This window comes from Streptomyces sp. NPDC008238 (assembly GCF_042956445.1).
Lineage (GTDB): Bacteria > Actinomycetota > Actinomycetes > Streptomycetales > Streptomycetaceae > Actinacidiphila.
In genome coordinates this window covers 740,910-970,845 of record NZ_JBIBGK010000001.1, presented here as the reverse complement: position 1 = coordinate 970,845, position 229,936 = coordinate 740,910, and the positions used below count along the sequence as shown (strand labels likewise).

Genomic DNA, 229,936 nt, shown 5'->3' with positions numbered 1-229,936 from the left:
TCGCCGAGGTCTCCGCCCCCCGGTGGCGCGGCGACGACGCGGTGCTGCTCCTGGCCCGCTACGAGGGCGCCGTGGGCGAGGGTGCGCCGCGGACGGCCTGCCTGCACGTACAGCGCCGCGACCTGCACGGGGTCAAGGCGGCACGGGAGTTCGTCGACGAGCAGTTGCGCTCGTGGGGGCTGGCGGACCTGTCGGACGCCCTCCGGCTGATCGCGTCCGAGATCGTGACCAACGCCCTCGTCCACGCCGGCAGCGACGTCGACGTCCGGCTGCGGGCCTTCGAGGACCGCGTGCGGCTGGAGGTGCGGGACTCCGACAGCAATCCGCCCGTGCCCTCGCCGCTGACCCTGGACGAGGAGGAGAACGCCGAGGCCGAGCACGGCCGGGGCCTGCTCATCGTGGAGGCCCTCGCCGGGCAGTGGAACACCTCGCCCAACGGCCGCGGCAAGACGGTCTCCCTGGACCTGCCCGTACCGGGCGCCTGACCGGGCCGGGCGGACCGGCGGACCGGCCCGCGGAGCCGTCAGTGCGGACGGACGTGGTCGTGGTGGCCGTGGTGGTGGTCGTCGTCGTGGGCGGCGTGGTCGTGGCCCGCGGGGCGGCCCGACAGGGTGCGGGCGCGCGTGGTGACCTCGTCCGCGCGGACCACGTCCCGTTCGGTGAGCACGTCCTCCAGGGCGGCGAGCCACAACCGGTAGTAGTGCCAGGGCTCGTCACCGGCGGGTCCGTTCTCCCAGGCGCGGATGCGGGCGATCAGCGCGGCCCGGAACCGCGGCCAGTCGAAGGCACCCGCCTCGTGGAGGCCGACGGCCATGCCGAAGGCGCGGCTCTCCCAGGGCTCGGCGAAGACCAGCTCGCCGTTGGCGCGGGGCGGGGCGGCCGGGCCGTCGACGTCCAGGGGCGCGGTCACGGCGCCGTCACCTTCGCCACGCCGACCATGGCGTCCCGGGTCACCAGCGGCACGAGTTCCTCCTCGGTCAGGTGCTCCGTGCCGGCCGGGCGTTCGGGCAGCACCAGCCAGCGCACCTCGCTGGTGGAGTCGCGGACGGTGATCGCGACGTCGGCGGCGAGGTCGAGACCCATCTCCGAGAGCACCGCGCGCGGTTCGCGCACCACGCGCGAGCGGTAGGCGGGATCCTTGTACCAGCTCGGCGGCAGCCCGAGCACCGGCCACGGGTAGCAGGAGCACAGGGTGCAGACCACCACGTTGTGGGTGGTGGGGGTGTTCTCCACGACGACGATGTGCTCGCCCTGCGGACCGGAGAAGCCCAGTTCCGCGATGGCCGCGGTGCCGTCCTGGAGCAGCCGCCGCCTGTACTGCGGGTCGGTCCAGGCCCGGGCGACCACCTTGGCCCCGTTGAGCGGGCCCACCTGGGTCTCGTAGGTGGCGATGATCGTGTCCATCGCCGCCGGGTCGATCAGGCCGCGCTCGGTGAGCAGTTGCTCGAGCGCCTCGGTGCGCAGGGCCGGGGAGGGGCGGTCGTCCGGGCCGCTGGTGGGGGTCATGAACGGGGCTCCAGGTAGCTCTCGAACAGCTCGGCGGTGACGGAGAAGGGTTCGGTGCCGGGGCCCCACAGTTCGCGGGAGTCGAACCGGACCGAGTAGACGTGCTGCGGGTTCTCGCCCAGGAAGTGCGCGTGGGTGTCCGGCAACAGCGCGGCGGGCTGCACCCATTCGACGACGCCGGCGCGTCCGCGCAGGTAGCCCGGCAGCCGCGTGTGCCCGGGCGGGGACATGTCCTTCGCCCGGACCGGCTCGTCGACGGCGAAGGCCGGCGGGGTGTCCACCGTGCGGAGCGAGCCCGGGGCGGTGGGGGTGTAGTCGGGGCGGACCGGTTCGGGGAACGGCGGCTCCGCGAGGCGCTCGCCGCGCAGGTTGCGGGCGCGGGTCCGGACGGCGGTGGGCGCGAGGACGGCGGTCTCGGTGAGCACCAGCTCCGCGGCGTTCAGCCACCGGCCGAAGTAGCCCTCGTCCAGGTAGGCGGCCCGGTCCAGGCGTTCCGTGGCGTGCCGGAAGGCGTCCACGTTGTAACCGGCCACCCGGATGGAGAGGAGCGCGAGCGCGAACGCCCGCGCCTGCCAGGCTTCCGCGAAGACCGGTTCGCCGGGTCGTGGCGGCCGGACGGGCCCCCATCCCCGGGTGCCCCCCATGTCGGCGATGCCCTCCATGGCGTGCCCTTCCGTGTGCCGGGATCACTGGCACACCAGCTTGGCCCGTGGGCGGCGGGCACTGCCGCAGACACGGCCCGGGTGGCCTCCGGTTCCATCCGATGGGCCGTCAGGCTCCCGTCCTACCGCGGGGCGAGGAACTCCCGGGCGCCGCGCAGCCGGGTCCGTATGAGCCGCCGGGTGGCGGCGCTGTCGAGGCGGACGTCGAGGGGGCCGGGCACGGGGCCGTCGGCACGGCGTCCGGCGGGCAGCGCGGTGACGTCGAGGCCGTCGCGCCGGGCGATGAGCGCACCGAGTTCGTGGCGGCTGAGGGCGTCCGTCCCGGCGACGTGGAACACCCCGGAGGCGTCGGAGGCGGCGAGTTCCCACAGGGCGGCGGCGAGGTCCGCGACGTGCACCGGGCAGCGGATGTCGTCGGTGAACAGCGCGCCGTCGCACACGCCGGCGGCCAGGTCGTGGACCAGGCGCTCGTGCACCGATCCGCCGTCGCCGATGATCAGCGAGGTGCGCGCGACGACGGCGGACGGCACCAGGAGCCGTACCGCGGTCTCGGCCGCCGCCTTCGCCGCGCCGTACGGGGTGACGGGGTCGGGCAGGCAGGTCTCGTCGTAGTGGACGCGGGACCCGGAGAAGACGGCGTCGCTGGAGACGTGGACGAGGCGGCAGCCGTGTTCCGCCGCGGCCAGTGCCAGCCGGACCGCGCCGTCGGCGGTGACCTCCCAGTCGCTGTAGCCGCTGGTGGCGTTGACGACGGTGTCGGGCGCGACCTCGGCCAGCAGCTCGGCGGGGTCGCCGGGAGCACGGAGGTCGAGGTGGTGCCACGGGACGCCGGGAACTCCGCCGGGACGCCGGGAGCGGTACGTCGCGGCCGTGTCGAGACCCGCGGCCACGGCCTGCCGTACGAGTTCCCTGCCCAGGAAGCCGCTGCCGCCGACGATGAGGACCTTCACGGGCCCCACCGTAGGGCAGCCGCGCGGCCATGGGACCCGTCCGTGCCCGGGAACCTGCCGCAGCGGCGCGCTGCCGCCTCCTCCTGGGGCCGTTCGCCGACGTCGTGACGGGCGGCGCGGTGCGGGAGACGGCCGGCGCGCGGTCGCGGTCCGGGGAGGGTCGTCCTCGCAGGGGGCCGGGGCCGACGGTCCTCGTCGCCCCGCAGGGGTGGCCCGGAGATCCGGCGCGGCAGCCGACCGCTGTGTCGCCGTGCCGCCGCCGGCCGGCGGTTCGTGGCGCCTCCAGGGGCTTCTGACGCGGCGGCGTCCGATCAGCCGGCCGGGGGCGTGTCGTGTGCGGGGCGTCGTTGCCGGGGGACGACGGCGGAGAGGGAGGCGGCTGCGGCGGCCCGGGCGTGCGTGGTGTTCCAGGCCTTGATGACGGGGCGGCCGTGCTCGGTGCCGAGCCGGCTGACGGTGCCGGTGTCCAGGGCGAACAGCGAACCGGCGGACGGCGGCAGGCCGAGGCGGCGGGCCGTGAGGACGCGCAGGATGTGGCCGTGGGCGACGAGCAGCACGTCGCCCGCGTCGGGGTCGAGCAGCAACGGCTCGACACGGGCGAGCACGCGGTCGGCGCGGCGGCCGACGTCCTCGGGGCTCTCGCCGGGATGTTCCGCGCCGCCGGGGGCGACGCCGTCGGTCCACAGGTTCCACGTCGGGCGGGTGCGGTGGATCTCCGCCGTGGTGACGCCCTCGTAGCCCCCGTAGTCCCATTCGCTGAGGTCCGGGTCGATCCCGGCGACGGTGACCCCGGCGAGTTCCGCGGTGCGTACGGCGCGGCGCAGGGGGCTGCTCAGGGCGAGGGCGATGTCGTGCCCGCGCAGCAGCGGGGCGACCCGGGCGGCCTCGCCCTCGCCGTGCGGTGTCAGGGGGAGGTCGGTGTGGCTGGTGTGCTGCCGGGACAGGGTCCACGCGGTTTCGCCGTGGCGGAGCAGGAGCAGGTCGCCCATGGTCGTTCATCCACTTTCGGCACGGAGGAGGGGCGGTGCGGGTGGGGCGGTGCGGTGCGGGGAGGCGGTGCGGAGCCCGCGCCGGCCGGCGCGGGCTCCGGCGGTGACTAGGCCTGGTCGGCCGCGGAGGTGACGGCGTGGCCGCCGAACTGGTTGCGGAGCGCGGCGATCATCTTCATCTGCGGGGAGTCGTCCTGACGGGACGCGAAGCGCGCGAAGAGCGACGCGGTGATCGCGGGCAGCGGCACGGCGTTGTCGATGGCGGCCTCGACCGTCCAGCGGCCCTCGCCGGAGTCCTCGGCGCGACCCCTGAGTTCGTGCAGGTGCTCGTCCTCGTCGAGGGCGTTGACGGCCAGGTCCAGCAGCCAGGAGCGGATGACGGTGCCCTCCTGCCAGGAGCGGAACACCTCGCGCACGTCGGTGACGGAGTCGACCTTCTCCAGCAGCTCCCAGCCCTCGGCGTAGGCCTGCATCATGGCGTACTCGATGCCGTTGTGGACCATCTTCGCGAAGTGGCCGGCGCCGACCGCGCCCGCGTGGACGAAGCCGAAGTCGCCCTCGGGCTTGAGGGCGTCGAAGACCGGCCGCACCTTCTCGACGTCCTCGGCCCGGCCGCCGACCATGAGGGCGTAGCCGTTCTTCAGGCCCCAGACGCCGCCGGAGACACCGGCGTCGACGAAGCCGATGCCCTTGGCGGCCAGTTCCCCGGCGTGCTTCTCGTCGTCCGTCCAGCGGGAGTTGCCGCCGTCGACGACGATGTCGCCCGGTTCGAGGAGGCCGCCGAGCTCGTCGACCACGGACTGGGTGGCGGCGCCGGCCGGCACCATCACCCACACCACGCGCGGTGCGTCGAGCTTGTCGACCAGTTCGGTGAGGCTGCCGACGTCGGCCAGGTCGGGGTCCCGGTCGTAGCCGACGACGGTGTGGCCCGCGCGGCGGATCCGCTCGCGCATGTTGCCGCCCATCTTGCCGAGGCCGACGAGTCCGAGTTGCATGTCAGGTGCTCCTTCTGTGTGTCGTGAGGGGTGGCCGGCGGGCGGCGCCCGTCCGGGGCCGGGCAGGCGCCACCGCGGGGTTCCTTCCCCGGTCAGTTGCCCCGGAGGGTGCGGTAGGCGGCCACCAGGGCCGCGGTGGAGGGGTCGAGGCCGGGTACGTCGGCGTCCCCGGTCAGGGCGGGTTCGACGCGCTTGGCCAGGACCTTGCCGAGCTCGACGCCCCACTGGTCGAAGGAGTCGATGTTCCACAGGGCGCCCTGGACGAAGACCTTGTGCTCGTAGAGCGCGATGAGCTGGCCGAGGACCGAGGGGGTCAGTTCGGTCGCCAGGACGGTGGTCGTCGGGTGGTCGCCGCGGAAGGTGCGGTGCGGGACCTGCTCCTCGGGCACGCCCTCGGCGCGGACCTCGTCGGCGGTCTTGCCGAAGGCGAGCGCCTGGCCCTGTGCGAACAGGTTGGCCATCAGCAGGTCGTGCTGGGCGGCGAGTTCCGGGCCGAGTTCGGCGGCCGGGCGGGCGAAGCCGATGAGGTCCGCCGGGATCAGCTTCGTGCCCTGGTGGATCAGCTGGTAGTAGGCGTGCTGCCCGTTGGTGCCGGGCGTGCCCCACACGACGGGGCCGGTCTCCCACTCCACGGCCCGCCCGTCGCGGTCCACGGACTTGCCGTTGGACTCCATGTCGAGTTGCTGCAGGTAGGCCGTGAACTTGGACAGGTAGTGGGAGTACGGCAGGACGGCGTGCGACTGGGCGCCGAGGAAGTTGCCGTACCAGACGCCGAGCAGACCGAGGATCAGCGGGGCGTTGGACTCGGCGGGCGCGGTGCGGAAGTGCTCGTCGACGGTGCGGAAGCCGTCGAGCATCTCGCGGAACCGCAGCGGGCCGATGGCGATCATCAGGGAGAGGCCGATCGCCGAGTCGTAGGAGTAGCGGCCGCCCACCCAGTCCCAGAACTCGAACATGTTGTCCGGGTCGATGCCGAACTCACTGACCTTGCCGGTGTTGGTCGACAGGGCGACGAAGTGCCGGGCGACGGCCTTCTCGTCCCCGCCGAGCCCGGCCAGCAGCCAGCCGCGCGCCGAGGTGGCGTTGCTGATCGTCTCAATGGTGGTGAAGGTCTTGGACGCGACGACGAACAGCGTCTCGGCCGGGTCGAGGCCCTGCAGGGCCTCGTGGAGGTCCGCACCGTCGACGTTGGAGACGAAACGGAACGTCAGCGAGCGGTCGGTGTGGGGCCGCAGTGCCTCGTACGCCATGGCGGGTCCGAGGTCGGAGCCGCCGATGCCGATGTTGACGACGTTCCTGATCCGCTTGCCGGTGTGGCCGGTCCACTCGCCGGAGCGCACCCGGTCCGCGAAGGCGGACATCCTGTCGAGCACCGCGTGGACCTGCGGCACGACGTTCTCGCCGTCCACCTCGATCACGGCGTCCCGGGGCGCGCGCAGGGCGGTGTGGAGGACGGCCCTGCGCTCGGTGACGTTGATCTTCTCGCCGCGGAACATGGCGTCGCGCAGTGCGAACACGTCGGTGGCGTCGGCCAGTTCGCGCAGCAGGGCGAGGGTCTCGTCCGTGACGAGGTTCTTGGAGTAGTCGATGCGCAGGTCGCCGACCTCCACGGTGTACCGCCCCGCGCGTGCGGGGTCCGCCGCGAACAGCTCGCGCAGGTGCGGTCCCGGCCGGGTGGCGTCGCGGTGCTCCGCCAGTGCTGCCCACTGCGGGCGGTGGCTCGGTCCGGGGGTGTCAGGCATCGTGCTGCTCCTGGTTCTCGTGCTGGTGCGCGCGCTGCGGCGGCACCGGGGCGGCCTTCGCGGGGCCGGGCTTCGGGGGCTTCGCGGCGGAGGCCTTCGGCGGGGCGGAGGCCTTGGTGCGGGGCGCCTCGACCTGGGCCCGGAGCGCGGCGGCGTAGGCCTCGTCGGGGTCGAGGCGGCGGAGTTCCTCCGCGATGAGCTCCGCGGTGGACCGGACCTTCAGGGCGAGGACGCGGGTGGGCTGGCCGGGGATGGACAGCCGGGCCACGGCGCCCTCGGGGCGGTCGATGAGGATGTCGCCGTCCGGGGTGCGCAGCCGGACCGCGGTGACGACGGGCCCGTCGGTGACGACCTGTTCGACGGGCACCCGCAGCCGGTCGGCGAACCAGCGGGCCAGCAGTTCGGCGCTGGGGTTGTCGGACTCGCTCTCCACGACCGCCGAGGTGACGCGGGCCGGGGCCTGGTCGAGCGCGGCGGCGAGCATGGAGCGCCAGGGCGTCAGCCGGGTCCAGGCGAGGTCGGTGTCACCGGGTGCGTACGAGCCGGCCCGGGCCGCCAGCCGCTCCAGCGGGCGGTCGACGTCATACGCGTCGGTGATGCGGCGCTGGGCGAGCGCGCCCAGCGGGTCCTTCGCCGGTGTGTCGGGGGCGTCGGCGGGCCACCACACGACGACGGGGGCGTCGGGCAGCAGCAGCGGCAGCACCACGGAGTCGGCGTGCTCGGCGACTTCGCCGAACAGCCGCAGCAGCACCGCCTCGCCGGATCCGGCGTCCGAGCCGACGCGGACCTCGGCGTCGACGCGGGAGGGGATGTGCCGGCGGGTGGTGCGCGACGGCCGCCTGATGACGACGAGGGTGCGCGAGGGGTGCTCCTGCGCCGCCTGCTCCGCCGCCTTGAGGGCGTCGTGGGCGTTCTCCTCGTCGGTCACGATGACCATCGTCAGCACCATGCCCACGGCGGGTGAGCCGATGGCGCGGCGGCCCCGCACCAGGGCCTTGTTGATGTGGCTTGCCGTGGTGTCGGTCAGATCGATCCTCATGGCCTGCGCCAGCTCCGTCCGTCTCGTGCGAGCATCTCGTCGGCTTCCGCGGGGCCCCAGCTGCCCGCGGTGTACTGCGCCGGCCGTCCGTGGGTGTCCCAGTACCGCTCGATCGGGTCGAGGATCTTCCAGGACTCCTCGACCTCCTGGTGGCGAGGGAAGAGGTTGGCGTCGCCGAGCAGCACGTCGAGGATGAGCCGCTCGTACGCCTCGGGGCTGGACTCGGTGAAGGACTCGCCGTAGGCGAAGTCCATGGTCACGTCGCGTATCTCCATCGACGTCCCGGGCACCTTCGAGCCGAAGCGCACCGTGATGCCCTCGTCCGGCTGGACGCGGATGACGATGGCGTTCTGGCCGAGTTCCTGGGTGGCCTCCGGGTCGAACGGGGAGTGCGGGGCGCGCTGGAAGACGACCGCGATCTCCGTGACGCGGCGGCCGAGGCGCTTGCCGGCCCGCAGGTAGAACGGGACGCCCGCCCAGCGGCGATTGTCGATCTCCAGCTTGACGGCGGCGTAGGTGTCGGTGGTGGAGCCGGGGTCGATGCCCTCCTCCTCCAGGTAGCCGTTCACCTCCTGGCCGCCCTGCCAGCCGTGCGCGTACTGGCCGCGCACGGTGTGCGCGCCCAGGTCGCCGGGGAGCCGTACCGCGCGCAGCACGTTCAGCTTCTCGGTGAGGAGGGACTCGGCGTCGAAGGAGGCGGGCTCCTCCATCGCGGTCAGCGCGAGGAGTTGGAGGAGGTGGTTCTGGATGACGTCGCGGGCCGCGCCGATGCCGTCGTAGTAGCCCGCGCGGCCGCCGATGCCGATGTCCTCGGCCATCGTGATCTGCACGTGGTCGACGTAGGAACGGTTCCACAGCGGCTCGAACATCGTGTTCGCGAAGCGCAGCGCCAGGACGTTCTGGACCGTCTCCTTGCCGAGGTAGTGGTCGATCCGGAAGACCTGCTCCGGGGCGAACACCTCATGGACGAGCGCGTTCAGTTCGCGGGCGCTGGCCAGGTCGTGACCGAAGGGCTTCTCGATGACGGCACGCCGCCAGGAGCCCTCGGGGGCGTCGGCGAGCCCGTGCTTCTTCAGCTGCCGCACGACCTTGGGGAAGAACTTCGGCGGCACCGAGAGGTAGAACGCGTAGTTGCCGCTGGTCCCGCGGGCGGCGTCCAGTTCGTCGACGGTGACGGCCAGTTGCTTGAACGCGACGTCGTCGTCGAAGTCGCCGGGGATGAAGCGCATGCCCTCGGCGAGCTGCTGCCACACCTCCTCGCGGAACGGCGTACGGGCGTACTCGCGCACCGAATCGTGCACGACCTGCGCGAAGTCCTGGTCCGCCCAGTCGCGGCGGGCGAAGCCGACGAGCGAGAAGCCCGGCGGCAGCAGCCCGCGGTTGGCGAGGTCGTACACGGCCGGCATCAGCTTCTTGCGGGACAGGTCGCCCGTCACGCCGAAGATCACCAGCCCGGACGGCCCCGCGATGCGCGGCAGCCGCCGGTCGGACGGGTCGCGCAGGGGGTTGGACCACGGGGTGCCGGGTCCGGTCGTGTCCTTGCTCATCGCGCGTCGGCTCCCTTGCCGTTCAGTGCGGTTGCGACGGCCTGCAGCAGTTCGGCCCAGGCCGCCTCGAACTTCGCCACGCCCTCGTCCTCCAGCTGCCGGACCACCTCGTCGTAGGAGATCCCCAGCCGTTCCAGGGCCGTCAGGTCGGCGCGGGCACGGTCGTACCGGCCCGTGACGGTGTCGCCGTCGACGCGGCCGTGGTCGGCGACGGCGTCGAGCGTCTCCTCGGGCACGGTGGTGACCGTTCCGGGCGCGACGAGTTCCTCGACGTAGCGGGTGTCCCGGTACGCCGGGTCCTTCACTCCGGTGGAGGCCCACAAGGGCCGCTGCTCGTGGGCGCCGGCCGCGGCGAGCGCGGCCCAGCGGTCGCCGGTGAAGAACTCCCGCTGCGCCCGGTACGCCAGCCGGGCGTTGGCGATCGCCGCCCGGCCCTTGAGGGCGGCCGCCTCTTCCGTGGCCAGTTCCGTCAGTCTCCGGTCGACCTCCGTGTCGACGCGGGAGACGAAGAACGAGGCGACGGAGTGCACGGTGGACAGGTCGATCCCGGCCGTACGGGCCTTCTCCAGGCCGGCCAGGTAGGCCTCCATGACCTCGCGGTAGCGGTCCAGGGAGAAGATCAGCGTGACGTTCACGCTGACGCCGAGGGCGGTGACCTCCGTGATGGCGGGCAGGCCCTCCACGGTCGCGGGGATCTTGACCATGACGTTGGGGCGGTCGACGAGCCGGGCGAGCTGCCCGGCCTCGGCGACGGTCTCCTCCGTGTGGTGGGCGAGGCGCGGGTCGACCTCGATCGACACCCGGCCGTCCCGGCCGCCGGTCGCCTCGTACACGGGCCGCAGGACGTCGGCCGCGGCGCGGACGTCCGCGGCGGTCATCGTGCGGACGGCCTCGTCCGGGGTGACGCCGCGCGCGGCCAGGCCCGCGAGCTGCTCCCGGTAGTCCTCCCCCGAGCCGATGGCGGCCCGGAAGATGGACGGGTTCGTGGTGACTCCCACCACGCGCCCCGACGCGACCAGTTCGGCCAGGTCGCCGGAGGCGATGCGTCTGCGCGACAGGTCGTCGAGCCAGACCGAGACCCCCTCGGCGGCCAGACGCTGCAACGGTTCCGCGGTTGCGGTTGCTTCTTGGTTCACTGTGATCATCTTCTTTCTGCGCTCGCGTCAACCGCGTGGGGCCCCAAAGGATTCCCGACTGCGGGGGGCGGCGTTTCCGCAGGTGACGGAGGTATCCCACCCCGCGGGCATGACCGCGCGGGCCCCGGGGATGTGACGAGGCGACGAAGATCACACCTTGCGCGGGTGACGCGCCGGCCCGCCGGGCCCGGAGCGCGTCCGGCCCGGACGACGTCAGGTCACGCGGGCCGGGCCTGCCCGGCGCCGACGAGGCCCCCGGACACGTGCTCCTCCCGCCCGGACACCGGCACGCGCGGTCCTTCGGCCGCCCACAACCGCAGTCGCGCGTCGTGCAGCCAGTACGCCGCGATGGAGGGAGGAACATCCATGATGTCTGCTATCTCCTGATATGCGAAGCCCTCAACCGCCGCGAGGTACACGGCGAACCGCTGCTCCTTCGGCAGCGTGAGGAGCGCGGCCCGGACGTCCGGCTCCGGGAGCAGCACGAACTCGTCCAGGGCCGAGGCGCGCACCCCTTCCAGGGCGGCGGCCCCGGTGGCCTCCGGCGGCAGCACGCACACCTCGGGCTGGGGGCCGACGAAGGCAGCGGCCAGCAGGTCGAAGAGCCAGGCCCTGTGGTCGACGCCGTCGAGGAGCCGCGGGAACGCGGCGTAGGCCCGCGTGAAGACCTCCAGGACGAGCCCCTCCGCCTCGGCCGGGTCGCCGGTGACGCCCGACGCGGCCCGGTACACCGGGTCCAGGAGGGAGAGCACGTCGCGCTCGAAGCCGGCCTCGCGCCCGAGGGCACTCCCCTCGCCGCCGACGGTCCGCCATACGGGCGCGTCGGCGTCCGGCCCGGGCTGCACGGTGCGGACGGCCCTGCGGTGGCGGCCGCCCCCGGAGGCCGCACCGCTCCCCTGCCGGTTCGGCTCGCCGTCGGCGCGCCGGCCCCGGTGCCGCCCGGCGCCCGGGCCGGTCCCGGCGTACCGGATTCCCGCGGTGGGCTGGGCGTTCGTCAGCGACTGAGGCATGTGCGTCTCTTTCCGGGATGGCGTGCGGGGTCGGTCGGTGGGGGCGGGCAGGGGTGTCGTGCCGGGCGACCGGTCCGACGTAATTGCTTCGCGTAGCAAATATATATCCTTCGCTCAGCAAGTAAAGTGGGCGGCATGTCGGATGCCTCCCACCGCCCGGAACCCGCACCGGAGCCTACAAATCCACTCGATCCGGACGAAGAAGAAGTGGTCCGGTCCCTCAGCCGCATCATCTACGCACTGCCCCGCGCGCTGGACGCCGACTTGGCACGCGAGCGGCGGTTGCGCCTCGTCGAGTACCAGGCACTGATGCACCTCTCGGAGGCTCCGGACCGGCAACTGCGGATGAGCGAGCTCGCCACCGCCTGCGAGATGTCGCTCAGCGGGATGACCGGGGTGGTGCGCCGGCTGGAGGACCAGGGGTTCGTCCGGCGCGTCAAGTGCCCCCGGGACGGCCGGGGCTGGAACGCCGTCCTCACCGCCTCCGGGCTGACCCGGCTCGAGGATGCCTGGCCGGCCCACCTCGCCTCCATGCGTCGCCGCTTCCTGGACCACCTCACGGGCCTGGACCTGCGGGCGCTCAGCGCGGCGCTGCGCGGGGTCGCCCTCTGACCCTCGGCCTTTTCCGAGGTCAGGGCCCGGGTGGACGGGCCGGGGCCGCCGCTTCCGAGCCGGGACCTGACCTCGCGCCGCCGCGTCCCGGACGTGCATACTCAGGCCCTGCGGGCGCGCCGGCACCCGCGACGATCGGGAGGTGCGCGATGGTGTCGTCGTCAGGGACGGAATCCCGGAGGGTCACGATCCATGACGTCGCCCGGTCCGCCGGGGTCTCCCGGCAGACCGTGTCGCGGGCGCTCAACGACAAGGACGAGATCGACGGCGCGACCAAGCAGCGGGTCCTCGACGCCGCCCGTGAGCTCGGCTACCGTCCGAGCCGCTTCGCCCGCGGCCTGGTCCGGCAGGACACCACGACCATCGGCCTGGTCATCCCCGACCTGCTGAACCCGTTCTTCACCGAGGTCGCCGCGGCCGCGCTGGAGGCGGCCCGGGCGCGCGGCTGGCACGTCGTCGTCTACGACACCGCGGACCGGGCCGAGGAGGAGTTCGGCACCCTGCAGGTGATCGCCTCGCAGGTGGACGCGGTCGTCGGCTACTTCAGCTGCTCCGAGCTCGACCTCGAACGGTTCACCCGGGGGCTGCCCGTCGTGCTCATCGGCCGCGAGCACCACACGGCACGGTTCAGTTCGATCCGCATCGACGGCGAGGAGGGCGTGCGGGCCGCGGTCGCGCACCTGACCGCCGCCGGCCACCGGCACATCGGCATGCTCGACCACGACGGGCGCGCCGAGCCGAGCATCCGGCGCGAGTGGTTCGCGGCGGCCGCGGCGGCCCAGGGCATCGCCGCGGACCGGGTGGTCGGGGCGGCGCAGTCGGCGGACGGCGGCGGGACGGCGCTCAGGAAGCTGCTCGGCGCGCACCCCGAGGTCACCGCGGTCTTCACCTTCAACGACATCATCGCGATCGGCGCCCTGCGCGAGGCACGGCGGCTCGGCAGGAGCGTCCCCGAGGAGCTCGCCGTGGTCGGCTTCGACGGCCTGCAGCTCGGTACGCTCGTCGAACCCCCGCTCTCCAGCGTCGCGCTCGACACGCGCCGCCTCGGCGCGCTCGCCATCGACCAGGTCGCACGCCTGCTGACCGGGACGGAACCGCTCGCCGCCGACGACCTCGTCGTGCGCGCCGAACTGCGGCTGAGTGGTTCCGCTTAACCTCCCGGACCCGTGTGCGCCGCAAAGTCTTGACACTTGAAGGCACCGGAGCGCACACTTCCGAACAATTCTCAATGGCCCCGTGAGCGTTCACGTGAACGCTCACGTGAACGCTCACGGGACCGGAACGAACAGTTTTGCCCCAGCTTGCGATGGCCTCCGGCGCACGCGCCGGGAGCCGTCGTCCCGTCCCTTCTCACGAGCACGTCCCGCCTGAGGTGTCAACGTCGACCCGCCTAGCGACTCGCTAGTCGTCCTCCGGAACGGAAACCATGAGCAGCACAGTCACGCGCATCCGCCTCGCCGCCGTCGCCGCGGCAGCCAGCATCGCCGTACTCGCCGGATGCTCATCGCCGGCCCCTTCGGGTAAGAGCGCATCGGCCGAGTCCTGCGCTCCCGCGAAGGGCAAAGTCACCCTCCAGTACTGGAACACCGTTCCCGGCATGGACGAAGTCGTCGCGCTGTGGAACAAGAAGAACCCGAACATCCAGGTCGAGACGAAGAACATCTCCAACGACCAGTACGGCACCATCGGCAACGCCCTCAAGGCGGGCAAGGCGCCGGACCTCGCCCAGGTCGGCTACGACGAACTGCCCAACCTGCGCAGCCAGGACGCCTTCGCGGACGCCTCGGCCTGCAAGGCGGCCACCGACGCCAAGTCGGCGTTCGTGCCCTGGACCTGGTCGCAGGCCAGCTTCGGCGGCACCGGGGTGTTCGCCATCCCGCAGGACACCGGCCCGATGGCCCTGTACGTGCGCAGCGACATCTTCAAGAAGCACGGCCTGGAGATCCCCAAGACCTGGGACGAGTACGCGACCGAGGCGCAGAAGCTGCACCAGGCGGACCCGAACCTCAGCATGACGTTCTTCGACCCGAACAACGCCGAGTGGTTCAACGGGCTCCTCTGGCAGAACAGCGCCGAGATGTACTCCTACTCCGGCGACAAGTGGCACGTCACCGTCGAGTCCGAGCAGAGCAAGCAGGTCGCCGAGTACTGGCAGAAGCTGATCGACGCCAAGCTGGTGCGCACCGACCTCGCGCACGGCTCCACCCAGATGTACACGGCGTACCAGAAGGACCAGATCGCCACCTACGTCGGCGCCGCCTGGGGCTACAGCATGTTCCGCGACAACCTGCCCAAGCAGGCCGGCAAGTGGTCGATCGTGCCGATGCCGACCTGGGGCACGAACGCCGCGTCCGGTGACTGGGGCGGCTCCACCGTCGCGTTCATGAAGGGCGGCAAGCACCCCTACGAGGCGGTCAAGTTCAACACCTGGCTGAACACCGACCCGGAGGCCCTGGCGCTGGAGAACAAGCTGGGCGGCCTCTACCCGGCGGCCACCGCCGGTCTGTCGCTGCCCGCGCTGTCCCAGGGCGTGCCGTACTACAACAACCAGAAGATCTTCGACGTCTTCGCCGACTCGTCCAAGAACATCGACACCGGCTTCACCTGGGGCCCGACCCAGAAGACGGTGAACCTGGCGCTCCAGGACGCGATGGCCAAGGCGGCCGCCGGTGACGGCACGGTCTCCGACGCACTGACGGCCGCTCAGGACTCCGCGCTGAAGTCCATGAAGGACCAGGCGATCCCGGCCACGGCGGGCAAGTGACCGTCGCATGACCGACCTCGCAACCCGCGCGACGCGTGGGGTGGCGACCACCGAGGGCCGCCGCCGCCGGCACAACGGCGGCGGCCCCCGGGCGGGCACCATCGCCGCGTTCGTGACCCCGTTCTTCCTGCCGTTCGTCCTCTTCTACCTGGTGCCGATCGGCTACGCGCTCTGGCAGAGCCTGCTCGTGGTGCGCCGCACCGGCGGCCAGTACGGCACGTCGTACACGGCCTTCGGCGGCCTGGAGCAGTACGCGCAGGTCTTCCGGAACACCGAGTTCTGGGGCAGCATCGGGCGCATCGGGCTGTTCGGCGTCGTGCAGGTGCCGGTGATGCTCTTCCTCGCCCTGGCCATGGCGCTGCTCCTCGACACCCCGCTGCTCAAGCTCAAGTCCTTCTTCCGGATCGCGGCGTTCATGCCGTACGCCGTGCCCGGGGTCATCGCCGCGATCATGTGGTCGTACCTCTACTCGCCGCAGATCAGCCCGGTCGTCGACGTGCTCAAGGGCGTCGGGCTGCAGCCCGACTTCCTCGGCCCGGGTGCCGTGCTGTGGTCGACGGCGAACGTGTCGACCTGGCTGTGGACCGGCTACAACATGCTGATCATGTTCTCGGCGCTGCAGTCGATACCGCAGGAGCTCTACGAGGCGGCCAAGCTCGACGGTGCGAGCAACTGGGCCATCGCGTGGCGCATCAAGGTGCCGATCATCGCCCCGTCGGTCGTCCTCACGACGGTGTTCTCCATCATCGGCACTTTGCAGTTGTACGCCGAGCCGGCGGTGCTGCGGCAGATCTCCTCGAACATCTCCAGCACCTACACCCCGAACATGCTCGCGTACACGGTGGCCTCCGGGAACAACTACCAGCAGGCGGCCGCGATCTCCGTGGTCATCGCCGTCATCACCTTCGTCCTGAGCTTCGGGTTCATGCGACTGACCTCCAGGAAGGCGGGACTGTGAGCGACGACCGAACCCCCGTCCGCGAGAGCCGGATCAGCCGCACGGCGGCCATGGGCCTGATGTTCCTGCTGGCGGTCTACTTCCTGCTGCCGGTGTACTTCCTGGTCGTCGCGGCGACCAAGCCGCAGGGCGACCTGGCCTCCACCAACGGCCTGACGTTCTCGCACTTCGACCTGTTCGGCAACCTCGACACCCTCTTCACCCGCAGCGACGGCATCTTCGGGCGCTGGGCGCTCAACAGCGTGCTGTACGCGGTGGTCGGCGCGGCCGTGGGCACGCTGATCTCGGCGCTGTGCGGCTACGCGCTCGCCAAGTTCCGCTTCCGGGGCCGTGAGTTCCTGTTCTCCGTCATCCTCGGCGGGATCCTCGTGCCCACCACCGCGCTCGCGCTGCCGCTGTTCCTGCTGTTCTCGGCGACGGGGCTGGTCAACACCTACCTCGCGGTGTTCCTGCCCAGCATCGTCAGTCCGTTCGGCGTCTACCTGGCGCGGATCTTCGCCGCGTCCGCCGTCCCCCAGGAGATCCTGGAGTCGGCGCGGCTGGACGGGGCCGGGGAGTTCCGGACGTTCTTCTCGGTGGCGTTCAAGCTGATGACGCCCTCCCTGGTGACCATCTTCCTGTTCCAGTTCGTCGCCATCTGGAACAACTTCTTCCTGCCAATGGTGATGCTGCAGAAGGAGTCGCTCTTCCCGATCACGCTCGGCCTCTACCAGTGGAACGGCCAGACCGCCCGCGCCCCGCTGCTGCAGGAGTCGGTGATCACCGGTTCGCTGGTCTCGATCGTGCCGGTGATCGTCGTGTTCATCCTGCTCCAGCGGTTCTGGCGCACCGGACTCGCCGCCGGCTCGCTGCGCTAGCCGCGCCCACCCCTGTCCACGCGTCCTCCCGTGTCCCCTTCCCGCGCCGCCCCACAGCACAGAAGGTCCCGTTCCCATGCGCCGTTCCGCCGTCTTCGTGCCCCACTTCCACTGGGACCGCGAATGGTACGAGCCCTTCCAGGTGTTCCGGCACCGGCTCGTCACCGCCCTCGACACCGTGCTGGAGACCGCCGAGACGAACCCGGACTTCCGCTTCACCGTCGACGGGCAGATGGCCGCGGTCGAGGACTACCTGGAGATGCGGCCGGAGAACCGAGAGCGCGTCACCGCGCTGGTCACCGAGGGCCGGCTGGCGATCGGCCCCTGGCTGATCCTGCTCGACGAGTTCCTCTGCTCGGGCGAGACCATCGTCCGCAACCTGCAGATGGGGTGGGCGGCCGCGGCGGAGCTGGGCGGCTCCATGACCGTCGGCTACCTGCCGGACATGTTCGGCCACGTCGCCCAGATGCCGCAGATCCTGGCCCGCGCCGGCATCGAGCACGCGGCGCTGTGGCGCGGCGTGCCGGGCTCCGTCGACGGCCACGCCTTCCGCTGGCGTGCCCCCGACGGCTCCGAGGTGCGCACCGAATTCCTCTTCGACGGCTACGACAATGGCCTGGACGTCCTGCTGGTGCCCGACCAGATCGGCCGCGCGCTCGGCGAGTACGCGGAGATGACGGCCGGGCGGTGGGGCGGCGACCCGGTGCTCGCGATGGCGGGCACCGACCACAACGCGCCGGACCCGCGGCTGGCGGAGTGGCTGCGGCAGGCCTCCGGTGAGGGGGGCGCCATCACCATCGCCACGCTCGGCGAGTACATCCGCGAGCACGCACGGGACGAGGTCACGGCGGTCGTCACCGGCGAGCTGCGCAGCCATGTGCGCGGCAACATCCTGCCGGGCGTGCTCTCCGTACGGCGCGGGCTCAAGCGCCGGATGGCGGTGGCCGAGCGCATCGTCGACCACGCCGAGCGGATGAACGCGCTGTGGTCCACGCGGGACGACTCGCCGTTCCTCGCGCTCGCCTGGCACAAGATCATCGAGTCGAGCGCCCACGACTCGGTCGTCGGCTCCGGTACGGACGAGACCGCCGACCAGGTCGAGGCGCGGCTCGCCGAGGCCGCGCACGCCGCGCGCGCCGTCCGGGACGCGGCCCTGGCCGGACCGGCGGCCCGCGTCCCGAGCGACGGCCACCTGGTCGCCAACCCGCTCGCCACCCCGCGCACGGCGCTGGTCGAGGTCGACGTCATGGCCCCGCCCGAGGGCACCGTGCTGGTCGCGACCACGGCCGACGGCTCGGAGCACCCCGTACAGCTGGTCGCGCAGGCGCCGACCGTGCTCAGCGACGAGCGCATGGACGCCTCGCAGCTCGAACGCGTGCTGCGCCGCATCCACCGCCGAGAGCTGTTCGGCCGGCAGATCGACCACTACGAACTCACCGCGGGCTCCCTCGTCTTCCACCTGGCCGAGGTGCCCACCAGCGGACCGTTCGACCTGCTGATCCTGCGCCGCGAGGTCGCCGACGCGGCGGCCGCGCACCCGGGCGAGTGGCGGGTCCTGACGCTGGAGGAGGCACGGGCGACCGCGCTGGTGCCGGTCGCCGTCCCCGCCTCCGGGCTCGCGAGCTTCACGGTGGCACCCGCCGACCGGGCGGCCGCGCCGGGCACGGCGTTCGCGCCGGCGACGGCGACCGCCGGGACGCTGTCGAACGGGCTGGTCGAGGTCGTCATCGCCGCCGACGGCACTCTGGAGGTGACCGGCGCGGGCGGCACCGTGCTGCGCGGGGTCGGCCGTCTGGTCGACGGCGGTGACCGCGGCGACAGCTACAACTACGGTCCTCCGGCACGGGATCTGCTGGTCTCACAGCCGGCGGAGGTCACCGTCGAGCTCGCCGAGAACGGCCCGCTGCGGTCGCGGGTGCGCATCACCCGGGTGTACGCGTGGCCGGCCGCCCTCTCCGCCGACCGCGACGTGCGCGCCGGCCGGACCGTCGCGACGCCCGTGGAGACCCTGGTGGAGGTGCGCGCGGGCGAGCCCTTCGTACGCGTCACGACGTCCTTCCTGAACCAGGCCGCCGACCACCGGCTGCGCTTCCACGTCCCGCTCCCCCGGCCCGTGGACGTCTCGGCGTCGGCCGGGCAGTTCGCCGTCACCGAGCGCGGGCTCACCGCCGAGGGCGGCTGGGGCGAGTACCCGATCCCGACCTTCCCCGCGAGCACCTTCGTCTCGGCCGGCGCGGCCACCGTGCTGCTCGACCACGCCACCGAGTACGAACTCACCGACGGGGGCGCCGAACTGGCCGTGACCCTGCTGCGCGCGATCGGCTCGATCAGCGTCAACATCCATCCGCTGCGCGACGAGCCTGCGGCGAGCGAGATCCCCACGCCGGGCGCGCAGGACCTGGGGGTCCGCGTGGAGAACCGGTTCGCCGTCCTGCCCTCGGCGGGCGGCTGGCAGGCCGCGGACGCGGTCGCCCTCGCCGAGGAGTTCCGCAACGACGTGCTGGTCGCCCGGGGCACCGCCCCCGCCGGGGGCGACCTGCCGCCCGACGCGTCGGGGGTGCGGGTGGACGGCACGGACGTGTTCGTCTCGAGCGTCCGCCGCGTCACCGGCGGCGACACCGCTCCCGGCACCGAGGTGCGACTGGTGGCGATGGGCGACACGGGCGCCACGGCCCGCGTGACCGGTGACTTCACCCGGGTGACCACGGTCGACCTGCTCGGCCGGCCGCTGACCACCGAACCCGCGGAGGGCGGCCTCGAACTCGCCCTCGGCCCGTGGGAGATCCGGACGGTCGTGCTCCGGTAGCGGTCGCGGAACCGACCGCCACCGCACCCCGGATCCCCCCACCGCTACCAAGAAAGAGTTGTGACCTCTTGCCCTCCCAGCTCTCCCAGCTCTCCGCGTATGTTTCGGACACCACCCCAGGGCGTGGCGCGCTGCGCCCGGCGCGCTCGTGGCTGCACTCCGACGCCCCCTCCCGCTCGCTCGACGGGCAGTGGCGGTTCCGGCTGTCGCCCACCGCGACGGCACCAGAGGACTTCGCGGCCGAAGGATTCGACGACGGCGGGTGGGACGACATCCCGGTGCCCTCCCACTGGGTGCTCCAGGGGGACGGGGCCCACGGCCGGCCGATCTACACCAACATCCGGTACCCCTTCCCCCTCGACCCGCCCCACGTGCCGGACGAGAACCCGACCGGCGACTACCGCCGCCACTTCGAGCTGCCCGCCGAATGGACGCGGGCCGAGCGGGTCGTGCTGCGGTTCGACGGGGTCGAGTCGCTCTTCAGGGTCTGGGTGAACGGCGAGGAGGTCGGCGGCGCCTCCGGCAGCAGGCTCGCCCACGAGTTCGACGTGACCTCGTCCGTGCGCGCCGGCGACAACGTGGTCGCCGTACGGGTGCACCAGTGGTCGGCGGGGAGCTACCTCGAGGACCAGGACCAGTGGTGGCTGCCGGGCATCTTCCGCGACGTCACCCTGATCGCGCGGCCGGCCGGCGGCATCGAGGACGTCTGGCTGCGCACCGGCTTCGATGCGGGGCGCGGACGGATCGACCCGGAGGTCACCGCGGACGCGGCGGCGTTCCCGGTCACCCTCCGCATCCCCGAACTCGGCGTGGAACGGGTCTGGAACTCCCCCGCCGAGGTGGCCCCGTTCGAGGTGGACGGCGTGCAGCCCTGGTCGGCCGAGGTCCCGCGGCTGTACGAGGTCACGGTGGCCTCGGCCGCGGAGACCGTCACCGTGCGGACGGGCTTCCGTACCGTCGAGATCCGCGGCGACCGGTTCCTGGTCAACGGCCGCCGCGTCGTCTTCCACGGGATGAACCGCCACGAGACCCACCCCGAGCGCGGCCGTGTCTTCGACGAGGCGCACGCGCGCGAGGACCTGGCCCTGATGAAGCGGTTCAACGTCAACGCGATCCGCACCAGCCACTACCCGCCGCACCCGCGGCTGCTCGACCTCGCCGACGAACTCGGGTTCTGGGTCGTGCTCGAGTGCGACCTGGAGACGCACGGCTTCGACAAGGACGGCAGTTGGGCCGGCAACCCCAGCGACGACCCGGCGTGGCGCGAGGCGTACCTGGACCGCGTCGAGCGCACCGTCGAGCGGGACAAGAACCACCCCAGCGTCGTGCTGTGGTCGCTCGGCAACGAGGCGGGCACCGGCGCCAACCTCGCCGCGATGTCGGCCTGGGTCCACGCCCGCGACGCGGGACGTCCGGTGCACTACGAGGGCGACCACACCGGCGAGTACACGGACGTCTACTCCCGCATGTACGCCTCGGTGGCGGAGACCGAGCAGATCGGGACCGACGGCTCGCGCGCCCCCCTGCAGGGGTGCACCCCCGCGCAAGGGGCACGGCAGCGCACCAAGCCCTTCCTGCTGTGCGAGTACGCCCACGCGATGGGCAACGGACCCGGCGCCCTCGACCAGTACGAGGACCTGGTGCACCGGCACCCGCGTCTGCACGGCGGCTTCGTGTGGGAGTGGCGCGACCACGGCATCCTGGCGACGGCCCCGGACGGCACGCCCTACTACGCCTACGGCGGCGACTTCGGGGAGGTCGTGCACGACGGCAACTTCGTGATGGACGGGATGGTGCTCAGCGACGGCGTGCCGACCCCCGGCCTCCACGAGTTCAAGGCCGTCGTGCAGCCGATCCGCTTCACCTTCCACGACAGCGACGGTGACGACGGGACGGTCGAGGTCACCAGTCTGCGGCACTCGGCGGACACCTCCGACCTGCGCTTCCGCTGGCGCGTCGAGCACGACGGCAGGCCCGTGGCCTCCGGGGACCTGGAGGTGCCGGTCATCGCGGCCGGCGGCTCGGTGCGCGTACCGCTGCCGCCGATCGCGGTGTCGCCGGACGCGGAGACCTGGCTCACCCTGGACGCGGTCCTGGCGGCCCGCACGGCGTGGGCGGACGAGGGCCACGTGGTGGCGACCGCCCAGCTGGACCGTTCGGCTCGGCGCGCCGTGCCCGCCGTCCGGCTCCCCGCCGACTGGCGGCGGAGCGACGGGACGCTGACCATCGGCATCGCCGAGTTCGCCGGCGGAGCCCTGGTGCGGCTCGCCGGCCGCGCCGTGACGGGCCCGCGGCTGGAGCTGTTCCGTGCCCCGACCGACAACGACGAGGGCACCTCGGGGGTGGCCGAGGAGAGCGACGCCCACGTCCCCGGGGTCTCCAACGCCGAGCTGTGGCGGGGCGACGGCCTGGACCGGCTGACCTCGCGGCTGGTGTCGGTGGAGACCGCGGCAAACGCCCTGCGGACCGTCGCCAGGGTCTCCGCGGCGGACTCCGCGTCGTCGGTGACCGTGGAGACCGTCTGGTCCCTGCGGGGGGACGAACTCGAACTGCGGGTGGAGATCGAGCCTTCGCGCGGCTGGGGAACGGTGTGGCCGCGGATCGGGCTCCGTTTCGACCTGCCCGACGGCGGCGCCCCGGTCGACGGCGCCGAGTGGTTCGGCCTCGGACCGCACGAGTCCTACCCGGACAGCCTCCGCGCGGCGCGCACCGGCCGGTTCTCCGCGGGCGTCGGCGAACTCTCCGTCGACTACGCGCGCCCGCAGGAGACGGGGCACCGCTCCCAGTGGCGGGAGCTGGCGCTGACCAGCGGCGGCGCCGGAGTGCTGCGCCTCGTGGCCGTCCCGGACGTGCGGGGCCGGCTCCCCGGCTTCACGCTCAGCCGTCACACGCCGCAGCAGATCGCCCGTGCGGCGCACCCGTTCGAACTCCCCCGGTCGGCGACCAGTCACCTCTTCGTCGACGCGGCCCAGCACGGCCTCGGCTCCCGGGCCTGCGGGCCGGACGTGTGGCCCGAGTTCGCGCTGCGCCCGCAGGCCCGGACGATCGGGCTCCGGATCACGGCGGGGTGACGTGCCCCGGCAGGGGGCCGCGGTGAGCGGCCCTCTGCCAGGGTGGTGGCATGAAGTACATGGTGCTGATGTACGCCGACCCCGCGGCGACCGAGGCGATGACCGCCGAGGAGCGCGCCGAGGTGTTCCGCAGGCACGAGCGGCTCCACGAGGACCTCGCGGGCACCGGCGAGATGCTGAACGGCGCCGGACTCGCCCTCCCCAGGGACACCACGACGATCCGGGGGCACGGGGACGGAGCGCGCCCGGCGACGACGCCCGGGCCGCTCTCCACGGCGACCGAGCAGGTGACCGCCTACTACGTCATCGACTGCGCGAGCCCGGAGCGCGCGCTGGAGATCGCCGGGCGCGTCGTCGACTTCCACGTCGTGGCGGTCGAGGTGCGGCCCGTCCACGACGCGTTCGGCATGGAGGGGGGCCGACCGGACGGTACCCCGGCGCGGCAGGTGTGAGGGGGACCCCGCGTGCCGGGTTCAGCCCGGTCCGCAGCGGTCGAGTGCGGCACGAACCCTGCGGAGCCCCTCCGCCCTCCAGTGGTCCCGGTCGGGCATCCGGTCGTCCCGGCGCCAGCGCCAGGCCGAGAACATCGCCCAGTTCAGGGCGCGGCACCGGTGGATCACCTCGTGGTCGGCCCCCGCGTAGTGCGCCGCCACTTCTTCCGGCGCGTGGGCGAGGTCGAACTCGACGGGACCGCGGCAGCACGTGGCGAGGTCCACGAAGAGCGGGCCCCTCCTCGTGTTGAGGAGATTGCCCGGATGCGGTTCGCCGTGCAGCAGCTGCTCGCCGGCCCTGCCGGTGCCGACCGCCGCGCTCAGACCGGCCAGTGTGCCGCGGAGGAGTTCCCGGTCGGCGTCGGACAGCTCCGGGGACCGCTCCCGGTCGCCGACCTCTCCCATTGCCACGGCGACCCGGTCGGTGACGTGCGGTGCGTCCAGGTCGATCCGGCGCAGGGCGGCATGGTGCCGCAGGAGCGCGTCCGCGTAGTCGGCCGGCGCGATCCGCGAGCCCACGGGTTCGTAGTACGTCCAGAGCGAGACGGCGAAGGCGTCCCGCAGATGGACGCGGGGGTCGGCCCTGGGGTCGAGCTCGGCCACGGGGGCGTCGACGTCGGCGAGGAGACGGGCGACCGCCACTTCGAACTCGGAATCGGCCAGCTGCCCCGCGGGGGCGACCCTGGCCAGTACACCGCACGGGACGAGGTGCAGCGCGACACGGTCCGAGTCGTGGACGACGACCACGTCGTCGACCTCCAGGCCCAGCTCCGCAGCGGTCGACCGTGCCGCCTCGACCGCGCGGCGGAGTTGCGACGGCTCCATGGCGTCCTCCCTCGTTGCCGGGCACACCACCTGTACGAGCGGTCCGCGGAAGGGCGGGCCTCGGCCTCTCACACGTCCCGGAAGGAGATCCTTCTCCACCCCGGTGAGCCTCGGCAACGTCTTTTGACCGGCCCTGAGCCGCCCCGGCGGAAGGCGACGGAGAGCGGCCTTCCGCCGGGGCGGTGGTCAGGGAGCGGTGTAGGTGAACGCCGCGCTCGTGGTCTGCGCGGTCCGGCCGGCGGGGAGGTAGTCGAAGGTGTAGGTGAGGGTGTCGCCGGAGCGCAGCGCGACGGGCTGCTCCCAGCGGCCGGCCGAGGCGTTCCAGGTGAGGAAGTAGTTCGCCTGCGCGCCGCGCCCGCCAGGTGGTGCGGGCCCGCAGTCGGCGGTCCAGCAGCCAGGCCACCGCAAGGGCGCGGCCCGGTCGGGACCGTCGAGGCCGGTGTCCCCACGATCGGTGCCACCAACTGGGCCGGGGCCGTCGCCGCGCCCGCGCCGACGGGTTCCGCGCCGCCATGGAGGCGGCCGGCCTGGAGGTGCCGCACGAGGCGGAGCGGCACGGGGAGTTCAACGACACCTCGGGCTACGCGCAGACAACGGCCCCGCTGGAGGAGGCGGAACGGTCAGGCCGCCCCTCGCCGACCGCGCTCTTCGCCGCCAGCGACCTCCAGGCGTTCGGCGCCTACACCGCGCTGCGCGAGCGCGGACTGCACGTCCCGGGTGACATCAGCGTCGTCGGTTTCGACGACGTGCCGGTCACCCGGTGGACGGCCCCGGCCCTCACCACCGTCCGCCAGCCGCTGCAGGCCATGGCCGCGATGGCGGCGCGGACCCTGCTGCGGCTGGTCGACGGCGAGGAGGTCGACCTGCCGAGGGTGGAGCTCGCGACACAGCTGGTCGTCCGGGACAGCACTGCGGCGCCCCGCGACGGAGGGTGACTCCCGGTGACGCGGCGGGTCCGGTACGCGACCGCCTCCTTCCGGGATCCGCAGGTCAGACCCCATGGGTGAATTGTGCAATATAACCCATTTGGGTGAATACTCGACTAATGGACGTGATGTTTGAACCTTCGGTATACCCACCGCTCGCACTCGGCTTCTTCGGTCTGGCGACCGGCTACCTGATCTGGGGCTCCCAGGAACTGTTCGGCTGGCCCAAGAGGGACGAGCGGGTCGACCGGGCGATGGGCGTCTGGGGCATCTGGCTGCCGGGGCTGTGCCAGCTCCTGGCCGGCGTCATCCTCTTCGTGGGCCTCACCTGGTTCGAGGTCTTCAAGGAACCGCCGCTCTACATGGCGGCCCTGGCCTTCACGGCGTACGGCATCCACTGGTTCGCGCTCGGCTGGGACCGGTACCGCGGCAACGACGCACGCGTCAACGCCGGTGTCGGCGTGGCCTACATGGTCCTGTCGGCCCTCGGCGCGACGGTGTTCTTCGCCGTCCACGACTGGCCCGTGGGCCTGGTCTTCGTCGGCCTCTTCGCCGTCTACCTCAGCAAGTTCGCGATGTCCCTCGGGGTGCCGCTCGCCGAACGCGTGATGGGGCTGTTCCGCCTGCTGACCGCCGCCTGGCTGCTGTACCTGACCTTCGCCGTGGTGGTCAACTTCACCCTCGCGTACGACTGGCCGACGTAACGGCCCGCGCGGAGCGTCAGACCTCGACCAGCCCGAGCCGGAACAGGCTCTCGGCGGTCTCGAGGACGGTCGTGCGCACCGGACGCGGCGCCCAGCCCAGCACCGCGCGCGCCTTGTCCGTGCGTAGCACCGGCATCTCGCCCAGGCGGCTCGCCGCCTCCCGCAGTGCGGGATCGGTCCGCGCGCCCGCCCGCACCTCCTCGGCGCTCAGCTCCCGGGCCGGCACCTTCGCGGCGCGCTCGCCCAGCCCTTCCGCCAGGACGCGGGCCATCCCGAGGGAACTCGTCGGCGTGCCGCTGCCGACCAGGAACCGCTCGCCCGCGGCGGCCGGTTCCGTCATGGCCCGCAGATGGACCCGCGCCACGTCGCGCACGTCGGCCAGATCGAACCACTGCGGCAGGACCACCGGCAGGGCTCCCTCCAGCATCGCCTTGACCAGCGCCACCGAGGTGGAGAGCTGCCGGCCCAGCACGGGGCCGAAGATCCCCGGCGGATTGATCACGGACAGTTCGAGCCCCTCCCCCTCGGCCGCGACGAAGTCCCAGGCGGCGCGCTCGGCGACGGCCTTGGACTTGACGTAGGGGGCGAGGTCGTCCGCCGGGTCGGTCCAGTCGCTCTCGTCGTAGGCGCCGCCGTCGCTGCCGCGGCTGTAGCCGACGGCGGCGAAGGACGAGGTCAGGACCACGCGGCGGACGCCGTGGTCCCGCGCCGCCCGCAGGACGCGCAGCGCGCCGTCCCGGGCCGGGACGACGACCTCGTCCTCGTCGCGGGGCTGCCGGGCCGGGAACGGCGAGGCGACGTGCAGGACGTACGCGCTGCCCTTCACCGCCTCGTCCCAGCCGTCGTCCGAGGCCAGGTCGGCCCGGACGACCTCAAGTCGTCCGCCGGGGTCGGCGTTCGCCCGGGCGGCCGTCGCGCGGACGCCGTCCGCGCGGTCGGCCGAGCGGACGGTGGTGCGTACGCGGTGACCGGCCTTCAGCAGCGCGTCGACGACGTGCGAGCCGAGGTAGCCGCTGCCTCCCGTCACGAGGACGGGTGCGGAGCCGGGGGTCAGGTCGTGCATGGTGCTCTCTTCCCTATCTCAGTTCGGGCACCGTGCGCGTGAGTTCGTCCACGGCACGCTGCTCCGCCTCGTCGTCGCCCCGCTCCCGCGCGTCCCACAGCTCGGTCTTGAGCTGCAGGTACCGCAGGCGGACCCGCATCCTGCCGAGTTCGTCCGCCGCCCGTTCGGCGTTGCGCCGGAACAACTCGCGCAGCCGCACGGCCCTGTCGGCGTCCGCCTCGGCGTCGAGGTGCCGCAGGTAGGAGCGCATGTCGTGCACGCTCATCCCGGTCGCCTTCAGGCAGCTCAGGGCCTCGATCCGCTCCACCGCGCGAGCGCCGTAGCGGCGGTGGCCGCTGCTCTCGTCGCGGGGCACGGGCCCGATGAGGCCGATCTTCTCGTAGTAGCGCAGTGTCGGCTCCGAGAGGCCGCTGCGTCGCGACACCTCCTGGATCGACACCGGCGGGGCTTCCGTCATTGCCACGTCCTCAGTCTCCGGAACCTCAAGCGCTTGAGGTCAAGCGTGGGGTGCGGACGTGCCCGGGGTCACTTCGCCCCGGCTCCGGCGCGTCGCGGGTCGCGGTCCCGGGGTGTGGGCGGGGGGCCTACCCCCGAGGGCAACTTAGTGTAGCCTTACCTAAACTCCAGACATGGGGTGCTGATCGCCGTCGGCTGGGTACCGGAAGGGTTCGCGGGGTGGGAACGAAGGCGCCGTCGGGGCGGGATGTGCTGCTACGCACGGTCAGGAGCCGGCGGAGGGACGTCGCCGTGGGCGCCGTGCTCGGCGCCGGCCACCAGTTCGGGGAGGCGCTCGTCCCCGTCCTCATCGGCATCGTCATCGACCGGGCCGTCTCCGACGGCGACGGACGGGCGTTGTTCGGCTGGCTCGCGGTGCTCGCCGTGGTCTACGTGGGACTCTCCTTCAGCTTCCGCTTCGGCGCCCGCGCCGGCGAGCGCGCCGCCGAACAGGCCGCGCACGACCTGCGGATCGGCCTCGTACGCCGGATCCTGGACCCCCGCGGCGGCGCCGAACGCGGCCACCTGCCCGGCGAGCTGGCGAACATCGCCACCGAGGACGCCAAGCGCGTCGGCGCCGTCAACATGGCCGTCATGACCGGGGTCTCGGCCCTGACCGGACTCCTGGTCAGCGCCGTGGCGCTGCTGCGCATCTCCGTGCCGCTCGGCCTGGTCGTCCTCCTCGGCACGCCGGTGCTGCTCTGGCTCGGGCACCTGCTGAGCAAGCCCCTGGAGCGGCGCAGCGAGGCCGAGCAGGAACGCGCCGCGTACGCCTCCGGGATCGCCGCCGACCTGGTGGCCGGACTGCGGGTGCTCAAGGGCATCGGGGCGCAGGCCGCCGCCGTCGAACGCTACCGCCGCACCAGCCGCGCCTCACTCGGCGCGACGGTGCGGGCGGCGCGCGCCGAGGCGTGGCAGAGCGGGGTGGTGCTCACCCTCACCGGTGTCTTCATCGCGCTGGTCGCGCTGATCGGCGGACGGCTCGCCACGGCGGGCGACATCACCCTGGGTCAGCTCGTGTCGGCGGTCGGCCTGGCACTCTTCCTCCTCGGCCCGCTGGAGGTCTTCGCGTGGGTCAACGCCGAGTTCGCCCAGGGCCGGGCCTCCGCGGGACGCATCGCGGCCGTGCTCGCCGCGGAGCCCGACGTCCTGCCCGGCGGGCGCGCCCTGCCGGAACCGGTCCTCGGCGGCCTGCGGCTGCGCGGCGTCACCCTCGGCGCCCTGCGCGAGACCGAACTCGACGTACGGCCGGGCGAGCTGCTCGGCGTGGCCACCACCGACCCGGCCGCCGCGCAGGCGCTGCTCGCCTGCCTCGGCCGCACCGCGGACCCCGAGGCCGGCGTCGTCGAACTCGACGGCGTGCCCCTGCCGGAGCTCGACCCCGCGCTGCTGCGCACCGCCGTCCTCGTCGCGGCGCACGACGCCGACCTCTTCGAGGGCACCCTCGCCGACAACCTGGGCGGCACCGGGGACACCGGCCCGGCGCTGGCCGCCGCCGGCGCCGACGAGGTGGCCCGGGCCCTGCCGCAGGGCACCGCGACCGAGGTCACCGAGGGCGGCCGCTCGCTCTCCGGCGGCCAGCGCCAGCGCGTCGCGCTCGCCCGCGCCCTGGTCGCCGACCGCTCCGTCCTCGTCGTCCACGACCCCACCACGGCGGTCGACGCGGTCACCGAGGCCCGCATCGCCGGCGGACTGCGCGAGCACCGCCGCGGCCGCACCACGCTCCTGGTCACCAACAGCCCGGCGCTGCTGTCCGTGGCCGACCGCGTCGTCCTCCTCGACGGCGGCCGGGTGGCCGCCGACGGCCTGCACGGCGACCTCGTGCACGGCGACCCGACCTACCGGACGGCGGTACTTGCATGACGACGGCGACGGCGACGGCACCCGCGGCACGCGAGCTGCTGCCCACCGCGACGCCCACCCGGACCCGGGCCGCGGTACGCGAACTGCTGCGACCGCACCGGGCCCTGGCCGTGGGCGGAGCCGTGGTGATGGTCGCGGCGACCACGGTCGGGCTGCTGACGCAGCCGCTGCTGGGGTACGTCGTCGACCTGGTGACCGACCGGCGGCCGGCCGGTGCCCTCACGCTGCCCGTGGTGCTGCTGGTGCTGGTCGCCGTGGCGCAGGGCGTGACCACCGCCTTCGGCATGTCGCTGGTGTCACGGCTGGGTGAGACCGTGCTGGCCGGGCTGCGCGAGCGCTTCGTCGAACGGGCGCTGTCGCTGCCGCTGGAGCGGCTGGAGCGGGCCGGCTCCGGGGACCTCAACTCCCGGGTGACGCGCGACGTGTCCCGCGTGGCCGAGGCCGTGCGGACCGCGCTGCCGGAGCTGGTGCGGTCGGCGCTGTCCATCGTCCTGACGCTGGCCGCCCTCGCGGTGCTGGACTGGCGGTTCCTGCTGGCGGCGCTGCTCGCGGTGCCGGTGCAGGCGCACACCGCCCGCTGGTACGTCCGCAACGCCACCCCGCTGTACGCGAAGGAGCGCATCGCCACCGGCGCCCAGCAGCAGCAGCTGCTCGACACGATCGGCGGCGCGGCGACCGTACGGGCCTACCGGGCCGAGGACGCGCACACCGGGTGGGTCACCGAACGCTCCCGCGCCGCCGTGGACCTGACGCTGCGCGGGGTGCAGCTGGTGCTGCGCTTCTACAGCCGGCTGCACGTGGCCGAGTACACCGGGCTGGCGGCCGTGCTGGTCACCGGGTTCCTGCTGGTGCGCGGCGGATCCGCGTCGATCGGCACGGCGACGGCGGCGGCCCTGTACTTCCACAGCCTGTTCGGCCCGGTGAACACCGCGCTGGTGCTGCTGGACGACGCCCAGTCCGCCACCGCCGCCCTGGCCCGGCTGGTCGGCGTCGTCGACGAGCCGGCGCCCGCCGCTCCGGAGGAGGCGCTACCGCGGGACGTCCCCGGTGGCCCGGCCGTGACCGTGGAGGGCGTGGGCCACGCCTACGTGCCGGGGCGGCCGGTGCTCAGCGACGTGGACCTGGTGCTGCGGCCCAAGGAGAAGGTCGCGCTCGTCGGTGCCAGCGGCGCCGGCAAGACCACGCTGGCCAAGATCGTCGTCGGGATCCACCAGCCGTCCTCGGGCCGGGTCGACGTCGGCGGCGCAGGACCCGCGGCGACCGGCCGCACGGTCGCGCTGGTCACGCAGGAGGTGCACGTCTTCTCCGGCCCGCTCGCGGACGACCTGCGGCTGGCCCGTCCCGACGCCACCGACGAGGAGCTGCACGAGGCCCTGGAGCGGGTCGGCGCGCTCGGCTGGGCGCAGGCACTGCCCGAGGGCCTGGACACCGTCGTCGGCGAGGGCGGCCACCGGCTGACCCCGGACCGCTCGCAGCAGCTCGCCCTCGCCCGGCTGGTGCTGGCCGACCCGCCGGTCGCCGTCCTCGACGAGGCGACGGCGGAGGCCGGCAGCTCCGGCGCCGGGCTGCTGGAGGAGGCCGCGGAGCGCGCGCTGGAGGGCCGTACGGCCCTGGTCGTCGCGCACCGGCTCAGCCAGGCCGCCGCCGCCGACCGTGTGGTGGTGATGGAGGACGGCCGCGTCGCCGAGAGCGGCACCCATGACGAACTGCGCGCCGCAGGGGGGCCGTACGCCGCCCTGTGGCGGGCGTGGGCGGAGCACCGCAGCACCCCCCGGCCGTAGCCCGGCCACCGTCCGGACCAACCCCTTCCACAACCGGAACGAACAGAAGGAACACCCGATGCCCCGCGCCAACAGAGCCACCCGGTTCGCCGGACTGCTCGCCTCCGTACTCGTGCTCGTCGGCGCGGTAGCCGCCTGCGGCTCCTCCGACTCCTCCTCCGACGCGTCGAAGCCGGGCGCCGGCTCCACCAAGGCGTCGGCGAGCAGCGCCTTCCCCGTCACGATCGCCCACAAGTACGGCAGCACGACCGTCACCTCCGAGCCCAAGCGCGTGGTCACCGTTGGCCTCACCGACCAGGACGCCGTCCTCGCGCTCGGCACCGTCCCGGTCGGCACGACCGAGTGGATCGGCGGCTACAAGGGCGCCGTCGGCCCCTGGGCGCAGGACAAGCTGGGTTCCGCCGCGGTCCCGACCGTCCTGAAGGACACCGGCACCGGGCCGCAGGTCGAGAAGATCGCCGCCCTCAAGCCCGATCTGATCCTCGCCCTGTACTCGGGCCTGACCAAGGCGCAGTACGACACGCTGTCGAAGTTCGCGCCGGTCGTGGCCCAGCCCAAGGAGTTCAGCGACTACGGCATCCCGTGGCAGAAGCAGACCGAGACGATCGGCAAGGCGCTGGGCAAGCCCGAGGAGGCCACCAAGCTGGTCGAGGGCGTCGAGGCGAAGTTCGCCGAGGCCAAGAAGGCCAACCCGGCCTTCGCCGGCTCCACCGCGGTGATGGCCACCCCGTACGAGGGCACCTTCGTCTACGGCAGCCAGGACGCGCGTTCGCGCCTGCTGGCCGACCTCGGGCTGAAGCTCCCCGCCGACCTGGACAAGGTGATCGGCGACCAGTTCGGCGCCAACATCAGCAAGGAGCGCACCGACCTGCTCGACCAGGGTGTCGCCGTGTGGATCCTGCCCGACACCACGGCGGCCGTCGCCAAGCTGCACAAGGACAAGCTGTACGCCGACCTGAAGGTCGTGAAGGAGGGCCGCGAGGTCTTCGTCAAGGAGACCGACGACTACGGCAACGCGGTGTCCCTGTCGACCGTGCTCAGCATCCCCTACGTCCTGGACCGCCTCGTCCCGCAGCTGGCCGCCGCGGTGGACGGCGACCCGGCCACGAAGGTGGAGCAGCCCGCGTCCTGAGTGACCACCGGCGCGGCGCCCCGCGCGCCGGACCTCGGGTCCGTGAACCCACCGCCGGGCGGTGTGTGCCCGTGCACACACCGCCCGGCGGTTTTTCCTTCCCCGAAGGACGCCGAGGACGTCGCGGGTGGCCCCCACACATGTCCGCAGGTCTTTGAGGCCCGCCTCGGCGAGGCGCTGCGCCGCTACCGGTGCCGCTGCCGCCCTGCCTCACGTCACCTGCTCGACCGAGCCGGCTTCGCCGTCACCACCCGGCTCCACTGAGCCGAATCACGGCGCGGGCGCGCCAGAACCACGCACGGTCATCTCCGTGTGGGCAACCCGGGCGGCGCCCGGCTCCGCTTCGACCACACCACAGGGTGCCCGCGCCCCTGATCGCTGCGTGGAGCGCGCTCCGCAGCACCCCTCGGAAGGAGCCGTCCCGGGGCCGCGTCGACAGCCTCGTCGCCGTTCCGCGCCGGGCGCGCGCGGACCGCGTTCACCCGACGTCGGCACCCCCGGATCGGTGATGAGGCTGGGGGGCCCTGCCAGTACCTGGATCAGTGGGCCACGGCCGAGGCAGGCCTGCTGGACCGCTCCCGGACGGTTTGTGGGCTGGTTCTCTGGAATGGCACGCCGCCGTCAAGGACCAAGGACATCCCCATGCATCTGAAGCTCGAAGTGATCGTGCTGCCCGTCTCCGACACGGATCGGGCCAAGGCCTTCTACGAGAAGGCCGGATTCCGCCTGGACGTCGACTACGCGGCCGGCGAGGACGTCCGGGTCGTCCACTTCACGCCGCCCGGCTCCGAGTGCTCGATCATCTTCGGTGAGGGAATGACACCCATCGCGTCCGGCTCGTTCCAGGGCCTGTACCTCACCGTCTCTGACATCGAGGAGGCCCGAGCGGAACTCGTCGGCCGAGGCATCGCGGTCAGCGAAATCTTCCACGACGCGGGCGGCCTCTTCCACGGCCACGAGGGCGGGGACGTCACCCACCACGGCCCCGGCCAGGAACGGCTGGCCGGCCTGCACCCCGAGCGCGCTTCTTACGGCTCCTTCGCCACCTTCGGCGACCCGGACGGCAACGGCTGGGTGCTCCAGGAGGTCTCGCAGCGCCTGCCCGGCCGCTGACGATCCCGTGAACCGACGTCCCGGGCTGCGACGGGCCGTGCCGGCCCGCTCGGCAGCCGGTCCGGCAGTTCTCCCGATCCTGGCCGACGCCGGCACAGGCACCGGGAGGGCAGCACCGCCGGGCCGTCCCACCCCTTGCCCCCGAACACAACAGTGAGGAACACAGCAGTGACGAACGAGACGACCCGCACCTACGACGTGATCGTCATCGGCGCGGGCCCGGTCGGCGAGAACGTGGCCGAACGCGCCCGCGCCGCAGGGCTCAGCACCGTGATCATCGAGCGCGAACTCCTCGGCGGCGAGTGCTCATTCTGGGCTTGTGACCCCAGCAAGGCGCTGCTGCGGCCGGTGGTGGCACGTGCCGACGCTCGCCGCATACCCGGACTGAACCCGGCGGTGGCCGGCCCGCTTGACGCCGCGGCCGTCCTCGCACACCGCGACAAGATGTCCTCGTACTGGAAGGACGAGGACCAGGTCGACTGGCTGAACTCCGTCTCCGTCGACCTCGTACGCGGCCACGGCCGCCTCACCGGCCCCAAGCAGGTGGCCGTGCAGACCCCTGCGCACGACACCGTCGCCCTCACCGCCCGGCACGCCGTCGTCGTCTCCACCGGCACCCGCGCCGCCCTTCCCCCGATCTCCGCACTCGATGCCGTCCGCCCCTGGACCAGTCGTGAGGCCACCAGCGCCGACAAGGTACCCGGCCGCCTCGTCGTCGTCGGCGGCGGTGTGGTCGCCGTCGAGATGGCCACCGCCTGGCAGGCACTCGGCTCAGAGGTCACCATGCTCGTCCTCGACGACGGGCTCCTCGAGCGGATGGAACCGTTCGCCGGCGAACTGGTCACCGACGGACTGCGCGAAGCCGGCGTCGACATCCGCTTCAACACCTCCGTCACCTCCCTCGTACGCAAGGACGGCGAGGTCCGGATCACGCTGTCCGACGGCAGGCAACTCACCGCGGACGAGATACTGCTGGCGACCGGCCGCGCCCCGCAGACCCACGATGTCGGACTGGAGACCGTCGGTCTCACACCAGGCGACTGGCTGACCGTCGACGACACCTTCCGAGTCACCGGCGTCGAGGGCGACTGGCTTTATGCCGTCGGCGACGTCAACCGACGCGCCCTGATGACGCATCAGGGCAAGTACCAGGCCCGGATCGCGGGCACCGTCATCGGCGCCCGTGCGAAGGGCGAGCCTGTCGACGACCTCCCCTGGGGCGCGCACGTCGCCACCGCCGACCACGCGGCCGTTCCCCAAGTCGTCTTCACCACCCCCGAGATCGCCTCCGTAGGTCTGACGAGCCGCGAGGCCGAACAGAGCGGGCGTCGCACAGAGGTCGTCGACTACGACCTCGCCCGCGTCGCCGGCGCCCACCAGTACGGCGAGGACTACCGGGGCCGGGCCCGCATGCTCATCGACACCGACCGCCAGACCGTGGTGGGCGTCACCTTCGCCGGGCCCGGCGTCGGGGAGCTGGTGCACTCGGCCACCATCGCCGTCGCGGGCGAGGTGCCGATCGACCGGCTCTGGCACGCGGTGCCCGCTTTCCCCACCCTCGGCGAGGTCTGGCTGCGGCTCCTGGAAACCTACCGGGGCTGATCATCGTCCGGCCGGCCTGCGGGGGTCCTGGCCACCGCGGGCACATTCCATCGGGTAGTGAGCCACCCCCGCCCGCCGGTCCGTCGATGAGGAAATGACTCCATTTTCGCTTGCTTTGCGCTCCGTTCGGCGGCCCGCCCGTCACCTTTCGGAATTCGCTAAAGCCGTCACGTAATTCCTATACGAGCCTTGCTGGGACGGCACCTCCAGGACTACCCTCGCCATATGGGTGTGACGACATCTGGTTCAGTCGACAACAAAGAGCTGAGCGATTTTCTGCGCTCGCGACGCGCTCGGGTGACCCCCGAGCAGGCCGGAGTCACACCGCGGGGCGGTCGCCGGGTTCCGGGACTACGTCGTGAGGAAGTCGCGCTCCTGGCCGGATTGAGCGCGGACTACTACATCCGTCTGGAACGCGGACGGGTGGCCAACGCCTCGGAGTCGGTGCTCGACGCGGTGGGCCGGGCGCTGCGCTTGGACGACGTCGAGCGAGCGCACCTGTTCAACCTCGCCAGGCCGCGGTCGGTGGCCAGGACGAGTCGGCCCGCCGTTCCGGGGCGAGTACGTCCGGGCGCGCACGCCTTGCTCACGCTCCTCAGCGATGTCCCCGCCATTATCTTCGACGAAAGGCTGGACGTCCTTGCCCTTAATTCGATGGCCCGAGCGGTATTCGTTGATTTCGAGGCCATGCCGGCGTGCGAGCGGAATTTCGCGCAATTCATGTTCCTCGATCCTGCGGCGCGCGAATTGTTCGCCGACTGGGACGAGGCGGCCCAGATGGTCGTCGCTGGTTTGCACCTGCATGCGGGCCGGCATCCGAACGATCCACAACGGATCGAGCTGATCGATCAGTTGTCCGCCGGGAACGAGGACTTCCGTGGATGGTGGGCCTCGCATGACGTGGAAGGTTTCTCCCACGGCATCAGGCACTACCGGCACCCCCTACTCGGTGAGATCACATTGACCTTCGAGACCCTCACCTTCCCCGGCGACCCGGGCCAGTGGTTGTCCGTGAACGCACCCGAACCCGGATCGCCGTCCTCCGCATCCCTGCAGATCCTCGCCGGTCGGATCCGCGATCCGGCCTTCTCGGTCCACGCGGGTTCGGCGAGCAGGTCCGGACGGCTGTCCGACCGTCAGCTCCAGATCCACGGGAAGGACTGACGCAGGACGTGCCCGGTGGCTCACACCCGTGGTCGCGTCCGCAGGACGCCGCAGGGGCCGGCCCGCGGGTGGCGGGGCGGCCCCTGTGGCGTGGGCGGTCGCGGTCAGCGGCCCTCGACGAGACTCTTCGGGCGCAGGTCCGTCCAGTGGGTCTCCACGTACTCCAGGCACTCCTGGCGGCTCGCCGGGCCGTGGGCGACCGTCCAGCCGGCCGGGACGTCGACGAAGTCGGGCCACAGGCTGTGCTGGCCCTCGGCGTTGACCAGGACGGAGTAGACGCCGTCGGGGTTCTCGAAGGGGTTGCTGCTCATCGGGTGGTTTCCTTCCGTGTGACCAGGGCCGCAAGGGCCCGGAACCAGGTCTGCGCCAGATCCCGGACGGCCTCCTCGGTGAGGAGTTCGCCGGCGTAGGCCCAGTGGGCGCTCAGTTCGGGGCCGCCGGGGCGGTCCTCGGTGAGGGCGTTGAGGGTGAGGGCGTGGGACATGGGCATCCCGGGGTCCGCGTCGAGGTCGGCGGCGTCGCCCTCGGGCGCGTACGACCAGTCGGCGGCCTCGGGGACGTCGAAGCGGCCCATGTAGTTGAACTCGATCTGCGGTTCGGCGAGCCGGGCCAGTTCGGCGCCGGTGACCGGGTTGAGGTGGCGCAGCAGGCCGTGCCCGACGCCGCCGGTGGGCGGGGCGGTCAGGTGCTCGCGGACGCGGGCGACGGCCTCGTCGGGGTCCAGGCCCGCGGGGCCCGGGTCGAGGCGGACCGGGACGACGCTGGTGAACCAGCCGACGGTGCGGGACAGGTCGGCGTTGCCGGCGAGTTCCTCCTCGCGGCCGTGCCCCTCCAGGTCGACGAGGACGGCGCTGCCGGGCCCGGCGCCGAGCACCCGGGTCCGCCAGTCGGCGACGGCTCGCGCGAACGCGGTCAGCAGCACGTCGTTGACGCTCGCCCCGTACGCGGCGGGCACCCGCCCGAGCAGGGGGCCGGTGACCTCGGCGGGCAGGGTCAGCGACAGGTAGCGGGTGCTCTCGACGGTGTCGCGTGCCGTGTCCAGCGGCCGTGCCAGGGGCAGGCCGGCGCCGTCCGCGAGGACCGAGGTCCACCGGGGCAGTTCGTCCTCGCGGGACGGGTCCTGCGCCCGGGCGGTGAGCAGTTCGGACCAGCGGCGGAAGGAGACGTCCACGGGCGGCAGTTCCGGCGTGCGTCCCGCCGCCACGGCAGCCCAGGCGGTCTCCAGGTCGGGCAGGAGGATGCGCCAGGTCACGCCGTCGACGACGAGGTGGTGCAGGAGCAGCAGCAGCCGCCCCGGCTTCCCGGGCCCGGCGTCGAACCAGACGGCGCGCACCATGTCGCCGGTGTCCGGGTCGAGTCCGGCGCGTGCGGTGACCGCGTGGGCGGAGATCGCCTCCCGCAGCGCGGTGTCGTCCGCGCCGGCGACGTCGGCCCGGGTGAGCCAGGACGTCACGTCGACGGTGCCCGGGGCGGGCACGCGCAGCGCCCACTGCTCGCCGCGCTCGCCGTCGGAGCACGGCCGGGTGCGGGTGCGTTCCAGCCGGGCGCGGAGCATGTCGTGCCGGCCGGCGACGGCGCGCAGGACCGCCAGCAGCCCGTCCCCGTCCATGGCCGCCGGGGTCTGCAGGAGGGCGGCCTGGTGGTAGCCCCAGATCGGGCCGCCGCGCTCGCGCAGGGCGTGCATGATCGGGGTGAGCGGGACGAGGCCGGTGCCGTCGTCGTGGGTGCGCACCAGCTCGTCGCCGGCGAGCGGGACGGCGGCCCCGGCGAGGGAGGCCACGTCGCGGTGCTGGAAGACCTGGCGCGGGGTGATCCGCAGTCCCGCGGCGCGGGCCCGGCTGACGAACTGCATCGCGACGATGCTGTCGCCGCCGAGGGCGAAGAAGTCGTCGTCGGTGCCGACGGCCTCCGCGGGCAGTCCCAGCACCTCGGCGACGATGCCGCACAGGGTGCGTTCGGTGGCGTTGCCGGGCCTGCGGCCGCCGGTGCCCGCGGTGAAGTCCGGGGCGGGCAGCGCCTTGCGGTCCAGCTTGCCGTTGGACAGCAGGGGCAGCCGCTCCAGGACGACCACGGCCGCGGGGACCATGTACTCCGGCAGGCTCGCGGCGACGTGGGCCCGCAGGGCGGCCGGGTCGGCGTCGCGGCCCTCGGCGGGGACGGCGTAGCCGACGAGCTGCCGGACGCGGGGCCGGTCCTCGCGGGCGGTGACGACCACCTGGGCCACGGTCTCGTGCGCGGCGAGGGCGGTCTCGACCTCGGCGAGCTCGACCCGGTAGCCGCGGATCTTGACCTGGTCGTCGGAGCGTCCGGCGTACTCCAGCTGCCCCTCCTCGGTCCACCGGGCGAGGTCGCCGGTGCGGTACATGCGGGCGCCGGGCGGGCCGTACGGGTCGGCGACGAAGCGCTCCGCGGTCAGGTCGGGGCGCCCGAGGTAGCCGCGGGCGAGTCCGGCGCCGGACAGGTACAGCTCGCCGGTGACGCCGGGCGGGAGCAGGCGCAGCGAGGCGTCCAGGACGTAGGCGCGCGCGTTGTGCACGGCGCGCCCGACGACGGGGCGGTCGCTGTCGGCGACGCGGCCGACGAGGGCGTCGACGGTGGCCTCGGTGGGCCCGTACAGGTTGAACGCCTCGGTCGACTCCAGCGCGGCCAGGCGTGACCACAGGGCGTCGGGCACGGCCTCGCCGCCGACGCCGACCACGGCCAGCGGGCAGTGGCCGCCCTGGATCAGGCCGGCATCCGCCATCTGCGTGAGCAGCGACGGGGTGACCTCGATGAAGTCCAGCCCCTCGGCGCGGATCCGCTCGGCGAGCAGTTCCGCGTCGCGGCGCGTCTCGTCGTCCACGATGTGCAGCGCGTGGCCGTCCAGCAGCCACAGCTGCGGCTGCCACGAGGCGTCGAAGGAGAACGACCAGGCGTGGCCGACCCTCAGGTGGCGGCGGCCGGTCAGTTCCTTGGCGCGGTCGTGCAGGTCGTGCCGGTGGCTGTGGAAGAGGTTGGCGAGGCTGCGCTGGGTGACGACGACGCCCTTGGGGCGGCCCGTCGAGCCCGAGGTGTAGATGACGTACGCCGGGTGGTCGGCGGCCGGCGCCTGCGGCGCGGCCTCCGGCAGCCCGTCGAGGGCGTCCAGGCTGAGCACCGGGACGTCGGTGCCGGGGAGGGACGCGGCGAGGGCGTCCGTGGTGAGGATCAGCCGCGGGCGGGCGTCGGCGAGCATGCCGAGCACCCGGTCGGCGGGCAGGTCGGGGTCGAGCGGCAGATAGGCGGCGCCCGCCGTCATGACGGCCAGGATCGCCGTGATGTGGTCGGCGGTGCGCGGCAGCGCCAGCGCCACGATGCCCTCGGGGCCCGCACCGGCGCCGGCCAGCACGCGGGCCAGCCGGCCGGTGCGTGCGGCCAGTTCGGCGAACGTCCACGTCACGGAGCCGTCGGTGACGGCCACGGCGTCCGGTGACGCGGCGGCCTGCGCGGCGAACAGGGCGGGGACGGTGGCGTCGCCGGTCCGCGGGAGCAGGGCCGTGTCGTTCCAGGTCTCCAGCAGCAGCCGGCGGTCGGCGTCGGTGAGGATGCCGAGCCGTCCGACCGCGGCGTCCGGGTCGGCGGCCATCGCCGCCAGCACGGAGAGCAGGGCCGAGGCGATCCGCCCGGCGGCGGCCGCGGTGAACAGGTCGGGGCGGAACTCCGCCGTGAGGCGGAGGCGTTCGCCGGGCTCGACGGCCCAGGCGAAGGGGTAGTGGGTGGAGTCCTCGTGCTCGCGGACGGACAGGCGCAGGCCCGCGTCCGGCTCCTCGGCGACCGGGTAGGACTCGAAGACCACCAGCGTGTCGAAGAGGTCGCCGAGCCCGGCGCCGCGCTGGATGTCGGCCAGGCCCAGGTGCTGGTGCGGGAGCAGGCGCGACTGCTCGTCCTGGAGGCGGTCCAGCAGGGCGCCGACCGGCTCCTGCGGCCGCAGCCGGACGCGCACGGGCACGGTGTTGATGAACAGGCCGATCATGGACTCGACGCCGTCCAGCTCCGGCGGGCGTCCGGCCACGGTGGCGCCGAACACCACGTCGTCGCGGCCGGTCAGCCGGGACAGCACGACTCCCCAGGCCGCCTGCACCAGCGTGTTGACGGTGAGCCCGCGGTGCCGGGCGAGCGCGCCGAGCTCGCGCGTCAGCTCCTCGCCGGCCTCGACGGTGCGGGTGCGCGGCACGGCCGGCGCCCGGTTGGCGTCGGCGGGCACGAGGTGGGTGGGCTCCTCCAGGCCGTCCAGGGCCGCGGCCCAGGCGGCCGCCGAGGCCGGCTGGTCCTGCGCGGCGAGCCAGCGCAGGTAGTCGTGGTAGGGGGCGGTGGCGGGCGGGGTGGTCCCGTCGTGGAGGGCGGTGAGCTCCGTCATCAGCCGGGGCACCGACCAGCCGTCCAGCAGCAGGTGCTGGTGGGACAGGACGAGGCGGTGGCCGCCGTCGCCCGTCCTGGCCAGCAGCAGGCGCAGCAGCGGGGGTTCGGCGGGGTCGAAGCGGCGGCGTTCCTGCAGCAGTAGGCGCTCCCACTCCGCCTCGGCGTCCGGGGCGGCCGTGAGGTCGACGTGGCGCCAGGGCAGCGGCACCGAGCGCGGCACCACGGCCACCGGACGGCCGGAGGAGAGGTAGCGGAAGCCCGCGCGCAGGCTCTCGTGCCGGTCGAGCAGGGCCTGCCCGGCGGCGCGCAGCCGCTCGGGGTCGAGGTCCCCGTCGATGTCGTACGACACCTGGACGGTGTAGACGTCGGGGCCCTGGTCGCCGGAGTCGAAGGAGGCGTGGAAGAGCAGGCCCGCCTGGAGCGGCGAGAGCGGCAGCGGCTCGGCCGTTCCGGCGCCGGGGAGTTCGGCGCGTTCGGCGTCGGTGAGGCCGGGCAGCAGCTCGGCGCCGGTGTCCGTGTCCCCGCCCTGGTGGACGGTGTCGGTGGCGACCGCCGCCAGACCCGCGGGGGTCTTGTGGCGGAAGACGTCGCGCGGGGTGATCGTCAGCCCGGCGGCACGCGCCCTGACGACGAGCTGCATGGCGACGATGCTGTCGCCGCCCAGGGTGAAGAAGTCGTCGTCCGCGCCGACGCGTTCGAGGCCGAGGACGGCGGCGACCAGTTCGCACATGCGCTCCTCGCGCGGGGTGCGCGGCGCCGTCGCGGTGACGTGGGCGGCGAAGTCCGGTGCGGGCAGGGCCGCGCGGTCGAGCTTGCCGTTCGGCGTGAGCGGCAGCGCGTCCAGGACCACGAAGGCGGCGGGCACCATGTGCTCGGGGAGCGCGGCCGCCGCTGCGGCGCGCAGGGCCGCGGCGCCGGGCTCCTGCCCCGGGGCGGGGACGACGTAGGCCACCAGGCGCTCGTCACGCGGCACGACGGTGGCCGAGGCGACCGCGGGGTGCCGGGTCAGCACGGCCTCGATCTCGCCCGGTTCCACGCGGAAGCCGCGCAGCTTGACCTGGTCGTCGACGCGGCCGAGGTACTCCAGCTCCCCGTCGCGGGTCCAGCGGGCCAGGTCGCCGGTGCGGTACATGCGGCTCCCGGGCTCCCCGTACGGGTCGGCCACGAAGCGCTCGGAGGTCAGTGCGGAGCGGCCGAGGTAGCCGCGCGCCAGCTGGACGCCGGCGAGGTACAGCTCACCCGGCACGCCCGGGGCGACCGGGCGCAGCGAGGCGTCCAGCACGAGGGTGCGGGTGTTCCACACGGGGCGGCCGATCGGGACGCTGCCGGCTCCCGGCACGACCTGGTGGGCGGTGACGTCGACCGACGCCTCCGTCGGGCCGTACAGGTTGTGCAGCCCGGCCGTGCCCAGCACCTCGTGGAAGCGGGCGGCGAGCGGGGCGGGCAGCGCCTCGCCGCTGCAGATCACGCGGCGCAGGCCGGTGCAGCCCGCGGTGGCCGGCTCGTCGAGGAAGGCGCGGAGCATCGACGGCACGAAGTGCGCCGTGGTGACGCCGGCCCGCTGGATCAACCCGGCCAGGTACGCCGGGTCCTTGTGGCCCTCGGGTCGGGCCACGACCAGCGCGGCGCCGGTGACCAGCGGCCAGAAGAACTCCCACACCGACACGTCGAAGCCGGCCGGCGTCTTCTGCAGCACGCGGTCGCCGGGGGTGAGGCCGTAGGCGTCCTGCATCCACAGCAGGCGGTTGACGATGCCTTCCTGCGGTACGACGACGCCCTTGGGGCGGCCGGTCGAGCCGGAGGTGTAGATGACGTACGCCGGGTGGCGCGGGTCGTGGGCCTGCGGGAGCGGTCCGGTGGGGGCGTCCGCCGCGGGGGCGCCGTCGGCGTCGACGGTCAGGCGCGGGACGCCGGTGCCGGGCAGGACCACACCGTCGGTGGTGACGACGCACGCCGGGCGGGCGTCGCCGAGGATGAACGCCAGCCGCTCCGCCGGGTAGCCGGTGTCCAGCGGCAGGTAGGCGCCGCCCGCGCGGTGGACGGCGAGCAGGGTGACGACCAGGGCGGCCGAACGGGGCAGCGCGACCGCCACCGTGGACTCCGGGCCGACGCCGGCGCCCGCGAGGACGTGGGCCAGGCGTTCGACGCGGGCGTCGAGCTCCGCGTAGGTGACGACGGCGTCCTCGACCACGAGGGCGTCCGCGGACGGGGTGGCCGCGGCCTGGGCGCGGAACAGTTCGGGGAGGGTGAGGCCGGGCACGGCGCGGCCGGTGGCGTTCCACTCCGTCAGGACACGGGCGCGTTCGGCGTCGCCGAGGACGTCCAGGTGCCCGACCGGCCGCCCGGGTTCGGCGGCCACCTGCTCCAGCAGCCGTTCCATGCGGCGGGCGAGGAGTTCGGCGGTCGGCCGGTCGAAGAGGTCGGCGCTGTACTCGATCCAGCCCTGGATGCCGTTGCCCTCGCCCTGCTCGACGAAGTCGAAGCTGAGGTCGAACTTGGCGGTGTCCTGGGCGACCGGCTCCGGCCGCACCGTCAGGCCCGGCAGCGCGGGCGTGCCGGCGCGCTCGGCGAGGTGGACGACCATCACCTGGAACAGCGGGTGACGGGAGAGCGAGCGGCCCGGGTTGAGGGCTTCGACGAGCCGCTCGAAGGGCAGGTCCTGGTGCTCGTACGCGGCGAGGTCGGCCGCCCGTACGCGGCGCAGCAGCTCCGCGAAGCCAGGGTCGCCGGACAGGTCGGTGCGCAGCACGAGGGAGTTGACGAAGAAGCCGACCAGGTCCTCCAGGCGTTCGTCCGCGCGTCCGGACACGGGGGCGCCGAGCGGGATGTCGTCGCCGGCGCCGAGCCGGTGCAGCAGGGTGGCGACGGCGGCCTGGGAGACCATGAACATGCTGGCGCCCTCGCGGCGGGCGAGCGCGCGCAGGGCGCGTTCCAGCTCGGGCGGGACCGTGAAGCCGACGGTGCCGCCGGTGTGCGAGGACTCCTGGGGGCGCGGCCGATCGGTGGGCAGCGTCAGTTCCTCGGGCAGGCCCCGCAGGGTGGCGGTCCAGTACGCGAGCAGGTCGTCGCCGGAGTGCTCCAGCAGTTCGCGCTGCCAGAGGGTGTAGTCGGCGTAGCTCACCGGCAGCGGGTCCCGGTCGGGGGCGCGGCCGGCGGTGCGGGCGGCGTAGGCGGCGCCGAGGTCGGCGAGCAGGGCCCGGTCCGACCATTCGTCGGTGGCGATGTGGTGCAGCACCAGCTGCAGCACGTGCTCGTCCGGCCCGGTCGCGGACAGGGCGGCGCGCAGCGGCAGTTCGCGCTCCAGGTCGAAGGGGCGCGCCGCGATCCGGGGCTGTTCCTCCGAGGTGGCGGCGTCGAGCGTCACGCGCGCCTGCTCCGGGGCCAGTACGTGCTGGTGGGGCGCTCCGTCCACGACGGGGAAGACCGTGCGCAGGGTGGAGTGGCGGGCGACGAGGTCGTTCAGCGCCGCCTCCAGAGCGGCACGGTCGAGGGCGCCGGTCAGGCGCCAGGCGGCCGGGAGGTTGTAGGTGGGGTCGTCGGCGTCGACCTGGTGCAGCAGCCACAGCCGGTGCTGGGCGGAGGAGAGCGGCAGCCGCTCGGGCAGGACGTTCCCAGCGGTCAGGGCGGGGCGTGCGGCGGCCCCCTCCCCTTCCAGCAGGGCGGCGAGCCGGGCGACGGTGGGCGTGTCGAAGACGGCCCGCAGCGTGACCTCGGCACCGAGCGCGGTGCGGACACGGCTGATCAGGCGCATCGCGAGCAGCGAGTGGCCGCCGAGCGCGAAGAAGTCGTCGTCGATGCCGACCCGTTCCAGGCCCAGCACGGCGGCGAACTGCCCGGCGAGCAGTTCCTCGCGCGGGGTGCGGGGCAGCCGTCCGCCGACGGCCGCCGACAGGTCGGGCGCGGGCAGCGCGGCCCGGTCGAGCTTGCCGTTGACGGTGCGCGGCAGGGCGGCCAGGGCGACGAACGCCGCGGGGACCATGTGCTCGGGCAGCGCGGCGGCGGCGTGGGCGCGCAGCGCGGCCGGGTCGGGCTCGTGGCCGGCGGCGGGGACGACGTACGCGACGAGGCGCGGCATGCCCGGGGTGTCCTCGCGGACGAGGACGGCGGCGGCCGACACACCGGGGCCGGCGGTGAGGACGGACTCGATCTCGCCCGGCTCCACGCGGAAGCCGCGGATCTTGACCTGGTCGTCGGTGCGGCCCAGGTACTCCAGCGAGGAATCGGCCCTGCGGCGTGCCAGGTCGCCGGTGCGGTACATGCGGCTCCCGGGCTCGCCGAAGGGGTCGGCGACGAAGCGCTCGGCCGTCAGGCCGGGCCGGCCCAGGTAGCCGCGGGCCAGGCCGACGCCCGCGAGGTGGAGTTCGCCGGGCACGCCGAGAGGTGCCGGGCGCAGCCGCTCGTCGAGGACGTACACGCGCAGGTTGTCCAGCGGCGCCGCCCACTCGGGGGCGCCGCTGTGGCGACCGTAGGCGTCGACGGAGCACTCGGTGGGCCCGTACAGGTCGTGGACCCGCGTGGCGGGGAGCGCGGTCAGCCGCTGCCACAGGGCGGGCGGGATGGCCTCGCCGCCGACGGTGAGGACGGCGGGCGCGTATCCGCCCGGGGCGAGGAAGCCGTGGTGCGTGAGCTCGGCCAGGAAGGTGGGGGTGAGATCGACGTAGTCGGCAGCGCGGGCCTCCAGGTGTGCCAGGAGGGCGGCCGGGTCGGTCATCGTCGTCTCGTCGACGACGTGCAGTTCGTGGCCCGCCAGCAGCCACAGCAGCGGGTCCCAGGAGGCGTCGAAGCTGAACGAGGCGGTGTGCGCGGCCTTCAGGACCGCACGGCCCGTGGCGCGGACGGCGGGTTCGATCATGTCGCGCAGGTGCGCGCCGAAGAGGTTGGACAGGCCCTGGTGGGTGCCGACGACGCCCTTGGGGGTGCCAGTGGAGCCCGAGGTGTAGATCGTGTACGCGGCGCTCGCCGCCCGGTGGACGACCGGGCCGGCGGGCTCGGCCGCGGGCAGCGGGGCGTCGTACAGCAGTCGCGCGGCGCCCGGCACGGCCGGGAGGCGTTCGGCGAGGTCGGCGGTGGTCAGCAGGCAGACCGGGCCTGCGTCGCGGAGCATGAACTCCAGGCGTTCGGCGGGCAGTGCGGGGTCGAGCGGCAGGTAGGCGGCGCCGGAGGCGAGGACGCCGAGGATCGCCGGGACCATGGCGTGCCGCGGAAGTGCGAGGCCGACCACGGTGCCCTCGGCCGCGCCGTGCCGGCGCAGCAGGGCGGCGAGGGCGTCGACCCGCTCGCCCAGCCCGGCGAAGGTCAGCGCGCCCTCGGCGGTCACCAGCGCCGTCCGCTCCGGGTGGGCCCGGACGGTGTCGGCGAGGATCTCCGGTACGGCACGGGTCTCGGCGCCGTACCGCGCGGTGTCGTTCCAGGCGACGGCCGCGGCCTCGTGCTCGGCGGGCGTGAGCAGGTCGAACTCGGCCAGCGGGAGGTCCGGGTGGGCCGCGGCCTGCCGCAGCAGCAGGACCAGCCGGGCGACGAGCAGCGCGGCCGTGGCCTCGTCGGCCAGGTCGGTGGCGTACTCCAGCAGCAGCGCCAGGGGGCGTGCCTCGCCGTGGTCGACGAAGGTGAAGTCGAGGTCGAACTTGGCCGTGCCGGTGTCCATGTCGAACCACTCGGTGGGCAGTCCGAAGACGTCGGGGTCGCCGTCCGGGCGGTGGTGGTAGCCGAGCATGACCTGGAAGAGCGGGTTGCGGCCCGCCGCGCGCGGCGGGTTCACCGCCTCCACGACCCGGTCGAAGGGCAGGTCCTGGTGCTCGAAGGCCGCCAGGGCGGACTCACGGACCCGGAGCAGCAACTGACGGAACGTCAGGGAATCGCCGGACAGGTCGGTGCGCAGTACGAGGGTGTTGACGAAGAAGCCCACGAGGTCGTCCAGGCCGCTGTCGGTGCGGCCGGCGATGGGCGCGCCCAGCGGCACGTCCTCGCCCGCGCCGAGGCGGTGCAGCAGCGCGGCGGTGGCGGCCTGGAACAGCATGAACATGCTGGTGCCGGTCGCCGTGGACAGCTCCCGCAGCTCCCGCCCGAGGACGGCCGGGACCTCGCCGCGCACGATCGCGCCGGCGCCGGTGGGCGCGGCGGGACGCGGCCGGTCCAGGGGCAGCGGCAGCTCCTCGGGGAGGTCGCGCAACCGCTCTGTCCAGTAGGCGAGTTGGGTGTCGCCGACGGTGCCGAGTAGGCGTTCCTGCCAGAGGGTGTAGTCGGCGTACTGGACGGGCAGCGGCCGCCACGCCGGGGCGGAGCCCGCGGCGCGGGCGGTGTAGGCGGCCGTCAGATCCGCCATGAAGGGGCGGTCGGACCATTCGTCGGTGGTGATGTGGTGCATTACGACGGCCACCACGTGGTCGTCGCCGCCGACCCGGAACACTTCGCAGCGCAGGGGCAGTTGCTCCGTCAGGTCGAAGGGGCGGCGCTGGGCCGCCTCGATGAGCCCGGGGAGGTCGGACTCGGCGGCGTCGGCCACCGTGACCCCGGGCCGGGCGTCGTCCGCGGGGACGATGCGCTGGTGGGGCTCGCCGTCCTGTTCGCCGACGAGGGTGCGCAGCGCCTCGTGGCGGCCCGCGACGTCGGCCAGGGCCTGCCGCAGCGCGTCGGTGTCGAGGGCGCCGCGCAGCCGGAAGACGAGCGGGAAGTTGTAGGCGGCTCCGCCGCCGGTGAGCCGTTCCACCAGCCACAGGCGGCGCTGCGCGGCGGAGAGCGGGACGCGGCCGGGGCGTTCCGCCGCCGCGGTGAGCGCGGGGCGGACGGGCCGTCCGGCGGCCGCGCGGCCCGCGAGCAGCGCGGGCGTCGGGGCCTCGAAGAGGTCGCGGATGGCGAGTTCGGCGCCGAGCTCGGTGCGGGCCCGGCTGACCAGGCGGGTGGCGAGCAGGGAGTGGCCGCCCAGGTCGAAGAAGTCGTCCTCGGCGCCGACCGACGGCAGGGCCAGGACCTCCGCGAAGAGGCGGCACAGCACCTCTTCCTGGGGGGTGCGCGGTCCGCGTCCGCCGCCGAGGGCCACGGCGGGCTCGGCGTCGGGCAGCGCCCTGACGTCGAGCTTGCCGTTGGCGTTCATCGGCAGCCGGTCGAGGGTGACGAAGGCCGCCGGGACCATGTACTCGGGCAGCTCGCGCTTGAGGTCCTCGCGCAGCACGCGGACCAGGGCGCTCGCGTCGCGGCCCGCGCCTGGGTCGTTGGCGTACGGGGCGGTGCCGCCCCCGGGCCGGTAGAGCCCGGCGGTCGTGCCTGCCGTGCCGGCGGGGACGAACACGGCCTCGTAGGTGCCCGTCTCGGCGCCCCAGGTGGTGAGCACGCGGTAGCCGAGACCGGCGGCCAGGTCGTGCAGGGTCTCCGGGTCGACGCCGTCCGGCCGCACCCGGCCGTCCGGCACGCCCGTGACGCGCAGCCGCTCCGGCCGCTGCTCGCTCAGGTGCGCGGCGAGGTCCGGCGACCACGCGGCACGGGGCTCGTCGCCCAGCCGCACGGCGGGCTCGCCGTGGTAGAGCACGGCGTCGTAGCGGTGCCGGGTCAGCTCGTTGTGGCGGCGTCCGCGCTTGGTGCGCAGGTCGAGCCCGTAGCCGAGCCGTGCGAAGAAGTCGGGGTCGACCAGGAGTTCCTTCTCCAGGCGCAAGCCGCGTTCCACGGCCCGCTCGAACCCGGCCCCGGCCGTGCCGCGGGCGTGCTGGATCTCGGTGTGGAAGGTGCGGGCGAGCCGCAGGTTGCGGACGTCGCCGACGAACAGCGCGCCGCCGGGGGCGAGCAGTTCCATGGCGCCGCGCACGACCGACTCCAGGTAGGCCGCGCTCGGGAAGTACTGGATCACGGAGTTGATGACGACCGTGTCGAAGTACCCGCTGGGCAGCCCCTCCAGGTCGTCCGCGGGACGGCAGCGCAGCTCCACCTTGGCGGCGAGGGCGGGGTCGCGCCGCAGCTCCTCGCCGATCTTGCGGATGACGGGGGCGGCGAAGTCGGTGGCCCAGTAGGACTCGGCGTCCGGGGCCAGCCGGGACAGCAGCAGGCCGGAGCCGACACCGATCTCCAGGACGCGGCGCGGGCGCAGTTCGCGGATGCGGGCGAGGGTGGCCTCCCGCCACTCGTGCATGTCGTCGAAGGGGATGGGCTGCCCGTCGTAGGAGCTGTCCCAGCCCGCGTACTCCTCGGTGAAGACGGCGGTGGAGATCTCCTCGTACTCGTCGGAGTAGATCTCCTGCCACTCGCCCACCTGGGCGCGCTCGGTGGACGCGCGTTCGGCGGCGTCGGCGGGGGCCGGGACGACGTAGCCGACCAGCCGGTCGTCGCGGACGACGACGGCGGCCTGGGAGACGCGCGGGTGCCGGCTGAGGGCGGTCTCGATCTCGCCGGGCTCGACGCGGTAGCCGCGGATCTTGACCTGGTCGTCGGTGCGGCCGAGGAAGTCCAGGTTCCCTTCCGGGTCGCGCCGCACCAGGTCGCCGGTGCGGTACATCCGCTCGCCGGGCTCGCCGAAGGGGTCGGCGACGAACCGCTCGGAGGTCAGCGCCGGCCGGTCCAGGTAGCCCCGGGCCAGCCCGACGCCCGCGATGTACAGCTCGCCGGGCACGCCGTCCGGCACCGACCGCAGCCAGGCGTCGAGGATGTGCGCGCGGGTGCCGCGGATGGGGCGGCCGACGGTGGGCGTGGCGCTGTCGTGGGTGCCGCCGCCGAGGGTGTTGATGGTGTACTCGGTCGGGCCGTACAGGTTGTAGCCGTAACTGCCCTCGGTGTCGCGCAGCCGCGTCCAGACCGTCTCGGGGACGGCCTCGCCGCCGAGCAGCACCAGCGGCGGGACGTGCCCTTCGAGCAGCCCCTCCTCGATGAGCAGGCGGGCGTAGGTCGGGGTGACGTTGACGACGTCGATGCGGTGCCGCTCGCAGTAGGCGGTCAGGGCGTGGGCGTCACGGCGCAGTTCCTCGTCGCAGACGTGGACCTCGTGGCCCTCGACCAGCCAGAGCAGTTCCTCCCACGACATGTCGAAGGCGAAGGAGACGGTGTGCGCCACGCGCAGCCGCCGTCCGCCCGCCGACGCGATGGCCGGGGCGAAGATCTCCTTCTGGTGGTTGAGCTGCATGTTCGTCAGGCCCCGGTAGGGGGTGACGACGCCCTTGGGGCGGCCGGTGGAGCCGGAGGTGTAGATGACGTACGCGGGGTGCTCCAGGCTGAAGTCCGCGACGACCGGGGCGTCGGACAGCTCCGCCAGCGCGGCGGCGACGGCGGGGTCGTCGAGGAGCACGCGCGGGGTGTCCGCGTCGATGGTCGCGGAGACGGCGGCGTTCGTGAGGAGCAGCAGCGGCCGGGCGTCCTCCAGCATCAGGGAGAGCCGGTCGGCCGGGTGGTCGAGCTCCAGCGGCAGGTAGGCGGCGCCGGTGCGCAGCACCGCGAACAGGGCCACGACCATCTCCGCGGAGCGCGGCAGTCCCAGCGCGACGACCTTCTCCGGTCCCGCGCCGTGGGCGAGCAGCAGCCGGGCGGTGCGGTTCACGGCGGCGTCCAGCTCCGCGTAGTCCAGGGTGCGGTCGCCGAAGACCAGGGCGGTGGCGTCCGGGGTGCGGGTGGCCTGCGCGGCGAGCAGGTCGGCGATGGTCTCGGTGGGCTCCGGCACCCTGCTGCCGGCCCACTCCCGCTCCAGCGCGGCGTGTTCGGCGGGCAGCAGCGGGTCGAGGCGGCCGACGGGGGCCGTCAGGTCCTCGGCCATGCGCTCCAGCAGCAGGGTGAAGCGGTCCAGCAGCGCGCGTGCGACGGCGTGCGGGACGACGTCGGGCCGGTGCGCGAGGGTGACGAGGACACGCTGTCCCGGCGTCACGATCAGGTTGACGGGGTAGTGCGTGGCGTCGACGTTGGCGACGGCGGTGGCGCCGTGCTCGGTGCGCAGCCGCTCCAGCCGGTCCTCGGTGTCGTTGTTGCGCAGCACGAAGAGGGTGTCGAACAGCCGCCGGTGGCCGGTCTCGGCCTGCAGCACGCCGAGGCCCAGGTACTCGTACGGCATGAGTTCCAGCCGTTCGCCCTGGATGCGCCGCAGCAGGTCGAGGACGGTCTCCGCCGGGTCGAGGGCGACGCGGGCGGGGACGGTGTTGAGGAACATGCCGATGACGTTCTCGACGTCCGGGACTTCGGTGGGCCGGCCCGCGACGGTGGTGCCGAAGACGACGTCGGTGCGGCCGGTCGCGGAGGCCAGCGTCAGGCCCCAGGCGGCGTTGAGCACCGTGTTGAGGGTGAGGCCGTGGGCCCGTGCCCGCTCACGCAGCGAGTCGCCGAGCTCCGCCGGGAGCAGCGCGTCCAGCTGCTCGGGGATGACGGGTTCCAGGCCCGCGTCGGCGACGGCCGGGACGAGCAGGGTGGGCTCCTCCAGGCCGTCCAGGGCGGCACGCCATGCGGCGGTCGCCGCGGCGTCGTCCTGGGTGCCCAGCCAGGCCAGGTAGTCCCCGTAACTGCCGGGGCGCGGCAGGCCGGTGTCCTCGCCGCCGGTCGCGTAGAGGGCGAAGAGCTGGTCGAGGAAGAGCCAGGCGGACCAGCCGTCCCACAGGATCAGGTGGCGGCCGATGACGAGGCGGTCGCCGCGCTCGGCGCCGCGGCGCACGAGCAGCATGCGGAACAGGGGCGGCGCGGACAGGTCGAAGCGGCGGGTGCGCTCGGCGTCCATCAGGGCGCGCAGCCGCGCCTCCTGCTCGTCGGCGGGGAGCGCCGACAGGTCCACCGTCTCCAGCGGCACCTCGGGCTCGTCGACGATGAACTGCACGGGCTGGCGCAGTCCTTCGCTGGTGAACCCGGCGCGCAGTCCGGGGTTGCGGGCGAGCAGGGTGCGGGCGGCGGCCCGCAGCCGGTCCTCGTCCAGGCGCTGGTCGAAGTCGAAGGTCTCGTGGACGGTGTAGACGTCGAGGGCGCCGTCGTCGTAGGCCGAGTGGAAGAACAGGCCTTCCTGGAGCGGCGCGAGGGGCCAGATCTCGGCGACCGCTCCCCCGGCGGTCCGCTGGACGCGCCCGGTCTCCTCGGGGGTCAGCTCGGGGCGGACGGGGCCGGTGCGCTCCGTGGTCGCGGCGCCGGTGCGGGCGGCCAGGGCGAGGGCGGCGGGGGTGCGGTGCTCGAAGACGTCGCGCGGGGTCAGTTCGAGTCCGGCGGCGCGGGCGCGGCTGGCCACGCCGATGGAGCTGATGCTGTCGCCGCCGAGGAGGAAGAAGTCGTCGTCGGGACCGGCGTCGGGCAGGCCCAGGACGGCCGCGAACACCTCCGTCAGCGTCCGCTCGCGGTCGGTGCGCGGGGCGCGGGCGGGGGCCCGCTCCGCCTCGGGCGCGGGCAGCGCCGAACGGTCGAGCTTGCCGCTGGGGGTCAGCGGCAGCGCGTCGAGCACGACGAGGGCGTCCGGCACGAGCGGCGCGGGCAGCACCTCGGCCACGGCGGCACGCAGGGCGCCGGTGTCGGGGCGGGCGCCGCGCGCCGGCACGACGTACGCGACGAGGCGCTGCTCGCGCACCGTCACCGCGGCCTGGGCGACGTCCGGGAGGCGGACGAGCGCGGCCTCGGTCTCGCCGGGCTCGATGCGGTTGCCGCGCAGCTTGACCTGGCGGTCGGTGCGGCCCAGGTACTCCACGACCCCGTCGGCACGCCGGCGGACCAGGTCGCCGGTGCGGTACATGCGGGTTCCGGGCGCGCCGAACGGGTCGGCGACGAAGCGCTCCGCGGAGAGCGCGGAACGCCCGTGGTAGCCGCGGGCGAGCTGCACACCGGTCAGGTAGAGCTCGCCGGGCACGCCGTCCGGCACCGGGTGCAGGCAGGCGTCCAGGACCCGCAGGCCCGTGTTCCACACGGGGCGGCCGATGGGCACGGTGGTGCCGGGGGCGCCGTCGAAGGGGTGGTGGGTGACGTCGACGGCGGCCTCGGTGGGCCCGTAGAGGTTGTGCAGCGGCACTCCGGTGAGCGCCTGCCAGCGCGCGGCGGCGGTGCCCGGCAGGGCCTCGCCGCTGCTGAGGACGCGGCGCAGGCTCGCCGCCCACGACGCGTCGGCGGTCACCTCCGGGGTGCTGAGGAACGCCTCCAGCATGGAGGGCACGAAGTGCATGGTGGTGACGCGCTGTTCGCGGACGAGCCCGGCGAGGTAGGCCGGGTCGTGGTGCCCGTCGGGGCGGGCGAGGACGACGGCGGCGCCCTCGCACAGCGGCCAGAAGAACTCCCACACGCTGACGTCGAAGCTGGACGGGGTCTTCTGCAGCACGCGGTCGCCGGCCGTCAGGCCGTACTCCCCCTGCGTCCAGGCGAGGCGGTTGACGACGGCGCGGTGGGTGACGACGACGCCCTTGGGGCGGCCGGTGGAGCCGGAGGTGTAGATCAGGTACGCCGGGTCGTCGGGCCGGGCCTGCTCGGCCGCGACGGGCTCCGCGGCCTCCTCGACGGCGTCGATCAGCAGCGGCGTCAGACCCGCCACCTCGGGCAGCCGCGGCGCGTCGGCCGCCGTGGTGACGACGGTCGTCGCGCCGGAGTCGGCGAGCATGTAGGCGACGCGTTCCGCCGGGTAGTCCAGGTCGACGGGCAGGTAGGCCGCGCCGGACTTGAGGACACCGAGCAGCGCGACCATCAGCTCCGCCGAGCGCGGGACGGCGACGGCGACGAAGCGCCCGGGTCCCGCGCCGCGGGCCCGCAGCCGCACGGCCAGCGCTTCGGCGCGCGCGTCGAGTTCGGCGTACGTGAGGGTGGTGTCGCCGTACACGACGGCGGTGGCGCCGGGCGTGCGGGCGGTCCGCGCGGCGATGGCGGCGGGCAGTGTGGTGGCGGGGACGTCGCGGACGGCGCCCTCGAGGTGGGCGGTCTCGTGCTCGCGCGGGGTGAGCAGGCCGACGGAGGCGACCGGGCGGCCGGGGTCGTCGGCGATCGCCTCCAGCAGCAGCGTGAGCCGGCCGCCGAGGGCGCGGACGGCGCCGGCGTCGATCCTGCGCGCGTGGTGCTTGAGCCGCAGGTCCATGCGGCGACCGGGCTTCACGATGAGGGCGAGCGGATAGTGCACGGTGTCGTGGAAGGCGTGGCCGGTGACACGCACGGTGCCGGAGGGGTCGGCGAGGCCGGTCTCGGCGGGGTAGTTCTCGAACACGACGAGGGTGTCGAAGAGTTCGCCGCCGCCCGCGTGCCCGGCGGTGCGCTGGATCTCCGCGAGGCCGAGGTGCTGGTGGTCCAGCAGGGCGCTCTGCTCGTCCTGCAGCCGGCGCAGCATCGTGCCCAGCCCGCCGGCCGGGTCCCAGACGAGCCGGGTCGGCAGGGTGTTGATGAAGAGGCCGACCATGGAGTCGATGCCGTCGACGGCGACGTCGCGACCGGAGACGGTGGTGCCGAAGACGACGTCATGCTGTCCGGTGAGCCGGCCCAGCAGCAGGCCCCAGGCGCCCTGGACGACGGTGCCGAGGGTGACGCCGAGTTCGCGGGCGCGGGCGGCGAGCCGGGCGGTGACGCGCTCGGAGAGTTCCAGGCGGATCTGCGCGGGCTCCACCGGGCCGCCGTCCGCGGGGGTGTCCACCAGGCGCGTCGGGCCCTCGAGCCCGGCGAGCGCGGTACGCCACGCGGCGCGGGCGGCGTCCCGGTCGGCGGCGGCGACACCGCGCAGATAGCCGGCGTAGGCGGGCACCTCGGGCAGGGGCGCCGAATTGTCCGCGTACAGCGCCATCAGCTCGCGGTGCAGGACGGGCAGCGACCAGCCGTCCGCGACGATGTGGTGGAACGTCAGCAGCAGGCGGCTGCGGTCCGCGCCGAGGCGGACGAGCGCACAGCGCAGCAGCGGCGGCCGGCCGAGGTCGAAGGGGCGGGACCGCTCGTCGGCGGCGACGGCGTCCGCGAGGCCGCGGCATACGCCCTCCTCCTGCGCGGACAGGTCGACCTCGCGCCAGGGCAGCGCGGCGCCACGGGTGACGACCTGGACGGGCCGGCCGTCGGGGAGCTGGCGGAAGCAGGCGCGCAGCGGGGCGTGCCGCTCCAGGAGCCGCTCCATGGCGCGGCGCAGGGCGGCGCCGTCGACGGGGCCGGACAGCTCGACGGCCTGCTGGACGACGTAGGCGTCGTGGTCGGCGCCGTCGACGAGGGCGTGGAAGAAGAAGCCCTCCTGGAGCGGGCCGAGCGGCAGCACCTCGTCGACGCCGGCCGTCATCCCGCCGCGCAGGGCGTCGAGTTCGGAGTCCGTCAGGGACACCAGCGGCGCGTCCTGCCCGCCCGCCGGGGCGTCGTCCGGACCGCCCTCCTGGGCGACCTCGGCGAGCGCGGCGACGGTGCGGTGCCGGAAGACGTCGCGCGGGGTGAGGCGCAGGCCGGCGCGGCGGGCGAGCACGAGCAGCTGGATCGCCACGATGCTGTCGCCGCCGAGGGCGAAGAAGTCGTCGTCGATCGTGACGTTCCGCACGCCGAGGGCCTGCGCGTACAGGGCGCACAGCAGTTCCTCGCGGGCGTCGCGCGGGGCGCGGCCCGAGCTGAGGGCGGCGTAGTCGGGGACGGGCAGGGCGGCGCCGTCGAGCTTGCCGCTGGGCGTCACCGGCAGCCGGTCCAGGGGCACGAGGGCCGCGGGGACCATGTACTCGGGCAGGAATTCGGCGGCGTGCGCGCGCAGCGTCCGCATCAGCGCGGTGACGTCGCGGAAGGGGGCGGGCCGGTTGGCGAGCGGGCGGCCGCCGGCGGGCCGGTACAGCTCGCCGGGGTCGGCGCCCTCGGGGACGAAGACGGCGTCGAGGCTGCCGTCGTCCGCGTCGCCGGTCCAGGTCAGGACGGCGGACAGGCCGTGCCGCGCGGCGAGTTCGTGCAGCGATTCAGGATCGACACCGCCGGCGCCGTCGGCGCCGGGGCGGCTGCTGTCGTCGAGGACGGCGAGGGCGTCGAGGTCCTCGGTGAGGCGGGCGTTGGGCACGGCGGTGACGCGCAGCCGCTCCGGGCGCGTGGCGAGCCGGGCGTCGAGTGCGGGCAGGCCGCCGAGCGCGGCCCACGCGATCTCGTCGCCCTCGCCGGGGGTGGCGTCCGCCGCCGGGCGCAGCACGACGTCGTAGCGGTAGCGGGTCAGCTCGTTGTGGTGGGTGCCGCGCTTGACGCGCACCTGCGCGGCGAAGCCGTCGAGGCCCGCGAACCAGTCCGGGTCGACGAGGAGTTCGCCCTCCCAGGCCACCGAGCGGTCGACCGCGGCGCGCAGCGCCTCCTTGTCGGCGGCCCCGGCGGCGGCGCCGCGGTCGCTCTCCACGGCCGCGCGCAGGGTGCGCAGCAGCCGCAGGTTGCGGACGTCGCCGACGAAGAGCGCGCCGCCGGGCGCCAGCAGCGCGGCGGCCTTGCGCAGCACGTCCTCGAGGTAGTCCGCGCCGGGGAAGTACTGGGCGACGGAGTTGATGACGACGACGTCGAAGTGGCCCTCGGGCAGTCCGGTGGTGTCGTGCGCGGGGCGGGCCGACAGCTCGACGCGGCCGGCGAGTTCCGGCACGTCGCGGATCTGGGCGCGCAGCGCGGCGACGGCCTCCTCGGAGACGTCGGTGCCCCAGTACGCCTCGCAGCCGGGGGCCAGCCGGGACAGCAGCAGGCCGCTGCCGACGCCGATCTCCAGGACGCGGCGCGGTGCGAGGGCCGCGATGCGCTCGACGGTGGCCGCCCGCCACTCGCGCATGTCGGCGAGGGGGATGGGCAGCCCGTCGTACATGCTGTTCCAGCCGGCGAAGTTCTCCCGGAAGCCCTCGGAGCCCGCGGCGGAGTAGAGGAGTTCGTGCAGGTCCTTCCACTCGGCGACCTCGGCCTCGCCGTCGAGTGAGGGCACGACGTAGGCGGCCAGCCGCCGGTCGCCGGGCCGGTCCTCGCGGACGACGACGGCGGCCTGGGCGACGGCGGGGTGGGCGCGGAGCACGGACTCGATCTCGCCGGGCTCGATGCGGAAGCCGCGGATCTTGACCTGGCTGTCGACACGGCCGAGGAACTCCAGCCGCCCGTCCGCCTTCCAGCGCACGAGGTCGCCGGTGCGGTACAGCCGCTCCCCCGGCTCGCCGAAGGGGTCGGCGACGAAGCGCTCGGCCGTCAGGTCGGGCCGTCCGAGGTAGCCGCGGGCGAGTCCGGCGCCGCCGAGGTAGAGCTCTCCCGCGACACCCGCCGGGACGGGCCGCAGCCGGGCGTCGAGCACGTAGGCGCGGGTGCCGGGGTCGGGCACGCCGATGGGCACGATGGTGCCGGCCGGGGTGTCGGGGTCGCACCGGCCGAGCGTGGAGTTGGTGGTCGCCTCGGTCGGGCCGTAGGCGTTGAACATCATGCGGCCGCGCGCGTAGCGGCCGACGAGTTCGGGCGAGACGCGCTCGGTCCCGGCGAGCAGCGTCGCCTCGGCGGGCAGGTGCACGTCGTCGGGCATGGCGGCGAGCAGGGCGGGCGGCAGGATCATGAAGGTGATGCCGTGGGCGTTCGCGTAGTCGGCGAGCGGCGGCCCCGGGACGCGTCGTTCGGAGGGGACGACGACGAGCCGTCCGCCGGAGAGCAGGCCGAGGCACAGGTCCCAGAAGGCGACGTCGAAGCTCGGGGAGGCGAACTGCAGCACCCGACTGTGCGGGCCGATGCCGAAGCGCTCGCTCTGGGTGGCGACGAGCTTGGCGACGCCGGCGTGGGAGAGGACGACGCCCTTGGGCCGGCCGGTGGAGCCGGAGGTGTAGATGACGTAGGCGGCGTTCGCGACCGTCAGCCGGCCGTCGAGGTCGGGGGCGCTTTCGGGCAGCCCGGCGAGTTCGGCGACGGTGTCCGGGGCGTCGACGACCAGTGTGGGGACCTCGCCGGGCAGGTCGGCGGCGACCTCGGCGGTGGTGAGCAGGCAGACCGGCGCGGCGTCGGCGAGCATGTAGGCGACGCGGTCGGCGGGGTAGTCGGTGTCGACCGGCAGGTAGGCGGCGCCGGACTTGAGCACCGCCACCTCGGCGACGACGAGTTCGGCCGAGCGCGGCACGGCCAGCGCCACCACCGTCTCGGGGCCGGCGCCCCGGGCGGCCAGGGCGTGGGCCAGCCGGTTGGCGCGGGCGTCGAGTTCGGCGTAGGTGAGGCGGACGTCCTCGAAGACCAGGGCGGTCTCGTCGGGCCGGGCGCGGACCTGCTCGGCGAACATCGCGGGCCAGGTGGCGAGCGGCACGTCGTGGGCGGTGTCGTTCCACTCGTGGAGGAGGCGGTGCCGTTCCGGCCCGTCCAGCAGCACGAGGTCGCCGACGGCGCGGTCCGGGTGCGCGGTGGCGTCGGCGAGCAGGGTGGCGTAGTGGCCGAGGATCCGGTCGACGGTCGCGGCCTCGAAGAGGTCGGGGCGGTACGCGGCGTGGACCTCGCCGGTCGTCACCCGCAGTGCGAGGTCGAGGGGGCCGCCGGCCCAGTCGCCGGGGGCGAAGCCGGTGTTGCAGAGCAGTCCGCCGCCGCGGGTCGCGGTGGCGCCCACCTCGGCGGCGAGGTCGCCGGCGGGGACGCGGTGGGCGCGGGCCCGCTCCGCGGCCTCGGAGACCCGCGCGGTGAGCCCGGCGACGGTGGTGTCCGCGGTGAGGGCGACGCGCAGCGGCAGCCCGTCGTGGGCGAGGACGAGGTCGGTGGCGCCGCCGCCGTAGTGGTGGAGCAGGGCGACGTACGCCGCGAGGTGGCGGTCCTCCCCCGCAGCCGTGCCGGGGAGGGCGCGGGAGCGCACCGCGGGCGGTCCCGCGGGACGCTGCGGGTACGGGAGGTCGATGGGGAGGGCGGTCTCCTGTGCGAGCGGAATCAGCCGTTCGCGCCAGAAGTCCTTTGCCGTCATGACCAGTTCTTCGTTACCCGACACAGGTGCCCGTGCCTCCCCAGACGTGCGGAACCGACTCGGACGAGCCGTGACCGCTGGCCATATTAAGGTAAGCATTACCTAACTTGATACCCCTCCCCGCCGGGCACGACAGCACAGCTCACGGCGGTAGGGTTAAGGTGTGCCTAACCTAAGGATGGTGGCCGTGGAGCCAGGCCGGTGACCGCGCGCAGAAGCCTGCGCCCAGCCCTGCTCGTCGTGTCGCTCGCCACCGCCCTCGCGGTGCTGTGCGTGCTCTCGATCGGGCTGGGCGCCGTCGACATTCCCCCGGACCGGGTCGTCCGGGCGCTTTTCGGCCACCCTTCGAGTCGGCTCGTCGACAACATCGTCTGGACGGTCCGCGTACCGCGCACCGTCCTCGGTGTCACCGCGGGCGCCGCCCTGGGGCTGTCCGGCGCGCTCATGCAGGCCCTCACCCGCAACCCGCTCGCCGACCCCGGCATCCTCGGCGTCAGCGCGGGCGCGTCCTTCGGAATCGTGGTCGCCATCGCGGTGTTCGGGCTCGGCTCGCTCCACGGCACGATCTGGTTCGCCTTCGCCGGTGCCCTCGGCACCAGCGTGCTGGTCTTCCTGCTCGGCCGGACGGGCCGCTCGGGCGCGACACCGGTGAAGCTGGCGCTGGCCGGAGTCGCCGTCACCTTCCTGCTGTTCTCGCTGACCAACGCGATCGTCCTCACCGATCCCGACGCGCTGGACCGCTACCGCTTCTGGTCCGCGGGCACCCTCGCCGACCAGGACGCCGCCGTCGTCAGCAGCATCCTGCCCTTCCTGGCGGTCGGGGCCGTGCTCGCGCTCGCCACCGCGCCCGCGCTCAACAGCCTGGCCCTGGGCGACGACGTGGCCGCCTCGCTCGGACGCCGGCTGGGCCTCGTACGCCTGCAGGGGGTCGTCGCGGTGATGCTGCTGACCGGCGCGTCCGTAGCCGTCATCGGCCCGGTGGTCTTCCTCGGCCTCGTGGTGCCGCACGTCGCCCGGATGCTCGCGCAGTACGCGGGCATCGGCCCCGACCACCGCTGGCTGCTGCCGCTGTCGGCGGTGCTCGCACCCTGCCTGCTGCTCACGGCGGACATCCTCGGGCGGGTCGTCGCCCGGCCCACCGAGGTGCAGGCGGGCGTGCTCGTCGCCTTCATCGGCGGCCCGTTCTTCATCGCGCTGGTCCGCCGGCGCAAGCTCGCGGAGGTCTGAGCATGACCGCCCTCGCCCCCCTCCGCGGCCGCCGGACCTTCCGGCTGGCGGCCCCGCCGGTCTCCGGAGTGCTCCGGCCACGGCTGGTGGTGCTCTGCACCGCCCTCCTGGCCGCGGTGTTCCTGCTGTTCTGCTGGGGCCTGACCCTCGGCGACTACCCCATCGGGTTCACCGACGTGGTCAAGGCCCTCACGGGCGCCGGCGACCCCGGAACGGTGCTGGTCGTACGGGAGTTGCGGCTGCCGCGCGCCCTCGTGGGACTCCTCGTCGGCATCGCCTTCGGCGTCTCCGGCGCGCTGTACCAGACGATGACCCGCAACCCGCTGGCCAGCCCCGACATGATCGGGCTGACCGAGGGCGCGGGAACCGCCGTGGTCGCGGGCATCGTCCTCGGCTGGGACGGCGGCCTCGGCACCCAGGGGCTCGGCCTGCTGGGCGCGCTGGTCACGGCGCTGCTCGTCTACGCGCTGGCCTGGAAGGGCGGCGCCACCGGCTACCGCATCATCCTGGTCGGCATCGGCGTGTCCTGGATGTGCACCAGCGCCACGGACTACCTGGTCGCGCGCGGCGAGCGCTTCGAGGCGCAGGCCGCCCTGGGCTGGCTGGTGGGCAACCTCAACGGCCGTACCTGGGACCAGGTCACCCAGCTCGCCGTCGCCACGGCCGTGCTGGTGCCGCTCGCCCTCGGCATGGGCCGCCGGCTGCGGACCCTGCAGCTCGGCGACGACGTGGCGGCCGGCCTCGGCACCGCCGTGCAGCCCGTACGGCTGAAGCTGCTGCTCATCGGGGTCGGGCTGATCGCCTTCGGCACGGCCGCGGCCGGCCCGGTCGCCTTCGTGGCGCTGGCCGCCCCGCAGATCGCCCAGCGCATGGCCGGCACGGCGTGGCCGCCGCTGACCGCCTCCGGACTGACCGGCGCACTGGTCGTCCTGGGGTCGGACCTCATCGCGCGTGAAGCGATCCCCGGCACGGAACTGCCGGTCGGGATCGTCACCGGCGTCATCGGCGCGCCGGTACTGCTCTGGCTGCTCATCCGCGCCAACCGCGCGGGCTCAGGAGGCTGAACCCATGGCGACCACCGACCCCGCCCCCGCCCCCACCGCGGGCCCGGACCTCCGGGCGCGCGGGCTGCACCTGGCGTACGACGACCGGCTGGTCGTCGAGGACCTCGACCTCGTCATACCCACCGGCCGCATCACCGCCATCGTCGGCGCCAACGCCTGCGGCAAGTCCACCCTCCTGCGGGCCCTGGCCCGGCTGCTCGCGCCCCGCCAGGGCACCGTCGAACTCGACGGCCGCGCCCTGCGGTCGGTGCCGACCCGGGAGCTGGCCCAGCGGCTGGGCATCCTGCCGCAGACGCCGGTGGCCCCGGAGGGACTGACCGTGATCGACCTGGTCAGCCGCGGCCGTTCGCCGCACCAGACGTGGTGGCGGCAGTGGTCCAAGGCCGACGAGCTGGCCGTCCACGAGGCGCTGGCGGCGACCGGCCTGACCGAGCTCGCCGACCGCGCCGTGGACGAGCTCTCCGGCGGCCAGCGCCAGCGGGCCTGGATCGCCATGGCCGTCGCCCAGGGCACCCCCGTCCTGCTGCTGGACGAGCCGACCACCTACCTCGACCTGGCCCACCAGATCGACGTGCTGGACCTCGTCACCGACCTCAACCGCCGCGAGCAGCGCACGGTGGTGATGGTCCTGCACGACCTCAACCAGGCCTGCCGCTACGCCGACCACGTCATCGCGATGAAGTCGGGACGGATCGCCGCCGAGGGCCCGCCCGCCGAGGTGATCACCGCCGAGACCGTCCAGGACGTCTTCGACCTCCGCTGCCAGGTCACCACCGACCCGGTCAGCGGCACCCCCCTGGTGATCCCCATGGGCCGCCACCACGAAGCGGTCCCCGTCGCCGCCGAGTGACCCGCCACGGGACGCCACGGCACGGAAGCGGCATCGTCGACCCCGGGCGTCGCCCCGGCACGTTCCGGGCGACCGGCTGGACGGCCTCGACCCGCGCGAAGCGCCCGGTATCTGCCCGCCCGGCGAACACGGAACGCGGACACGGGACCAGCCGTCCTCCGGCAGCACCCCGGCGCCCGCCGGGCCGTGCACGGGGCTGCGGACAGGGCGCGCGGCGCCCGCGCGGCCTCCTCGACCCCGGCCGTCGCCTCGGCACGTTCGGTGCGGACAACCGCGGAGGCCGACGGGCCGTCCGAAGGCCCCCGCCCCTCAACGCCGCGGTTCCCATGGGCCGTTGACGCGAAGCGGCCCGCATGCGCCTGCCCGGCGAACGCGGCGCCGACGCGCACCCACGGGCTTCCCCGCCCTCCGGGAGCACCTCCGCGCCCGCCAGGCAGTCCACGCGGTCACAGACAGGGCGCACGGCGTCTGCGCGGCCTCTTCGACCACGGCAGTCGCATGGGCGCCGGGGGCCGGCTCCTCGATGCCCGCGCCTGTGAGCCCACATGGGCACGGCACCGGCCCGACGGGGCGTCATCGACCTGCGGTGCCCGCGACGGCGGCCCACCGCCGGCCACGCGGACGCGGAGAAGACGCGGCCGGCCACGGAGAGCTCGGCCCCCGGCAGCAGGGCGGGGTCCGGCTCACCGGCCGCCGCCGCCGTACGACCCGGAGGCGGCGCGGCGCGGCGACCCCGCGGGCCACTCGGCTAGTCAGGGGTGACGGTCGTGCCGGCGCCCCCCGGCCCCGCGGTCAGCGCACCCAGCAGGGCGTGCGGGGCGCGCCCGTCCAGCACGCGGGCCGTGCGGACACCCGCCCGTACGGCCCGCAGGCAGCTCTCCATCTTCGGCACCATGCCGCCGCCGAGGGCCGGGAGCATCGCCTCCAGTTCGGTGGCGGTGAGCCGGTCCAGGACCCGCTCGCGGCGCGGCCAGTCGGCGTACAGCCCGGGCACGTCGGTGAGCACGACCAGCGCCTCGGCGTCGAGCGCCGCCGCCAGGGCCCCGGCCGCCGCGTCCGCGTTGACGTTGTAGATCTGGCCGTCCGTGCCGCGGCCGAGCGAGGAGACGACGGGGATGTGGCCGTGGTCCAGGAGCACGTCCACGGCCGCCGTGTTGACCTCCGTCACCTCGCCGACGAGGCCGATGTCGACGATCTCGCCGTCGACGTGGGCGTAGCGGCGCACCGCGGTCAGCGTGTGCGCGTCCTCGCCGGTGAGCCCCACGGCGAACGGTCCGTGCTCGTTGAGGAGTCCGACGAGGTCCCGCTGGACCTTGCCGGCCAGCACCATCCGCGCCACGTCCAGCACCTCGGGCGTGGTGACCCGCAGCCCGCCGACGAAGCGGGCCTCGATGCCCACCAGGTCGAGCTGGGCGCTGATCTGCGGGCCGCCGCCGTGCACCACCACGACCCGCACCCCGGCCTCCCGCATGCGGACGACGTCCTGCGCGAACGTGCGCAGCAGCGAGCCGTCGCCCATGGCGTTGCCGCCCACCTTCACGACGACGGTGCGGCGCACGAGCGCGCGCAGGGCGGGCAGCGGCCCGGGGCCGGCCAGTGCCGTCGTCACGGACGGGTCGTCAGGTAGCCGCCCATGGTGCGGAACCAGTCCGTGGCCGCGTATTCGGTGCCGTCGTCGGTGCGGATCGTGCGCACCAGCAGGCCCTTGCGGTGGCCGCCGCGCGCGTCCGCGCCGGCGACGATGACGACGCCGTCGCCCTCGCGGATGAAGATCCGGCCGGGCGTGCCGCCGTACCGGGCCCGCGAGACGGCTGCGGCGACGATCCTGATGCGCTCCCCGCGGTGGTAGGTGAAGGCGTTGGGGTACGGGTCGGACTGCGCCCGCACCAGCCGCTCCAGGTCCTCGGCGGGCCAGTTCCAGTCGATACGGCTGTCCTCGAGGGACCGCTTGTGGAAGAAGCTGGCGCGGGAGCGGTCCTGGGGCGTCCACTCGGCGCGGCCTGAGGCGATCAGGTCCAGCGACTCGCGCACCAGGGGCGCGATGAGGTCGCAGGTGCGGTGGAAGAGGTCGGTGGCGGTGTCCTGCGGGCCGACGGGCTCCGAGCGCTGCAGCAGGATGTCTCCCGCGTCCAGTTCGCCGTCCATGCGGTGCGCGGTGACGCCGACCCGTTGCTCGCCGTTGATGAGCGCCCAGATGATCGGGGAGAAGCCCGCATAGGCGGGGAGCAGGGAGTCGTGCACGTTGAGGGTGCCGTGCGGCGGGAGGTCGAAGATCTCCGGCGGCAGCCAGGTGCGCCAGTTGTTGGCGACGATGATGTCGGGCGCCGCGGCCTTGATCGCCTCGAGCAGTTCGGCGTCGTCCGGACGGTTGCGCAGCAGCACGGGGACGCCGTGCTTCTCGGCGAGTTCCGCCACCGAGTCGTCCCAGATCTTCTCGTAGACGTGCTCGCTCCTGGGGTGGGTCACGACGAGGACGACCTCGTGATCCGACTCCAGCAGCGCCTGCAGCGTCCGGTGTCCCCAGGTCTGGTAACCGAACATGACGACCCGCATGGGCTGCCTCTCCTTCAGTGATTATTGCAAGGTTAGCCTTACCTTATCTAGTATGTGGCGCGCATAGGGAGGCGATGCAACGGTGACAGCACCGCTCAATGAGCCGGACACCATCCACGACATCCTGGGGATCGGTTTCGGACCGTCAAATCTGGCTCTCGCGATAGCCATCGAGGAGCACAACGCACAAGTCCCCGCCTCCCGGCGGATCGACGCCCGCTTCCTGGAGCGGCAGCCCCGCTTCGGCTGGCACCGCGGCATGCTGATCGACGACGCGACGATGCAGGTCTCGTTCCTGAAGGACCTGGTCACCATGCGCAACCCGACCAGCGACTTCAGCTTCCTGTGCTACCTGCGCGAGCAGGGGCGGCTGGTCGACTTCCTGAACCAGAAGACCCTCTTCCCGCTCCGCGTGGAGTTCCACGACTACTTCGAGTGGGCCGCCGCCCGGGTCGCCGACCTCGTCGACTACTCCTCCGAAGTGCTGTCGGTCACACCGGTCCGCGGCGCCGACGGCGAGATCGACCACCTCGACGTGACGTGCCGGCACCCCGAGGACCCGACGCGGACGGTGACCCACCGGGCCCGCAACATCAGCGTGGCCGTCGGCCTCGAGCCGCACCTGCCGCCCGGCACCGAGCTGTCGGACCGCGTGTGGCACAACAGCCAGCTGCTGCCCAGGGTCGCGGAGCTCACCGCGACGGGCACCCCGGTGCGCCGTGCCGTCGTCCTCGGTGCCGGCCAGAGCGCCGCCGAGGCCGTGGACTTCCTGCACCGCACCTTCCCCGACGCGGAGATCTGCGCGGTGTTCGCCAAGTACGGCTACACACCTGCCGACGACAGCCCCTTCGCCAACCGGATCTTCGACCCCGAGGCGGTGGACCTCTACTTCGCCTCCCCGTCCGAGGTGAAGCAGTCCCTCTTCGACTACCACCGCAGCACCAACTACTCGGTCGTCGACATGGACCTCATCGAAGCCCTGTACGCCACCTCCTACCGCGAGAAGGTGCAGGGCCGGGAACGGCTGCGCTTCCTCAACGTCTCCCGCATCCGTGACGTGAGCGCCGCGGACGACGGCCTCGACGTGACGGTGGAGTTCCTGCCGACCGGCGAACGGCACGTCCTGGAGGCGGACGTCCTGGTGCACGCCACCGGCTACCGCTCGCAGGACGTCGGCACCCTCCTCGGGGAGTCCGCCAAGATCTGCCTGCGCGACGACGGCGACGCCCTCCGCGTCGGCCGCGACCACCGCGTCGAGGTCGCCCCCGAGGTGCGGGCGGGCATCTACGTGCAGGGCGGCACCGAGCACACGCACGGGCTGACCTCCACCCTGCTGTCCACGACCGCGATCCGGGCCGGCGAGATCGTCGCCTCGCTCGCCGCCCGTCAGGACGAGCCGGCCGCGGTGGCCGCGGCCCGCCCCTGAAACCCGCTTGAGGGCCGCCGGAGGACCAGTGGCCCCAGGTTTCCGGCACCGCCTCCGGCACCAGGCCGACGCCGGACCCGAGAACGGCTCGGGCCGGTGGGTGGGTGCGGGTTCGTCTCGCGCCCTGCGGGCGCACAGCGCCCGCAGGGCGCGAGACGGCGCGACAGCCGAACCACCGGCAGCGCGCCACCAATCACCCACTGCTCGCGCCCCTCGCCGCTAGCGTCGCGTACGCAGCAGCAGGTACAGGAAGTACGGCGTGCCGATGACCGCCGTCATCAGGCCCGCGCCCAACTGGGCCGGGGCGATGACGGTCCGCCCAAGGAGGTCGGCGGCGCAGACCAGCGAGGCGCCCAGGAGCACCGCCACCGGTACGACGCGCACGTGCCGGCGGCCCACGAGGGCCCGGGCGGCGTGCGGGGCGACCAGCCCGACGAAGCCGATGGTGCCGGCGGCGGCCACGGCGGTGGCGGTGAGCAGCACGCTCGTCACGAGGAAGCCGAACCGGGCGGGGCCGCGGCGCAGTCCGAGCAGGGCCGGGGTGTCGTCGTCGACCGACAGCAGGTCGAGTTCGGTGCGCCGCGCGACCGCGACGGCGAGGCCCAGCACGAGGGCGGCCGCCACGGGCAGGGCGTCGGGCACGGTCCGTCCGTAGGTGGAGCCGGACAGCCAGGTGAGCGCCTTCGTCGCGTTGAACGGGTCGGTGAGCACGATCAGCAGGCTGATCAGGGCCGTCGCCGCCGCGGACACACCGACGCCGACGAGGACCAGCCGGGTCTGCCGGAAGCCGCCCCGCGCCGCGAGGCCGAACACGAGCACGGAGGTCACCGCGGCGCCGCCGAACGCGGCCCCCGCGACACCCCACGCCCCGGCGACCGGGGCCGTCGTGACGAACAGCACCGCGCCGAGCGCGGCGCCGCCGGAGACGCCGAGGATGCCGGGCTCCGCGAGCGGGTTGCGGGTGACGGCCTGCACCAGGGTGCCGGACAGGGCGAGCGCGGCCCCCGCCAGGAGCGCCGCGAGCACCCGCGGCACGCGCGTGTCGAGAACGAAGGTGACGGCCTGACCGGACCTGCCCTGCGCCCAGTTGACGACGTCGCCAAGGAGCAGCTTCGTGTCGCCCAGCAGCACTCCGGCGACGGTCAGCCCCACCAGCACGGCGACCAGGGTCGCCACGGTCACCAGGAAGGCGACCCTGCCCGGGATGCGCATCCGGTCCGGCGCACCCGCTCCCCCGGAGTCCTGGGTCCGCAGCGCCATCACCACCAGGAACACCGCGCCGACCAGGCTCGTGACGACGCCGGTGGGCACCGCGACGGCGGTCTGCGCGGGGACCACGGCGCGCAGCAGGACGTCCGCGCCGAGCACCAGGCCCGCGCCCGTCAGGCCCGTGACGGGCAGTCCGGTGCGGGTGCGCAGCAGCGGCCGGAAGCGCCGGGCCAGCTGCCGTACGAGCGCCGGCGCGCACAGGCCGACGAAGCCGATGGGCCCGGCGAGGGTCACCGCCGCGGCGGACAGCAGCGACGCGAACACCACGACGGTGATCCTGGTGCCGCGAACGGGGACGCCGAGGCCGCGGGCGGCGTCGTCGCCGAGCGCGAGGGCGTCGACGCGGCGGGCCACAAGCAGCAGTCCGGCGGCGCCGGCCACGGCGACGGGGGCCATCTGGAGCACGCCGTCGAAGCCATTCTGGCTGATGCTGCCCTGGCTCCACTGGTACAGGCCGTTGGTCTGCTGCGGGAAGAGCAGGATCAGCCCTTCGGTGACGGAGGTCAGGCCGAGGGTGAGGGCGCTGCCGGCCAGGACGAGGCGCACGGTCCCGGCGCCCAGCCCCGACAGCGACAGCACGACGGCGGCGGCCGCGAGTCCGCCGGCGAAGGCCACGCCGGACGAGGCCAGCAGCGGCAGAGAGGTCCCGGTGACCATGAGGACGCCCAGGGCCAGGTACGAACCGGCGTTCACGGCCAGCGTGTCGGGTGCGGCGAGCACGTTGCGGCTGACGGCCTGCAGGGCCGCCCCGGCGGTCCCGAGGGCGGCGCCGACCAGCAGACCCGCGGTCATGCGGGGCAGCCGGGAGGCGATCACGACGGACGCGTCGCCGGAGGCGGCACGGCGGTGAGGGCCTTCCAGATCTCGGCGGGGCCTACGGCGGCGGTGCCCTGGGTGACGTCGACGACCGCGAGGGCGGCGACCAGGAGCACGAGCGCGGCCGTCACCGCGGCCGCTCCCGTCCGGGAGCCGGCCGCGTGCGGACGGGTGGCGGGGGTCGTTGCGGTGACGGCCACGGCGCGCTACTTCGTCAGGGCGTCGACGACGGCGTCGACGTACGCCTCCATCGACCGCGGGCCGCCGAACATCCAGATGCCGTCGGGCAGCCGGTGCACGCCGTCCTTCTCGACGAACGGCAGGGACTTCCACACGGAGTTCTTCGCGAGGTCGTCGGCGAAGACGTCGCTGCCCTCGCTGTCGCTGCCGATGTAGGCGAAGCGCACGTCGCCGAGGCCGGTGAGGCCCTCGACGTCGGTGGCGGCCAGGCCGTAGTCCTTGTCGCCGGCGATCGTCCACGCGTTCCGCAGGCCCAGCGCCGTGTTGACGCCGCCGATGAGGGAACCGCCGGTGTAGGGGCGGATGGAGACCTGGTTGGAGGCGACGTAGCCGTCGGCGAACGCGATCCGCGTGCCGGCGAGTCCCGCCTCGGCCAGGGTCTCGCGGCCTTCGGCGACCTTGGCGTCGAAGGCCTTCTTCGCCTCGTCGGCCCGGGTGGTGGTGCCGGTCGCCTCGGCGATGAGGTCGAGGTTCTCCTTCATCTGCCCGACCGGGTCGGCGGCGTCGGCGGAACGGACCTCGAGGACCGGGGCGATCTTCTTCAGCTGCTTGACGGCGGCGTCCGGCAGGTCGGTGGTGGCGACGATGAGGTCCGGGGAGAGCGAGGCGATGGTGTCCATGCTGGGCTCGCCGCGGGTGCCGATGTCCTTCGGCTGGTTCTTCAGCGGGACGGCCGTGTCCCAGGTGCCGTAGCCCTTGACGTCGGCGACGCCGACCGGGTCGACCCCGAGGGTCACGAGGGACTCGACGACGTTCCACTCCGTGCCGACGACCTTCTTCGCCGGCCCGTCGAGGGTGACCTTCGCCCCGCCCGCGTCGGTGAGCGTGATGCCTTGGGTGTCCTTGGCGGCGGGGGCCGCGGCCGGCTCGGTCGTGCCGCAGCCGGCGAGGGCGAGTGCGGCGGCGGTGGACGCGGCGGCGGTGAGGATGGAGCGTCTCATGGGGTGGTGACGGGCCTTTCCTTGCGTGCGTGGTGGCGGCCGACGGCGCGGGTGCGCAGCAGGCCGGTCCGGGGGTCGGTGTCGACGTCGACCCGTATCCCGTAGGCGTCGGTGAGGCGTTGCGGTGTGAGCACGTCCTCGGGGCGGCCGTCGGCGACGATCCGGCCCGCCCGCAGCAGGGCGATCCGGTCGGCCACGGCGGCCGCCTGGTCCAGGTCGTGCAGGACGACGCCGATGGCGATGCCGTGGTCGTCGGCCAGGTCCCGGATCAGGTCCAGCAGTTCGACCTGGTAGCGCAGGTCGAGGTAGGTCGTGGGCTCGTCGAGGAGGAGCACCCCGGTCTCCTGGGCGAGGCAGCCGGCGAGCCAGACGCGCTGCAGTTGCCCGCCGGAGAGGTGCTCGGCGCCGCGGCCGGCGAGGTCGGTGACACCGGTCATCGCCAGCGCGCGGTCCACCGCGGCGGGTCCTTCCGGGTCGGACCGGCCCCAGCGGCCCCGGTAGGGGTAGCGGCCGAACTCCACGACGTCGCGCACCGTCAGGCCGCCCGGCGTGGGGCGGCCCTGGGTCAGCAGGGCCACCCGCCGGGAGAACTCACGTGCCGTCAGGGCGAGCCCGTCGGCGGTGGTGCCGTCGTGCGCGTCGATCGTCAGGGTGGCGCGGCGTGCGCGCTGCAGACGCGCCACGGTGCGCAGGAGCGTCGACTTGCCGCTGCCGTTGGGGCCCACGAGGGCGGTCACCTCGCCGGGCCGGAGGGTGATCGCCGCGTCGTGCACGACGTCGACCCCGTCGTACGACACGGTCACGCCGTACGCCGCCAGCCGGTGTCCGCGCAGGCCGGGGGCCATGGCGGTCTCATCCGAAGAACTCACGAACGAAGGTTAGCCTAACCTAAGCGCCGCCCCGAACCGCCCCCTTTCGCTTCGGTAAACTTAGGCTAACCTTCCTACATGGCGAAGACCGCGCGGCTCATGCCGCAGAACCCCAGGATGTTCCGCGCCGAGGTCGTCAGGACCGAGCGGCTCACCCCCTCCCTGCACCGCGTGACCGTCACGGGGACAGACCTCGCCGACTTCCCGTGGAGGGGCTACGACCACTGGTTCCGCCTCTTCATGCAGCTCCCCCACCAGGACGCCCTGCGGCTCCCGGAGTTCTCCGGGGCCAGGTGGTGGCAGCCCTACCTCGCCATCCCCACGGCCGAGCGTCCGCACTACTCGAACTACACCGTCGCCGCGTTCCGCCCCGAAACGGCCGAAATGGACATCGAGTTCGTCGTGCACCGCGGCCCGGACGGCGAACTCGAGGGCCGCGCGGCGATATGGGCCTGCGGCGCCCGGCCCGGCGACGCGCTGGCACTCCTCGACCAGGGCGTCATGTTCGACTGCCCGGAGGACGCCTCCGAGGTCCTCGTCGTCGCCGACGAGAGCGGGATGCCCGCCGCCACGGGCATCCTGCGGTCCCTCCCCCGCGACACCGTGGGCCGGCTCATCCAGGAGGTCCCCACCCCCGACGACCGGCGCGACCTCGACGCCCCCGAGGGGATGGCCGTCACCTGGGTCGTGCGCGAGGACCCGCACGCCGTCCCCGGCTCCGTCGCGCTCGCCGAACTGCGCGGGCACGCCGCGCCGGACGCCACCGGCTACGCCTTCGTCGTCGGCGAGCAGAGCCTCGCCACCAAGGGCCGCCGGCACCTGCACCGCGCCGGCCTCCCCAAGGACCGCATCACCTTCTCCGGCTTCTGGCGGCACGAGGCACGCCACCAGGACGCCTGACCTCCGGCGCGGTCAGCGCCGGTCGCGTCGCCTCCGGCCCGCGCGCGGGGGGGGGCACTTCGCGCACGGAGAGCGCACGAAGGGAACTGCTGAGCCCTGTACGCGCTCCCGGCCGTACGGGGAGAATGCCAAGCGCAAGCGATCATGCGACCGGCACGCTCGCCGTCCGGTCGCCGACTCCCGGAAGGCGGGTCGACTGCCGTGCTGCTGCATCTGCCCACGTCCGTGTCCGAAGCACAGGAGTTCATGGCCCAGGGGGCGGTGCCCGTCGGCGGCGCGACGCTCGTCTGGGCCACCTGGCAGCGCGACGGGTTCCCCGAACGGGCCATGTCGCTGCGCGACCTGCCGGAGGCCAACCTGATCGAACGCGAGGCGCTGGGCGCGGCGGTGGTGCTGAACCGCATCGACGACCGGGTTCCGGAAGTGCTGCGGCGGGCGGCCGCCGGTGTGGGCACCGGCGCGGTACGCCGGACGGCGACCGTCGGCGGCAACCTCGTCGGCAGTACCCTGCGCTGCCTGCTGCCCGCCGCGCTCGTCCTGGACTCCCGCGCGATCACCCTGGAACCCGACCGGACCCACGAGACCGATCTGTCCGAGGCCGTGGCCAAGCAGCACCTCCTGCTCGGCATCCGCTGGCGGGAACCGCTGGTCAGCGCCTACGACAAACAGCCCGGCGAGGCCGGCGGTCCCCCGCCGCTGGTCGTCGCGTCCGCGGTGCACGCCGAGGACGGCGGACGCCGCCTGCGTGTCGCGGTCCGCGACGGCTACGAAGTGCTCGGCGGGAGCGTCCCGTTCGACGGCGACACCGCGGCGGCGCTGCGCGCGCTGGAGGGGACGGACCTCGCCGCGCTCCACCCCGCGGGCCGGGAGGTGGTGCGCCGGCAGGTCACCGGACTCACCGGACGGCTCCCGGGCGCCTGAGCCCGGGAATTCCCGCGATCTCTTCCGTCACATCGGGTATGCCCGGGCGTTCCCGGTTGTTGATGTGTGCGAGGGCCCGCACCGCACACCGGCGCGAGGCCCCGCCCGTCCCACCGGATAGGAAGAGGCGAGGGAAGAGATGGACGACACGCCGCAGGACCGGAGGCGCGAGGACGCCTTCGGCATGGTCCGCAACGGGGCGGACCCGGCGCGGATGTGCCTCATCACGCCCGACGGCGTCACCACGGTCGAGTTCGTCGTGGAGCCGTCGGTCGGCCTCAGGTGCGCCCGGGCGGAGGGCGCCGCGGCACTGGCGCTGACCCGGTGGCTCCACGAGGCGGACCCCTCCCGGTACTTCGAGTTGCAGGTCGCGTTCCTGCAGTTCGAGTACAACCCCGGTCACGAGTCCTTCGCTGCCGAGGAGGTCCGGGCGCTGCGCGTCCTCCTCCAGGAACAGCGGGGCACCGTGCGGTGGAACGAGGCCCTGGCGAGCCTGCTCGCCAGGCTGGAGGCCTGCGAGGCGCAGCTGTGACCGCCGGCGGATGAGGGACGGCGGGCCGGTCAGCCCACGGCGGGCGGCAGGAGGCGCGCGGTCATCGCGCCGACGGCCGCCACGACCGCCTCGCGGTGCCGGCCGCGCCGAGCCGTCTCGTCGCCGTCCTCCGGATCGCGGATGCCCGCGGGTGTGGTGACCCACGCCTGCGCGGCGGCCAGCGCGACCATCAGCGCGTCCATGCCCGCTTCGAGACCGACGCCGTGGGCGTCGGCGACCGCCTGCGCCTTGGCGAGGTGGTTGTCCCGTTCCATGGCCGACGCCTCGGGGCGCTCGAGGGCCTTCCACTGGGTCAGCTTGATGAGGTCCGGGTCGTCGGTGAAGGCGTCGAACAGCGCCCCCGCGTACGCGGCCAGGTCGTCGGGGGTGAACGGGACCACGTCGGCCAGCACGCGTAGCCGGGCTTCGAGCACCGCGTCGAAGAGCTCGTCCTTGGACCCGAAGTAGGCGTAGATGGCCTGCTTGTTGGCCGGCGCCGCCTTGGCGATCCGGTCGACGCGGGCACCGGCGAGCCCGTGCGCGACGAATTCGCCGTATGCGGCCTCGATGAGGCGCGCCCGCGTGGCGGCAGAGTCGTAAGCCATGGGGACAGCCTAGGAGATCCAGGTCGGACGGGGTGCCGGCGTGGTACGGGGGCCGCGGAGCCGCGGGTACGGGCGTGGGAACGCCCCGGAGGGGCCCGTGCGAGCCGGCCGGCAGGGGGCCGGCCACGACCCGACAGGAAACCAACCGGATGGTTGCATCCCCGGGAACTCTCGGGCTACATTTAAACCATCCGGTTGGTTTCAGATCCGGCCGGCACCGTCACCCGGCGTGCCCACACCCGTGCGCCGGAAGCAGGAAGCAGGAACTCATGTCCTTCGTCACCGACATCCCCTTCGGGGCGCACTCCACCGCCGCGGACGTCGTGCGCGGCGTCGACCTCTCCGGCAAGCGTGCCGTCGTCACCGGCGGCGCCTCGGGCATCGGGCTGGAAACGGCACTCGCCCTCGCCGGGGCCGGTGCGCAGGTGACCCTCGCCGTACGCGACCCGCACGCGGCCGGACCCGCCGCCGACCGCATCCGCCGGGAGACCGGCCGGGGCGACGTCGGCGTCGCCCGTGTCGACCTGGCCGATCTCGACAGCTTCCGCGCCTTCACGGAGGAGTGGACCGGGCCGCTGCACATCCTGGTCAACAATGCAGGCGTCATGGCGGTGCCGGAGCTCACCCTGACCCCGCAGGGCCGGGAGACCCAGTACGCCGTGAACTTCACCGGTCACGCGGCACTGACCCTCGGCCTGCACGGAGCGCTGCGCGCCGCCGGTGGTGCCCGGGTCGTCATGGTCAGTTCGTCGGCCCACCTGATGGCCCCGGTCGACTTCGACGACATCCACTTCGCCCGCCGCCCCTACGAGGCCTGGACTGCGTACGGCCAGTCGAAGTCGGCCACGATCCTCTTCACCGTCGCCCTGGCCCGCCACTGGGCGGCCGACGGCATCACCGCCAACGCGCTGCACCCGGGCGGCATCATGACCAACCTGCAGCGCCACCTCAGCGACGAGCAACTGCGGTTCGTGGGCGCCACGAACGAAGCGGGCCAGCGGCTGGACGTCCCCCCGGGCTGGAAGACCCCGCAGCAGGGTGCGGCCACCCAGGTGCTCCTCGCCGCCTCACCACTGGTCGAGGGCGTGACCGGCCGCTACTTCGAGGACTGCCGGCCCGCCGAGCTCCAGCCCGAACCCACCGTGGGCGGGACCGGCGTCGCGGCGTGGGCGATCGACGAAGCGTCGGCCGAACGCCTCTGGGACGAGACGAGGAACTCGGCCTCTGACGCGGCCTCCCGGGTGCGGCCCCCGGCCGGCCGCACCGGGCCCCGAACCCGCTTCCCACCGAGCGGGGTCAGTGCCGGCCTTGGGGGCCGGAAACGGCCCCCGGCCGGTCCGGCGTCACCGGCGCGTGAGCACGCGGAACTCGTTGCCGCCCGGGTCGGCCAGCCGCACCGCGCCGTCCCCGGCGGGGGCCGCGTCGAGACGGCTCGCCCCCAGGGAGAGCAGGCGCTCGACCTCCGCCCGCTGATCGCCGTCCGGGACCAGGTCGAAGTGCAGGTCCTTGCCCGCGTCCGGCATCAGCGGCGGGCCGCCCCACGTGATCTTCGTACCGCCGTCCGGCGACTGGACGGCGGTCTCCTCGTCCTGGTCCCAGACCAGCGGCCAGGCCAGTGCCTCGCTCCAGAAACAGCCCACGGCGCGCGCGCCGTCGCAGGCGACCGCCCCGATGAAGCCGCACCCGGCGAGGAACCCGCTGTCCGGCTCGGAGACACAGAACTCGTTGCCCTCGGGGTCGGCGAGCACCACGTGCGACGCGTCCGGCCCCTGCCCGACGTCGACATGCCGCGCGCCCAGGTCGAGCGCCCTGGCCACGGTTGCCCGTTGCTCCTCCAGTGAGGAACTGGTCAGGTCGAAGTGCAACCGGTTCTGGGCGACCTTCCGCGCGTGGGAGGGCCGGAAGCCCAGGCGGTAGCCGGCGTCGTTCCCGGACAGCAGCGCGAGGCCGTCGGAGGAGTCGCCGGCCGGCTCCAGGCGCAGGACGCCGGACCAGAAACGCGCCAGGCGCTCGGGCTGGTGCGCGTCGAAGGAGATTGCGAAGAGTCGGCTGCTCATTGCGCCACGCATCCTCGGTCCGTCGAGTGCCGGCTGCCGGCAGGCGCCGAATCGGCCTCCGGGACGAGGAGTCTAGGGGCGTACGCCGCCGGTCGCAGCCGAGTTTTCCGTGGCCCCCATCGGGGGTCGCACCCTGGTGGTTCGATGACCAGGGGCGGATCGTCGTGCGGGATGCGGACGCTGACGCCCTGCGCCCCGTCGTCGAAGCGGAGGAGTTCGCGCGGCTGCGCGACATCGGTCACGCGGGCCTGGTGGGCGGCGCGTCCCGCCGGTGGAGGGCGAGGGTCCAGGTGTGGACGGTGTACGTGGTGGGGTGCCCCGGCCCGGGTTCGGCGATGATCGCGGTCAGGCGGTCGCCCTCGCGGCGCAGGGAGTTGATGTACCCGGAGGCCCTGTCGGGGATCGGCAGCAGTTCGGCGAGGACGGAACCGGCCAGCCGGCGGTCGACGGCGCGGAGCCGCCCGGCGTCGAGCACCAGGATCGTACCGTCCTCCAGCACCACCGGCCGCGGCGTCAGCGGATCGGCCAGCCGCGGGCCGCGCTCGATCTCGCCGCCCGGCAGCAGCCGCACGACGCGGCTCTCGGTGGGATACCGCCGGTCGGCCTCGACGACGCGTATGCCGGTGCCGACGACGTAGTGGCCGTAACTGCGCCAGGAGTCCGTGGTGGCGCCGTCGCGGTCGTGCTGCCAGGTGTCGTAGAAGTCGTAGCCCTCCAGGCCGAGCAGGAAGCGTCCGCCGCCGAGCGCGGCGCCGCGCTCCCCGCGGAGTTCGGCGACCAGGGTGCCGTCCGCCAGGTCGAGCAGCAGGGCCGGTCCGAGGAACCCCCAGGGCGTGTAGTCGAGGGAGTCCGTGGTGAGCAGCACCCTGCCCCCGGAGATGTGGGCGGCGTTGGGGCGTCCGTCGAAGGCGTGCGTCCAGCGCGTCCGCCCCGAGGCTTCCACGCAGCGGACCTCGCCCGTCGCCCCCTGGATGCGCAGGTCGTCCCGCCGCGCGAGCGGCCGTCCGTCCGGTGGTTGCCAGGGGTACGGCGGTCGCCCCTCCGCACTGTGACGGTCCACCACGGTGACGCGCCACGGACCGGGGTCCGCCCCCTCGGCGCGCCCGCTCTCCTCCTGTCTCGGCATGGGGTGATGCTAGCCGCTGCGCGGGCCCGGCTTCCGTCACGCCGCCCGACCGCCGAAGTGATCGCAGTCGGTGGGAAGTTCGCTTCACGACGACACGGCCGCGCCAGGAGCATGGGCGCATCGTCCCCGAGGGCACGTGCGTGTGGCGCGGCATCCGGGAGCCCCGGGGTGCCGCGCCACACGCCGTGCGGCGGCGTTCCGCCTACTCGTCGATCGCCGCGCCGAACTGCGCGTCGGCCGTCGGCGCGCCGAGGGCCGCGCCGTCGTACGTCCATGTCCCCTTGCCCACCAGGCCGGTCGAGGACGCGGGGACGACCCACACGAAGCCGTCGTTCGTGTTCTCGCCCGGTGCCGCCGCCAGCAGGCCGAAGCGGCCGTCCTTGTCGGCGTCGATCAGCCGGATCTGGCCGCCCCAGCGGTCGGAGGCCTCCGCGGCGCCCGGGATGCCGGCAGTGTTCTGGTCGAAGCTGCGCGCCCCCGTGGCGGTGAGCCCGCCGCGTGCGCCGCGCAGGGTCCAGACCGCGCCGGCGTCGGCGACCGAGCCGATGTCCTCGCCGGGGGCGCCGATGGCGAGGTCGGGGTGGCCGTCGCCGTTGGTGTCGCCGGAGGACAGTTCGGCGCCCCAGCGGTCGCCCGCCTCGGCGACGCCAGGGACGCCCGCGGAGTCCTGGGTCCAGGTCTGCGCCGGGGTCGGGGCGAGGCCGGAGAGGTCGCCCCTGCCGAGGTAGACGGAGACGGATCCGCCGAGCGCGGAACCGGTCCCCGTGTCGCCTACGGCCAGGTCGTCCTGGCCGTCCTGGTTGAAGTCGCTGGAGACGACCGCGGGGCCGCCCTCGAAGGTGCCGCCGTCGCCGAGGTCCTCGACGGCCGGGGCCCCGTGCAGCACCTGGGTGACGCCGGCCCCGGGCTGATCACCGCCGGTGGTCACCCCGGAGATCGCCAGGTCGGCCCAGGAGTCCTCGTTGTAGTTGCCGTGGCTGAGGCTGCGCAGCGCGACGCCGGTGTCCTGCGCCGTGCGCTCGAGGGCGCGCACCCCCCGGCCCGCCCGCTGCGCTCGCGGTGCGGCGGCCGCCCCCGGCTCGACGGTGAAGAACAGCAGGGAGTCGTTCTCCAGGACGGCGATGCTGTCCCGCAGGTTGGCGTCGGGGTCCGAGGGGTCCGGGGCGAAGTACCGGGCGGCTTCGAGGGCGCGCCCGAAGTTCGCGCCGGCCCGCGGCTGGTCGGGGTCCTCCAGCCACGCGCTGTCGCTGCCGTGCAGTCCGGTCGGGGAGCCGAAGAAGACGACGGCGCCGCCGGCGTCCGAGAGCGTGCCGAGGTCCTCGCCGGGGATGCCGACGATCGCGTCGTCGTAGCCGTCGTTGTCGAGGTCGCCGGTGGCCACGGCCCGTCCGAAGCCGTCCCCTGCCTCGGCGGCGCCCGCGACGCCCGCGGTGCTCTGGCTGAGGACGGATCTCCTGGTGGTGCTGAGGCCGCCCGAGCCGCTGTACTGCACGGTGACGTAGCCGGCGCCCTTGGCCCCGGACACGGTGGCGCCCGGGGCGCCGATCAGCACGTCGTCGTGGCCGTTGCCGTCGAAGTCGCAGTTGCGCTGCTGCCACCCGATCGACGGGAACGGCACGTCGGCCTCAGCGGCGGGCGCGGTGAGCAGGGCGCCGCCGCCGAGGGTGAGGAGTGCCGCGGCCGTGAAGGCCGCGCTCTTGATGTGACGCACAGAAGAACCTCCTTGGTCTCCTGGGGTGCCCTCGCCGACCCTCCCGGCCGCGTCGGTCACCCGCGCCCGGATGGTGTCCGGCCGCGGGCGTCCGGTGTTCCGTCACCCACAAGACACCTGGTGTTCGCGGAGGGTTGTAGGGCCGTACGGCCCGTCTCGCGGGGGAGCGACGGCCGGTGCGCGGCGCGCGGGCGGGCCGGGCGGCCGCGGCCTGCGTCTTTGACCGTGATTTGCCGCCGGGGGCACTGGTGCGGGGCCGCCCCGGGGACTCAGGATGATCCTCATGCCCGAACCCACTGCATTCCACGACCTGGCGGCGTTCCTCGCGCTGCCCCGCGTCTCATCGCTCGCACTGTCGCCGGACGGGACCCGTCTGGTGACGGCGGTCCAGGAGCTGTCCGCCGACCGTACCCGGTTCATCGGAGCCCTCTGGGAGCTGGACCCGGCCGGGGAGCGTCCGGCCCGTCGCCTCACCCGCTCCGGGCGCGGCGAGTCCGCGCCCCGGTTCCTGCCCGACGGCACGCTGCTCTTCCTGTCCTCGCGTCCGGTCGCCGACCCCGGCGAGGGCGAGGAGGACCGGCAGGAGGCGGCGCTGTGGAGCCTGCCGGCGGACGGCGGCGAGGCGGGGCAACTGCTGGCCAGGGCCGGCGGGATCGACGAGTACACGACGGCCGCCGGCTCCTCCCGGATCGCCTTCGGCGCCTCCCTCCTGCCGGGCGCGGCGGACGCGGAGCAGGACGAGCGGCTGCGCGAGGCACGCCGCAAGGCCAAGGTGACGGCGATCCTGCACGAGTCGGTGCCGGTGCGGTACTGGGACCACGACCTCGGCCCCGGCGTCCCGCACGTGTTCACCGTCGCGGACGCCACCGCGCAGGAGCCCGCCGCCGTGGACAGCGGCGCGCGCCGCGCCGCGTTCGCCGAGGGTGTCGCGCTCTCCCCCGACGGCTCGCTGGTCGCGTACGCGACGGCCGTCGGCAGCCTCCCCGACGAGCTCCGCGGTGTGGTCGTCGTCGCGGACGCCGAGACGGGCAAGCCGCTGCGGATGCTGGAGGACCCCGACGCGGAGTTCGGCGCCCCGGCGTTCACCCCGGACGGCCGGGACGTGGTGTGCTCCCGCCGGCGGCGGGTCACCTGGGACGCCCCCGGTGACGTCACGTTGTGGCTGGCGAACGCCACGGACGACCGGGACGCCGGACGCGACCTGCTGCCCGGCTTCGACCAGTGGCCGGGCTCGCCGGTCGTCTCCCCGGTGCCCGGTCAGGACGGCTCCCCGGTGGTGTACTTCACCGCCGACGAGGCCGGCCACGGACCGGTCTTCCGGCTCTCGGCCGGCAGCGGCGAACTGGTTGCGCTGACCGCGTCCGGTACGTACTCGGACGTGGTGGTGAGCCCGGACGGCGGCACGGTGTACGCGCTGCGCTCCGCCGTGGACAGCCCGCCGCTCCCGGTGCGCCTGGACGCAGCGACGGCAGGGCAGCGGCCCGTCCCGCTGCCCTGCCCCGGGCAGGACACGGCGCTGCCGGGCAGCCTCACCGAGGTGCACACCACCGCCGCGGACGGCATGGCCCTGCGGGCCTGGCTGGTGCTGCCGGACGGCGCGGGCGCCGGCACCCCGGCGCCGCTGCTGCTGTGGGTGCACGGCGGCCCGCAGACCAGCTGGAACGCCTGGCACTGGCGCTGGAGCCCGTGGGTCGCGGCGGCCGCGGGCTACGCCGTCCTGCTGCCGGACCCGGCGCTGTCCACCGGATACGGCCGGCGGATGCACGAGCGCGGCTGGGCGCACTGGGGCGGTGCGCCGTACGACGACGTGATGGCCCTGACCGACGCGGCGTTGCTGCGGGACGACCTGGACGGCTCGCGCACCGCGATGATGGGCGGTTCGTACGGCGGCTACATGGCCAACTGGATCGCCACCCGCACCGACCGGTTCAAGGCGATCGTCACGCACGCGAGCCTGTGGAACATGTACAGCTTCGCGCAGGTCACCGACTTCCCGGCCTACTGGATGCGGCGGCAGGGCGACCCGCTGGCCACCACCGAGCGGTACGAACAGGAGTCCCCGCACCTGCGGGCCGCCCGGATCACCACGCCGATGCTGGTGATCCACGGCGACAAGGACTACCGGGTGCCGATCGGCGAGGGCCTGGCGCTCTGGAACGACCTGGCGCGGTTCGGGGTCCCGGCGAAGTTCCTCTACTTCCCCGACGAGGGCCACTGGATCCTCAAGCCCAACAACGTCCGCCTGTGGTACGCCACGGTGCTGAACTTCCTGGCGCACCACGTCCTGGGCGAGGACTGGCAGCGCCCCGACCTGGTCTGACGCCGCCCGCCGGGGCCCGGCTCCGACCGGGCCCCGGCCGTCGCATGGCGCGTGCCCACGCTCATCCGGCGTGCCGGGCTCCGGTCCGGAAGGCCTCGACGCGGTACAGGGCGTCGGGACGTACGTCGGCGACACGGTCGCGCACATCGGTGAGGAGCCAGTCCACCAGCTCCGCGGTGGCGTGGTACTCGCCGTAGAAGCCCATGCTCAGATCGGTGAACTCGGACTCGAACAGCACATCGTCGACGAGGTCCGCCAGTCGGGCGTCGGCAGACGCGGTGCGGATGCCGGTCCATGCGTCAAGCCAGGGGGACAGGCCGCCGGTCGCGACGGTGACGACGGCGAGGGCCGTCCGGACGGGCACGGAGCCGGGGTGGGTGCGCAAGGTGGTCCGCCACCAGGTGTCCCAGACGTCGCGGAGGGCTTCGGTCAGGGGTGCGTCCCAGGTGGTCCAGCCCGCCTGGACCAGGCGGGAGGCGACGAGTTCCTCATCGTTGCCGGACAGGCCGGTGACGACCGGGCGGATGATGCGCGGGACGAATCGACGGTAGAGACGCGGGAAGTCGTCCCAGTGGTCGGGCGTCTTCGCGGCGACCGAGGACACCAGGTCCTCGGATATGCGGTGCAGCGGCCCGGAGAGCAGCGCGAGGTCCTCTTCCCCGTAGCAGTGCAGGCACCCCGTGACGGGGAAGGGCTCCTCGGAGGCGAAGGCGCGGTCGAGGGCGTCGAGGGCGGTCGGGAGCGACTGGGAACGGGACATCGGGACCTGCCGGGAACTCCGTCCGGCTGACCGGCGAAGATCGCAGGCTACCAGGCGGTGCCTGCGGCGGGTGCGGAAACCGTTTGCCGGAGGGACGTGGTGACGCGTCGTCTCCCCCGCTCTCGGTCGGCTTCACCGGCAGCCCTCCGCCCGGTTGCCGGCTCGACGATCCCCGTGCACGCCCCCGGAGCGCCGGGCCGTGCCAAGGCCCATCGCCGCTCGGCGGGCCGGGACATGACCGGACGAGCGAACCCAGCCGGTCCGAAAAGTCACACCAACACCCTTGACACCAAAGGTGCCTTGACCCCCTACTGGCCCTTGCACAGCGAACTTGACAACGTTGTCCAGGCGCAGAAGGGGTGCTCGCGCATATGCAGCAGAGAGCTGCCCGGCACAGATGGCGCTCGTCGGCGGTCGTCCTGGCGACCGCCTTCGCTCTGGCCGCGGCCACACAGCAAGCGGCGGTCGCCGTTCCCGAACACAAGCCGCACGTCGACACCTTCGCGTCGTCGTTCGAGTCGGGCGAACCCGCGCCCGACTGGCGCAACACCGTGGACACCGCCGCGGACGGGTCCAAGCAGGCCTCGGGCGTGGACGGTGGCTACAGCACCGGCATACCCGGAAACCTCAACGACCACGTCACCGACCTCCGCGCGAACGGCGAGTACACCGACTCGGGCGAGGTGAAGGAGAACCTCGTCGATGCCGAGCCCGGCACCAAGTGGCTGGTCTTCCAGCCCACCGGCTGGGTGGAGTTCGACCTCGACGGCCCCGCGAAGGTGGTCACCTACGCGCTGACGTCAGCGAACGACGCGGCCGAGCGCGACCCCAAGGACTGGACCCTGCAGGGCTCCACCGACGGCAAGGACTGGAAGACCCTGGACACGCGCTCCGGTGAGTCCTTCCCGGAGCGGTTCCAGACGAAGTCGTACGACCTCGCGGAGCCCGCCGAGTACCAGCACTTCCGGATCGACATCACCCGGAACAACGGCGCCTCGGGCATCACCCAGCTCGCCGACCTGCAGCTGTCGACGGGCAGCACCGGCGACCCCGTGCCGCAGGACATGCTCTCGCTCGTCGACCGCGGCCCGAGCGGCTCGCCGACGGCGAAGTCGGGCGCGGGCTTCACCGGTACGCGCGCGCTGCGCTACGCGGGCCGGCACACCGGTGACGGCCGGGCCTACTCGTACAACAAGGTGTTCGACGTCGACCTGCCCGTCCGCCGGGACACCGCGCTGTCGTACCGGATCTACCCGTCGATGGCGGACGGCGACCGCGACTACGACGCCACCAACGTCTCGGTCGACCTGGTCTTCACCGACGGCACCTACCTCAGCCGCCTGGGCGCCACCGACCAGCACGGCTTCGCCCTCACCCCGCAGGGGCAGGGCGCGGCCAAGGTGCTCTACGTCAACCAGTGGAACGACGTCGTCTCGCGGATCGGGTCGGTCGCGGCCGGCAAGACCGTCGACCGGATCGTGGTCGCGTACGACTCCCCCAAGGGCCCGGCGAAGTTCCGCGGCTGGCTCGACGACGTGTCACTGGAGCAGCTGCCGCCGCAGAAGCCGAAGGCGCACAAGTCGGACTACGCGCTGACGACCCGCGGCACCAACTCCAGCGGCAGCTTCTCGCGCGGCAACAACTTCCCGGCGACGGCCGTCCCGCACGGCTTCAACTTCTGGACGCCGGTGACCAACGCGGGCACCCTCAACTGGCTGTACGACTACGCCAAGGCGAACAACTCCGACAACCTGCCGACCATCCAGGCGTTCAGCGCCAGCCACGAGCCCAGCCCGTGGATGGGCGACCGGCAGACCTTCCAGGTGATGCCGTCCGCCGCCTCCGGCACCCCGGACACGGCGCGCGGCGCGCGGGCACTGCCCTTCCGGCACGAGAACGAGACCGCCCGCCCCTACTACTACGGCGTGACGTTCGAGAACGGCCTCAAGACGGAGATGGCGCCGACCGACCACGCGGCCGTGCTTCGCTTCACCTACCCCGGTGACGACGCGAGCGTCCTCTTCGACAACGTCACCGAGCAGGCGGGCCTGACGCTCGACAAGGAGACCGGCACCTTCACCGGCTACTCCGACGTGAAGTCCGGGCTGTCCACCGGCGCCACCCGGCTGTTCCTGTACGGCGAGTTCGACGCCCCCGTCACGGAGGGCACGTCGAACGGCGTGAAGGGCTACCTGCGCTTCGACGCGGGCGAGGACCGCACCGTCTCGCTGCGCCTCGCCACCTCGCTGATCAGCATCGACCAGGCGAAGGACAACCTGCGCCAGGAGGTCCCGCAGGGCACCTCCTTCGAGACGGTGAAGTCGCGCGCGCAGAAGCAGTGGGACAGGATCCTGGGCCGCGTCGAGGTCGAGGGCGCCACGCCCGACCAGCTGACCACGCTCTACTCCAGCCTGTACCGGCTGTACCTGTACCCGAACTCGGGCTTCGAGAAGGTCGGTTCGAAGTACCAGTACGCGTCCCCGTTCTCCGCGATGCCCGGCCCGGACACCCCGACGCAGACCGGCGCGAAGATCGTGGACGGCAAGGTCTACGTCAACAACGGCTTCTGGGACACCTACCGGACGACGTGGCCGGCGTACTCCTTCCTGACGCCCGCCCAGGCAGGTGAGATGGTCGACGGGTTCGTGCAGCAGTACAAGGACGGCGGCTGGACCTCGCGCTGGTCCTCCCCCGGCTACGCGGACCTGATGACGGGCACCTCCTCGGACGTGGCCTTCGCCGACGCCTACGTCAAGGGTGTGGACTTCGACGCCGAGGCGGCGTACGACGCGGCCGTGAAGAACGCGACGGTCGTCCCGCCGCAGTCGGGCGTGGGCCGCAAGGGCATGACCACCTCGCCCTTCCTCGGGTACACCAGCACCGACACCCACGAGGGCCTGTCGTGGGCGCTGGAGGGGTACCTCAACGACTACGGCATCGCCGAGATGGGCAAGGCCCTCTACGAGAAGACCGGCAAGAAGCGCTACAAGGAGGAGTCCGCGTACTTCCTCAACCGCGCCCAGGAGTACGTCAACCTCTTCGACCCGCAGGCCGGCTTCTTCCAGGGGCGCGACGCCAAGGGGAACTGGCGGGTGGACTCCGCGAAGTACGACCCGCGGGTGTGGGGTTACGACTACACCGAGACGAACGGCTGGGGCTACGCCTTCACCGCCCCGCAGGACAGCCGCGGCCTGGCCAACCTGTACGGCGGCCGTGACGGCCTGGCGAAGAAGCTCGACGAGTACTTCGCCACCCCCGAGACCGCCTCGCCGGAGTTCGTGGGCTCCTACGGGGGCGTCATCCACGAGATGACGGAGGCCCGGGACGTGCGCATGGGCATGTACGGCCACTCCAACCAGGTGGCCCACCACGTGACGTACATGTACGACGCGGCCGGCCGCCCCTGGGAGACGCAGAAGAACGTCCGCGAGGTGCTCTCCCGCCTCTACACCGGCAGCGACATCGGGCAGGGCTACCACGGCGACGAGGACAACGGCGAGCAGTCGGCCTGGTTCCTCTTCTCCTCGCTCGGCTTCTACCCGCTGGTGATGGGCAGCGGCGAGTACGCCATCGGCTCCCCGCTGTTCACCAAGGCGACCGTCCACCTGGAGAACGGGAAGGACCTGGTCGTCAAGGCGCCGAAGAACAGCACGCGCAACGTGTACGTGCAGGGGCTCAAGGTCAACGGCCGCTCCTGGACGTCGACCTCGCTGCCGCACTCGCTGCTCGCCAAGGGCGGGGTCCTGGAGTTCGACATGGGCCCGAAGCCCTCGTCGTGGGGCACCGGCAGGAACGTCGCGCCGGAGTCGATCACCCAGGACGACGAGGTGCCGGCGCCCCGCGCGGACGCCGTCAAGGGCGACGGCGCGCTGTTCGACAACACCTCTGCGACGGACGCGGCGGTCACCACCGTCGACCTCCCGGTCGACGGACGCACCAAGGCCGTCCAGTACACGCTGACCTCGTCCGCGGACCGCGCCAAGGCCCCCACCGGCTGGACGCTCCAGGGTTCCTCGGACGGCACGCACTGGAAGACCCTCGACAGGCGCTCCGGTGAGTCCTTCACCTGGGACCGCCAGACCCGGGCCTTCTCGGTGCCGAAGCCGGACGGCTACACCCAGTACCGCCTGGTCCTGGACGCCGAGTCGACCCTGGCGGAGGTGGAACTGCTCGCCTGACCCACCGACGACGACAGGGGCGGGCGCGGAGTGGACTCCGCGCCCGCCCTCGTCGTCCACCGCGGGCCGGCGCCCGGTGGAGGCCGACGGCCCGCGGCTCCGCCGGCACCAGGGCGTGCGTCGAAAGTATTTCCGGAGCGGTCGTCGGGCCGCTCCACTACGGTGCAGCCATGGCGAACTTCGTACTCATTGCAGGTGCGCGACTCGGATCGTGGGCGTGGGACGATGTGGTGCCGTACCTGCGTGCGGCCGGCCATGGCGTCCACCCGCTGACGTTGTCCGGCCTCGCCGAGAAGCAGGGCGCACCGGCCGGGCAGCAGACCCACGTCCAAGACATCGTTGATGAGGTCGAACGCCAGGACCTGCACGACGTCGTCCTGGTAGGTCACAGCTACTCGGGTGTTCCGAGCGGTCAGGCCGCCGGTCGGATCGGCGAGCGGCTGGCGCAAGTGGTCTTCCTCGACTCCAGTGTTCCGGCCGATGGTGAACCGTTCGTCTCCGCCTGGCCGGACGGCGGGGCGATGATGAGGACAACGCTCGCCGAGAACGGCGGATTCTGGCCGGTCGCGCCCCCGGCTCACTTCGAGGGCCACGGTCTCACCGATGACCAGATCGCACGGATCGTGGGCGGTTCAACGCCACACCCGGGTGCCACGCTGACCGAAGCCGCTGTGCTGCAAACGCCGCTCGGCGACCTCCCGGCGACGTACATCAAGTGCACGCTCGGTGACCCCGAGCCGAGCGACGATGTGACCAAGCTGCTGACCAGCGGGCGCTGGCGGCTGATGGAGATGGACACCGGCCACTGGCCGATGTTCTCCCAGCCACGCGAACTGGCGCGGATCCTCATCGACACAGCCGGTACGTAACCGCAGTTCCACGCTTGCGGACTCCTTGCCGGCGTCGTTTCAACTGTCTGCTCACAGATCGCGCCACGCGCCGCCGATGAGCACGTGGACCGGCGCGTGGACACCGCCCTCGCGGTGACACGCCGCCGGAGGGGGGGTGGCACCCCGGCGCCGGAGCACCGGGGTGCCACCCTGCGCTGTCAGGGCGCCAGCAGGTTCAGCCAGGTCGCGGACCGCACGGTGGCGTCCGCGGGCAGGCCGCGGGCGGACTGGAAGGAGCGCACGGCGGCGTCCGTCGCCGCGCCGAAGGCACCGTCGACGGTCAGTCCCGCGCCGCGGGTGTTCAGCAGGTACTGCACGGCGGAGACCGCGGGGCCAGAGCCGCCCTGGGCCAGCGTCGTGAAGACCATCGGCTGCCAGGTCGCGGGGCCCACGACGCCGTTGGAGGGCAGACCGCGCGCGGTCTGGAAGGAGCGCACCCCGGCGGCCGTCGTGATGCCGAAGACGCCGTCCACGGCGAGCCCCACCCCGCGGGCGTTCAGCAGGTACTGCAGGGCCCTGACCCGGGTGCCGCTCTGGCCCTGCTGCAGCAGGGGCCAGTCGGGTGCGGGCGTGCCGGCGCCGGTGGGCAGCGCGAAGGGCAGCGGGAGCAGCAACTGGGTGTTGCGGGCGGTCGGTGCCCCGCGCCGCAGGTCGATGCCGCGGGCGACGGACTGGATGTCGTTGGCGGCCAGTTCGCGGGCCAGGGAGGCGAGCGCGGCGGGGGTGCCGGTGTCCCCGCCGTACGACAGCGGGGCGTCCGCGTCGACCATCGTGGTGAAGATCGACAGGTAGCCGCCGCCCTCGGCGATCTCGACGATCCGGGACTGGACGGGCCAGTCGATGTGCGAGGCGGTGTTCACCTCCCAGAAGCCGGCGCTGAGCGCGGAGGTCCAGGCGGGCTTGTGCGCGGTGATGTTGTTGGTGTGGGTGTGGCCGTCCACCATCAGCACGACGTTCGGGAAGCGCAGCAGTTTGTCGCGCAGGTCGGCGCCGCTGTAGGGCGCGTCGCCGTCCGTGTTGTCCATCGAGTCGAGGGTGTGGTGGCAGCAGACGACGATCAGCTTGTCCTTCACCCCGGGCTGGGTGACGACGGTGCCGGGGCCGGTGCCGTTCGCGCGGTCCGTCTCGTAGCGGGAGCTGTTCGCCCGCAGCTGGGCGTCCAGCCACTCCCACTGCGCCTCGTCGAGGGCGCCGTCCGCGCCGCCGTTCGCGTTGGTGGTGTCGAGCACGAGGACCTGGACGAGGTCGGAGGGGCCTGAGGGCACGGTGTAGTAGGCCCGGTCGCTGCCGGAGGTGAAGCCGTGCCCCGCGGGGGTGCCGGTGGTGCGGAAGTGCTCGGCGACGAACTCCCGCCGCTCCAGCAGCCGTCGTGCCGGGTCGGCGGTGACCTTCTCGGTGTCGAGGGTGAAGTCGCCGGTGATGATGTCCGTCAGCAGCTCGATGTAGTAGGCGGGGCCGTTGTCGAGGACGTCGGGGACGCCCTCGATCTGGGTGATCTTCGTGGAGCCGGTGGCGATGCTCTTGAGCGGGTCGAACGGCAGGACGTCCGGCGCGACGTTGCCCTGCACGAGGCCGTCGTGGTTGCCGTAGGCGGCGTACCAGGGCATGCGCAGCCCGCCTGCGGTGAAGGGCCTGCGGGCGGCGGCGAGCAGGCCGGCCACCAGGGGGAAGCCGGCCAGCTCGTTGTTGTCGGCCGGGCTCTGCCGGGCCTGCGGGTGCCAGTAGTGGACGTCGGTGCCGAAGCGCCCGCTGCTCACGCTCTCGTCGAGGGCCGTGCTGCCGGAGTCGGGGGTGACCGTGTTGCCGTCCAGCAGGTCGATGTACCAGCGGGTCTCGTTGTACTGGCAGTTGTCGACCGCGTCCCCGGTGACGACCGTGAAGGCCAGCGGCGCGCCGGTGCGCGGCCCGCGGCCGATCTGCCGGACGGCGCGGCACATCGCGTCGGTGGTCTGGGTGGAGAGGAACTCGTGGGCGCGGTAGGCGGACTCGGTGGGATAGGAGTTGTAGTGCGGGGGGCCGTAGTCGGCGAGCCGGTCCAGGCACTCGACGCGCAGCGGTGACTGGTCGTCGACGATGTGCAGGTCGGACATCTGGGCGAAGGCGAGCAGCGAGCGGGTCACCGTGGGCGCGGTGACGTTGGCCAGGTCCTTGCGGACGAGGTGGGGCTCGCCGGGCCCCGCGACGATCCCGCGGTAACCGGACCCGAGGTCCGGGCCGCGCAGCAGCGTGCGGTCCAGGGTCGACAGGCCCGGTGCGGAACCGTCGCCTGCGGCGGTGGTCCGCGGGGCGGCGGCCGCGAGGCCGGCGAGTCCGCCCGGGGCGACGGTGGCGGTCACCACGCCCACGGCGCTCGCCGTCAGCATTCTTCGGCGCGTCAGAGACATTCCGCATCCTGTTCGGTCGTCAGCCGCCGTGCGCGGGCAGCACGGCATGGCGAGGGGGGACGAGGGGAGGCGCGCGAACCACCCGGTCGTGGAGCGGTGGACCGGGCCCGCCAAGCCTGGCAAAGGGAGGGCCCGGACCGCAAGGAGTGGTTCAGCCACTCATCCACTTTCTGACTGACCCACTGTCCGGTGGCGGCCAGGGAGGGCATGACGCGACCCCGTACGGGCGCACACGGCCGTACGGGGTCGCGAGAGGGGGCCGGACGGGCCGGGCCCGGGTACGGGGAGGCGGACGGGTCAGCTGTTGGCGTTCAGCACGGGGTAGTAGCCGCTCGCGTGGCCCCTGGCGGTGGGGTGGTAGGACTCCCAGCTCGGCGAGACGACCAGGGAGTGCAACCAGTCGTCGCCGGAGCAGAGTTCGTGGCCGTTGAAGGTGCCCCGCACGTCGCCGAAGACGAAGCCGTGGGCGGCGGCCCTGGCCGCGATGACGCCGTCGAGGACGTCCGCGGCCTCGTCGATCTTGCGGTGCTTGGTGTCGGAGAGGCCGACGCACAGGACGTTCAGGGTGTACACGCGCGGATAGCCGAGGACGACGACCTTGGCGTTGGGGGCCTTGGCCCGGATCGCGTTGTAGGTGGCGTCGAGGCGGGCGGGCAGGGTGTTGCGGGCGTAGTTCTCCGCCTGCGCGACCCGGTTGACGCAGTCGGTGTCGGAGCCGATCACACAGGTCGTCATGACGTCCGAGAAGCCGGCGTCGTTGCCGCCGATGGTGAGGGACACCAGACCGGTGGAGGCGTTCAGCGGGCCGAGCTGGTTGTTGGTCACGTCCGTGGTCACCGCACCCGAGCAGGAGGTGTCGGCGAACGAGGAGGGGGCGTGGGCGTTCTTCCAGAGGTACGGGTACGCGCTGAGACTCCGGTGGCAACTGCCGCTCGCGCTGTCGTAGTTGCCCGCTCCGTTGCCGGCGGAGTACGAGTCCCCCAGCGCGACGTAGGCGGGTCCGGCGGCGTGCGCCGGGGTGGACCACAACAGGCCGAAGGCCAGGGTGACGATCAGGGTGGTCAGGGCCGACAACGACGTGGTGCGTCTCACGGAACCTCCCTGGGCGGGGAATTGACTACCACTTGGTAACCCCCGGCCCACCCCGCTGGGAAGTGTCCATGACAATGGAATGTTAAAATTTCTCCGCGCGTAGATCGTTGTTCGGATCGCCGTGGCCCGCCGGCCGGAGCGGCGCGGGTCCGGCGGTGGCAGGATGCTTGCGACAGCAGTCAGCCACGCCACCGGGCGCGAGAGCCGGAGGAGACCCGTTGAGCCGCGCGAAGAACCACCACGTCGTCGTGCTGGTGCTGGAGGGCGCCAAGCCGCTCGACGTCGGCATCCCGGCGCAGGTGTTCTCCAACCGGCCGAGCATGCCCTACGAGGTGCGGGTCTGCGGCGCCGCGCCCGGGCTGGTGACCGGCGGCGACGGGCTGTCGTACCACGTGGCCGAGGGCCTCGAGGCCGTCGAGCACGCCGACACCGTCTTCATCCCCGGCTACCGGGAGCCGGCCGGCACCGAGCCGCCCGCGGCGGTCGTCGGCGCACTGATGGCGGCCCACGAACGCGGCACCCGGCTCGCGGCCATCTCCACCGGGGCGTTCGCGCTGGCGGCGACCGGGCTGCTGGACGGCAAGCGGGCCACCACGCATTGGCACTACACGAAGGCCCTCGCCGAACGGCATCCGCTGGTGCGGGTGGACGAGAACGTGCTGTTCGTGGACGAGGGCGACGTACTCACCTCGGCCGGGGCCGCGTCCGGCATCGACCTGTGCCTGCACCTGGTGCGGCGGGACCACGGGGTGGGACTGTCCAACCACGTGGCACGGCGTCTGGTGGCCGCGCCCTACCGCAGCGGCGGCCAGGCGCAGTACGTCCCCCGGAGCGTGCCCGAGCCGCTCGGCGACCTGTTCGCGGGCACCCGCGAATGGGCCCTGGCACACCTCGCCGAACCGCTGACGCTCGACATGCTCGCGCGCAACGCGAAGGTCTCGGCGCGCACCTTCTCCCGGCGGTTCGCGGAGGACACCGGCTACACGCCGATGCAGTGGGTGCTGCGCGCCCGGGTCGACCTCGCCCGGGAACTGCTGGAACGCACCGACCTGGGCGTGGAGCAGATCGCCGACCGCGTCGGCCTCGGCACCGGGGCGAACCTGCGGCTGCACTTCCACCGCATCCTCGGCACCTCCCCCACGGAGTACCGGAACACCTTCTCCGCCTGAACGGTCCGGACGGCGCGGGTGACCCGGACGGCCCCGGTGGCCCTGCTGGCCCCCCCTGGCGAGATCCTTGCGGGGCGTGGCGAAAGGTATGGCGGGATGCTTGCGCACGCTGTCGTTCAGGCCACTACCGGAGGGACGTCCCGCTGCCGACCATGAAGACGGCAACGAAAGGAACCCCTCATGACCCGCATCGCCGTCAACGGATTCGGCCGCATCGGACGCAACACCCTCCGCGCCCTCGTCGAGCGGGGCAGTGACCTCGAAGTGGTCGCGGTCAACGACCTCACCGCACCCGAATCCCTCGCGCACCTGCTCAAGTTCGACAGCTCCCTCGGCCGGCTCGGCCGCACCGTCGAGGTGGACGGCTCCGACCTGGTCGTCGACGGCCGCCGGATCACGGTGCTCGCCGAGCGCGAGCCCGCCAAGCTGCCGTGGGCCGAGCTGGGCGTCGACGTCGTGCTGGAGTCCACCGGCCGCTTCACCTCGGCGGACGCCGCCCGCGCGCACCTGACCGCCGGCGCCAAGCGGGTCCTGGTCAGCGCCCCGTCCGACGGCGCCGACGTCACCCTCGCGTACGGCGTCAACACCGAGGAGTACGACCCGGCCCGGCACGTCATCGTGTCGAACGCCTCGTGCACCACGAACGCCCTGGCCCCGCTCGCCTCCGTGCTGGACGACCTGGCCGGCATCGAGCACGGCTTCATGACCACGGTGCACGCCTACACCCAGGAGCAGAACCTCCAGGACGGTCCGCACCGCGACATGCGCCGCGCCCGCGCCGCCGGCGTGAACATCGTGCCCACCACCACCGGGGCCGCCAAGGCCATCGGCAAGGTGCTGCCGAAGCTCGACGGCAAGCTCTCCGGCGACTCGATCCGCGTGCCCGTGCCGGTGGGCTCGATCGTCGAGCTCAACACCACCGTCTCCCGCGAGGTCACCCGCGAGCAGGTGCTGGACGCCTACCGCGCCGCCGCCGAGGGCAAGCTGAAGGGCATCCTCGACTACGCCACCGAGCCGCTGGTCTCCAGCGACATCACCGGCCACCCGGCCTCGTCGATCTTCGACGCCGCCCTCACCCGCGTCGACGGCCGCCACATCAAGGTCGTGGCCTGGTACGACAACGAGTGGGGCTTCTCCAACCGCGTCGTCGAGACCCTCGAACTGCTCGCCCGCGCCTGAGCACCGGCCGGGGGCGGGCGGAAGGCGCCGGCCCCCGGCCGCCCCCGGCCGCCCCCGGTCAGGAGAAGGGCCGGTACCAAGGCCGCTTCGCCGGAGGCAGCCGCCGCGCGAAGAAGGCGGCCACGACGGCCTGCTGGTCCTCGTCGAAGACCCTCCTGGGGAAGAACCCCGAGGCGCCGTTCACCTGGCGCAGGTACCAGAAACCCGCATGCTCCCGCACGTCGCGGTAGGCGTCCCAGCCGACCTCCGCCCGGGAGACGGCGGTGCGCAGCGTGAAGGTCTCCTCCGTCAGCCGGACGGACCACGGTTCGGAGAACTGGCCGGCGATCCTGCGGACCGCGAGCCGGACGGCGACGACCTCCAGGAAGAGCGGCAAGCCGATCCCGTAGTAGATCAGCCACGTCTTCGGCTCGTCCGAGAGCAGGGTCAGCGCGCCCACCAGGACCATGAGAACCCCGATGACCGCGACCCCGCGGACGGCGGGGGAGTTGCGGATCGCCCTGCGGTACTCCCGCCCCGTCATCTGGAACGTCGCACTCACATCCATGACCGGGGAACCGCCTTCGTGGAGGATGACGGGCCCGCCGCCCGAACGCCGAGAGGCTACCGGGCAGCCCGGACGTGTCCCGCGCCGGGGGGATAGGATCACGCGCCGTGGCGACCCCGAGCTTCATCGACTGCTGCGCCGAGCCCGAACTCGCCTGGGTGCGGACGCTGTACGAGTCCCACCACGACCAGGAGTCGCTGCTGAGCTGCACGGGCTGCCGCGCCTTCTGGTTCCACCGCTTCCACGGGTTCATCGACTGGTCCGGTGGCGGCGACGACCTGACGACGTGGTACTCCCGGCTCACCCCCGAAGAGGGCGAACGCCTCCGGGACGTAGCCGACCCGGCCGCCGAGGACCTCTCCTTCCTCCGGACCCGCCCGAGCTGGATGGACGACGCCCGCGGCCCCCGCCAGGTCGCCGGCGCCCCGGACCATCCCCACGGCTGACCGCCCGCCTCGGCAACCGGCCCCGGGCCGCAGGGCAACGCGCGGCCGCGCAGGCGCCGCATCCGGATCGCCGGATGCGGCGCCGGGGCGGCCCGGGCGGGCGTCAGCGCCCGAGGAGGAAGCGGTGCACGGCGCGGCGGCCCTCGTCGCTCGCGGCGCGGCTCTGGACGGAGTGCGCGGCGCCGCGGACCACGACGACCTGGGCCCGCGGGGTCAGCTCCTTCTGGTCGTGGAGCCATTCCAGGGGCGTCGACAGGTCCCGGTCGCCCCCGAGCAGCAGCACCGGGACCCCGGGGAGGCGGCGGTGGGCGGCGGGCAGGGGCGGGGCCGGGGTGCGGGGCCAGTCGAGGCAGCTGAGCATCGACCCGAGGCCGGTCGCGGTGGCGGCGTCGAACGGGCCGTGGTCGGCCGGGGTGAGTTCCGCGCCCGCCTTCTCCAGCGCGGCCCGGCGGCCGGCGACCGGGGCGTCCGAACGGCCCCACGGATAGCGGCCGTCCAGGCACAGCGTCGAGGCGTGGAGTCCCTGGCTGAGTTCCTCCGCGCTCGCCGCGCTGCCCTGCCGTACGCCCTGGATGAGGCCGTTCAGCAGCCCGGGGTCCCCCTCGGCGGCCTGGTGGAGGGCGTCGATCATCTCCGCGTAGTCCGGGTCGACGAACTCCCAGGTGGTCAGGGCGTCCAGCACGTCGACGCCGTTGCCGTAGGTGTCCACGACCTCGGCGAGGTCGGCCGCGGGGTCGGTGGTGCAGCCGATGCTCTCGCACGCCGCCGTCAGCACCCGCGGCGCGGCCCGCATGGCGGCGAGGTCCATCGGGTCGTAACCGGTCTGCGGCACCACGGAGTCCAGCACCATGCGGGCCACGCGCCCCGGGTGCGCGAGGGCGTACCGCTCGGCGGTGTAGGTGCCGTACGAGACCCCGTCGAGGGTCAGCTTCCGCACACCCAGCGCGCGGCGGAGCAGTTCGAGGTCGGCGACCGTGTCGCCGGTGCTGTAGAAGCGGCGGTCGGGGCCCACGGCCGCGGCGCAGTCCCGTACCGCGTCCGCGGTGGGCGGTGTGAGGTCGGACGACCCCATCTGCTCCTGCAGTCCCGGGCATTGCAGGGCGTTGCCGCCGGTGCCGCGCTGGTCGATCATGACGAGCCGGTAGTCCTCGAGCACCGGTCCGAGGGCGTCGGCCATCCGCTCCACGAAGGGGACGCCCGGCTGCCCGGGACCACCTGTGAGGAACAGCAGGACGCCCTTGGGGGCGTCCGCGTTGTCCGCCACGGCGACCTTCAGGCCCAGCCGGCCCCGCGCTTCGCCACTGTGGTCCAGCGGCACCGTCAGCGTGGCGCAGCTGAAGCCCTCCAGGCCGGGGCAGGCCGCGGCGCCGGAGAGCCCCCCGCTCCCCCCGGGCGGCCCCGCGTCGCCCCGGCCCTGGGCCGACGACGTGCAGGTCCCCGACACCATCAGCAGGCCGGCGGCGGCCAGTGCCACCGCGGCCCGTGCTCCGGACCTCCGCGTCCCCCGGGCCGTTCCGGCCCCGCGCATCGCCCGCATCGCACGCACCCCCGCCTTCCGGTGATCTCGGTGTCCCCTGCCGTCCGTCGGGCATCAGACTGCGCCAAGGGGGCTCGCGACGGCGAGGGTCCGTGCCACGATTCGAGCACGTTCGAAAGCACCAGGGGTGAGGGGCGGCGGGGCACAGGATGATCGAACTGACCGTGGACGCCGCCGGGTTGGCCCGGTCCCACTTCGCGGTCTCGCCGCTGCACGAGGTCGCGGCGACGCTGCTGCCGTGGGGCGTGCGCCCGGCCCCGGAGGCCGATCCGTGGGTGGCCCGCGCACGCCGGGTGCTGCGCCGGGCCAGGCTGCCGCTGCTGTCGGAGCTGGCCCTCGACGGGGGCGGCTACGTACCGGACTTCCTCAGCCCGCATCCGTCCGGCCCCTCGCCCACGGTCGAGGAGGAGCTGGACCGGGTGCGGGCCACGCCGCCCGACCGTGTCCTCGGCGAGCTGGCGGCGCTGCGCCACGGCCGTCCCCGCAACGGGCTGGCCGGGGCGGAGCTGCCGCCCGGGGTGCGGCGCGCCATGGCGCGCGGCGGCGGGCACGTCGCCCGGCAGGTCGCACAGGAGCTGGGCCGGTACTGGGAGCTGGCCTTCGCCCCGCACTGGCCCGACGCGAAGGCCGCCCTCGACGCGGAGGTCGACCGGTGCGCCGGGGGTGCTGGCCCGGCACGGCGCCGCGGGGCTGTTCAACTCCCTGCACCCCGGCATCGGCTGGGCCGGCGGCACGCTGCGCGTCGACAGCCGCTTCACGGTGGGGGTCGCCGTTCCGCTGGTGATCGTGGTGCCGTCGCTGGTGGCGGCGGGGCCGGGGGTGATCGTCGACCCGGTGCCCGGCGGACGGCGGCCGCCGATGGTGGCCTACCCGGTACGGGACCGTCCGGCCGCGCCGGTGCCGCCGTCCGCCGAGCTGGCCCGGCTGCTCGGCCCCACCCGTGCGGGGCTGCTCGGGGCGCTGGCACGGCCGGCGTCCACCACGCAGCTCGCGGCGCGCCACTTCCTGAGCGCCGCCACGGTCTCGTACCACCTGGGCGTGCTGCACCGGGCCGGTCTCGTGACCCGTTCCCGCGCGGGGCGGACGGTGCTGTACCGGCGTACACCGGCCGGGTCGCGGCTGACCGGGAGGGGCTGACGACGGGCTGACGGGGAGGTCCGGCATCGCGAGGGCCCCGGTGACCCCGGGCCCCGGCCCGCGCGCCGGCGGTCCGGGGCCCGGCCGGTCGGCCGGTCGGCCGGTCAGGCCGTGACGGTCTCCACGGGCAGCGCGAGGTCGAGGTCGACCAGACGCTCGTCGCCGGTGTGCGTGGCGGCCGAGGCGAGGGGTCCGTGTCCGGCCGCGAGGGCGGCCACCACGTACGGGCCCCCGGCCGGCACGGCGAGCGCGTAGCTGCCGTCCTCGGCGGTGAGCGTCGCGCCGGCCTGCCGGCCGCGGCGGTCGATCAGGGTGACCTTCGCGCGGGCGACGGGAGCGCCCCCGGCGCCCACCACCCGGCCGCGGAAGCCGCGCAGGACCTGCTCGGCGGGTGCCGGGCCCGCAGCCGCCTCGCCGCCGGCGGCCCGCAGCTGCAGACCGGTCCGCCGGCCGGGCAGGCCGAGGGCGAGGAGCAGGCCGACGAGGACGGCGCCGGTGGCGATGAGGAACGAGAGGCGGAAGCCGTGCATGGTCGGCAGGGCGACGCCGTTCACGTGCTGGGCGCTGTTGGCCAGCACCATGCCGATCACGGCGCTGGACACCGAGGTGCCCACGGACCGCATGAGGGTGTTCAGGCCGTTGGCCGCGCCCGTCTCGGAGGCCGGCACCGCGCCGATGATGAGCGCGGGCAGCGAGGAGTAGGCCAGGCCGATGCCGGCGCCGAGGATCACCGAGGTGAGGACCGTCTGCCAGACGGCGTCCATCAGGCCGAGGCCGCCGCCGTAGCCGGCGCCGATCACCAGCAGGCCGATGATCAGCGTGGTCTTCGGGCCGTAGCGGGCGGACAGCCGGGCGTAGACCGGCGCGGTGAACATCATCGTCAGGCCCAGGGGGGCCACGGCCAGACCGGCGACCAGCATGGACTGACCGAGGCCGTAGCCGGTGGCCGCGGGCAGCTGGAGCAGCTGCGGCAGGACGAGCGAGACGACGTAGAAGCTGACGCCGACCATGATCGAGGCCAGGTTGGTGAGCAGCACCTCGCGGCGGGCGGTGGTGCGCAGGTCGACCAGCGGGGCCTTCACCCGCAGTTCCATCAGGCCCCACAGCAGCAGGACGACGGCGGAGGCGCCGAAGAGTCCGAGAGTGGTGCCGGACGTCCAGCCCCAGTCGCTGCCCTTGGTGATCGGCAGCAGGAACAGGACCAGGCCGGTCGACAGGCCGAGCGCGCCGGGCAGGTCGAACGAGCCCTTCGCGCGCATCGGGGACTCCGGCACGACGGTCAGCGCGAGGACGATGGCGAGCACGCCGAGGGCGGCCGCGGCGTAGAAGAGCGCGTGCCAGTTCGCGTGCTGCGCGATCAGCGCCGCGCCGGGCAGCGCGAGGCCGCCGCCGACGCCGATGGAGGAGCTCATCAGGGCCATGGCCGAGCCGAGCCGCTCGCGCGGCAGCATGTCGCGCATCAGCCCGATGCCGAGCGGGATGGCGCCCATGGCGAAGCCCTGCAGCGTACGGCCCACGATCATGGTGAGCAGCTGGCTGGTGACGGCGCTGATCACGGCGCCGACGACCATGACCGAGAGGCTGCCGATCAGCATCCGGCGCTTGCCGTAGAGGTCGCCGAGGCGGCCCATGATCGGGGTGGCGACGGCGCCCGAGAGCAGGGTGGAGGTCAGCACCCAGGTCGCGTTGCTCGGGGCGGTGTCCAGCAGCTGCGGCAGGTCCTTGATGACCGGGACGAGCAGGGTCTGCATGACCGCGACAACGATGCCCGCGAAGGCGAGTACCGGGACGACCGCCCCACTGGCTCTCCGGGCGGGCAGGTCGGTCGTCGTGGATGTCATGGGGTGGGGCCTCCGGGCAGAGGTCGGGACCGTGGTGGTGGTCACGTGTGCGGTGTACGCGAGGTGCAACCCCGTATGCCGAGGCAACTATTCCGCCGCCCGGAAACCATAAAACATGCATTTGACCGGCTTATTTGGCCCAGGTGCCGATGTACCCGGATCCCTCACGTCACGGCAGCCCCATCTGTGATCGCTCTGTGATCTTCCTGTGCACAACGGTGCGCGTGCCCGGGAGGTCTGAAGGGCGTGAGCCCGAAGCGGCGCACCCCTCAGACTTCGACATCCGGCCTTCGACACCCGACAAGGAAACATTGATGAGACGTCCCGTCCGCAGATCCGTCTCACGGACAGCGATCGGTCTCGTGGCGGCCGTCGCCCTGGCCGCGGGGTTCGGCTCCGCCGCACCCGCCCTCGCCGACGACGGCGCCCCACTGCCGGTCACGATCACCGGCGAGAGCCACGTGGACCTGTCGCTCCAGGGCGACGACGACGATCCGAGCCAGCCGCAGGTCGTCCTGCGCCTCGCCGCGCCCGGCAGCGACGAGCCGGACGACGACGGGGTGGTCCCCGTCGTCCACCAGGGCCCGTACACCATCAAGATCGACGCCACCGGCCTCGAGGGCGTCGCCGCCGTGAAGCTGCCGTGCGACCCGACCGGCCTGACCGCCGTCTGCGAACGCAACGAAATCAACGCCGGGGAGGCCTACAATCGCATCGGCGGCATCCGCCTCGACATCGACGCCGACAGCGCGGCCGGGGACTTCGGCACGATCAAGGTCACCGGCGAGGGCGAGGGCGTCGACTTCGCGCCGCTCACCATCGACGTGCTGGTCGGCGGCCCCGAGCTGCTGGGTCGCAAACTCTCCGAGCCCAAGGGCTTCGCCGCGGGCGACACCTACGAGGCGCCGGTCGGCTTCCGCAACGTCGGAGGCATGGCGGCCGACGGCACCGTGCTGCACTTCCACGGCTCGCGCGGGCTGAGCTTCCCCGACAGCTACGGCAACTGCGCCTACAAGCACACCACCGAGGGGTCGCTGCTCTACCAGGGCACCGACGCCATCTGCACCTTCCCCGGCACGTACAAGACGGGCACCGCCTACACCCTGACCGAACCGCTGAAGGTGAAGACGGCTGCGTTCGCCCTCAGGGACGGCTTCAGCTACGGGTTCTCCGCGGTCGGCGCGAAGAAGGCCGAGGCACTGCTGAAGAACGACGGCTACACGCCGGGTACCGGCGCGCCGCTGACCCTCGAGGAACTCCCCGGCGCCTCCGCGGGTGACTACACGCGGTACGCCGATCTCGACCTGCCCAGCGGCAACACCTACGACCTGGTGCTGACCGGCGCCTCCGCCCAGGGCAGGGCCGGCGACACGGTGAAGGCGGAGATCGGCTTCCGCAACGACGGACCGGGCTGGATCAGCGCGCTGCGCAGCGGTGGTGAGCCGATCGGCTTCACCGTCGCCGTCCCCGAGGGCGCGAAGGTGACCAAGGCTCCCGAGAGCTGCAACCTGACCACCATCGAAGAGGGCGTCAAGGGTTACCTGTGCTGGGTGGGGACCCCGCTGCTGGAGGACGCAAAGCTGAGCTTCCCGTTCGAGCTGCACATCGACAAGGTCGTCAAGAACGCCAAGGGCAAGGTCTCCCTCCCCAGGTGGAACGACCCGGCCGAGACCGAGGACTCCAACAACACGGCGTGGATCGTCCTGAACGCCACCGGCGGCGGCGACGGTTCGCAGGGCTCCTCCGGCGGCCCGTCGGCCACCCCGAGCCCCAGCGCGTCGGACGACGACGCGCCGGGCTCCGGCGGCACCTCCGACGGCGGCAGCTCGTCCACCGGCGGTGACTCCGACGGCGGCGGCCTCGCCTTCACCGGCGCCGGCGGCGCACTGCTCCTCGGCGGCGCCGGCCTGCTGGCCCTCGGTCTGGGCGCCGTGGTCATCGTCGTCGTACGGCGCAGGAGCGCCGCCTGACGGCACCGCAGTCCACACCACGGCCGCCGCCACCCTCCGGGGCGCGGCGGCCGTCGTCGTACGGGGTGACGCGGGCCCGGAACGGGGCGTTTACCGCCCGGCGCCGACGAGCGCCACGGGCGCTCCGGTGAAGGCGTCGAGCAGGATCCGCCCGCCGAGCGGCCGGTCGAGGCGGACCGTGACCGGCTCGATGACCAGTTGCTTCGTGCACAGGCCGTCCTCGGCGCCGCGGATCGCGCCGTGCAGCACCACGCTGTCACGGGTCTCCAGCACCTCCACGGCGGGACCGTCGTCGCAGGCGCCGTGCCCCGCCTCGACGGTGACGCTCCGGCCGTCCCCCGCGACCTCGCGCAGCCCGTGCAGGGGCATCCCGGGATCGGTGGCCTCGGAGAGGGTGGCGATCGGCGCCCGCGGCAGCGACGCGGGACCGATCGCGGCGCGCACCAGCGGCCTGTCGTAGCCGTCGAGCGTGAAGTGCCAGGCGGGGACGCGCGCCGTACCGCGGCTGGTGAGCAGGGTCATCTCCCCGAAGGTGGCCTTGGTGACGGTCAGCGGGTCCTCGCGGCCCGCCGGCTCCTCGTCGAACCGGTCGTAGGCCTCCCGCGCGGTCATCGCCGTGACGGGACTCGACGTCCCGTCCGCCCAGCGGATGCGCCCCTCCCGCGCGCCGCGGGGCAGCGGCCCGCGGTGCTCGAAGTTCCGCATCAGGTACGCCTGCTTGTCGGCGTCGGTACGGAACGCGCCGTCCGGCAGCCGGACCACGTCCTGCAGCGGGAAGAAGCCCTCCCGCCACGACCGGGCCGCCGCCGAGCCCTTCCACGCCTCGGCGACCTGGCGCATGCGCGCGGCGGCCGCACCGCCGTCGTCCGTCCCCGCCACCGTCCGGCCACCGCATCCGACGGTGCCCAGGAACAGGCAGACGACGCCCATCAGCACGAACGGTCTCATGACGCCTCCCCGCGCGACGGGTCCCCTCGGACCCGCCGATGTGACGTGCCGGTCCGGCAACGGGTTCCGTCAGGCGTCGGCCCCGGTCGCGACGGGAGGCGCGGGCGGGTTGCTCCGGTTGCCCACCCAGGTGAACACCGCTGCGGCGGGCGGGAATCCCAGGACGATGCCGAGGTGCAGACCGAGGTCCTCGGCGGAGGGGGCCAGCAGCAAGGCCATCGTGAGACCGAGCGCCCCCGTCGCCACCAGGACGCCGGTGCAGGCCGCGGCGGCCGGCCCCCAGCGGCGGGGGCGCTCGTTGCCGGAACCGACGACACCGCCGCCGGCGATCAGGGCCGTCCCGACCGTCAGCAGGCTCACGTCGGGCAGCAGGCCGAAGGGCCGGAGCAGCAGCGTGAGCACGCCCATCACCACCAGCGCCGCCACCACCAGCAACGCGGTGAGGGCGGCCGCCTGACCCGGCCGGCGCCGGCCGGGGCCGGACGCGTCGTGACGCTCGCTCTCCACGACTCGAGCGTAGCCGGACCGCCGCCCGGTCCGGCAGGCCCGGGACACCCGGAACGCGCCGCGAAATGCCGTGCGGGCTTCGCGGAACACGCCGGCGGGGCCGGGTAGCGTCGCCCCCACCAGGCCGCCCGCGCGGCCGTCCCCTCCTGCGATCTGGAGCACCGTCATGCCCGCGTACGGATTCTTCGTGGAGTTCGAGGCCCGGCCGGGAAGGGAGGACGACGTCGCCCGCTTCCTCGTCGACGCCAAGGCGCTGGTCGACGCGGAACCGGGGACGCTGGCGTGGTTCGCCTTCCGCCTGGGGCCGTCCGCCTTCCGCATCTTCGACGCGTTCGAGACCGAGGAGGACCGCGAGACGCACCTGCGGGGCAAGGTGCGGCAGCGCATCGAGGCGCTGGGCGACGAACTGTTCGCCGTGCCGCCCGTCATCACGCCGGTCGGTGTGCTCGCCGCGAAACTGCCGGGCTGACGGAGCGCAGGGTACGGCAGCGCCCGGGCCGGTGCGGCACCCCCCCCGGCCTCGGACGGCCCTCGTGGTCGGCGCAGACTGTGAACGGAATATTCACGCCGTACAACACCGCTGGTCAGGGAAGTCCCACCGGAGCGGGCCTCTACTGGGTCCGCCAACCCTGTTCAGCCCCGGAAGAAGAGAAAAGGTTTCCATGTACCAGCGTATCCTGGTCGCCGTCGACTCCAACCCCTCCAGCCGGGCCGCCCTGCGCACGGCCGGGGACATGGCCCGGCTGACCGGCGCCGCCGTGCACGTCGTGCACGTGCTCGCCTCGACGGTCGCCTTCGACACCGTCATGAACCTGGAGGAGGACTCCGACGCCGGCGCCGTCGTCGACGAGGCCGTCGCCACGCTCCGCGGCATGGGAGTGGAGGAGGCCGACGGCGAGGTCGTCCGTGACGTGACCACGCAGGAGGTCGCCGCCGCCATCTCCGGCGCGGCGGAGCAGTTCACGGCGGACCTCCTCGTCCTCAGCCCGCACCACCGCGGCTCGGTCGCGGCCTTCTTCAACCCTCGCGTCAGCGACGCCGTCGCCCACGCCAGCCGCATCGCGGTGCTGCTCGTCCCCGAGGAGCCGGCCGAGGGCGACGACTCCGCCTCCTGACCGGCCGCTTCGCCGCCCGTCCGGCTCGGGCGAGCCGGACGGGCGGCGGCCGGCGGGGCGGTCACGGGGTGGGCACGTGCTCCGGGAGCAGCCCGGCGGCCTTGACGGCGTGCCAGAACTCCCCCGGCACTGGGTGGTCGAAGTACGCGACGTTCTGCGCGACTTCCTCCGGCGAACGCGCGCCGACCACCACGCTCGCGACCGACGGGTGCCCCAGCGGGAAGCGCACGGCCGCGGCGAGCAGCGGCACGCCGAAGTCCCGGCACACCTCCCGCCACGCCGCCACCCGCCCGGCGAGTCCCGCGGGCACCGTGGTGTACCCGTGGGGGGCGCCGGGCCTCGGGTCCGCGAGCAGCCCCGACTGGTACACCCCGGCGGCCATGACGGCGGTCCCGCGTTCGGCGCACAGCGGCAGCAACTCGTCCAGGCCCGACTGGTCCAGCAGGTTGTAGCGGCCGGCCAGCAGCACGCAGTCCGGTCCGGGGTCGGCCGCGCGGCGCAGGAAGTCCACGGCGACGGGGGCGTGGTTGACCCCGATGGACACCGCCCCGACGGCGCCCGCCGCACGCAGGTCGGCCAGCGCCCGGTAGGCGTCGCCCACGGCGGCCGTGAAGTCCTCGTCGGGGTCGTGGACATGGAGCACGTCGATCCGGTCGAGGCCGAGCCGGGCCAGGCTCTCCTCGACGCTGCGCAGCACCCCGGCGTACGAGTAGTCCAGGCGCGGCCCGACGCCCGGCGGTGGATCGGCCCAGATCGGCTGGGTGTCGGGGCCTCCCGGTTCGATGAGCCGGCCGACCTTGGTGCACAGCACGAAGGCGTCGCGGGGACGGGCGGAGAGCGCCGCACCGGTGCGGGCCTCGGAGCGCCCGTAGCCGTACACGGGTGCGGTGTCGTAGAGCCGGATGCCGAGTTCCCAGGCCCGGTCCAGGACGGCCGCGGCCTGCGCGGCCGGCACGGGTGAGAAGAGCCCGCCCAGTGAGGCCAGTCCCAGCCCGAGCCTGCTGACCCGCAGCGGTGTGCGTCCGAGCGGTACGGGATCGCAGGCCCGCATCTCGCGCCCCCTCCTGACGTACGTGTCCCCCTGCGGCAGCCAGGGGACCACGCGGCCGCCCGGCGCACAATCCCCCGGCGCGGTGCGCGGTGCGTACCGCGGTGCGTGCCGCGGTGCGGGTCCGGTCAGCGGCGGCCGCGGCGCCGGGTACGCCGGATGAGCTGCTGCGCGGCGAGGTGTCCCGAGCCGCCGCCGAGGCCGGGCCCGGGGTGGGTGGAGGCGCCGATGTGCCACAGCCCCGGGAGGGGTGTGGCGTGCCGGGGGGCACCGGGCAGCGGGCGCCACAGCAGGCTCTGGTCGAGTTCGGCGGAGCCCCCGTAGGGGTCGCCGGCCACCGCGTTGGGGTTGTGGGCGAGCAGGTCGGCCGGGGTGACGGCGTCCCAGTCGAGCACCTTGCCGGGCAGGTCGGGGGCGTGGCGGGCCAGCCGGGCCAGGACCCGGCCGACGTAGCCCTCCGTCAGTTCCCTCGTCCAGCCCCCGGCGGTGCCGAGTTCGCCGGCGGCGTCGCCGGCCGGCGCGAAGGGCAGTTCCTGGAGCTGGATCCACAGGGAGGCGGCGCCCTCCGGCACGCGTGAGGGGTCGAGGACGTGCTGCTGGCCGACGACCACCGTGGGCCGGCGCGGCAGCAGACCCGCCTCGGCCTCCGCGCAGGCGATCCCGGTGCTCGGCGAGCCGTCGCTCAGGTGGAACAGCGGGAGGCCGGCCAGCCGGTCGTCGCTCCAGCCGGGCGGGGCGGAGAGGGCGACGTGGAGCTGCATCGCGGCGCGGCCGTAGCGGTAGCGCCGGGCCTGGTCGCGGACCGCGGCGGGCACCGGGGCGTCCGGCGGCAGGAGTTCCCCGTACAGGGCGGTCGGTGTGACCGAGGCGAGGACCGCGTGGCGGGCGTGGACGGGCTCACCGTGGCTGACCACGCCGGCGACCCTGCCGTCGGTGACGAGCAGCCGCTCCACCGGGTGCCCGGTGCGGACGTCCACGTGGAGTTCGCCGAGGAGGGTCTCGAAGGCGCGGACGAAGTTGCGGGCGCCGCCGGCCACGACGGGCAGGCCGAAACCGTGCAGGGAGGCGGCGATCACGGGCAGGAGCAGTCCGCCCCCCGCGTGGTCCGGGGACAGGCCCGTATGGAGCAGCCAGGGCACCCACAGCACGTCCGCCTCGTCACCTCGGAACGTCGCGCGGCAGTAGGAGCGTCCGCTGGTGAGCGCGGAGCGCAGCCAGGCCTGGGTGCCGGTGAACCGCTCGCGGCGCAGCAGTCTCGCGATGTGCCGCAGTGTCCGCGGCGAGCGGGGCTCGCCGCTCAGCAGGCCGCCGATGGCGTCGGCGTTGTCGAGGAACCGCCCGAGCATGGCCAGGTAGGCGGCCCTGTCCTCGGCGTGCGCGAAGGCCTCCGCCGTGACGGCCGGGTCGCGGTGGGCGAGGAGCACGCGCCCGTCGTCGGTGACGGTGCCAAAGACGAATCCGTCGCCGTTGCGGTACTCCAGGCCGTGCCGGTGCAGGTCCTCGCCGAGGGCGGCGTAGGCCCCTCCCGACACGAACAGCGGATGCCACGAGGAGTAGGTGTCGTGCAGGTAGCCGGGGAGGGTCCGTTCCTCGGTGGCGATGAAGCCGCCCAGCCGGTCGCCCTGTTCCAGCAGGGCCACCGACCAGCCGGCCTTGGCCAGCTCGGTGGCGGCGACCAGGCCGTTCACACCGGAACCGACGACGACCGCGTCGACCGTGCGTGCCATCAGCGCTCCTCGGGTCCGTCGCTCCGGGACGCCGCGCCGCGGGAACGGGCCGGGGCGACGTCCCCCTGCGCCCATCGTCCAGGGTGCGCGCGGTCCGGGTCCCCCGCACGTCGAACGGTCCTCACCCGGGCGGCGGAGCGCAGCACGGGCGGCGTCCCGTCGCCCGCGACCGCCCTCGCCGTTCGCCGTTGGCCAAAGGATCCGGCCGGCCGCCCCACCCCCGCCGAGGTCATCGACATGTGCCGCCAGGTGTCCCCGCGGACGGAACTACGCGGCCCCGGGGGATGGGGATGGCTCCCGCCGCCCGTCGTCGCGGACATCGGCCGCCGCACCACCCTGCCCGCCCCACCGCGCTCCCCCGCCCCGGCCCGGACGCGCGGGCCCGCCGTGGCCGTGGCCGTCCTCGCGGGTCTGGCGGCGGTGTGCACCACGCTCCTCCTGTACGGCGGAACCACGGACCGGTCGGGCGAGCCGGGCGGGGCCGGATCGCCGGACCGCGGCTCCTCGGCGCACACCGTCCCGGGCGGGGACGGGAAGGCCGCACCGGCGGCCGAACCGCCCTCCCGCTCGTACCAGGGCGTCGCCCTGGCGGACGGCTACGCCATCTCCCTCTCCGAACCGCCGCCGAAGCCGTACCGGGCGAAGTCCGGTGCCCACTACGAAGGGGACCTCGGGTACTTCACCGACGCGATCACGCGAAGCTGGGGCTTCGCCACCCCCGAGGCCAACACCCTGGTCCTGCTCACCAGCGGCGAGGCGGGTCGCTCGCCACCTGCCGTTCGGCGACCCGGTTCTCCCACGAGATCGCACGGGAGAACGCGGTCAGGGGCAGCCGGATCTGCGTGGTCACCGCCTCCGGGCACATCGCGCTCGTCACGGTCCGGGGCTACTCCCCCGAGGACGGCGACAGTTACTACGCCACGGTCGACCTGGCGGTCTGGCAGAACGCGGAGGCGCCCGGCCTGGGGTGACCGCCGCTCCCGGCCCGCTCGCCGGGCGGACACCGAGGTCCGCGTCCCGGCCCGGTCGCCCCGCGCCACGCCGGGCCCCGGCGTTTGCGCCCCGGCGCGGGACGATGATCTACTTGCTTGGCGCAGCAATTACCCTGCGGCCGTGGTGCGTACGCCGCCGCGGGGACCTCCGCGCAGCCGGGGGCCGCCTCGCCCGGCGGCCCGGGACGGCTCGGAAACACGAAGAACGGACACAGATGAAGAGAACACTGAACCGGCCCGGCACCCGTCGCCGGGCCGCACTCGGTGCTGCCGCCCTGACGGGCATGGTGACGCTGCTGGGCCTCGGAGCGGGAACCGCCGGCGCCTCGCCGGCCGGTCACCCGGGCCGGGACCACGTCGCGCTCGGCGACTCCTACGCGTCCGGCCCGCTGATCCCCGACCAGGTGGACGCGGCCTGCCTGCGGTCGAGCCACAACTACCCCTCGCTCGTGGCGGCGCGCACGCACGCCCGCCTCAGCGACGTCAGCTGCTCGGGGGCGACGACCGCGCAGATGACCGCGCCGCAGGGCAGCGCCCCGCCGCAGCTCGACGCCCTCGGCCGCGGCACGGACCTGGTCACGCTCAGCATCGGCGGCAACGACATCGGCTTCAGCGCCGTCATCGCGACCTGCGCCGGCGTGACGGCCTCCGACCCCGCCGGGGCCCCCTGCCGCGCCCACTTCACCGGCGGCGGCCACGACCAGCTCGCGGAGCGCGTCGCGCAGACCGCCCCCAAGGTCGCCACCGTCATCCGCGACATCCACCGGCGCTCACCCCACGCGCGCGTCGTGGTGGTCGGCTACCCGGACCTGTTCCCGGACGACGGATCGGCCTGCACCAGCGCCTCGGTGCCCTTCGCGGCCGGTGACTTCTCCTACCTGCGCGACACGGAGAAGACGCTCAACTCCATGCTGGCCGCCCAGGCCCGCAAGGGGGGCGCGACCTACGTCGACACCTACACCCCGACGGTCGGGCACGACATGTGCGCGCCGACGGGCACGCGCTGGATCGAGTCCCTCGCCCCCGCGACCCCCGCGGCGCCGGCGCACCCCAACGCCCTCGGTGAGCAGGCCATGGCCGGCGCGGTGCTCCGCACCGTCGCCCGCCACCACCGCTGACCCCCGGTCACAAGGACCCGCCTCCCTCCGGGGGGAGGCGGGTCCTCGCCGTTCGCCGCGGTGTCAGGCCTTCCGCATGTCCCGGTAGGTCTCCAGAACGCGCAGCCAGACCTCGCTGATCGTCGGGAAGGCCGGGACGGCGTGCCAGAGCCGGTCCACCGGGATCTCACCGGTGACGGCGACGGTCGCCGAGTAGAGCAGTTCCTGCACCCCGGGGCCGGCGAAGGTGACGCCGACGACCGTGCCGCGCTCCGGGTCGATCAGGACCCGGGCCTTGCCCCGGTAGTCCTCGACGTACTGCACGGCACCGGCGAGGCGCCCGATGTCGTAGTCGACGACGTCCACGCGGCGCCCCGCGGCCCGCGCCTCACGGGTCGTCAGGCCGACGGAGGCGACCTCGGGGTCGGTGAAGACGACCTGCGGCACGGCCGCGGTGTCGGCCGTGGCGACGTGCGCACCCCACTTGCGGTCGTCCACGGGCTCGCCCTTGGCCCGCGCTCCGATCACCGCTCCCGCGATGCGGGCCTGGTACTTCCCCTGGTGCGTCATCAGGGCGCGGTGGTTGACGTCGCCCGCCGCGTACAGCCAGCCCTCGGCGACGGCCGTCACCCGGAAGGTGTCGTCCACGGTCAGCCAGCCGCCGGGGGTCAGGCCGACCGTCTCCAGGCCGAGGTCCGCGGTACGGGGGGCGCGTCCGGTCGCGAACAGCACCTCGTCGGCGACGACCGACCCGCCGTCCGCCAGCGTGACGCGTACCGGGCCGTCCGGGCCGCCCTCGCGGGCGACGGCCGTCACGGAGGCGCCGAGCCGTACGTCCACACCGGCCTCGCGCAGGGAGTCGGCCACCATCTCCCCGGCGAACGGCTCCATGCGCGGGAGGAGTCCGCCGCTCCCGCGGACCAGCAGGGTGACCTCGGAGCCGAGCGCCCGCCACGCGGTGGCCATCTCGACGCCGACGACCCCGCCCCCGACCACCACCAGGCGGCCGGGGGCCTCGCGGGCGCTGGTCGCCTCGCGGTTGGTCCACGGCCGGACCTCGGCGAGCCCCGGCAGATCCGGGAGCCGGGTCGTCGTCCCGGTGGCGACGACGACGGCGTGCCGCGCGGACAGGCGGACCGTCCCGCCGTCCGGCGTGTCCACCACCACCTGCCGGGGGCCGTCCAGCCGGCCGTGGCCGCGCACCAGGTCGACCGCGACGGAGTCCAGCCAGTCGACCTGGTCGTCGTCCTTCCAGTGGGCGGAGAGCCGGTCGCGGTGGGCGAGCACCTCGGCCACGTCCAGCGGGCCGCCGACCGCGCCCCTGAGACCGGGTATGCGGCGGGCCTCGGCCCGTGCCACCACGGGCCGCAGCAGCGCCTTGCTGGGTTCGCACGCCCAGAACGAGCACTCGCCGCCCAGCAGTTCGCCCTCCACCAGCACCGTGGCCAGTCCGGCGGCGCTGGTCCGGTCGGCGACGTTCTCGCCGACGGGTCCGCCGCCGATGACGACGACGTCGTAGGCACGGGACGTACCGCTCGTCGCTTGACCCGTCGTTTCGTCGGTCTTCATAGCCTGCTTCCAAAGGGGGCTGAGGGAGTTCGGTCAGGGGCCCGCGGTGCCGCGGAGGGGGGATCCGCGGCACCGCGGGGGCTCGGGGGAAGGGTCGGTCGAGGGAGGGGTAGGGGCGTGGTCAGCGTCCCGGCAGGCGGTCCGTGACCTCCTGGAGCGCCCAGCCGTTGCCGTCCGGGTCGGCGAAGGTCGCGAAGGAGCCGTAGCTGGCGCGCGCGGGGTGCGGGCCGACGACCCGGGCGGTCTCACCGGCGTGGTGGAAGACGCCGCCCGCGTCGTGGAAGACCTCGCTGATGTCGACGCCGCGGGCCGCCAGCTCGGCGCGGGCCGCCACGATGTCCTCGACGATCAGGTGGAGGCCCTGCACGGAGCCCGGGGCGGCGGTGGTGACGCCGTCGCCGAACAGGATCGAGGCCCCGGAGCCGTCCGGCGTGAAGTGGACGACGCGGAAGCCGTCGTCACCGACGTAGTCGACGTCCAGCCGGAAGCCCAGCGCCGCGTAGAAGTCCTTCGCCCGGTCCACGTCGGACACGGGCAGCACCACAACCTCGAGCTTCAGTTCCATCACGTTCTCCCAGTTCCACAAATCGTCACCGCTTTGACTGGTGACGAGCATGGCCCAGGGCTCCGTAACCTGTCAAGGCGGTGACGCATGACGCTCCACCGCAGCCCTCCATCACGGAGCCCCGCGTGAAGATCATCAGAATATACTTGACTCGTCAATTACCCTGCTCCTTCCCTTTCCCGCGGCGCCCGCACGCCCTCGCCGGCACCCGTGAGGAAGACCGGGACGACCGCACCGGCTGTGACGTCCACCCCGAAAGCGCAGGTCCGAGGCGTGGGCGGCGGCGTGGGCCGGCGGACGTCCCGGGTATCCTCCGCAGCGTGACCGAAACGATCAGCAATGCCGCGGTGGACGCCCTCTACGGGGCCATGGAGCGGCTGACGGACCTCCTGCCCGGCGCGTTCACGCGGCAAGGCCCGCACGGCGGGCGTCTGGTGTGCACGGGCCTGCCCGTCGCCTTGCTCAACGCGGTGTACGCCGGTCACGGACAGAACCCGCGCGAGACGACGGAGCTCGCCGAAGAGCTGTCGGCGGCCGGCCTGCCCTGGAGCATCCAGGCCCGCGGCGAGGCCGGTCCTGAGCTGACGGCGCTGGCGGCCCGCTACGGCCTCACCGCGACCACCACACTGCCACTGCTGGCGTGGGACGCCGCCTCGCTGCCGGAACTGCCCGCGGCGGCCTCCACGGGCGGCACGGTCGCCAAGCTCACCGGAGCGGAGGCCGCACGGTACTCCGCCGCCCTCGCGGCGGGCTTCGGCATGCCCGGGGAGATCGCGGACGCGTTCGCCCTGCCCGCGCTGCTCGACGCGCCCGACATGACCGCCTTCACCCTCGACGTGGACGGCGAGGCCGTCGCGACCGGGTTCAACGTCATGATCGGCGACCACGTGGGCCTGTTCAACGGCTCCGTACCGCCCCGGCACCGGGGCAACGGCCACTACCGCGCGCTCGTCACGGCCCGCCTCCGGGACGCCGTCGCCGCGGGCGCCCGCCACGCGTTCACGCAGAACTCCCCCATGTCCCGCCCCCTGTACGAGTCCCTGGGCTTCCGGCTCGTGGAGAACTGGACGTACCTCACCCCCGCGGGCTGACCCGGCGGACGCGACGAGCAGCCGGGACCGAGCCGCCCGTACGGCTGCCCGCCCCAAGGCGCGCTTCCCATCGCGCAGTTCCTGCGTTTCCGCCCACGCCGGGTGCCGCCGAGTGCGCCCCGGTCGGCGGCTCGGCCGCAGCCCGTGCGCCGGCCGCCCACACTCCGGCCGTCGCGAAGAGCGGCGGCCCTGGAGCGACCACGCGGCCGTCGTGGCCGGTGCCGAGGTCCCTGGCCGTCACGGCCATGTGGCCGACGCCGCCCCGGCCCGGCAGCGAACCTCGGCCCCGGCGGCACGAGGTCCGGGGCGATCGGCCGCACGACCCGCACCACCCCCACCACGCAGGCCGGAACCGGGCCGGCCGCACGACGCGGAACGACCAGCCGTCGCGGGCGTCGTCGCTGCTCAGCGCGGTGGTGGTGACGGATGTTCACATTGCGCATTCCGGATCAACACCCGTTTCACGGCGATACGACACCGACGGCACATCAACTGAACGGCGACCACCACCCCAACAGGGAAAGAAGTCAGCACGTGCCGTTCCCCCTCCAGCCCGCCGCCCCGGGTCCGCGTTCAGCGGTCCGCCGGGGTGCCGCGGCGCTCGCCCTGGCCACCGCGCTCAGCATCGGCGCCGGGATGATGACGACCGCCCAGGCGTTCTCGCCCGAACAGCTCGCGTCCGCGTCTGCGGGCACGACCAAGCCGGGCGGCTCCGGCCGTGGGCTCATCCCGAGCACCCCGGGCGAGTCGATCGTCACCCGCGAGACCCGCACCCCGGTCGCACCCGGGCTGAACCTCACCCGCTTCGACCGCTTCGAGGCCGGCGGCTGGGTCCGGGGGCAGGTGCTCGTCGCGGACCTCGCCGAGGACCGGCTGAGCGTCGACTACATATCCTCCGGCACGGTCACCGGGAAGTCCCGGGTGACCGAGCAGGCCGCACGCACAGGAGCCGTGGCCGCCGTCAACGGCGACTACTTCGACATGAACGACACCGAGGCCCCGATCGGCGCCGCGGTGTCCCGCGCGGACGGCCTGGTCAACTCGCCCACCGAGGGCCGCGACCAGACGGTCGCCATCGGCACGGACGGCCTCGGCCGGCTCGCCCAGGTGTTCCTGGAGGGCGACGTCACGGTCGACGGCACCCGGCACCTGAAGCTGTCCGGGGTCAACTCCCCCGTCCTGGCGGCCGGCGGCATCGGGCTCTTCACCGACCAGTGGGGCGTCTCCCCGCGCACCAAGCCGGTCAGCGGCGCCGACCGGGTCACCGAAGTGCTGCTGCGCGACGGCAAGGTCACCGAGGTGCACTCCTCCGTCAGCTCCGGCCCGGTCCCCGCCGGCACCAGCGTGCTGCTGGGCCGTGAGGCCGGTGCCGACGCCCTCGCCGGACTCGCGCCGGGCGACGCCGTCACCGTCGCCTACAAGCCGCGCGCCGACTTCGGCGACGTGGCGGTCGCCGTGGGCGGCGGCCAGGTCCTCGTCGCGGACGGCACCGTCAAGCACTTCACCGACGGCGACACCGTCACGGCCACCTCCCGCACGAGCGTCGGCTTCTCCGCCGACGGCCGCACCATGTACCTGGTCGCCATCGACGGCAAGCAGACCGACAGCCGCGGCATGGACCTCAACGAGCTCGGCGCCTTCATGAAGGGCCTCGGCGCGCGCAACGCCCTGAACATGGACGGCGGGGGTTCCACCACCATGGCCGCCCGGCTGCCGGGCGAGAGCACCACGGGCCTGGTCAGCAGCCCGTCGGACGGGTCGGAGCGCCAGGTCGCCAACGGCCTCGGGCTGTTCGCGGCGCCCGGTTCCGGCAAGGTCCACGGTTTCCGTGTGCTGCCCGCGCTCACCGCCGACGGTTCGGACAAGGTCTTCCCGGGTCTGCACCGCACCGTGCGGGCGCTCGCCCACGACGAGACGTACGCGCCGGTGCCCGCCGGACGGGTGCGGTGGCACGGCGACGGACGGCTGAGCGTGCGCGCCGGCCGGGACGGCTCCGCCGTCGTCACCGGCAGGCGCTCCGGCACCGGCCGGGTGGAGGCCTCCTCCGGCCACCGGGCCACGGGTTCCGCGGAGCTGACCGTGCTGGCCCCAGCCGTCCGCATCGCCCCGGGCAGCAGCTTGGTGGCCCTCGACGGGCTGGACGACACCGCCCGCCTGACCGTGACCGGTTACGACGCGCTCGGCGACTCCGCCCCGATCGACGCCTCCGACGTCGAGGTCACCGGCGGCGAGGGGGTCGTCTCGGTGTCGCCCGCGGACGATGCGACGTTCACCGTGCGCGGTCTGACCGACGGCGCGTCCACCACCCTGCACCTGACGGTCGGGAAGATGACCACCGACGTCGCGGTCACCGTGGGCCTGGCCGAGAAGTCCTTCGCGGACCTGTCGGACGCGGCCTCCTGGACCTCGGCGAACGACCGGGCCCCCGGCGGCTCCGTCACCTCGGCCGAGGGCCACGACGGCGCCCCCGGCCTCAAGCTGACGTACGACTTCACCCAGTCCACCGCCACCCGCGGCCAGTACGCCGTGCCGCCGCAGCAGATCCAGCTGCCCGGCCAGCCCCAGGCCGTGACCATGTGGATCAACGGTGACGGCAACGGCGAGTGGCCGCGGCTGCAGTACCGCACGGGCGCCGGCGTGACGGCGAACCTGGACGGCCCCACCATCACCTGGACCGGCTGGCGCAAGGTCGAGTTCCCGGTGCCCGTGGGCACGCCCTACCCGCTCACGTTCCAGCGGGTGCGGCTGCTGGAGACCAGCGCCGCCCGCTCCTACAAGGGCGCGGTCACCGTCAGCGACCTGCGGGTCAAGGTCGCGCCCGACGTCGAGCTGCCCGTGCGGTCCCGGGTCGAGGACCCGGTGGTCGTGACCAACGGCACCGTCGACGGCCGTCCGCTGCGGGTCGCCGTCATGTCCGACGCGCAGTTCGTCGCCCGTGACCCCGGCAGCCCGCTCGTCGCTGCGGCCCGCCGGACCCTGGAGGAGATCGCGAAGGCCAAGCCCGACCTGCTGGTCATCAACGGCGACCTCGTCGACGAGGGCTCCCCGGCCGACTTCGCGCTCGCCCGCACGCTGCTCGACGAGTTCGACGCCCGCACCAAGGGCACCGTCCCGTGGCACTACGTGCCGGGCAACCACGAGGTGATGGGCCCCGGGAACACCTCCGACTTCACGGCGGCCTTCGGTGACACGACGTCGGTCTTCGACGTCGAGGGCACCCGCTTCATCACCCTGGACTCCTCCAGCGGCACCCTGCGCGGCGGCGGCTTCGCCCAGCTCCAGATGCTGCACGACCAGCTGCGAGACGCGGCCGCCGACCGTTCCGTCAGCGGTGTCGTGGTCTTCGAGCACCACCCGACCGAGGACCCGCTGCCGGACAAGGCCAGCCAGCTCGGCGACCGCAAGGAGGCCGCCCTGGTCGAGCAGTGGCTCGCCGACTTCCGCGCCGAGGGCCACAAGTCCGCGGCGTTCGTCGCCGGTCACGTCGGCGCCTTCTCCGCGGCGCAGGTCGACGGCGTCCCGTACCTGGTGAACGGCAACTCCGGCAAGAACCCGGCGAGCACGCCCGACAACGGCGGCTTCACCGGCTGGACGATGCTGGGCATCGACCCGCGCCACGGCCGGGTCGCCGACCCGTTCGACGTCCCCTCCGGCGACTCCGGGACCTGGCTGCGCGCCGAGGTGCACGCCCGCACCGACGCGGTGGACATGGTCGCCCCGGCCACCCTGACCCTCGGCGGCCTGGGCCACGCCTCGGCGACGGTCACCCAGGACGGCACCCGTACCGTCCCTGTGGCCTGGCCGGTCGGCGCCACCTGGTCCGGCAGCCGGGTCGACGTGGCCGGTGACGGCGGCGACGACCACGGGCACGGCCACGGGCAGCACGACAAGGCGCCCGTCGTCGCGTACGACCCCGCCACCGGGGCGCTCAAGGCGCTGCGCACCGGCACCGCGGTGCTCCGTGTGACCGTCAACGGCGTGACCGCCGAGCGCACGATCGAGGTACGCCGCGGCTGAGCACCGGCCCTACGGCACCCGCCCCCGGCGCTTCCGGGCGCACCCCGCACGGGGCAGCGCCCGGGAGGGCCGTGCCGCGTCCGGTCCCGTCCCGCCGGGCGGGCTATTCCCGGGACCGGGGGGACGCTTTTCTCCCCTTTTCGCCGTATGACCGGCATGTCACGGTGAAGTCACGTCGAAGCCGCACCGGACCGAGGAGCAGGGAAAGCCACCATGACCGCCACCGGAGACCGCCACCCCATGACCACCGAGGTCCGCGAGGACGCCGGCCGCACGGGCCACGACCGGTGGTTCGTGGGCCTGCGCTTCCGCACCGCCCGCGGCTCCGTGGGACGGCAGTTCTTCGTCGTCGGCGAGGCCGGCGACGCCGAGGACGCGGTGGCGATCGCGATGGAACGGGCCTCGCTCCCCCGCTCTCGCGGCGCGCGCGAGGACGACGCCGAGATCGACGGCGTCGAGGTGCGCCGCCTGCGGTGGAACCCGCTGGGGTGGGTCTACCTCGCCCGCCCGGCGGTCTGAACCGCGGCGGGTACGACACGGCGGCGCCTCCGGCACGACAGGGGGAGGCGCCGCCGAGTGGGCGAACGGCGCACCCGCGACCCGAGGGTCCGAGCGGGTGCGCCGTCGGCGTGGGATCAGCCCTGCAGACCGCGGTTCAGCGCGGCGGTGAGCTTGATGACGCGCTCGGTCTGGATGCGGGCGGCGGTGCGGGTGGTGTCGTTCACCGGGTTGGCGCCCTGGGCGTCCACGTGGGAGGTGCCGTAGGGGTTGCCGTCGACGAACTTGGCGGGGTCGGTGTAACCGGGGGTCACGACGATGCCGCCGAAGTGGTGGATGGAGTTGTACAGGGCGAGGAGGGTCGACTCCTGGCCACCGTGGGAGGTGGCGGTGGAGACGAAGCCGCTGTAGACCTTGTCGGCCAGCTTGCCCTGCGCCCACAGGCCACCGAGGGTGTCGATGAACTGCTTGAGCTGCGAGGACATGTTGCCGAAGCGGGTCGGGGTGCCGAAGATCACGGCGTCGGCCCACTCGACGTCGGCCGGGGTGGCCACGGGGACGTCGGCGGTGGCGGCGTGGTTGGCGGCCCAGGCGGGGTTGGAGTCGATCGCCGCCTGCGGGGCGAGCTCCGCGGCCTTGAGCAGGCGCACCTCGGCGCCCGCCTTCTCCGCGGTCTCGGCCATCTCCTTCGCGATCTCGGTGATGGTGCCGGTGGAGGAGTAGTACACGATCGCGAGCTTGATCGACAAGGTGGTTCCTTTCAGGGAGGACCTCCCCCGCTGTTCGGGGTCGCGCGGTCCAGGGACACCGCGGCCCGTGGGGGCGGGCCGCGCTTCACTGGTTGAAGAATAAACAACATGAGGGCGCCTCTGTCCACCGGCACCCGTGCGACGAATGTCACCCCGCCCGGAGGTCACCGGCCACACGTCGTGCGGTACGGGCGAACGCGGCCGCCTCCGGGCCCGGTTCGCGCCCCGCCCAGGCCAGGGCCAGCGTCGTCGGGGGCAGGTCCGCCACCGCCACCGCGACCACGTCCCGGGTCACCCGGTCCGCCGCGGCCGAGCCCACGACAGTGACCAGCCGGCCGAGCGCCACCCGGTCGACGATCTCGTCGAGGCCGGCCGGCGGGCACGCCTCCCGGTAGGCGGGGTCCTCACGCAGGTCGGCGGTGGTCACCTCCGGGCGACCGGCGAGCCGGTGGTCCCGGGGCAGCAGCGCGACGGGAAGCTCCTCGGCCACCTCGACCGCGCCCAGGCCGGTCAGGTCGTCGGTGCCGACGCACAGCAGCGCGAGATCGGCCGTGCCGTCGCGCAGGGCGCCCACCCGGTCGTAGGTGAAGACGAGTTCGGGGGCCGCGCCGTCGTAGGACCGGATCAGTTCCGCCAGCAGGCCCGAGCCCGTACCCGGCCGGACCGCCAGGACGAGCCGCGCGGGGGCGGCCGCCCGCCGGGCACGGTCCACCGCCCCGTCCAGCTCGCGCAGCAGCCGTCGGCAGTCCTCCAGGAAGACCTCGCCGGCGGGGGTGAGCCCGACACGGCGACTGGTCCTCTCCAGCAGCACGACGCCCATGCGCCGCTCCAGGCGGGCGATCGCCCGCGACAGCGGCGGCTGCGCGATGCCCAGCCGGTCCGCCGCACGGCTGAAGTGCAGCTCCTCGGCCACCGCCACGAAGTACTCGAGCTCACGCGTCTCCAGTCGATCCATACCTCCAGAGTATCGCCGCATGTCAGAGGCGTCATGGCGCCCGCGCACCGCTCTTGGAAGCCGTTGCCATGAGCGATGAAGGACACGGGGAGTGCCAGGCGCGCGGTCCGGGAGGTCCGGGAGGTCCTGGGCCGCTACGTCCGCGCGACGGACGGGCGGGACGGCGAGGGGCAGGGGGCCCTGTTCACGGGCGACGCCGTGGTCCCGATCCACGCCCGCACCGGTACCGGCGACCACGAACCCGTCGGCGGGCCGCTGGTCGGCGGCGCGGCCGTGGCGTACGCGGTCGCCCCCTACACGGCGCCGCACCTGCCGGGCGGCGGCCGCCGGCGCCGTTTGAAGTTGTCGGCCGTTCTTGGTTCCATCTCGTCGGGCGGGGGTGGACTGCAGGAATGGATGCTCTGGTGGAGAACGACGCACCGCTCGCGTGGGTCGGGGTGGACACGGTGGCGGAGCGGGCCTACCGCCTCCTGCTGTCCCGCGACAGCACGACCGTCGACGACGTGGTGGCGGCCCTCGGCGTGACGGCGGACGAGGGGCTGGCCGTCCTCGAACGGCTGCACCACGCGGGCCTGATGAGCCGGCGCTCCTCGGGGGAGTTCTTCACGGTCGACCCCCGGCACGCCCTGCGCGCGCTGGTCGAGTCGCGGGAGCGCCAGCTGGCCGCCGTGCGCGAGGCGGCCGGCCCGCTGGGGGCGCTGTTCGACACGGCGAGGAAGGCCGGCGACGGCGGTCCCGGCACCGGCGTGATCAGTGGCCTCGAAGCCGTCGGGGACCGCTACTACCGGCTCAAGCAGACCGCGCGGACCGAACTGTGCGCCCTCGACCGCCCACCCTTCCTGCTCGCCCCCAACGAGCCCCTGGATGAGGCGGCGGTGCGCCGCGGGGTGCGGGTGCGCGCCGTCTACGCCGCCGCCAGCTTCGAGGCCGACGGCGGGTGGCAGCAGCTGGGCAGCCTCGTGTCGCGCGGCGAGGAGGCCAGGGTCGTGCCCGCCCTGCCGCTCAAGCTGGCGATGGCCGACCGTTCCGCCGCGATGGTGTCGCTGAGCCTGTCGGTCGGGTCCGCGGAGTACCTGTACACCGAATCCCCGCCCCTGCTGGCGGCCTTGGGCGAGTTCTTCGAGAACTACTGGTCCGCCGCCTCCCCGTTGACGGGGGAACCCACGGCAGGCGGTCCGCCCGCGGCGGTACCCGAGGCGCCGGAGGACGGGACGGACCGGTCGCAGCGGCCGACCGACGAGGAACGGAACCTGCTCGCGCTCTTCGCGGCCGGCGTGAAGGACGAGGCGATCGCCCGCCAGCTCGGCATCTCGCCGCGGACGCTCCGCCGCAGGATCCAGGACCTGTTCACCGAACTCGGAGCGACCAACCGGTTCGGCGCGGGCGTCGCCGCGGCCCGCCGCAACTGGATCTGACCGCCCCCAGGCATCCGCACCCCGACCCCGACCCGGCCCGTCAGCGGGCGACCGCGTGCGCGGCACCACACGAGGAACGGAACCTGCTCGCGTCCTTCGCCACCGGCGTGAAGGGCGAGGCAATCACCCGGTAACTCGGCATCTCGCCGCAGACGCTCCGCCGCAGGATCCAGGACCTGTTCACCGAACTCGGAGCGACCAACCGGTTCGGCGCCGGCGTCGCCGCGGCCCGCCGCAACCGAATACGGCCACTCCAGGGCATCACACCCCGACCGCGTGCGCGGCCGCACCCGGTGCGCCGAACTGCCCCGGCACAGACAGCGTGCCGGGCATGATGCCGTCGAGCTCGGCGGCGCCCCGCTCGTGCAGTACACGGCGCGGCACCACCACGAGGCGCCCCCTCCGGGCGACCCGGCAGAGGGCCGGGGCTGCGCCGGCGTGCCACGCTCAGGGCTTCCCTCCGCCGCGGACACCCCACCAGGGCGGCTGAACGGCGGGTACAACGCCGGGTCCTCGACAGGTACGACCCGCGGCGGCGCGGTCCGTGATCCGGGGCTGCAGACCGAACTGTGCGCCCTGGACCGCCCGCCGTTGCCGCTCGCCCCGAACGAGCCCTTGGACGAGGCGCGTTGCGCCGCGGAGTGTGGTGCGCGCCATCTATGCCGCCGCCGGCCGCGCGGACCGGCAGGGGGCCGAGGCCGCGCCGGCGTGCCGCGCCCAGGGCCTCCCTCGGTGCGGCGCACCCACCAGGGCGGCTGGACGGCGGGTTCAAAGGCGGCGCCTCGCTCCGTACGACCCGCACGGCCAGGTCCGTGATCCGCGGCCGGCCGCAATGGCCGCCGGGGTCGCGCGGCGACGCGCCGCCGAGGTGGTGGCCCCTTCTGGTCACTGGCCGGTTTCGGCAGCGCCGGACGTTGGTCACCAAGGATCACCCCGGCTAGAACTAGTGTGCGCCCGAACGGCGCGTCACTCGGCCGGGAAGCCCGGCCACCCCCTGACGAAGGAGCCTTGGTGGCACCACCTGCCCATCCTCCTGCGCGCCGGTCGGCGATACCGCGGTCCCTCGCGGCCCTCGTCGCAGGCGTCAGCCTGACGGTCCTCAGCGCAGCCGGCCCCGCACCGGCGTTCGCGGCACCGGTCCCCACGCCACCCGCCGTCCCGGCGCCGTTCGCGGCGGACGGCCCGGGGTCCGGCGAACAGCCGTCCGCCGGGCGGTACATCGTCACCCTGCGCGAGCCGGCCGCGGCGACGTACACCGGCGGTGTGGCCGGCAAGGCCCGCACGGCACCCCGCGACGGCGAGGGCCTGAAGGCCGGCTCGGCCTCGGTGAAGGCCTACCGCACCTACCTGCGCGGGCGTCAGGACGACGCCGCCCGCACCGTGGGCACCCGCGTGATCTCGTCCTACTCGGCGGCACTCAACGGCTTCACCGCCGAGCTCCAGCCGCGTCAGGTCGAGGAACTGCGGACCGACCCCACGGTGGTGTCGGTCGTCAAGGACGACCTGCGCAAGCCCCTGGCCGCCGTCAACTCCACGGACTACCTGGGCCTCAGCGGCACGAACGGGGTCTGGGCCGCCAACGGCGGCGCCGCCGGCGCCGGCAAGGGCGTGGTCGTCGGCGTCGTCGACACCGGCATCGCCCCGGAGAACCCCTCGTTCGCCGGTGCGCCGCTCGGTACGAAGGCGGGGCAGGAACCGTACCTGGACGGCTCCGTCGTCACCTACCGCAAGTCGGACGGCGGGACCTTCACCGGCGCCTGCACCGCGGGCGTCCAGTTCACGGCCGCTGACTGCTCCACCAAGCTGGTCTCCGCGCGCTACTTCGTCGACAACTTCGGCACCGGTCACATCGGCGGCCCCTCGGTCGGCGAGTACCTCTCGCCGCGCGACGGCGAGGCGCACGGCTCGCACACCGCCAGTACGGCGGCGGGCGCGGGCGGCGTCGACGCCGACCTCGGCGGCGTGCCGATGGGCAAGATCTCCGGTGTGGCGCCGGCGGCCAAGGTCGCGGCCTACAAGGCCTGCTGGAGCGGTCCCGACGCGAAGGACACCACGGACGACGGCTGCGCCACCGGCGACCTGCTGGCGGCGATCGACGCGGCGGTGGCCGACAACGTCGACGTCATCAACTACTCGATCGGTTCGGCCGACGGTGCCCGCACCACCGACTCAGTCGTGGACGAGGCGTTCCGCAACGCCGCCGCGAGCGGCATCTTCGTCGCCACCGCGGGCGGCAACTCCGGCCCCGGCGACAGCACGGTCGACAACGCCTCGCCGTGGATCACCACCGCGGCGGCGAGCACCATGCCGACCCGCGAGGCCACCGTGGAACTCGGCGACGGCGGGAACGTGCTCGGCGCGTCCGTCTCGCTCCCGGCGGACGGCCGCAAGGTGTCCGGCCCGCTGGTGGCCGCGTCGGGCGCCGGCACCGACATCTCCGTCCGGCCGCAGCTGTGCGGTCCCGACAGCCTGGACGGCGCCAAGGTCAAGGGCGCGATCGTGCTGTGCGAGCGCGGCACGTACGACCGGGCGGCCAAGTCGGCGGAGGTCAAGCGCGCGGGCGGCATCGGCATGGTCCTGGTGAACCCCTCGCCGGACTCCACGGACCTCGACGCCCACACCGTCCCCACCATCGCGGTCGACGCGGACGGCTACGACACGCTGGTCTCGTACGCCGGCACCGAGGCGCCGAAGGCGACCCTGGTGGACGGCAACCCGCACCGGCTGGCGTCGGCGGCGGTCCCGCAGGTCGCCGGGTTCTCCTCGCGCGGCCCGGTCCAGGCCGACGGCGGCGACCTGATCAAGCCCGACCTCGCCGCGCCGGGCGTGTCCGTCCTCGCCGACGGCGCCAACGCGGCCGGCGGGCGGCCGAGCTTCACCTTCATGTCCGGCACGTCGATGGCCTCCCCGCACGTGGCCGGTCTCGGAGCGCTCTACCTGGGCCTGCACCCGCAGGCCACCCCGGCCGAGATCAAGTCCGCGCTGATGACCACCACCCGGCCCACCGTGACAGGGGCGGGCGAGGCCTCGGCGGACGTCTTCGCGCAGGGCAACGGCCAGGTGGACGCGACCCGTTACCTGCACCCCGGGCTGCTCTACCTGAACGGCCCCGAGGACTGGGCACGGTACGTGGCCGCCGTGAAGGGCGACCCCACGGCTCCCGCGCCGTCCGACCTCAACCTGGCGTCGATCGGCGTGGGTTCGCTGGCCGGCCGGCAGACCGTGACCCGCACCGTCACCTCCACCGGGCCCGGCACCTTCACCGCCGACCCGGTGTCGATCCCCGGCGTGGACACGGTCGTCGAGCCGCGGTCGCTGACCTTCACCGAGGCGGGGCAGTCCCGTACGTTCACGGTGACGTTCACCCGCACCACCGCCCCGCTGGGCGAGTACGCGACGGGGTACCTGACCTGGCGCGGCGGCGAGCAGAGCGTGCGCAGCGCGCTCGCCGTGCGTCCCGTGACCCTGGTGGCGCCCACGGCGGCCGCGGCTGTGGGCAGCACCGGCCGGACCACCGTGACCCTCAAGGGCGGTGAGGATCGCGACGTCCCGCTGGACCTCACCGGGCTCTCCCGGGGCCTGCGGGTCCAGGGCTCGGGCACCGTCGGTGGCCCCGCGCGGACCCACGTCGTGGAGGTGCCGGCAGGGACGGAGCACGCCCGCTTCGCCCTCGACGCCGCCGACGACGCGGCCGACCTCGACCTGTCGGTGTACAAGCTCAACAAGTACGGGGACACCGCGCTGGTCGACCGGGCGGCCACCGATTCCGCCGACGAGCAACTGGACCTGGAGGACCCCGAACCCGGTCTGTACGAGGTCGAGGTGGACTTCTTCGCCGGGTCCGGACCGCTCGACTTCACCGTGACCAGCTTCGCCCTGGGCGACAAGGGCGCCGAGGGATCGCTGACGGCGCAGCCCGCCACGGCGGCCCTGCGGGCGGGCGGCACCACCCCGGTCACGCTGTCGTGGAAGGGCCTGCGGGCCGGAGCGGTCTACCTCGGCCGCGTCACGTACGGCGACACCGGACGGACGACCTACCTGACCGTCACCGGTGACCCGCGGGGTGGCCCGCCCAGCGGCACCCCGGGCTCCCGGCCCACGGTCGCCGTGCAGCCTGCCTACGCCGTGCCGGGCCAGTCCGCCGTCGTCGTGGCGACCGGTCTGAACCCCGCCGTCGACTTCCAGATCAGGGTGAAGGGTTCCGGCCGGGTCCTGGCGAGCGGACGCACCACCGACGACGGTGGTGTGGGCCGTCTGGTCACCCTGCCGTCCGACATCGCCACCGGGAGGCAGACCCTGGAGGTCAGGTACGGCAAGCGGAGCGCGGGCGGTTCCTTCACCGTCGCCGAGCTGGTCCTCGGTGACTCCGAGCACTCCGACGCCCACGCCTTCGACGGCAACCCGCTGGCCGCGATGACCACCGCGATCCGCGGCAAGGGCACGGTGCGCGTCACCGTCCGCGGCAAGTCCGGCACGTACCTGAGCCGGACCCTCGCCGTCGACGCGGGCGACCTGGGCTGGTACGCCTGGAAGTCCGAGCCGGTGGAGACCAGGCCGGAGAAGCTCACCGCCACGCTCGCCGTGGTCGCCGGCCACGGCCGCCCCGGGCAGAGCACGACGCTGTCCTGGACGCCCACCGCCCTCAAGGCGAGCGGCGCCTCGATCACCGAGGTCCGCGGCACCGCCCACACGGCACAGGTGAGTTACGCCAACAACTCGGACGTTCCGGTCTTCCCGACGCTGCGCTACAAGCTGACCAGTGGTGACGTGGTCCTCACCACGCTGCAGGCCGATCCGGAGGACACGTTCACCCGCTCCTACGACACGACCGGGGTGGACCGCCTCGACCTCGTGATCGACGGGACGACCGTGGCCACGTACCGGAACAAGGACCGCGCCGGGCTCACCGGCCGGCCCGCGATGGTGGAACCGTTCTACGCGACCTTCCAGCGCGGCACCTCGGCGCAGCACCACGGCGGTCCCGCGCCGCTGAGGATGACGGTGACCAACCGCCCCGCGGCGTACAGCGGGGGCTTCGCCCTGACGGTCGGCGAGGGTCCGGAGATCTACGCGGGCTCCTCGCTCCTCCTCGACGAGCGCATCCCCGTCACGCGCAGCGCGCAGGAGGGCGCACCGGTCTCCCGGACCGTCACGGTGCCCGCCGGACGGCCGCTGTGGGCGACCGCGTACTACGAGGTCCAGGGTCCGATCTTCCAGGCCCTCGCGGTGCGCAGGATCATCGTGCCGCCGGTGGACGCGGACGACCTGCAGCCGGTGCGCGGCTCCGGTACGCGGCCGCCGTTCGTCGTGGACGCCATGCCCGGGGAGGCGGCCGCGGGTTCCACCGCGTCCGTGACCGCGGCGGGCCTGTCGCCCCGTGAGAGCTTCACGGTGCGGCTCGACGGCCGGGTCGTCGGTTCCGGGCGCGCGACGGCGCAGGGCTTCGCCCACGCGTTCGTCCCGGTCCCGCACGGTCACGGCGGGACGCTGACGGTACGGGTGACCGGTACCGGGGCGGGTCGTTCCGGCGAGACCGCGCTCGTGGTCACCGGCTGACCGTCCGAGGTCACCGGCCGACCGTCCGGCCCGGCCGGCGCGTCCCTCCCCAGGGGCGCGCCGGCCGGGCCGCATCCGTCCGCCCACGGGCGTCGTGACGCACGTCCCCTCAGGATCCCGGCCCGGCCGGTTCCCGCTCCCCGGGGCGCAGACTCCCCCGGTTCGCCAGCCGGAAGAGGAGCGCGATGGAGGGGAAGATCAGGAGCCCGGCCACCACGGCGACGCCGATCGTCACGGCCAGCGTGGCCTGCGGGGCCGCCGCCGCGTCGATCTCCAGGTGGGTGCCGAGCAGGTACGGGAACTGGGCGACGCCCCAGCCGAGCACCACCAGGGCGACCGCCGACGCGGCGATCCCGCGCAGGAACCTCGTCCGCTCCCGCCACACCATGACCATGGTCGCGACCCCGCAGAGCGCGGCCAGCAGCACCAGGGGCAGGGCGCCGTCGCTCAGCCGGCGGAACAGGTGCGGGGAGTCGTGACGCAGGACGAAGACACCGGCGATGCTGACGGCTCCGGTCACCAGGGCGGCGAGCAGGGCCCGGCCGCGGAAGTGCCGCTGCAGGCCGTCGTCGCGCTGCTGTCGGGCGGCCACGTACAGGTAGGTGGCGGCCAGGTAGGCGCAGACGAGCACGGCCAGCACGCCGCCGAGCACCGAAGTGGGGTTCAGCCAGCTGGTGACCGCGTCCCCGTTGCCCGCCGTGGGCACACGCCCGGAGGCGATGCCTCCGGCGATCGACCCGAAGCAGTACGGGGTCAGGACGGACGACGCGGCGAACACCACGCCGTACAGGCGCTGTTCCGGGGTGCGCAGCGAGACCTTGCGGAAGGCGAAGCCGGCGCCGCGCAGCACGATGCCGAGGACGGCGATGCCCAGCGGGATGTGGAGGGTCGTGGTGATGGCGGTGAACGCGACGGGGAATCCCGACCAGAGGAAGACCAGGCAGTAGACGAGCCAGGTGTGGTTGGCCTCCCAGACGGGGCCGACGGAGGTGTCGATCAGGTGCCGGGGGCGTCTGCCCCGTTCGGCCCCGCCCGCCGTGAGGTCCCAGAAGCCGGCGCCGAAGTCCGCGCCGCCGAAGAGGCAGTAGGCGATGACGCCGAGGAAGAGGAAGGCGGCGACGGCGTCCGGCATCACCGCTCCGTCCCGGCGCGGGTGCCGACGGGTTCCGGGCCGGTGCGGGGGCCGTAGGGGACGTCCACGCTGTCGTCGCCCTCGGCCTGCCAGCGGCGCTTCATCGACAGCAGGACCGTCACCGCGCCGGTGCCCACGGCCGCGTAGATGACGACGACCGACCCGAAGAACGGCCACAGGTTGCCCTGGGTGGTCACCGCGTCCCGGGTGAGGAGGTGGCCGACGACGGTCCAGGGTTGCCGGCCCACCTCCGTGACGATCCATCCGCTCTCCAGGCAGGCCACGGCGGCCAGGCCGCTGACGGCGCAGCAGCGCAGGAACCAGCGCTGCCGTTCCAGCGGACGCCGCCGCCGCCACAGCCAGGCGAACCACAGCGCGAGGGCCAGCAGGGCGAAGGTGAGTCCCACCATGACGTCGAAGGCGAGGTGGACGGTGCTGACGAGCCGGTCCGAGGGGCGCACGTCCGCGGGGATCGCGTCGAGCCCCTTGATCTCGGTGGAGGGGCGGAAACCGGCCAGCAGGGAGGCCATGTCCGGCACGGGGATCCCGTACCGGACCTTCCCGTCGACCAGCACCCCGCCGAGCGTCTCGGGGACGTGCGTGCCGGTCTCGGGCAGCATCTCGACCGCGGCGAACTTGGCGGGCTCGGCCTGGTAGACGTACCGGGCGATGGTGTCCCCCACCAGGGCCTGCAGCGGGAGCGCGACGGCGGCGGTGACGAACCCGATGAGGAACCCGGTGCGGTGGTAGCGGGAGGTGCGGCCGCGCAGCATGCCGGCCGCGTAGACGCTCGCCACCGCGAACCCGGCGACGATGTAGGCGGCGAGCAGCATGTGCAGGAACTCCCACCCGAAGGCCCCGTTGAAGAAGACCTCCGCCGGCCGGACGGCCACGATCCTCCCGTCGCGCGACGTGAAGCCACCGGGCTGGTTCATCCAGCTGTTGGCGGCGATGACCGCGGCGGCGCCCCCGATGCTCGACAGCGCCACCGGTACGCCCGTCCAGAAGTGCGCCCACGGCGAGAGCCGGTCCCAGCCGTAGATGTAGAGGGAGACGAAGATCGCCTCCAGGAAGAAGAACAGCCCCTCGATGGCGAACGGGAAGCCGAACGCCGGGCCGTAGTCGCGCATCAGCCCGGGCCAGAGGATGCCGAGCTCGAAGGAGAGGACGGTGCCGGTGATCGCGCCCACGGCGAAGAGCACCGCCGCCACCTTCGACCAGCGCCGCGCGAGCCGCATCGCGTCGGCGTCCCCGCGGCGCAGACCGCGGTGGTTCGCGATCAGCATCAGCGTGGTGAGGGCGACGCCGAACGGCACCAGGATGATGTGGAAGCCCAGGGTGAAGGCCATCTGCTGACGGGCCGGCAGCAGCTGCGCCGGATCACCCGCCGCCCCGGGGACCTGCGCCAGCAGGTCCCAGGCGCCCGTCACCGTCCGCACCGCCGGCCGGCGGGGGGCCTGCGGCCCGGAGCACTCGCGTTCGCCAGCGTCATCACATCGACCACGACCCTTTCGCGACAGGACGATCACCTTAGGTCACGAGGGTCGCTATGGGTGGTAATGCGCACTGGGGGCGGAGGCCGATGACCCGTTCGGTGGTCGCGGCCGGCGGCCTCGGGCCGGCCGGTCCGGGGCGGGGCGCCCGGCGGTCAGCGGGTGCGCGCGGGCGGGCGCGGCTTCCTCGCACCGTACGGGTGCGCGCGGGTGCGGTCGCCCTCGAGGCGTCCGAGGGCGGCGGAACCGGCCGACTCGTCCAGGGGAAGCCGGCGAACTCTTCCCGGCGCGCGTACCGCCCGGCGTCCGCCGGCGGCCAGGTACCGGGCCGGTTTCCAACGTTGAACACGTTCCGGTTCCGCGTGACGGCAGCACATTCACCCCCAACGACGCCCTTGTCAGGGGCACTTCATTCCTGCCGCCCGGCCCCCGCGACCCCCTTCCGTTCATCTCCCGCAAGGGCTCGAAGGCCTTCGCACGCCGTTTACACATCACCTGACGGCCCGTCGACGGGCTTCGACGCGAGGTCTGGACACGGCGGCGGGGCCCTGCTTTCATGCTCTCCGCGCCGACTATTTCCAACGTTGTAAGACCACGTTCCCGGCGCGCAGCGCTCTTGGTTCCAGGCACCGCACACTCCTGACCCGCAACTTTCCCGTCAAGGCGTCGAAGACTCCCACGGAAGGTGCACCATGAGTCCTGGCCGACGACGTACCAACCGCTTTGCTCGCTTCACCGCCCTGGTGGCGATCCTCCTCGGGGCGGCCCTGCTGACGCCGGTCACGGCGTCCGCCAGGCCCTCCGCCACGGCCGACGCCCCCGCCGGCCGCACCGCCGCCCCCGCCGACGCGGGACTGCGCGGCGACTACTACCGGATGTCCAGCGGCACCGCCCTGGACTTCGCCCGGTACACCGGCACCCGGATCGACACCTCGCTCCATGTCGACGACCTGCTGCCCACCCTGCGCGCCTACGCCGGCACCACCGACAACGTCGCGGTGCGCTGGACGGGCCGCCTGGAGGTGCCCGCCGACGGCACGTACACCTTCTACATCAAAGGCGATAACGGCTTCCGCATGTCCCTGGACGGCGCGAGCGTGATCGACCACTGGACCACCGACTGGGACGTCCAGACCACCTCGCAGCCGATCACCCTGACCGCCGGCCTGCACGAGCTGGCCTACGACTACAACCAAGGCAACGGCGGTGCCTACCTGCACACCGAGTGGTCCGGGCCGGGCTTCGACCGCCGCCCCGTACCGGACTCCGCGCTGCACCTGCCGGCCGGCTTCGCCCCGGCGGACGCTGAGGCGTCGGTGGCCACGACCGGCCGCACCGCCACCGTCGAGCTGGGCTCCCCCGTCACCGCCCTCCCCGAGGGCGCGGCCTCCCACCTGGCCCTGCTGTCCGGCGGCACGCGCTGGTCGGCCACCGTCTCCCGCGACCCGAAGCACCCCTCCCGGCTGGTCCTGAAGCCGGCCGAGGCCGACTCCCCGGTCTCGCTCAACGCCGACGTCCGGATCAGCTACGACGGCCGGGGCGGCATCACCACCGCCGGCGGCGACCTCGGCCCCTTCTCGATCGTCGCGCGCAACGACTCGACCTGGTACTTCCGGACCAGATGGGCCGAGGACGTCTCCCCGTCCCACCCGCTGCCGGACTACCCGCGGCCGCAGCTGACCCGCGAGAAGTGGAAGAACCTCAACGGGACCTGGCAGTTCCAGCCGACCGCGCAGGACGCCGCGCTCCCCCAGGGCAGACTGAGCGGCAGCATCGTCGTGCCCTACCCGATGGAATCGGGTCTGTCGGGTGTCGCCCGGCACCACAACTGGTCGCTCTACCAGCGCACCTTCACCGTCCCCGACGACTGGCGGGTCCGTTCCGGCAACCGGCTGAAGCTCAACTTCGGCGCCGTGGACTACGAGGCATGGGTGTACGTCAACGGCCGCGAGGTGGCCCACCACACCGGCGGCTACCAGGCGTTCAGCGCCGACGTCACCGACGCCCTGGCCGGGCGCGGCCCGCAGACCCTGCTGGTGAAGGTCCGCGACACCACCGACGACCGCTACGCGCTCGGCAAGCAGTCCCGCAACCCCAGCGGCATCTGGTACACGCCGAGTTCAGGCATCTGGCAGACCGTCTGGATGGAGCCGGTCCCCCAGGCGTCGGTCGACTCCCTGGTGCTGACCCCGGACGTCGCGGACTCCTCGCTCTCCGTCACCGTACGGCCGGGCGCGGGCACCTCGCCGGGCGCGAGGGTCACCGCCACCGCGTACTCCCGTGACGGGCGCAAGGCCGGCGCGGTCACCGGTGCCGCCGGCACCGCGCTGCGGCTGCCCGTCCCCAGCGCCCACCTGTGGAGCCCGGACGACCCGTACCTCTACGACCTCGAGGTCACCCTCACCGACGGCCGCGGCGGCAAGGACCGCGTCGGCTCCTACTTCGGGATGCGGTCGATCGAGGTGTCACCGGCCGGCGGCACCGAGCGGATCAAGCTCAACGGCAAGCCGGTGTTCGTGCTCGCCACCCTCGACCAGGGCTTCTGGCCCGACGGCCTCTACACCGCGCCGACCGACGAGGCCCTGAAGTACGACCTCGTGCAGCACAAGAAGCTCGGCTTCAACGCGGTCCGCAAGCACATCAAGGTCGAGCCCGCCCGCTGGTACTACTGGGCGGACAAGCTGGGGCTGATGGTGTGGCAGGACATGCCGAGCCGCGGTACGGCGGCCGCCGGCACCCCGGAGACGCAGACGTTCATCGACCAGGTCCACCAGATCGTCGACCAGCACATCAGCACCCCGTCGGTGCTGGTGTGGACGCTGATGAACGAAGGCTGGGGCGAGTGGAGCAAGCAGGCCACCGGTGAACTCGCAGACGCCGTGCGGGAGCAGGACCCCTCGCGCCTGGTGGACGCCCACTCCGGCGTCAACTGCTGTGCATCCAAGGGCGACTCGGGCCGCGGCGACCTGATCGACTTCCACGACTACCACGGCCCGGCCAGTCCGGCCCCGGACGACACCCGCGCCGCCGTCGACGGCGAGCACGGCGGCTACTCCTACCTCGTCCCCGGCCACATCCTGGGCACCGCGGGCGGCCAGGACTACGGGGACGCGGCCCACAGCGAGGAGGAACTGACCGCGGCCTACGTGGAGAACACGCGCAAGCTGCTGCGTCCGGCGGCCTGCGGCCTGTCGGGCTCGGTCTACACCCAGATCACCGACGTCGAGGGCGAGCTCAACGGCCTGCTCACCTACGACCGCGACGTGGTCAAGGTGATCCCGGAACAGGTACGGGACATCAACCGCCAGGTCATCGCGGCCGGAGCAGCGGCGGGCGGGGCCGACGTGCCGCCCGGCACCCCCGGACCGAACGGCGTCGGCTGGTGGCCGCTGCACGAGGGCTCCGGCACCGTCGCCGAGGACGTCGCCGGGGACCACGACGGCACCCTGACCGGCGGCACGAGCTGGACGACCGGCCCGAACGGCGCCGCCCTGCAGTTCGACGGACGCACCGGATCCGTCGACACCGGCGCCGCCGTCCTGGACACCGACACCCACGACTACTCGGTGGCCGCCTGGGTCCGGCTGGACGACAAGGGGCACTTCAGCACCGCGGTGTCCGTCGACGGCGACACCAACAGCGCCTTCTACCTGCAGTACTCGCAGGCCGACCGGCGGTTCGCCTTCAGCTTCGCCGGTAGCCGGGCCCTGGCCGGCACCATCGGCGAGCCGGAGGCCGGCCGCTGGTACCACCTGGTGGGCAGCTACAGCCACCGCGAAGGCCGGCTGCGGATCTACGTGGACGGCGGCGAGGCCGGCTCGGTCCGCGGCTGCAACGCCGAAGGCCCCTCGGGCCACCTGGTGATCGGCCGCGGCAAGTACGGCGGCAACCCCGTCGACCACTGGAGCGGCGCGATCTCCGACGTACACGCCTACGACCGCGCGCTGAGCGCCGCCGAGGTGGCGTCCCTGGCGGCCGGCGAACCCGCCGTCCCGGCGAAGCGCTGACAGAGCACCGACCACGAGCGGCCCGCCCCGGCACGGGGCGGGCCGCCTCCCGGGCCGTCCCCCGGGGCACGGCGGCGCCACCGCACCTCCCCCGATCAGGTCGCACACCGCTCTTCGAGGAGTTGAACGTCCATGAGCACCTCCCGTTCCACCCGCTTCCTTGCCGTCGTGTGCCTCACCGCCGCGGCCGCCCTGACCGCCACCTCCTGCGCCAAGGAGGAGGGCTCCGGCAGCGCCTCCGCCTCCTCCTCCGAGGGCGCCCAGGTCGTGCAGTCCCCGACCGCGGCGACCGACGCCGCCGGCAGCGGCTGCACCCTGCAGACGTACGGGGCGAGCAAAATCGACCTCAAGGACGCCGTCGTCGGCTTCTCGCAGTCGGAGAAGGAGGCGAACCCCTTCCGCATCGCCGAGACCCAGTCGATCAAGGAGGAGGCGGCGAAGCTCGGGGTCAAGAAGCTGCTCACGACCAACGCGCAGTCGCAACTGCCCAAGCAGATCAGCGACATCCAGGACATGCTCGCCCAGGGCGCCCAGTTGCTGATCGTCGCGCCGCTCAACTCCGACGGCCTGGAGCCCGCGCTGCGCGCGGCGGCGGCCAAGCACGTGCCCGTCATCACCATCGACCGCAAGATCAACGCCACCGCGTGCAAGGACTACGTGGCCTTCCTCGGCTCGGACTTCGTCGAGCAGGGCAAGCGCGCCGCCGACCGGATGATCGAGGTCACCGGCGGCAAGGGCAAAGTCGCGATCCTGCTCGGGGCCTCCGGCAACAACGTCACCACCGACCGCACCAAGGGCTTCGTCGACCAGCTCAAGGCGCAGGCCCCCGGCCTGGAGATCGTCGCCCAGCAGACCGGCGAGTTCGCCCGCGACAAGGGCCAGCAGGTGATGGAGCAGCTGATCCAGGCGAACCCCGGGATCACCGCGGTCTACGCGGAGAACGACGAGATGGGCCTCGGCGCGGTCACCGCGCTCAAGGCGGCCGGGAAGAAGCCCGGCAAGGACGTCAAGATCGTGTCGATCGACGGCACGCGCAACGCCGTGCAGGCCCTGGCGAACGGCCAGTACAACGGCGTCATCGAGTCCAACCCGCGCTTCGGGCCGCTCGCCTTCGCCACCGCGCAGAAGTTCTTCGCCGGCGAGGCCATCCCCGAGGACGTGATCATCTCCGACCGCGAGTACGACGCGTCCAACGCCGAGCACTCGCTGTCCGGGGCCTACTGAGCCCCCGCGCCTGCCGCCCGGCCCTCCTCCCCCGCCGGGCGGCAGGCCCGTCCCTCCCGGTCCAGGCCCACCGGCTCCCGGCCACCCGCTCCCCGACTCCGCGACCCCACGGAAGGCCCGCCATGGCACCCCCCGACGCGGCACCCGCCGCACCGCCGCCCGGTCCGGACGACGGCCCCACCGCGCCCGCGGTGCTGGAGGCCGTCGGCATCGGCAAGCGCTTCCCCGGCGTGGTGGCGCTCGACGACGTCTCCTTCACCCTGCGCCGGGGCGAGATCCACGCCCTCGTCGGGGAGAACGGCGCCGGCAAGTCCACCCTCATCAAGGTCCTCACCGGTGTGCACCGCCCGGACGCCGGCGAGGTACGGCTCGACGGCGCCGCCGTCGCCTTCGCGCGGCCGTCCGACGCCCAGCACGCCGGTGTCACCACGATCTACCAGGAGGTCAACCTCGTCCCGCTGATGAGCGTGGCGCGGAACATCTTCCTGGGCCGCGAGCCCAAGAACCGCCTCGGCCTGATCGACTTCCCGCGGATGCACCGGGAGGCGGCGGCACTGCTGGCGGGCTTCGGTGTCACCGCCGACGTCCGCCGCCCGCTCGGCAGCCTCGGCGTGGGCACCCGGCAGATGGTGGCGCTGGCCCGCGCGGTGTCGGTGCGCGCCAAGGTCGTCGTGATGGACGAGCCGACCTCCGCGCTGGAGCCGCGCGAGGTCGAGACGCTCTTCCGGGTCATCGGCGACCTCCACGACCGGGGCATCTCCCTCCTGTACGTCAGCCACCGGCTGGAGGAGCTGTACCGGATCTGCGACCGGGTCACGGTGCTGCGCGACGGGCGCCTGGTGCACACCGGCGACCTCGCGGAGCTGGACCGGATGCAGCTGGTCGCCATGATGCTGGGCCGCGAGGTCTCCGAGGTGCGCCGGCACGGGCGGACCGGTTTCGGCGAGGACCACCACCCCGACCGCGAGGCGGTGCTCACCGCCTCCGGGCTGAGCAGGCGTCACGTCCTGGACGACGTCTCCCTGGAGCTGCGCCCCGGAGAGGTGCTGGGGCTGGCGGGGCTGCTGGGCTCCGGACGCAGCGAGACCGCCAAGGCCCTGGCCGGGGCGCTGCCGCTGGACTCGGGGTCGGTGACGGTCGCGGGGCGGCGGCTGGGCCGCCCCTCCCCCGCCGCCGCGATCCGCGCCGGCGTCAGCCTGCTGCCCGAGGACCGCAAGGCGGAGGGCATCGTCCCGGGCCTGTCGGTACGGGAGAACATCGTGCTGGCCGCCATGCCGCGGCTGTCGCGGGGCGGCGTCGTCTCGCGGGCCCGTCAGGACCGCGTCGTCGACGTCTTCATGAAACGCCTGCGGATCAAGGCCTCGGGTCCCGAGCAGAAGGTCGGCGAGCTCTCCGGCGGCAACCAGCAGAAGGTGCTGCTGGCCCGCTGGCTGTGCCTGGAGCCGAAGGTGCTGCTCCTCGACGAGCCGACCCGCGGCATCGACGTGGGCGCCAAGGCGGAGGTGCAGGCGCTGGTGGACGAACTGGCCCAGGAGGGACTCGCGGTGCTGCTGATCTCCTCGGACATCGAGGAACTCGTCGAGGGCGCCGACCGCCTGGTGGTGCTGCGCGGTGGCGCGGTGGCCGGCGAGCTGACGGGCGAACGGGTCGGCGAGGGGGAACTGCTGGAGGTCCTCGCGGCCCACGCGCCCGCGCCGGAGGGCGACGCGGACGGCGAGGCGGTGCGGCACGATGGCTGAGCTGTCCCCGGCCGTGCGGCGCGGCCCCGTCCGGATCCCCGCCCCCGCCTGGTTCCAGGCGTACGGGGTGTACGCGGCGGTGGCCGTACTGGTCCTGTTCAACGCCGTCTTCACCGACCACTTCCTGACCGCGGCCAACCTGCGCACCCAGCTCGTGCAGGTGGCCCCCGTGGTGATCGTGGCGCTGGGCATGGCGCTGGTGATCGGCACCGAGGGGGTGGACCTGTCGGTGGGGTCGGTCATGGCCCTCGCCGCTGCCCTGCTGCCGCTGTACCTGGGCTACGGGCTGCTGCCCGCGCTGCTGACGGCGCTGGCCGCCGGGGTGGTGGTGGGCGCCGTCAACGGCACCCTGGTGGCCGTGGTGGGGCTGCAGCCGATCGTGGCCACCCTCGCACTGTTCGTGGGCGGCCGTGGCCTCGCCCTGGTCCTCGCCGACGGGCAGCTCAAGCAGATCGCCAACCCGGGCCTGCTGGGGCTGGGCACCGACGACGTCCTGGGCGTCCCGGTGGTCGTGCTGATCGCCGGGGTCCTCGCCCTGCTGGTCGCCGCGGTCGTGCACCGCACCACCTTCGGACGCCGGTTGGTGGCGATCGGCGGCAACCGCGCCGCGGCCGGGCTGGCGGGCCTGCCGGTGAAGCGGGTACTGGTCGGCGTCTACGTGGTGTGCGGGGTGCTGGCCGCCCTGGCCGGGGTGCTGGCCACCGCCCGTCTGACGGCCAGTGACCCGTCCACCCTGGGCACCTTGATGGAGCTGTCCGCGATCACCGCGGTGGTGGTGGGCGGGACCCCGCTCACCGGCGGGTCGGTGCGCGTCCTGGGGACGGTCTGCGGGGCGCTGCTGATGCAGTTGCTGCGGGCCACCCTGGTCAAGCACGACCTCCCCGACTCCACCGCGCAGCTGGCCCAGGCCGTCATCATCCTCGTCGCCGTCTACGTCGCCCGGGAGCGCCGATCCCGATGAAGTCACTCACCACGCCCCGCTCCGCCGGGGCCACGCCGGAGCCGCCCGCGGTGGCGGCGGCACGCGCCGGGGACCGGCGGCGGCTTGCCGTACTGGTGCAGCGGCAGGGCGTGTTCGCCGTCCTGCTGCTGCTCGTGCTGGTCTCCTCCTTCGTCTTCCCGTCCTTCGGAACCCTCGACAACGCGCGGAACGTCACCGTGCAGGCCTCGTTCCTGGCGATCGTGGCGCTCGGCATGACGTTCGTCGTCATCACCGGCGGGATCGACCTGTCGGTCGGCTCGGTCTTCGCGCTGGGCGGTGTCCTCGCGGCCTGGGCCGCGCAGTACGGGACGCTGCCGGCGCTGCTGCTGCCGCTCGCGGTGTGCGGCCTGCTCGGCACCGTGCACGGCCTGCTCATCGCGCGGGCCGGGATGGCCCCGTTCATCGTCACCCTCGCGGGGCTGCTGGCCGCCCGGGGACTGGTGCTGGCCCTGACCGACGAGGGCGCCGACACCTATCTGGTGCCGCACGGTTCGGCCTTCGCCGAACTCGGGCAGGGCACGGTCCTCGGGTTCGGCCACCCGGTCCTGATCGCGCTCGTGCTGTTCGCCGCCGGCGGGCTGGTGCTCCAGCGGACGTCGTTCGGGCAGTCGCTGTTCGCCGTGGGCGGCAGCCCGGACGCGGCCACGCTGATGGGGCTGCCGGAGGCCAGGACCCGGGTGCTGGTCTATGCGGTCAGCGGGCTGCTCGCCGGCTTCGCCGGCGCCCTGAACGCGGCCCGGCTCTCCTCGGGCGTGACCATCATCGGCGTCGGCATGGAACTGGACGCCATCGCCGCGGTCGTCATCGGCGGCACACTGCTGGTCGGCGGTGCGGGCTCGGTCAGCGGCACCCTGTGGGGCGTCCTGGTGCTGGCGGTGATCCAGAACCTCATCAACCAGATCGGCTCCCTCAATTCCTCGTACCAATCGGTGGTCAGCGGCGGCTTCCTTATCGTGGTGGTCGTGGCCCAGCGGTACCTCGCGCGGGGGCCGCACACCACATGACCGTGCCGGTGCCGGTGGGCCGCGCGCGGCCCTCCGGCACCGGCCCAATCCGGAAGGGAGCGCCGTGGGCGTCAGCCTCAAGGACGTCGCGCAGCGCGCGGGAGTGTCCATCAAGACCGTCTCGAACGTCGTGAACGGCCACCCGCACGTCACACCCGCGATGCGCGCGCGGGTCCAGCAGGCGATCGACGAACTGGGCTACCGGCCCAACCTCACCGCCCGGCACCTGCGCAAGGGCCGCACCGGCATCATCGCGCTGGCGCTGCCGGAACTCGGCAACCCGTACTTCGCCGAGCTGGCCGGCGCCGTCATCGACGCCGCCGCGCGCCACGACTTCACGGTGCTGCTCGACCACACCGCCGGCGAACGGCGCAAGGAGATCCTGGTGACGCAGGGTTTCCGCACCCATGTGATCGACGGGCTGATCCTCTCTCCGATCGAGCTGGAGACGCCGGACCTGCTCGCCCGCACCGACGACTCGCCCCTGGTGCTCCTCGGGGAGCGCGAGTACGACGCCCCGTACGACCACATCGTGATCGACAACGTGGCCGCCGCGCGCAGCGCGGTGCGGCACCTGGCGGGGACCGGACGGCGGCGGATCGCCTTCATCGGCGCCCGCAGCGAGGTCGCCCGGCAGCCCGCGCACCTGAGACTGCGCGGCTGGCGCGAGGAACTGGCCGCCTGCGGGCTGCCGCACGGCGACGACCTGGTCGCCACGGCCTCCGGGTACGGGCGGGCCGACGGCGCCCAGGCGATGGCCGACCTGCTGGACCGCGGGGCCCGGCCGGACGCGGTCTTCGCCTACAACGACCTCCAGGCCATCGGCGCCCTGCGGGTGCTGACCTCCCGGGGGCTGCGTGTGCCGGAGGACGTGGCGCTGGTCGGCTTCGACGACATCGAGGAGGGGCGCTTCGGCGCCATCACCCTGACCACGATCTCCCCCGACAAGAAGGCGATCGCCCGCCAGGCCGTCGACTGCCTCGTGCAGCGCCTGACCGGGGCGCCGGACGCCCCGCCGCGCCGGGTGCGGCCCGGCTTCGACCTGGTCGTCCGCGAGTCCACCCTGGGTCGCGGTCACTGACGGTCCGGGGTCCGCGCGGTCCGCTCCCACCAGCGGTCCGCGCGGGCCCGGGCCAGTTCGGTGTCGTACTGCCGCGCGTCGAAGTGGAGTTCCGACGGCGGCCGGGTGAACGGCCCCTGCCAGTCGGCCCACTCCACGACGCCGCCGCTGCGACGCACATGGACCGAGAGGCAGCCGCAGCAACCGCCGGTGCACTCGGGTTCGCCGCACTCGACACGGCGGCCCTCCATGGTCGCGGCCAGTGGGCCGGGGCGGTCCGGCGGCAGCGCCCACGCCGCCAACGGGCCGCGTCCGCCGGGTCCGAGCAGGTCGTGGACGAGGTCGTCGCCGTCCACCAGCAGTTGCAGCCGGGCGCCGTACCGCCGGTCCGGCGGCAACACCCTGATCCCGAGCCGGTTGAACATGCGGCCAGGCTAGAGGGTGCCGCCCATCCGGCTGACGAGTTCGTTGAGGGTGATGCCGTGCGGCGCGAGAAACGCCGCGATCCTGCGGTCCTCGACCGGGTCGGGCAGCGCCCGCTCGGCCTCGTCGGCGACCTCGGCGAAGCCCGCCTTGCGCAGCATCTCGACGAAGTGGTCCCTGGTGTACTCCACGCTCACCACCGAACTCCGTTCAGAGGGTGTCGGGGCCGACGCGCCGGGCCGCCCCTTTCCGGCAATCTACGTCCGCCCGCGGCGGCACGCCCTTCCGGGGCCGCCACCGGTCGACACGCCCCGGTGGCGGCCCGGGCTTCGGGCCGGCGAAGGATCGCAGCCCTCAGCCGACGCGACGGGCCCGTACGCCGTCGGCCTCGAAGTCGTAGACGTAGCGGTTGATCCGCAGGCCGTCGACCGCGCCGACCCAGTTGTAATCGCGGCCCTTGCCGACGGCGATGCTGTAGACGGTCGCCTGCGGAAGGGCGTTCCGCAGCGTCGTGAGGTTGCACGGGCTGGACTGGGTGCACAGGGGGGCCAGTTCGTTGCCCGAGAGGAACCACTCACCGGACACGGTGGTGGCGTCGAGGAACGCACTCCACTGATTCACCGGGGCGACGGCGGGCGGGACCCACACCATCGTGGAGTAGGTGTCGCCGGCGGTGAGCCGCGGGTTGATCTCGATCCTGATGTTCGGCAAGTTGCGGGTGCCCCCGTAGCCGACGTTCTCTCCGGTCTGGAAGACGTGGAACCCGAGCCTGGTCAGGTCCCGTACGCGGCTGCCGTAGAAGTCGAGCTCGTTGCCGAAGTCGACCTTCTCGCTCGGAGGAGCGAGCGAGGTGGAGTCGTCGGCCACCTCGATGCCGAGGCTGCCGTTGCCGTAGGGCGGCCTGGAGGCCGCGCCCGTGACGCCGAACGAGCCGAACGGGCCGTCCCGAAGGACCGCGACAGGAGAACCGATGGTGTTCCGGGTGATGACACCCCAGTGGTCGGAGCTTATGGAGTCCCCGGAGTGGCCGTCCGCGACGGCGAACCCCGACCCCGTCAGGGCCGAGGTGACGATCGTGGCCAGCGCAACGGCGACGAGCGTCCTTCCCCGGCTCAAGCCCATACGAACCTTCACAACCCATTCCTTCCGGTTGGCCGAAGGGTCAGATGTGCCGCCCCGGCCGGTTCCCGGCGCGGCGCACGGCACTGCGGCACGACACGGCGACGGTCGCGTCGTGACCCTTCGCGTTTCAGCAGAACGTGGTGCGTGCTTGTGGTTCGTGCGTGGGGCTGGGTACGAGGTCAGGGCCCGTGCAACGGGAGCCCGCGCTAGGGGCGGTCGGCCTCGGGGCCTCGGCCCCGAAACGCACAAGAAGACCGTTACATGCGGTCACGCGACACGCACTCTGGGTGAGCCGTTCGTCAGGTTGCGCCCCCTCACCGACGATTTTGACCACTAGGCGTTTGCCTAATGGATTTAGGTATGTGCATAATCCCCAACGGAAGAAGGGAGGCCCCCGTGCCACGCGTAGGACTCACCGCCGAACGCCTGACCAGGGCCGGGGCGGAACTCGCCGACGAGGTCGGCTTCGCCCAGGTCACCGTCTCGGCGCTCGCCGAACGGTTCGGCGTCAAGGTCGCCAGTCTGTACTCGCACGTCAGGAACTCGCAGGACCTGAAGACCCGGATCGCCCTGCTGGCCCTGGAGGAACTCGCCGACCGGGCCGCCGAGGCCCTGGCCGGACGCGCGGGCAAGGACGCGCTGGTGGCCTTCGCGAACGTGTACCGCGCCTACGCCCGCGAGCACCCGGGCCGCTACGCGGCCGCCCAGCTGAGGCTCGACCCGGAGACGGCGGCCGCGAGCGCCGGCGTCCGCCACGCCCAGATGACGCGGGCCATCCTGCGCGGCTACGACCTGCCCGAGCCGGACCAGACGCACGCCGTCCGTCTCCTCGGCAGCGTCTTCCACGGCTACGTCAGCCTCGAACTGGCAGGGGGCTTCGACCACACGCCGGTCGCCGCCGAGGAGTCGTGGGCGTGGGCGCTGGACTCGCTCGACGCCCTGCTGCGCGAGCGGCCGGCGGCGTCCTGAAGGCGCGCCACGTCCCCGGAACCACCCGCACGAACAGGCATCGGACCATGAACACGCACACCAATCTGATCATCACTCCCGTCACCGAGGAACTGCTGCGCGGCGCCCTCGACGTGGAGCGCACCCGCCACGGGCTGCTCCCGCACCGCCTGCCCGCCGCGGCGCGCCGGCAGATCCCGGACGAGCAACTGGCCACCGCGGAGGCGCAGCCCTCCGGCGTCCGGCTGGCCTTCCGCACCCGGGCCACCACCGTCGAACTGGACACGCTGCCCACCAAGCGCGTCTACCGGGGCTTCCCGCCACCGCCGGACGGCGTGTACGACCTGCTGGCCGACGGCCGTCTCGCCGCCCAGGCCACCGTGGCCGGCGGCAACGTCCGCGAGGTCACCGACATGGTCAGCCAGGCGTCCGAGCTGCACGAGGGACCGCACGGCACCGCCCGGTTCGGCGGACTTCCCCCGGGCGACAAGGACATCGAGATCTGGCTGCCCCACAACGAGATCACCGAGCTGATCGCTCTGCGCACCGACGCGCCGGTCGAGCCGCCGGCACCGCGGGACCGCAAGGTCTGGCTGCACCACGGCAGTTCCATCAGCCACGGCTCCAACGCCGCGCACCCGTCGGCCGTATGGCCCGCCCTGGCCGCCGCCGCGGGCGGCGTGGACCTGGTCAACCTCGGCTTCAGCGGCAGCGCGCTGCTGGATCCGTTCACCGCCCGGGCGATCCGCGACACCCCGGCCGACCTGATCAGCCTCAAGATCGGCATCAACATCGTCAACACCGACGCGATGCGCCTGCGGGCCTTCACCCCGGCGGTCCACGGCTTCCTCGACATCGTCCGCGAGGGGCACCCGACGGCGCCGCTGCTGGTCGTCTCCCCCATCCTCTGTCCGGTCCAGGAGGACACCCCGGGCCCGCTGGCGCCGGACTTCGACGGCGGCAGGCTGCGGTTCCGGGCCACCGGCGACCCGGCGGAACGCGCCGCGGGACGCCTGACCCTCAACGTCATCCGCGACGAGCTGGCCCGGATCGTCGCCCTCCGGGCGGCCGACGACCCCCATCTGCACCACCTCGACGGCCGCGAGCTGTACGGCACGGCCGACTACGCCGAGCTGCCGCTGCCCGACGAGGTCCACCCCGACCCCGCCGGTCACCGGCGCATCGGCGAGAACTTCGCCCGTCTGGTGTTCGCCGACGGCGGCGCCTTCGCCCCGGGCGGCCGCTGACGGCTTCCCCCGCCCCGTGCCATCGACGCCTCGCATCACGGGATGCGGTCCATCGATTTGCCGCACCCCGCTGCGCGATCCACCCTGGGCAGCGCAAGCCCCGGTCCGCCCCGCCGGAGCCCGGCGGGCCGCACGGCACGCCGCGCGGAACACGGCGAACACCGGAAAGGTGGAGGCGTGCGCACGGACCCCGTGCGGGGACGCGGCGTGAACGGCCTTCGGGCCGACCACGCCGGCCGCCGCCGGCACTCCGGCGCGCTCCCGGGCGGCGACGGCGCCATGCCGGAGGAAGGACTCCCCATGCACAAGCCCCCCGAGCGGTTCCGGCTCGACCCGGCCGGCCACCGTCTGCACGAGGACACCGCCCGCCTGCTGGCGGCGGGCCCGGCCACCCCCGTCGAACTGCCCGGGGGCGTCGCCGCCTGGTCGGTGACCCGGCACGACGTGCTGCGGCTGCTGACCGCCGACCACCGGGTGTCCCGCGACGCCCGGCAGCACTGGCCCGGACTCGGCGACGTGCCCGAGGACTGGCCGCTGGCGCGCTTCCTCGCCTCACCGACGGTGCTCAACGCCTACGGTTCCGACCACCGCAGGCTGCGCGCCGTCATGGAGCGCGCCTTCACCCCCGGACGGACGGCCGTGCTGGGCGCGAACCTCCGGCACAGGACGGCCGGCTACCTGGAGGCGCTCGGGACGCCCGGGTCCGGGGACACCGTCGACATCCGCGCCCGGTACGCCCGGGTCGTCGCGAGCGAGACGCTGTGCGACCTGTTCGGCGTACCCGAGGACCGCTGGGAACGGGCAGTGCGGGCGATGGGCGCCCTGCTGGAGCCGCCTCCCGATCCCGTGGCCGCGGCAGCCGCGACGGACGAGGCCATGGCCTTCTGGGCCGCGCTGCTCGCCGAGAAGACGCGCACGCCCGGCGACGACATGGCGACGACGCTGGCCCGGGCCCCGGACATGTCCGACGAGGAACGGGTCCTGGCCCTCGCCGTCACCGTCGCCGGAGGCGTCCCCTCGGCCACGGACCTCATCACCAACGCGGTCATCGGCCTGTTGCGCCACCCGGAGCAGCTGAGGGACGTCCTCACCGGCGCCGTGCCGTGGCCGGCGGTCGTCGAGGAGACCCTGCGTGCCGACTCCCCGGTGCAGCACATGCCGCTGCGGTACGCCGTGGAGGACATCGACCTCGGCGAGGGAGTGCTGATCCGCCGCGGCGAGGCGATCGTCATGGGCTTCGGCGCCGGCGGCCGCGACCCGCGCCGGCACCCGGAGGACGCGGACGCCTACGACGTCCACCGGCGCGACAAGGACCACCTCGCCTTCGGCCACGGCGTGCACCGCTGCGTCGGCGAACCCCTCGGACGACTGGAGGCCGCAGCCGCCCTCCCCGCCCTGTTCGAGCGCTTCCCGGGCCTGCGCCCCGCGGTGCCGCTGGAGGAGCTGAGACCCCTGCCGACCTTCGTCTTCAACGGAAGGACGGAACTGCCGGTCCGCCTGTAGAACCGAGCGGCTCCCCCGGCCGCGGCCGGGAGGGAGAGAGGTGGGACCCGTGGCGCACAGGAGTTCCGTGAAGATCGTCGAGGCGTTCTGGGAGGAGGTCTGGAACGGCCACGACGCCGACCGGATCGACGACTTCGTGACCGAGGACTTCGTCCTCACCCAGCCCGGCGGTTCGGTCGAGGGCCGGGAGAACTTCAAGGCGTGGTTCAGCGCCTTCCTGGGCCAGGTCGACGACCTGAGGATCGAGGTCGTCGAGACCTTCCAGAACGAGGACGGGAGCCGGGTGGCGTCGCGCTGGATCGTGCACGGTAGGAACAACGGGCTCCTGGGCACCGAACCCGACGGACGGCCGGTCTCCTTCTCCGGCACGGCCGTCTGGGCGGTGCGCGAGGACGGCAGGCTGCGGCACAACTGGGTGGAACGCTCGACCTGGGAGCTGTACCAGCAGCTCACGGGCGCCTCGGAGCGCTGAGACGTCCGCTCGTCGTAGCGCCGTCAGATGCCGGACCCGGCCCCGGGCCCACGGTCCGCCGCGGAAGCCGCGGCCGCCACGGCGGGCCGGCCGGCGGCGGACACGGGCTCGGACTCGGGCTCGGGCTCGGACACGGGCTCGGGCGCGGACGGCGCCACGACCGCGGGCCTGCGCACGACGGCCCCCGAGACGGCCGCCAGCAGTGCGAGCACGACCACCGCGGCGCCGTAGACGGTCGCCGTGTCGTGCAGGCCGAAGGAGGGCACGGCGAGCCCGGCCAGCACGGCGGGGACGCTCAGGGCGAGGTAGCTCACGACGTAGACGGACGCGAACAGTTCCGCCCGCTCCGTGGGCCGGGCCAGTGCCGCCAGGGAGCGGAAGGCGCCGAGGAAGGCGGCCCCGAAGCCGAAGCCGGCGATCCCGGTCCCGGCGAAGAACAGTGCCGTCGAGGGTCCGGCGAGCGCCAGCAGGGTGAGCCCGGTGCCCACGGCGAGCACCGCCGAGCCGCCGGCCATCATCCGCCGCGGCGTGACGTCCCGGACGACCAGCGAGGCGACGGCCGCCACCCCGAAGAGGGTGGTCACGACCAGGCCGCCGACCAGGTGGCTGCCGAGGTGCAGCACCCCGGCGGTCAGGGAGGGGCCGAGGGCGAGGTACAGGCCGCCCATCGCCCAGGTGGCGACGAGGCAGGGGGTCGCCGCCAGGAAGGTCCGGCGGGCCTGCGCGGGCACGGCCGCCCTGGGCCGCAGCGAGGCCCAGGCCCCCGGGCGCGGCGAGACGGGATCGGGCAGGAACAGCACGAGCGCCGCCAGCACCACGAACACCGCGGCCAGCAGGGCGAAGACCAGGTGGGTGGGGGCCGGGGCGTACTGCACCAGCAGGCCCGCGCCGAGCGCGCCGGCGGCGAGTCCGGTGGCCGGGGCCGCGGTGTTCAGCAGGGAGCCGAGGGGCGAGGTGGGCGACGGCTGCAGGTCGATGAGCCCCGCGCTGATGGCGCCGGCCGCCGCGCCCGTCGCCACGCCCTGGAGGATGCGGGCCAGGAACAGCGCGCCGACGCCGTCCGCGGCGAGGAAGACGACCATGGCCGCGGCCTCGACGACCAGCGCGGCGAGGAGCACCGGGCGCCGGCCGACGTGGTCGGAGAGTCCTCCGACGGTCAGCAGCGCCACCAGCAGCGCGAGCACGTAGACCGCGAAGACCGTGGTGAGCACGATCGACGAGAAGCCCCATTGGTGCTGGTAGACCACGTAGAGCGGGGACGGCGCGCTGGATGCGGCCAGGAAGGCGAGCAGGGTCGCGGCGAGCGACCAGAAGCCGGCCGGACGTGGCATCCGCCGCGCGGGGCGCTGGGTGGGCATGGCGGTACTCCGAATGGTTCCAAAAATATCGAACCATGCGAGGGTAAGCGCACACCCGGCGATTGTTCAACTATTATCGAACCATGACTGGAGCCCCGCGGGAGCTGCCGCACCCCGACACCGTGGACCTGGTGCTGACCGACGTGCTCTTCGCGCTGAGCGACCCCTCGCGGCTGGACCTCGTGCGCCGCCTGGCCGACCGGCCCCTGGAGGGTTCGGCCTGCCAGCCCGTCAAGGGCGAGATCCCCAAGTCCACCCTCTCCCACCACCTCAAGACGCTCCGCGAGGCCGGGGTCATCCGCAACGACCCGCACGGCCGGCAGCGCCTGGTCAGCCTGCGCCGCGAGGACCTGGAGAGCCGCTTCCCCGGGCTGATCGGCGCCGTCCTCGACGAGCCGGGCGCCGCACCACCCGGCCCGGTCGACCTCTGACGGGGGCCGCTCAGCCGGCCACCGGCGACGGGCGGGAGGCCGCCCCCGCGTTCCCCGCCTCCCGGTAGAAGATGTCGATGTCGACCTCCTCGCCGCCGACGGTGACGGTGTCCCACGGGCCGCTGTCCCGCAGGGCGCGCAGCGTCTCGCTCCCGAGCCCCTCCAGCCGCTCCCGCAGGACGGCGTCGTCGGGCATCCCGGGGATGCGCGGGGCCAGCCGTTCCCGGATGGCGCGGAGCTGCTCCATCAGCGCGTCGACGTCCGCCTCCCGGTCCGGCTCGCCCGCCGCGGACTCCTCGATGCTCCGCGCGATCTTGTCCTTGATCGCCTGGCCCACGCCGTTCTCGTCGGTGGTGATCATCGCGTTCCAGGCGCGGCTCTTGTGCCGGTACTGCAGCATCGACATCGCCGCCTCGTGGCGTACGAAGTCCGCGTCGCGCAGCGCCCTGCCGCGCCAGGTGCCGCTGAGCGTGCGGGCGAGCGAGATCGCCGAGGCGAGACCGCTGTTCAGGCCCCGCCCGGGCCAGAAGTGGATGGCGTTGGCGGCGTCCCCGAGCAGGAACCCGTACGTCCCCGGGCCGGCCGCGGTCGCCGGGTGCAGGCGGGCAGTGAAGCGGGGGCGCTGCACCATGTCCAGCCGGAAGGCGGTGATCGCGCTCAGGTCCTCCTCGTCGACGTCGAAGAGCGTCAGCCCCTCCTTGACGCGCTGCCAGAGCGCCGACCCCTTGATCAGGGCGGGCAGGAAGAACGTGCTGTGGGTGGAGCAGTGGAAGTCCCCGTGACCGTCGCGGCTCATCACGCAGGGGCGGGAGGCGATGCACTGCTCGAAGACCTGCCGCACGGGGTCGATCCCGACGACCTCCCGCGCCTCGGCGTCGGTCAGCCGCATGTTCAGGAAGCCCTCGCCGCGCAGGGAGTTGAGGAGGAACCGGTTCTGCGCGACGGTCAGCAGCACGGTCGTGGGGTCGGAGAGTTTGGACCGCACGCGCAGGCCCAGCACCACGTCCTGGAGGTGCTCGCCGTCGAGCGAGTAGATGGAGGTGTCGGCGGTCCCGAACCGTGCGGCGAAGTGCTCGCGCGTACGCGACCGGCCGCCCTCGCAGATCGCCAGCACGTGGTCCCCGGCGACCGTCTCCTGCTGCTCGGCCGCGTCGAACCGGGCGGGGACCAGGCGGATGCGGTCGCGCTTGGCGTTCGCCAGGTCCAGCAGCGTGTCCTCGACGTAGGCGATGCGTATGTTGCGCGGGTTGAATCCGCGGATCGAGTCCGGGCCCGCGGGCCACATCTCGGTGTACGTGCCCTCCGCGAAGAGCCGGTCCTGCACGTCCTGGGGGAGGTTGAGGTACTGCCGGCTCTGCACCGTCACGACCTGCTGCCGGCGGACGTTGCCCTGGCCCTCGTCCTTCCAGACGACGCGGTCCCCCTCCTGGGTCCAGCGGCCGTCGTAGACGGTGAGAAAGACCCGCCGGCCCATCAGGTTCTCCAGCAGGAGGGCGAACGCCAGCCCCACCGGACCGCCGCCCGCCACGGTCACCTTCAGCACCGGCCCGGGCTCCTCCGGCTCCGCCGGCGGCATCAGCGCCTCCAGCAGCGAGAGGTCGAGGATGGTCTCCATCGCGTCGGCGGCCTCGAAGCCGAAGGTCTCGTCCCCGATGACGATCTCGTCGCCGGGCTGCAGCACGTGCGAGGTCACGTGCTCCCCGTTGACCCGCGTCCCGTTGCTGCTCCCCCGGTCGTAGAGCACGAAGCCATGCCCCTCGCGGCGCACCTCCGCGTGCAGGCGGGAGACGCTGACGCTGGCGATCACCACCGTGTTCCCGGCCTTGCGCCCGAACGTGACGGGCTTGTCGCCGATCCCGAACCTCTCCCCTGCCAGCGAGCCTCGACGACCGACTATCTCAGGAGGCATTGGTCCCTCATCTCCACGTGTCAACGAACCCCGGGGTACGCACGCACAGTCCCTGGCTGCCCACCCCGCCCACCGCGGGAAACACCCCCGGGGCAAGACGACGCGGAACCACCCTCCGCCGGGTCGCCGGCTACGACCGGACGGCCCGGCCGCCTCCGTCATCCGTCGGATTGACGCACCGCGGGAACCCGCCGCCGGGAGAGCGAGAGCCTGCGCCCCGCACGATCGACACCGGTCACGACGACGGTGATCCGTTCGCCGGTCCTGACGGCGTCCTCCGGCGCGTCCACCGGCGGGTCGGCGAGCTCCCGGAGGTGCACCAGGCCCCCGACCCCGTCAGCGACCTCGACGAAGGCACCGAACGGGACCAGCTTGGTGACCCGCCCGCGCAACGTCCGGCCCACGGCCGTCCGTTCGGCGAACTCCGCGAAGGGGTCCGGCCCGGTCGCCCGCAGGGACAGCCGCGCCTCGCCGTGCGTCGTGTCGAAGTGGATGAACTCACAGGTGACGCGCTCCCCGACCCGGACGATCTCCGTGGGGTCCGCGAAGTGGCGCCAGGAGAGTTCGGGATGGGTGATGAACCCCACGCCGGGGAAGACCGGATGGGCCGGCCCCTCGTCGAGCGCCACGAACACCCCGAACCGCTCGATCGACGCGATCGTGCCGGTCATCCACGCGCCCGGGCGCAGTGACGCGAGGAACGACCACAACTCGGGGTGCAGGGTGGCGGCCGTCGACAGCAGGACCTCTGCCCCGTCCACGTCGACGGACGTCACCCGAGCGGTGATCCGCTGCCCGGGCTCGATCACCGGAGTCCGGATCCAGGACAGGTCCAGCGGGCCCACCGTCCCCAGCGGACGCGCGGGAAAACCGTCCAGGGTCACCGTCACCCCGCGGCGCGTGGCCTCCGCCGCCGTCCCGCCGCAGAGGTCACCCACGCGGATCCCGTTCAAGAACTCCCTGCATGCCCGGTCGTCGGACGGTTCACCCATGCGGGACAGTCTGGCCGCCCGACGCCGCGGTCGGCGAGCCCCTGCGCGCGACCGTGCCGACCGCGACCGCGTTCGCGGCGACGATCACGAACGTGGCCGCCCACGCGGCCGCGTCGAGGTGCTGGTCGAGGACGAACAGGCCGACGAGCGCGGCGAAGACCGGGTTCACGCTCATGAAGACGCCGAAGAAGTGCGGCGGCACCCGGCGGAGCGTCAGCAGGTCGGACAGGAAGGGCACGGCGGAGGAGAGGATCCCGGCGGTCACGGCGCAGACCAGGGCGGTGGGGGTGGGGGGATGCCACCACAGGGCCAGTGCGCCGGCGGGCACGTACGCCGCGCCGGAGACGGCGGCGGCCGCGGCCGGGCCCTGCAGTCCCGGGAGCCGTCCGCCGACGACGCGGTTGAGGGCGATGTAGCAGGCCCAGCACGCCGCGGCGACCAGCGCGAGGCCGATGCCCGGGCAGTCGGTGGAGGGTTCGGGCCGGGTCAGGACGACCACGGCCGCGGCAACGGCCAGCGCGCAGAGCACGTCGGTGCGGCGGCGGGAGCCGATCAGGGCCACGGACAGCGGCCCCAGGAACTCCAGCGTGACGGCGAGGCCCAGGCCGATGCGGTCGACGGCGGTGTAGAGGGAGAGGTTCATCGCCGCGAAGACCACCGCCAGGGCCAGGACCGGCCGCCACTGCGCGGCGGTGAAGGACCGCATCCGGGGCCGTCCCGCCCCGCACAGCACCGCCGCGGCCACCCACTGGCGGACCGCCACCACGCCCAGCGGCCCGATCACCGGGAACGCCAGGGCGGCGACGGACGCGCCGACCTGGTTGGACAGCCCGCTGCCCAGCATCAGCGCCACCCCGCCGAGGCGTCCCGCACGCCGGCCGGGCGTCCCGGCCCGCGCCGTTCCGGCCGCGTCCGCCGCGAGGTCGCCGGAGGTCTCCGTCGTCATGCGGGCCACTGTCCCGCCCCGGGCGGCCGTACGCGAAATGCATGTGCCGCACCATCGATACGCTGGACGCATGGACGAGCATCGTGGCGGAACCGCCGGGCTGGAGCTGCGGCACCTGCGCTGCCTGGTCGCGATCGTCGACGCGGGAAGCTTCACGGACGCCGCCATCGACCTCGGGATCTCCCAGGCGGCGGTGTCCCGGAACCTGCTGGCCCTGGAGCGCGTGCTCGGCACCCGGCTGCTGCACCGCACCAGCCGTACGGTCGCGCCCACCACCGCGGGCGTGCAGGTCCTCGCCCGCGCCCGGGTCCTGTTGGCCGGCGCCGACGAGCTGGTCAGGGAGGCCGCCACCGGTCACACCCGCCTGCGCGTCGGCCACGCCTGGTCCGCCTTCGGCCGCCGCACGACCGAGTTCCAGCGCGTCTGGCGCGACCGGCACCCGGACGTCGAACTCCAGCTGATCCGGCACAACACCCCCACCGCGGGGCTCGCCGAGGGTCTGTGCGACCTCGCGGTCGTCCGCGCCCCGGTCGACCTGGACCGCTGGTCCAACGCCCTGGCCGGCCACGAACCCCGCTGCGTGGCCCTCGCCGCGGACGACCCCTGGGCGCGGCGCCGCAGCGTCCGGCTGGCCGAGATCGCCGGCCGCACGCTGGTCGTCGACCGGCGCACCGGCACGACCAGCCCGCAGCTGTGGCCGGAGGACGGAAGGCCGGCCGTCGAGTACACCCACGACATCGACGACTGGCTCGCGGCGATCGCCACCGGCCGCCGCGTCGGTGTCACACCGGAGTCCACCTCCGCGCAGTACCGCCGCGACGGCATCGTGTACCGCCCGCTGCGCGACGCCGCCCCGGTGCCCGTGCGTCTCATCTGGCGCCGGCACGACCCGCACCCCGCCACGCACGCGGCCGTCGCGCTGGCCATGGAGCTCTACGGCGCTGCCGGCTGACGCCACCGCGGCACCCCCAAGACCTCTGGCCAGGGGTCCCGCGGCGTCATCCGTTCGGAGCAGCGGGGCGGCGGTGCCGCGGCCCTCGTCGCGGGGTCGCGACGACGGCGTGACCAGGAGCGCGACGGGCGGGGGGCGTTCACTCGATTTGCGTTCGACGCGGCCGGGAGGACGATATCGGACGGAGCCCGTTTCATCCGGTCCGGCCGGCGGACCAGCGTCCACCGGCCGTTGTCCGCGCCCCCGCCGGCGCGACGACCGCACGGAAGGGAGCAGCCGTGTTGATATCCGCCGTCCTCGTCCCGCTCATCATGCTCGCCGCCGTCCTGGCGCCCAACTGGTACCAGGCGTGGAAGGCGTACAGCGAATCGGTCCGGCTGCCCGTGCCCGCCCCGGATCCCTCCGACGCCGAGGTGCCCGCCGGCCGCCGGGGCCGGTGGTCGTCGGAGCTCTCGCGGCTGCGGAACCGCCGGCCGCAGGACTGAGCGGCACGCGCCGCCTCAGTGCCCGCGGTGGTACTCGGCGACGGCGGTGAAGGCCTCCTTGGGCTCCCACGGCGTCCCCGGGTACGTGGTCCCCGTGCGGTCCTCGAGGACCTTGACGAGGCCGTAGCTCGCCAGGTCCAGGTCCTCGCGGGGATCGCCGCCGGGGCGGTGCGGATAATCGCGGAGCGCGAAGGTGAACACGAAGGTGGTGTCGACCCCGCCGGCGTCGAACGCCTCCAGCAGCTCACGCAGGTACGCCGCCTGGCCCGCCTCGTCGCGGGCGTGGACGCCGTTCAGCCGCAGGGGGGCGCGGGTCCGCGGGTCGTACTCGACGACCTCCAGCCCGCGCGCGCCGGCGTCACCGGCGCCCTCGTAGGTCGCCGCGCCGAACTCGGTGACGGCGACCGGCTTCCCCTGGGCGACGATGTCGCGGACGCCGTCGGCGAAGCGGTCGGCGATCGCGGCCGACCGGTAGAGGTCCAGGGACACGAAGTCGAACGGGGCCCAGTCCACGCGCTCCAGCGGCACGGCGGCGTAGGTGACCTTGCCGGCGAAGCGCTCCCGGACCAGGGCCACGGCCTTGCCGAGGAAGGCACCCACCCGCTCGCCGGCCAGGGCGATGTGCTCGCGCGCACGGTCCGGTCGGGCCAGCAGGGCCACCCGTTCCCCGGTGCTGTCGCCGGGCAGGAACCCCTTGTTCATCAGGCTGAGTTCGGCGCCGGTCACGAACACGACCTCGGCGCCCCGGCGCCGGAGCCGTTCCGCGCGCTCGGCGCAGTCGGCGAACAGCGACAGCATCTCGTCCTCGGTCAGTTCGAGCGGGTACGGCGAGAACCAGACCTCGAGCCCGAGTTCCGCGGCGTACCCCGCGGTGAGTTCCATCCGGTCCGGATCACCGCCCATGACGCGGACCGCGTCGCAGTGCAGTTCGTCCCGGATGACGCGCAGGTCGCGCCTCACCACGTCCGGGTCGAAGTCCTTGTGCCCGATCTGTCCGCCGAAGACGAACCCGGTGTCGTAACTGATGCCCTTGGCGCGCATGCGTCGCCCTCTCACCTCAAGGATTTACGGTACGGCTCGTACCTTAGTTGTCGCACTGCCGGGTCGGCAACGAGAATGGGAAGGTACGTGCCGTACCGATGAGGGGAGAGGCCGTGCCAGCGGACCCCACGGGCCAGACACGCCGGCGCGGAGCGGCGCTGGAGGAGGCGATCCTCGCCGCCGCCGTGGACGAGCTCACGGAGTCCGGGTACGCCGGGCTGACGATGGACAGGGTCGCCGCCCGGGCCGGGACCAACAAGAACGCGCTCTACCGCCGCTGGCCGCACCGACTCGCCCTGGGGATCGCCGCCTACCGGCGCATGACGACGTCCGTCCCCCTCCCCGACACGGGCGATCTGCGCGAGGACGTACTGGAGTTGCTGCGCGGGGCGAACCGCCACTGGAGTTCGCCGCTCGGCGCGGTCCTGCGCGAACTGCTCGCCGCGGCCGGCGGCACCGCGGAACTCCTGGGGCAGTTGCAGGACCAGTCCGGCGACGCCGTCGCCGCCCCGTGGCTGACCGTCCTGGGCCGCGCGGTCGCCCGGGGCGAGGCCGCGCCCGAGGCGCTCCACCCCAGGGTCGCCACCGTGGCGGTCGTCCTGCTGCGCAACGAGTTCGTCGTGCGCGGAGTGCCGACGGCGCCGGACGACGTCCTCGTCGAGATCGTCGACGAGGTGTACCTGCCCCTGGTACGCCGCCGCGGCCCCGCCCCCGCCCCCGCCCCGGACCGCTGACGCTCAGGTGCGCGGGGCGGCGTCCCGCGTCGTGGCGGCCCATGTGACGGCGAAGTACCTGAGGCGTTCGTCCTGTCCCGTCGGCCGCATGCCGGCGGCCGTCATGACGTGGTGGGACGCGGTGTTGTCCAGGTCGGCGCCGCCCTTCACCCGGGTGACGCCACGCGCCCGCGCGAACAGCAGCAGTCCGCGCAGGGCTTCGGAGGCGTACCCGCTGCCGCGGGCCGACGGGACGAGGCCGTAGCCGATGGCGACGTCGCCGTGCTCGTCCGGGGGACCGTGGAAGCCGATACCGCCGATCGCGCGGCCGTCGTCACGGAGCCGGATCTCGTAGTTGCCGAACGGGCGGGGATCGCCGGCGCCCGCGCAGGTGTCCAGCAGGCGCCTGGCGGCGAACACGTCCCCTTCGGCCGGGTACCCGGGTGCCCAGCGGGCGTCGTCGCCCGGCTCGCCCGCCAGCAGTCGCCCGGCCTCGTCGGCGGTCATCGGATGCAGCACCAGCCGCGCAGTCACAAGATCGTCCATGACACGCAGGGATACCAGGGGGGACGCCCGGCCCGCACCGGGTTATCCGGGTGGCAGCGGGCCGGGCCACGGCCCGGGCTCGTCGAGGAAGCCGGCCACGACACGGTTGAACAGGGCCGCGTTCTCCCGGAACATCAGGTGGCTGCCGCCTCGGCCGCCGAGAAGACGTGGGCCCGCGCGCCCGGGATGAGGGAGGCGACCCACTCGGTCGTGCCGGGCGGGAAGAAGCTCAGCTCGCCCCCGATGACGAGGGTGGGGACGTCGATCCTCGGCAGGACGTCCCGCCAGTCGCCGCCCCAGTGGTCCAGGTGCAGCGTGGCGGCGTGTCGGGGCGGGAGGAGGCGGTTCTGCGCCACCAGCCACTCCACCTCCGCGTCCGGCAGGGACGGGCCGTGCAGCATGCCGACGAGGGTGCGGGAGGTCGCGGCGGCGCTCTCGGGCGTCCCCCGCAGCCCGGTGGTGATGTCCCGGGACATCTCCGGGGTGAACACCGCCGAGGGATGCCCCTCGTCCCCGCCGCCGAGGGCCGAGGAGATCACGGGCGGCTGGTCGACCAGGACGAGGCGGGCGATCCGCTCGCCGCCGAAGAGGTCCCAGTAGGACCACACGACCGGGCAGCCCATGGAGTGGGCGAGCAGGCTCACGTCCCGCAGGGCCAAAGCCTCCAGGAGTTGTGGAGGTCCATCGCCAGCCGGGCGATCCGGTAGCCGTGGCCGGGCCTCCCGGACCGGCCGTGCCCGCGGTGGTCCGGCGCGACCACACGGCGGCGGCCGCTGCTCAGGCCGTCGATCTGCGGGCCGAACTCGGCGGCGCTCTGCGCGAATCCCGGAACGAGGACGAGCGGTTCCCCGGCGCCCGCCTCCGTGTAGCGCAGGCGCACTCCGTCGTTGGTGACCACCTCGCCCTCGCGGCGTTCCGCGGGCGGGGGGCCGGCCGTCACGTCGTCCAGGGTTCGTTCGCCGCCCATGGCAATCGTGCGCCGCCCCTGCGACGCCTTTCCACCCTGGGCCCCCGGCGAGGTATGAAGGGAATCATGACCTTGCCATTCAGTGTGCTGACGCATCTGGAGTGCGCGCGGTGCGGCCGCCGCCACGACGCCGACCTGGTGCAGAACCTGTGTGCCTGCGGATCGCCGCTGCTCTCCCGCTACGACCTGGACCGGGTCCGGGACGCGCTCACGCCCGCGGACCTGGCGGACCGCCCGCAAACCCTGTGGCGCTACCACGAACTGCTGCCCGTACGGGATCCGGCACACGTCGTCACCCTGGGCGAGGGCATGACGCCGCTGGTGCCCCTGCCGCGGTACGGCGCCGCGATCGGCGTGCCGGGGCTGGTGATGAAGGACGAGGGGCTGATACCCACCGGCAGCTTCAAGGCGCGGGGCGCGGCCGTCGGCGTGGCCAGGGCGCTCGAACTGGGGGCGCGCGGGATCGCCATGCCCACCAACGGCAACGCGGGGGCGGCGTGGGCGACGTACGCCGCGCGGGCGGGCCTGGACGCGCTCATCGCGATGCCGGCCGACGCGCCGTCGATCACCCGGGCCGAGTGCGCCGCCGCCGGGGCCGCGCTGTACCTGGTGAACGGCCTGATCGGCGACGCGGGCCGGCTGGTGGCGGAGAAGATCGCCGCCGAGCCCGGCGTCTGGATGGACGCGGCGACGCTGAAGGAGCCGTACCGCATCGAGGGCAAGAAGACGATGGGCCTGGAGATCGCCGAGCAGCTCGGCTGGCGGGCCCCGGACGTCATCGTCTACCCCACCGGGGGCGGCGTCGGTCTCATCGGCATCCACAAGGCGCTGCTCGAACTGCGCGCCCTGGGGTGGCTGCGGGGGCCGATGCCCCGGCTGGTGAGCGTGCAGGCGTCCGGCTGTGCCCCCATCGTGCGTGCCTTCGAGAAGGGCGCGCGCACCAGTGAGCCGTGGCAGGACGCGCGCACGGTCGCGTTCGGCATCACCGTGCCCAAGGCGCTGGGCGACTTCCTCGTCCTGGACGCGCTGTACGAGACGGACGGCCGGGCCGTCGCCGTCGACGACGAGGAGCTGCTCGCCGACCGCGACCGGTGCGCGGCCGCCGACGGGGCGCTGCTGTGCCCGGAGGGCGCGGCGACGCTGTCGGCCGTACGGGTCCTGCGCGAGCAGGGCTGGCTGTCCGGGGACGAGGAGGTCGTGGTGCTGAACACCGGGGCGGCGGCCAAGTACCCGGAGACGTTCCGGGTCGACCCGCCGGTCCTGGAGCTGACCGACCGCATCCCCTGAGCCCGGCGCCGCCGCCGGGCGCCCGGCCCGGCGGCGTACGGCGGCGACCGCCCCCGGACGAGGCACCCGTGACGGTCCGTCAGTCTTCTGTCGCCGGGCCCCGCTCCCCGGCGGCGGTGGGCATCCAGACGCGCATGGTGGAGGGGCCGCGGCTCGCCCAGGTGAGGTACGGCACCAGCGTCAGTTCGGTGCGCTCGCCGTCCGGGGCCGGGGGCGGCTCGTACGCGTAGGGCCACCATCCGGCCGGGCGGGCGCCGTTCAGTCCGCCGACGACGACCACCCGGTCGCCCTCCCCGTCGCGCGGTGACACGGAGGGGTCCACGGTGACCGCGTCGACGTCGTACTCGCCGGGCAGGTCCGGGGATTCGACGCAGTAGACCACCGGGCCACGCTCCAGGGCGACGGCGCCACGGATCGCGTCGACCCGCGGGTCGGGGTGCACCCACCGTGGGGCGACGGGGAGTTCGAGCCGGACCTCGTCACCGGGGCGGAGCGCGCCGGGGACGACGGCCGTGCCGGGGCGTACGCGCAGGCGCTCCCCGCCGGGCGTGACGAGCACCGCCCGCCCCGCCCAGCCGGGGACGCGCAGGGACAGGGCCCAGGGGCCGGTGGGCGCCTCGTCGACGGTGACGGTGACGGTGCCGTCCGCCGGGTAGCCGGTGCGCACGCGCAGTGCGAGGCGTTCCCCGCCGGCGGTGCGGGTGGCGATGTCGGCGTCGGCGTACTGGTGCAGCTGCAGCCCATCGGCGTCGGCGGTGGCGACGTAACCGGCGAGGGCGGCCAGGGTGCGCGCCACGTTCGGCAGGCAGCAGGAGACGGCGAACCACGGGGCGCGCAGGCCCGACGCGGAGCGCGGCCGGTCGCTGTCGTGCGGGGGGACGGTCGCGCGGACGCGCTGGTGGAGGGTGTTGGCGTAGAAGAAGGCGCGGCCGTCGTCCGCGGGCGAGGTGGCGATGACGTTGTAGAGCGTGCGCTCGGCGAGGTCGGCGTAGCGGGGGTCGCCGGTCGCCAGCAGGAGGCGCCAGCTGAGCATGAGCGACGCGACGGAGGCGCAGGTCTCGGAGTAGGCGCGGTCCGGGGGCAGGACGAAGTCCTCGCCGAACCCCTCGTCGCTGTGCTGGGAGCCCATGCCGCCGGTGAGGTAGGTACGGCGGGCCGTGGCGTGCTCCCACTGCCGGACGACGGCGGCGAGCAGCTCGTCGTCACCGGTCTCGACGGCCACGTCGACGGCTCCGGACGCCAGGTACAGGGCCCTCACGGCGTGCCCGCGCAGGGTGTGCGCCTGCCGCACCGGGACGTCGTCCTGGAAGTACTCGGAGCCGAACTCGCCCCCGTCGAGGCTGCCGTGGCCACGGCGGTCGAGGAAGAGGGCGGCCTGGGCGAGGTAGCGGCGGTCGCCGGTGGCGCGGTGGAGTTCGGCCAGCGCGGTCTCGACCTCGGCGTGCCCGCACAGGCCGGGGCTCGCGCCCCCGGGCCCGAAGACGTGGCAGATATGGTCGGCGGCGCGGATCGCCGCCTTGGCGAGCGCGCCGTCGCCGCGGGTGCGCAACTGGGCCACCCCGGCCTGGATGAGGTGGCCCGCGCAGTAGAGCTCGTGGCCCCATTCGAGGTCGCTGTAGCGGGGTGGGTGACCGGGGTGGCCGAACGCGGTGTTGAGGTAGCCGTCGGCCTCCTGGGCGGCGACAACGGTGTCGGTGAGTTCGTCGACGGCGGCGTCGAGGGCGCCGCCCCGGGTGCGGGCCGCCTCCCACACCATCGCCTCGAGCAGCTTGTAGACCTCGGAGTCGGAGAACTCCCGTCCCCGGCGGCGTTCGCCGAGGGGGCCGCCGGCGGCGGCGATCCGGAAGTTGTCGATCCAGCCGACGCGTTCCATCCACTGCCGGCAGTGGTCGAGGGTGGCGGAGGCGTTGACCTGCTGGCGTCGGGCCCAGAAGCCGCCGGTGATGCGGACTTCGCCGAGGCCGAGAGGACGTCGGCTGCCGCGGGTGGGCAGCACGGGAGCCGGGATCGGCTGTGTCATGGTCTCTCTTTCGGTCGTGGTGCCGGGGCGGAGGGGGGTCAGCCTTTGAGCGCGCCGGACATGAAGCCGCGGATGTAGTGCCGCTGCAGGAGGAGGAAGAGCACGAGGCAGGGCAGGGCCAGGACGACGACCCCGGCCTCGGTGGTCCCGTAGTCGATGGCGCCCATGGAGCGCTGCCGCAGGTTGGCGACGGCCAGCGGCAGCGGTGCCTTGGCGCTGTCGGAGATCAGGATCAGCGGGGCGATGAAGTCGTTCCACGCGGCGAGGAAGGCGAACAGCCCCACGGTGACCAGGCCGGGCCACACCGCGGGCAGGAGGATGCGGACCAGGGCCTGGGCCGTGCCGCAGCCGTCGACGAGCGCGGACTCCTCGAGTTCGTGCGGGACCGACTCGAAGGAGATCCGCATCATGAAGGTCGCGAAGGGGAGCTGGTACATCGTCAGCACCAGGCTGAGCCCGAACAGCGAGTTCTGCAGGCCCAGGTCGCCCAGCAGCACGTACAGCGGGATCAGCAGCGTGGCGTAGGGGACCATCAGGATGGCCAGGGTGAGCAGGAACAGGGCGTTCTTCCCGGGGAAGGTGAAGCGCGCGAAGGCGTACCCGCCCATGAGGGAGACGAGCAGGGTGAGGGCGACGGTCAGCAGCGAGACGACCGTGGAGTTCCAGAGGTACTGGGCCAGCCCGGCGTCGTAGTGCAGGAGCGAGCGGTAGTTGCCGAGCCCGTAGCCGGACTGCTGCGCGGTGCCGGGCTGTCCGCTGACGGACGCCCAGGCGCTCCAGGCCAGCGGGAAGAGGAAGAGCGCCGCCAGCCCTCCGACGAGGACGTGGTGGGGGGTGCGGCCGAGGCCGTGGGGTTTCATGGCGGGTCCCTGTCCGCTAGGTGTCCGTGCCGCGCAGTCCGCGGAACTGGGCGACGTTGAGGATCAGCAGCACGGCGAGCACGACAACGGACAGCGCGGCCGCGGCCCCGAGGTCGAGTCGCTGGAACGCCTCCCGGTAGATCAGGGAGACCACGGTCATGGTGCTGTTGTCGGGTCCGCCCTTGGTGAGGATGAAGAACTGGTCGAAGGCGAGCAGCGAGCCGGTGACCGACAGGAGCAGCGTCAGGGCGAGGGAGGGCCGCAGGAGCGGGAGGGTGATGCTGCGGAAGGTCTGCCGGCGTCCGGCGCCGTCCATGCGGGCCGCCTCGTAGACGTCCTGCGGGATGCGCTGGAGGCCGACGAGCAGGATCAGCATGTAGAAGCCGGCGTACTTCCAGACGATGAGGGCGACGGTGGACCAAAGGGCGGCGGTCGGGGTGCCGAGGAAGGAGACCGGCCCGTCGACCAGGCCGAGCCGCTCCAGCAGGGGGCTGATCGGCCCGACGTTGGGGCTGTACATGCCGAGGAACAGCAGTGACGCGGAGGCCAGTCCGAGCGCGCTGGGCAGGAAGAAGACCGTACGGAACAGCCCCGTCCCGGGGCGGCTCTCCTGGACCAGCAGGGCGAGGAGGAGGGCGAGTCCGAGCAGCAGCACCGTGACGAGGGCGGTGTAGGTGAGGGTGAAGCGGACGGACGGCCACAGCAGGTCGTCGGTGGCGGCCTCGGTGAAGTTGTCCGGCGCGTTGAAGCCCTGGTTCCCGGCCAGCAGCGGCCAGTCGCTGAGGGACATCCGGCCGACCAGGAACAGCGGCACCACGAAGAAGACCGCGACGAACGCGGCGGTCGGCGCCGCGTAGCCGATGCCCTGCGCCGGGCGGGTCCGCCACCAGGGGACGCGGTGGGCGGGGCGGGCCTTCCCGGCCCTCGACGGGGACCGGGAAGGCGGCTCCCCGTCGGGTGCCGGGGAGCCGGAGCCGCGCGATCGCGCGAGCAGCATGACGGTCAGTCCTCCAGGGACTCGGTGACGGCCTTGTTGTCCGCGTCGACCTTGGCGGGGTCACCGAACACGGCGTCCCGCATCAGGGCCAGCCACGGCCCGTTGGGGTCGTTGAAGGTCTGGCCGAACTTCTGGGAGATGGGCGTCCTGCCCTTGGCGACCAGGGTGTTGATCAGCACCTGGCGGGGGTCGGCCTTGGCGTACTTGTTCTCCGCCAGGTCGGTGCGGGCGACGATGTCCTTGTGGGCGGCGAGCACCTCGACCTGGGCCTCGTCGCCGAGGGACCAGGCGAGGAAGTTCCAGGCCTGGCCGGCCTTCTTGCTGTTGGCCGAGATGCCGAGGGAGTCACCGCCGACGAACGTCGACTGCCCGCCGTCCGGGCCGGGGATGGCGGCGACGCCGAAGTCCAGATCCTTGGGCATCAGGCCGAGGGTGGTGGACGGCATCGGCATCACGCCGATGGTGCCCTTGGGGAACAGGCCGGTCCAGGTGGCGCCTGTCTCCTCGGCCGCGCCGGGGGCGGTGATGTCGTCCTGGGCCCAGCCGCGGTACGTCGCGTACACCTCCTTCGCCACCGGCGAGTCCAGGGTGGCGGCGGTGCCGTCCTCGTTCATGACCTCCTGCCCTGCCGCCCACATCGACGGCCACCAGGTGAAGACGCCGCAGCCGCCGCAGTTGCCGCCGAAGAAGGTGCCGTTGACGTCCCCGCCCAGCTTGTCGACGGCGCGGGCCTGCTCGTCCCACTCCTTCAGCGTGGTCGGGGGCTTCTCCGGGTCGAGTCCCGCCTTCTTGTAGAGCGTCTTGTTGTAGAAGAGCACGGAGGAGTCGATGGTGTGGGGCACGGTGTACTTGCGGCCGTCGAGGGTGCCCGCGGCCATGTGGGCGGGCGCCAGTTCCTTGCCGTACGGCAGGGCGTCGACGCGGTCGGTGATGTCGGCGTACAGGCCGCTGGCGGTGTAGTTGGGCACGAACACGACGTCGGAGGCGAGGATGTCGGGCAGTGACTTGGAGCCGGCCGCGGCGCCGACCTTCGCCTGGTAGTCGTCGGTGGGGATGACCGTCAACTGCACCTTGTTCTTGTGGGACTTGTTGTACGCCTTGACCAGGGCCTGGCTCTGCTGCTGCGTGGCGGCGCGGGTCCACATCGTCAGGTTCGCGCCGTCGTCGGGGCCCATGACCCCGCCCTTGTCCGCGGTCGAGCCGTCCCCGCCTGAACCGCAGGCCGCGAGCGCGGTCGTGACGGTGAGCAGCCCCACGGTTGCGGCCAGGACCCGCAGGCGCCTTCGTCCCCGTACGTCGGTGGTGTTCATGTCTCGCTCCTTGTTCGGAGGGCCTGGCATGTCGAGGGAGGCGGCAGCGGCCGCCTGAACTCACCGAAAACGTTTTCCGTTAAAGTAGAAGCGGCACCCGTAGGCGTCAACCACCCTGCACGCATCGCGGAAAAAGACTTTCGAGTAGCCTTTCCCCACCCACGGGGCGCAGCTCCGCGGGCCCGCGACGAACACGAGGAGGGATGCAGCCATGGTCCAGCCGGCCGAACACGCCGCAGGCCGACCCGCGACTCTCAACGACGTGGCGCGGCTGGCCGGGGTCTCCCCCGCAACGGCCTCCAAGGCGCTCAACGGCCGCAGCCAGGTGCGCGACGAGACCCGGCAGCGCGTCATCGAGGCCGCCGAGCAGTTGTCCTTCCGGCCCAACCCCGTGGCCCGCAGCCTGCAGGCCGGGCCGACCCGCACCGTCGGGCTGCTCACCGGCGACCTCGAAGGACGCTTCAGCATCCCGATCCTGATGGGCGCCGAAGACGCTTTCGGTGCGGGCGAACTCGCCGTCCTGCTGTGCGACGCGCGCGGCGACGCGATCCGCGAACGGCACCACGTACGAGCCCTGCTGGACCGGCGCGTCGACGGGCTGATCGTGGTCGGCAGCCGCACCGACCCGCGCCCCTCACTGGGGCGTGGGCTGCCCGTGCCGGTGGTGTACGCCTACGCGCCGTCCGAGGATCCGGACGACCTGTCCATCGTCCCCGACAACGTCGACGCCGGACGCACGGCGGCCCGCCACCTGCTGGCCTGCAGCCGCGGCCGCATCGCCCACATCTCGGGCGACCCGACCTACGCCGCCGGCCGCGACCGCGTGCGGGGCGCGCTGGAGGTGCTCGCCGAGGCGGGCGTCGCGCCGGTGGGCGAGGCCCGCTTCGGCGAGTGGTCCGAGGGGTGGGGCCGCGCGGCGACCGTCATGCTCCTCGAACAGCACCCGGAGGTCGACGCCATCATGTGCGGCAACGACCAGATCGCCCGCGGCGCCATCGACATCCTCCGGGAGCGGGGGCGCACCGTGCCGGAGGACGTCGCGGTCATGGGCTTCGACGACTGGAAGGTCATCACCACCGCCGCCCGCCCTCCGCTGACCAGCGTCGACATGCAGTTGGAACACCTCGGCCGGGTGGCTGCCCGCGCCCTGTCCGCGGCCATCGCCGGGCAGCGCCGCTCCGGCACCGAACCGCAGCCCTGTCGCCTGGTGATCCGCGGTTCGACGGCGCCGCTGGCGTAGTCAGCGCAAGCGCACGGTGACGCCCATGCGCTCCAGGAAGGGCACCACCGCGTCGAAGTAGCCCAGCTCGCCGTCCCTGTCCACGCTGACGCCGGCCAGGGCGTGCCGGGCCACATCGGCGTCGTGCCAGACGAGCGTGAAGGGCACGCGCGGCCGCTCACCGCGGCACTGGCAGCCGCGCAGCGCGTTCCAGCACTGGAGCCATTGGCGGCCGGGGCCGCCGATCGCCTCGCCGAGCGCGCAGTGCAGGCCCGGGACGTCGGTGACGTACCGCCCGTCCATCTCGCACACCGTGCCGGGCGCTTCGGGGCCCCCGCACGTCTCGGTGAACCGCAGCCACTCCCGGCGCCCCTCGGTCGGGAACCGCGCCCATGCGTTGCGTCCCCGCGGCGGGCCCTCGTGCCAGGCCTCCCACACGGGCCGGGCCTCGGACGGGAAGGGCATGTGGCGCATCAGCCCGCGCTTGAGCGTGACGTCGATCAGCGCACCGCCCAGCGCCGAGGGACGGCACTCGTCGACCTCCACCGCGATGTGCTCCTGGACCGCGGTGGGCCGGCCCGTACGGTCGAGGAGCCAGAGCCACAGATTGTCGCCGCCGTGGCGGGGCACGACCAGCCGGCGCAGCAGGTTCGGCGAGGGCTCGCAGCCGATGAGGCGTACGGGCCGGCGGGCGGGCGCCGGGCGGTGACCGTACAGGCCGTCCACGCGCCGGCAGTGCCCGATCGAGCCGCCACTGGTGCCGTTCAGGAGGGTGACGTCCGCCCGCGGGGGCTCTTCGCCGTAGGGGTTGCGGTAATCGTTGGTGACCACGCACTCGATGACGAGGTCGAGCCGCGAGGGGTCCTCCGCGGCCGGCCCGCCGGCGATGACGACGACGTCCTCCAGCGTGAAGTAGTCGTGGGTGTACGGATCCTCGGCGTCCAGGTCCTCCACGACGAGGGACAACTCGCCGAAGGAAACGGGCGCGTGCCCGGCGGACCGCTCGGCGGCCCTTAGCAGCCGGCCTGTGGGCGCGCACCCGAGGAGGGTCAACCGCTCCCGGAACGCTGCCCGGTCCGTGAACAGTCCTTCGGCGTCGACACACCGCGCCCACACCGTCTGCTCCCCGTCCCACTCCTCGTCGACGATCGCGAAGCGCAGGGGCAGCTCACGCCCCCATACGACCTCGTCCACCGAACCGTGCCCGTCCACGTGCCGCTCCCCCTCCCCCGGCCCCGACGGCCGGCGACGATCATAGGGTGCCGGGCTCCTCGTACGGGATGCGGTTCAGGTGCCGGATCTCGCCGAGCGTGCCCCACTCGTCGGCGCCGAGCTTGGTGAGCGGCCGCAGCAACCGGGCACTCGGACGGCCGTCCGCGAGGACCGTCCGGTCGGCGACGGCGTGCACCACCCGCCCGAAGACCAGGGTGGAGTTGCCCACCCGCAGGCTCGTGTGCGAGCGGCACTCCAGGGCGACCGGCGAGGCCACCACCCTGGGCGGACGCACCCTCAGGCTCGGTTCGCGCTCGATGCCCGCGTGGTCGAACTCGCTGACGTGCCGCGGGAAGTCGGTGGCAGTGACGTTGACCAGCGGCATCAGGGCCTCGGAGGCGAAGTTCACCACGAACTCGCCGGTGTCCTCGACGTTGCGCAGCGAGTCCTTGCGGCCGATCGAGGTGAACTGCACGATCGGCGGATCCGTGCTCGCGATGCTGAAGAAGGAGTGCGGCGCGAGGTTCTCGTACCGGCCGTCCGGGGTGACGGTGGAGATCCACGCGATCGGCCGGGGCACGACCACGGAGGTCAGGAAGCGGTAGAAGGCAGGGCCGCCCATGGCCTCGGGATCGAAGTCGACGCGCATGGCCGCAGTATCCCCGGCGGCCCCCCGCCGCACCGGCCGCCCGCCGGCTCCCCGGCGTGTCGGACCGCCGATCCGGCGACCGCCCCTTCGGCGCTCGCCCGGCCCGGCATGCGCCGGCGCTCGCCCGGCCCGCGCCCGGGCCGGAACGGCGCCACCGGCGTTCCCGGGAACGTCGTGACGGTCGCGCTGTCACGTTTCGCGGCGCGGCCCGGTCATCTCTGCGAACCGCACTCCACACCACAGAGGAGCCCACCATGGAAGCCCGCGTGAACTACTTCGGCCACGCCCTCGCCGGCAAGGTCATGAGGCACCTGAACTCGGCGAGCAAGGTCGTGGCGGAGTCCACGCTGCCGGCGACGACCCAGGAGCTGGTGAAGATCCGCGCCAGCCAGATCAACGGCTGCGGCTTCTGCACCGACATGCACACCAAGGAGGCCGCCGCGGCCGGCGAGACCTCGGTGCGCCTGAACCTGATCGCGACCTGGCGCGAGGCCACCGTCTTCGACGACGCCGAGCGCGCCGCCCTGCAGCTGACGGAGGAGGCCACCCGGATCGCCGACGCCGCCGGCGGTGTCACGGACGAGGTGTGGGCGAACGCCGCCAAGCACTTCGACGAGGACCAGCTCGTCGCGCTGATCTCGCTGATCGCCCTGATCAACGCGTACAACCGGATCAACGTGACCAACCAGCAGCCCGCGGGCGGCTACCAGCTCGGCATGTTCGGCTGACCTGCGGTTCCCGCCGCCGGCGCCGCCCAGGCCGGGCCGTCCGCACCCGTCCCGACCCCGACCCCGGGGCGGGTGCGGACGGCGTGCTCCGGCCGTCCCCGAGGCGGCGCCGGCGGCGGTTCAACGCGTGCGGAGGTAATCGAGGCCCTTCTCGCGCAACGACCGGTGCAGGCCGTCGTAGGCCGTCGCGCCGCCCAGCACGGTCTTGGGCAGCTTGGCGACCACGGTGTAGTTGGTGTCGACCACGTTGCCGATGGGCGCCAGCCCGGCCTGGCTGACCAGCTGGTAGGCGTCGAGCCGGTGCAGGCCGGTGAGGGCGGACGTCCAGCCGACCATGTCGTGCTGGCTGATCCGGTAGGCGTCCTCGAGCGGCCGTACCGACCCGGTCGACATCAGGAAGCGGTCGTCCTCCAGGCGCGGCCAGGCGGGGGCACCGCCCTTGAGCAGGTCGATGACGACCACGGTGTGCATCGCGGACTCGACCGCCGTGCCGCACACCTCGCCCTCGCCCTGCCGGCAGTGCCCGTCACCGATCGCCAGTTGCGCCCCGGGGACGTTGACGCCGAGGTAGAGGGTGCTTCCGGCGCGCAGTTCCGGGGTGTCCATGTTCCCGCCGTGCGCGCCCGGCGTGATGCTCATGACGACCTCGCCGGCGGCGGGGGCGACCCCTACGGTGCCGTGCATCGGGTCCAGCGGCAGCTCGACCGTGTGGTCGGAGAAGCGGGCCTGGAACCGGCAGCTGTTGCGCTCGCGGTCGATCCCGTACCGCCACACGACCTCCTGCAGCGGATCGTGGAGCATCGCCGTGGAGTGCGTGGTGGTCAGCGCGCCGAAGTGCGGGAACGTGGTGGAGACCGCCCAGTCCCGGGCGGGCGCGATGTCGACGAAGTGGACGGCCAGGGTGTCGCCCGGCTCCGCCCCCTCGACGTGGATCGGCCCGGTGACGGGGTTGAGGTAGGGGAACTCGCACACCTTGCTCGGGAGGTCCTCCGGACCGCGGACCAGGCCCCCGAAGCAGTCCTCGGTGAAGAGCTCCACGACCGTGCCCGGGCGTACCCGCAGCAGGGGCTCGCGGGAGCCTCCGAAGGCGTAGGCGTACTGCTCGGGGGTGGGGTGGAGCCGTACGACGTCGAGATCGTTCACGGCTGTCCTGCCTCCTCGGCGGTGGTGGGCTCGTCGGGTATCTCGGTGCGCCGGCCGGCGACCAGCAGGCCCAGCAGCAGGAGGGCGCCGATGGCCAGCCAGGCGAAGCCGAGCCGCTGGGCGGTGACCTTGGCGTTGATCACCACGTAGGTGAGGATCGCGAAGCCGATCAGCGGTGCGATCAGGTGGCGCCACCAGTCGCGGCTGCCCTGGCGGACGACGTAGTGGACGACGACCGAGACGTGCAGGACGAGGAAGGCCGTCATCGCACCGAAGTTGACCAGCGAGCTGAGCAACGTGATGCCGTCCGAGCGGGAGTTCATGTAGAGGCCGAGGACGAGCGAGACCACCGCCACGAGGAAGGTCGCGTTGACGGGCACCCGGCGGCGGGGGTCGACCTTGGCGAGGAAGCCGGGGAGCTGCCGGTCGCGGGCCATCGCGAACAGCAGCCGGGAGGTGGCGGCCTGGGCGACCAGCGAGTTGGCGAAGCCCCAGGCGATGGCGGTGGCCAGGGCGCTGAGGGTGCCGAGCCAGGCTCCGCCGGCGGCGCGCGCGGCGTCGTAGAAGGCGGTGCCGTCCGGGTCCCCCGCGTCGATCAGCGCCTGCGGGTCGGGCACGAGCATCGCCGCGACCCAGGTCTGCACGATGAACAGGGCTCCGGCGAGCAGCAGGGCGGCGACCATCGCGCGGCCGATGGCCCGGGCCGAGTCGCGGTTCTCCTCGGCGAGCGTGGAGATGCCGTCGAAGCCGAGGAAGCTGAGGACGGCGATCGACACCGCTCCGAAGACCAGCGACCAGGAGAAGGTGCCGGAGTCGTAGAAGGCGTGGAAGCCGGAGCCGTTGCCCTTGCCCTGGACGAGCGCGGTGACGCCCACGGCCAGGAAGATCACCAGAACGACCAGTTCGGCCGCGAGCATGATCCTGTTGATCCTGGCGGTCATCTCGATGCCGAGGTAGTTCACGGCGGTGTTGAGCACCACGAAGCCGATCAGCCAGAGCCAGACCGGCACCGAGGCGACGAGCGAGTTCATCGCGACGGCGGCGATCAGGTAGAGCAGCGCCGGCACGAGGACGTAGTCGAGCAGGATCATCCAGCCGGACAGGAAGCCGACCGGCGCGCCGATGCCCCGGCCGGCGTAGGAGTACACCGACCCGGCCATCGGGAAGGCCCGGGACATCTGGGCGTAGGAGTGCGCGGTGAACGTCATCGCCAGCATGCCGATGGCGTAGGCGAGGGCGACCATGCCGCCCGAGCCCTGGAAGACGCCGCCGAAGATGCCGAACGGCGCGATCGGCACCATGAACACCAGGCCGTAGACCACCAGGTCCCGGAAGCCCAGTGACCGCGCCAACTGCTGCGTGTAGCCGTACTTCTCGAGATGTTGCCCTTGAGGTGCGCTGTCGCTCACGTCGCCTCCCCGGCGGCCGCGGTCCCCTGACTGGCGGGGTGATCTTAGGGTCCGCGGCCGACCCAGGGGAACGCTTGTGCACGCAGATTCTGACGGGACGTCGGAGCCTCCCCGGCGCCGTCACCCGGCGGTGCCGGAAGCCCCGAGGACGACCGTGCGTGCCCACTCGGGCGGCGTGTCCGGAACGTACTCGGGGTCGTCCTCGCGCCGGAAGCGGCGTGCGCCCTCGCGGGGGAACAGGCCCACGACGGTGCGGCAGGCCGGACGCGACGCGGGCCAGGGCGTCTGACCGTCCGTCAGCACCACGACGACGTCCGGGCCGGGCCGGGTGCGCAGGGCCCGCGCGAAGCCACTGCGCAGGTCCGTGCCGCCGCCGCCGAGCAGCGGGATGTCCTCGGCGCTGCACAGCGTGTGGGCGATGCGTGCCGCGGCGTCGCACGGCACGACGGTGACCATGTCGCGGCGGCCGCCCACGGCGCGGGCGATGGCGGCCACTTCGAGCAGCGCGGTGCCCAGTTCGGCGTCACTGACCGAGCCGGACGTGTCGATGACCACGCAGACCCGGGGCGGCCGGCGCCGCAGGCCCGGCAGGACGACGCCGGGCACGCCGGCCGACCGGCGCGAGGGCCGGCCGTAGCTGTAGTCCTGGCCCCCGCCGGAACCGGAGGCCGCCGCACGCACCGCCGCTCCCAGCAGTTCCCGCCACTGCTGCGGCGGGTGGAAGGCCTCCTCCGCCCACCGCCGCCAGCTCTTCGGGGCGTCGCCGGGGCGGCCGTTGATGCCCTGCGCCACGCGGAAGCGGACGGCGTCGCGTTCCTGTTCGCTCAGACCGTGGGCGCCCTCCGGGCCGAGGTCCCACGCGCGTTCCAGGCCGTCCGCGCCGCTGCCGCAGTCCAGCCAGACGAAGTCCTGCGTGAGCGGGCCGATGCCGAACAGCGGGAGGTACTCCTCCATGAGCTTCGCCTCGGGGAGCCCCAGCGAGCGTGGGAGGACCGCTCCCCGCGGCGTCTCCAGACCCTCCCCGAAGGCGTCGTCGTTGACCTCGCAGTCCGCGGCGATGTTCATCCGCAGCCGCTCGCCCGGGCCCTCCAGCCCCTGCTCCCGTGCCACCCGGTCGCCGCGCCCGTGGTGGTCGCGCAGCAGGTGGGACACCTCGTGCACCCACACCCCGGCCAGGTCCTCGACCGGTGTGCGGTCCACGAACGCCGGTGAGACGTAGCACCGCCAGTACGGGTCGACGGCCATCGTCGGCACCCGCCGGGACTCCACGACGTGCAGCGCGAACAGCGCCGTCGCGAGGTAGGGGCGGACGCGGGCGGCGTACAGCCGGGCCGCGAGGAGCTTCTCGACGTCCAGCGCCGCCGGCGCCGTCACGCTCACCGGCCGGCCTTCGCGACGAGCCCGGCCCGGTCGGCCGCCCGGTCGGCGCGCCGGGACAGCGACACCACTCCGGCGAGCCGCTCGACGGCCGCGGGGACGTCCCAGTCCTCGCGGCGCAGCGAGGCGAGCGTGGTCGCGGGGACGACCACGAGGTCCGGGGCCCCGGTCTCCAGGGCCTGGGCCAGCAGCGCCCAGGCGGCGTCCCAGCGGGACTTCTCCGGCCGCTTGCGGACGGCGTCCACCACACCGTCCAGTACCGCCTGGCGCAGGTCCCCGCGCTCGGGCAGGACGGCACCGGCCGGGTCGGCGAGCACGTCCTCCGGGTCGGGCAGGTCCATCCGGTCCATGCTCGCCAGCAGTTCCAGCCCGGGGCCGTCCCCCACGGTGCCCCGGACGAGCAGGGAGAGCACCTCCCTGGAGACCCCGGCCGCGGTCGCGAAGGCGATCAGCGACAGCGTCATGTCCCAGCTGCGCGGGGACGGCCACGCGCCGCCGCGGCGGGTCTCACCGGTGGGGAGCCGGTGCACGAGACCGGGGCGGGCGGCGAGCAGCCCGCACACCGCGCGCCGGGCGAAGTCCACGGCCTCGGGCAGCCCGCCGGGGTCCAGCCGCGGCAGCGTGGCCCGGGGCCAGGTCCCGCCCAGGCCCCGGACCACCACGTCATGGTCGTGGGTCCACTGGAGGTGCACGAACCGGTTGGCCAGCGGCGCGCTCAGCTCCCAGCCGTCCGCCGCCGAGGAGCGGGGGTTGGCGGCGGCCACGATCCGGACCCCGGGCGGCAGCCGCAGCGCGCCGACCCGCCGCTCGAGCACGAGCCGGAGCAGGGCCGCCTGCACGGCGGGCGGCGCGGTGGACAGCTCGTCGAGGAAGAGCAGGCCCCGGCCGGCCCGCACCAGGCGGACCGCCCAGTCCGGCGGGGCCATCGGGACGCCCTGCACAGCCGGGTCGTCACCGACGACGGGGAGCCCGGAGAAGTCGGACGGCTCGTGGACGCTGGCGATCACCGTGGTGAGCGGAAGGTCCAGGGCGTCGGCGAGCTGGGTGAGGGCCGCGGTCTTGCCGATCCCCGGCTCGCCCCACAGCAGCACCGGCAGGTCGGCGGCGACGGCCAGGGTGAGGGCCTCCAGCTGGGTGTCGGGGCGCGGTTCTGTGGTGGTGTCGCGCAGCAGGGCCAGCAGGGCGTCCGCGACGTCGAGCCGGGGCTGGGCGGACGGGGCGGAGGGCGGGGCGGACGGGGCGTGCATGGGCATGGGCATGGGCATGGGTGATCACCTCGGGGGGTTCGTGGAGCCGGAGAAAGGGATGCGGGGGCGGGGGGGGGGGCGCCCCCCCCCCCCCCGGGGCGCGGGGGGGGGGGGGGCGGGGGGGGGGGCCGGGGCCTGGGGCTGGGGGTGGGGTCCCCCCGGGGGGGGGGGGGGGCCCCGGCCCCCGGGGGGGGGGGGGGGGGGGGGGGCCCGCCCCCCACGCCCGGGGTCAGCGGGAGGTGCGGTGCCGGGGGTTCGGCCGGCCCGGGCGGGATCGGGGCGCGGGCTCCGGCAAGCGGCCGCGCGGCGGCACCCGCCCGGGGGCGGGCCCTGCGAGGCCCGCCCTGAACAGGCCGTAGGCGATACGCCGTTGGGCGGCCGCCTCCAGCTCGTCGCGCAGCGGACCGTCGCGGAGCACGGCACCGGGGCCGAGCAGGCCCTCGACGACGGTCAGCGCGCCGGCCATGTCGCCGTGGTCCAGGCGTGCCCGTACGTCGGCGAGGGATTCCGGACGCCGGTGCGCCCGGTCGATCGCCTGCAGGCAGGGCAGCGGGGTGCCGGTCAGCGCGACCAGCAGTTCCTCGCGGCGGATCTCGTCCGGGTCGTGGTCCAGCGCGGCCAGGACACCATCGACGAGGCCGATCCGGTGGGCTTCGCCCCGGCACTCCACGACCCGCGCGGAAGGACCCGAAGGGCCGGAAGGACCCTGCGGACACGACGGCCGGTGGCCCGGCACGAGCGCGGCGGCGACCAGCGGGTGCAGTCCGTCGGCGCCCAGGAGGCCGGCGTCGAGGAGTTCGACGTCCGGCGGCACCCAGGTCGCCGCGTCCGGCAGCACCGGCAGCAGCCGGCTGCCCCCGGCGTCCCCGGTCGCCTCCGTGATCCGCGCGGTGGGCGCACCCGTGCCGTGACCGTCACGGCTGACGTCCACGAGCAGCCGGTGGCGGGATCCGAGGCGCACGCAGACGGCGCCGGTGGTCCGGCCCTCGGCACGCAGCACCCTGCGCGCCTCGTCCTCCCACCGGTCGACCGCGCAGCGCTGGTGCGGCGGCAGCGGCCCGGGTGGCTCCGGGTCCGGGAGGCCGGTCGGGCCGGCGCGGCGGCGTCCGGTCCCGGCGCGCAGCGGCAGTTCACCGGTTCTGCGCGCGTCCCACAGGTGACGGTGCAGGTCGAGACGGAACCGCCGGTGGGGCCGGTGGTGCGGGTGGTGGAGGGCGCCCGCATCGGGGCGGGCCGGGTCCCACAGCGCGAGGCTGAACCGCTGCCCGCCGTCCGCCCAGGCGGGCGGGGTCCTCACCACGAGGTGCACCTGTTCGCCGCCCTCCGCCCCCGGGACCCCGTACCGGGCCAGGGTGATGGTCAGGCCGGGACGCAGCAGGCCGTCGGGGGCGACCCGCGGCATGTGCCAGCGCAGCAGGTCGGGAGCGAGGTGGCGGAGGTCGGCCCGGACCCGGGCCGCGAGTTCCCGGCCGTGGGTGCGGGCGAGGGAACGGAGGTTGAGGTCGACGTCGACGCCGGAGGCAGCACAGGCCCCCGCCCAGTCACCGGTCCGGCGGCGGGCGGTCGCGTTCTCGACCATGGAGGGCGGCACGGCGAACTCGCGCACGTGCAGCCAGAGGGAAAGCCGGGAATCCTCGTTCGCGATGTGAGTGGGCATCAGCACTCACCTTGCGCGGACGGGACCCCCAATCGGAGAGGGAAGTTGTTCGTCATCGCGGGGAGCATAGCGTTCCCGGTCACGATCTGTCAGACCCCCTCCGAAGGCCGCCCTCCGTCAGGACCGCCGGGGTGGGGCGGGCCGAGCCACCCGCCGGGGCAGCCGACTCGAGGCGACGCGGTGCAGGCCGCGGCGTGGAGGGTCGCGACCCGGCGTCCGCGGTGTCCCTCGACGCGGCCGACGCACCCTGCACCGCGTCGACGAGGACCGCTCCGCGAGGGACAGCACCCTGCGGCTCCCCCGCCGGCGGGACGGCAGGTCGTAGCGGGCGGCGACCACGGTCGCACGACGACCGGCCGCGCGACGGGACCGCCGCCGCTACGGACCCGGGGGCCGCACCCCGCTCCCCGACGCTCCCCGACGGCCGCCCGCACCGGCCCCGCCCCCGCTTTGCCCGCTCTTTGCGGCCCGCGGGAAACATAACCGCCGGAGACGGGGTTGCGATCTACATGGCGACTCTCGGACTGATCGGCAGCGGATCAATCGGCGGCACCCTGGCACGGCTCGCCGTGGCCGCGGGCCTGGACGTGGTGCTCAGCAACTCCCGTGGACCGGAGACCCTCGACGGCCTGGTGGCCGAACTGGGCCCCCGGGCACGCGCGGCGACCCCCGCCGAGGCGGCCGCCGCGGGCGACTGGGTCGTGGTGACGATCCCGCTCAAGGCGTACGACCGGGTCCCCGCGGCCCCGCTGGCCGGGAAGACGGTCGTCGACACCGGCAACTACTACCCCCAGCGCGACGGCCGGATCGCCGCGATCGACGACGGGTCCACCACGGACAGCGGACTGCTCCAGCTCCACCTGCCCGACGCCCACGTGGTGAAGGCGTTCAACAACATCTTCTTTCGCCACCTCGCGGAGCTCGCCCGCCCCAAGGGCTCACCGGACCGGACCGCCCTGCCGATCGCCGGCGACGACCCGGTCGCCGTCGCGCACGCCACGGAACTCCTCGACGTGCTCGGATACGATGCGGTCGGCTACGGCACCCTCGCCGACAGCTGGCGTTCCCAGCCCGGCACCCCCGTCTACGGTCTGCCGTACGGGGGCGGCGAGGCCGACTTCTCGCGGGCCGCCGCGACCCCCGTGCCCGCCGACGCGGTCCGGGCCGCGCTCGCCGCCGCCACCCGCTGAAGGACACACCCCGCGGCACCCGCCGACGGTGCCGGAGGACCCGTGACCGATCCGCTGACCGACGTCCTGGGCCTGCTCGACCTGCGCAGCGCGCGGTTCGGGCGCCTCGAGGCCCAGGAGCCGTGGGCCATCGGCTTCTCCGGCTACCGGCACGTCAAGTTCGGCGCCGTGCTGGAGGGGAGCTGCCGCATCGCCGTGGACGGGGTCCCGGAGCCGGTGCGACGGTAGTCGCGGGGACCCGCGACGGACCATGCGTGTCCGTCCTGCGTTCTTGCGCACGCGTCCCGCGCCCGTTCCGCGCCCCTCCGGTGTACGTCCGGCGTACGTCTCGCGTTCGTGTGCACGGCGGCGGCCCGGCACCGGGATGCCGGTGCCGGGGCGCCGCCGTGCGGTACGGGCTGCGTCAGTTCCCGCCGGGGGCGGCGTCGCGGTACCCGTAGCGGCGCCGGAACCTCTCGACGCGGCCGGCGGTGTCCACCACGCGGGCGGTGCCGGTGTAGAACGGGTGGCTCGCGGAGGAGATCTCCACGTCGACCACCGGGTAGGTGTTGCCGTCCTCCCAGACGACGGTCTTCTCGCTGGTCATCGTGGAGCGGGTGAGGAAGGCGAAGTCCGCCGCGCGGTCGCGGAAGACGACGGGACGGTAGTCCGGGTGGATGCCTGGTCTCATGGTTCCTCCGTGCTGTGTCGTACGGCCCGCGGGGGCCGGGGGTGGGGTGGGCCGGGGGGCGGCGTCACCAGGAGGCCTTGCGCACTCCGGGCAGGTGGCCCGCGTGGGCCTGGGCGCGCAGGTTGATCCGCGAGAGGCCGAACCTTCGCAGGTGACCGCGGGCCCGCCCGTCGAGGGAGTCCCGGTTGCGCACCCGGGTGGCGCTCGCGTCGCGGGGCTGCCGGTCCAGTTCCCGCCGCGCGTCGGCCTTCGCCTGCGGCGTGGCGTCGGGACGGCGCAGGACGTCCTTCAGTTCGGCGCGGCGCGCGGCGAACCGGGCCACGACGACCTTGCGCCGCTCGTTCTTCGCGATCTTCCCCGCCCTGGCCATCAGACCTTCCCTCCGCGGGCGCGGATGACGGCGACGGCCTTCTCGACGCCGATGCGGTCCACCGTCCTGATGCCCTTGGCGCTCAGCGTGAGGCGGACGGTACGGCCCTCACTGGGCAGCCAGTACCGCTTGTGCTGGACGTTCGGGTCGAAGCGGCGCTTGGTGCGCCGGTGGGAGTGCGAGACGGAGTTGCCGAAGCCGGGCTTGCGGCCGGTGAGTTGGCAGTATGCGGGCATGACGGTCCCTTCTGTTCTCCGGGGGTGCCGGTCGAGGACCCCGAGCTTATTGGAAATGAAAACCAGTTCTGTATAGTACCTGCCATGGCTCGCACCGAACTACGCCCCGTCATCAAGCTCCGCTCCACCGCCGGCACCGGTCACACCTACGTGACCCGCAAGAACCGCCGGAACGACCCCGACCGCCTGGTCCTGCGCAAGTACGACCCCGTGGTCCGGCGCCACGTCGAGTTCCGCGAGGAACGCTGACCGGGCCCCTCACCGGCCCGCCCTCCCGCCCTCCCACTCACCCGCTCACCCGCTCACCCGCTCGATCCCCGACCCGAAAGGCACCTCCCGTGGACAGCAGCCCCAAGCTGCCCGTCGTCCTCGTCGGCGGTCTGCACGCCGAGGCACGCCGCGCCGCGGTGCGCGAACTCCTGCACTCCACCGCCGGGGCCCTCGCCCTCCACCACGACCTGCGGCCCGCCGTCGGCGGACCCGTCCGGCGCGTCCTCAGCGACCGGGGCGGCGTCGTCTCCCGCACCGACACCACGCTCGTGAACGACTGCGCCTGCTGCGCACTCCGCGCGGACCTCCTGCCCGAACTGCTGCGGCTGGCCGCGGACCCGTCCTGCCGGCTCGCCGTCGTCGAACTGTGGGACTCCGTGGAACCGCAGGCGATGGCCGAGGTCCTCGTGGGCACCCCGCTGCCCGACGGCAGCGTCTCCGGCAGCCTGCTGACGGCCGCCGGAGTCGTCACCTGCGTCGACCCCGCACTCCTGCTCGACCACCTCAGCTGCGGCGACGACCTCTCGGAGCACGCCCTCTCCGTCGCTCCCGGCGACCACCGCACCGTCGCCGACACCCTGGCCCGGCAGCTGGAGTACGCCGGCGTCCTCGCGCTGGCACCGGGCGAGGACACCGGACCGGGCGACGTCGAACTGCTCACCCAGCTGCACCCGACGGCCCGTCAGGTCACCATCGGCACGGGCCGGCTGGCCGCGGCCGCTCAGGCCGGCTTCGACGTGACCGCGGCCGCCGCACGGCAGCACCCGGCCTGCGCCCTACTGCCCCAGGAGGCGGACGCCCACGGCGTCGCCACCCTGGTGTGGCGCTCGGCGCGGCCCTTCCACCCCGAGCGGCTGCACGCGGCGCTTGAGGACCTCAGCTGCGCCGCCGCCCGCAGCCGCGGCCGCTTCTGGCTGGCCGACCACCCCGACACCCTGCTCTCATGGGAGGCCGCCGGGGGCGCGCTGTGCATCGAGGACGTCGGGCCGTGGCTCGCCGCCCTCCCGGACGCGGCGTGGGAAATGGTGCCGCCCGAACGGCGGGTGGCCGCCGCCCTGGACTGGCACCCCGAGCACGGCGACCGCGGCCAGCACCTCACCTTCACCTCGCCCGACCTCGACCGCGAAGGGCTCGTGGCCACTCTCGACGGCTGCCTGCTCACGGACGCCGAGTACGCGGCGGGACCCGACGGCTGGCGCCGCCTCCCCCACGCCTTCGACGGCTTCCTCGACCACGCGGCCTGAACCGCACACCGCGACGACCCACCGGAGACAGCACCATGACGACCAACCGCACCGGCACGGCCAGGGGCAGGGCCAAGGAGACCCGCAGGGCCCGGCCGAACCCGCTCATCGCCGCGGGGATCGAGTACGTCGACTACAAGGACACCGACCTGCTGCGGAGGTTCATCTCCGACCGGGGCAAGATCCGCAGCCGGCGGGTCACCCGCGTCACCGCCCGCCAGCAGCGGGCCCTCGCCCGGGCCGTGAAGAACGCCCGCGAGATGGCCCTGCTGCCGTACGCCTCCCGCTGACCGTTCCCGCACCGGCAGAACCACAGAACCACAGAACCCGCAGAGGACAACCCATGGCCGTGCCCAAGCGCAAGACGTCCCGCAGCAACACCCGCCACCGCCGGGCCCGGTGGAAGGCGGAGGCCCCCCATCTGGTCAAGGTCACCGTCGACGGGCGGGAGCAGTTGGTGCCGGTCCACCTCGTCCGCGCCCTCCGTCGCGGCCTCCTGCCCGGACAGGACTGACGGGCCCCGCCCGGCCGGCCCGCACGTACGCGCGGCGGGGACGGCGTCGGCGGCCGGGGCAGCCGATCGGCCGCTCAGGCGTCCCCGGCCGGAAGGGCGTACAGGCCGGGGAGGTTGACCACGATGGCCTCCTGCGTGCTGCGGGCGATGACGACCACGGCCTCCTCCGCGCGGTCCGGGTTCTCCTCGCGGTGCGGGACGTACGGCGGGACGAAGACGTAGTCACCGGGCGAGGTGCGCAGGCGCACCTCCTCGGGCCCGTCGCCCGAGCCGTCCAGGAACACGAACTCGGGGTGCCCGCTCACGACGTAGATCGCGGTCTCGGACGCGCCGTGGTGGTGGTCGGAGGACGCGGTCGCCGGGGCGACGTGGGTCTGTCCCATCCACAGCTTCTCGGAGCCCACGGTCCGTCCGCTGACGGCGGCGAACCTGCGCATCCCACCGGTCTGGGCCGTCTCCCCGTCCAGGGCGTCCGCACGGACGTGGTGCAGCCGCGTGCCCAGGGACGCCGCCGCATGCCCGGGCGCGTCGTGGAGGTGGGGGTGGAAGCCTTCACCTGGAGTCGACTGGGGCTCGCTCATGGCCGGGACGCTAGAGCGGCCCCGAAAGGGATGTCAAGAAGTGCCCATCGCCCCTCACCTGCGACGACGCCACCGCGAGGCGGGGTAACGGTGCCGCAACTCCCGGGCCACGCGGGCGGGTTCGGGCACGAGGGGCCCTCCGCGTCCCCGCGGGGCGGAGTACGCCACGCGGGCTCCGCCGGGGGCCTGCCCGCTCCCTGACCTGCGGGGCCGTCGCCGCCGTGCGGGCGGCTCCCGCCCCGCTCCCCGGCGTCCGTGGTGCACACGGCCGCGCGGCCGGCGGCGGGGCTGCACGTGGCCCTCGCATCCCGCACCGGCCGGATCCTGACGTCCCGCCAGGACCACGTTCCGGTCCATGAGACACCCATGGGTGTCCATTGACAGCCGCTCCCGGCCCTCGCCAGGATGAACAGCATGCTCATGACGCACCCCGCCGTGGTGTGCCGCTACGTGGACCTGCGGCGCACCTCCAGCGCCCTCTGTCGCTGACCGCCCGCCGCACAGGGCCCACGGGCTCCTGACCGCGCCGTCGAGCCGTACGCCTGCCGCCCGCGTCGCGGTGAGCCCCCGCGTATGAAGCCGGACTCGCCCCTGCGCTCTTCCCCGCCGGGGAAAGAACTCTCGCGCCGTCAAGTCCCAGCGTGGCATGCGGCTTCCGGTCGTCCGTGGCACCCACCACGACCTGCGGCACCGCCCGATGGCAGCCGAGGTCGTCACCTTCCTCGATACGCCGCGCGACGGGCCGGTGCCCGTCGTCGCGGCTGAATCCAGCGCCCCGTGACCGGGCCGAGGTCCCCGCGCGCCCCCGTTCCGCCCGCCCGAACCCGGAAGGTCCCCATGGCCGTCATCCTGTCCGTCTCCGGAAGCCCCTCCGCCACCTCCCGCACCGCACGGCTGCTGCGCCACCTGGACGACCGGCTGCGGCTCCAGGGCCACGAGGTGGTCCCCCTCGACGTGCGTACGCTGCCCGCCGACGCCCTGCTCGGGGCCGACGTCCACCACCCGGCCATCACCGGGGCCGCGGCCCTGTTCCAGCGGGCCGACGGGGTGGTGATCGGCACGCCCGTCTACAAGGCCGCCTACGCGGGCCTGCTGAAGTCGCTGCTCGACCTGCTGCCCCAGTTCGCCCTCGCCGACAAGACCGTGCTGCCGCTGGCCACCGGTGGCACCACGGCCCACGTCCTGGCCATCGACTACGCGCTGCGCCCGGTGCTGAGTGCGATGGGCGCCACCCACGTCGTGCCGGGGTGGTTCACGCTCGACAAGGACCTCACCGTCGCCGACGACGGCACACTCACCGTCGCGCCCGCCACCGCCGAGGCCCTGACGCAGGTCACCGACCGCTTCTCCGCAGCGTTGGGCGGCCGTACGACCGTGCTCGCGCCCACGGGGTGAGCCCCCGCCCGCCGTACGCCGCGCGCGGGGTCACCTCGCGGGGCCGGCCTCCTCGCACAGGTCGCGGATCGCGGTCACATGCGGGTGCCAGGGACGCGTGGCCGGGCCGGTGAGGAACAACCGCCTCTCCACCCGCGGCAGTACGGGGACGAGGGTGAGGCCCCCGGGCAGCATGCTCCCGGCCAGGGAGGGGACGACCGCGACGCCTAGGCCGGCCTCGACCATGCAGAGCAGGGTGCCGAGTTCGCGGATGTGCTGGGTGGGGCGGTACGGGACCCCGGCCAGCGCGTGGAGTTCCCGCAGCTGGTCCTCGGCGCCGGAGGTGGTGGCGAGCAGCGGGTCGTCCAGCAGGTCGGCCAGTTCGATGGAGTCCTCACCGGCCAGCGGGTGGTCTCCGCGCATGACGGCTTCCAGCACGTCGGTCCCGACCGGGGCCGCCCCGCGGGGCACCGGGTCGGGGTCGATGAGGACCGCCGCGTCGACCGTGCCGCCCTCCAGCCACTGCGTGATCTCCTCGGCGAAGCCCTCGAAGATCCTGACCTCGACGTGCGGGGCGCGCTCGCGCCACAGGTTCAGCAGCCGGGGCAGCAGGCCGTGCGCGGCGGTCGGCGGCACGGCCAGGGTGATCGTGCCCGCTGCTCCGGCGTGGTGCCGGGCGGCCGCCGCCGCGGCGAACGCCCGTGCCGCGGCGAGCGTGGCCCGGGCGTGCGGCAGCAGGACCTCGCCCAGGGGCGTGGGCCCGACGGGGGCGGCGCGCCGCACCAGTTCACCCTGCACGGCGCGCTCCAGCGACGCGAGCGAGTGGGACACCGAGGACTGGCTCATGCCGAGCGCGGCGGCGGCCGTACCGAACCCCCCGTGGTCCGCGATCGCGACGAACACGCTCAGTTGCCGCAGGGTCACGTTCATCGGGACCTCGCATCACGGGATGAATGCCATCGATTTGCCTCATCCTATGACGCGCGGCCACGCTGGCAGGGCTCCCGCACGACAGAGAGAGGCGACGTCACCATGCCGAACGCGACTCCGGGCTCCTCCCCGGCCGCCGCCGCGGGGGCCGGCGCGTGACCGGCCGGGCGGGACGCGGCGGCCGGGTCGTCGTCGGCGCGAGCGGGTCCCTGGCCAGCCTCGCGGCACTGCGCCGCGGCCTCCGCGAGGCCCGCGCCACGGGCTGCCCCCTCCTCGCCGTCATGGCGTGGGAGCCGCCGGAGGGCGAGGTCCTCTACCGCCTGCGGCCCGAGTCCTCGTGGGCGGACCTCTGGGCCGAGGCGGCGGCGTGGCGTCTGGAAAGGGCCTTGGAGGAGGCGCTGGGCGGCACGGCGCAGGGGGTGCGGATCGAGCGGTGGGTGGTCATGGGCCGCCCGGGGGCGGTGTTGTGCGCCGTCGCGTCGGGCGCCCGCGACCTGCTGCTCGTCGGCACGGCGCGGCCCTCGCGGACGCCGTCGGGTCTGCACCGCAGGCCCGTGCAGCGGGCCGTCCTCGCGCACGCGGTGTGCGACGTCCTGATCGTCGCCGGGCCGCGGCTGCTGCCGCGCGAGGCGCGCCTGCTGCGCCGCGGCCGCAGGCGCGACGCCCGCCTGAGGGCCCGTCAGGCCCGGCGCTGAGCCCGGACTCCACGCTCCGAACCCCGCACCCCGCACCCCGCACCCCGCACCCGAGGAGGGAACCCCCGTATGACCCGAGGGACCGGCCCCGCTCCGCACTCCGATCCCCGCAGGGCACGCGAGTGCCGGACCTGCCGCGGCTGGGGAACGCTCGTCGCCGCCCTCGGCGGCCTGGCCCTGTGCCGGGGCTGCCAGCTCCCCCGGCAGCGGTCCGGCCCGGCCGTCCCGTACGCCCAGGAGACTCCCCCGCCCCGCGCCGCCCGGTACGCCTCGGCCGCCCCGGCCGTCCGCTGCCCGTCCGCAGGGTGCTGAGGGCGTGGCCCCCTCCGGCATCGGCCCCCCGATCGGCGGGTCCCGCCGCCGCGCCGGCACGTGCGTGGGGGCCCGCAGTACTGCGGGCCCCCACGCACGTCCCCGGCCGGGGTCAGCAGTCGCGGAACTCCGGCGATTGGTTGAGCACCTGGGACCGCACCGAGGTGAAGCGGGCGTGGATCTCGCCGCCCTGGTCCTCGGGCCGGAAGACGGCGACCCGGTGGCAGTTCTGGAAGGCCAGCGTCACCCCGAAGTGCCGCTCCAGGCTTCCGCGGATCGCGTCGCTCGCCAGGGCCCGCAGCAACTGGCCACGTTCCTTCTCCGACGGCGGAGGGGTCCGATTGTCGGCGAAGGCCGCGCCGCCGGCCCGCAACTGGTCCACGAGTGCGGCGATCAGGTCGTAGGCGTAGGGCAGCGAGGTGCGGACGGTGTCGACGAAGTCCTGCGGGTCGACGTCGCCGCTTTCGGCGTCGGCAAGCAGCCGGGGCGAAACATCCAAGGACATGGTGGGGGTTCCTTTCGGGTGACGGGTCGGATCTTCTGTTGCGAGAGGTCGCCCGGCGGTCTTCAGGCCGCAGGCGTCGTCAGCGCGGCGGGGCCGTGCCGGAACTCGGGGTCGATCTGGTCGGCGAGTTTGCCGCCGGTGGCCTGGTCCGCCCATGCGGCGGCGTTGCGGAGGTGGAACTCGACAGCGTGCGCCTGGAACGCCGCCCAGTCCTTGGTGCGGGCGTCCAGGGCGGCCCGGAGCTTGCGCAGGGCATGGAGATTGTGCGGCTCGAGTTCTCCCTGACCGCGGCCCTGCTCCCGGGCCCGGACCCAGGAGGAGTGCGCGCCGTAGGCCAGCAGGTCGTCGCCCACGTGCTCCTTGAGGAAGAGCAGGTCGTCCTCGTCCTGCACCTTGTTGCCGACCACGGCCAGGGGAACGCCGAACTCGGCGGCGTGGTCGCGGTACTGCCGGTACACCGACACGCCCTTGCGGGTGGGCTCGGCGACCAGGAACGTCATGTCGAAACGTGTGAACAGTCCCGAGGCGAAGGCATCGGCGCCCGCGGTCATGTCGACGAGGACGTACTCGCCGGGGCCGTCCACGAGGTGGTTGAGGTAGAGCTCCACCGCGCCGAGCTTGGAGTGGTAACACGCCACTCCCAGGTCGCTCTCGTCGAAGGCGCCGGTCACCATCAGCGGGACCCCGTTGACGGACTGCACATGCCGGACGTGCACCGGATCGTCGCCGAGGAGCCGCAACAGCCGCGAGCCCCGCCCGGGCGGCGTCGTCTTGATCATGGCCTCGCGGGACGGGATCCGCGGGTTGGTTCCCCGCAGGTGGTCCTTGAGCTCGCCTACCCGGGCACCGAGGGGCGGAGCACTGAAAAAGCCACCATCCGGCAGCCCGAGCGCGTGCGCCAGGTGCTGGTTGATGTCCCCGTCGATGGCGACGACCGGCGCGCCCGACCGGGCAAGGTACCGGGCGAAGAGGGCCGACAGGGTCGTCTTCCCGCTGCCGCCCTTGCCGACGAACGCGGCACGCACCGTCACCACCACCTTTTGAAAATGGATGTCATGTTCCAAGATTCCTCAGCCACGGGGAGCAGTGTCAAATCCGGTGGGCCAACCGGCTTCATTCGCAACGCAGTTCGAAGCCGAGAGGGGTCCGGGGCACACGTCGGGCCGCGGCGAGCGTCGCGCCGAGAGGGATTCAGGGGTGGCCGCGGCATGCTATAAAAATGGAAACCATGTTCATTAGATTGACGTGGAGCCTCTGCCGGGCGGTCCGGGGCAGCGCCGATCCGAACCGAGGGGAAACCCGTGCCCAAAGGTCGTCTGACGGTGGCCATCGGCAATACCCCCGCCTCCAGGGGCGCCGTGGTGGACCGGCTGTCGCGGGCGCACCCGGACGCCGTGCTCCTGGCGGTCTCCGTCCACCACCGGGACGGCCGCTACCCCCTGGTGCAGCGCTTCACGGTCGGCGCCCATCCCGGCGCCGTCCCGTCCACACCCCGTGGCGCCACCGGAGACCCCGCCGTCATCGTCCACCAGGACCTGATGGCCCTGAGCGGGGCGATGGGGAACCCCAGCGTCATCCTCGCCCTCCCCGACGAACTGGACACCCTGTCCTTCGCGGTGGAGCTCTGGCATCCCCGGGTGGGCCACAGCACCCTGGAGGACCACTACGAACCGGCCCCCACCGTCCTGGGACTGGACCCCGAACCGTTCCTCACCGACCTGAAGTGCGTCCACCAGGCACGACCGCTCTGGGACGGCCGCAACGGGGCGGCGCCGACGACGGCCGCGGAGATCGCCGCCCGCCAAGTGGAGGCCGCCGACCGCCTGTTCGTCCTCGGCACCTCCGACGCTCGCCCGGGCGCCGACAGGGCCGAAATCCTCGTACGCCACATGAACCCCGCGGCAGCGCTGCACGATGCGGACAGCGGCGGTGTCGCCGACGGGCCCGCCGGCGACACCGCACTCCTCGACGCCTGGCGGCATCGCCTGGAGCCGGTACGCGTGCTTCGCGTCCACGAGGCCACCGGCCACGACATCGGTTCCTTCGTGTGGCGGGCCCGCAGGCCCTTGCACCCCCGTCGGCTGGCCGACGCGCTCGGGGCCGTCATGTTCGGAGTGCTGCGCAGCCGCGGCCACCTGTGGCTCTGCAGTCGTCCCGACACCGTGGTCCTCTGGCGATCCGCCGGTCCCCACCTCGAACTGCTCGAATCCGGTCACTGGCTGCGCGAGGACGACACCTCGTCATGGCAGGCCGCCTCCGCGCAGCGCAGGACGATGGCCTCCTGGTTCTGGCACGAGCACTTCGGCGAACGCCGCAACGAGATCGCCTTCACGGGCGCCCCGCTCGACCACCACCGCATTCGCGGCGCTCTGGACGCGGCCCTGCTGGACGACTCCGAACTCGCCCTGGGCCCACGGAAATGGGCATCCGTCCCCGACCCGCTGTTCTTCGAACCCGGCCCGTGAGCCGAGCCCCGGCGTCGGGTCGGCAGCGGTCCCGCGAGGCCGGCGCAGTCGTGCCGTGGGCCCGGTAACGCCGGCCACGCGTCGGGCGGCTGCGCACGCCGGCCGGGGAAGCCGGGTCAGTGGTCGTCCCAGTGGCCCTCGTGGGCCGCGTGACGGTGCCCGTCGTGGACGTAGTCGATGTGGTTGCCGTGCGGCACGGCGACATGACCGCATCCCTCAGCGTGCTGGTGGCTGTGCCCCTCGTGGGCCACGTGCGCCGTCGCGTCGCATTCGTCGATGTGGTCGCCGTGGCCGCGATGGAGGTGTCCGTCGTGGGCGTAGTCGGTGTGGTCACCGTGCGGTACGGCGACATGGCCGCAGCCTTCGCCATGGGTGTGCTGGTGCTGATCATGCGGACGGTGCTGGTCCGTGCTCTGCATCGGGACTCCTTTCGTGGCGCCTCGCACGCTCACGGGACGCCGGTCACGTGTCACCGCTGAAGCATCGTCGACCGATAAGCAGCGTAGCGCCGGATATGTACCCACTGCCCGTCGGCACCCGCACCGCCGGGCGCCCACAACTGCCGCACGCGTCGCAGAAGTAGATGGTTTTGAAATTCGTTATCATCTACTCTGGAGGAACCCGGCACTCCGCCGCCACCAGCCCCGCGACCGTCCAGAGAGACCTTCATCGTGATCACTGCCGCGACTCCACGCATCCACCCTCGGCCGTTCCTCGACGACTCCATTCCGCTGTGACACCCGGCGACGAGCACGCCCACCCCGTCACGTACCGCCGACGCGCTGACGCCCCGACCTGGAGGCCGGCGTGACGACCACCCCTCACGACGGGGAGGTGGCCGTGCCGGGCGGCCGGCGCACCCCTCAACGGAAATGGGTCCTGGACGCACTGATCGACAGCAACGGCTTCGTCAGCGCTCAGGCCCTGTACACCCGCCTGGTCCACCTGGGCAGCCCGGTGGGGCTGAGCACCGTCTACCGGACCCTCAGGGTCCTCGCCGAGAGCGGTCGCGCCGACATCGTCCGGGACACCAACGGCGAGCGGCTCTTTCGCTACCGACCCTCTGCCGAACACCGGCACTACATCCTGTGCCGTCGCTGCGGACTCAGCATGGCGGTCGAAGCCGCAGCGGTGGAGGCGTGGGCCAAGACCGTCGCCACGTTCTCGGGCTTCGCCGAAGTCGAGCACACCGTCGAACTCACCGGCCTGTGCCCGCAGTGCCGCGCACGGGCATGAACGTCCGCTCCATCCGGTACGGCCACGCCCGCGGGTCCGGCGACGGGGGCCCGCGGCCGGCGCCCACGTGGCCGTCCGGATCCGCGAGCGCCCGGGGCGTTCCGGCCCTTGCCGGCCGCCTTTCAGGGGTGCTGCGTCAACCGGGCTTCGTGCTCGTGTTCACAGGCGTCGCCCACCTCGTGGACGAACCACTCGGGGAACGGGTCGGTCGCCACGACGTCGTCCTCGCCGGCCACGAGACAGGCCGACAGCGCCGCGTGCAGGGCTTCCGGTCGCAGGCCCACTCCGATGAACACCAGTTCCTGGGCGTGGGGGGAGTCACCCTCCGGAGCGCCGGACGGCTCGAACCGCGCCACGGAACCGGCCTGCGACCACAGTCCCGTCACCTGCGGTCTGCTGACCAGGCGGAAGAAGCCCTTGGAACGCAGGACCTGCCCGAACGCGCCGCTGTCGAGGCCTTCGCTGACGAAGTCCCACAGGCGACCGGGATGAAAGGGGCGGTCGGAGCGGAAGACGGTGCTGGAGATGCCGTACTCCTCGGTCTCCGGCACATGGTCCCCGTTGAGCTCCATGACCCACCCGGGCGCCTGCTGAGCCCGTTCCAGGTCGAACCGCCCGGTGCCGAGCACCTCATGCGCATCGACCCGACCGTGCCGGGCCGGCACGATGCGCGCGACCGGGTTGAGGCGCGTGAGCGTGGCCCGAAGCCGGTCGGCGGCCTCCTCGTCCACGAGGTCCAGTTTGTTGAGCACGATGACGTCCGCGAACTCGATCTGGTCCATGAGCAGGTCGCTGACCGTACGTTCGTCGTCCTCGTACTGGTCGAGTCCCCGCTCGGCGAGACCGTCCCCACCCGTGAGCTCGGTCAGGAAGTTCGCGGCGTCGACGACGGTGACCATGGTGTCCAGCCGGGCCAGCTCGCCGAGCGTCGTCCCGTCGTCGCGGGGGAAGGCGAAGGTCGCGGCCACCGGCATCGGCTCGGAGATGCCGCTGGACTCGATGAGCAGGTAATCGAAGCGATCCTCCCCGGCCAGCCGGGCCACTTCTTCCAGCAGGTCCTCCCGCAGGGTGCAGCAGATGCAGCCGTTGGTCATCTCGACCAGGCGTTCCTCCGTGCGGGACAGGGCCGCCTGGCCGCCGCGCACCAGTGCGGCATCGATGTTGATCTCGCTCATGTCGTTGACGATCACCGCGACGCGAAGGCCGTCGCGGTTGCGCAGCACATGGTTGAGCAGCGTGGTCTTACCCGCGCCGAGGAAGCCCGACAGCACGGTCACGGGCAGTCGATCGTGTGCCACGCCCGTCAGCCTTCCGGGCGGAGCAGGCCGCGCTCGTAGGCCTTGGCGAGCCTGCGAGGGACCCGGTGCACCGAACCGGCCACGGCGACGGGGACCAACTCGGCGGGGGCGGCCTTCCACCGGGCCCGGCGATGACGGGTGTTGGTGCGGGACATCTTGCGCTTCGGTACGGCCACGGCAGATCACTCCTCGATGGGGTCGGCATCACGCTATATGACAATGGTTTCCATTCCAAAAAAGCCCCCTCTCCGCCGCTCCGGGCGCGGGACGGCGGCCCCGGCCGCGACTCGGCAGCCCCCGAGAGGTTTTGCCCCGGCCGAGTCGATAGTGGTATTCATTTTCATCTAAGCTGCCGATGGGCGTGGCCGTGAGCCCGCTCCAACGACTCCCCTTCGCAGGCCTTGGAGGCTTCCTTCATGTCCCAGTCCACTTCCCGCCTTGCCGTGCTGCTGGCCGGTGCCGCGTCGCTCAGCCTGCTGACCGGCTGCGGGGGTTCCTCCGACGACACCGCGAGCGACAAGAGCAGCGGTTCCGCGCCCAAGGTGACCGTCGTCGCCTCCACCAACGTCTACGGCGACATCGTCGAGCGCATAGGCGGCGACCGGGTCGACGTCACGTCGATCATCAGCGACCCCGACCAGGACCCGCACTCCTACGAGGCCGGCACCCGCAACCAACTCGCCCTGTCCAAGGCGAAGGTCGTGGTGGAGAACGGCGGCGGCTACGACGACTTCATCGACCGGATGCTGGGGAGCGGCAACGCCTCCGCGGACGTCGTCAACGCCGTCGAGGTCTCGGGCCGCACCGCTCCGGCGGGCGAGGAACTCAACGAGCACGTCTGGTACGACTTCCCCTCGGTGAGCAAGGTCGCCGACCGCATCGCCGACGCCCTGGGCAAGGCGGACCCCGCCAACGCCGGCACCTTCACCGAGAACGCGGCCGCCTTCAAGAAGAGCCTCACCGCGCTGGAGGACAAGGAGGCCGCCCTCAAGTCCGCGCACGAAGGCGACGGAGTGGCGATCACCGAGCCGGTGCCCGTGTACCTGCTCGAGGCGTCAGGACTGGTCAACCGGACACCCGAGGAGTTCAGCGAGGCCATCGAGGAGGGCGACGACGTGTCCGCCAAGGTCCTCAAGACCACGCTGGACCTCTTCTCCGGCAACAAGGTCGAGGCCCTCGTCTACAACGCGCAGACCTCCGGCGCCCAGACGGAGAAGGTCAAGTCGGCCGCCGAGGCGGCCGGCGTACCCGTCGTCCCCGTCACCGAGACCCTGCCCGCCGGCAAGGACTACCTGACGTGGATGAACGACAACGTCGACGCACTCGCCGACGCCCTGAACAAGTGACCCGGCGACCCTCAGGGCAGGTACCCGGACCCCGCACGGGAGACACCGGCGCCAACGCCGCGCCGGCGCCGCTGATCCGGATCAGGAAGGGCGGTCTCCGGCGCGGGGACCGCACCCTCTGGGAGGGACTCGACCTCGACGTGGCGCCCGGGCAGTTCTGGGCGGTGCTGGGACCGAACGGCTCCGGCAAGACCAGCTTGGTCCAGGCCCTCCTGGGCCTCCGGCCGCTCTCCCACGGCACCCTGCGCGTGCTCGGCGACGATCCCCGCCGCGCCGCGCGCCACATCGGCTACGTGCCGCAGCAGGGCACCGCCCCCGCACACGAGATGGTGCGCGCCCGCGATCTCGTCGGCTACGGCCTGGACGGACACCGGTTCGGACTCCGCCGGCGCGACGCCGCCACACGGCGGCGCATCGACGCCGTACTGGAGTCCGTCGGAGCGTCGGCGTACGCGAACGCGCCGCTCGGCACCCTCTCGGGCGGCGAACGGCAGCGCGTCCGCATCGGCCAGGCACTGGCCACCGACCCGCGCGTGCTGCTGTGCGACGAGCCCACGCTCTCCCTGGACCTCCACCACCAGCGCGCGGTGACCGAACTCATCGACCGCAGGCGCCGGGACCACGGGACCGCCGTGGTGTTCGTGACCCACGAGGTCAACCCCGTCCTCGACCTCGTCGACCGGATCCTCTACCTCGCCCCGCAGGGACACCGCACCGGTACGCCGGAGGAGGTGCTGACGTCGCGATCCCTGTCGGCGCTGTACGGCTCCCGGGTCGACGTCCTGCGCGTACGGGGCAGGATCGTCGTCGTCGGAGCCCACGACCAGCAGGCCGTGCACCACCCGGAACACCCGGGAGCGGACGCCGAGGACGCACACGAGACCGACGGAGCACGCCCATGACAGCGACCGGAACGTGGCAGCAGCTGTTCGACTTCCAGGACTACGGCGCCCTGCTCGGCCTGGTGCGCAACTCCCTCATCGTGGGCGGCGTCCTGGGCCTGGTCGGCGGGCTCACCGGAGTATTCGTGGTGCTCCGCGACCTGCCCTTCGCCGTGCACGGGATCAGCGAACTGTCCTTCGCGGGCGCCTCGGCGGCCCTGCTGCTCGGGGTGAACGTGGTGGCGGGCTCCATCGCCGGATCTCTCATCGCCGCCTCCGTGATCGGCGTTCTGGGCACCCGCGCCAGGGACCGGAATTCGGTCATCGGCATCCTGATGCCGTTCGGGCTCGGCCTCGGCGTCCTGTTCCTCGCCCTCTACAAGGGACGTTCGGCCAACAAGTTCGGCCTCCTGACCGGTCAGATCGTGGCCGTCGACGACCCGCGGACCGGATGGATGCTCACCGTTTCCGTGCTCGTGCTGATCGCCCTCGCCGCCATCTGGCGTCCGCTGACCTTCGCCAGCGCCGACGCGCAGGTCGCCCGGGCACGCGGCCTGCCGGTCAGGGGGCTGTCCGTGGCCTTCATGCTCATCCTGGGCATCGCGATCGCCCTGTCGGTACAGGTCGTCGGAGCACTCCTGGTCCTCAGCCTGGTCGTCACCCCCGCCGCGGCGGCGAGTCGGGTGACAGCCTCTCCGGTGCTCCTGCCCCTGCTCAGCGTGCTGTTCGCCGTCGTCGCCATAGAGGGCGGCATCCTCCTCGCCCTCGGCAGCAGCATCCCCATCAGCCCCTACGTGACGACGATCTCCTTCCTCGTGTACGTCATGTGCCGGCTGATCGGGCCACGTCGCACCCGACGCGTACGGACGACCGCCGACGTGACGGGAGTCGCCGGCGCAGCGGTGCTCCCTGGTCGGACGTAGAACGAGCGCGGCGCCCGCGGACGAACCGTCCGCGGGCGCCACTTCGATGTGCGCCGGCAGGGAAGTCAGGCGGGCAGGGGGAAGCTACGGCCAGGTCCGCTGCGGTCTGCGCAGCGAAGACGGGCCGGGTGAACGTGTTTTGCACCGCCGTGGCCGGCTTCGGCAGGCCTCGCGGGAATGCGCCCCCGTCATCGAGGAGCCGGCCGGAGTCCGCTACGGGGGCGGTTCTCCCCAGTGGGGCCGCAGGCTGCCTGTGCGGGGTCCGTGTGAAACGCGGCCACGCACGTTCATCTCGCCTCCACGTGATCGTCGGGAGAACGTCCGGCTGGTTGTGGAGAGTGCGGTTCTGGCGTCGCCCCACCGCGCGCCGGAACCCAGCCCGATGCGGGCCGTACTGAAAGACGCACAGCCTTGTCCCTTCTCCGCCTCCCGAGGGCTGCGGCCCGCCCGGCGCTGCGCACCGCGCTGGTGGGGGCCGCACTTGCGATCTGCTCCGTCGTCGCCGGTCCGGCACCGTCCGCGTCCGCGCATCCTTTCGGGCCGCCGTCGACGGCCACGGCCGACGTCCAGGGCTCCCGCCTCGTGATCGCGTGGAACACGGACAAGCTCGACTGGGTGGCGCTCGGCCAGTCGCTCGGGGTGTTCAAGGGCCAGGAAGGCGGAGGAGGTACGTCGAGCCTTTCCTTCGCGCAGAGGCTGCAGAGCTCGCCGGTCGTCCGCGGCTACCTGCTCGAGCACCTCGCGGTCGCCCAGGCGGGCCGCCCCTGCCAGGCGTCGGTCGTCGGGGCCATGAAGGACTTCCTCGCCCAGGGAGCGCAGGTCGCCTTCGACTGCCCGGCGCCCGTGGTCGACGTGGACGTCACCATCAGCGCGCTCACGGACCTCCACCCGGCGTACCGGACCATGCTCACCTCCGCCGGCCCCGCCGAGCCTCAGCAGACGCTGTTCACCTCCGCCCGGCCGACGACGCACGTGCGGTTCACGACTTCCGGCGGAGGGGTCCGCAGAACGGTCGCGGTCTTCTCCGCCGGCACCTTGGCCGCCGCCCTCGCCATCGGCGGGTTGGTCATCCGGCAGTCGCGACGCCGCAGAACCGCACATGCCGCCGGCGCCACTCCCACCTCGGTTCACCACGCCCAGGCCACGCCACACGAGCAGGACGCGCCGTCGGCCGACACCGGCGCCCCTTCCAGGAGCAACGCATGACAGGGACAGGAAGTCTCGACAACCACCTGCTCGCCCTCTTCGACAGCGGGTCCCTCTTCTGGGTCGTCCTGGTCGTCGCACTCGGCGTCGGTGCCGCTCACGCGGTGGCCCCCGGCCACGGCAAGAGCATCACGGCCGCCTATCTGGTCGGGACACGGGGGCACTACAAGGACGCGGCACGTCTCGGCGTCATCGTCGCGACGATGCACACCTTCTCGGTGCTGGTCCTCGCGCTCCTGTGGGTGGGAGTCAGCAGCACTGCGGTCAGCACCAAGACCGCCACCGCGTGGATGCAGGTCGCGGCGGGAACGGTCGTCGCGATCGTGGGCGTGGGGCTGATCTACCGCCACCTGCGCGGCCGCGGTCACTCCCATGACTACGGGCAGGGACACGGGCACGGACACGACCATGGGCACGCTCATCCCCACCCGCACGGCCACTCCCACGGGCATGCCGAGGAACACGGCCACTCGCACGCACACCACGGCCACGGCCACGGCCACGGCCACGGCCACGGCACGGTGGTACAGGACGACAGCGCCCACGCCCACCACCACGTACAGCAGTTGACCAACCCCTGGTCCCGCAAGGGACTGGCGGCGCTGGCCCTCTCCGGCGGCCTGCTGCCGTCGCCGTCGGCGTTCCTGATCTTCGTCAGCGGTCTGCTGACGGGGCGTGCCCTCGGAGCCCTGGCCATCGTGATCACGTTCGGGATCGGCATGGCGCTGACGCTCACCGGCGTCGGTGTCGCCACCATCCGCGGCTTCTCGCTCGTGGAACGGCAGTTCCGCGGCCGGACGGCGACCGCGAAGCTGCGGAAGTGGACGCCTCTCCTGGCCGGTGCCGCGGTGCTGACGGCGGGGTGCTTCTACATCTTCAGTGCGGCGTCCACGCTGCAGGACGACGGTGCCGACGATCTGGTCCCGGCCTCGAGCACCACAAGGGTGCCGTAGCCACGGACGGGGCCGGCCGGTACCGGCGGGTCGCCGGTCGGAAAGACGATCACCCCGTGGGAAGGACCGCACCCGGGACCGCGGGTGCGACGACTCCGAAGGCTGACGGGCCGACCCCGCCCGCGTCCATGTTGCTGCACCAGCATAGCTATTGCAACTCATGTGCAATAACAGGCGTAGGCTGACGGCGGCTCACCCGATCACACCGCTCGAAAGGGGCTGTGCCTGATGGGCACGTACGCGCTTCCGGACATGCCTTACGACTACGCCGCGCTGGAGCCGGCGATCACCGGGGAGATCCTCGAACTCCACCACGCCAAGCACCACGCGGCCTACGTCAAGGGCGCCAACGACACCCTCGAGCAGATCGCCGAGGCACGCGACAAGGACACCATCACCCCCACGGGTCTGGTCGGCCTGGAGAAGACCTTCGCCTTCAACCTCTCCGGCCACGTCCTGCACTCGATCTTCTGGCAGAACCTCTCGCCCGACGGCGGCGACCGCCCCGACGGGGCCCTGGCCGACGCCATCGACGAACACCTCGGCGGCTTCGAGGCCTTCAAGAAGCAGCTCACCGTCGCCACCGCCTCCGTCCAGGGCTCCGGCTGGGGCGTCCTGGCCTGGGAACCGCTCGGCGAGCGCCTGATCGTCGAGCAGGTCTACGACCACCACGGCAACGTCGGCCAGGGCACCACCCCGCTCCTGGTCTTCGACGCCTGGGAGCACGCCTACTACCTCCAGTACAAGAACGTCCGCCCCGACTACGTCACCAAGCTCTGGGACCTCGTCGACTGGAACGACGTCGTCGCCCGCTTCGAGGCCGCGAAGGCCGCGTCCGGCGCCTGACGCGCACGGCCCGCGCCCGTCCCCGCTCGCACCACGGGCGGGGCCGGCCGTACGGGACGCCCCGCAAGCCCCGTGGCCAGGGCAGGCCCCCTACCCGGCGGGCCGGTCCCGGCGGGACACTGACCAGGGATCGTGCCGAACGGGACCAAGGGGGTACGGGATGACGGTCGGCTCCGGCGACGCGGCGGCCTCGGCCGAATCCCCGGCGCGCCCCACGGCGCGATCCCTGGCCCGGTCCCTGACGGCGCTCGGCCTCGAACCGGGCGGCGTCGTCCTCGTGCACGCCTCGCTGCGCGGCGCGGGCGGCACCCGCGCACGCACCATGCTCGACGCGCTGCTGCGTGCCCTCGGGCCGCGGGGCACGCTGGTGGCGCCCAGTTTCACGCCCGAGAACTCCGACTCCTCCGCCGCCCACCGGGCCCGGGTGGCCGGGCTGACCCCGCGGGAGGCCGCCGCCGTGCGGGGCGCGATGCCGCCGTTCGACCCGGCGTCGACGCCCGCGCCCGGGATGGGGGTGCTCTCGGAAGCGCTGCGCGTCCGGGCGGGCGCGGTGCGCAGCGCCCATCCGCAGACCTCCTTCGTCGCGTACGGCCCGGCCGGGGGCGCCGTCACGGCGGGGCACCGCGCCGACTGCCACCTGGGCGAGCGGTCCCCGCTGGCCGCGCTCTACCGGGCCCGCGCGAGGGTCTTGCTGCTCGGCGTCGGGTTCGACGTGTGCAGCGCGTTCCACCTCGCCGAGTACCGGGTGCCCGACCCGCCCCGGCGCACCTACCGCTGCGTCGTCCGCAGGGGCGGGCGGCGTTCCTGGTGGAGCTACGAGGACGTGGCCCTGGACGACTCGGACTTCACCCTGCTGGGTGCCGCGTACGAGGCCGGGGGCACCACCCGCACCGGCACGGTGAGCGGGCTCCGGTGCCGTCTGCTGGACCTGCAGGACGCCGTGGACTTCGCGGCGCGCTGGATGCCCGCGAACCGGCCGCGCCGGACGGGCACCGGGGACAGCGGGCACAAGGGGGGCGGGATCACCTGAGGTGGTCGAGCACCCGCCCGGCGCGCAGCAGTTGCAGGTCGTGCCGTACGGCCGCGGGGAGCGCGGCCTCGTCGTACGGCACGCCGTCCAGGAACTCGCGCAGGCCGACGTCGCCGACGCGCGACATCGTGTAGGGCGGGACGGAGTGGCGGGTGAGGACGAGGGGCCCCGGCGCGGCATGGCCGAGGGCCTGGGCGAAGACCGCGCGAACCCGGTGGAAGTGGCGTTCCTGGACGCCGCCGAGGTCGATGACGCCGGCGGCCCCGGCGTCGGGGGGCGTGGTGCCGCCGACTCTTCGCAGCGGCAGCCGGCCGAGGTCGTGCAGCAGCACGTGGGCCGCGGCGTACTCGAGGGTCTGCCGGTCGGAGAGGCTGCCGCCCTTCCCGTGGAGCCGCCGGGCGATCTCCGCTCGGGGCTCCTCCCGGAGCCGGGTGAGGAGGTCCCCGATCGGGTCCTCGTCCGCGGGCAGGGGGAGGTCGGTGAACAGCTCGTAGTGGCCCGCCATCGGCCCCCGGCCGAGGACCCGGCCCAGGTGCTCGACCAGGAGCCGGCCCTCCTCGGCGACGACCGGGGCGGGCAGGGCGTTGATGCGCGCGCCCAGTTCACCGACGTAGAGCACCTGCAGGTAGGGCAGCCGGCCGGTGACCGCCAGGATCCGTTCGGCCATGAGCACGGCGGGCAGTACGTAGCTCATCGCGCGCAGCGGCATGCGTACGGAGGCGCCGAAGACGACCCGCAGCGCCAGCGGCCCGTAGACCGCCTTGCTCACCACGTCCAGGAGCGGCTCGACACCCCCCTCCGGCAGCCCGCGGACGTAGCCCTGGAGGCGGGCCGTACGGCCGACGACGGCGTCGAGGAGGGACGGGCGCACACGGTTGACCAGGCCGGCGGCGGCGCCGTGCTCGGAGGGCCGGAACTGCGCCAGGCAGGAACGGACGTCGGCCTCGGCGAACGGGACCATGGTGTCCTGTCCCATCAGCGGGATCCCGCGCAGGACCCCGGTGAGCAGGTTCTCCTGCCGTTTGCCCAGCCCCTGGGCCGGGGCGGGGGCCGGCCCGAGGTCCGGGGCCGGTTGCGCCCGCGGGCCGGGACGGGACAGCGCCGCGGGGTCGACCCCACCCATCAATGAGTCGTACATATAAAGTGATAGCCAGTCATACATGTGCTGCGGAACGGGTCATGACGAGACGTCAGCGGATTCTTCCATGATGACGCCAGTGCGGGCGTCCGTGACCGCGCCCGTTCGTACCGGTTCGGACGGGTGGGGGATGAAGAATACGTACACCTACGCCGTGAGTTACCTGCATGGCAGGGACGAGGCCTGGGTAACGCGTTTCCTGGACGACCTGGACCGGCGGCTGGGCAGTTCCCCGGTCCGCTTCGTCAGGACGGCCGCGGACGGCGCACGCGGCCCGGGCTCCCCCGGGGTGGCCACGGCGGACCGCGTCCTCGTCCTGTGCTCGCCCGCCTACTTCAGCGAGGGACCCGCCGACGCGGACTGGGCGATGCTGGCCCACCGCACGAGCCTGGAACGCGCCCGCGGGGCACCGGAGAGCGGCATCGTGCTGCCCCTGCTCTGGGAACCCGTGCCCCAGCGGATGCCGGCGGTGGTCGCCGAGGCCGACACCTTCACGGCGGGACAGCCGCCGGAGTACCGGACCCACGGACTCGCCCTGATGACGATGCAGGCGGCACGCCACCGGGCCGCCCTCGACGAGGTGCTCGGCAACCTGACGCGGTGGCTCACCACGGGCGCCCCCGGCGGGAGCGGTCCCGCCCCCGAGGACATCCCCGCCGAACTCCCCCCGGCCCTCGCCTCGGACGACGCCCGCTTCACCGGCCTGTACCGGGGACTGCTGACGGGCACCACGTCCGGCGCCAACGGCGGGCACCCGCTGGGTCGGCGGCTGAGCTGGCAGGACGGTCCGTCCCGGCGGCACACCCCGTCCGGGGAACCGGCCGCCGCGGGACGGCGGTTGCTGCTGATCGGGCCGGCGGGTTCCGGGCGCAGCGCGGTGCTCGGGCACCTGGCGGACCGCGTGGCGGCCGGCCCGGGCGGTGCGCCCTGGGGGTGCCAGGTGGCGTTCACCCTGCGGGCGGACGCCGGCGGGCTGCCCTCCCCCGACGGGATCGTCCAGGCGGCCGCCCCCTCGCTGGCCGCGCGGGAACCCGCCGGCTGGAGCGCCCGCCAACTGCGCGCCGGGCGGGCGCTGCTGGCCGTCCACGGCCTGGACCGGGCCCCGGTCCACATGCGCCCCGCGGCCTGGGAGTGGCTGCTGCGCACGGCCGAGCGCTACCCCGACGCGGTGATCCTGGTGGAGGCCAACGGCAGTTCGGTGCCCTGGCACCGGATCGACGGGGTCTTCACCCCGGTGCTCCTCGAACCCCTCGACCGTGCGGAACGCGAGGCCCTCCTCGCCGGCGGCGACCCCCTGGCGGTCACCCCCGGCGGCGGTCCCGCGCTCGCGTCGGTGGCCGACGACCCGCTGCTCGCGGACGCCGTGCGCTGGCCGTCCGCCGCGGTGGCCGTCCGCCACGCGGCACGCGCCGCGGGTGAGCGCGGACCGGACCGCATGGACCTGCTGCGTGCCGCGGTGGCCGCCGTCTGGCGCCCCGACCGGGAGGCCGCCCACACCCGCACCCGGGTGCGCGACAGCGTGCTGCGGGCAGCGGCCGGCGGCCTGGCGGCCGCGACGCTCGGCGCCGGGGACGCCCCGCTCCCGGCCGGCACCGCGCTCGACGCGCTGTACGGGCTGGGCACGCCCGGCCTCACGGGCACGGTTCCCCCCGACCGGCTGCTGTCGCAACTGGCCGACGAGGCGGGCATCCTGTTCTCGCCGGCTCCGGCGACGATCGCCTTCGCCGGCGACTCCGTACGGCAGTACCTGGCGGCGGAGCACCTGGCGGCCCACCCCGGCCCGGCCGGCGACGCCGTCCTCGCCGGTCACGTGGAACGGACGGGGTCCTCGGGACTCGCCCGGCTGGTGGCCGAGTTGAGCGCGGCCCGTAAGTCGCTGCCCGAGGTCCCCGGGCTGCTGGAGCACGGTGCCACCGGCCGGCGGCTGACGGCCGGGGCGGCACCGGGGAGACCGTCCGCGGGTCCGCTCGTCGTCCGCTCCGCCGGCGAACTCGCCGGCCTCGCCGAGCGGGGGGAGGACGCGCCGGAGGTCTGGTGCCGGGGGCCGCTCGGGGATCTGGGGGCCGCGCTCGCGCGCATCCCCGGACTGCGCGGCCTGGTGATCTCGGACCACCCGGAGATGACCGCGGTGCCCGACCTGAGCGGCTGCGCCTCGCTCCGCTCGCTGCGGCTGTCCGACTGCCCCCGGCTGCACGACCTGAGCTCGCTCGGCGGCTCCCCGGTGATGTTCCTGACGATCGCGCCCTGGCACCCGTCCCTCGACCTCGGCCCCCTCCGGGACGCGGCGTGGCTGCGGAGGATCGACCTGGTGACGGCCGGCGCGCCGGGCGGCGGCGAGACCGTCCGCGCCCCGCGCGTGGGGCGGGCCGACGTGCGCGTGCACGCGCCGCCGTGGCCCCCGGAGGGCCTTCCCGGCCTGTAGATCGACTGCGACGCGGTCCGTTACAGTGGCGCCACGGCGCGTGGTGGCATGACGTTCTCGGGGGGCACATGCGGTACACCAAGGTCTTCGACCCGCAGGCGCCCGGCGCCGCCGAGGAGACCGGCACCGATGGGTCCCCGGGACGCCGGGACGACCGGGTGTACCTGTTCGACGAGGACACGGTGCTCGCCGTCAACGTCGCCCTGGTGACGCGCCGCCCCCTGCTGGTGCTGGGCCCGCCCGGTTCCGGCAAGTCCACGCTCGCGCCCAACGTGGCCCGCGTCATGCGCTACCGCTTCTACTCCGAGGTCGTCACCGCCCGCACGGAGGCACCGGACCTGCTCTGGCGCGAGGAGGCGTTCCGCCAGCTCAACGACGCCTCGCGGGGCAGGCTCGGCGCGCCCGGCGATCAGCCGTACCACCGGCCGGGCCCGCTGTGGAAGGCACTGGACCCCGCGCTGGACGAGGCGGCCCCGGCCGGACTGCGCGACCGCCCCGCCGTGGTGCTCATCGACGAGATCGACAAGGCGGACCCCGACCTCCCCAACGCCCTGCTGGACCCGCTGGACAACCTGCGCTTCGAGGGCCCGGACCGCGGCCTGGTCACGGTGCGCCCCGAGATCGGCCCGCCGCTGGTCGTCATCACCAGCAACGAGGAACGCGAGTTGTCGGCCGCGTTCCGGCGCCGCTGCATCCCGTTGCGGCTGCGGGTCCCCGGGCGCGACCACCTGCTGGAGGTCGCGCGGCTGCACATGGGCGCGGACTTCGATCCGGAACTCGGCGCCGAGGTGGCCGACCTCTTCGTCGAACAGGGCGCGGGCACCGGTCACCTGACGGCGGCGAGCACCGCCGAGTACCTGGACACGCTGCGCGCCTGCCACGAGATGGGGCTGACCGCCGATTCCGAACTGTGGCGCAACGTCGCGCGGTTCGCCATGGTCAAGGACACCTACGAGCCGACGGCCTTCGCGTGAGCCGCGGTCCCGTGCACGCCGGAGACGTCGTGCGTGCGGCCGCCGCCCTCGGCATCCACGACCCCGCCGGTGTCCTGTCCCTGGTCCGGGCCATGGGTCTGCCCGGGCCCGCGCCCCGGCCCCCGGAGCCGGACGGCCCGGCGGCGCCGCCCCGGCCGGACCCCGGGCCCCCGCCACGGGTCCCTCCCGCCGGCCGGACGTCACCCCGCGACGAGGCCGTCGTGGCGGAGCCGCCGGCCGGGGCCCCGGCGGGCACCGCCACCGCGGGGCGGTCGCTGATCACCTTCGCACCCCGGGAGACCCCGCCCCCGGCCGGACAGACGGACGGTGGGCCGACGGGGCCGGAAACGCCGCTCTTCGCCGACCGCGAGGAGGTCACCGAGCGGCCGCTCGCACCGCCGTGGAACCCGCGCACCCAGCAGGCGATCATGCTCACGGTGGCGGCCACCGAGGCGCTCGGCAGGGAGCTCGACCACCACCGGCTGATCGACCTGCTGGTACGGCGGCTGGGCGGCCGGCTGCCCCCCGGCGGCCTGCGCCTGCCGTACCGCCGCCGTCCGACCACGCGGGCGGGTCTGCACGTGCTGCTGGACCGCAGTCCCTCCATGCGGCCGTTCCGCCACGACCACCAGTGGGTGGCCCGGCTGGCCCGGCAGGTGCTCGCCCCCGACCAGTTGCGGGTCCTCGACTTCCGGCTGCCGCAGGGCGCCGGCACGGGCGGCGGCAGCGCGTGGGACCCGGCCGTGCGCCCGGCGCCCGGGACGCCCGTGCTGCTCGTCTCCGACCTCGGCCACCTGCGGCCTCCGGTGGCGACGCGCCACCAGGCCTCTCCGGCCGACTGGCTGGCCTTCCTCCGCCGGCTGCGGCACGCCGGGCACCCGGTGACCTGTCTGACCCCGTTCAGTCCTGACGTCTACCCGCCCGCGGTCCGCCGCATGGTGGCGCTCGTCCCGCTGGACCGCCGCACCTCGGTGTGGTCGGCGCGCTCGCAGATCAGACGGCTGCGCCGCCGGGGGCCCGCGTGGTGACGGCGGCCGCCGGACGGAGTTCCGCGGCCAGGCTGGTCCACGAACAGCGGCAGGAGGAGCCGGACGTCGTTCGGCTGGCGCAGTCGCTGAGCCTGGCGGCGCAGGCCGAGCCGTACTTCGTGCGTGCCGCGCGCCTGCGGTTCGTACCGCGCAGCAGCGCCGGACTGGAGGCCCAACTCTGGTTCTCGCCCCTGGTGGAGGCCGCGGGCGGCCTGACCATGGTGCTCGATCCCGCGGTGGCCGCCGTGCTGCGCCGGGAACTCGCCACGCGCGACCGCGCCCTGATGGCCTCGGTCCGCAGCTTCACCGAACGCGCCCACCACGAGGCGCCGTTGGCCGTGCGCACCTTCGAGACCCTCCTGTGGACGGGCACGGCGCAGGCGGCGCCCGCCGAGGGCGACATCCGGCGGGAGCTGGAGCCTTTCCTCGACCGGGTGCTCGCCGGTGGCCCCGAGGCGCTGGAGGCCGGCCGGTGGGCGATCCGCCACCTGCCGCGGCTGCCCGACGCCGTACGGGACTCCGCGCCGGCGCGGCGGCTGCGCATCGCCGCCGCCGAACGCCTCGGTCTGGAACTGACGCCGGCCGCGGCGGGACTGCTCCCCGAGGAGGTGACGACGGTCCGCAGGATGGTGCACGGGGACGTCGACATCGGAGTCCGCGCCGAGCCGGGCGGCATCGTGCTGACCAGGCCGCCGGAACGCGACGCCCAGGTGTGCCAGGTGAGCGGGGCCGCCCGGGTCAGGCTGCGGCTGCGGGCCGCCCTCCCCGGGGCGGCCTGGCACGACCTGGACCTGCACGACCGCAGGCGGGCCGCCGCCGCCCTGGACGTGGTGGCCGCGGCCCGGCTCGACGGCAGCCTGGACGGTGCCCGGGCGGAACTGGGCGACGTGGTGCGCTGCGTCTGGGCCGGGGAGCACGGGGCGCTCGCGGTCAGCGCGGGGGGCCGCACCGAGATCCGGGTCGACGCGTCGGGACGGGTGCTGGTCGCGGACCTCCCGGTGCCGCCCGACCTGCTGGCGGTCGCCGACGCGGGGCCGCCGAGGGCGGCGGCGGCCGGCGGTTCCGGGCTCCAGGTCGTCGGGGCGGCCCTCGACGCCTCGGGCGAGGTGACGGCCCATCCGTGGTCCCCCGCGCCGACCGCACTAGGCTGGGCGGCCCCCGGCGGGCCCGGCAGCGGCCCGGCCGTCCTCTGCGTGGCGGCGGGCCGGAAGGTGCACCTGCTGGCCGACGGCGACCCGCGGCGCGTGGTGCTGACCCTCGATCACCCGGCGGACGTCACCCACCTGTGGACGTCGGTCTCGGCGGCCCTGGTCGCGGTCGCGGACGCCGAGGGCCGGGTCGTGGTCCGTCACGCCGCGGCCGGGAACGGCATGGTCGCCCGGCCCTTCGCCACCGGCGGGTCGCCGGTGACCGCGCTCGCGGGCGACCCGCTGAGCGGGGACGTCGTCTGGGCCACGGGCGACGGCCGGGTGTGGCTGGCCCGGAGCCCGGAGGACGACGCGCCCGGCCCGGTGCCGCTCGGCAGGCTGCCCCGGCCGGCCACCGCGCTGGCCGTCTCCGCCCACGACGCCGCGGTGGTCGCCGCGGACGGCGGACGGCACCTGCTGCGGCTGCGCCGCCCCGCACCCGGCGCCGCGGAGGACCCCGGCGCCGCGCCGCTCCCCGGTGCCCGGTTGCCGTTCCAGGTGCGCGAGGTGTTCACCGCAGGCCGGGGCCGCCTGATGCTCACCGGAACCGGCGGGCCGGTCGAGATACGGTCCGAGGACGGCCGGGTCCACCTCGTACTGCCCCACTCCGCCGCGTCCACCCCACGGGCGCCGGGGCCCTCCTGGCTGCGGGAGTCGGTCGGCGTCGCGCTCCCCGCCGCCGGGACGGACCCGCCGCCCGGGGAGCTGCTGCGTGCGGCCCGTCGCAGCGGCATCGGCCACATCCGCCTCTCCGGACCGGTCCTGGCCGATCCCCGGGGCACGGAACTCACCGTGGAGCGGGCCGCGGAGGCCGGGCTGCGCGTCGTCGCCGGCCTCGGCGTCCCGCCGCCGGGGGCGGCTCCCGCCGATGTGCTGGACGAGGCGCGGCGCCTCCTCGACGCCCGCGTCGACGCGCTGCTGCTGGAGGACCTGCCGGCCTGGCCCGCCGGTCTGCCGGACGACCTGCGGCATCTGACGGACGCCTATCCCGGCGCGGCGCTGATCGGGGCCGCCGGCCCCGGGCCCTCGGACGGCGACGTGCCGCAGGAGGCGCCCGGACGGGCCGCCGTCCATCTGACGGTGGGTCCGGCGCCGCTCCCGCTGCCCGGGTCCTGGACGGCCGCCCCCGGAACGGCCTGGGCACTCCCCGAACGGCCGGCCGCCGACCCGGGCGTCCTGCTGGCCCTCCCGGGCTGCCACGAGGTCCCCGTCGCCCTGCTGACGGCCACGGGGTCCAGGGCGGAGGCGCTGCGCGTCCTGCTGTCCGTCAGGGCCCGCCAGCAGGCCCTGGTCCACGGCACCGTCGAAGGGCTGCCCGAGCCGGTGCCGGGCGTGACGGCGCTGTGGCGGCGGCACGGCAGCGAGGCCGTCCTGTGCGTGGGCAACGCCACCGACGCGGCGGTCGGCGTCACCGTACCGGCGCCCCCCGACGGACCGGAGCTGGTCGGGATCGGCACGCTCGGTACGCAGGACCGGTCGCCGGACGCCGCACACGAGGGCGCCTCCGGAACCGCCGGAGGGCGGTGGCCGGTCACCGTCCGTCCGTCGGCCGGCGGGTACCCGGTCACCGTGGCCGCGGGCGAGACCCACTGGCTGAGCCTGTGGGAGAACACCGACCCCGGATGGCGGCCGGGCGCATGATCGGGACGACGTCACGCCCGCTGGTCTTCCTCAGCCGCAGCGAACGCCCCGGCTGCGCCTGCACGTGCTGGCCCGCCAGGAGATCCGTGATCGGCCTGCTGGAGGCCGCCGGCTGCGAGCCGATCGTGATCGACCGGGAAACGCTGGTGCCGGGCCAGGACTGGATGGAGGCGATATCCGACGGCATGGGCAACGCCCACGGCATGGTGCTGCTCGCGTCCCCGCACGCCGTCGAGTCACCCCACGTCCAGAACGAACTGGCGATGGCCGAACTGCGCAACCGCCACGACGGCTTCCCCATCATCCTCGTGCTGCTCCCGGAGATCGACCGGGAGAGCCTGGAGGCCAGCCGGCTGGGTTCGCTGAGCCCCACCCGGCGGCAGAACATCGACTGGCCCGCCGACGGCGACCTGGTCGAGGTCGTCCGGGACATCACACCGCAACTGGAGCTGATGAAGGCCCAGGTGAACGAGGACCGGGTGCACCAGCGGGTCGTGCAGCACCTGCGCGAGGTCGACGGTCCGGTGCTCAGCCGCGCCGGGGACAGGCTCGGCGTGTCGCGGGAGATCCTGCTGCCCCTGATGCACCACCGCGTGGCGGAGGGACTGCTCACGGAGCGCCGCAGCGAACCCCAGGACGACCCGCTGCGCGCGGCCCTCACCGAACTCCTGCCGCTCCAGGCGAGTTCCGGATCGCGCGAGGTGATCGAACTCAGCGTCACCCACGCCCGGGTCCCGGCCTCCGACTCCCGGCGCATCAACGAGGTGCTCACGGCCCCGGCCGCGCCGCGCGCCGCGGTGCTGCCCGCGCACTCCACCGAGACCGCCCGGCGCTTCGTCCACCGCGCCAGCGGCCAGCCCGTCGCCTGGGACCACTTCGTGGTGCCCATCGACGCGGGGTCCGGCGTCGCGGAGAGCCTCGTCGACGGCGTCCGCGACCACCTGGCCGAGGTGGACGTCCACGACCTGGAGACCCTGCTCCAGCACGAGCACGACTTCGGCCCGGTGGTGGTGATCGTGCCGCATCCACCGGACCCCGACCTGATGGCGCGGCTCGGCGAGGAGTTCCCGGCGGGTGTCCTGTTCCTCTTCGTGGTCGACGGCGACCTCGTCGGTACCGTGCCCGATCCGCTGCCCCGGCTGCAGGGGCTGCCCCGCCCGCACGAGGACGAGATGAACCGCACGATCCGCACCTTCGTGCGCCGGTACGCGGGCCGCAACTGACGCCGGGCCGCCCCCGGGGATCGGGGGCGGCCCGGCGTACCGGCGGTCCGCGTGCCGGCGGTCCGGCGGTCCGGCGGGGTCAGATGGGCGGCATCTCCAGTTCGAAGTCGATCCGCCGCCGTTCCTTCATGGCGACGGTCGTCGGATGCGTGTCGCCGAACCGCGCGGCGGAACGGCGCGTGATGTCCCGCAGCCGGTCCTCCGCCCCGGCCTCGCCGATGCGCAGCCGGTCGAGCGCGATGTTGTACTCGCCGCAGAGGACCCGGGGATGCCGTTCGCCGAAGAGGGCGAGGAACTCCCGGTGCGCGTGCTCGTCCTCCGCCAGCGCCTCGTCGTACCGCTCCAGTTGGGCGAGGACGCCCGCCACGTCCGCCCGGCAGGCGACCGCCGCCGGGTGCCCGGCGCCCACCCGGCGTTCGAGCGCGGCGAGCGTCGGCCGGCCCAGGTCGAGGGCGGCCAGCGGTTCGCCGTCCAGCCGGCGGGCGATGATCAGGTTGGTCGCCGAGGCGAGCGTGAACGGGTGCTCGGCGCCCAGCGTCGACTGGTAGTTCGCGTGGTTCCGCTCGGCGATCTCCCGCCCCTCGTCGAAGGAGGGGTCGCCCTGCGTGCCGGCCAGCGCGAGCAGGTCGCAGCTGAGGTTCGCCGCGCAGGCCAGCGTCTCGGGGTGCCGGTCGCCGTACCGGCGCCGGTACTGGTCGTACGTCGTACGGGACAGCGCCTCCGCCGCCCGGAACTCACCGAGCCTGCGGCGGGTGACGGAGAGCGAGGCGTCCGTGCGCATCACGTCGGGCGAGTGCTCGCCGGACAGGACGACGTAGTGCTGCCGCGTCTCCAGCAGCAGTTCGAGGGAGCCCTGGTAGTCGCCCATCTCGCGGCGGTCCAGGGCGGCACCGAGCGCGTAGCGCGAGCAGGCGGGGCTCCTGACCCCCAGGGCCTGACGTGCCGTCACATACGCTTCCTCGGCGAGCACCAGTGCCTCGCGGGGGCGTCCGATGAGGTTGAGCGACACACCGTAGTTGTTGATGGCGCGGAGGGTGTCCGGGTGGTCGTTCCCCACCGAGCGGCGGTAGCGGTCCAGGGTGTCCGCGTCGGACTCGCAGGCCTCGGCGTAGCGGCCGAGGCCGTTGAGGTCGGCGCCGACGTTGCGCGCGGTGATCAGGGTGTGGGGGTGGGCGAGGCCCAGCTCGGGGTGCTCGCGCTGCCGGCGCAGGGTGTCCGAGTCCAGTTCGTACGCCTCGGCGTAACGGCCCATCGAGCGCAACGGGTTGGCCAGCTGCGCCGCCAGACGGAGGGTGAGCGGGTGGTCGGGGCCGCGGTTCTCGGTCCACGCGTCCAGGGCGCGGCGCCCCAGGCCGATCGCCGCCAGGTGGTCCTTGACCAGCCACAGGTTGCGGACCTGGCTGACGACCCACTCGCCGACCTGCGGGTCGGTGCTCTCGACGGCCCCGGAGGGTTCGAGGTGCGGGCGCAGTTCCGCGAAGCGCTGGCGCGAGGCGGGGCTGTCCTCACCCTGGGAGGGCGAGGGGAGGGCACTGGCCAGCACGAGGTGGGCCTGGCTGCGGGTGCGCACCAGGGCCTCGGGGTCCACCGCCATCCATTCGCGCACCAGGGCCTGAAGGAGCCGGTGCACCTGCAGGGAGCGCCCCTCCAGCCGGGCGAGGGCGTACCGGCTCAGGTCGCGGATGAGGTAGCCCATGATCATCGGGTCGCGCAACGCGGCGTCGGAGCGCGCCAGTTCGTTGCGCATGCCGTCGCTGTAGAGCAGGGAGTCGGCGATCGGCTCGGGCGAGAAGAACGAGCACAGTTCCAGCAGGCGGACCGCCGCGGGCCGCTCGGCCCGCAGTCGTTCGACCGACAGCCGCCAGACGGCGGGCAGTTGGGTCTGCTGCTCGAACTCCCCGGCGGGACCGGCGCTCAGCACCTCGCCGACCCGGCTGCGCACCAGGTCCAGGTAGGTGTCCACCGGCATGCCGGTCTCCCGCAGCCACGCCGCGGCGAGTTCCACGGCCATCGGCAGGTCGCCGAGTTCCTCGGCGATCCGGTCCGCGTCCTGACGGGACAGGTTCTCCACCCGGCGCCGCAGCAGCGCGACGCTCTCCGCCCGCCGGAAGACGCCGACCTCGACGGTGGCGGGGCCGCTGTCGGACTCCCGCGCGGTGATGATGATGTGGCCCGGCCCGGTCGAGGGCAGGTAGTCCTCCAGCCGGCGGCCGCCCTGGCGGCCCACTTCGTCGTTCGCCGCGTTGTCGTAGACCAGCAGCCACTTGCCCCGCCGGCCGCTCTGCAGCTCGGCGAGGGTCGCCAGCGCCAGGTCCTCCGCGGTCTCGCCCTGGACGCCCAGCCGTACGCCGAGGTTCGCCAGGCTCTGCGGCACCAGGTCCGTCTGTTCCGCCGGGACCCAGTGCACCAGGTCGTACTGGGCGCCGAAGCGGTGGACGTACTCCAGGGCGATCTGCGTCTTGCCCATGCCGCCGAGCCCGTAGAGGAAGAGGCGGTCCGCGGGGGTGTGGACGTCGTCCAGCGAGTCCTGGCCGAGGTCGTCCCAGAACCTGTCGAGTTCCTGGTCGCGGCCGGTGAACAGGTTGTTGCGGGGCGGGGCCTCGAAGGAGGAGGGGGCCTCGCCCGGGTACCGGGTGCGGCCGGTCACCGGCTCGTTGAGGGCCGGCACCCCGATGAGCGCCGTCACCCGCTCCAGCGCCGTCGCGGCCGTCATCCCCACCAGGGAGAACCCGGGGAGGCTCGCCAGCGCCGTGGGGGTCTGGAACTCGCGGGTCCGCAGGCCGAGGATCCGCGGGCCGTCGCCGCGGCGGTCGGCGGCCTCGACCACGGTGACCAGTTCCTCGGCGACGTTGGTGTTCACGAAGTCCGGTGACAGCAGCGCCAGCACGGTGTCCGCGGCGGTCGCCGGGACCGGCGCCATCGCGGTGGCGCTGCTGGGCCGCAGCGTCACGGTGACGCCCGCCGCCTTGAGCTGGTCCGCGATCCACTCGGCCCACAGCCGGTCGCGCAGGGCGTGGTCGATGCGTACGCGCGGCGTGACGGCGCCGGCCACGGGGACCCGGTCGAACCGCTTGACCAGCGACGCCCGCTGCTCCTCCGCCATGTGCCCGATCGCCGTGACCTCGCCGCGGGTGATCACCGCGGTGAGGCGTTCGTAGGCGGCGAGCAGCGTGCCCTGGTTGCGGATCGGGTCCTTCAGGGTCGCCAGGACCTCTTCGTAGGCGTAGTAGGGGCGGTAGGGGATCTCGATGTCGCCCCAGTAGCGGTCCGGGTCCGGGTGCGCGGACTCGTCCAGGAACTCCTGGAAACGGCTGCGGGCGTGCTGCCGGGCGGTGTCGAGCCGGTCCTGCTCGGCGGGGTCGACGCGCATCGGGACCGGCAGGATCGTCACGTGGGGGGCGAACCTGCGGACGTCGCGGGCGACGTTGGCGCCGCCGTCCACCGACTGGACGTTGAAGGTGAAGCAGTTCACCAGCACGTCGGGCAGCAGGAGCGTGGTGATGCCCGAGGTGTCGCTGAAGCCCGTGCGGCTGTCGATCAGCGCGTAGTCGTAGCCCGCCTGCATGTCCTCGCGCAGGGCGTGCAGGAACGCCTTGCCGTTGCGGTTCTCGTAGAAGCCGCGCCAGTCGTAGGTGTTGACGTTCTCGGAGTACTCGGGGGTGCGGCGGCCCGAGGAGACGAACTCGATGAAGCCGCCGCCGGGGAAGGAGCACTCCAGCGAGTGCGCGTGGCGGTCGACGCGGGCGTACGTGCGCAGGCCGTCCGTCAGGTGCGGGCTCATCCGCTCGAACTCGCGCACGAGGTCGATCACACCGGGTGTGGAGCTCAGTTCGGGGTCCCGCAGGAAGGGCGCGAAGTAGCGGTGCAGACCGGGCGCCTCCAGGTCCCAGTCCATGACCAGGACCCGTTTGCCGTTCGTGGCGAGGATCCAGGCGACGTTCGCCATGGCCATCGTGCGGCCCGTGCCGCCCTTGAACGAGTAGAACGTCACTACGGTGCCGGGCCCCTGGGCGCCGGGACCGCCCGAGTCGTGCGTCATGAGGAAGACCTTCCAAGCAGGGGGAACGAGTCGAGGCCACCGGTGGGTGTGGGCAGGCGCTGAGCGACCTGTGCGGACTTCATGGCGTCGTTCTGGGCGCGGACCAGGGCCTTGCGGAGCGCGGCGGTGAACTTCTCCTCGTCGCGCAGGCCCCAGCGCTCCAGTTCCGAGGCGTGGCCGCGCAGCGTGGGCAGCACCTCGTCGAGGGCGGCGTCCAGGTCCTCCGCGTGCTGCCACGACTGGGTGTCGTCCTGGTTGCGCGGTTCCAGCACCGCGGTGCCCTCGGGCACGGCCGCGTCGAGGTCGGTCAGCAGGCGCTGCTGCCGGTCGGCCTTGGCCGCCCAGGCGTCGACCAGGAGGACAACCAGTTCCTCGGGGCGCGGGCCGGAGCCGACCTGCTCCACGGTGCTCTCCTCGAGCGCCAGGACGTCGGGGGCGAGGTCGAGTTCCGCCGCCGTGTCGCAGAGCAGGGAGGCCAGTTCCCCGGGCCGTCCGGGGGCGTACGGGGACCAGTCGACGGGCGTGCTGCCGTAGTACTCGCGGGCGGTCCGCTCCCCCGGCAGGTCGTCGGCCGCGGCGGCGGCCACGACGAAGCTCACTGTCTGCTGTCCCGAGGGCGGCGGGAGGGAGGGCGTGGCCTGACGCCTGCCGGTCGCGTCGAACCCGGCGGCGTCCGGAAGGTGCTGCCCGAGGGCCGCCGCCACCCGGTCCGCGAGGGCGGCCACCACGAGCCGGTAGTCCTCGGCGTAGCGGGCCTTGAGCCGCAGCAGGTGGAGCAGCCCGTCACGGGCGTACGCGGGCGAGTCGGCGGTCAGCGGCCCCTTGCGGCGTACGACGGCGGGCAGCGGCTCCGTGGCCGGCGCCCAGACCACCGGGATGATGGCGTCGGCGCTGCGTCCCGTCCGGGACCACAGCACTTCGGCGCGGTGTTCGAAGTAGGACCACTCCGTGGCGCAGTAGGAGTGGCCGAAATAGCCCGGTGCGTAGAGCGCCACCATGGTGGTCGCGCCGCGCATGCGCTCCACGGTGGCCTCGGGCGAGCGGGGCGTGCCGGACACTCCGACGGACTCGGGCGAGCCGCCCGTACGCGCGGCGACCGCGCCCGCGAGGTCCCGGAACAGGGTCGCCGTCCACTCCTCGTCGACCCCGCGGATGTGGCTCAGGTAGAACCGGCTCATGGTGACTCCGTCGTGCAGGTCGGGACGCCCCGCAAAGAGCGCGGCAGCGGGGACGACTCGATAGGCGCCGACGGCTCACCGTAGGCATCACTATGCGAGCAATAGCGGATAAATACCACATCCGAGCACCACAGACGGGCGCGCATCCGGACCGTCACCCCTTCCTGATCAGGCTTTCCGCACCGCCCGTACGGGCGCCTGCTCGGCGCGCCCGTGCGCTGCGGGGACAAGGGGAGCGGACCCGGTGGGCGGCCCGGCCGGCCGCGGGGGCGGCGGGGTACGCGAGCACCGTCGAGGCGCGCCGGAGGTTCAGCCGGACGGGTACCCGCCATGGACCGTCCGGCCGTGCCGGCGGACGGCGTGCGGGCCGTCATGACGCCCCTCCGATCAGAGCGCGGACGTCGGCGGTGACCCGGTCCCTGATGTGTTCGGTCAGCAGTTTGAGATCGGCGCAGTAGACGCTCGGATTGGCGAATCCGCCGGACGGGCGGTAGCGGTGCGCGCGTAACCCTCCCCCGCACAGCCGCACGACGTCGCAGGCCCGGCACTCGGCGGACAGGGAAGCCAGCCCTCGGCCCTGGTCGCGCAGCAGGGGGTGGGCCGCGGCGGTGTCGAAGTCGTCCGCGCCGATGTCCAGGCCGAGGGCGGTGGCGCCCTCGTACGCCGCCTTCAGCGAGTCCGGCTGCTCGATCGAGCCGTCGGTGTCCACGACCACGAACGGCGGGCGGTCGAGTCCCACGGCCTCGGCGGTGGCCCTTCCGCCGAGCACCAGGTCCATGATCGTCTCGAACATCCGGATCCGGGTCTCGCGGACCGGTGCCGCGTACCAGCGGTCGAACACCGTGCGCAGCCAGCGGCCGTAGGGAGCCGTCGCGGGGTCGTGGCCCGGGGGCGGGAACTCCCAGGTCGCGTGCGGGAGGAGCAGGTCGATGAGCGGGGGCCGGTGGCTCAGCAGCGCTTCGTAGACGACGAGGGGATCGTTGGCGAGGTCGACCGTGCACAGCAGGCCGCCGTATAAGCCGGCGTTCTCCGCGCGCCGCAAGAGCCCGATCCCCCTCTCGGCAGCAGCGTGGCTGCTGCGGCCACCATGTGTGCGGCGGTGGCGGTCACTGGCGTCCCTGCCTCCGTCGAGGCTCACCCCCACGCGCACACCGTGGCGGCGGAACAGGTCCATCCAACCAGGGTTCAGCAGCGTCCCGTTGGTCTGTGCGGCAAATTCCACGGACGTGATTCCGTGCGCCGCCCCCTGCACCGACTGCAGCAGGTGCTCGACCCTGCGCCGCCCCGCCAGCAGGGGCTCGCCGCCGTGCAGGACGACCCTGACGGACGGCAGCCGGTGCCGCTCCGCGTGCTCGGCGATCCGGGTCGCCAGGCGCTCGGCGAGGGCACGCGACAGCACGGCGGGTTTGTGCTGCCAGCTGCTGTCGCGGAGTTCGTAGACGTAGCAGTACGAACAAGCCAGGTTGCACCGGCCGTGCACCTTCACCACGAACTCGTGGATGGGCCGCGTCGCCTCCATCACCGACCTCCCGCCGGGCCCTCACCCCTCCGGGGTCACAACGAGGAATCGAATCCGGTGTGCGGGTCGGGAGCCTGCTCCGACCGGTCCTCCATGACGCGGAGCAGCGACTTCACCAGTGCGCACGGTGGGAGCGCGCGCAGCCGCTCCGCCTCGATGCGCAGGTTCATGACATCGCCGTGCGCGTCACGTGGTGCCGTTTCCATCGACCAATGCCCCCGGTACCCCTTGCCGCCCACGATGGCTCGATCCTGCCGACGCGTGCGGAATCGGACGTGGCTGGAGCCCTCGGGTGTCACCGCCGGCTCCCCCGCGCTCCTGCTGAAGTGTTCCTTCCAGGGAAGCACAGCGCCACGGACCAGGCCAGACCGCCTCCCGGACACCTTCACACGATCCCCCGCGGCATCGGGCGGCGCACCCGCGACGCAGCGCCGGCGCACGGCGGATTTCCGGCCGTTCCCGTTCACCGGGCGCCTGTCACCGCGTGCCACCGCGGCCGGCCCCGTCGCCGTTCCCACCGCGGGGCGCCCCGAGGATGCGGTTGACGGTCCGTCACCAGTTCCTGATGCGTCGGCGGTTCGGGCCCACGACCCGCACCCGTACGGACCGGGGCGTTCCGGTCACCCCGCGCGGACGATCTTCGCCGGTTGTTCACCTGGACGCCCGATTGTGCTGGTCCGGTGGCGAGATGATCGCCTTTCCGACCGTTAGCGCAACGGAGAGACGATGCTCCCCAAGAGAACCTACGCCGCGCTCACGACCGCGGCTGTCGCTGCCGGCACACTGGTGGCCGCGAGCCCGGCGAGTGCCCACCACCCGCACGTGACGCCGACCTTCCAGCGCACCGCGACCTACCCGGTCTTCCAGAACCGGCCCGCGGGCGAGGACCCGGCCACCGCGACCGTCGCCGAGATCTCGGCGGTCAGCGAGGACGGCCGCACCCTGGTCTACACCGACGCCCTGGCGCGGCGGATCGGCTTCCTCGACATCACCAGGCCGAACAGCCCGCGCGGGCTGGGCACGCTGTCGCTGGCCTCGCTCGGCGAGGCCGAGGACGAACCGACCTCCGTGGCCGTGGTCGGCCAGTACGTGCTGGTCGTGGTGAACACCAGCAGCGGCTACGCCACGCCCTCGGGGCGTCTGGACGTCATATCGCTGCGCGACCGCAAGCGGGTCACCAGCTTCGACCTGGGCGGCCAGCCGGACTCCATCACCGTCACCAAGGACAAGCGGTACGCCGCGATCGCGATCGAGAACGAGCGCGACGAGGAGGCGACCCCGCCCGGCGGCGAGGAGGGCGACCTGCCCCAGGCCCCGGCCGGCTTCGTGCAGATCGTCGACCTCAAGGGCGCCTCGCCGCAGCACTGGAGCACCCGGGCGGTGCCGCTGACCCGCCCCGACGGCAGCGCGCTGCCCGTGCTGACCGCCGCCGGGATCGTGGAGCCCACCGACCCGGAGCCGGAGTACGTCGCCGTCAACGACCGCAACCAGCTGGTCCTGACGCTGCAGGAGAACAACGGCATCGTCCTGATGGACCTGCCGACGGGCCGCATCACCAAGGCCTTCAGCGCCGGCACGGCCACCGTCCGCGGCATCGACACCGTCAAGGACGGTGTCATCGACCAGACCGGCTCGATCACCGACGTCCGGCGCGAGCCCGACGCCGTCAACTGGATCGACGACCGCTACTTCGCGACGGCCAACGAGGGCGACTGGAAGGGCGGCACGCGCGGCTGGACCGTTTTCGACAGCCGCACCGGCAAGGTCGCCTGGGACGCGGGCAACAGCTTCGAGCGCCTCGCCGTCCGCTACGGCCTGCACAACGAGGACCGCGCGGGCAAGAAGGGCACCGAGCCGGAGGGCGTGGTCGTCGCCACCTTCCACGGCGTGCGGTACGCCTTCGTCGGCAGCGAGCGCAGCAACTTCGTCGCCGTCTACGACGTCAGCCGCCCGACCGCCCCGGTCTTCCGCCAGATGCTGGCCACCACCAACGGCCCCGAGGGGCTGCTGCCGATCCCGTCGCGCGACATGCTCGCGGTCTCCAGCGAGGAGGACGACGCCTCGGTCAACGTGCGGGCCTCGGTGAGCCTGTTCCGGCTGGGCAAGGGCACCCCCTCGTTCCCGGGCGTGGTCTCGGCCTCCGACTCCACCGGCGCGCCGATCGGCTGGGGCGCGCTCGGCGCGCTGTCCGCCGTGCCCGGCCGGCCGCACGAGCTGTACACGGTCACCGACGCGGCGTACTCCGTCACCAAGATCATGACCATCGACACCTCGCGGAAGCCGGCGGTCATCACCCGGACCCTCACGGTCAAGGACGCCGACGGCAAGCCGGTCGGCTACGACGCCGAGGGCGTCTTCGCCCGTCCGCAGGGCGGCTTCTGGCTCGCCGTCGAGGGTGCCACCGGCGACGGCAACAAGCTGGTCCGCCTCGACCGCGACGGCGTGACCCGGCAGGTCGTCACGCTCCCGGCGGACGTCGCCGCGGGCCTGGCGAAGCAGGGCTTCGAGGGCGTCACCGCCACCACCGACCGCCACGGCCGCGAGGTGGTCTGGGCCACCCTGCAGCGTGAGGTCAAGGGCGACCCGGCCGGGATCGTCCGGATCGGCCGCTACGACGTCGCGTCGGGCACCTGGAGCTGGTTCGGCTACCGGATCGGCACCACGGACACCCCCGGCGACTGGATCGGCCTGTCCGAGATCACCGCGGTCGGCGACAAGCTCGCCCTGATCGAGCGGGACAAGCTGAACGGCCCCGCCGCGAAGATCAAGCGCGTGTACACCGTCGACATGCCGAAGTCCGCCGCCGCCTCGGGCCCGCTCCAGGTGCTGCCCAAGAAGCTGGCCGTCGACGTGCTGCCCGAACTGCGGGCGACCAACGGCTGGACCCAGGAGAAGCTCGAGGGCCTCAGCGTGGGCGGTGACGGCCACGTCTACGCCGTGACCGACAACGACGCCCTGGCCGACGCCACCGGCGAGACGGTCTTCCTGGACCTCGGCTCCGGCAAGAAGGTCTTCGGCAAGCGCTGATCGCCTCCCCGCCCGACCTGACGCGTACGGCCGCCGGTCCACCGGCGGCCGTACGCGTCGGCGGCATGCGGCATGCCGGTCCGCGGCATGTGGGCCGGCGCGGTCAGGCTTCCGGACGGCGCGCGAGGAAGACGAACTCCCGGCCCGGCCGGTCCGGGGCGTCCCGTACGCCGTCGAGGACGTACCCCTGCGCCGCGAGCGCCGCCTCGACCTCCTCCCGCCCGCGGAAGCGCAGGGTCGATGTCGAGGTCAGCACCTCACGGCCGGCACCCAGGACGTACGTCCACCGGAACGTCACCAGCGGCCCGCTGACGTCGAGCAGCTCGACCCAGTGCTCCACAGGCCCCGTGCCCGGCACGTCCACGACCCGGTGCGACGCGGCGCGGTTCCACCCCTCCCACGCGCGGGCCGCCGGGTCCCGCGTCTCGAACACCAGGCGCCCGCCCGGCCGCAGCGCCTCGTACGCCCCCCGCAGGGTCCGCCGCCAGGCCAGGGGGCCGGCGATCGCCTGGGCGACGTTGGCCGTCATCGTCGCCAGGTCCACCCGCAGCGGCGGAAGCGCCGTGGCGTCGCCGTGGACCCATCGGACCCGCGCGCTCCCCGGCTTGGCCCGGGCGACGTCGAGGGCCGCCCCGGCCGGATCGACGGCGACGACCTCGACGCCCAGACCGGCCAGTCGCAGTGCGAACACCCCCGTGCCGCAGCCGATGTCCAGCACCCGGTGCACGTCGCGCTCCCGCGCCAGCGCGAGGTACGCGTCGAGGTCGCCCCGGCCGGGGTCGTCGAGGGCGTCGTACAACGCCGCGAGCCGCGGGTGCCGGAACTCCTCGTCGGGCATGCGGGGGACGCTACCCCAGGGGAGACCCACGTCACATCCGAGTGCGCGTCACATTTCCCCCGGCTCGTCCGTCATGGCTGCGTAACCGTCACCACGCAGGAGGAGCCCACCATGGAAGCCCGTGTGAACCTGTTCGGCAACGCCCTCGCCCTCACGTTCTTCAAGCACATCAACGCGGCCGGCAGGGTGTCGGCGGAGGCGGGGCTGCCCGCGGCGACCCGGGAACTGGTGAAGATCCGCGCCAGCCAGATCAACGGCTGCGCGTTCTGCGCCGACATGCACACCAAGGAGGCCGCCGCGGCGGGCGAGACCGCGGTGCGCCTGAACCTGGTCGCGGCCTGGCGCGAGGCCACCGTCTTCACCGAGGCCGAGCGCGCCGCCCTGGAACTCACCGAGCAGGGGACCCGCATCGCCGACGCCGCCAGCGGTGTCACGGACGAGGTCTGGGCGAACGCCGCCAAGCACTACGACGAGGACCAGCTCGTCGCCCTGATCGGCCTCATCGCCGTCATCAACGCCTACAACCGCGTCAACGTCATCAACCGTCAGCCCGCCGGCGACTACCAGCCCGGCCAGTTCGGCTGAGGGAGCGCCCCCGGTCCGCGGGCGGGAAACACCGGCCCCACGCCGTCCGCGGCGCGGGGCCGGCGCACGCCGGGCCGCCGCCGGCCCCTCCGGACACCCCAAGTGCCGCTGCCACGGGCCGGGGACGCCGGGTTGTAGCGTGATGCGGCATGAGGACCAGTTCGCCGCTCTCCGCGGTCCCCCGGCTGGCCGGCGCGGTCGTCGTCGGGGCGGCCGTCGGCGCGGCCGTCGGCGTCCTGGAGGACGGGGCGCTGGGCGTCCTCGCCGGGATCGCCGCGACGGAGGCGCTCTTCGTCGTGACGGGCTGGCTCGTCCTGTGGCCGATGGACGCCACCGCCACCCACCGCAACGCCCGCCGGGAGGACTTCCGGCCCGTCGTCGAGGAACTCGTGGTCGTCGGCGCGGCCCTGTGCGGGCTGCTCGCCATCGTCGTCCTGCTCCTGCGCGGCGGCACGGACCGCGGCCACGCCGCGGCGGCGACGGCGCTGGCCGGGGTGTTCATGGCCTGGGCGGCGCTCCACCTGATGTACGCCGCGCGCTACGGGTACCTCTACTACGCGGCCGCGGCGGGCGGGATCGACTTCAACTCCCCGCACCCCCCGACGTACCGGGACTTCCTCTACTTCAGCTACAACCTGGGCATGACCTACCAGGTCTCCGACACGGACGTCTCCAGCCCGGCGATCCGTGCGACGGTGCTGCGGCACTCGCTGCTGTCGTACGTCTTCGGCACCGGCATCCTGGCCACCACCATCAACCTGGTCGCCGGGATGGTCACCGGCTGACCCCAGCCGAACGCCCCTGTCCCGAGCAGCGCGTTTCCGTCCAGTCCCGAATTGCAGCGACATGACGCCGGGCGCCGCGCCCGGCTTACCGGAGGCATCGGGTAACTCCCCCCGGGGCGGCCCACCGGACACCACCGGAAACCCCTCCGCACTCGCTCCCGAAGGACCACCACCATGACCGGCACCAACCGCCGCACCACGCGTCTCGTCACCCTCGCCGCCGCGACCACCCTGGCCGCCGGAGGGGCACTCCTGCCCACCAGCGCGTTCGCCGCCGGCACGCCGTCCGAGGCGCACGCGGCCGCGGCGAAGTCCTCCGGCCGGGGTGGCGGTCACGGCGGCGGCTGGGGCCACGGGGACAGGGGCTGGGGGAACGACGGCCGGAACGACGGCGGGAGCCGGCCGAACAGCGGTGGCAACGGCGCGTCTACAACGGCGTGATCCTCGACTGAGCGGCCCACCGCCGGCACCTCCGGCTTCCCCGGTGCCGTCGCCGTTCCGGTGCGCGCGGGCGCCTGAACGGGCCGGACGGCGTCAGGAGCCCGGAATCAGTTCTCGGAGCAGAAGTCGTCGACCGGCGAGGTGCGCACCCGGGCGAGGAGTCCGCGGAGCACCACGATCTCCTCCGGGGACAGGTCACCGAACAGGCCCCGCTCGACCTCGTCCACCGCGGCCCTGGCCTCCGCCAGGACGCCGCGCCCCCGGTCCGTGATGGCGACGATGTGCCGGCGCCGGTCGGCCGGGTCACGGCGGCGCTCGACGAGCTGCGCGGACTCGAGGTCGTTGAGGATCGCGACCATGATGCTCGGATCCACCTCGAGCGCCGCGACAAGACCCTGCTGCCCCATGGATCCGCACCCGCCGAGCAGCATCAGCGTGGCTCCCGCGCGCGGCGCGAGGCCGCAGGAGCCGAAAGCGCGCCGGACGCGGCTGTCGGCGATGGCGCCGTGCCGGGCCAGCAGGAAACCGAGCTGCTCCAGCGGGTCGCCGCCGGCAGCACCCTCAACCGCGATCTCGTCCACTGCCATGGGTCCATCATAGCGCGCCGCAAACCATCGTGATCGGCAGGTAATCCATGACCCTCAACGATTACGGCGGCCGTTCGCACCACTTTTGGAAGGTGATGCACCGATCCGGGCGAGGGATCTTCGTGCCGGGTTATTCCACTTCTCCCGATTCCTTGCGCGAGGCGATGGTCACACCGCACAAACGATTGACCCCTGTCAATCATCTGTTAGGTTCCATCCATCAGCGATTCAGAGCGACGCCGGTCCCACGGATCCAGCGCCTGCGAACCAGGAGCCCCGCCCCGGCGGCCCCGCGGAATCGCCCCCGCACGACGGGGACCGGCCCACCGGCCGGACCGTCGTCCGACGCCCCGCACACCGGGGCACAGCAAGGAGAGAACAGTCATGAACAAGTGGACGCGCATCATCGCCACCTCCACCGCCTCGGTGGCACTCGCCGGCACCGCCCTGCTCGGCGCCACGGGCTCCGCCTCCGCCGCCCCCCGGCCCACAGGTCAGGAGCGGCAGACCGCGACCATCACCGGCGCGGCGTGGGGCGGCGGGTACGGCGACCGCAGCGGCACCGCCGACCGGCGCTGGAACGACGAGATCACCCGTCACCACTACGACTACGGCCACCACGCCGTGCAGTACTGGCACGGGTACGACGGCAAGCTCTACCGCTTCGACGGCCACCGTCTGGCCCGCTGGAGCCACGGCCACTGGGTGACCGTGTGGCTGTCCTACGGTCACGGACCCGTCCGCTGAGGCCCGACCGGATCCGGCACGCCCCGCCGGAGCGCGCACACCCCCGCGACCGGACGACGTCCCGGCCGCCAGGGCAGGGAGCCACGCCGGTGCCGAGCCGCCCGTCCTCGCACGGCCCGGCACCGGCCGGCCCCCGCCCCCTTCGACAAGACCCGGAGAACACCATGCTCGAGACCACCCCGACGACGAGGTCCGGCGGCCTTCTCACCAACGCCTTCGTGGCGATGCGGCGCCTGCCGACCCCGGCCGCCGCGTCCGGCACCGGACGGCACCGCGGCCGGCCCGCCGGCGAACGCCTCACCGCCGTCGGCACCCCGGGCACGGGCGCCCACCGCCGCCCGCTCGGCGCGTCCGGGTCCGGCACCACGGCCGTCCGCGGCTGAAGCACCGCCGGCGCCGTTCCGTCCGGCCCCGGCGCGACGAACCACCGGCCCGTGACCGCACCGGGCCGACGCAGGACAGGACGACGAACTCCCCCGCCGCGGAGCGGAGTCGGCCGTACGCCCGGCGCTCCCTGACGGACCGCCGGAAGGCCCTCCCCGGACGACCCCGGCCGGTCCCACGCACCGCACACCGCACGACCCATGTGCTCCCGGGCAGGCGCCCCGGCTTCGAACCCCGCGCCCGCGCCGCCCCCGGCCCCTCCGGACCGGGGGCTTTCCGCATGCCCCGGCGCTCCACCGGATCGCCCGACTCCCGCCGCCGTCAGCGGAGTTCGCCGTCGCACCCGCACCAACTTACTAAAAGTTAGTGACTAATCCTCTCTTTGTCCGGCGCCACCCCGGTGCCCCACGGTGGATCCGTGGGACCCGCACCTCGCCACCCCCCGGCGACGCGGGCCACGGGACTCCCCGGCGACACGACGCCGGGGAGCCGCCCCACGAGGACCCGAACACGCCTGACGCGACTGGAACTTCACATGGCCACCCTGCTGCATCTCGACTCCTCCCTCCACCCGGGCTCCGGCTCCCGCTCCCGCACCGTCGCACTGAACTTCCGCGACGCATGGCAGGAGCAGCACCCGGACGGCACCGTGCTCCACCGCGACCTCGCCGCGGACCCGCTCCCCCACCTCGACGTGCACGGCTTCTCCGCGGCCTTCGTCGACGCCGCATCCCGCACCCCCGAGCAGGAGGCCGCCTTCGCGGGACGGCTGACCCTGATCGAGGAGCTGGAGCGGGCGGACGCCGTGCTCCTCGGCGCCCCGATGTACAACTTCACGATCCCCTCGACCCTCAAGAGCTGGATCGACCACGTGCTCCTGGTCGGCCGCACGACCGGTGACACCTCCAGCGTGAAGGGCCTGCCGGTCACTGTCGTCGCCAGCCGCGGCGGCTCCTACGCGCCGGGGACCCCGCGGGAGTCCTCCGAGTACGTCCAGAACTACCTGCGGGCCATCCTCGGCGAGTACATGGGCTTCGACCTGGACTTCATCGTCCCCGAGCTGACCGCGGCGGCCTCGAACCCGGCCATGGCCGAGCTCGTCCCGCTGGCCGAGGCCTCGTGGGCCCGGGCGCTGGAGGACGCGACCACCAAGGGCAAGGAGGTCGCGCGGCGCGTCGGGGCCGCCTGACGCCCGGTCGTGTCCCGCCCGGGGACGGGCGGGACACGCCCCCTCGCCCGGCCTGGTACCGGTAGGCATAGGAACAGCGTTCCGTGGCAGGCCCGGCCGCGTTGACGCAGCCTTGGCCGTGTCAGGAACCCCTCCCACGGCCTCCCGCCGCGGCGGCCCCCGCCCGTTCGGAAGATGCGCATGAGCAACCAGACGACCACCACCCATCGCGACGCCGGTGACCGCCACCGCCCGGCGGACCCCGGCCCGGCCCCCGTCCCCGCCCCGCGCGGGCAGGAGTCCGGCATCGACGGTCTGGCACACCTGGTGGACGACCTCGCCCACGCGATGGCCACCACGCCGGAGGCCGTCCTGGCCGGCATGTCGGACGACGTGCTGAACGCGCTCTTCCTCCTGCACCTCCAGGAGGAACCGGGCGACGGCCCCGGGTCCGGCGGCGCCCCGGAACCCGGGCGGGCCCCGGGCGTCGGGTAAGGCCCCCCTCGCCTGCTTACTTTCCTCACGAAATGTACATTTACATGGTGAACGACCGATTGGCGCTGCTCGCCGCTGTGGAGAAGGGCATCGCCGAGGGCGAGGTGCTCCGGCTGGCGCTGCAGCACGCGGTCGCCGAGTTGAACGGGCTGGGTGGCACGGTCCACCTGTGCGGGCCGATGTCGGCGCTGCGTCTGGTGTCCACGGTCGGCCTGTCACCGGGGGCCGTACGTCCCTGGGAGATCATCGACCAGGAGAGCCCGGCGGTCCCCGCCCGCGCGGTGCGCCGGTGCGGCCGCGTGTGGGCCGCCGACGGGCCGGCCGGCGCCGTCCGCCCCGGGGCGGAGGCGGGGAAGGGCTGGCCCGGCACGGGGCTGGCGTCCGTGGCGCTGTCGGACGGCGTGAGTTCCGTGGGGTCGCTGACCGTCGTGACCGGTACGGGCGGGGAGCCCACGGAGGAGCAGTGGCGGTTCCTCGAGGCGGTGACCGCCTGGGCGCAGGAGCGGGTGGACCAGGCCCCGCCCCCGACCCGCCCCACGCACGAGGAGCCCAGCGGCAGCCGGCTGCGGCAGGCCCTGAAGGCCGTCGAGGTGGGCACGTGGGACTGGAACATCCGCACCGGCGAACTCGCCTGGGACGACGCGGCGATGGCCGTCTACGGCACCGCTCCCGCCGACTTCGTGCCCCGGGTCGAGAGCTGGATGAAGGTCGTCCACCCCGACGACCTGCGGTGGACGCTCGCCGCCGCGGAGAAGGCGATCCGGGACCGCGGGATATTCGAGGCCGAGTACCGGGTGCGCCGCCCCGACGGCAGCTACGGGTGGACGGAGACCCGCGCCAAGGTCGTCCTGGACGACCGCGGCGAGCCGTACCGGATGATCGGTACGGCGTGGGAGAGCAACGAGTCGCGGTCCGCGCGCGACGCGCTGAGCCGCGCCCTGCGGTACATGAGCGACGGCTTCCTCTCCGCGGACGAGGACTGGCGCATCACCTTCGTCAACCTGGAGGCGGAGGACGTGCTCGGCTCCTCCGAGGAGGAGTTGTTCGGCCGGGTGCTCTGGACGCTGCCGTCGCTCCGGCAGATCCCCGGGCTGGAGTCCCGCTGCCGCGAGGCCGCGGCCAAGGCGGTGCCCACCAGCTTCGACGTCCGGATGCCGGACACGGGCTCCTGCTACCAGGTCCGGCTGGTGCCGCTGCCGGACGGGGTGACCCTCTACTTCACCGACGTCACCGAGCGGCGCAGGCACGAGGCCGAACGCGCCGCCGCCGAGCGCGCCGCCGGTGAACGCGCGACCAGGATCGCGGAGCTCACCGCGGCCCTCGCCAAGGCGACGACCTCGCGCGACGTGGTGGACGCCGTCGCCCAGCGCGTGCTGCCGCCGTTCGCCGCCACCGGGCTGCTGGTGCAGGCCCTGGAGGACGGCAGGGCCTACAACGTGGGGTCGGTCGGCTACCCCCAGTCCTTCCTCGACAACCTCCACGGCCGTCCCCGGGGCGCCAACGACCCGGTGTGGGAAGCGATCTCGACCAGCGGGCCGGTGTTCGTCTCCTCCGCGGAGGAGTACGCGGCCCGCTACCCGGCGATGGCGGACCGCCCGCACCTGACGGGGAAGGGATCGTGGGCCTTCCTGCCGCTGAGCGCCTCCGGGCTCACCTTCGGGGTCTGCGTGCTCGCCTTCGACCGGCCGCGGCGTCTGACGGACGAGGAGCGCACCCTGCTGAGCGCCATCAGCGCCCTGGTCGCCCACGCCCTGGAACGCGCGCGGCTGTACGACGCCGAGCACACCCGGTCCCGGGAACTGCAGAGCGCCCTGCTCCCCCAGCAACTGCCCGGGCTGCCGTCGTGCACCCTCGCCGCCCGCTACCTGCCGACCGAGCAGGGCGCGGACGTCGGGGGCGACTGGTACGACGTGATCCCGCTGTCCGCGGGCCGGGTCGCCTTCGTCATCGGCGACGTGATGGGCCACGGCCTGTCCGAGGCGGTCACCATGGGACGTCTGCGCACGGCGGTCCACACGCTGGCGGGGCTCGAACTGCCGCCCGACGAGATCATGGGACACCTCAACGACATCGTCGGCGGGCTCGGCGCGGACTCCTACGCCACCTGCCTGTACGTCCTCTACGACTCGACCACCGGCACGTGTTCCGTCACCCGCGCCGGGCACCCCCCGCCCGCGGTCGTCCATCCCGACGGGACCGTGCGCTTCCCCAAGGCCGCGCCGAACCCTCCCCTGGGCGCCGCGGAGCAGCCGTTCGAGAGCGTCGAGCTGCAGGTCCCGGAGGAGAGCCTGCTCGTGCTCTTCACCGACGGGCTGGTCGAGTCCTCCGAGCGCGAGATCGACGAGGGCCTGGGCGACCTCGCGCGGCTGCTGACCGCCGCCGACGCCACCGACCTGGGCGCGCTCTGCGACACCCTCATCTCGGGACTGCTCCCCATCGGGCGGACCACCAGCGACGACATCGCGCTCCTGGTGGCCCGCGTCCACGCGCTCGCCACCGAGCGGATCGCCTGCTGGCCGCTGCCCGAGGACCCGCGGGCGGCGGGGACGGCCCGCCGGCTCGTACGGGAGCAACTGGCCACCTGGGGCCTGGAGGAGCTGACGCCGACGACGGAGCTGCTCGCCAGCGAGCTGGTGGGGAACGTCGTGCGCCACGGCAGGGGCCCGATGACGCTGCGGCTGCTGCGGGACATCGACCTGGTCTGCGAGGTCTCCGACGACAGCCTGACGATGCCCCGCATCCGCCACGCGTCCGAGACGGACGAGGGCGGGCGGGGGCTGCAGCTCGTCGCGTCCCTGTCCCAGCGGTGGGGCACCCGCTACACCCCGAACGGCAAGTGCATCTGGACGGCGCAGCAGCTCCCGGACCCCGAGGCCGTCGCGCCGTCGCCGGAACCGTTCGACATCGACGCGGTGCCGCCCCTGCAATGACCGGCCGGACGGCCGGCTCCCCGAGGGCCGACGGGGTCAGGACCGCCCGAAGCCGTTGAGGAAGGCGTCCACCACGAGGTCCGCCGCCCGCGGGGGTTCCACCTCGGGGAAGCGGTGGGCGACGGAGTCCACCAGCTGGTCGAGGACCGCCCTCACCCACTCCGGGGAGGCCTCGGTCCGCAGATGGCCCTCGTCCGCGGCGCGCCGCAGGAAGTCGTCCAGTCGCGCGCTCTGCTCCGCGCGCCGGCGGTCGGCGTCGGGGTCCTGCTGCATCATGCGGCGTGTGTCGACGGGCCACTCGCGGCTGACGGGGACGATCCCCTCCACGTAGCGGTGCAGGGCGACGGGCACGGGCGCCTCGGTGAGCCGCGCATCGTCGAGGACGCGTTCCGCCGAGTCGAGCTTCGCGTGGAAGACGGCGTTGAGCAGGGCCTCGCGCGTGGCGAAGCGGCGGTGGACGGTCGTCCGGTCCACCCCCGCCGCGGTGGCGATGGCGGACATCGAGGTGCCCGGGTCCTCGGCCAGCAGCCGGGCCCCGGTGCGCAGGACCACGGCGAGGTTTCGTGCGGCATCGGCTCTCATGATGGCGCCATCGTAACAGCGAGTCGCAGTTAGACGTACATCACCCTCACGACCGCTGCATCCGGAATTGATAGTGCTACATTGGTGTTGCAGTTACTCGACGAGCTTCCACAGTGATCCCGGTTCCGCCCATCGGCCCGGGAGCGCTCGTCACAGGACAGGAGGAACCTTCCATGGCACGTACCTGGCTGATCACCGGTGGTTCGCAGGGCCTCGGCAGGGCCCTCGCCGTCGCGGCCCTGGAGGCGGGCGACCGGGTCGCGGTGACCTCGCGCAGGCCGGAGGCGCTGGCGGACCTGGCGGAGGCACACCCCGGGCGGCTCCAGAGCCTCGCCCTGGACATCACCTCGCCCTCGCAGGCACGGGACGTGGTCGCGGCGGTGGTCGAGCGCTTCGGCGGCCTCGACGTCGTGGTCAACAACGCGGGCTACGCCACCAACGGCACGGTGGAGGACTTCCCGGAGGACGAGTTCCGGGCACAGGTCGAGGCGAACCTCTTCGGCGTCGTCAACGTGACGCGGGCGGCGCTGCCCGTACTGCGCGGCCGGCGTTCGGGACACTTCGTGCAGATCTCCTCCATCGGCGGCCGCGTCGGCGGCACGCCGGGCCTCAGCGCCTACCAGACCGCCAAGTTCGCGGTCGCGGGCTTCTCCGAGGTGCTGGCGAACGAGGTGGCCCCGCTCGGCATCAAGGTGACCATCGTGGAGCCGGGCGGCATCCGCACCGGCTGGGCCGCGGGCGCCGCGCTGACCTCGGGCCCGATCGGCGCCGACTACGAGCAGACCGTCGGCCGGTGGCAGGAGCGCTTCACGGCCTACAGCGGCCACGAGCCGGGCGACCCGGCCCGCATGGCCCGCGCGATCGTCGACGTCGTCGGCGCCGAGGAGCCCCCGCGCCGCCTGCTGCTCGGCAGCGACGCCCTGGAGATCGCGCTGGGCGCGGAGGAGGCGCGGCTCACGGAGGCCAGGGCGTGGGCGCATGTCAGCCGCTCCACGGACCACCCCGCCGCACCCCTGTCCGCGTGACCCCGCGACCCTGCCCGCCCTCCCCCTCCGTCCCGACCCCTCGCCCCTCGTACCTCGCCCCTCGTACCGGAAGACGTGACTGATGAACGTTCGCGACATGCTCTACATCGGCGGCTCCTGGGTGACCCCCAGTGACCCGGACCTCCTCCTCGACATCCGTTCCCCGCACGACCAGTCGCTCCTCGGCCGGGTGGCCCAGGCGGCCGACGCGGACGTGGACGCGGCCGTCGCCGCGGCGCGCGAGGCCTTCGACCACGGACCGTGGCCGCGCACCGACCCCAAGGAGCGGCAGGAGGTGATCCGCCGGGTCAACGCGCTGCGCGAGGCCCGTGCCGACGAGATCGCGGCGGCCATCTCCGCCGAGAACGGTTCGGCGGGCTGGTTCACCAAGGCCGGCCAGCCGTTCCTGACCCGTCAGGTCGAGGCCTACCTCAAGGCCGCCGCGGAGCTCGGCTGGGAGGAGGTCCTCGCCCCCTCCGACCCCTCGGTGGACTTCGACACCGTCGTCAGGCGCGAGCCCGTCGGCGTGGTCGCCGCGGTCATCCCCTGGAACTCGCCCTTCTCCGCGGCCACGGCCAAGCTGACCCCGGCCCTGCTGGCGGGCAACACCGTGGTGCTGAAGGTCTCCCCGGAGAACTCGCTGAGCATGATGCTGCTGGCGGACCTCTTCCATGAGGCGGGGCTCCCGGACGGCGTGCTCAGCGTGCTCCCCGCGGACCGGGAGACCAGCGAGCACCTCGTCTCCCACCCGGACGTCGACAAGATCGCCTTCACGGGGTCGACCCGCGCCGGGCGGCGCATCGCCTCGATCGCCGGCGAGCAGCTCAAGCGGGTCAGCCTCGAACTGGGCGGCAAGTCCGCGGCCGTCGTCCTGGAGGACGCCGACCTGTCCGCCGTGATGCAGGGGCTGCGCTTCGGTTCGCTGGCGAACAACGGCGAGGCCTGCATCCTGCAGACCCGGATCCTGGCTCCGCGCAGCCGCTACGAGGAGGTCGTCACGGCCCTCAAGGAGATGGTGGAGTCGCTGAAGGTCGGCGACCCCTCGGAGCCGGACACCTTCATCGGGCCCATGATCCGCCGCGACCAGCAGCAGCGCGTGATCGACTACATCAAGCTGGGCATCGAGGAGGGCGCCCGCCTGGTCACCGGCGGTCCCGAGGTGCCGGCCGGTCTGGAGAAGGGCCACTACGTCACGCCCACCGTGTTCGCGGACGTCGACAACGGCATGCGCATCGCCCAGGAGGAGATCTTCGGCCCCGTGCTGGTCGTGATCGCCTACGACGACGAGGACGAGGCCGTGCGGATCGCCAACGACTCCGACTACGGCCTGTCCGGCGGCGTATGGAGCGCGAACCCCGAGCGCGCGCTGGCCGTCGCACGCCGGCTGCGCACCGGGACCGTCACCCTCAACGGCTCCCCGATGAGCTTCGACGGCCCGTTCGGCGGCTACAAGGCGAGCGGCGTCGGCCGCGAGTACGGCGCGGTCGGCCTGACCGGCTACGTCGAGCACAAGACGGTCACCCGCAGGCGGTGACTGTGCGGCCGCCGGGCCCGGACGGTGCGTGGCGCGCCCCGGGCCCGGCGGCCACGGGTTGGGGTCCGGGTCCGGTCGATGTCAGGGGGCCGTCGGCGTCAGGAGCCGTCGGCGTGCAGGTTCTTGACCTTGATCCAGTCACGGCTGCGGCGACCGGGCAGATACGTACTGGTCAACCGCTTCGCCACCACCCCGTCGTACCCCTCCTGCCGGATGTAGTGCAACGCCTCACTCGCCATCGCCGGCCAGTACGGCGGCACCACCACCCGCTCCCCCGACACCCCCAGATCATCCAGCAACGCCCGCCGCGCCGTATACGGCGCATGCAACACCGGCTCCCCCAAGTACAGGATGTCGTACACCACCAACCGCACCGGCATCGCCTCCGCGGCCTCCGCCACCGCCGCCGGATGCCGCAGACTCATCCGCCGCTGCAACCGCTCCACCGACACCCCACCGTGCTTCCCCAACGCCACCACCTCCCCGTCCAGCACCCCCACCAGACCCGGCGGCAACACCCCCGCCAACCCCCGCAACTCCGGATACCCCCCCGTCACGTCCTGCCCGATCCCCGACACCAACCGCACCTGCCCGTCCCCCGGCAGATACACCAGCACCCGCGCCCCGTTGAACAACGGCTCGAACCCGTACTCCGCCTCCACCTCCGCCCCCGGCAACGGACCCGCCACCGCCAGCATCGGCGACCACGCGGGCAGATCCGACCGAGCCACCGACCCCGCAGGAACACGCGTACCCATATACACCAGCATCCCCCCACACCCCCCGACCGGCGAATCAAACACCGCACGTCCCGGGCGGCGGGGACCCGCTCCCGGCCGGGCGGGCCGGGAGCGGGTCCACGCGGGGCGCGCGGCGATCAGGCGGGCGCGCCGCTGAACTTCGGGTTCGCGCCGTACTCGTTCTCCGAGGGCCCGCCCTCGATGCAGAAGAAGACCAGCAGGACGATCGCGCCGAGGAACGGCACGAGGCCGATCAGCAGCCACCAACCGGAACGACCGGTGTCGTGCAGGCGGCGGACGGAGACGCCGAGCGTGGGCAGGAGCACCGCGAGCGCGTAGACCGACTGCAGGTAGTCGAAGCCGATGGCGCGGCCGACGAACAGCAGCACGATGCTGATCACCAGGTTGACCAGCGCGAACATCCAGTACTCGGTGCGGCGCGCGCGCCCGCCGAAGACGGCGTACTTCCTGAGCACGTCCAGGTACCAGTGCATGCGGAACCCCCCAAGGTCGACGACCCGATGCCCGTCCGGAGCGGGCGGGCAGGCGGAATGTACGGTTTTGTAGTGTACAAGTCAAGACATTCGGCGGGAATCCGATGGTGGAGGAGCCCGGTCCGCTCCATGACGGTGCGGTCCTGCCGTCCGGGTGGCGGGCCGTCGGTCATACTCCGCGCTTTCGGGGGTAGACGGGGCGCGAACGGCCGGGCCCACCGGCCGGCACGCACACCCACAGCGGAGGTCCACCGATGTCCCCCCAGCCCCGAACGGGTCGGCCCACGGCGTCCATGACGTTCGACCACATGCTGGAGCGGGTGCGGTACGACGGCGTCTACCCGACCCGGGAACGGGCCGAGGAGGCCGTGCGGGCGGTGCTCGCCGCCCTGGGCAGGCGGCTCATCGGCGACGAACGCGTCGCCCTGGCCGCGTGCCTGCCCGTCGAGGCGGCCCTGGTCTTCACCGCCGAGATCCCGGAGATCCGGCCCATCACCTGCGGAGCCTTCGTCGAGGACCTGGCCGCCCGCACCGGCGGGACCCCGGCCACGGCCCGCTGGGACAGCTGCACCGTGCTGGCCGTGGTGGCCCGGCTGGCCGGCCGCGACCTGACCACGCGCGTCCTGCACCAGCTGCCCTGCGACTACGCGCCGCTGTTCGGCCGCGACGACCTCGTCAGCGCCGCCTGAGCCGGCCGCCCCGGGGCGGCTACAGGTGCCGCATCCACAGGTTGGACTCGGCGTAGACGCCCAGGTCCCGCTCGCGGTCGATCTCCACGAGGTCGAGCGCGCCCGGCACGACGTAACCGCCGGTGCGCGGGAAGACCATGTCCGCCCAGGCCTCCCACTCGGCCACGGTGCCGGGGATCACCATGGAGCGCGGCGCGGGCGCGAGGACGGTGGCCCCGAGCCGTTGATGGGTGCGGATCCAGGGGTCCAGGTGCAGCCCGTCGGGGCGCGTCCAGCCGGCGAAGTCCTCCATCCCCACCAGCGGGTAGCGCGCCTTGAGGGTGGGCCGTACCGGTGCGATCACACGCCGCAGTCCGGCCTCCACGGCGCGCTCGCGCAGTGCGGTGAGCACCTCGCCGGCGAGCCCGCCCCCGAGGCGGTCCGGACGGACGGCCGCGACCATGACGCAGAGGGTGTCCGGCACCGCGCGGGCCTCGTGCCCGGTCACCGCCGAGGCCAGGGCGCCGTCGTAACCGCCCGGCAGCGTCCCGGCCTCGCCGTCCCAGCGCAGCGGGACCCCCGCCCCGCCGGCCACCACCTCACCGCCGTCCAGCAGCAGCACGTCGAACCGCGGGAAGTACTCCAGCGCCCGGCGCCGGTACTCCGCCGAGGACGGCGCGTGCAGGATGAACTCCGGCCACCCGCCCCAGAGTGCGGCCCTCGCCTCCGCACGAAGGTCGAGGCGCTCGCCGGCTGTCACGATCTCCGTCTCGGGCACCCGCGGAGCCTAGCGCCGTCGCGCGACGGGGGCGAGCCACGAGCTGAGGACGAGGCCCGGGACGAGGGAAGTCGTCGTGCCGCACCGAGCCGTGTCCGCCGGCGGTGGCGCCGTCACCCCGTCGCCGTGGGGCGGCTGTTGCCCGTCACGGCGCTAGCTGAGCACCCACCGGGGCGGGTGCGCTGGGCCGGCCGGACAGATGAACACGTGGAGGTCCCGGTCACGGCCGAAGCGGAGCCGGGTGGGACTCGCGACGGCCCGTCCGCCGCGGATCGGGCCCGTCCCGTGCGTCGCCGGGTCGCGGTCCTCCAGCGGCACCCAGCTGTGCGGGGCGGCGTCTGTCTCGTGACCCGCGGCGGTCAGCAGCAACCGCATCGGGGCCGCGCAGGACCCGCAGTCGACGGTCATCGGGCCCGTCGACGCCCAGCTGGGAAAGCCGCCGACACGCCAGCCGGGTGGTACGGACAGGTCGGACTGGTAACTGAGGGCGTCGCGGCCGCCTTCCGGCACCTGGGCGTCGTCCCACGCGTCGATGCGCGCGATCAGCGCGGCGGGAAGGGCGTCGCCCTCCGCCCAGGGATAGGTGTCCACCTCCTCGGGGTGCAGGACGCAGGGTTCGGGGAGTTCGTGTTCCCACGGCAGAAGCGGCACTTCGGGGGCGGTGGACAGGTGCTGTCCGGCGCGCTCGGCCTCCGCGGAGCGCCGCCACCGCAGGTGGTAGCGGCGTTCCAGGTACGGGCCGTGGGTGAAGGGACAGCGGAACAGCTGTACGAGATCCGCGCCGCCGGGGCCGGAGGCCAGAGCGGGGACGTCCCGGCGGAAGATCTGGGCGAGTCCCACGAAGGGCACCGGTCCGTCCTCGCCGGGAGCTGCCGTGCCGGGCCACGGCCGCTGCGGCGGCCACGTGTCCGCAGCGCGGGCCCTGCGGATGTCCTCCGGCGCGTAGCCCTTCGTCTCGGGCCGGTGCGGTTCGGGGCAGACCGGCCAGGGTTCGCCCTCGGGCCACAGCATGGGCCCGCCGACATGGCTGTCGTGCCGGCCGGGCCGCCCCGGCCTGGGGTGCAGCCGGGTCGTACGACCCCGGTGGGCGGCCAGTTCGGGGAACACCGCTTCCACGGACACTGGTCTGGCCGGTGTCGTCCTCGTCATGCCCTGACCGTACGCGGCCGGGGAAACGCCGGGCGAACGAATACCGGGCGGTCGCCCGGGCCGGGTCACCGGGCCGGGGGTCAGGACTCGCGGGCGGCGGTGTAGGCGTCCGTCGCGGCCTGTTCCGGCGTGCGTCGGGCGGTTCCGCCCTTCGCCACGACGCGCGACGCGGCCCGCGCCGTCCCGTGGCGGCGCCGGGACAGGAGGCGGGTGAGGACCAGCGCGCCCGCGGCCGCGGCGACGAGCACGGGGATCGCGAAGAGCCCGGCGCGGTGCAGCAGTTCGGTGGCGGCCGCACCGGCGAAGTAGCCGAGCAGCACGTTGCCGACGCCCCAGACCAGCGACGCGGCGCTGCTGTAGAGGAAGAAACGGCGGTACGGCATGCCGGACGCCCCCGCGACGAACGGCAGGAAGGTGCGGACGAAGCCGACGAACCGGCCCGTGAACACGGCCGCGCCGCCGTGCCGGACCAGGAAGTGCTGGGCGCGTCCGACCCGGCTGTCGGGCCGTATGCGGTGGAGCCGGGTGCCGGGGTGTCGCTCGCAGTGCCGCCCCAGTGCGTAACCGAGGCTGTCCCCGGCCATGCCGCCGGTGACCACGGCGGCGGCCAGGAGCAGGGGGTCCAGGTCACCGCGGCCGGCGACGGCGGACGCCAGGAGGATGACCGTCTCGCCGGGGAGCAGCAGTCCGACGAACGCGCTGGTCTCCCCCGCCGTCACGGCGAACACGACGATGTACGTCCACCAACCGGCCGCCTCGATCAGACCGTCCACGTGCACGGCCGTCAGCCCGCCTGCCGCAGCGGGGCCGCGTCGGGTGCGGAGCCTGGTGAGCGCCGCCGGTGGGGCAGGAGGCGTGCGGTGAACCAGGCGAGCACCGGCACGCCCGCGGCCAGGAGGGCGCCGGCCACCGGGTCGTCGGCGGTGGCCACGGCCGCGGCCACCGAGGAGAGGGCCACCGCCGCGACGGCGATCCGCGCCCAGGCGGCCGGCACGGTGGCGACGACCGCGAACGCCGTCAGGAGGTACCAGCCGGCTCCCGCACCGGGCAGCGCGAAGTAGTCCGCCAGGTAGTCACGGGCCGGGGACGTCCCGCGCACCGGCACCCGCCCCATCGACGCGGAGAGCGCGAGCCCGGCACCGCTGGACAGCAGGAGCGCCACGGCGACGCGGACGTAGACCGCGGGGTGCCGGTGGGCCAGCCACAGCAGCGTCACCGCCATCAGGGGCCAGGGGGCCACGGAGTGGATCCGGTCGAGCACGTGTGCCGCGTCCTGCCCCAGCGCCGTCCAGCCGTCTCTCGCGGAGGGTGGTGGGTTCACGGCGGTCTCCTGATCAGCCGGGTCCGCGTCGCCACGGCGGCGCGTCGACATCGTCTTCCGATCAGGCAACCGGACTTGGCTCTCCGCTTATTTCCACCGTGACGCAGCTAACAGCGCACGCGCCCGCGGGCACGGCGGTCAGTTGAGGCCGTGCCGCCCGCGGTCCGGCGCCCGCAGGCCCTTGGCCTCGGCGTTCCCCAGCAGGGCGCGCCGGGTCTGGAGCGGGGTCGGCGCGGCCGGCAGGGGGCCGGTGTGGACCGGCCGGCAGGCCTCCAGCAGGAAGGCCACCAGGCGCCGCCAGGCGTGCGGCGCGGCGCCCCGGGTCACCTCGACGACCCCGGCGTTGGCCATGAGGAAGAGCAGGACGTCCTCCGGGACGACGTCCTCGCGCAGGGCTCCCGCCTCCTGGGCCCGGCGGACGAGTTCGGCCAGGGCCCGGCTCTGGCGTTCGCAGGAGCCCGCAGCCACCGGCGAGTTGGGGAGCCTGAGGACGAGCAGGTCGCTGATGCCGCGGTCGGCCGCCATGGCGGCGCACAGCCGCTCGACGAACGTGCTGAAGCCGGTCCACGGGTCCTCGCAGAGCAGCGCCTCCTCGGCGATGGCGCCGACCCGCGCCAGCTCTTCCTCGAAGGCCGCCTCGACGAGTTCCTCGCGCGAGGGGAAGCGCCGGTAGAGCGTGCCCGCGCCGACACCGGCGCGCTCGGCGACCTCGTCCAGCGGCGCGTCCAGGCCGCGTTCCTCGAAGATCTGGCGCGCGGCCACCACGATCCGCCGCCTGTTGCGCGCGGCGTCCGCACGCAGTCCCCGTTCGGCGGATCGGGGGCTCTCGGTCGCTGCCATGGGCCCAGTTTACCAAGTGGAGAGGATCCTCCGGAGCCGTCGTACGGGGGCGGCGCGGGCCGCGTCCCTACCGCTCGGCGGCGTCGTCCTCGGGCGAAGTAGCGGGCGGAATCGGGAAGTTGCGGTCGAAGACGTTCTGCGGGTCCCACTCGGCCTTGAGCCGGCGCAGCCGGGTGAGCGCCGGCTCGGGGAAGGCGTCCGTCAGGCGGGCCGGGTCGGTGTCCGTCTCGAAGCTCAGGTAGATGCCGTCCAGGTGCGGCCGCAGCCGGGCCCACTGGGCGTTCATGCGCGGGACGAGGTCCGGGGCGGTGGCGCCGAGGACGGAGAACTCCTGCGTGCGGTGCGACCAGGCCATGGCGTCCGCGGGGACGTCGTGCACGGCGCCGCCCATCGACCGGAACTGCATGATCAGGAGGTCGCCGGACCTCATCATCGCCTCGACGGTCTCCGCGGCCTCGCGGGTCATGTGCGGGAGCAGTCCGCTGCGCGTGTCCTCCAGGCCCTGCCCGCGGTGCCGGTTCCCGGGGGGTGCCACGATCGCGTGGTACGGGGCGAGTTGCGCCTGCTGGTCGAGGACCGGCCCGGTGGACAGGAAGGGCGTGAGGGCCTTCTGCGCCTCCTCGACGTCGTCCCCCGCGTACACCAGCGTGATCCGCGCGGTCACCGGGGCGCCGCGCCGTCCGGGGAAGAGGGACAGGAAGCTGCTGATCTCCCGCGGGGCGGCCTCGACCAGGCGGCCCCATTCCATCAGGAAGTCCGCGGTGTCGGTGGCGTCGACGACCAGCGTGGCGTAGGCGACGTCCTCGACCTCGTAGGCCTGCAGCTCGAAGGCCGTCACGATGCCGAAGTTGCCGCCCGCGCCGCGTACCGCCCAGAACAGGCCGGGGTGGTGGGCGGCGTCCACGCGGAGCCTGCGGCCGTCGGCGACGACGATCTCGGCCGCGGTGACGTGGTCGACGGTGAGGCCGTGCTTGCGGGCCAGGTAGCCGATGCCGCCGGCGGTGGCGAGCCCGCCGACGCCCACGTCGCCGTAGTCGCCGGAGCTCATGGCCAGTCCGTACGGGGCGAGTGCGCGCGCGACGTCCCCCCACCGCGCGCCGGGCTCCACGCGGACGCGTCCGGTGGACGGGTCGAGCACCTCGACCGCGTTCATCCGGGAGAGGTCGATGACGACCCCGCCGTCGTTCGTCGACCGGCCGCTGATGCCGTGGCCGCCGCTGCGCACCGCGACGGACGCGTGCTGGGCGCGTGCGTAGCCGAGGGCCGCCACGACGTCGTCGGCGTTCTCGGCGCGGACGACGAGGGCGGGCGATCCGGTGCGGGTGTAGGTGTGCCGCACGTCCTCGTAGCCGCGGTCGCCGGGCTCGACGGCCTTCCCGGCCAGGGAATCCGGGAGGGCGTCGTAGTCCAGGGTGCCGTGCCGGGCGGCGAGCACGGCCGCCGGGCGGCGCGGGGCGGTGCTCGTACCGGCGGCCGCCCGTTCGCGTGCGACGGCCTCGCGCAGGGCGGGCGCCACCTCCTCGCCGAAGGTGCGGATCACGCGTGGGTCGTCCCCGCCGATGAAGAACCCCGAGAAGCCGTCCTCCACGACGAGCGGGAGCAGTTCCTCGACCCACTGCGCGGGAGGCCCCTGGAGGTGGCCGCGCCGGACCGGGGAGAAGTCCACCCGGAGGATGTTGAGCAGGCGCCGGATCTCGCCGGGGTCGCGGCCCGCCGCGAGGGCGGCCTCGTCGATCGTCCTGCCGGCCTCGGCCGTCCCGGGGCTCCGCAGGTATTCGAGCGTGGGCAGCCAACCGTCGGCCTTGCGGCCGGTCAGGCGCAGCATCCGAGGCTTGTACGCGCCGAGCCAGACCCCGATGTCGTGGGCGGGACGCGGGCCGCGCTTCATCCCGGGGACGGAGTGGTACCGGCCCTCGTGGCGCAGCGGTCCGGGGGTGTCGTCGGCCCAGACGCCGCGGATGACGTCCAGGGCCTCCTCCAGCGCCTCCACGCCCTGGCCCGGCGTCAGGCGCCGGCCGCCCATGGCGTGCACGGCGTCGGGGAACGCGCCCGCTCCGAGGCCGAGTTCGAAGCGTCCCCCGGACAGCAGGTCCAGGCCGGCCGCCGTGCGGGCGAGCATCGCGGGAGGGCGCAGCGGCAGGTTCGTGACGTTCGCCGCGACGCGCAGGCGGCTCGTCCGCGCCGCGACCCAGGTCATGAGCGTGTAGGTGTCGAGGAAGTCCGGGTTGTAGGGGTGGTCCTGGAACGTCGCGACGTCCAGGCCCGCGGCTTCGGTGAGTTCGGCCAGGGCCACGGCCTGCCCGGGGTCGTGGGCGGTCGGGGTGATGAAGGTGCCGAGCAGGAGTTCGTGACCGTGGTCGGGCATGACGTCGTTCCTCTGGTTCTGCTGTCGAGCAGCTTATCTGCCTCGCAAATAATATAAAAGACAGCACATCTGTGGACCCACGTATTCCTCGGCCGGCTCGGGGCGGACGTGGAGTGGGACCGTGGCCGTGCCCCAGCACGCGAGGTCGCCGGCGGTGCGGCCGGGGCTGCGGGAAGCGCGGGGGTGCCTCCACGGCACCCCCGGCGGTCAGTTCGCGGAGCCGCGCCGTCCGCGGCGGGGCGAACGGGACGGGCGGGGCGCCTCTTCGGCGATCCCGAACTCGACGACGACCTGGCACGGGTCGGTCATCGCGTCGCGCCCGGTCACATGACGGGCGAGGGTGCACAGCATGCCGCGGAACGCCTCGCGCGACTCCTCCGGCAGGACGCCGAGCAGGTGCCGCTCGACCAGACCCACGCGGGCGCGCAGTTCCTCCCAGTGCCCGGCGCCGCGTTCGGTGGCGAACACGTGCCGGCTCCTGCGGTCGGCGGGGTCCGGCCTGCGCTCCACGAGACCGGCGGCCTCCAGGTCGTCCAGGAGGTAGGTCATCACCGTCCGGTCGACGCCGAGGCGTTCGGCGAGGGACTTCTGGCTGCCCGCCTCGCCGGCGGCCGCGGCCGCGAGCACGAAGTAGCCGCGCGGGCCGCCCGGGATGTCGCCGACGGCGGCGTCGACCGCCTTGGCGTACGCACGGAAGACCGCACCGATGGCGAGGCCGAAGTCGTCGTCCAGGCCGGACGGGACCGATGAACCGGACGGGCCGGACGGACCGGACACGCCGGAAGCGCCGGGCTCCGGGGCCTCCGCACCGAGGCTGCGCTGTGACGTCACGAACACACCCTAATTCACTTCGGTACGACATATAGTCTGC

185 protein-coding genes and 2 pseudogenes (1 of these 187 running past the window's edge) are annotated in these 229,936 nt (G+C 73.7%); 95 read left to right on the top strand and 92 right to left on the bottom strand.

What is annotated here, in order from left to right:
• On the top strand, positions 1 to 485 hold the final stretch of the coding sequence (locus ACFZAU_RS04355; RefSeq protein WP_500551014.1) for a SpoIIE family protein phosphatase. The gene continues 1,759 nt to the left of window position 1, outside the view; only the last 485 of its 2,244 coding nucleotides appear in the window; the start codon falls outside the window, past its left edge; it ends in the stop codon at positions 483 to 485.
• 38 nt (positions 486 to 523) lie between these two features.
• Here the strand turns inward: ACFZAU_RS04355 and ACFZAU_RS04350 are convergent, their stop codons facing one another.
• The 11 genes from ACFZAU_RS04350 to ACFZAU_RS04300 all read right to left on the bottom strand — a co-directional run bounded on the left by ACFZAU_RS04350 (position 524) and on the right by ACFZAU_RS04300 (position 11,576).
• Positions 524 to 910 (bottom strand): nitrile hydratase accessory protein, encoded by a 387-nt coding sequence (locus ACFZAU_RS04350; protein WP_500551013.1) that lies wholly within the window; start codon positions 908 to 910, stop codon positions 524 to 526.
• Positions 907 to 1,506 carry a nitrile hydratase subunit alpha gene (gene nthA / locus ACFZAU_RS04345; protein WP_500551012.1) on the bottom strand — a complete coding sequence of 200 codons (600 nt, stop codon included), beginning with the start codon at positions 1,504 to 1,506 and terminating at the stop codon, positions 907 to 909. The genes ACFZAU_RS04350 and nthA overlap by 4 nt, the downstream gene beginning before the upstream one ends.
• The gene (gene nthB / locus ACFZAU_RS04340; RefSeq protein WP_500551011.1) at positions 1,503 to 2,168 is read right to left on the bottom strand and encodes a nitrile hydratase subunit beta; all 666 of its coding nucleotides are present in this window, start codon (positions 2,166 to 2,168) and stop codon (positions 1,503 to 1,505) included. The genes nthA and nthB overlap by 4 nt, the downstream gene beginning before the upstream one ends.
• A 122-nt stretch (positions 2,169 to 2,290) precedes the next feature.
• Complete coding sequence (locus ACFZAU_RS04335; RefSeq protein ID WP_500551010.1) at positions 2,291 to 3,118, bottom strand: SDR family oxidoreductase; 828 nt, start codon at positions 3,116 to 3,118, stop codon at positions 2,291 to 2,293.
• A gap of 311 nt (positions 3,119 to 3,429) precedes the next feature.
• The gene (locus ACFZAU_RS04330) at positions 3,430 to 4,107 is read right to left on the bottom strand and encodes a histidine phosphatase family protein (RefSeq protein WP_500551009.1); all 678 of its coding nucleotides are present in this window, start codon (positions 4,105 to 4,107) and stop codon (positions 3,430 to 3,432) included.
• Between the two features lie 107 nt (positions 4,108 to 4,214).
• Positions 4,215 to 5,102, bottom strand: coding sequence for a phosphogluconate dehydrogenase (NAD(+)-dependent, decarboxylating) (gnd, locus tag ACFZAU_RS04325; RefSeq protein ID WP_500551008.1), 888 nt, complete (start codon positions 5,100 to 5,102; stop codon positions 4,215 to 4,217).
• A gap of 92 nt (positions 5,103 to 5,194) precedes the next feature.
• Positions 5,195 to 6,844: a glucose-6-phosphate isomerase gene (pgi, locus tag ACFZAU_RS04320; RefSeq protein ID WP_500551007.1), complete on the bottom strand. Its 1,650-nt coding sequence runs from the start codon at positions 6,842 to 6,844 to the stop codon at positions 5,195 to 5,197.
• Positions 6,837 to 7,883 carry a glucose-6-phosphate dehydrogenase assembly protein OpcA gene (gene opcA, locus ACFZAU_RS04315; RefSeq protein WP_500551006.1) on the bottom strand — a complete coding sequence of 349 codons (1,047 nt, stop codon included), beginning with the start codon at positions 7,881 to 7,883 and terminating at the stop codon, positions 6,837 to 6,839. The genes pgi and opcA overlap by 8 nt, the downstream gene beginning before the upstream one ends.
• On the bottom strand, positions 7,880 to 9,430 hold the full coding sequence (gene zwf / locus ACFZAU_RS04310) for a glucose-6-phosphate dehydrogenase (RefSeq protein ID WP_500463804.1): 1,551 nt from the start codon (positions 9,428 to 9,430) through the stop codon (positions 7,880 to 7,882). Before zwf ends, opcA begins: the two co-directional genes overlap by 4 nt.
• Positions 9,427 to 10,575, bottom strand: a complete 1,149-nt coding sequence (gene tal, locus ACFZAU_RS04305) for a transaldolase (protein ID WP_500551005.1) — start codon at positions 10,573 to 10,575, stop codon at positions 9,427 to 9,429. Before tal ends, zwf begins: the two co-directional genes overlap by 4 nt.
• A 209-nt stretch (positions 10,576 to 10,784) precedes the next feature.
• Entirely contained in the window at positions 10,785 to 11,576 is a 792-nt protein-coding gene (locus ACFZAU_RS04300; protein ID WP_500551004.1) for a sigma factor-like helix-turn-helix DNA-binding protein, read from the bottom strand.
• A gap of 207 nt (positions 11,577 to 11,783) precedes the next feature.
• Here ACFZAU_RS04300 and ACFZAU_RS04295 point away from each other — a divergent pair, with 207 nt between their 5' ends.
• The 8 genes from ACFZAU_RS04295 to ACFZAU_RS04260 all read left to right on the top strand — a co-directional run bounded on the left by ACFZAU_RS04295 (position 11,784) and on the right by ACFZAU_RS04260 (position 23,096).
• The gene (locus ACFZAU_RS04295) at positions 11,784 to 12,188 is read left to right on the top strand and encodes a MarR family winged helix-turn-helix transcriptional regulator (RefSeq protein WP_500551003.1); all 405 of its coding nucleotides are present in this window, start codon (positions 11,784 to 11,786) and stop codon (positions 12,186 to 12,188) included.
• 149 nt (positions 12,189 to 12,337) lie between these two features.
• Complete coding sequence (locus ACFZAU_RS04290) at positions 12,338 to 13,342, top strand: LacI family DNA-binding transcriptional regulator (protein ID WP_500551002.1); 1,005 nt, start codon at positions 12,338 to 12,340, stop codon at positions 13,340 to 13,342.
• 272 nt (positions 13,343 to 13,614) lie between these two features.
• On the top strand, positions 13,615 to 14,952 hold the full coding sequence (locus ACFZAU_RS04285; RefSeq protein WP_499601099.1) for an ABC transporter substrate-binding protein: 1,338 nt from the start codon (positions 13,615 to 13,617) through the stop codon (positions 14,950 to 14,952).
• Positions 14,953 to 14,959: 7 nt separating this feature from the next.
• Positions 14,960 to 15,910: a carbohydrate ABC transporter permease gene (locus ACFZAU_RS04280; protein WP_500551001.1), complete on the top strand. Its 951-nt coding sequence runs from the start codon at positions 14,960 to 14,962 to the stop codon at positions 15,908 to 15,910.
• A 50-nt stretch (positions 15,911 to 15,960) separates the two neighbouring features.
• A complete protein-coding gene (locus tag ACFZAU_RS04275; protein ID WP_500551122.1) occupies positions 15,961 to 16,767 on the top strand; it encodes a carbohydrate ABC transporter permease in 807 nt (268 codons plus the stop codon).
• A gap of 76 nt (positions 16,768 to 16,843) precedes the next feature.
• Positions 16,844 to 19,573, top strand: a complete 2,730-nt coding sequence (locus ACFZAU_RS04270; protein ID WP_500551000.1) for a glycoside hydrolase family 38 N-terminal domain-containing protein — start codon at positions 16,844 to 16,846, stop codon at positions 19,571 to 19,573.
• 68 nt (positions 19,574 to 19,641) lie between these two features.
• The gene (locus ACFZAU_RS04265; protein ID WP_500550999.1) at positions 19,642 to 22,644 is read left to right on the top strand and encodes a glycoside hydrolase family 2 TIM barrel-domain containing protein; all 3,003 of its coding nucleotides are present in this window, start codon (positions 19,642 to 19,644) and stop codon (positions 22,642 to 22,644) included.
• A 50-nt stretch (positions 22,645 to 22,694) separates the two neighbouring features.
• Complete coding sequence (locus tag ACFZAU_RS04260; RefSeq protein WP_500550998.1) at positions 22,695 to 23,096, top strand: YciI family protein; 402 nt, start codon at positions 22,695 to 22,697, stop codon at positions 23,094 to 23,096.
• A 21-nt stretch (positions 23,097 to 23,117) separates the two neighbouring features.
• On the opposite strand, the gene ACFZAU_RS04255 is transcribed toward ACFZAU_RS04260, so the two are convergent.
• Both ACFZAU_RS04255 and ACFZAU_RS04250 read right to left on the bottom strand, forming a co-directional pair.
• Entirely contained in the window at positions 23,118 to 23,960 is an 843-nt protein-coding gene (locus ACFZAU_RS04255; RefSeq protein WP_500550997.1) for an aminoglycoside phosphotransferase/kinase family protein, read from the bottom strand.
• A gap of 186 nt (positions 23,961 to 24,146) precedes the next feature.
• Positions 24,147 to 24,368 carry a hypothetical protein gene (locus ACFZAU_RS04250; protein ID WP_500550996.1) on the bottom strand — a complete coding sequence of 74 codons (222 nt, stop codon included), beginning with the start codon at positions 24,366 to 24,368 and terminating at the stop codon, positions 24,147 to 24,149.
• Positions 24,369 to 24,472: 104 nt separating this feature from the next.
• Between ACFZAU_RS04250 and ACFZAU_RS04245 the strand changes: the two genes are divergently transcribed.
• Together ACFZAU_RS04245 and ACFZAU_RS04240 are read left to right on the top strand one after the other, a co-directional pair.
• A complete protein-coding gene (locus tag ACFZAU_RS04245) occupies positions 24,473 to 24,895 on the top strand; it encodes a LacI family DNA-binding transcriptional regulator (RefSeq protein ID WP_500550995.1) in 423 nt (140 codons plus the stop codon).
• A 110-nt stretch (positions 24,896 to 25,005) separates the two neighbouring features.
• The gene (locus ACFZAU_RS04240) at positions 25,006 to 25,590 is read left to right on the top strand and encodes a hypothetical protein (RefSeq protein ID WP_500463787.1); all 585 of its coding nucleotides are present in this window, start codon (positions 25,006 to 25,008) and stop codon (positions 25,588 to 25,590) included.
• 16 nt (positions 25,591 to 25,606) lie between these two features.
• Here ACFZAU_RS04240 and ACFZAU_RS04235 read toward each other — a convergent pair whose 3' ends face one another.
• Together ACFZAU_RS04235 and ACFZAU_RS04230 are read right to left on the bottom strand one after the other, a co-directional pair.
• Entirely contained in the window at positions 25,607 to 26,653 is a 1,047-nt protein-coding gene (locus ACFZAU_RS04235; RefSeq protein ID WP_500550994.1) for an SDR family oxidoreductase, read from the bottom strand.
• A gap of 13 nt (positions 26,654 to 26,666) precedes the next feature.
• The gene (locus tag ACFZAU_RS04230) at positions 26,667 to 27,110 is read right to left on the bottom strand and encodes a MerR family transcriptional regulator (RefSeq protein ID WP_500550993.1); all 444 of its coding nucleotides are present in this window, start codon (positions 27,108 to 27,110) and stop codon (positions 26,667 to 26,669) included.
• 218 nt (positions 27,111 to 27,328) lie between these two features.
• Between ACFZAU_RS04230 and ACFZAU_RS04225 the strand changes: the two genes are divergently transcribed.
• From ACFZAU_RS04225 to ACFZAU_RS04200, 6 genes are all read left to right on the top strand, one after another.
• The gene (locus ACFZAU_RS04225) at positions 27,329 to 29,011 is read left to right on the top strand and encodes an ABC transporter ATP-binding protein (protein ID WP_500550992.1); all 1,683 of its coding nucleotides are present in this window, start codon (positions 27,329 to 27,331) and stop codon (positions 29,009 to 29,011) included.
• Entirely contained in the window at positions 29,008 to 30,792 is a 1,785-nt protein-coding gene (locus tag ACFZAU_RS04220) for an ABC transporter ATP-binding protein (protein ID WP_500550991.1), read from the top strand. Before ACFZAU_RS04225 ends, ACFZAU_RS04220 begins: the two co-directional genes overlap by 4 nt.
• 58 nt (positions 30,793 to 30,850) lie before the next feature.
• Positions 30,851 to 31,924, top strand: coding sequence for an iron-siderophore ABC transporter substrate-binding protein (locus ACFZAU_RS04215; RefSeq protein ID WP_499601088.1), 1,074 nt, complete (start codon positions 30,851 to 30,853; stop codon positions 31,922 to 31,924).
• A gap of 642 nt (positions 31,925 to 32,566) precedes the next feature.
• A complete protein-coding gene (locus ACFZAU_RS04210; protein ID WP_500550990.1) occupies positions 32,567 to 33,037 on the top strand; it encodes a VOC family protein in 471 nt (156 codons plus the stop codon).
• 168 nt (positions 33,038 to 33,205) lie between these two features.
• Complete coding sequence (locus tag ACFZAU_RS04205; protein WP_500550989.1) at positions 33,206 to 34,639, top strand: dihydrolipoyl dehydrogenase family protein; 1,434 nt, start codon at positions 33,206 to 33,208, stop codon at positions 34,637 to 34,639.
• A gap of 225 nt (positions 34,640 to 34,864) precedes the next feature.
• A complete protein-coding gene (locus ACFZAU_RS04200; protein WP_500550988.1) occupies positions 34,865 to 35,803 on the top strand; it encodes a helix-turn-helix transcriptional regulator in 939 nt (312 codons plus the stop codon).
• Between the two features lie 104 nt (positions 35,804 to 35,907).
• Here the strand turns inward: ACFZAU_RS04200 and ACFZAU_RS04195 are convergent, their stop codons facing one another.
• Positions 35,908 to 36,114, bottom strand: a complete 207-nt coding sequence (locus ACFZAU_RS04195) for an MbtH family protein (protein WP_500465603.1) — start codon at positions 36,112 to 36,114, stop codon at positions 35,908 to 35,910.
• Positions 36,111 to 57,941: a non-ribosomal peptide synthase/polyketide synthase gene (locus ACFZAU_RS04190; RefSeq protein WP_500550987.1), complete on the bottom strand. Its 21,831-nt coding sequence runs from the start codon at positions 57,939 to 57,941 to the stop codon at positions 36,111 to 36,113. The genes ACFZAU_RS04195 and ACFZAU_RS04190 overlap by 4 nt, the downstream gene beginning before the upstream one ends.
• Before the next feature lie 201 nt (positions 57,942 to 58,142).
• On the opposite strand from ACFZAU_RS04190, the gene ACFZAU_RS04185 reads away from it, so the two are divergent.
• From ACFZAU_RS04185 to ACFZAU_RS04175, 3 genes are read left to right on the top strand one after another with little or no spacing between them, the layout of a single operon-like run.
• Entirely contained in the window at positions 58,143 to 59,168 is a 1,026-nt protein-coding gene (locus ACFZAU_RS04185) for a FecCD family ABC transporter permease (protein WP_500550986.1), read from the top strand.
• A 2-nt stretch (positions 59,169 to 59,170) separates the two neighbouring features.
• The gene (locus ACFZAU_RS04180) at positions 59,171 to 60,232 is read left to right on the top strand and encodes a FecCD family ABC transporter permease (RefSeq protein ID WP_500550985.1); all 1,062 of its coding nucleotides are present in this window, start codon (positions 59,171 to 59,173) and stop codon (positions 60,230 to 60,232) included.
• Positions 60,233 to 60,236: 4 nt separating this feature from the next.
• Positions 60,237 to 61,082, top strand: a complete 846-nt coding sequence (locus tag ACFZAU_RS04175; RefSeq protein ID WP_500550984.1) for an ABC transporter ATP-binding protein — start codon at positions 60,237 to 60,239, stop codon at positions 61,080 to 61,082.
• A gap of 748 nt (positions 61,083 to 61,830) precedes the next feature.
• Here the strand turns inward: ACFZAU_RS04175 and argB are convergent.
• Together argB and ACFZAU_RS04165 are read right to left on the bottom strand one after the other, a co-directional pair.
• Complete coding sequence (gene argB, locus ACFZAU_RS04170) at positions 61,831 to 62,691, bottom strand: acetylglutamate kinase (protein WP_500550983.1); 861 nt, start codon at positions 62,689 to 62,691, stop codon at positions 61,831 to 61,833.
• A complete protein-coding gene (locus ACFZAU_RS04165; protein WP_499601081.1) occupies positions 62,688 to 63,635 on the bottom strand; it encodes a methionyl-tRNA formyltransferase in 948 nt (315 codons plus the stop codon). The genes argB and ACFZAU_RS04165 overlap by 4 nt, the downstream gene beginning before the upstream one ends.
• An 82-nt stretch (positions 63,636 to 63,717) precedes the next feature.
• Between ACFZAU_RS04165 and ACFZAU_RS04160 the strand changes: the two genes are divergently transcribed.
• Complete coding sequence (locus ACFZAU_RS04160; protein ID WP_500550982.1) at positions 63,718 to 65,061, top strand: lysine N(6)-hydroxylase/L-ornithine N(5)-oxygenase family protein; 1,344 nt, start codon at positions 63,718 to 63,720, stop codon at positions 65,059 to 65,061.
• Between the two features lie 219 nt (positions 65,062 to 65,280).
• On the opposite strand, the pseudogene ACFZAU_RS04155 reads toward ACFZAU_RS04160, so the two are convergent.
• The 3 genes and pseudogenes from ACFZAU_RS04155 to ACFZAU_RS04145 all read right to left on the bottom strand — a co-directional run bounded on the left by ACFZAU_RS04155 (position 65,281) and on the right by ACFZAU_RS04145 (position 69,172).
• Positions 65,281 to 67,346: pseudogene (locus ACFZAU_RS04155) on the bottom strand (iron ABC transporter permease).
• Between the two features lie 6 nt (positions 67,347 to 67,352).
• Positions 67,353 to 68,327: an iron-siderophore ABC transporter substrate-binding protein gene (locus tag ACFZAU_RS04150; RefSeq protein ID WP_500550981.1), complete on the bottom strand. Its 975-nt coding sequence runs from the start codon at positions 68,325 to 68,327 to the stop codon at positions 67,353 to 67,355.
• Entirely contained in the window at positions 68,324 to 69,172 is an 849-nt protein-coding gene (locus ACFZAU_RS04145) for an ABC transporter ATP-binding protein (RefSeq protein WP_500551121.1), read from the bottom strand. The genes ACFZAU_RS04150 and ACFZAU_RS04145 overlap by 4 nt, the downstream gene beginning before the upstream one ends.
• 102 nt (positions 69,173 to 69,274) lie before the next feature.
• Between ACFZAU_RS04145 and ACFZAU_RS04140 the strand changes: the two genes are divergently transcribed.
• From ACFZAU_RS04140 to ACFZAU_RS04130, 3 genes are all read left to right on the top strand, one after another.
• On the top strand, positions 69,275 to 70,096 hold the full coding sequence (locus ACFZAU_RS04140; RefSeq protein ID WP_500550980.1) for a siderophore-interacting protein: 822 nt from the start codon (positions 69,275 to 69,277) through the stop codon (positions 70,094 to 70,096).
• Between the two features lie 201 nt (positions 70,097 to 70,297).
• Positions 70,298 to 71,017 carry an FAD binding domain-containing protein gene (locus ACFZAU_RS04135; protein ID WP_500550979.1) on the top strand — a complete coding sequence of 240 codons (720 nt, stop codon included), beginning with the start codon at positions 70,298 to 70,300 and terminating at the stop codon, positions 71,015 to 71,017.
• Between the two features lie 139 nt (positions 71,018 to 71,156).
• Positions 71,157 to 71,549, top strand: a complete 393-nt coding sequence (locus ACFZAU_RS04130) for a hypothetical protein (RefSeq protein WP_499601075.1) — start codon at positions 71,157 to 71,159, stop codon at positions 71,547 to 71,549.
• A gap of 29 nt (positions 71,550 to 71,578) precedes the next feature.
• On the opposite strand, the gene ACFZAU_RS04125 is transcribed toward ACFZAU_RS04130, so the two are convergent.
• On the bottom strand, positions 71,579 to 72,154 hold the full coding sequence (locus ACFZAU_RS04125; RefSeq protein WP_500550978.1) for a TetR/AcrR family transcriptional regulator: 576 nt from the start codon (positions 72,152 to 72,154) through the stop codon (positions 71,579 to 71,581).
• 149 nt (positions 72,155 to 72,303) lie between these two features.
• Here ACFZAU_RS04125 and ACFZAU_RS04120 point away from each other — a divergent pair.
• A pseudogene (locus ACFZAU_RS04120) lies at positions 72,304 to 73,191 on the top strand (SDR family NAD(P)-dependent oxidoreductase); the annotation flags it as partial.
• 306 nt (positions 73,192 to 73,497) lie between these two features.
• On the opposite strand, the gene ACFZAU_RS04115 reads toward ACFZAU_RS04120, so the two are convergent.
• The 3 genes from ACFZAU_RS04115 to ACFZAU_RS04105 form a co-directional block, all read right to left on the bottom strand.
• Complete coding sequence (locus ACFZAU_RS04115) at positions 73,498 to 74,211, bottom strand: VOC family protein (RefSeq protein WP_500550977.1); 714 nt, start codon at positions 74,209 to 74,211, stop codon at positions 73,498 to 73,500.
• Between the two features lie 238 nt (positions 74,212 to 74,449).
• Positions 74,450 to 75,337, bottom strand: coding sequence for a hypothetical protein (locus ACFZAU_RS04110; RefSeq protein ID WP_500550976.1), 888 nt, complete (start codon positions 75,335 to 75,337; stop codon positions 74,450 to 74,452).
• 202 nt (positions 75,338 to 75,539) lie between these two features.
• Positions 75,540 to 77,048: an FG-GAP and VCBS repeat-containing protein gene (locus ACFZAU_RS04105; protein WP_500550975.1), complete on the bottom strand. Its 1,509-nt coding sequence runs from the start codon at positions 77,046 to 77,048 to the stop codon at positions 75,540 to 75,542.
• A 283-nt stretch (positions 77,049 to 77,331) separates the two neighbouring features.
• On the opposite strand from ACFZAU_RS04105, the gene ACFZAU_RS04100 reads away from it, so the two are divergent.
• Positions 77,332 to 79,368, top strand: coding sequence for a S9 family peptidase (locus tag ACFZAU_RS04100; RefSeq protein ID WP_500550974.1), 2,037 nt, complete (start codon positions 77,332 to 77,334; stop codon positions 79,366 to 79,368).
• Positions 79,369 to 79,429: 61 nt separating this feature from the next.
• On the opposite strand, the gene ACFZAU_RS04095 is transcribed toward ACFZAU_RS04100, so the two are convergent.
• The gene (locus ACFZAU_RS04095) at positions 79,430 to 80,128 is read right to left on the bottom strand and encodes a hypothetical protein (RefSeq protein ID WP_500550973.1); all 699 of its coding nucleotides are present in this window, start codon (positions 80,126 to 80,128) and stop codon (positions 79,430 to 79,432) included.
• A 371-nt stretch (positions 80,129 to 80,499) separates the two neighbouring features.
• Here ACFZAU_RS04095 and ACFZAU_RS04090 point away from each other — a divergent pair, with 371 nt between their 5' ends.
• Both ACFZAU_RS04090 and ACFZAU_RS04085 read left to right on the top strand, forming a co-directional pair.
• Entirely contained in the window at positions 80,500 to 84,306 is a 3,807-nt protein-coding gene (locus ACFZAU_RS04090) for a GH92 family glycosyl hydrolase (RefSeq protein WP_500550972.1), read from the top strand.
• Positions 84,307 to 84,476: 170 nt separating this feature from the next.
• Positions 84,477 to 85,175, top strand: a complete 699-nt coding sequence (locus ACFZAU_RS04085; protein ID WP_500550971.1) for an alpha/beta fold hydrolase — start codon at positions 84,477 to 84,479, stop codon at positions 85,173 to 85,175.
• A 179-nt stretch (positions 85,176 to 85,354) separates the two neighbouring features.
• Here ACFZAU_RS04085 and ACFZAU_RS04080 read toward each other — a convergent pair whose 3' ends face one another.
• Together ACFZAU_RS04080 and ACFZAU_RS04075 are read right to left on the bottom strand one after the other, a co-directional pair.
• Complete coding sequence (locus ACFZAU_RS04080; RefSeq protein WP_500550970.1) at positions 85,355 to 87,580, bottom strand: TIGR03767 family metallophosphoesterase; 2,226 nt, start codon at positions 87,578 to 87,580, stop codon at positions 85,355 to 85,357.
• Positions 87,581 to 87,877: 297 nt separating this feature from the next.
• Positions 87,878 to 88,672: an SGNH/GDSL hydrolase family protein gene (locus ACFZAU_RS04075; RefSeq protein ID WP_500550969.1), complete on the bottom strand. Its 795-nt coding sequence runs from the start codon at positions 88,670 to 88,672 to the stop codon at positions 87,878 to 87,880.
• 218 nt (positions 88,673 to 88,890) lie between these two features.
• Between ACFZAU_RS04075 and ACFZAU_RS04070 the strand changes: the two genes are divergently transcribed.
• Both ACFZAU_RS04070 and gap read left to right on the top strand, forming a co-directional pair.
• Entirely contained in the window at positions 88,891 to 89,841 is a 951-nt protein-coding gene (locus ACFZAU_RS04070; protein WP_500550968.1) for a GlxA family transcriptional regulator, read from the top strand.
• 180 nt (positions 89,842 to 90,021) lie between these two features.
• Entirely contained in the window at positions 90,022 to 91,020 is a 999-nt protein-coding gene (gene gap / locus ACFZAU_RS04065) for a type I glyceraldehyde-3-phosphate dehydrogenase (RefSeq protein ID WP_500550967.1), read from the top strand.
• A gap of 58 nt (positions 91,021 to 91,078) precedes the next feature.
• Here the strand turns inward: gap and ACFZAU_RS04060 are convergent, their stop codons facing one another.
• Positions 91,079 to 91,567, bottom strand: a complete 489-nt coding sequence (locus ACFZAU_RS04060; protein WP_500550966.1) for a YcxB family protein — start codon at positions 91,565 to 91,567, stop codon at positions 91,079 to 91,081.
• A gap of 107 nt (positions 91,568 to 91,674) precedes the next feature.
• On the opposite strand from ACFZAU_RS04060, the gene ACFZAU_RS04055 reads away from it, so the two are divergent.
• Positions 91,675 to 92,013, top strand: coding sequence for a hypothetical protein (locus tag ACFZAU_RS04055; RefSeq protein WP_500550965.1), 339 nt, complete (start codon positions 91,675 to 91,677; stop codon positions 92,011 to 92,013).
• A gap of 103 nt (positions 92,014 to 92,116) precedes the next feature.
• On the opposite strand, the gene ACFZAU_RS04050 is transcribed toward ACFZAU_RS04055, so the two are convergent.
• On the bottom strand, positions 92,117 to 93,487 hold the full coding sequence (locus ACFZAU_RS04050) for an alpha/beta fold hydrolase (protein ID WP_500550964.1): 1,371 nt from the start codon (positions 93,485 to 93,487) through the stop codon (positions 92,117 to 92,119).
• Positions 93,488 to 94,213: 726 nt separating this feature from the next.
• On the opposite strand from ACFZAU_RS04050, the gene ACFZAU_RS04045 reads away from it, so the two are divergent.
• Entirely contained in the window at positions 94,214 to 94,687 is a 474-nt protein-coding gene (locus tag ACFZAU_RS04045; protein ID WP_500550963.1) for an ArsR/SmtB family transcription factor, read from the top strand.
• 104 nt (positions 94,688 to 94,791) lie between these two features.
• Here ACFZAU_RS04045 and ACFZAU_RS04040 read toward each other — a convergent pair whose 3' ends face one another.
• A complete protein-coding gene (locus ACFZAU_RS04040; protein ID WP_500550962.1) occupies positions 94,792 to 96,528 on the bottom strand; it encodes an MFS transporter in 1,737 nt (578 codons plus the stop codon).
• 314 nt (positions 96,529 to 96,842) lie between these two features.
• Between ACFZAU_RS04040 and ACFZAU_RS04035 the strand changes: the two genes are divergently transcribed.
• Positions 96,843 to 98,498 carry a hypothetical protein gene (locus ACFZAU_RS04035; protein ID WP_500550961.1) on the top strand — a complete coding sequence of 552 codons (1,656 nt, stop codon included), beginning with the start codon at positions 96,843 to 96,845 and terminating at the stop codon, positions 98,496 to 98,498.
• A gap of 90 nt (positions 98,499 to 98,588) precedes the next feature.
• On the opposite strand, the gene ACFZAU_RS04030 is transcribed toward ACFZAU_RS04035, so the two are convergent.
• The gene (locus ACFZAU_RS04030; RefSeq protein ID WP_500550960.1) at positions 98,589 to 99,446 is read right to left on the bottom strand and encodes a hypothetical protein; all 858 of its coding nucleotides are present in this window, start codon (positions 99,444 to 99,446) and stop codon (positions 98,589 to 98,591) included.
• Between the two features lie 69 nt (positions 99,447 to 99,515).
• Positions 99,516 to 99,953, bottom strand: coding sequence for a hypothetical protein (locus ACFZAU_RS04025; RefSeq protein ID WP_500550959.1), 438 nt, complete (start codon positions 99,951 to 99,953; stop codon positions 99,516 to 99,518).
• Between the two features lie 166 nt (positions 99,954 to 100,119).
• On the opposite strand from ACFZAU_RS04025, the gene ACFZAU_RS04020 reads away from it, so the two are divergent.
• On the top strand, positions 100,120 to 100,422 hold the full coding sequence (locus tag ACFZAU_RS04020) for a putative quinol monooxygenase (protein ID WP_500463950.1): 303 nt from the start codon (positions 100,120 to 100,122) through the stop codon (positions 100,420 to 100,422).
• A gap of 193 nt (positions 100,423 to 100,615) precedes the next feature.
• Positions 100,616 to 101,068, top strand: a complete 453-nt coding sequence (locus ACFZAU_RS04015; RefSeq protein ID WP_499601049.1) for a universal stress protein — start codon at positions 100,616 to 100,618, stop codon at positions 101,066 to 101,068.
• Between the two features lie 61 nt (positions 101,069 to 101,129).
• Here ACFZAU_RS04015 and ACFZAU_RS04010 read toward each other — a convergent pair whose 3' ends face one another.
• Complete coding sequence (locus tag ACFZAU_RS04010; protein ID WP_500550958.1) at positions 101,130 to 102,119, bottom strand: aldo/keto reductase; 990 nt, start codon at positions 102,117 to 102,119, stop codon at positions 101,130 to 101,132.
• Between the two features lie 125 nt (positions 102,120 to 102,244).
• Complete coding sequence (locus ACFZAU_RS04005; protein WP_500550957.1) at positions 102,245 to 103,843, bottom strand: phytoene desaturase family protein; 1,599 nt, start codon at positions 103,841 to 103,843, stop codon at positions 102,245 to 102,247.
• An 842-nt stretch (positions 103,844 to 104,685) separates the two neighbouring features.
• Between ACFZAU_RS04005 and ACFZAU_RS04000 the strand changes: the two genes are divergently transcribed.
• A complete protein-coding gene (locus tag ACFZAU_RS04000) occupies positions 104,686 to 104,814 on the top strand; it encodes a hypothetical protein (RefSeq protein WP_500550956.1) in 129 nt (42 codons plus the stop codon).
• A 236-nt stretch (positions 104,815 to 105,050) separates the two neighbouring features.
• Entirely contained in the window at positions 105,051 to 105,953 is a 903-nt protein-coding gene (locus ACFZAU_RS03995) for an SGNH/GDSL hydrolase family protein (protein WP_500550955.1), read from the top strand.
• A 63-nt stretch (positions 105,954 to 106,016) separates the two neighbouring features.
• Here the strand turns inward: ACFZAU_RS03995 and ACFZAU_RS03990 are convergent, their stop codons facing one another.
• Together ACFZAU_RS03990 and ACFZAU_RS03985 are read right to left on the bottom strand one after the other, a co-directional pair.
• Positions 106,017 to 107,501: a dihydrolipoyl dehydrogenase family protein gene (locus ACFZAU_RS03990; protein WP_500550954.1), complete on the bottom strand. Its 1,485-nt coding sequence runs from the start codon at positions 107,499 to 107,501 to the stop codon at positions 106,017 to 106,019.
• A 121-nt stretch (positions 107,502 to 107,622) separates the two neighbouring features.
• Positions 107,623 to 108,066, bottom strand: a complete 444-nt coding sequence (locus tag ACFZAU_RS03985) for a VOC family protein (RefSeq protein WP_500550953.1) — start codon at positions 108,064 to 108,066, stop codon at positions 107,623 to 107,625.
• 320 nt (positions 108,067 to 108,386) lie between these two features.
• Here ACFZAU_RS03985 and ACFZAU_RS03980 point away from each other — a divergent pair, with 320 nt between their 5' ends.
• The 3 genes from ACFZAU_RS03980 to ACFZAU_RS03970 all read left to right on the top strand — a co-directional run bounded on the left by ACFZAU_RS03980 (position 108,387) and on the right by ACFZAU_RS03970 (position 113,693).
• Positions 108,387 to 109,157 carry a GNAT family N-acetyltransferase gene (locus ACFZAU_RS03980; RefSeq protein ID WP_500550952.1) on the top strand — a complete coding sequence of 257 codons (771 nt, stop codon included), beginning with the start codon at positions 108,387 to 108,389 and terminating at the stop codon, positions 109,155 to 109,157.
• A gap of 534 nt (positions 109,158 to 109,691) precedes the next feature.
• The gene (locus tag ACFZAU_RS03975) at positions 109,692 to 113,174 is read left to right on the top strand and encodes a phosphodiester glycosidase family protein (protein WP_500550951.1); all 3,483 of its coding nucleotides are present in this window, start codon (positions 109,692 to 109,694) and stop codon (positions 113,172 to 113,174) included.
• Positions 113,175 to 113,387: 213 nt separating this feature from the next.
• Positions 113,388 to 113,693: a hypothetical protein gene (locus ACFZAU_RS03970; RefSeq protein ID WP_500550950.1), complete on the top strand. Its 306-nt coding sequence runs from the start codon at positions 113,388 to 113,390 to the stop codon at positions 113,691 to 113,693.
• A gap of 116 nt (positions 113,694 to 113,809) precedes the next feature.
• Here ACFZAU_RS03970 and wrbA read toward each other — a convergent pair whose 3' ends face one another.
• A complete protein-coding gene (gene wrbA / locus ACFZAU_RS03965) occupies positions 113,810 to 114,421 on the bottom strand; it encodes an NAD(P)H:quinone oxidoreductase (RefSeq protein WP_354794843.1) in 612 nt (203 codons plus the stop codon).
• 148 nt (positions 114,422 to 114,569) lie between these two features.
• Positions 114,570 to 115,376 carry a LysR family transcriptional regulator gene (locus ACFZAU_RS03960; protein WP_500550949.1) on the bottom strand — a complete coding sequence of 269 codons (807 nt, stop codon included), beginning with the start codon at positions 115,374 to 115,376 and terminating at the stop codon, positions 114,570 to 114,572.
• A 392-nt stretch (positions 115,377 to 115,768) separates the two neighbouring features.
• On the opposite strand from ACFZAU_RS03960, the gene ACFZAU_RS03955 reads away from it, so the two are divergent.
• Complete coding sequence (locus ACFZAU_RS03955; protein WP_500550948.1) at positions 115,769 to 116,791, top strand: LuxR C-terminal-related transcriptional regulator; 1,023 nt, start codon at positions 115,769 to 115,771, stop codon at positions 116,789 to 116,791.
• A 261-nt stretch (positions 116,792 to 117,052) separates the two neighbouring features.
• Here ACFZAU_RS03955 and ACFZAU_RS03950 read toward each other — a convergent pair whose 3' ends face one another.
• A complete protein-coding gene (locus ACFZAU_RS03950; protein WP_500550947.1) occupies positions 117,053 to 117,181 on the bottom strand; it encodes a hypothetical protein in 129 nt (42 codons plus the stop codon).
• 621 nt (positions 117,182 to 117,802) lie between these two features.
• On the opposite strand from ACFZAU_RS03950, the gene ACFZAU_RS03945 reads away from it, so the two are divergent.
• Positions 117,803 to 122,347 (top strand): S8 family serine peptidase, encoded by a 4,545-nt coding sequence (locus ACFZAU_RS03945; RefSeq protein WP_500550946.1) that lies wholly within the window; start codon positions 117,803 to 117,805, stop codon positions 122,345 to 122,347.
• 109 nt (positions 122,348 to 122,456) lie between these two features.
• Here the strand turns inward: ACFZAU_RS03945 and ACFZAU_RS03940 are convergent, their stop codons facing one another.
• Positions 122,457 to 123,479 carry a cytochrome d ubiquinol oxidase subunit II gene (locus ACFZAU_RS03940; protein WP_500550945.1) on the bottom strand — a complete coding sequence of 341 codons (1,023 nt, stop codon included), beginning with the start codon at positions 123,477 to 123,479 and terminating at the stop codon, positions 122,457 to 122,459.
• On the bottom strand, positions 123,479 to 124,909 hold the full coding sequence (locus ACFZAU_RS03935; protein WP_500550944.1) for a cytochrome ubiquinol oxidase subunit I: 1,431 nt from the start codon (positions 124,907 to 124,909) through the stop codon (positions 123,479 to 123,481). Before ACFZAU_RS03935 ends, ACFZAU_RS03940 begins: the two co-directional genes overlap by 1 nt.
• Positions 124,910 to 125,664: 755 nt before the next feature.
• On the opposite strand from ACFZAU_RS03935, the gene ACFZAU_RS03930 reads away from it, so the two are divergent.
• From ACFZAU_RS03930 to ACFZAU_RS03905, 6 genes are all read left to right on the top strand, one after another.
• Positions 125,665 to 128,979 (top strand): LamG-like jellyroll fold domain-containing protein, encoded by a 3,315-nt coding sequence (locus tag ACFZAU_RS03930; protein ID WP_500550943.1) that lies wholly within the window; start codon positions 125,665 to 125,667, stop codon positions 128,977 to 128,979.
• Positions 128,980 to 129,111: 132 nt separating this feature from the next.
• Positions 129,112 to 130,203 carry an ABC transporter substrate-binding protein gene (locus ACFZAU_RS03925; RefSeq protein ID WP_500550942.1) on the top strand — a complete coding sequence of 364 codons (1,092 nt, stop codon included), beginning with the start codon at positions 129,112 to 129,114 and terminating at the stop codon, positions 130,201 to 130,203.
• A 122-nt stretch (positions 130,204 to 130,325) separates the two neighbouring features.
• Complete coding sequence (locus ACFZAU_RS03920; protein ID WP_500550941.1) at positions 130,326 to 131,942, top strand: sugar ABC transporter ATP-binding protein; 1,617 nt, start codon at positions 130,326 to 130,328, stop codon at positions 131,940 to 131,942.
• Positions 131,935 to 132,903: an ABC transporter permease gene (locus tag ACFZAU_RS03915; RefSeq protein ID WP_500550940.1), complete on the top strand. Its 969-nt coding sequence runs from the start codon at positions 131,935 to 131,937 to the stop codon at positions 132,901 to 132,903. The genes ACFZAU_RS03920 and ACFZAU_RS03915 overlap by 8 nt, the downstream gene beginning before the upstream one ends.
• Positions 132,900 to 133,928 (top strand): ABC transporter permease, encoded by a 1,029-nt coding sequence (locus tag ACFZAU_RS03910; RefSeq protein WP_500550939.1) that lies wholly within the window; start codon positions 132,900 to 132,902, stop codon positions 133,926 to 133,928. Before ACFZAU_RS03915 ends, ACFZAU_RS03910 begins: the two co-directional genes overlap by 4 nt.
• Positions 133,929 to 133,992: 64 nt before the next feature.
• Complete coding sequence (locus ACFZAU_RS03905) at positions 133,993 to 135,009, top strand: LacI family DNA-binding transcriptional regulator (RefSeq protein WP_499601026.1); 1,017 nt, start codon at positions 133,993 to 133,995, stop codon at positions 135,007 to 135,009.
• Here ACFZAU_RS03905 and ACFZAU_RS03900 read toward each other — a convergent pair.
• From ACFZAU_RS03900 to ACFZAU_RS03890, 3 genes are all read right to left on the bottom strand, one after another.
• Positions 135,003 to 135,413 (bottom strand): hypothetical protein, encoded by a 411-nt coding sequence (locus ACFZAU_RS03900; RefSeq protein ID WP_500550938.1) that lies wholly within the window; start codon positions 135,411 to 135,413, stop codon positions 135,003 to 135,005. The two genes, ACFZAU_RS03905 and ACFZAU_RS03900, sit on opposite strands and share 7 nt — an antisense overlap.
• Positions 135,414 to 135,422: 9 nt before the next feature.
• Positions 135,423 to 135,602 (bottom strand): hypothetical protein, encoded by a 180-nt coding sequence (locus ACFZAU_RS03895; protein WP_500550937.1) that lies wholly within the window; start codon positions 135,600 to 135,602, stop codon positions 135,423 to 135,425.
• A 163-nt stretch (positions 135,603 to 135,765) separates the two neighbouring features.
• Positions 135,766 to 136,533 (bottom strand): hypothetical protein, encoded by a 768-nt coding sequence (locus tag ACFZAU_RS03890; RefSeq protein ID WP_500551120.1) that lies wholly within the window; start codon positions 136,531 to 136,533, stop codon positions 135,766 to 135,768.
• Positions 136,534 to 136,929: 396 nt separating this feature from the next.
• On the opposite strand from ACFZAU_RS03890, the gene ACFZAU_RS03885 reads away from it, so the two are divergent.
• The 4 genes from ACFZAU_RS03885 to ACFZAU_RS03870 all read left to right on the top strand — a co-directional run bounded on the left by ACFZAU_RS03885 (position 136,930) and on the right by ACFZAU_RS03870 (position 140,703).
• On the top strand, positions 136,930 to 137,502 hold the full coding sequence (locus tag ACFZAU_RS03885; protein ID WP_500463978.1) for a TetR/AcrR family transcriptional regulator: 573 nt from the start codon (positions 136,930 to 136,932) through the stop codon (positions 137,500 to 137,502).
• Between the two features lie 47 nt (positions 137,503 to 137,549).
• A complete protein-coding gene (locus ACFZAU_RS03880; RefSeq protein WP_500550936.1) occupies positions 137,550 to 138,728 on the top strand; it encodes a GDSL-type esterase/lipase family protein in 1,179 nt (392 codons plus the stop codon).
• A 177-nt stretch (positions 138,729 to 138,905) separates the two neighbouring features.
• A complete protein-coding gene (locus ACFZAU_RS03875) occupies positions 138,906 to 140,231 on the top strand; it encodes a cytochrome P450 (protein ID WP_500550935.1) in 1,326 nt (441 codons plus the stop codon).
• 49 nt (positions 140,232 to 140,280) lie between these two features.
• Complete coding sequence (locus ACFZAU_RS03870; protein ID WP_500550934.1) at positions 140,281 to 140,703, top strand: ester cyclase; 423 nt, start codon at positions 140,281 to 140,283, stop codon at positions 140,701 to 140,703.
• Between the two features lie 23 nt (positions 140,704 to 140,726).
• Here ACFZAU_RS03870 and ACFZAU_RS03865 read toward each other — a convergent pair whose 3' ends face one another.
• The gene (locus ACFZAU_RS03865) at positions 140,727 to 142,061 is read right to left on the bottom strand and encodes an MFS transporter (RefSeq protein ID WP_500550933.1); all 1,335 of its coding nucleotides are present in this window, start codon (positions 142,059 to 142,061) and stop codon (positions 140,727 to 140,729) included.
• 83 nt (positions 142,062 to 142,144) lie between these two features.
• Between ACFZAU_RS03865 and ACFZAU_RS03860 the strand changes: the two genes are divergently transcribed.
• Positions 142,145 to 142,492, top strand: a complete 348-nt coding sequence (locus ACFZAU_RS03860) for an ArsR/SmtB family transcription factor (protein ID WP_499601018.1) — start codon at positions 142,145 to 142,147, stop codon at positions 142,490 to 142,492.
• Between the two features lie 10 nt (positions 142,493 to 142,502).
• On the opposite strand, the gene ACFZAU_RS03855 is transcribed toward ACFZAU_RS03860, so the two are convergent.
• The 3 genes from ACFZAU_RS03855 to ACFZAU_RS03845 all read right to left on the bottom strand — a co-directional run bounded on the left by ACFZAU_RS03855 (position 142,503) and on the right by ACFZAU_RS03845 (position 146,237).
• The gene (locus ACFZAU_RS03855) at positions 142,503 to 144,401 is read right to left on the bottom strand and encodes an FHA domain-containing protein (protein WP_500550932.1); all 1,899 of its coding nucleotides are present in this window, start codon (positions 144,399 to 144,401) and stop codon (positions 142,503 to 142,505) included.
• Positions 144,402 to 144,559: 158 nt separating this feature from the next.
• Positions 144,560 to 145,393 (bottom strand): S1 RNA-binding domain-containing protein, encoded by an 834-nt coding sequence (locus tag ACFZAU_RS03850; protein WP_500550931.1) that lies wholly within the window; start codon positions 145,391 to 145,393, stop codon positions 144,560 to 144,562.
• Positions 145,386 to 146,237: an EamA family transporter gene (locus ACFZAU_RS03845; protein ID WP_500551119.1), complete on the bottom strand. Its 852-nt coding sequence runs from the start codon at positions 146,235 to 146,237 to the stop codon at positions 145,386 to 145,388. The genes ACFZAU_RS03850 and ACFZAU_RS03845 overlap by 8 nt, the downstream gene beginning before the upstream one ends.
• Positions 146,238 to 146,409: 172 nt before the next feature.
• Between ACFZAU_RS03845 and ACFZAU_RS03840 the strand changes: the two genes are divergently transcribed.
• Positions 146,410 to 147,291: a LysR family transcriptional regulator gene (locus ACFZAU_RS03840; RefSeq protein ID WP_500550930.1), complete on the top strand. Its 882-nt coding sequence runs from the start codon at positions 146,410 to 146,412 to the stop codon at positions 147,289 to 147,291.
• Between the two features lie 278 nt (positions 147,292 to 147,569).
• Positions 147,570 to 147,776 carry a hypothetical protein gene (locus tag ACFZAU_RS03835; protein WP_500550929.1) on the top strand — a complete coding sequence of 69 codons (207 nt, stop codon included), beginning with the start codon at positions 147,570 to 147,572 and terminating at the stop codon, positions 147,774 to 147,776.
• 15 nt (positions 147,777 to 147,791) lie between these two features.
• Here the strand turns inward: ACFZAU_RS03835 and ACFZAU_RS03830 are convergent, their stop codons facing one another.
• A complete protein-coding gene (locus ACFZAU_RS03830) occupies positions 147,792 to 148,817 on the bottom strand; it encodes a hypothetical protein (RefSeq protein ID WP_500550928.1) in 1,026 nt (341 codons plus the stop codon).
• 113 nt (positions 148,818 to 148,930) lie between these two features.
• Between ACFZAU_RS03830 and ACFZAU_RS03825 the strand changes: the two genes are divergently transcribed.
• Positions 148,931 to 149,551 (top strand): TetR/AcrR family transcriptional regulator, encoded by a 621-nt coding sequence (locus ACFZAU_RS03825; RefSeq protein ID WP_500550927.1) that lies wholly within the window; start codon positions 148,931 to 148,933, stop codon positions 149,549 to 149,551.
• A gap of 3 nt (positions 149,552 to 149,554) precedes the next feature.
• On the opposite strand, the gene ACFZAU_RS03820 is transcribed toward ACFZAU_RS03825, so the two are convergent.
• From ACFZAU_RS03820 to ACFZAU_RS03810, 3 genes are all read right to left on the bottom strand, one after another.
• Positions 149,555 to 150,076, bottom strand: coding sequence for a GNAT family N-acetyltransferase (locus ACFZAU_RS03820; RefSeq protein ID WP_500550926.1), 522 nt, complete (start codon positions 150,074 to 150,076; stop codon positions 149,555 to 149,557).
• A 134-nt stretch (positions 150,077 to 150,210) separates the two neighbouring features.
• Entirely contained in the window at positions 150,211 to 150,720 is a 510-nt protein-coding gene (locus ACFZAU_RS03815; protein ID WP_500550925.1) for an alpha/beta hydrolase, read from the bottom strand.
• Positions 150,717 to 151,043: an alpha/beta fold hydrolase gene (locus ACFZAU_RS03810; RefSeq protein ID WP_500550924.1), complete on the bottom strand. Its 327-nt coding sequence runs from the start codon at positions 151,041 to 151,043 to the stop codon at positions 150,717 to 150,719. The genes ACFZAU_RS03815 and ACFZAU_RS03810 overlap by 4 nt, the downstream gene beginning before the upstream one ends.
• Before the next feature lie 66 nt (positions 151,044 to 151,109).
• On the opposite strand from ACFZAU_RS03810, the gene ACFZAU_RS03805 reads away from it, so the two are divergent.
• Positions 151,110 to 152,330, top strand: coding sequence for a threonine synthase (locus ACFZAU_RS03805; RefSeq protein ID WP_500550923.1), 1,221 nt, complete (start codon positions 151,110 to 151,112; stop codon positions 152,328 to 152,330).
• A gap of 79 nt (positions 152,331 to 152,409) precedes the next feature.
• Here the strand turns inward: ACFZAU_RS03805 and ACFZAU_RS03800 are convergent, their stop codons facing one another.
• From ACFZAU_RS03800 to ACFZAU_RS03785, 4 genes are read right to left on the bottom strand one after another with little or no spacing between them, the layout of a single operon-like run.
• Positions 152,410 to 154,350, bottom strand: coding sequence for a glycoside hydrolase family 127 protein (locus ACFZAU_RS03800; protein ID WP_500550922.1), 1,941 nt, complete (start codon positions 154,348 to 154,350; stop codon positions 152,410 to 152,412).
• Between the two features lie 38 nt (positions 154,351 to 154,388).
• Positions 154,389 to 155,210 (bottom strand): carbohydrate ABC transporter permease, encoded by an 822-nt coding sequence (locus ACFZAU_RS03795; protein WP_499601007.1) that lies wholly within the window; start codon positions 155,208 to 155,210, stop codon positions 154,389 to 154,391.
• 16 nt (positions 155,211 to 155,226) lie between these two features.
• Positions 155,227 to 156,207: a carbohydrate ABC transporter permease gene (locus tag ACFZAU_RS03790; protein WP_500550921.1), complete on the bottom strand. Its 981-nt coding sequence runs from the start codon at positions 156,205 to 156,207 to the stop codon at positions 155,227 to 155,229.
• 5 nt (positions 156,208 to 156,212) lie between these two features.
• On the bottom strand, positions 156,213 to 157,517 hold the full coding sequence (locus ACFZAU_RS03785) for an ABC transporter substrate-binding protein (RefSeq protein WP_500550920.1): 1,305 nt from the start codon (positions 157,515 to 157,517) through the stop codon (positions 156,213 to 156,215).
• Positions 157,518 to 157,728: 211 nt separating this feature from the next.
• Between ACFZAU_RS03785 and ACFZAU_RS03780 the strand changes: the two genes are divergently transcribed.
• Positions 157,729 to 158,757: a LacI family DNA-binding transcriptional regulator gene (locus ACFZAU_RS03780; protein WP_500550919.1), complete on the top strand. Its 1,029-nt coding sequence runs from the start codon at positions 157,729 to 157,731 to the stop codon at positions 158,755 to 158,757.
• Here ACFZAU_RS03780 and ACFZAU_RS03775 read toward each other — a convergent pair whose 3' ends face one another.
• Positions 158,758 to 159,948, bottom strand: a complete 1,191-nt coding sequence (locus ACFZAU_RS03775) for a barstar family protein (protein WP_500550918.1) — start codon at positions 159,946 to 159,948, stop codon at positions 158,758 to 158,760.
• A 40-nt stretch (positions 159,949 to 159,988) separates the two neighbouring features.
• Complete coding sequence (locus ACFZAU_RS03770; RefSeq protein WP_500550917.1) at positions 159,989 to 160,597, bottom strand: flavin reductase family protein; 609 nt, start codon at positions 160,595 to 160,597, stop codon at positions 159,989 to 159,991.
• Positions 160,598 to 160,851: 254 nt separating this feature from the next.
• Between ACFZAU_RS03770 and ACFZAU_RS03765 the strand changes: the two genes are divergently transcribed.
• Positions 160,852 to 161,325, top strand: coding sequence for a carboxymuconolactone decarboxylase family protein (locus ACFZAU_RS03765; RefSeq protein ID WP_499601001.1), 474 nt, complete (start codon positions 160,852 to 160,854; stop codon positions 161,323 to 161,325).
• A gap of 120 nt (positions 161,326 to 161,445) precedes the next feature.
• Here the strand turns inward: ACFZAU_RS03765 and ACFZAU_RS03760 are convergent, their stop codons facing one another.
• From ACFZAU_RS03760 to ACFZAU_RS03740, 5 genes are all read right to left on the bottom strand, one after another.
• Entirely contained in the window at positions 161,446 to 162,468 is a 1,023-nt protein-coding gene (locus tag ACFZAU_RS03760; RefSeq protein ID WP_500463998.1) for an acetamidase/formamidase family protein, read from the bottom strand.
• Positions 162,465 to 163,877 carry an APC family permease gene (locus ACFZAU_RS03755; protein ID WP_500550916.1) on the bottom strand — a complete coding sequence of 471 codons (1,413 nt, stop codon included), beginning with the start codon at positions 163,875 to 163,877 and terminating at the stop codon, positions 162,465 to 162,467. The genes ACFZAU_RS03760 and ACFZAU_RS03755 overlap by 4 nt, the downstream gene beginning before the upstream one ends.
• Before the next feature lie 120 nt (positions 163,878 to 163,997).
• A complete protein-coding gene (locus ACFZAU_RS03750; RefSeq protein WP_500550915.1) occupies positions 163,998 to 165,257 on the bottom strand; it encodes a vWA domain-containing protein in 1,260 nt (419 codons plus the stop codon).
• The gene (locus tag ACFZAU_RS03745) at positions 165,254 to 166,513 is read right to left on the bottom strand and encodes an AAA family ATPase (RefSeq protein ID WP_500551118.1); all 1,260 of its coding nucleotides are present in this window, start codon (positions 166,511 to 166,513) and stop codon (positions 165,254 to 165,256) included. Before ACFZAU_RS03745 ends, ACFZAU_RS03750 begins: the two co-directional genes overlap by 4 nt.
• Before the next feature lie 217 nt (positions 166,514 to 166,730).
• Positions 166,731 to 168,158: a hypothetical protein gene (locus tag ACFZAU_RS03740; protein WP_500550914.1), complete on the bottom strand. Its 1,428-nt coding sequence runs from the start codon at positions 168,156 to 168,158 to the stop codon at positions 166,731 to 166,733.
• Positions 168,159 to 168,667: 509 nt separating this feature from the next.
• On the opposite strand from ACFZAU_RS03740, the gene ACFZAU_RS03735 reads away from it, so the two are divergent.
• Together ACFZAU_RS03735 and ACFZAU_RS03730 are read left to right on the top strand one after the other, a co-directional pair.
• The gene (locus tag ACFZAU_RS03735; protein ID WP_500550913.1) at positions 168,668 to 169,348 is read left to right on the top strand and encodes an NADPH-dependent F420 reductase; all 681 of its coding nucleotides are present in this window, start codon (positions 168,668 to 168,670) and stop codon (positions 169,346 to 169,348) included.
• A 42-nt stretch (positions 169,349 to 169,390) separates the two neighbouring features.
• Entirely contained in the window at positions 169,391 to 169,576 is a 186-nt protein-coding gene (locus ACFZAU_RS03730) for a cupin domain-containing protein (protein WP_500550912.1), read from the top strand.
• Positions 169,577 to 169,751: 175 nt separating this feature from the next.
• On the opposite strand, the gene ACFZAU_RS03725 is transcribed toward ACFZAU_RS03730, so the two are convergent.
• The 3 genes from ACFZAU_RS03725 to rpmB form a co-directional block, all read right to left on the bottom strand.
• On the bottom strand, positions 169,752 to 170,018 hold the full coding sequence (locus tag ACFZAU_RS03725) for a type B 50S ribosomal protein L31 (protein WP_500550911.1): 267 nt from the start codon (positions 170,016 to 170,018) through the stop codon (positions 169,752 to 169,754).
• 64 nt (positions 170,019 to 170,082) lie between these two features.
• Positions 170,083 to 170,388 carry a 30S ribosomal protein S14 gene (gene rpsN / locus ACFZAU_RS03720; protein ID WP_500550910.1) on the bottom strand — a complete coding sequence of 102 codons (306 nt, stop codon included), beginning with the start codon at positions 170,386 to 170,388 and terminating at the stop codon, positions 170,083 to 170,085.
• The gene (gene rpmB / locus ACFZAU_RS03715; protein ID WP_500550909.1) at positions 170,388 to 170,624 is read right to left on the bottom strand and encodes a 50S ribosomal protein L28; all 237 of its coding nucleotides are present in this window, start codon (positions 170,622 to 170,624) and stop codon (positions 170,388 to 170,390) included. The genes rpsN and rpmB overlap by 1 nt, the downstream gene beginning before the upstream one ends.
• Before the next feature lie 84 nt (positions 170,625 to 170,708).
• Here rpmB and rpmG point away from each other — a divergent pair, with 84 nt between their 5' ends.
• From rpmG to rpmF (ACFZAU_RS03695), 4 genes are all read left to right on the top strand, one after another.
• Positions 170,709 to 170,873, top strand: coding sequence for a 50S ribosomal protein L33 (gene rpmG / locus ACFZAU_RS03710; RefSeq protein WP_499600989.1), 165 nt, complete (start codon positions 170,709 to 170,711; stop codon positions 170,871 to 170,873).
• Between the two features lie 89 nt (positions 170,874 to 170,962).
• On the top strand, positions 170,963 to 172,138 hold the full coding sequence (locus ACFZAU_RS03705; protein WP_500550908.1) for a CobW family GTP-binding protein: 1,176 nt from the start codon (positions 170,963 to 170,965) through the stop codon (positions 172,136 to 172,138).
• 35 nt (positions 172,139 to 172,173) lie between these two features.
• On the top strand, positions 172,174 to 172,428 hold the full coding sequence (gene rpsR, locus ACFZAU_RS03700) for a 30S ribosomal protein S18 (RefSeq protein ID WP_500550907.1): 255 nt from the start codon (positions 172,174 to 172,176) through the stop codon (positions 172,426 to 172,428).
• A gap of 53 nt (positions 172,429 to 172,481) precedes the next feature.
• Positions 172,482 to 172,652, top strand: a complete 171-nt coding sequence (gene rpmF / locus ACFZAU_RS03695; RefSeq protein WP_500550906.1) for a 50S ribosomal protein L32 — start codon at positions 172,482 to 172,484, stop codon at positions 172,650 to 172,652.
• 74 nt (positions 172,653 to 172,726) lie between these two features.
• Here the strand turns inward: rpmF (ACFZAU_RS03695) and ACFZAU_RS03690 are convergent, their stop codons facing one another.
• Positions 172,727 to 173,233: a cupin domain-containing protein gene (locus ACFZAU_RS03690; protein ID WP_500550905.1), complete on the bottom strand. Its 507-nt coding sequence runs from the start codon at positions 173,231 to 173,233 to the stop codon at positions 172,727 to 172,729.
• 646 nt (positions 173,234 to 173,879) lie between these two features.
• On the opposite strand from ACFZAU_RS03690, the gene ACFZAU_RS03685 reads away from it, so the two are divergent.
• Positions 173,880 to 174,014: a hypothetical protein gene (locus tag ACFZAU_RS03685; RefSeq protein WP_500550904.1), complete on the top strand. Its 135-nt coding sequence runs from the start codon at positions 173,880 to 173,882 to the stop codon at positions 174,012 to 174,014.
• 56 nt (positions 174,015 to 174,070) lie between these two features.
• Entirely contained in the window at positions 174,071 to 174,628 is a 558-nt protein-coding gene (ssuE, locus tag ACFZAU_RS03680; RefSeq protein ID WP_500550903.1) for an NADPH-dependent FMN reductase, read from the top strand.
• Between the two features lie 30 nt (positions 174,629 to 174,658).
• On the opposite strand, the gene ACFZAU_RS03675 is transcribed toward ssuE, so the two are convergent.
• Positions 174,659 to 175,537 (bottom strand): LysR family transcriptional regulator, encoded by an 879-nt coding sequence (locus ACFZAU_RS03675; protein ID WP_500550902.1) that lies wholly within the window; start codon positions 175,535 to 175,537, stop codon positions 174,659 to 174,661.
• A 155-nt stretch (positions 175,538 to 175,692) separates the two neighbouring features.
• Between ACFZAU_RS03675 and ACFZAU_RS03670 the strand changes: the two genes are divergently transcribed.
• Positions 175,693 to 176,232, top strand: a complete 540-nt coding sequence (locus ACFZAU_RS03670; protein ID WP_500550901.1) for a universal stress protein — start codon at positions 175,693 to 175,695, stop codon at positions 176,230 to 176,232.
• Positions 176,233 to 176,301: 69 nt separating this feature from the next.
• Positions 176,302 to 176,544 (top strand): hypothetical protein, encoded by a 243-nt coding sequence (locus ACFZAU_RS03665; protein ID WP_500550900.1) that lies wholly within the window; start codon positions 176,302 to 176,304, stop codon positions 176,542 to 176,544.
• Between the two features lie 112 nt (positions 176,545 to 176,656).
• Here ACFZAU_RS03665 and ACFZAU_RS03660 read toward each other — a convergent pair whose 3' ends face one another.
• Together ACFZAU_RS03660 and ACFZAU_RS03655 are read right to left on the bottom strand one after the other, a co-directional pair.
• Entirely contained in the window at positions 176,657 to 177,049 is a 393-nt protein-coding gene (locus tag ACFZAU_RS03660; protein ID WP_500550899.1) for an SCO5389 family protein, read from the bottom strand.
• A gap of 62 nt (positions 177,050 to 177,111) precedes the next feature.
• Entirely contained in the window at positions 177,112 to 178,074 is a 963-nt protein-coding gene (locus ACFZAU_RS03655) for an ATP-binding protein (protein WP_500551117.1), read from the bottom strand.
• Between the two features lie 297 nt (positions 178,075 to 178,371).
• Between ACFZAU_RS03655 and ACFZAU_RS03650 the strand changes: the two genes are divergently transcribed.
• Positions 178,372 to 179,514 carry a GTP-binding protein gene (locus ACFZAU_RS03650; protein ID WP_500550898.1) on the top strand — a complete coding sequence of 381 codons (1,143 nt, stop codon included), beginning with the start codon at positions 178,372 to 178,374 and terminating at the stop codon, positions 179,512 to 179,514.
• Positions 179,515 to 179,630: 116 nt separating this feature from the next.
• Here ACFZAU_RS03650 and ACFZAU_RS03645 read toward each other — a convergent pair whose 3' ends face one another.
• A complete protein-coding gene (locus tag ACFZAU_RS03645; protein ID WP_500464036.1) occupies positions 179,631 to 179,933 on the bottom strand; it encodes a hypothetical protein in 303 nt (100 codons plus the stop codon).
• Between the two features lie 388 nt (positions 179,934 to 180,321).
• On the opposite strand from ACFZAU_RS03645, the gene ACFZAU_RS03640 reads away from it, so the two are divergent.
• Positions 180,322 to 180,750 (top strand): Fur family transcriptional regulator, encoded by a 429-nt coding sequence (locus tag ACFZAU_RS03640; RefSeq protein WP_500550897.1) that lies wholly within the window; start codon positions 180,322 to 180,324, stop codon positions 180,748 to 180,750.
• Between the two features lie 122 nt (positions 180,751 to 180,872).
• Here the strand turns inward: ACFZAU_RS03640 and ACFZAU_RS03635 are convergent, their stop codons facing one another.
• A complete protein-coding gene (locus tag ACFZAU_RS03635; RefSeq protein ID WP_500550896.1) occupies positions 180,873 to 182,048 on the bottom strand; it encodes a GTP-binding protein in 1,176 nt (391 codons plus the stop codon).
• 5 nt (positions 182,049 to 182,053) lie between these two features.
• Positions 182,054 to 182,224 carry a 50S ribosomal protein L32 gene (gene rpmF / locus ACFZAU_RS03630; protein ID WP_500550895.1) on the bottom strand — a complete coding sequence of 57 codons (171 nt, stop codon included), beginning with the start codon at positions 182,222 to 182,224 and terminating at the stop codon, positions 182,054 to 182,056.
• A 240-nt stretch (positions 182,225 to 182,464) separates the two neighbouring features.
• On the opposite strand from rpmF (ACFZAU_RS03630), the gene ACFZAU_RS03625 reads away from it, so the two are divergent.
• From ACFZAU_RS03625 to ACFZAU_RS03595, 7 genes are all read left to right on the top strand, one after another.
• Positions 182,465 to 183,394, top strand: coding sequence for a metal ABC transporter solute-binding protein, Zn/Mn family (locus ACFZAU_RS03625; RefSeq protein WP_500550894.1), 930 nt, complete (start codon positions 182,465 to 182,467; stop codon positions 183,392 to 183,394).
• A gap of 71 nt (positions 183,395 to 183,465) precedes the next feature.
• Complete coding sequence (locus ACFZAU_RS03620) at positions 183,466 to 184,296, top strand: metal ABC transporter ATP-binding protein (protein WP_500551116.1); 831 nt, start codon at positions 183,466 to 183,468, stop codon at positions 184,294 to 184,296.
• On the top strand, positions 184,293 to 185,198 hold the full coding sequence (locus ACFZAU_RS03615; protein ID WP_500550893.1) for a metal ABC transporter permease: 906 nt from the start codon (positions 184,293 to 184,295) through the stop codon (positions 185,196 to 185,198). The genes ACFZAU_RS03620 and ACFZAU_RS03615 overlap by 4 nt, the downstream gene beginning before the upstream one ends.
• Positions 185,199 to 185,609: 411 nt before the next feature.
• Complete coding sequence (locus ACFZAU_RS03610) at positions 185,610 to 186,404, top strand: hypothetical protein (protein WP_500550892.1); 795 nt, start codon at positions 185,610 to 185,612, stop codon at positions 186,402 to 186,404.
• Entirely contained in the window at positions 186,401 to 187,357 is a 957-nt protein-coding gene (locus tag ACFZAU_RS03605) for a nickel/cobalt transporter (protein WP_500550891.1), read from the top strand. The genes ACFZAU_RS03610 and ACFZAU_RS03605 overlap by 4 nt, the downstream gene beginning before the upstream one ends.
• 228 nt (positions 187,358 to 187,585) lie before the next feature.
• Positions 187,586 to 188,203, top strand: coding sequence for a superoxide dismutase (locus tag ACFZAU_RS03600; protein WP_500550890.1), 618 nt, complete (start codon positions 187,586 to 187,588; stop codon positions 188,201 to 188,203).
• A 160-nt stretch (positions 188,204 to 188,363) separates the two neighbouring features.
• Positions 188,364 to 189,233, top strand: coding sequence for an AAC(3) family N-acetyltransferase (locus tag ACFZAU_RS03595; RefSeq protein ID WP_500550889.1), 870 nt, complete (start codon positions 188,364 to 188,366; stop codon positions 189,231 to 189,233).
• On the opposite strand, the gene ACFZAU_RS03590 is transcribed toward ACFZAU_RS03595, so the two are convergent.
• Positions 189,226 to 190,356, bottom strand: coding sequence for a hypothetical protein (locus tag ACFZAU_RS03590; RefSeq protein WP_500550888.1), 1,131 nt, complete (start codon positions 190,354 to 190,356; stop codon positions 189,226 to 189,228). The genes ACFZAU_RS03595 and ACFZAU_RS03590 overlap by 8 nt on opposite strands.
• 169 nt (positions 190,357 to 190,525) lie before the next feature.
• Between ACFZAU_RS03590 and ACFZAU_RS03585 the strand changes: the two genes are divergently transcribed.
• The 5 genes from ACFZAU_RS03585 to ACFZAU_RS03565 all read left to right on the top strand — a co-directional run bounded on the left by ACFZAU_RS03585 (position 190,526) and on the right by ACFZAU_RS03565 (position 198,846).
• The gene (locus ACFZAU_RS03585; RefSeq protein WP_500550887.1) at positions 190,526 to 192,793 is read left to right on the top strand and encodes a large ATP-binding protein; all 2,268 of its coding nucleotides are present in this window, start codon (positions 190,526 to 190,528) and stop codon (positions 192,791 to 192,793) included.
• 68 nt (positions 192,794 to 192,861) lie between these two features.
• Positions 192,862 to 193,767: an AAA family ATPase gene (locus ACFZAU_RS03580; RefSeq protein ID WP_500550886.1), complete on the top strand. Its 906-nt coding sequence runs from the start codon at positions 192,862 to 192,864 to the stop codon at positions 193,765 to 193,767.
• On the top strand, positions 193,764 to 194,795 hold the full coding sequence (locus ACFZAU_RS03575) for a hypothetical protein (protein WP_500550885.1): 1,032 nt from the start codon (positions 193,764 to 193,766) through the stop codon (positions 194,793 to 194,795). Before ACFZAU_RS03580 ends, ACFZAU_RS03575 begins: the two co-directional genes overlap by 4 nt.
• On the top strand, positions 194,789 to 197,623 hold the full coding sequence (locus ACFZAU_RS03570) for a hypothetical protein (protein ID WP_500550884.1): 2,835 nt from the start codon (positions 194,789 to 194,791) through the stop codon (positions 197,621 to 197,623). Before ACFZAU_RS03575 ends, ACFZAU_RS03570 begins: the two co-directional genes overlap by 7 nt.
• Positions 197,620 to 198,846, top strand: a complete 1,227-nt coding sequence (locus tag ACFZAU_RS03565; RefSeq protein WP_500550883.1) for a toll/interleukin-1 receptor domain-containing protein — start codon at positions 197,620 to 197,622, stop codon at positions 198,844 to 198,846. Before ACFZAU_RS03570 ends, ACFZAU_RS03565 begins: the two co-directional genes overlap by 4 nt.
• A 79-nt stretch (positions 198,847 to 198,925) precedes the next feature.
• Here the strand turns inward: ACFZAU_RS03565 and fxsT are convergent, their stop codons facing one another.
• From fxsT to ACFZAU_RS03545, 4 genes are all read right to left on the bottom strand, one after another.
• Positions 198,926 to 202,885 carry an FxSxx-COOH system tetratricopeptide repeat protein gene (fxsT, locus tag ACFZAU_RS03560; RefSeq protein WP_500462760.1) on the bottom strand — a complete coding sequence of 1,320 codons (3,960 nt, stop codon included), beginning with the start codon at positions 202,883 to 202,885 and terminating at the stop codon, positions 198,926 to 198,928.
• Complete coding sequence (gene fsxC / locus ACFZAU_RS03555; RefSeq protein ID WP_500550882.1) at positions 202,882 to 204,063, bottom strand: FxsC protein; 1,182 nt, start codon at positions 204,061 to 204,063, stop codon at positions 202,882 to 202,884. The genes fxsT and fsxC overlap by 4 nt, the downstream gene beginning before the upstream one ends.
• Before the next feature lie 370 nt (positions 204,064 to 204,433).
• Positions 204,434 to 205,582 (bottom strand): FxsB family cyclophane-forming radical SAM/SPASM peptide maturase, encoded by a 1,149-nt coding sequence (locus ACFZAU_RS03550; RefSeq protein ID WP_500550881.1) that lies wholly within the window; start codon positions 205,580 to 205,582, stop codon positions 204,434 to 204,436.
• Positions 205,583 to 205,617: 35 nt separating this feature from the next.
• Positions 205,618 to 205,752, bottom strand: coding sequence for a hypothetical protein (locus ACFZAU_RS03545; RefSeq protein ID WP_500462757.1), 135 nt, complete (start codon positions 205,750 to 205,752; stop codon positions 205,618 to 205,620).
• Between the two features lie 556 nt (positions 205,753 to 206,308).
• On the opposite strand from ACFZAU_RS03545, the gene ACFZAU_RS03540 reads away from it, so the two are divergent.
• Entirely contained in the window at positions 206,309 to 208,609 is a 2,301-nt protein-coding gene (locus tag ACFZAU_RS03540) for an esterase-like activity of phytase family protein (RefSeq protein ID WP_500550880.1), read from the top strand.
• Positions 208,610 to 208,712: 103 nt separating this feature from the next.
• Here the strand turns inward: ACFZAU_RS03540 and ACFZAU_RS03535 are convergent, their stop codons facing one another.
• Complete coding sequence (locus ACFZAU_RS03535; RefSeq protein WP_500550879.1) at positions 208,713 to 209,447, bottom strand: class I SAM-dependent methyltransferase; 735 nt, start codon at positions 209,445 to 209,447, stop codon at positions 208,713 to 208,715.
• A 111-nt stretch (positions 209,448 to 209,558) separates the two neighbouring features.
• Here ACFZAU_RS03535 and ACFZAU_RS03530 point away from each other — a divergent pair, with 111 nt between their 5' ends.
• The 3 genes from ACFZAU_RS03530 (at position 209,559) to ACFZAU_RS03520 (ending at position 211,258) form a co-directional block, all read left to right on the top strand.
• Positions 209,559 to 210,032, top strand: a complete 474-nt coding sequence (locus ACFZAU_RS03530; protein WP_500550878.1) for a carboxymuconolactone decarboxylase family protein — start codon at positions 209,559 to 209,561, stop codon at positions 210,030 to 210,032.
• A 149-nt stretch (positions 210,033 to 210,181) separates the two neighbouring features.
• Entirely contained in the window at positions 210,182 to 210,817 is a 636-nt protein-coding gene (locus tag ACFZAU_RS03525; RefSeq protein ID WP_500550877.1) for a DUF1345 domain-containing protein, read from the top strand.
• 174 nt (positions 210,818 to 210,991) lie between these two features.
• A complete protein-coding gene (locus ACFZAU_RS03520; RefSeq protein ID WP_500550876.1) occupies positions 210,992 to 211,258 on the top strand; it encodes a hypothetical protein in 267 nt (88 codons plus the stop codon).
• Positions 211,259 to 211,365: 107 nt separating this feature from the next.
• Here ACFZAU_RS03520 and ACFZAU_RS03515 read toward each other — a convergent pair whose 3' ends face one another.
• A complete protein-coding gene (locus tag ACFZAU_RS03515) occupies positions 211,366 to 211,845 on the bottom strand; it encodes a MarR family winged helix-turn-helix transcriptional regulator (RefSeq protein ID WP_500462752.1) in 480 nt (159 codons plus the stop codon).
• A gap of 384 nt (positions 211,846 to 212,229) precedes the next feature.
• Between ACFZAU_RS03515 and ACFZAU_RS03510 the strand changes: the two genes are divergently transcribed.
• The 5 genes from ACFZAU_RS03510 to ACFZAU_RS03490 all read left to right on the top strand — a co-directional run bounded on the left by ACFZAU_RS03510 (position 212,230) and on the right by ACFZAU_RS03490 (position 217,569).
• A complete protein-coding gene (locus ACFZAU_RS03510) occupies positions 212,230 to 212,592 on the top strand; it encodes a hypothetical protein (protein ID WP_499600951.1) in 363 nt (120 codons plus the stop codon).
• A 164-nt stretch (positions 212,593 to 212,756) separates the two neighbouring features.
• Positions 212,757 to 212,975, top strand: a complete 219-nt coding sequence (locus ACFZAU_RS03505; RefSeq protein ID WP_500462751.1) for a hypothetical protein — start codon at positions 212,757 to 212,759, stop codon at positions 212,973 to 212,975.
• Between the two features lie 536 nt (positions 212,976 to 213,511).
• Positions 213,512 to 214,165 (top strand): FMN-dependent NADH-azoreductase, encoded by a 654-nt coding sequence (locus tag ACFZAU_RS03500; RefSeq protein ID WP_500550875.1) that lies wholly within the window; start codon positions 213,512 to 213,514, stop codon positions 214,163 to 214,165.
• Between the two features lie 180 nt (positions 214,166 to 214,345).
• A complete protein-coding gene (locus tag ACFZAU_RS03495) occupies positions 214,346 to 214,639 on the top strand; it encodes a hypothetical protein (RefSeq protein WP_500550874.1) in 294 nt (97 codons plus the stop codon).
• Positions 214,640 to 214,686: 47 nt separating this feature from the next.
• Positions 214,687 to 217,569, top strand: coding sequence for a SpoIIE family protein phosphatase (locus ACFZAU_RS03490; protein WP_500550873.1), 2,883 nt, complete (start codon positions 214,687 to 214,689; stop codon positions 217,567 to 217,569).
• Positions 217,570 to 217,605: 36 nt separating this feature from the next.
• On the opposite strand, the gene ACFZAU_RS03485 is transcribed toward ACFZAU_RS03490, so the two are convergent.
• Entirely contained in the window at positions 217,606 to 218,151 is a 546-nt protein-coding gene (locus ACFZAU_RS03485; protein WP_500550872.1) for a TetR/AcrR family transcriptional regulator, read from the bottom strand.
• 173 nt (positions 218,152 to 218,324) lie between these two features.
• Between ACFZAU_RS03485 and ACFZAU_RS03480 the strand changes: the two genes are divergently transcribed.
• Both ACFZAU_RS03480 and ACFZAU_RS03475 read left to right on the top strand, forming a co-directional pair.
• Entirely contained in the window at positions 218,325 to 219,176 is an 852-nt protein-coding gene (locus ACFZAU_RS03480; RefSeq protein WP_500550871.1) for an oxidoreductase, read from the top strand.
• An 82-nt stretch (positions 219,177 to 219,258) separates the two neighbouring features.
• Complete coding sequence (locus ACFZAU_RS03475; protein WP_500550870.1) at positions 219,259 to 220,710, top strand: aldehyde dehydrogenase; 1,452 nt, start codon at positions 219,259 to 219,261, stop codon at positions 220,708 to 220,710.
• 98 nt (positions 220,711 to 220,808) lie between these two features.
• Here ACFZAU_RS03475 and ACFZAU_RS03470 read toward each other — a convergent pair whose 3' ends face one another.
• Both ACFZAU_RS03470 and ACFZAU_RS03465 read right to left on the bottom strand, forming a co-directional pair.
• The gene (locus ACFZAU_RS03470) at positions 220,809 to 221,480 is read right to left on the bottom strand and encodes an ATP-dependent DNA ligase (protein WP_500462745.1); all 672 of its coding nucleotides are present in this window, start codon (positions 221,478 to 221,480) and stop codon (positions 220,809 to 220,811) included.
• 107 nt (positions 221,481 to 221,587) lie between these two features.
• Positions 221,588 to 221,944 (bottom strand): DUF805 domain-containing protein, encoded by a 357-nt coding sequence (locus tag ACFZAU_RS03465; protein ID WP_499605053.1) that lies wholly within the window; start codon positions 221,942 to 221,944, stop codon positions 221,588 to 221,590.
• 293 nt (positions 221,945 to 222,237) lie between these two features.
• On the opposite strand from ACFZAU_RS03465, the gene ACFZAU_RS03460 reads away from it, so the two are divergent.
• The gene (locus tag ACFZAU_RS03460; RefSeq protein ID WP_499605055.1) at positions 222,238 to 222,633 is read left to right on the top strand and encodes a DUF2267 domain-containing protein; all 396 of its coding nucleotides are present in this window, start codon (positions 222,238 to 222,240) and stop codon (positions 222,631 to 222,633) included.
• A 19-nt stretch (positions 222,634 to 222,652) separates the two neighbouring features.
• Here the strand turns inward: ACFZAU_RS03460 and ACFZAU_RS03455 are convergent, their stop codons facing one another.
• From ACFZAU_RS03455 to ACFZAU_RS03425, 7 genes are all read right to left on the bottom strand, one after another.
• A complete protein-coding gene (locus tag ACFZAU_RS03455) occupies positions 222,653 to 223,390 on the bottom strand; it encodes a hypothetical protein (RefSeq protein WP_500550869.1) in 738 nt (245 codons plus the stop codon).
• 153 nt (positions 223,391 to 223,543) lie between these two features.
• Positions 223,544 to 224,539 (bottom strand): hypothetical protein, encoded by a 996-nt coding sequence (locus ACFZAU_RS03450; protein WP_500550868.1) that lies wholly within the window; start codon positions 224,537 to 224,539, stop codon positions 223,544 to 223,546.
• An 80-nt stretch (positions 224,540 to 224,619) separates the two neighbouring features.
• The gene (locus ACFZAU_RS03445) at positions 224,620 to 225,312 is read right to left on the bottom strand and encodes a DedA family protein (protein ID WP_500550867.1); all 693 of its coding nucleotides are present in this window, start codon (positions 225,310 to 225,312) and stop codon (positions 224,620 to 224,622) included.
• Between the two features lie 11 nt (positions 225,313 to 225,323).
• Positions 225,324 to 225,860: a hypothetical protein gene (locus tag ACFZAU_RS03440; RefSeq protein ID WP_500550866.1), complete on the bottom strand. Its 537-nt coding sequence runs from the start codon at positions 225,858 to 225,860 to the stop codon at positions 225,324 to 225,326.
• A gap of 138 nt (positions 225,861 to 225,998) precedes the next feature.
• A complete protein-coding gene (locus tag ACFZAU_RS03435) occupies positions 225,999 to 226,700 on the bottom strand; it encodes a TetR/AcrR family transcriptional regulator (protein ID WP_500550865.1) in 702 nt (233 codons plus the stop codon).
• A gap of 67 nt (positions 226,701 to 226,767) precedes the next feature.
• On the bottom strand, positions 226,768 to 229,065 hold the full coding sequence (locus tag ACFZAU_RS03430; protein WP_500550864.1) for an LLM class flavin-dependent oxidoreductase: 2,298 nt from the start codon (positions 229,063 to 229,065) through the stop codon (positions 226,768 to 226,770).
• 207 nt (positions 229,066 to 229,272) lie between these two features.
• The gene (locus ACFZAU_RS03425; protein ID WP_500550863.1) at positions 229,273 to 229,896 is read right to left on the bottom strand and encodes a MarR family winged helix-turn-helix transcriptional regulator; all 624 of its coding nucleotides are present in this window, start codon (positions 229,894 to 229,896) and stop codon (positions 229,273 to 229,275) included.
• Positions 229,897 to 229,936 lie beyond the last annotated feature (40 nt).

Bases quoted from the DNA above. Each gene is read 5' to 3' on its own strand.
- nthA (WP_500551012.1), bottom strand. From the start codon at position 1,506: ATGACCCCCACCAGCGGCCCGGACGACCGCCCCTCCCCGGCCCTGCGC.
- nthB (WP_500551011.1), bottom strand. From the start codon at position 2,168: ATGGAGGGCATCGCCGACATGGGGGGCACCCGGGGATGGGGGCCCGTC.
- ACFZAU_RS04330 (WP_500551009.1), bottom strand. From the start codon at position 4,107: ATGGGCGACCTGCTCCTGCTCCGCCACGGCGAAACCGCGTGGACCCTG.
- gnd (WP_500551008.1), bottom strand. From the start codon at position 5,102: ATGCAACTCGGACTCGTCGGCCTCGGCAAGATGGGCGGCAACATGCGC.
- pgi (WP_500551007.1), bottom strand. From the start codon at position 6,844: ATGCCTGACACCCCCGGACCGAGCCACCGCCCGCAGTGGGCAGCACTG.
- opcA (WP_500551006.1), bottom strand. From the start codon at position 7,883: ATGAGGATCGATCTGACCGACACCACGGCAAGCCACATCAACAAGGCC.
- zwf (WP_500463804.1), bottom strand. From the start codon at position 9,430: ATGAGCAAGGACACGACCGGACCCGGCACCCCGTGGTCCAACCCCCTG.
- tal (WP_500551005.1), bottom strand. From the start codon at position 10,575: ATGATCACAGTGAACCAAGAAGCAACCGCAACCGCGGAACCGTTGCAG.
- ACFZAU_RS04300 (WP_500551004.1), bottom strand. From the start codon at position 11,576: ATGCCTCAGTCGCTGACGAACGCCCAGCCCACCGCGGGAATCCGGTAC.
- ACFZAU_RS04290 (WP_500551002.1), top strand. From the start codon at position 12,338: ATGGTGTCGTCGTCAGGGACGGAATCCCGGAGGGTCACGATCCATGAC.
- ACFZAU_RS04285 (WP_499601099.1), top strand. From the start codon at position 13,615: ATGAGCAGCACAGTCACGCGCATCCGCCTCGCCGCCGTCGCCGCGGCA.
- ACFZAU_RS04280 (WP_500551001.1), top strand. From the start codon at position 14,960: ATGACCGACCTCGCAACCCGCGCGACGCGTGGGGTGGCGACCACCGAG.
- ACFZAU_RS04275 (WP_500551122.1), top strand. From the start codon at position 15,961: ATGGGCCTGATGTTCCTGCTGGCGGTCTACTTCCTGCTGCCGGTGTAC.
- ACFZAU_RS04270 (WP_500551000.1), top strand. From the start codon at position 16,844: ATGCGCCGTTCCGCCGTCTTCGTGCCCCACTTCCACTGGGACCGCGAA.
- ACFZAU_RS04260 (WP_500550998.1), top strand. From the start codon at position 22,695: ATGAAGTACATGGTGCTGATGTACGCCGACCCCGCGGCGACCGAGGCG.
- ACFZAU_RS04255 (WP_500550997.1), bottom strand. From the start codon at position 23,960: ATGGAGCCGTCGCAACTCCGCCGCGCGGTCGAGGCGGCACGGTCGACC.
- ACFZAU_RS04245 (WP_500550995.1), top strand. From the start codon at position 24,473: ATGGAGGCGGCCGGCCTGGAGGTGCCGCACGAGGCGGAGCGGCACGGG.
- ACFZAU_RS04240 (WP_500463787.1), top strand. From the start codon at position 25,006: ATGGACGTGATGTTTGAACCTTCGGTATACCCACCGCTCGCACTCGGC.
- ACFZAU_RS04235 (WP_500550994.1), bottom strand. From the start codon at position 26,653: ATGCACGACCTGACCCCCGGCTCCGCACCCGTCCTCGTGACGGGAGGC.
- ACFZAU_RS04230 (WP_500550993.1), bottom strand. From the start codon at position 27,110: ATGACGGAAGCCCCGCCGGTGTCGATCCAGGAGGTGTCGCGACGCAGC.
- ACFZAU_RS04220 (WP_500550991.1), top strand. From the start codon at position 29,008: ATGACGACGGCGACGGCGACGGCACCCGCGGCACGCGAGCTGCTGCCC.
- ACFZAU_RS04215 (WP_499601088.1), top strand. From the start codon at position 30,851: ATGCCCCGCGCCAACAGAGCCACCCGGTTCGCCGGACTGCTCGCCTCC.
- ACFZAU_RS04210 (WP_500550990.1), top strand. From the start codon at position 32,567: ATGCATCTGAAGCTCGAAGTGATCGTGCTGCCCGTCTCCGACACGGAT.
- ACFZAU_RS04200 (WP_500550988.1), top strand. From the start codon at position 34,865: ATGGGTGTGACGACATCTGGTTCAGTCGACAACAAAGAGCTGAGCGAT.
- ACFZAU_RS04195 (WP_500465603.1), bottom strand. From the start codon at position 36,114: ATGAGCAGCAACCCCTTCGAGAACCCCGACGGCGTCTACTCCGTCCTG.
- ACFZAU_RS04190 (WP_500550987.1), bottom strand. From the start codon at position 57,941: ATGACGGCAAAGGACTTCTGGCGCGAACGGCTGATTCCGCTCGCACAG.
- ACFZAU_RS04180 (WP_500550985.1), top strand. From the start codon at position 59,171: ATGACCGCCCTCGCCCCCCTCCGCGGCCGCCGGACCTTCCGGCTGGCG.
- ACFZAU_RS04175 (WP_500550984.1), top strand. From the start codon at position 60,237: ATGGCGACCACCGACCCCGCCCCCGCCCCCACCGCGGGCCCGGACCTC.
- ACFZAU_RS04165 (WP_499601081.1), bottom strand. From the start codon at position 63,635: ATGCGGGTCGTCATGTTCGGTTACCAGACCTGGGGACACCGGACGCTG.
- ACFZAU_RS04150 (WP_500550981.1), bottom strand. From the start codon at position 68,327: ATGAGACGCTCCATCCTCACCGCCGCCGCGTCCACCGCCGCCGCACTC.
- ACFZAU_RS04145 (WP_500551121.1), bottom strand. From the start codon at position 69,172: ATGGCCCCCGGCCTGCGCGGACACCGGCTGGCGGCGTACGGCGTGACC.
- ACFZAU_RS04140 (WP_500550980.1), top strand. From the start codon at position 69,275: ATGGCGAAGACCGCGCGGCTCATGCCGCAGAACCCCAGGATGTTCCGC.
- ACFZAU_RS04130 (WP_499601075.1), top strand. From the start codon at position 71,157: ATGGACGACACGCCGCAGGACCGGAGGCGCGAGGACGCCTTCGGCATG.
- ACFZAU_RS04125 (WP_500550978.1), bottom strand. From the start codon at position 72,154: ATGGCTTACGACTCTGCCGCCACGCGGGCGCGCCTCATCGAGGCCGCA.
- ACFZAU_RS04115 (WP_500550977.1), bottom strand. From the start codon at position 74,211: ATGAGCAGCCGACTCTTCGCAATCTCCTTCGACGCGCACCAGCCCGAG.
- ACFZAU_RS04110 (WP_500550976.1), bottom strand. From the start codon at position 75,337: ATGCCGAGACAGGAGGAGAGCGGGCGCGCCGAGGGGGCGGACCCCGGT.
- ACFZAU_RS04100 (WP_500550974.1), top strand. From the start codon at position 77,332: ATGCCCGAACCCACTGCATTCCACGACCTGGCGGCGTTCCTCGCGCTG.
- ACFZAU_RS04095 (WP_500550973.1), bottom strand. From the start codon at position 80,128: ATGTCCCGTTCCCAGTCGCTCCCGACCGCCCTCGACGCCCTCGACCGC.
- ACFZAU_RS04090 (WP_500550972.1), top strand. From the start codon at position 80,500: ATGCAGCAGAGAGCTGCCCGGCACAGATGGCGCTCGTCGGCGGTCGTC.
- ACFZAU_RS04085 (WP_500550971.1), top strand. From the start codon at position 84,477: ATGGCGAACTTCGTACTCATTGCAGGTGCGCGACTCGGATCGTGGGCG.
- ACFZAU_RS04080 (WP_500550970.1), bottom strand. From the start codon at position 87,580: ATGTCTCTGACGCGCCGAAGAATGCTGACGGCGAGCGCCGTGGGCGTG.
- gap (WP_500550967.1), top strand. From the start codon at position 90,022: ATGACCCGCATCGCCGTCAACGGATTCGGCCGCATCGGACGCAACACC.
- ACFZAU_RS04060 (WP_500550966.1), bottom strand. From the start codon at position 91,567: ATGGATGTGAGTGCGACGTTCCAGATGACGGGGCGGGAGTACCGCAGG.
- ACFZAU_RS04040 (WP_500550962.1), bottom strand. From the start codon at position 96,528: ATGACATCCACGACGACCGACCTGCCCGCCCGGAGAGCCAGTGGGGCG.
- ACFZAU_RS04035 (WP_500550961.1), top strand. From the start codon at position 96,843: ATGAGACGTCCCGTCCGCAGATCCGTCTCACGGACAGCGATCGGTCTC.
- ACFZAU_RS04030 (WP_500550960.1), bottom strand. From the start codon at position 99,446: ATGAGACCGTTCGTGCTGATGGGCGTCGTCTGCCTGTTCCTGGGCACC.
- ACFZAU_RS04020 (WP_500463950.1), top strand. From the start codon at position 100,120: ATGCCCGCGTACGGATTCTTCGTGGAGTTCGAGGCCCGGCCGGGAAGG.
- ACFZAU_RS04015 (WP_499601049.1), top strand. From the start codon at position 100,616: ATGTACCAGCGTATCCTGGTCGCCGTCGACTCCAACCCCTCCAGCCGG.
- ACFZAU_RS04010 (WP_500550958.1), bottom strand. From the start codon at position 102,119: ATGCGGGCCTGCGATCCCGTACCGCTCGGACGCACACCGCTGCGGGTC.
- ACFZAU_RS04005 (WP_500550957.1), bottom strand. From the start codon at position 103,843: ATGGCACGCACGGTCGACGCGGTCGTCGTCGGTTCCGGTGTGAACGGC.
- ACFZAU_RS03995 (WP_500550955.1), top strand. From the start codon at position 105,051: ATGAAGAGAACACTGAACCGGCCCGGCACCCGTCGCCGGGCCGCACTC.
- ACFZAU_RS03990 (WP_500550954.1), bottom strand. From the start codon at position 107,501: ATGAAGACCGACGAAACGACGGGTCAAGCGACGAGCGGTACGTCCCGT.
- ACFZAU_RS03985 (WP_500550953.1), bottom strand. From the start codon at position 108,066: ATGGAACTGAAGCTCGAGGTTGTGGTGCTGCCCGTGTCCGACGTGGAC.
- ACFZAU_RS03970 (WP_500550950.1), top strand. From the start codon at position 113,388: ATGACCGCCACCGGAGACCGCCACCCCATGACCACCGAGGTCCGCGAG.
- ACFZAU_RS03960 (WP_500550949.1), bottom strand. From the start codon at position 115,376: ATGGATCGACTGGAGACGCGTGAGCTCGAGTACTTCGTGGCGGTGGCC.
- ACFZAU_RS03955 (WP_500550948.1), top strand. From the start codon at position 115,769: ATGGATGCTCTGGTGGAGAACGACGCACCGCTCGCGTGGGTCGGGGTG.
- ACFZAU_RS03940 (WP_500550945.1), bottom strand. From the start codon at position 123,479: ATGCCGGACGCCGTCGCCGCCTTCCTCTTCCTCGGCGTCATCGCCTAC.
- ACFZAU_RS03930 (WP_500550943.1), top strand. From the start codon at position 125,665: ATGAGTCCTGGCCGACGACGTACCAACCGCTTTGCTCGCTTCACCGCC.
- ACFZAU_RS03925 (WP_500550942.1), top strand. From the start codon at position 129,112: ATGAGCACCTCCCGTTCCACCCGCTTCCTTGCCGTCGTGTGCCTCACC.
- ACFZAU_RS03920 (WP_500550941.1), top strand. From the start codon at position 130,326: ATGGCACCCCCCGACGCGGCACCCGCCGCACCGCCGCCCGGTCCGGAC.
- ACFZAU_RS03915 (WP_500550940.1), top strand. From the start codon at position 131,935: ATGGCTGAGCTGTCCCCGGCCGTGCGGCGCGGCCCCGTCCGGATCCCC.
- ACFZAU_RS03910 (WP_500550939.1), top strand. From the start codon at position 132,900: ATGAAGTCACTCACCACGCCCCGCTCCGCCGGGGCCACGCCGGAGCCG.
- ACFZAU_RS03900 (WP_500550938.1), bottom strand. From the start codon at position 135,413: ATGTTCAACCGGCTCGGGATCAGGGTGTTGCCGCCGGACCGGCGGTAC.
- ACFZAU_RS03890 (WP_500551120.1), bottom strand. From the start codon at position 136,533: ATGGGCTTGAGCCGGGGAAGGACGCTCGTCGCCGTTGCGCTGGCCACG.
- ACFZAU_RS03880 (WP_500550936.1), top strand. From the start codon at position 137,550: ATGAACACGCACACCAATCTGATCATCACTCCCGTCACCGAGGAACTG.
- ACFZAU_RS03865 (WP_500550933.1), bottom strand. From the start codon at position 142,061: ATGCCCACCCAGCGCCCCGCGCGGCGGATGCCACGTCCGGCCGGCTTC.
- ACFZAU_RS03860 (WP_499601018.1), top strand. From the start codon at position 142,145: ATGACTGGAGCCCCGCGGGAGCTGCCGCACCCCGACACCGTGGACCTG.
- ACFZAU_RS03855 (WP_500550932.1), bottom strand. From the start codon at position 144,401: ATGCCTCCTGAGATAGTCGGTCGTCGAGGCTCGCTGGCAGGGGAGAGG.
- ACFZAU_RS03850 (WP_500550931.1), bottom strand. From the start codon at position 145,393: ATGGGTGAACCGTCCGACGACCGGGCATGCAGGGAGTTCTTGAACGGG.
- ACFZAU_RS03845 (WP_500551119.1), bottom strand. From the start codon at position 146,237: ATGCTGGGCAGCGGGCTGTCCAACCAGGTCGGCGCGTCCGTCGCCGCC.
- ACFZAU_RS03840 (WP_500550930.1), top strand. From the start codon at position 146,410: ATGGACGAGCATCGTGGCGGAACCGCCGGGCTGGAGCTGCGGCACCTG.
- ACFZAU_RS03830 (WP_500550928.1), bottom strand. From the start codon at position 148,817: ATGCGCGCCAAGGGCATCAGTTACGACACCGGGTTCGTCTTCGGCGGA.
- ACFZAU_RS03820 (WP_500550926.1), bottom strand. From the start codon at position 150,076: ATGGACGATCTTGTGACTGCGCGGCTGGTGCTGCATCCGATGACCGCC.
- ACFZAU_RS03810 (WP_500550924.1), bottom strand. From the start codon at position 151,043: ATGGGCGGCGAACGAACCCTGGACGACGTGACGGCCGGCCCCCCGCCC.
- ACFZAU_RS03805 (WP_500550923.1), top strand. From the start codon at position 151,110: ATGACCTTGCCATTCAGTGTGCTGACGCATCTGGAGTGCGCGCGGTGC.
- ACFZAU_RS03800 (WP_500550922.1), bottom strand. From the start codon at position 154,350: ATGACACAGCCGATCCCGGCTCCCGTGCTGCCCACCCGCGGCAGCCGA.
- ACFZAU_RS03795 (WP_499601007.1), bottom strand. From the start codon at position 155,210: ATGAAACCCCACGGCCTCGGCCGCACCCCCCACCACGTCCTCGTCGGA.
- ACFZAU_RS03790 (WP_500550921.1), bottom strand. From the start codon at position 156,207: ATGCTGCTCGCGCGATCGCGCGGCTCCGGCTCCCCGGCACCCGACGGG.
- ACFZAU_RS03785 (WP_500550920.1), bottom strand. From the start codon at position 157,517: ATGAACACCACCGACGTACGGGGACGAAGGCGCCTGCGGGTCCTGGCC.
- ACFZAU_RS03780 (WP_500550919.1), top strand. From the start codon at position 157,729: ATGGTCCAGCCGGCCGAACACGCCGCAGGCCGACCCGCGACTCTCAAC.
- ACFZAU_RS03770 (WP_500550917.1), bottom strand. From the start codon at position 160,597: ATGCGCGTCGACTTCGATCCCGAGGCCATGGGCGGCCCTGCCTTCTAC.
- ACFZAU_RS03765 (WP_499601001.1), top strand. From the start codon at position 160,852: ATGGAAGCCCGCGTGAACTACTTCGGCCACGCCCTCGCCGGCAAGGTC.
- ACFZAU_RS03745 (WP_500551118.1), bottom strand. From the start codon at position 166,513: ATGCCCATGCCCATGCACGCCCCGTCCGCCCCGCCCTCCGCCCCGTCC.
- ACFZAU_RS03740 (WP_500550914.1), bottom strand. From the start codon at position 168,158: ATGCCCACTCACATCGCGAACGAGGATTCCCGGCTTTCCCTCTGGCTG.
- ACFZAU_RS03735 (WP_500550913.1), top strand. From the start codon at position 168,668: ATGGCGACTCTCGGACTGATCGGCAGCGGATCAATCGGCGGCACCCTG.
- ACFZAU_RS03725 (WP_500550911.1), bottom strand. From the start codon at position 170,018: ATGAGACCAGGCATCCACCCGGACTACCGTCCCGTCGTCTTCCGCGAC.
- rpsN (WP_500550910.1), bottom strand. From the start codon at position 170,388: ATGGCCAGGGCGGGGAAGATCGCGAAGAACGAGCGGCGCAAGGTCGTC.
- rpmB (WP_500550909.1), bottom strand. From the start codon at position 170,624: ATGCCCGCATACTGCCAACTCACCGGCCGCAAGCCCGGCTTCGGCAAC.
- rpmG (WP_499600989.1), top strand. From the start codon at position 170,709: ATGGCTCGCACCGAACTACGCCCCGTCATCAAGCTCCGCTCCACCGCC.
- rpsR (WP_500550907.1), top strand. From the start codon at position 172,174: ATGACGACCAACCGCACCGGCACGGCCAGGGGCAGGGCCAAGGAGACC.
- rpmF (WP_500550906.1), top strand. From the start codon at position 172,482: ATGGCCGTGCCCAAGCGCAAGACGTCCCGCAGCAACACCCGCCACCGC.
- ACFZAU_RS03690 (WP_500550905.1), bottom strand. From the start codon at position 173,233: ATGAGCGAGCCCCAGTCGACTCCAGGTGAAGGCTTCCACCCCCACCTC.
- ACFZAU_RS03685 (WP_500550904.1), top strand. From the start codon at position 173,880: ATGCGGCTTCCGGTCGTCCGTGGCACCCACCACGACCTGCGGCACCGC.
- ssuE (WP_500550903.1), top strand. From the start codon at position 174,071: ATGGCCGTCATCCTGTCCGTCTCCGGAAGCCCCTCCGCCACCTCCCGC.
- ACFZAU_RS03675 (WP_500550902.1), bottom strand. From the start codon at position 175,537: ATGAACGTGACCCTGCGGCAACTGAGCGTGTTCGTCGCGATCGCGGAC.
- ACFZAU_RS03665 (WP_500550900.1), top strand. From the start codon at position 176,302: ATGACCCGAGGGACCGGCCCCGCTCCGCACTCCGATCCCCGCAGGGCA.
- ACFZAU_RS03660 (WP_500550899.1), bottom strand. From the start codon at position 177,049: ATGTCCTTGGATGTTTCGCCCCGGCTGCTTGCCGACGCCGAAAGCGGC.
- ACFZAU_RS03645 (WP_500464036.1), bottom strand. From the start codon at position 179,933: ATGCAGAGCACGGACCAGCACCGTCCGCATGATCAGCACCAGCACACC.
- ACFZAU_RS03625 (WP_500550894.1), top strand. From the start codon at position 182,465: ATGTCCCAGTCCACTTCCCGCCTTGCCGTGCTGCTGGCCGGTGCCGCG.
- ACFZAU_RS03615 (WP_500550893.1), top strand. From the start codon at position 184,293: ATGACAGCGACCGGAACGTGGCAGCAGCTGTTCGACTTCCAGGACTAC.
- ACFZAU_RS03605 (WP_500550891.1), top strand. From the start codon at position 186,401: ATGACAGGGACAGGAAGTCTCGACAACCACCTGCTCGCCCTCTTCGAC.
- ACFZAU_RS03600 (WP_500550890.1), top strand. From the start codon at position 187,586: ATGGGCACGTACGCGCTTCCGGACATGCCTTACGACTACGCCGCGCTG.
- ACFZAU_RS03595 (WP_500550889.1), top strand. From the start codon at position 188,364: ATGACGGTCGGCTCCGGCGACGCGGCGGCCTCGGCCGAATCCCCGGCG.
- ACFZAU_RS03590 (WP_500550888.1), bottom strand. From the start codon at position 190,356: ATGGGTGGGGTCGACCCCGCGGCGCTGTCCCGTCCCGGCCCGCGGGCG.
- ACFZAU_RS03580 (WP_500550886.1), top strand. From the start codon at position 192,862: ATGCGGTACACCAAGGTCTTCGACCCGCAGGCGCCCGGCGCCGCCGAG.
- ACFZAU_RS03565 (WP_500550883.1), top strand. From the start codon at position 197,620: ATGATCGGGACGACGTCACGCCCGCTGGTCTTCCTCAGCCGCAGCGAA.
- fxsT (WP_500462760.1), bottom strand. From the start codon at position 202,885: ATGACGCACGACTCGGGCGGTCCCGGCGCCCAGGGGCCCGGCACCGTA.
- fsxC (WP_500550882.1), bottom strand. From the start codon at position 204,063: ATGAGCCGGTTCTACCTGAGCCACATCCGCGGGGTCGACGAGGAGTGG.
- ACFZAU_RS03550 (WP_500550881.1), bottom strand. From the start codon at position 205,582: ATGGAGGCGACGCGGCCCATCCACGAGTTCGTGGTGAAGGTGCACGGC.
- ACFZAU_RS03545 (WP_500462757.1), bottom strand. From the start codon at position 205,752: ATGAACCTGCGCATCGAGGCGGAGCGGCTGCGCGCGCTCCCACCGTGC.
- ACFZAU_RS03540 (WP_500550880.1), top strand. From the start codon at position 206,309: ATGCTCCCCAAGAGAACCTACGCCGCGCTCACGACCGCGGCTGTCGCT.
- ACFZAU_RS03535 (WP_500550879.1), bottom strand. From the start codon at position 209,447: ATGCCCGACGAGGAGTTCCGGCACCCGCGGCTCGCGGCGTTGTACGAC.
- ACFZAU_RS03530 (WP_500550878.1), top strand. From the start codon at position 209,559: ATGGAAGCCCGTGTGAACCTGTTCGGCAACGCCCTCGCCCTCACGTTC.
- ACFZAU_RS03525 (WP_500550877.1), top strand. From the start codon at position 210,182: ATGAGGACCAGTTCGCCGCTCTCCGCGGTCCCCCGGCTGGCCGGCGCG.
- ACFZAU_RS03520 (WP_500550876.1), top strand. From the start codon at position 210,992: ATGACCGGCACCAACCGCCGCACCACGCGTCTCGTCACCCTCGCCGCC.
- ACFZAU_RS03515 (WP_500462752.1), bottom strand. From the start codon at position 211,845: ATGGCAGTGGACGAGATCGCGGTTGAGGGTGCTGCCGGCGGCGACCCG.
- ACFZAU_RS03510 (WP_499600951.1), top strand. From the start codon at position 212,230: ATGAACAAGTGGACGCGCATCATCGCCACCTCCACCGCCTCGGTGGCA.
- ACFZAU_RS03505 (WP_500462751.1), top strand. From the start codon at position 212,757: ATGCTCGAGACCACCCCGACGACGAGGTCCGGCGGCCTTCTCACCAAC.
- ACFZAU_RS03500 (WP_500550875.1), top strand. From the start codon at position 213,512: ATGGCCACCCTGCTGCATCTCGACTCCTCCCTCCACCCGGGCTCCGGC.
- ACFZAU_RS03495 (WP_500550874.1), top strand. From the start codon at position 214,346: ATGAGCAACCAGACGACCACCACCCATCGCGACGCCGGTGACCGCCAC.
- ACFZAU_RS03485 (WP_500550872.1), bottom strand. From the start codon at position 218,151: ATGAGAGCCGATGCCGCACGAAACCTCGCCGTGGTCCTGCGCACCGGG.
- ACFZAU_RS03480 (WP_500550871.1), top strand. From the start codon at position 218,325: ATGGCACGTACCTGGCTGATCACCGGTGGTTCGCAGGGCCTCGGCAGG.
- ACFZAU_RS03475 (WP_500550870.1), top strand. From the start codon at position 219,259: ATGAACGTTCGCGACATGCTCTACATCGGCGGCTCCTGGGTGACCCCC.
- ACFZAU_RS03470 (WP_500462745.1), bottom strand. From the start codon at position 221,480: ATGCTGGTGTATATGGGTACGCGTGTTCCTGCGGGGTCGGTGGCTCGG.
- ACFZAU_RS03465 (WP_499605053.1), bottom strand. From the start codon at position 221,944: ATGCACTGGTACCTGGACGTGCTCAGGAAGTACGCCGTCTTCGGCGGG.
- ACFZAU_RS03460 (WP_499605055.1), top strand. From the start codon at position 222,238: ATGACGTTCGACCACATGCTGGAGCGGGTGCGGTACGACGGCGTCTAC.
- ACFZAU_RS03450 (WP_500550868.1), bottom strand. From the start codon at position 224,539: ATGACGAGGACGACACCGGCCAGACCAGTGTCCGTGGAAGCGGTGTTC.
- ACFZAU_RS03435 (WP_500550865.1), bottom strand. From the start codon at position 226,700: ATGGCAGCGACCGAGAGCCCCCGATCCGCCGAACGGGGACTGCGTGCG.
- ACFZAU_RS03430 (WP_500550864.1), bottom strand. From the start codon at position 229,065: ATGCCCGACCACGGTCACGAACTCCTGCTCGGCACCTTCATCACCCCG.